Here is a 223,623-nt window from a genome sequence, read left to right on the forward strand (position 1 = left end):
CAATCAGCTGTGGCAGACCGACTTCACCTATCTGAAGATCATCGGTTGGGGCTGGTTCTATCTCAGCACGATCCTGGACGACTACAGCCGTTACATCATCGCGTGGAAGCTTTGCACCAATATGCGGACCCGCGACGTCACTGACACGTTGGATCTGGCTTTAGCAGCGTCGGGATGTGACCAAGTTCATGTCGTCCACAAGCCGCGACTGCTCAGCGACAACGGCTCCAGCTACGTCTCGGGGGAACTGGCCGAATGGTTGCAGAATAAAGGTATGAAGCACTCGCGCGGTGCGCCGTATCATCCGCAAACCCAGGGCAAGATCGAGCGTTGGCATCAGACTTTGAAGAACCGCATCTTGCTGGAAAACTACTTCCTACCCGGTGATCTCGAAGCCCAGATTGAAGCCTTCGTCGATCACTACAATCATCGGCGCTTCCACGAGAGCCTGAGCAACGTCACACCGTCTGATGTCTACTTCGGACGGTACAAAGCCATTCTACAGCAACGAGAAAGGATCAAACATAAGACGCTCGAAACGCGACGCTTGCATCACAGACAACGCGCCGCATAATCAAACCAACCAGATGAGCCAAACTCTGTCTTAGCTTAAGCTGCCATTGGTTCCAAAAACCCTGACGACGGACACGGGGTCACCAAAAACACCTGAAAAATATGACTTATTTACAGGGCTTTGTGCAGGAGCTTGCAGAAACTTGCGCTGGGATGCAGGCTGATGTCGGCTGAAATCAACAAATTCCTGTACAAAAATTGTGGGCCCTTACGGGTATTGAGGCCTTTCGATGAGTTGGCGTGTCGCAAAGGAGTGCGCTGAACGCAAGTTCGGGAGTGCTCCACGCAAACAGATCATCATGTTCTTGGCTGACAAGGCGAGCGATGACGGTTCGGGAATCTGGTGTTCCAAGGGAACGATCCAGCGGCACACGGAGCTGGGAGAAACGACAGTCAAGCGGGCCGTGCGTGCGTTCCTGAAGGAAGGCATCCTTGTCGAGATCGGCGCGCGCACCTGCAAGAACGGTTTCACTGTCGTTTACCGGATCGATTTGGCCAAGGTCGAAGAGCTGGAACCGACTGCAGAACCCGAAATCGAGACGGGGTCCACAGTGGCCCCCGTCCAGTCTGGCCCCGGTACGGGGGCCACTGTGGCCGGGGTACCGGGGCCACCACGGCCCCCAAACCATCCTAAAACCATCCATAAACCACCTACGCGCAGGCGCGAGGCGGTGAAGGATGAAGAAGCTGAAAAGATTTTGGCGGCGTATCCACCCGACCGAGTGCGAGGCAACGCTCCGATTGGACTTGCGCCCACGACCTTGATCTTGAGCCGAGCGGTTTCAGAGACTTGCCTACAACCGAGCGCAGTGACCAAATAATTCGAAACAAAAAGGATCAATGGATGTCTGGCTCGGGCACAGGTCGACCAAATCCAGTGCGTAAAAAGTCGAAATCACAGCCTTTGTCAGCTTGCTCGATATGTTTGGTGAACATCCAGCCATAGCCACGTTGGTATCGTGGTTCAGGGGTTTGCCAAGCGGCGCGTCTACGGCTTAATTCGGCAACCGTAATGTCGACGTTCAAGGACCTGTTTGGCACATCCAGTGAAATGATATCGCCTGTTTCGATCAAGGCCAAAGGCCCGCCGATGAACGCTTCGGGCGCGACGTGCAGGATACACGCGCCATAGCTTGTGCCGCTCATCCTTGCATCAGACAGGCGCACCATATCGCGGTGCCCTTCGTTCAACAGCTTTTGTGGCATCGGGATCATGCCCCATTCAGGCATTCCGGGCCCACCCTGAGGACCGGCATTGCGCAGGATCAACACGTGATCAGCCGTGATATCGGCGTCTGGATCGTCGATGATCTGTTTTAATTCTGTGTAGGAATTTGCCACGATTGCAGGGCCGCGATGGGTTAGGAATTTCGGGTCCATTGCGGCCGGTTTGATAACAGCCCCGTCCGGTGCAAGATTGCCTTTGAGAACGGCCAACGACCCCTCGTGATAGACCGGATTGGACAGCGGGCGGATGACGTCCGGGTTGTAGTTCTGTGCGTCTTTCAAACCGGTCCCAAGGCTTTCGCCCGTGACTGTCATTGCCGTCAAATCCAGCTTGCCGCTCAGCTCTTTCATCAGCGCGGTTAGGCCGCCTGCGTAATAGAAATCTTCCATCAGGTAATCGGTGCCAGAGGGGCGAATGTTCGCGATCACCGGCGTTGTGCGGCCAATCGCGTCCAGATCATCAAGTTCCAGAGGAACTCCGGCACGACGCGCCATCGCGATCAGGTGGATGATTGCATTTGTTGAACAGCCCGTCGCCATCGCAACCGTCACAGCATTGCGCGTGCTGGCGGGCGTGATGATCTTGTCTGGTGTCAGGTCTTCCCAGACCATGTCTACAATGCGCCGCCCGCAGGCCGCGCTCATCCGTTGATGGTTAACGTCAGGGGCAGGGATGGACGAGGCGCCGGGCAAACACAGCCCCCACGCGTCGGCAATCGCCGTCATTGTGCTGGCGGTGCCCATGGTCATGCAGTGCCCATAAGATCGCGCGATGCCGCCTTCGACGCCTTGCCACTCTGATTTGGAAATATTGCCGGCGCGCCGTTCGTCCCAGTATTTCCAAGCATCCGCCCCAGAGCCAAGCGTTTTGCCCGCGTAATTCCCGCGCAACATGGGGCCTGCGGGCAGGTAGATGAACGGCAGGCCCATGGACGTGGCCCCCATGACCAACGCGGGCGTGGATTTGTCGCAGCCGCCCATCAGCACAGCGCCGTCGACAGGATTTGAGCGCAAAACCTCCTCGACTTCCATCGCGACCATGTTGCGGTACAGCATGGCCGACGGTTTCAGCAGTTGTTCACCCAACGAATGAACCGGGATTTCGACAGGCATGCCGCCTGCTTGCAAAATCCCCTTTTTGACGAATTCGACACGGTCGCGAAAATGCATGTGGCAGGGTTGCAAATCAGACCACGTGTTCAAGATTGCGATGATCGGTTTGCCTTCCCAATCTTCGGGTGACAGCCCCATTTGCATCGTGCGCGACCGGTGCCCAAACGAACGTAAATCATCAGGCGCATACCAGCGGGCGGATCGAAGATCTTGGTACTCTTTTGTCATCTTGAATGACCTCCGTGCATCCGCCTGTTACAACGCCACCGGTTGCCCTGTCGTCAGTGACTGAGCAGCAGCGTCAGCAATTTGTTGTGCCTTTAGACCATCCGTAATTGTCGGGGTCAAAGGGGTGCCTTTGGTCACAGCGTCGACAAAATGCGCCATCTCAGCCAGATAGGCCGCCTCGTACCGCTCAAGAAAAAAGTGCTGCGTGGGGGCGCGTTTGAAACCCGCCTCGGTCGCGATTTCGACAGTGTTTTCCAGAACGTTTTCAGCGCGCAACATGCCGGCTGATCCATGCACTTCGATGCGCTGATCATAGCCGTAAGAGGCGCGGCGTGAATTCGAGATTTGGCAGATCTTACCGCTCGCGGTGGTCAGCGTCACGGCCGCCGTGTCCACATCGCCTGCAGCGCCAATCGCAGGATCGACCAAGGCTGAGCCAACCGCGAAAACTTGAACCGGTTCTTCGCCCAACAAGAACCGCGCCATGTCGAAATCATGGATCATCATGTCGCGGAAAATACCCCCCGAGCTTTTGATGTAACTGATCGGCGGCGGGTTCGGATCGCGCGACAGGATCGTGACGATTTCAACATCACCAATTTCGCCAGCAGCAATTCGGGACTGCACCAGCGCAAAGTTTGGATCAAAGCGCCGGTTAAAGGCAGTCAAAAACGCCACGCCGTTGGCAGTGACCACGTCCAGACAATCCTGGATGCGCGCAGTAGACATATCCACAGGCTTTTCGCAAAAGATCGCCTTGCCAGCCTTGGCGGCGGTTTGGATCAACTCGAAATGCGTGTCGGTTGGTGTGCAGATGATCACCGCGTCGATATCCGTTGCTGCCAAAATCGCATCTGTGTCGCGGACTTGTGCGCCGGTTTGCTGCGCGAGCGCATTGGCTGCGTCGGCAAAAGCGTCAGACACCGCAACCAGCGACGTGTCCGGCATGCGCATCAACGAGCGGGCGTGTACTTGGCCAATGCGGCCACAGCCCAGAATTCCAATTCGCAACATGTTATGCCTCTTTTTGCCCGTGTCCCATGGCCGACAGAACGGTTCTAGCCGCTGCTACCATCGGATCGTGGGTGTCTTTCAAAATGGTGACCCGATCAAAACGCGATGGATCAGAATTCACAGCATCGCGCATCGCATTTCCAAACGCCATGCGCAGTTCCGTGCCGATGTTGTATTTGCAAACGTTCGATCCGGTTGCCAAGGCGGTGCGTTGCGCCACTGGCACGCCTGAGCCGCCATGGATCACCAAAGGCACGTTTGCTAGTGCTTCGATCGCGCGAATGCGGGCTTCGTCCAAACCGCCCTCTTTGTCTTGTTGCAAATGGACGTTCCCGACCGAGATCGCCATCGCATCGACGCCGGTTTGTGCCGCAAATTTCGCGGCCTCTTGTGGGTCAGTACCAGCCGAGCTTTCGCCCTGCGCATAGCCGACAAATCCGATCTCGCCTTCGCAGGAAATGCCCGCGGCATGCGCCATTTCCACAATTGCGGCGGTCTCGTCGATGTTCTGGGCCAGCGGCGCGCGCGAGCCGTCGTACATCAAAGAGGTAAAACCACTGTCGAGCGCCTCGCGACATTCTTGGGCGGTGTATCCGTGATCCAAATGCGCAACGACTGGAACGCTGGCAGCTTCGGCCAAATGGCGAAACATTTTGCCCAAGACGGGCAGGGGTGTGTGGGCGCGGCAAGACGGGCCAGCTTGCAAGATTACAGGACAGCCTTCGGCCTCGGCGGCGGCTACAAAGGCACGCATGTCTTCCCAACCTAACGTGACCAAGCCAGCAACTGCATAGTGTCCGCGCAAGGCCGGTTGCAGAACATCCGATAGCGTTGCGAGGCTCATTTAAACTTGGCCATCATGTCTTTGATCCCTGGGATCGTTTCGATTTGATACGCATGCGTGGGTTGGAAAAACTGGATCAAACTGCGCTGGCTAAGGCCACCCAGAATGGTGAAATAATACATCTCGTAGCCCGGCATCACCGCGCAAGGATGATAGCCTTTGTCGATCATCATCGTAGAGCCATCCATCAGTTGATAGGCGTCCCCGGGCTTGCCCTCTTCGCGTTGCAAGATTTGCACGCCCGATCCATGATTTGGGCGAAAGCGGAAATTATACGTCTCGTCGTGGCGGGTTTCGATGATGTTGCCATCCGCGTCTTTGCGGTCGGTGTCGTGTTTGTGCGCAGGAAAGCCTGACCAGCCGCCTTGGCCTACTGTGAACAGTTCGCTGACCAAAAGGCGGCCGACCTTGCCGTGCTGTTTCTGGCCTAGAATGTGTTTGATCTTGCGGTGCGTTTTGGTGTCGTCCGATCCGTATTGGACTTTGTCGATCCCGCCGACGCGCACGTCAAACGGGTCCAGAACCTTGTCGTATCTGGCACCCGCAACAAAGGTTTCGGTGTCGCATGTGGCGACGATTGTGACCTTGGCACCGACTGGCACGTAGACGCCTTCGGGCTCGCCGTCCCAGACATTTTCAGTACGGTTGCCGACCGCGTCGAAATTCACGCCCTCAATCGAAATATCGACGGTTCCGGTGGCAGGCACAATGCAGGTTTCATAGCCGGGCACTTGATATTCAAACGCCTCGCCTGCCTTGAGTTTCACGATGTTGAAGTAGTTCAGCGGAACCGTCGGATCATCCGCATCTACGATGGCTTTGTTTTGATTGTCGTGTGGTGCGATGTGCATGGGTGATCCTTAGGCGAAAGAGGTGGGGCCGGAATGATCGGCCAGAAACTGTGAAAGGTCTTGAGGCGTGGGCATTGCCGGGGCGCATCCGGGTTTGGCGACAACAATGGCCGCGCAGGCGGAACCGCGCAGGACGGCGGTTTCCAGGTCATTGCCTGCCGCGAGGGATGACAGCAAGCCCGCCATGAAACTGTCACCAGCGCCTGTTGGTTTTAGCGCTGTGACAGGGTAAATGCCGGTGCGAATTTCTGTGCCGCCGGCAATCGTGATCGCGCCGTGTTCGCCCATTTTGTAGACGACAATCGCGGCGGTTGATGCGGCCAGCGCGCGGGCTTTGGACAGCCCTTTTTCCTTGTCGCCGGCCATGAAACCGAATTCTTCGTCGTTGCCGACAATCACATCAGCCAGCGCGCCGGCCTTAGACAACACGTCTTCGGCGACTTGGGGCGAGGGCCAGCTGTAGGGGCGATAATCGACATCAAAAATGACCGGCAATCCAGCGGTGCGCGCCAATTCGAATGCCCGAAAAGATGCCGCGCGTGACGGTTCGGCGGCAAAGACAGTTCCGGCGGTCACCAGTGCCCCAAATTGGCTGTAATCGACGGCTTCTACGTCGGCGACCGTCATTTCAAAGTCAGCGGCACCATTGCGGTAAATGACCGATTGGTGGTCTGCAACGCGGCTTTCGTACAGGGCCAGCGAATTGCGTGCCTCGCCTGCGACGGCCGAAACATGGGATGTGTCCACGCCGTAGTGGTGCAGTTTGTTCACGCAAAACCGACCGACAGCATCGTCTGAAACGCTGGTCACCAGCGATGCTTTGCCACCTAGTTTTACGATCCCGGCTGCGATGTTTGCGGATGATCCGCCCATGTCAGCGGTAAAGGTCGTGGCATCTTGGGTCGCAACCCCGGGGGCGGGAAACAAATCCATGCCAACGCGGCCGACAACCACAAAGTTGTTCTGTTTGATGCCGGGCAATACGTTTTTCATGCGCGACCCTCGGCGTTGCCAGCTTTGGCCGCATCCAGCACTTCGGGATAGGGGTAGTTCAGGCCGATCAATTGGCGAATGTCCGGACTTGCGGCTGCAATGAAAGACGGCGCAAGCGTGGCGGGCATGTCTTCCATCGGCTTTACCCATTTGGGCAAATACTGGATCAGAATGGCGCTGCGATCATGTTCGGATGTGTTGGGCATCGCGCAGTGCCAAGTCACGCCGAAAAACAAAATTACGTCGCCGGGATTTCCTGTCATCTGTTCGCAGCGATCAAAGAAATTATCCTCGGGCATGGGATAGCGCAGGTGCTTTTGACTGCCGGGTACATAGGCGGTCGCCCCGCTTTGGCCGGTGAAAGGGTCTAGAATAACAGAGACTTGCGCATTCATCGGGAACGATCCGTTGAACCCGATGGGATGCGTGTCAGGTTTGTGAAAATCCCAGTAGGGATAGTCGACATGAGGTTCTTGGCCTGGGCCTCCGGGCAAGATCCGGTTGGCAGCAATCGACCCCATGATGAACTCGGTCCCAAGGAATTTGCGCAAGATTTTCATCAACACGGGATGCGCGGCCATTTGCGAAAACACCTCGCCTTTGGCCAGCAAGTTCCAGACACGGCGCTGCAAGTCGATCGAACCGGCGTCTTGCGCGGCTCCTTGGAAATGCGTCGCCTTGTCGGCCTCTTGTTCGGACTGTTCCATGACAATGGCGCGGGCTTGGGCGATCTGATCAGATGAAAACAGACCTGAGATTTTGACCGCGCCGTCCCCATTCAACAGCTCGTCGACAATCGCGTCAGGGGCTGCTGTTTCGGCTGTGAATCGCTTCATCAGACGCCCTTTCTTTGCTTGGATCGTTCGGCTTCGATCTCGGCATGTTTTGCCGCAACTTTGGGGTTGGTGGTCACATGCGGAGTGCCAACTTCCCACCACGTATGGCCTTGGTCCGTCCAGCCGTCATAGGCGTCGACCTGCATCACGATCACGCTGGTTATGTCAGCGGCTTTGGCCCGCTTGAATGCCTCGCCAAATTCGGCAGGATTAGACACGGTTTCAGCATTGGCACCCATCGATGCTGCGTGGGCTTGGAAATCAACGGCAAACGGTTTTGGTACCGTTGGGCTGTCTGCAATCAGGTTGTTAAAGCTCTCGTTGCCGGTGTTGTTTTGCAGCTTGTTAATGACGGCAAAACCGCCGTTATCAAGCAGACAGATGATCAGTTTTCGCTGGGTCAGGACGGACGAATAGATGTCGGAATTCATCATCAAATAAGACCCGTCGCCGGTAAAGATGATGGTGTCCTGATCTGGTTCGCGTTCATGCTGCGCGATCCGTGCGCCCCAGCCGCCAGAAATTTCGTACCCCATGCAAGAAAAGCCGAATTCGACGTCGACTGTGCCAATGTCTTTGGTCTGCCAGTGGGCGGTGACCTCGGCGGGCAAACCACCGGCGGCAGCGACGATCCGGTCGCGAGGATCGCACAGATCGTTCACGACGCGAATGATCTGTGAATACGAATTTGGCCCATTTTTTGGGGTCGTGATTTCGTTGGTGTATGCGACCCATTTGGCACGCTCTGCCTGCGCGAAATCGACCCAAATGCTGGGTGATTTGTGCGCGTCCAGTGCATCGCTTAGGGCCGTTATCCCCAACTTGGCATCTCCAACGACAGGCAGCGACATGTGTTTTTTCGCGTCATGACGACCAACGTTCAGGCCGATGATTTTGGCGTCCTTGGCAAAGGCCGTCCACGATCCGGTTGTGAAATCCTGAAGCCGTGTTCCGATGGCCAAAATGACATCCGCCTGCTCGGCGATGGCATTGGCACTGTCCGATCCGGTGACGCCAATTGGCCCGATATTCAGCGGGTGATCCTGCATCAGGTTCGCACGCCCCGCAATCGTTTCAACAACGGGAATGTTGTGCGTTACGGCAAAGTCAGTCAGCTCGGTCACGGCACGCGAATATTGCACACCGCCGCCTGCGATGATGATCGGGCGTTTCGCTGATCTAAGCAGCGCTACGGCCTCGGCAACTTCGGTCAGATCGGGACCTTGGCGACGAATGCGGTGCACACGTTTTTCGAAAAATTCAGCGGGGTAGTCGAACGTCCAGCCCTGAACATCCTGCGGCAACCCGATAAAGGCAGGGCCGCAATCGGTCGGGTCCAACATAGTCGCCAAGGCCGCCGGCAAGGATTGAATGATCTGCGCAGGATGCGTGATCCGGTCCCAATAGCGGCTGACAGCTTTGAAGGCGTCATTCACACCGAGGGCCGGATTGTTGAAATGTTCCAATTGCTGCAAAACCGGGTCAGGCAGGCGCGTAATAAAGGTGTCGCCACACAGCAAAAGCATCGGCAAGCGGTTGGCATGTGCAAGGGCGGCCGACGTCAAAAGGTTGGTTGTGCCGGGGCCAGCGCTGGCCGTGCAGAACATGAACCGCTGGCGCAACCATTGCTTGGCATACCCCGCCGCCGCAAAGCCCATGCTTTGTTCGTTTTGACCGCGATACAGCGGCAATTCATCTTTCGCATCATACAATGCCTCACCCAGACAGGTCACGTTGCCATGCCCGAAGATGCCAAAACCGCCACCACAGACGCGCATTTCCTGCCCATCCACCTCGATGAATTGGTTCGAAAGATATTTGATGATCGCCTGCGCGGTTGTCAGTCGAAGAGTGTTGTCTGCCATGTTCAGATTCTATCTCATTTTTCGCCTTTGTGGCGATTGATGCTTGCGCGTTTTCGAATCCGAAGATACTAGTTTTGCAACCGGTTGCAAACACAATTTCACAGAAAGCTCAGCACGATGACAGAAATCGGCATTGGTATCGTTGGTGGCGGATATATGGGCAAAGCCCATGCGGTGGCTATGTCCGCAGTTGGCGCGGTTTTTAACACCGCATTGCGTCCACGGCTTGAGATGATCTGTGCCAGCAGTCCGCAAAGTGCTGAAAGGTATCGCCAAGCCTTTGGATTTGCGCGCGCGACCAGCGATTGGAAATCCTTGGTGAATGATCCGAAGGTTGATGCCATCGTGATCGCCACCCCGCAGGAATTTCACCGTCAAATCGCCCAAGCTGCGTTTGCACTGAACAAGCCGGTGTTTTGCGAAAAACCGCTTGGCGCGTCTTTGGCCGACAGTCGCGCAATGGTCAAAGCCGCTGATGGTCAAATCAGCATGACGGGTTTTAACTACATCCGCACGCCAGCCAGCCAGTTCGCCCGCAAACTTATCGCTGATGGTGCGATTGGCGATGTCACGTGGTTTCGCGGAGAGCACACCGAAGATTTTCTGGCCGACCCGCAAAGCCCTGCCAATTGGCGCACAGATGGTGACGCCAACGGAACAATGGGCGATCTGGCCCCGCATATGATCAACGGCGCGCTGGCCTTGATTGGTCCGATTTCGTCGTTAATCGCAGAGGTCGAAACCGTCCACCCAACCCGCCCCGGCGGCACCGTCACAAACGACGATCATGGCCAAGTGATGTGCCGGTTTGAAAACGGCGCGATGGGCCAGATGTATTTCAGCCGCATCAGCCATGGCCGCAAAATGGGCTACGCCTACGAGGTCACAGGAACCAAAGGCGCGATCCGTTTCGATCAAGAAGACCAGAACGCGCTTTGGCTTTATTCAATGGATGAACCCGAAGAAACGCGCGGTTTTCGCAAGATCTTAACCGGGCCTGCGCATCCTGATTACGAACCCTTTTGTCAGGGGCCGGGTCACGGCACGGGCTACCAAGATCAGATCATCATCGAGGCGCGGGATTTCTTGCGCGCGATTGAAACCAAAACACCCGTCTGGCCAACCTTTCAGGATGGTCTGGATGTGAACCAAGTCGTCGCCGCTGCATTGGCGTCATCCCGTGCAAAAGCATGGATCGACGTCGACAGCGTTTAAGTTTTCGAAAGGCATCAAAATGACAATCAAAATCGGCAATGCGCCGTGTTCGTGGGGCATCGAATTTCCCAGCCATCCGGCCTATCCAACGTGGCAATCTGTTTTGGATCAATGTGCAGGCGCGGGCTACACTGGGATCGAACTAGGGCCCATCGGCTACATGCCTGAGGACCCGAATGTGCTGGCCCCTGCGTTGGCTGAACGGGGTCTGGAAATCATCGGTGGCGTCGTGTTCCGCGCGTTCCATGACCCTGCAATGTGGGATGACGTCATGGATGCCTCGGCGCGCACGTGCAAAGCGTTAAAGGCTCACGGTGCCGAGCATCTGGTGCTGATCGACAGCATTTCGCCGCGCCGCGCCCCAACCGCAGGTCGTGCCAGCGAGGCAGAGCAAATGGACAAGGCCGAGTGGACAGCGTACCGCGACCGCATCGCCACAATCGCCAAAATGGGCAGCGAAGAATACGGGCTGACGGTTGGCATTCACGCACACGCCGCGGGCTTTATGGACTTTGAGCCAGAGCTGGAACGCTTGTTAAACGAAGTCGACGAAAGCCTGCTGAAAATCTGCTTTGATACCGGCCATCATTCCTACGCAGGGTTCGATCCCGTCGCGTTTATGGACCGCTACATCAGCCGCATTTCCTACATGCATTTCAAGGATATCGATCCCGTGGTCAAGGCGGACGTCGTGGCCAATCGCACAGACTTTTACACAGCTTGCGGGCAGGGAATTTTCTGCAACCTCGGGCAGGGTGACGTGGATTTCCCAGTCGTCCGCCAGCGCCTCTTGGATGCAGGATTTGAAGGTTGGTGCACAGTGGAACAGGATTGCGATCCTTCCATGCCGGGCACCCCACTTGAGGACGCACAGGCAAACCGTGAATACCTTCAATCTATTGGTTTTTAAGGACGAATATCATGACAAAACTGAAATGGGGTATGATCGGTGGCGGCGAAGGCAGCCAGATCGGGCCAGCGCACCGCTTGGGCGCACAGGCTGACGGGTTGTTCGAATTTGCAGCCGGTGCGCTGGATCACCGGGCCGATGTTGGACGTGACTATGCCCAGCGTTTGGGGGTCGCCAAAGACCGTGCTTACGGCGATTGGCAAGAGATGCTGAAAGGCGAGCAGAATCGCGAGGATCGCATCGATCTGGTCACGGTTGCTACACCAAATGCCACACACTTTGAGATCACCAAATCCTTTCTCGAGGCTGGCTTTAACGTGCTGTGCGAAAAGCCGATGACGATGACCGTTGAGGAGGGCGAAGAGATCGTGCGTGTGGCGCAAGCGACCGGCAAAATCTGTGCGGTAAACTACTGCTATTCTGCCTATCCGATGGTGCGTCAAGCGCGGGCCATGGTGCGTGCCGGCGAGATTGGAAAAGTCCGGCTTGTGGTCACAAACTTTAGCCACGGGCACCACGGCGATGCAGCGGATGCTGACAACCCTAGGGTGCGCTGGCGCTATGATCCGGCGATGGCTGGCGTGTCCGGTCAGTTCGCCGATTGCGGAATTCACGCGCTGCATATGGCCAGCTTTGTGTGCGACGACGAGGTCGAAAAGCTATCGGCCGATTTCGCGTCAACCATTCCCAGCCGCGAGTTGGAAGACGACGCAATGGTCAACTTTCGCATGGCTGGCGGCACGGTGGGCAGGCTTTGGACGTCGTCGGTCGCCATTGGCCGCCAGCATGGATTCGACATTCAAATCTTTGGCGAAACCGGTGGGTTGCGCTGGGCGTCAGAGCAACCCAATCAGTTGATCTACACACCTGTCGGCGGGCGCACTCAGATCATCGAAAAAGGCGAAGGCGGCCTGCACGAAGATGCGCGACGGCTGTCGCGCGTTTCCATTGCACACCCAGAAGGTTTTCCGCTGGCCGTTGCCAACATCTACTGCGATCTGGCGGACGCGATCCGCGGCGAGGTGCGCGACGGTTTGCCCGGTGCTGCAGCTGGTGTGCGATCCATGTCGGCGGTTCACACGGCGGTGGAATCAGCGAAACAGGACGGTGCGTGGATGGACGCGCGCCCACCGATGTTCCGCGATTAGCGGCGCGGGCGCAGCGTGTTGCGTTCCACCATCTGGCAGGGAAATAGTCGGGCTTCGGGATAGCGATCAGGTTCATCAAGCATGGCGGCCATCAGCTCAACCGACGAGTTGATGATCTGCTTGATGGGCTGATGGATCGTCGTCAGCGCGATGTTTTCCCAGCTCGACATTTCCATGTCGTTAAAGCCGATAACGCCAATGTCGTCGGGGACTCGCAGGCCAAGATCCTTGATTGCGCTCAGAACGCCGATCGACAAAACATCGTCGCCGCAAAAATAAACTTCGGCCAATTCGCCTTGGCCCAAGCGCAACATTTCAGTCCGTCCGGCCTGAAAGGAATACTGTTCTGCAAACGAATGGCTGACCTTGACGGTGGGGCATTTCGCCAGTTCTTCGAGAAAGCCCTTAAGTCGATCTTGGGTCGACGTGGCTGCTTCTGGTCCGCCTAAAAACGCCACGTGTTTGTAGCCGCGTTCGATCAATTCACGTGCAGCCATGCGTCCAGCTTCGGCGTTGTCGATGCCAACGACGTGGACTTCGGGGCTGCTGGAATAACGCCCAAACGTGTTCACCACGGGGATTCGTTTGTCGCGAAACGCTTTGGAAAAGGCGGGCGGCAAGGTTGAAGACGCCACAATGACGCCATCCACAGAATACTGGTGCAGCATTTGGACCGAATGTTCGGGATCGGTTTCATTGCTGAGATTGACCAAAAGCGGGCGTAATCCACGATCTTGCAGGCCACGGGTGAACAGGTCAAAGACCTCTAGGAAAATCGGGTTGTGAAAGTTGTTACTGACCAAACCGATCAATTTCGTGCGGCGCGTGGTCAGGCTGCGAGCCAGAAAATTTGGACTGTAACCCAGCTCTGCGGCTGCTTTTTGCACCTTTCGGCGCATTTTGTCCGACACAGACGCACCGTCCGTAAATGTGCGCGACACAGCCGAGGTTGAAACCCCTGCTTTCATCGCCACGTCTTTTAGCGTCGCCGCCATTACATAAACCCGCCTGTCAACTATACGTCACGCTTGAGTACAGCGTAATCAGACAGGCCGCAGTAGAATTCTTTTCGTTTCTTTTTGCAACCGGTTGCAAAAAATTCGAATCCGTGTTTTTCTCTCACACAGAGACGGCTTTGACATGATTCAAAGTCGCAACTTGTGTTCCAGGGAGGGAAAAAATGAAATCCATTTTGAAAAAATTGATGATGACTGCTGCCGTGGTAGCGACGCCGCTGATGGCGTCTGCGGATGGTCACAGTGATAATCTGAAGTACATTCTTGTCAGCCACGCACCGGACAGTGACAGCTGGTGGAACACAATCAAAAACGGCATCGCACTGGCCGGAGAGCAGATGGGCGTGGCGGTCGAATATCGCAATCCGCCGACTGGTGACCTTGCCGATATGGCGCGGATCATTGAACAGGCTGCCGCATCACAACCCGATGGCATTATCACCACACTGTCTGATTACGACGTTCTAAAAGGGCCAATCATGGCGGCCGTCGATCAAGGCATTGACGTGATCATCATGAATTCTGGCACACCAGCCCAAGCCGCCGAAGTTGGTGCCTTGATGTACGTAGGTCAGCCTGAATACGATGCCGGTCTGGCCGCTGGTGAACGCGCCAAGCGTGACGGCGTTGGCAGCTTTTTGTGCGTGAACCACTACATCAGTTCACCGTCCTCGACCGAGCGTTGCCAAGGTTTTGCTGATGGTCTGGGTGTCGATCTGGGCAACCAAATGATCGATTCAGGTCAAGACCCTGCCGAGATCAAAAACCGGGTTCTGGCCTATCTGTCCGCCAACCCTGAAACCGATGCGATCCTAACGCTTGGGCCGACCTCAGCAGATCCAACGATGTTGGCGCTGGACGAAAACGGCATGGCCGGTGACATCTATTTCGGCACCTTCGATCTGGGTGAAGAAATCGTCAAAGGCATCAAGGCCGGCACCATCAACTGGGGCATCGATCAGCAACCGTTCTTGCAGGCATATCTGCCAGTTGTGGTTCTGGCCAACTATGACCGCTATGGCGTTCTGCCCGGCAACAACATCAACTCGGGCCCCGGTTTTGTGACCGCGGATGGTCTGACCAAAGTTGAAGAATTTGCGGGCGAATTCCGCTAAGTTACTCTGAATAAGGGCGGCCTTTGCAGATGCAGGGCCGCCCTTTTTTTCACTAAATTTCAAGGAAAGAAACCCGATGTCAGAAGCCGTTAAAACCGACGAGCGCGTAAGGGAAATGTCAAAGCTGCGTCAGGCGCTGATCCGGCCCGAGCTTGGTGGCATTGTCGGCACCGCTGCCGTGTTCACCTTTTTCATTCTATTCGCCGGAAACTCGGGCATGTTCAACGCCCAAGGCATGATGAACTGGTCAACGGTTTCGGCGCAATTCATGATCATCGCGGTCGGCGCATGTTTGTTGATGATTGCCGGTGAATTCGATCTGTCCGTCGGGTCGATGATCGGCTTTGCGGGCATGATGATTGCGGTGTTTGGCGTGACATTGGCCTGGCCGATGTGGCTGGCTATCATCGTCACATTTGTGATCTGCATCGCGTTTGGTGCGCTAAACGGGTTCATCGTTGTGCGCACGGGTTTGCCCAGTTTTATCGTGACGCTGGCCACCCTGTTTATCCTGCGTGGATTTACAATTTTTATCCCGCAGACACTGGAACGCAAAACCATCATTGGCGGTATTCGCGAAGCCGCCGAGGGTGATTGGATCGCCCCGATTTTTGGCGGCACGATCTTTAAAGGCTTCTTTCAATGGCTCGGCGACATGGGCGTGATCAGCGTGTTTTCGCGCGGCAACAAGGCCGGACAGTCAGTTGTCGACGGCATTCCGATGCTGCTGGTTTGGGCGATCGGGTTGGTCATTTTGGGCCATATCCTGTTGACGCGCACACGGTTCGGCAACTGGATTTATGCGTCGGGCGGCGATGCCCAAGCGGCGCGTTATGCAGGTGTTCCGGTCAACCGCGTCAAGATCATGATGTTCATGTTCACCGCTTTTTGCGCGACCGTTTTTGCCGTCTGTCAGGTGATGGAGTTCGGCTCTGCCGGGGCTGATCGTGGTCTACTTAAGGAATTCGAAGCGATCATTGCCGTGGTTATTGGCGGCGCTTTGCTGACCGGTGGATACGGGTCCGTCATCGGCGCTGCCCTAGGTGCATTGATCTTTGGAGTGGTCCAGCAGGGTCTGTTTTTCGCGGGCGTCGAAAGCTCGCTGTTCCGCGTATTCCTCGGGGTTATCCTGCTGCTGGCCGTCATCCTGAACACTTACATCCGTCGCTTGATTACGGGAGAACACTAATGAATCCGATCATCCAAATGAACGACATCCAAAAGCACTTTGGCTCTGTCATTGCCCTTGCTGGCGTCACGATCGACTTTTTCCCGGGCGAGTGTCACTGTTTGTTGGGGGACAATGGCGCGGGCAAATCGACCTTTATCAAAACCATGTCCGGCGTGCACAAACCAACGTCAGGCGAAATCCGGTTCGAAGATCAACCGATGCATTTCGCTGATCCTCGCGATTCAATCGCCGCCGGTATCGCCACTGTTTACCAAGACTTGGCGATGATTCCGTTGATGTCGGTTAGCCGTAATTTCTTTATGGGTAACGAGCCGATCAAAAAGAAGTTCGGGCTGCGGTTTTTTGATCATGAACACGCCAACGAAACCACGATGACAGAGATGCGCAAAATGGGCATCAACTTGCGCGGCCCGGACCAAGCCGTTGGCACATTGTCAGGCGGTGAACGCCAGACCGTCGCGATTGCCCGGGCAGTTCATTTCGGAGCCAAAGTTTTGATCCTCGATGAACCGACATCAGCGCTGGGTGTGCGCCAAACTGCGAATGTTTTGGCGACTGTCGACAAGGTGCGCAAACAGGGCATCGCCGTGGTTTTTATTACCCACAACGTGCGTCACGCTATGGCCGTCGGCGACCGCTTTACTGTGCTCAATCGCGGCAAAACCTATGGCACTGCGAACAAGGGCGAAATCACGCCTGAAGAACTACAAGACATGATGGCTGGCGGCGAAGAGTTAGCGACGCTGGAAGGATCGCTTGGCGGTACCGTCTGATCCTCAAGACTGATCGAGGGTGAGGGAAAGTCGGTAGATAGAAACGTATCTACCGTCCCTAACCCGCACTGGTTTGTCGCGCGGCACGCGGCAAAAACACCGCAAGCAGATGTGCCGCGATCACCGTCATGCCCACGTGTCCAATAAACGAAGACTGCGTGTACGTTCCAAAACCCATCATAAAACTACGCCCGATAAAGGGCGCAAGCACGCCCTGTGCCACGAACCACAACAGCACTCCAGATGCGACGCCAACCACCCACACTTTTGTCGGCATGAGCAGACGCATCAAATAGACGACCACCCCAAACCCAAGCGATCCGATGGTAAAGTGGATGGCAAACGCCAGCACGTGCGGCAGCTGCGCACCGGTCAGTTTTGCAGTGATCGCAATCACCAGATTTGATGGTTGCAAGGTGACGCCAAACAGCGCGGGCGATATCACCCACGCATAAAACTCAAAGGCGATTTCCCCAACCAGACCCGCAAGGGCGATGGATAGGATAATCCGTTTTTGGCGGCTGGATAGTAAATCTGACATCCGTTGCTTCCTTGGGTGCGTTGACGATGAATGACGCAGGTATGTCGCCGTCTTTGAGGGTGCAACTTGTCCAACATCACATCGCAGAGATGACGGCGTGACCGCCTAGATACCGCCGTTTGGAACGGCGATTTTGCGCAATATCTTGCCATGCCAGTTCGAGGCGGCTGAGCGCGTTCGTAACATCTGCGTGATGCGTAAACTGTTGTCGCGGATATCAGTTGCGAACCTACCAACCTAATAGTAGGTAGCTAAATGTCACACCTCACCAAACGGAGAAAACCCATGAAGATTTACGACGTCGAAGGCTTTCCTAACCCCGCCCGCGTTCGCATCGCACTTGCCGAAAAAGGCGCGACTGACAAAGTCCAATTTGTGCCCGTCGATGTCATGGGCGGCGAACACCGCAGTGACGCGTTCAAGGCCATGAACCCCGACGCGGTTGTCCCATGCCTCGAACTTGCGGACGGCAGCCACATTTCGCAATGCAACGCGATCACCGAATACATCGATGGCCACTTTGAGGGTGCATCACTGACCGGCGAAAGCCCCAAGGAACGCGCACAAGTTTCAATGATGAACTTGCGCGCAGAAAACGGATTGCTGAACGCTGTTAGTGCGTATTTTCACCATGCAACGCCCGGTCTTGGGCCCGATCTGGAAACGGATCAATGCGCGGAATGGGGCAACAAACAAAAGGTCGTCGCTGGTCAAACCATGGGGTATTTGGATGATGTTCTCGCGGACAACGCCTTTCTTGCTGGCGACAAATTCTCGATGGCGGATATCACGGCATTTGCGGGGCTGGCCTTTGCGGACTTTGCTAAGGTAGACATTCCGGCAAGCTTTTCCAATCTCACCGCTTGGCGCGCAAAAGTTGCCGCACGTCCCAGCATCGCGGGTTAACAGACGCAACCACTCAGGTCGAAAGGAACAGACCATGGAATTAAATGCAGATTTCAAAGAACGCGTCGTTGTGCACTCTGATCAACTTGAGTGGATCGCCTCGCCGATGCCCGGTGTGGATCGGCGCATGCTGGACCGCATCGGTGGCGAAGTGGCGCGTGCCACGACGATTGTGCGCTATGCGCCCAACAGCAAGTTTTCGGCACACACCCACACAGGCGGCGAAGAATTCATCGTGCTTGATGGTGTGTTTCAGGACGAACACGGCGATTTTCCCGAAGGCACCTATGTGCGCAATCCTCCGACGACGTCGCATACTCCGGGGTCCGAACAGGGCTGCACGATCTTTGTAAAACTGTGGCAGTTTGACATGGATGACCGTGATCAATTCCGCAAAACGATGGCGGAGGAACTGGGCGATTTTACCGACGGCGTCGCGACGGCGTTGCTGCATCATGATGACCGCGAGGTCGTGACTTACAGCCATGTGAACGCCGGCGCGACCCTGACCAATGCGGACGCGGGCGGGATCGAAATGCTGGTGATTGCCGGATCGCTCGAACAGGGTGGTGAAACGCTTGGCAAAGGCGCGTGGTTGCGCTTGCCTATGGGTCAGCCATTGACGACTGTTGCAGGGCGCGATGGGGCCAAGGTTTGGGTCAAAACCGGTCACCTGCCGCACGCAAAGCCCCCTGTAGTTTGATGGGCGGAACGCGATGAAAACATTAATCATTGGCGGCGGGCTATCTGGCCTCGCCGTCGCAGATGCGCTTGAAACGCAGGGCCTCGACTACATTTTGCTCGAGGCCCGATCGCGTTTCGGCGGGCGGATCAAAACCGAGCAATTCGGCGCCGGCTATTTCGATATGGGGCCCGCTTGGTTTTGGCCGGGGCAGCCTCGTATCGCTGCCATGATTGCGCGGCTGGGTCTGGAAAAGTTTGATCAATTCGCTGACGGAATTCTGACGTTTGAAGACGAACAAGGACAGGTCCAACGTGGTCGTGGTTTTGCCTCCATGGAAGGATCACTGCGGCTAAAAGGTGGGCTTGGCGCGCTAACGTCCGCCATGGCAGCTAACATTCCGGATGCACGCAAACGGCTGAATGCGCCGGTCAAATCTCTGACCAAGGCGGGCGAAATGATCACCGCGACACTTGGCAACGGCGATGTGATCACTGTTGATCGCGTGGTGCTTGCGGTGCCGCCACGCGTCGCGAGCGAAATTGAATTTACCCCTGCGCTGCCTGAAAACACCACCCAAACCATGCAAGAGATTCCCACTTGGATGGCGGGCCAGGCCAAGGCTGTAGCGGTCTACGAAACGCCATTCTGGCGCGACCAAGGACTGTCCGGCGACGCCATGAGCCGCCACGGCCCGATGGTCGAAATCCACGACGCGTCCCCTGAGACTGGTGGGCCTTTTGCGCTGTTCGGTTTCATCGGTGTTGCGCCGCAAAACCGCAGGGATGAACACGCATTGCGCGACCATGTTCTGGCGCAGCTTGGTCGTCTTTTTGGCGATCAGGCGACTGACCCGAGCACGCTTTTTATCAAGGATTGGGCGCTCGATCCCTACACTTCTACGGCCGCTGATCACGCGCCGTTGTATGCGAATCCGACGTACGGTTTGCCGCAATCGATGCAGGGTTTGTGGGACAACGCGATTCACTTTGCTGGAACCGAAGTCGCGCCGCAATTCGGTGGATACGTCGAGGGGGCTTTGGAAGCCGCCGAAAACGTACTAAAGACGTTGCAGAGCTGAGGAATACAAAACGCGATGCCCAACGATACAAAAACTCAACTGCTAGATTCGGCTGAACGCGCCGCGCGGACCCGTGGATTTGACGGGTTCAGTTACGCCGATCTGGCCGCCGATGTGGGTATTCGCAAGGCTAGCATTCACCACCATTTCCCGACAAAAGCAGCATTGTCAGTGGCGCTTATGCAGCGCTACCACGCCGGATTTAAGCAGGCCTGCGCAGACATTGACGCTGCCGAAACAACGGCATCTGCGCGTTTGTCTGCATTGATCGACCGATACCGCACGGCGTTGGATGGTGGCAAAAGCCTGTGTTTATGCGTGTCTTTTTCGACCAGTCGCGAAAGCTTGCCCGCAGAGGTGATCGCACAAATTGGCGCATTTCGCACGATGTTGGTCGATTGGCTAAGCGCGGTTTTCACGACGGGTTTGTCTGACGGCAGCATTTTGGATGTGCGCGATCCGATGGCCGAGGCCGCCGCCGCATTGTCTTTGTTAGAGGGGGCGCAATTGTCTGCCCGTGCCGAAGAGAACCCGGATCTATTCGCCAGCGCCATGGCCTTGATGCAGCAACGATTGCGCTGAGGCGTTCAAGGTGCATTGAACTGCAACCTTGACAAATACTTGTCATGTTAATTACTTTTGAGTGAAGGACCGCGCAAGCGGCCCCGTTGCCCTGAGGAGATTGCGCATGACTGCATTGGCTGAGAACATCGAAAAGCTGCAAGGCCATCTTGCGCGTTTTCAAAGTGCGGGTATCCAAAATCGAATTGGTGGACGGGACCATGCCGGATCGGGTGTGCCATTCACGACGATTTCCCCGGTCGACAAAAGCGTGATTTGCACCGTCGCGCGCGGCACGGCTGATGATATTGATGCGGCAGCCAAAGCCGCGCGCGATGCGTTTCCTGCGTGGCGCGACATGCCCGCACTAGAGCGCAAGAAAATTCTGATCCGCGTCGCCGAAGGCATCGAAGCGCGCGCGACAGAAATCGCCCTGTGCGAATGCTGGGACACCGGCCAAGCTTGGCGCTTCATGTCCAAAGCGGCCCTGCGTGGCGCCGAAAATTTTCGCTATTTCGCGGACCAAGTGACATCTGCGCGTGATGGCCAAAGCTTGCCATCTGCAACTTTGATGAACATCACGACGCGTAAACCCATTGGGCCTGTGGGCGTGATTACCCCGTGGAACACGCCGTTCATGTTGTCCACCTGGAAGATCGCACCGGCCTTGGCCGCGGGCTGCACCGTCGTTCACAAACCGGCCGAAGCGTCGCCTTTGACCGCACGCTTGTTGGTCGAAATCGCCGAGGAAGCGGGCCTGCCGCCAGGCGTTTTGAACACCGTCAACGGCTACGGCGAAGAGGCGGGCAAAGCGTTGACCGAACATCCGTTGATCCGCGCGATTGCCTTTGTTGGCGAAAGCCGCACGGGATCGATGATCACGAAACAAGGGGCAGACACGCTGAAGCGGATGCATCTGGAACTGGGCGGCAAAAACCCCGTGGTGGTGTTTGATGACGCCGATCTGGACCGCGCGCTAGATGCAGTGATTTTCATGATTTACTCGATCAATGGCGAACGCTGCACATCGTCATCACGCCTGCTGATCCAGGATACGATCCGCGAAGAATTCGAAGCCAAACTTGTCGCTCGCGTTAACAATATTAACGTTGGCCACCCGCTGGACCCTGCCACCGAAATAGGGCCGCTGATCAGCGACGAACATTTTGCCAAAGTGACCTCGTACTTCGACATTGCCAAAGCAGACGGCGCGACAGTTGCCGCCGGTGGGGTGACCGTCGGGGACGACGGGTACTTTGTACGCCCAACCCTGTTCACAGATGCCACCAACGACATGCGCATTGCACGCGAGGAAATCTTTGGACCGGTCCTAACCTCCATTCCGTTCGCGAGCGAAGCAGAGGCGCTCGCCATCGCCAACGACACGGAATACGGGCTGACGGGCTATGTCTGGACCAACGATTTGACCCGCGCGCTGCGCTTTACTGACCAGCTTGAGGCTGGCATGATCTGGGTGAATTCCGAAAACGTGCGCCACTTGCCAACCCCGTTTGGCGGTGTGAAATCCAGCGGTATCGGGCGCGATGGCGGCGACTGGAGCTTTGAATTCTACATGGAGCAAAAACACATCGGCTTTGCCACCGGACAACACAAAATCAGCCGCCTCGGCGCTTTGGATTAGGAGAAAAACATGCCCGTACCCAGCCCCAATTTGTACCCTGACTTTAACGTCATTCGCCTGAGCCACGCGTGTTTGAATGTCTCAGATCTGGTGGAATCCAAAAATTTCTATACCGAAATTCTCGGCCTTCAAGTCACCGATGAATCTGACACACACGTCTATCTGCGCGCCATGGAAGAACGCGGGCATCACTGTGTGATCCTGCAAAAATCCGACAAACCCGGCACGGTAGAGGTCATGGGTTTCAAAACCTACGACGAGGAAGATTTGGACAAAGCGGAGGTCTTTTTCAAGGCCAAAGGACGCCCGACATCGTGGGTTGATCGCCCGTTCCAAGGACGGACGTTGCGGACGACGGACAACATCGGCATTCCGCTGGAATTCTATCACAAGATGGACCGACTAGCGCCTATTCACCAGAAATTTGCCCTTTATCGCGGGGTGAAACCGCTGCGGATCGACCATTTTAATTGCTTCTCGCCAGACGTGGATGCGTCAGTGGCATTCTACAACGACTTTGGTTTCCGCGTCTCTGAATACACCGAAGACGAGGACAGCAAACGTCTGTGGGCCGCGTGGATGCACCGCAAGGGTGGTGTACATGACATGGCGTTCACCAACGGGCGCGGACCACGCATGCACCACATCGCGTTCTGGGTTCCGACGCCGTTGAACATCATCGATCTGCTCGATTTGATGTCGACCACGGGGTATGTTTCAAACATCGAACGCGGCCCTGGGCGTCATGGAATTTCCAATGCGTTCTTCTTGTATATCCTTGACCCGGACGGGCACCGGATTGAAATCTACTGCTCGGATTACCAGACGCTAGATCCCGATCACGAACCGATAAAATGGGATCTAAAAGACCCGCAGCGCCAGACATTGTGGGGGGCTGCCGCGCCCAAAAGCTGGTTTGAACACGGCACCAATTTTGTCGGGTCTGATCCGATTGAGTCGACCCTTGCCGCATCCCCCATCATTGCCCCTTGAAGGAGCGAAAACATGACCGCGAAATTTGCGACTTACACGGCTGATGGCCAGACATTCTACGGGGCCGCGACCGACGCTGGCATGATCGCTTTGTCGCCTGATTTTCCGCAGTGGCCAACATTGCGAGACGTGATTATTGCGGGTGGTTTGGGGCAGTTAGAGACTGCTGTACAGGGTCGGAACATCACTCACACCGATGTCGTCTATGAAATGCCATTGCCCAACACGGACCGCATTTTGTGTGTTGGCGTGAACTTTCCCGACCGCAATGCAGAGTACAAAGATGGCTCTGACGCGCCCAAACACATGTCGCTGTTTCCGCGGTTTGCCAGCGGATTTACAGGCCACGGCCAGCCCCTGATCCGCCCGCCAGAAAACCACACGCTGGACTACGAAGGCGAGGTTGCAATTGTCATCGGTAAAGCCGGGCGCCGCATCAAAGCGGTCGATGCTTATGACCACATCGCGGCCATCACGATTTGCAACGAAGGCACCATTCGCGACTGGGTCCGCCATGCAAAATTCAACGTCACGCAGGGCAAGAACTGGGACAAATCGGCGGCGATTGGTCCGTGGATTGTGCCGTTCAAAGAGGCGTCGCAGCTGGATGATGCCCGCATTATCACCCGCGTGAACGGCGAGGTCCGCCAAGACGATACCCTGTCGCGCATGATGTTCCCGATCCGCAAAGAGATCGCCTATATCTCGACTTTCATGACACTAAAGGCGGGCGATATTGTCGTGACAGGCACGCCCACGGGCGCTGGTGCGCGCTTTGATCCGCCGCGATATCTGAAACCCGGCGATGTGGTCGAGGTCGAAGTCAACGGCATCGGCATCCTGCGCAACGGGGTGGAGGACGAGGCATGACGCCCGCCGATCACGCCCAAGCCGCCGCTGATTTGTTAGACGCCGAGCAGTCGGGTCAGCAAATCGGGCTGCTGTCTGTGCGTCATCCCGACATCACGATGGACGACGCCTACGCGGTGCAAAACGCGATCTACACGGCCAAGCTAAAAGCGGGTCAAAAGGTGATCGGTTGGAAGATCGGCCTGACCTCAAAAGCGATGCAATACGCGCTGAACATCGACATTCCCGACAGCGGAATTCTGTTCGATGACATGCTGTTTCAAACCGGCGCGACCGTGCCTAAAGGCCGGTTTATCCAACCTCGGATCGAGGCGGAAATTGCGTTTGTGATGAAGTCATCCCTTGGTGGTGAAAACGTCACCCGCGCGGATGTGATCGCCGCAACGGACTATGTTTCGCCGTCGATCGAAATCCTCGATACCCGCGTTTTGCGCGCTGATCCTATGACTGGAAAAACCCGAAACGTCTGCGACACGATCAGCGACAATGCCGCAAACGCGGGCATCGTGTTGGGCGCTGAACGCCACGCCGTCGATGCCTTCGATTTGCGCTGGGTCGGCGCGATGGCCTTACGCAATAATGAGGTCGAGGAAACCGGCCTTGGCGCAGGCGTCTTGAACGACCCCGTCGAAAGCGTCGTTTGGCTGGCCCGCCGCATGTCGCAATACGGCCGGAAAATCGAAGCAGGGCAGGTGATCTTGTCCGGCAGTTTTATCCGCCCAGTTGAATGCCCGTCCGGCACAAAGATCGATGCCGATTTCGGGAACTTCGGATCGGTCAAAATCGCGTTTGATTAGGTTGCCGCCCCCCGCGGTTTGGTGAATAGTCAGGCCATGACATTTCGCCTTTTTACCGACAAAGACCGCCCCGTACATCTGGGCGGATACCCTTGTGAATTATTGGCGCGGCGGGCAGATTTGCCCGATTTATCCAGCGTTCCGCCTATGCCGCAGTTGTTGTTTGAACGACCAGATGCACCGCAATCCATCGTCAATGCGATGCGCGAACACCAAGCGATGCTGGATGCGATCCGCGATGGATTGGTCAACAAAGCATTGGCTGAAACGCCAAGCGATCCGCAAGAGCGGGCCAACCATCTGAAAGGCTTTGCACATTTTTCGGATGCGGCCGTGGTTGGCATTTGCGAACTGCCCACGCAGTCTGTTTTGGACAGGCCATTTGTGAACCCTGACATTGATCGTCTCGCCCATGATCTAAAAACGCGCCAGACCAAAACACTGGCCTCTGGCATCGATCTGATCATGGCTGATCTGAAGGAATCGATGGAGGCTCCGGCCACCACAATCGACGGTCACACGCACGCGTTGGTCTTGTTGTACGAAAACCCGCGTGATCCGGAAATGGACGAAACCGGGTGTGGTTGGATCAAAGATGCGCAGGCCCATCGTGCCTGCCTGATGGCGTCCGAGGCGGCAATTGTTCTGGCGAATTATTTGCGGCTGTTGGGCTACGATTCTCGTGGGCATACGGGGTCTACGTCGGACGTGGATTTGGGACAGCTTGCGGTTGCTGCGGGCCTCGCGACTGTCGAAAACGGCGAATTGGTGCACCCCTACATCGGCACGCGTTTTGGTATTGCTGCGGTAACAACCACCTTTGCGATGGCGGTGGATCAGCCTTTGGTTCCACTCAAACAACAACCTAAATCTGCCCACGGTATTGCGTGGAAACTGGGCAAAGGGTTTGCAAAAAACGCCTTTAACGCGGTTCCGTTTGCCAAGCGTCGCTTTGTTGATGGGGCGCATCCGTTTGAGAAACTCAAGCGTGTGGATGATCCGACAACCTACATCGACGAGGCGCGTGTTGCGCGTGTTCCAAAGCGCGCCGATTTGTTCGCGCGCGCACAGTTTGGTGACATGGGCAAAACGCTGCAAGACGGGGCCAAAGGCGGGCATTACGTGCGCAAAGCAGCCCCTTCGTCTGCGCAACGCCGCGCCTTGGGGGCGTTTGTTTTGCTGCAAGACGGAGAGGCCGCAACGACGCAAACGAAACTGGATCCACAAGACGCCGCTGAGCTGATCAAAGCTACCAGTTATTTCCTTGGGGCGGACGCTGTTGGCATTTCGCGCTGCCCTGATTGGACGTGGTACAGCCACGATGCGACCGGTACGCCGATTGATCCGCCGCACGATCAGGCGATCTCGCTGATCATCGATCAGGGCTATGAAACGATGGAAGGATCGTCAGGCGATGACTGGATCGCTGTCGCCCAATCCATGCGCGCCTATTTGCGGTTTTCGTTGGTCGGCGGTGTCATCGCCAAGCAAATCCGCAACCTCGGATACAAGGCCAAAGCGCACACCGTCATGGACGGCGAAGTGCTGCAACCGCCGCTGTTGTTGCTCAGTGGATTGGGCGAAGTGTCTCGCATCGGCGAGGTCATTCTGAACCCCTATCTGGGCCCTCGTTTGAAATCTGGTGCGGTCACCACAGACCTGCCCATGACCCACGACAAACCGATCGATTTCGGGCTGCAAAGCTTTTGTGAATCCTGCAACAAATGCGCGCGCGAATGTCCGTCAGGGGCGATCACCGCAGGCCCGAAATTGATGTTCAACGGCTACGAGATCTGGAAATCCGACAGTCAGAAATGCGCGACGTACCGCATCACCACACCCGGCGGCGCGATGTGCGGGCGGTGTATGAAAACCTGCCCGTGGAACCTTGAGGGGATTTTCAAGGAAAAGCCATTTCGCTGGGCTGCCATGAATTTCCCGAAGGCCGCCCCCGTGCTGGCAAAGCTGGATGATGCAGTCGGAAACGGGTCGTTGAACCCTGTCAAAAAGTGGTGGTGGGATTTGGAAATCGAAGACGACGGCGGGTACCGTCCGACCAAACGCGCGGTGAATGCCAGATCCCTGCAAACCGATCTGAAATTACGCTACGAGGATCAGACGCTCGCTGTGTATCCGGCCCCCTTGGCCCCGCATCCTTACCCCTATCCTGACCCGATGGACCGCGAGGCAGGGATCGAAGCGTACCAAGCGATGATCACTGCCGAGGAATACAAAATTCGCCTTGAGAACGGCAGTTTGGGTGACGCTGAACACAAGTACAGGGGCGACACGGACAGCCCGGTGATCCACGTTGAAATCACGCTGGCCGAAGACATGGGAACCGGTTTGACCAAGTATGAATTCCGTCCCGTTGGCGGAGGCCAGTTGCCCGAGTGGCAAGCTGGCGCGCATCTGGATATCGTCGTCGCGCCGGAATTTTTGCGCCAGTACTCGATGTCTGGTGACCCTGCGGATCGTTCAAAATATCAGATTGGTGTGCTGCTAGAGGACGAAGGGCGTGGTGGGTCCAAGTTGCTGCATCGCATTTTCAACGAAGGGCGCAAGGTGTTCATCTCGAAACCGATTAACCACTTTCCGCTGGACGCAGATGCGTCGTTTTCCCTGCTGATGGGGGGTGGCATCGGGATCACGCCGATGATCGCCATGGCGCATGAATTGCACAAAGCCGGTCGTGATTTTGCCCTGCACTATTCCGGACGATCACGGGCGAGCATGGGCTATCTGAATGACCTTGCCGCGATGCCTTGGGTCGACAAGGTTCACTTGCATATCACAGATGAGGACACGCGCGCAGCACTCGATCAGATCATGGCCAAAGCGACGCCTGACTGGCACGTCTACACCTGCGGCGCTGATCGCTACATGTCGTCGGTGATGGACGCTGCCGAGGCCGCTGGTGTGCCCGAAGACGCGCGGCACCTTGAATATTTCTCGGTGCCAGAGGTGCCCGACTACGTGAACCATGACTTTACGCTGAAGCTGGCGAAATCCGGTCAAACGCTGCACGTGCCTGCGGATAAATCCGCAACCGATGTACTGAGTGAACACGGGATCAAGATCGACGTGAAATGCTCTGACGGGATTTGCGGCGTGTGCAAATGCGGCTTGGTGTCAGGCGATGTGGAACACCGCGATTTCGTACTGTCCAAAGCGCAGCGCGCTGACGCGGTGATCTTATGTCAATCGCGGGCCGCAACAAAAGACGGCGTGATCGAAGTCGACCTTTAGTCGGCGGGGTAGGCCGCCTTGAACGCGTCCAGTTTGGCACAGGCTGTTTGAACGGCATTGATGCGCGGCAAATCGGAATAATCCGCACCCCAACGGGTGGCGTTGTACAGCTGCGGCATCAGGCAAATATCGGCCAAACCGGGTGTGTGTCCGCACGCAAACGGGGCACCGTCATGCTCCGCGATAAGCGCTTCAAACGCTTGCAAACCGGGGCGGATAAAGTGACGCATCCAGTCGGTGCGCGCAGGGTCTTGGCCGCCTGTCGCGTGCCCGACAACAGACAGATTGCAGACCGGATGCAGGTCGACCGCGATGGCGTGCGCGGCGGCTTGAACCTTGGCGCGGCTCGCAGGATCGGCGGGCAGCAACCCCATTTTGCGGGTGGTATCGAGGTACTCCAAGATCGCGAGCGATTGCGTGAACCGATGCCCGTCAATGTCCAGCACGGGCACTAGGCCCTGCGGATTGCGCGCCAGATGCGCGTCTGATCGGTGCGCTTTTTCCAGCAGGTTCACAGTCTCGATCCGGTAGTCGATACCCGCCAGATTTAGCGCAATGCGCACGCGGTAGCTGGCAGATGATTTCGGGTAATCCCAAAGAATAGTTTCGCTCATTTCGCGGCCTCCAATGCGGCGCGCAGCACGTCGCGATCACCAATTTCGTTGCACAAGACAAGGATCAAGCGGGCGTTATAAGCATCACTTTGCTCCTTGGTTAACCCTTCGTGGGCGCGGATCAATTCGTCGTAAAATCCGTCAGGGTCGGCGATGTTCGGATCAAGATTCAACGGCATCAGGCACCCTTTCCAATTGCGGTTTTGATCGCAGTTTTGATCGCGTCCGCGTCATAATTTGGCCAGCGGGCGACGACATGCTGATCGGGACGGATCAGGTAAATTGCCTGCGGTGCATCACCCAAATAGCGCGCATGCATTTGTTCATTTGGTTCAGTGACGTGGACGATCTTTGTACCGATGCCTTCGGCTGAAACTGATGCTGGCGCGGGCCCGCCAAAGGCCAAAATCGTGAACTGCCCGCCAAGGTGATCCAGCAGAAACCCGTCTTGATAAGACGCATCAACGCAGGGCGCGCCGGGGCGTGAAATGGGCGGACCATTCAGCGCGTCTTCACCAAACAACGCGAACCCAACATAGCTGCAGGGCACGGACAATCGGCCAGAGTTGACCAAGGGGCGCGCAAACGGATGCTTGCTGGCCAACGTCAAAACGGCGTCACGGAACGTGCGGCTGACCTCTGTTTTTGGCGTCATGAAATCGGTTGCGCGGGATGAATTCAGAATGTTTTCGTCGGCACCATGTTCACGCTCAGTCGCGTAGGAATCCAGCAAGGTTTCGGGGGCGGTACCCTTCAAAACCAAATCCAGCTTCCAGCCCAAATTGTCTGCGTCTTGGACGCCTGAATTGGCGCCACGTGCACCGAACGGCGACACTTGGTGGGCGCTGTCACCGGCAAACAACACTGGTCCATGGCGAAAGGTTTCCATGCGCCGACACTGAAATGTGTAGATCGATGTCCATTCAAGTTCGTAGTCGGGAATGCTGCCCGATTGGCTGGACAGCATGGCGTCAACACGAGTGCGGATGCGCTCTGGGTCCAGTTCTTTTTCGCGGTCGATGTCCCAGCCTAACTGGAAATCGATGCGCCAAATGTCGTCGGGTTGCTTGTGCAACAAGGCGGATTGGCCGGCGCCCTCGAACGGCGGTTCAAACCAGAACCAGCGTTCTGTCGGGAAATCGGCTTTCATTTTGACGTCCGCGATCAGGAAATTATCTTCGAACACACGGCCGTCAAACGACAGACCCATCATGTCGCGCAGCGGTGATCTGGCCCCGTCACAGGCGATCAAGTAGCCGGCTTCGATCTGGTAAATGCCATCGGGTGTGTCGACGTCCAGCGTCGAATAGGTGTCGTGAACAGTCAGGCCAGACACTTGATTGCGGCCGCGCAATTCGATGGGTGCGCCGTCTGCTTGAGCGAGGTTGATCGCGTCCACAAGGTAGCGTTCAAAGTAGGGTTGTTGCAGGTTGATGAAGGCCGGATTGCGGTGGCCGTCTTCGGGGCTGAGGTTGAAATCAAACAGTTTGCCGTCGCCGTGAAAGACTTTTCCGACGTTCCAAACGACGCCTTTTTTGACCATCGGACCACTGGCCCCAAGACGGTTGGCGACATCCAGCGTGCGTTTGGCAAAACAGATCGCACGGCTACCTTGGCCGGCACCGTCGTGGTCATCAAGCACCAGAACAGGCGTGCCTTTTTGCCCCAGATCCAGCGCAAGCGCGAGGCCAACTGGGCCCCCACCAACGATCACAACCGGATGGCGGGCAGGCGGTAAATCCTGCGCCGCGACCTTTTCATAAGGGTAAAGCTTGAATGCGGTTTCGTAGCGTACTGCGACCATGTCGGGCTCCTAATCAATCACTGCTTTCGGTGCCGTTGGTGTCGGCTTCATCCGGGTTTTCAAGCATTTCTGTGACGTTTTCTGTGTCGGGATCCACCTCGCCATCTTCCTCAAGGTTACGGCGCAATTTTTGAGGGCTCAGTCCGATGGTTGCTGCGAAAAAACTGGACGCAGCCAAAGTCGGAACCACCCACACCATTTTATCCGTCAAAGCCGCAGCCGTGTATGAAGGGATCAAAACAATTGATGCTTTCAAAACAGCCGTTTTGATGTGGAGAAGCTCTGCCACTCTAGCCCTGCAACTCAGCCCACATTTCCAGATCGCGTTTGTCGGTCCAGATGCGTGGGTGGTCGATGCCACGGGCCTCGTCGTAGGCGCGCGAGACGTTGAACGGCAAGCAGTGTTCGTAGATCGCGTAGTCCTTGAATTTTGGATCGCAGCTTTCGCGGACAGCGTCCCATGCGTCTTTTAGTGATCCGTTGCGCGCGGCGACGCGGGCTGCTGGCGCGTAAGTTGAATCGACGAATTCGCGGGTGGATTCGATGGCGCGTTCGACTGCGTCTTTGCCAACCAGCGCGTCGCCGCGACCGGGCGCAATTGCATCGACGTCAAAGGACGCGATGTTGTCCAGCGTGTGGCCCCATTCGTTGAAATACCCGTCACCGCAGTAGCAGGCAGAGTGGTCTTCGACGATGTCGCCCGTGAACATGACGTTTTCGTCTGGCACGTGGATGACAATGTCGCCTGCGGTGTGCGCGCGTCCGACGTGCATTAAATCGATGCGGCGGTTGCCCAGATAGACGGTCATGGCATCGTTAAATGTTTGGGTCGGGTAGGTCAGGCCGGGGATGGATTCGTAGCCTTCGAACAGGCGGGGAAAGCGTTGGAATTCGCTGTCCCAGTCTTCTTGGCCGCGCTCCATCACCATTCCGCGGGCGGTTTCGCCCATGATGATTTGTTCAGCACCGTAAGCGGATGCGCCCAAAACGCGGACAGCGTGATAGTGGGTCAGGACCACGTGGCTGATTGGTTTGTCGGTGATCGAACGCACCTTTTCGATGACCTTGTTGGCGAGGCGCGGCGTTGCCTGTGCCTCGACGATCATAACGCTTTCGTCACCGATGATGACGCCAGAGTTCGGGTCACCTTCGGCGGTGAACGCCCACAGGTCCTTGCCGATTTCGTCAAAAGTGATTTTCTTTTCAGTCATGTCGCCTTGGGATGCGAATGCTTTGGCCATTTTGGTTTCCTTTGTGCACGGAGGTCGGGTTGGACCCTCCGGGGGGAGTATTTTTGATCAGAACAAATCAGGGATGTTTGACTGCCGGGAGGATTGTGCCTGTGCAATCGCCAAAGCCGATTTGGTAACCGTCGCCAATTGCCGCGCCGCGCAAGGTCAGAGTGTCGCCGTCCTCAATGAAGGTGCGTGTCTCGCCTGTGTCCAGCGTGAAGGGTTCGCGGCCTGCCCAGCTGACTTCCATCAGGGATCCGTATTCGGATTTTTCGGGGCCAGAGATCGTGCCTGAACCTAGCAAATCGCCTGCGTTCATCGCGCAGCCGCCGATGGCGTGGTGGCACAGTTGTTCGGCTGCAGAATAATACATCCGGTTGTAGTTGGTTTTGGTGAGGGCCGTTGCGTGGTCGGCACCGTTTGGCTGCATAAGTACCTCAAGTTCAATGTCGTACAGACCGTCAACGGTGCCGTTGAGGTAGGGCAGTAGTTCTTTTTCACGTGCTGGCGTCGGCGCGCGGAATGGCTCTAGCGCGGCGGCTGTCACGATCCAAGGCGAGATAGACGTGCCGAACGCTTTGCCTTGGAATGGGCCGAGCGGTTGGTATTCCCACCCTTGAATGTCGCGTGCCGACCAGTCGTTCAGCAGCACGTAACCAAAGATCATTTTGTCGGCTTCATCGACGGTGATCGGCTGACCTAGCTTGGACGGTGTGCCGACGATTGCGCCCATTTCCAGTTCGATATCCAAACGTTTGGTCGGGCCAAAACTAGGCATCTCTGCGTCTGGCGCTTTGGTCTGCCCATTCGGGCGGTGTAGATCTGTGCCAGAGACAACAACCGACGATGCGCGCCCGTTGTAGCCGATCGGAATGTGCAGCCAGTTGGCAGGCAAATCAGGGGACCCACGCAGGATCGCGCCCATGTTCGCCGCATGCTGACGGCCTGCGTAAAAGTCGGTGTATTCGGACACCAACAGCGGCATGTGCAATTGAACGTCAGCCAGCTTCACCAGGTGCGGTTCGACCAAGGCTTGATCCGCGGATCCCTCAGCGAGCAGCTCTGTCAGGCGCGCGCGCAGGGTCGCCCAAACGTCTGGTCCCAGCTCCATCACGTCATTCCAGAACGGCAGATCAAAGGCGTCGTCCTCGTCGATGCCAATCAATCCAGCCTCTTCGACAGCGGCCATATCAAGGATCATATCACCAATCGCAACACCACAGCGAGGATCGGAATCACCAATCGAAAACACGCCGTACGGCAGGTTGTTCAGCGGAAAGGGCGTCGTGTCGGAATTTGCTGAGGTGACCCAGCTTTTCATCAGTGGCATGTGGTGTCCTAAATTATGATGCGAGTAAGGTGGATCTCGATCCACCATCGGTTATTTCTTGCCGGGTGTCCCGTCGAATTTCTTTTCAAGCGAGGTCCAGCAATCGATGTAGTCATCCTGCAGCGGGGCCTCATTTGCGGCAAAGGCGGTCAGGTGTTGGGGAAAGCGGGTCTCGAACATGAAGGACATCGTGTTGTCCAGTTTCTCGGCCACAAGGTCCGCATTCGACGCGCCCTCGAACGCATTTTTATCCGGTCCGTGGGGCAGCATCATGTTGTGCAGGCTCATGCCGCCGGGGATGAATCCCTTTGGTTTGGCGTCGTAAATGCCAAAGATGTTGCCCATCAATTCAGACATCACATTCTTGTGGTACCACGGTGGGCGGAACGTATCCTCGGCCACCATCCAGCGTTCGCGGAACAGCACGAAATCGATGTTTGCGGTGCCCTCGACCCCCGAAGCGGCTGTGAGAACGGTAAAGATCGACGGGTCGGGATGGTCAAACAGGATCGACCCAACCGGGCAGTAAGTACGTAAATCGTATTTCACCGGCGCGTAATTGCCGTGCCACGCGACCACGTCCAGAGGCGATTGCCCGATCTTGGTTTCATGGAACTGGCCGGCCCATTTGACAGTCACGATCGAGGGCACTTCGCGATCCTCATACGCTGCCACCGGCGTTTTGAAATCACGGCGGTTTGCCATGCAGTTTGCGCCGATTGGGCCACGTCCGGGCAGTTCGAATTTTTGACCGTAGTTTTCGCAGACAAATCCGCGACAGGGGCCTTCTAGAACCTCGACGCGGTAAACCAGCCCGCGCGGCAGGATCGCGATTTCTTGGGGTTCCAGATCAATCACGCCTAGTTCTGTGAAAAAGCGCAAGCGGCCTTCTTGGGGTACCACCAGCAGTTCAGAATCGGCAGAGTAAAAATACTCATCCACCATCGATTCTGTCACCAGATAAATGTGGCTCGCCATGCCGACTTGGGTGTTCACGTCACCGGCCGTCGTCATGGTGCGCATGCCCGTCAGCCAGGTTAGCTTTTCCGCGCCGTGGGGCACTGGATCCCACCGGTATTGCCCAAGCGAAACGACGTCAGGATCGACGTGTGGCGCCGATTTCCAGTACGGCAAATCGATCTTGGCAAAGCGGTGCGTGTGTTTGACCGATGGGCGAATACGGTAGCACCACGTGCGTTCGTTTTGATGGCTTGGGGCGGTGAAGGCCGTGCCAGACAGCTGTTCGCCGTACAAACCGTAATTCACTTTTTGCGGTGAATTCATGCCTTGGGGCAGGGCCCCCAGTAACGCTTCGGTTTCAAAATCATTGCCAAAACCGGGCATGTAGCCTGCGTGTGTGCCAACGGGGGTCTCAGCACTTTGCATCCGGTGAGGGGCGGCATCCTTGGTCATGGCATGTCCTTTCAAAACTCAAGTCCTCATATATTAGTTGTTTTTGTAACTAACAAGCCTTACACAGAACGAATGTCCAAATCTGAATCTTTCGATCTCAAAGACTTTTTGCCCTATCTGCTTGCGCAAGCGGCCGAGCAAACCAGCGTTGAATTCCAGTATTTTTACAAAACCAAATACGGAATGCTGCGGACCGAATGGCGGGTGCTGTTTCACCTTGGGCGTTACGGTAGCATGACGGCCAAGGAAATCTGCGACCGTGCGCGATTGCATAAAACCAAAGTCAGTCGCGCCGTCGCTGCCCTGCAGGACAAGCGGTTTTTAACGCGTGAGCAGCAGGAAAAAGATCGCCGTCACGAAACGCTGGGGCTGACCCGCGCGGGGCAGGTTGCTTATGCGGATCTGTCGCAAGCGGCCCAGAGGTTTGATCGCAAAATGGTCGCGGACTTCACACCCGAAGAAGCAGAGGTTTTACGCCGCTGCCTTATCCGCATCGCGAGCCTCTAAGTGTTGATTTACTTCCCTTGTCCGATAACGCACCTTGCCCCCAAGGGGAGATCCACATGAGAACACAGGTCGCGATTATCGGCGGCGGGCCATCCGGCTTGCTTCTGAGCCAGCTTTTGCACCTGCAAGGCATTGATACGGTCGTGCTGGAACGCAAGACCAAGGACTATGTTTTGGGTCGCATTCGGGCGGGCGTTCTTGAGATCGGCTTGGTCAATCAGATGCGTGCGGCGGGTGTCGCAGAGCGGATGGACAAAGAGGGCATCATCCACCACGGCACGGTGATTTCTTACGGCGATGATCAGATCGGGATCAATTTCAGCGACCACGTCGACGCCACCGTGATGGTCTATGGCCAGACCGAAGTGACCCGCGATTTATACGCCGCACGCGAGGCGATGAACGGCAAAATTGTCTTTGACGTCGAGGGGGTCCAGATCAATGATGCGGACACCGACGCGCCTTACGTGACCTACACCGTCGACGGATCTGAACAGCGGTTGGATTGCGATTACGTGGCGGGCTGCGATGGATTTCACGGGGTGTCACGCCAGACAATTCCCGCCGAAACGCGCCGCGAATATGAAAAAGTATACCCCTTTGGCTGGCTCGGCATCCTGTCCGAAACACCACCGGTGCACGACGAATTGATCTACGCCAGCTCCGATATCGGGTTTGCTTTGTGTTCGATGCGCAACGCGAACCTCAGCCGGTATTACGTGCAATGCGACCTCAGTGATAAGGTCGAAAACTGGAGCGACGCGGCATTCTGGGATGCCCTAAAACGGCGTATTCCAGAAGAGCACGCAGACAATCTGATCACGGGTCCGTCGATCGAAAAATCAATCGCGCCGTTGCGATCATTTGTCAGTGAGCCGATGAAATGGGGGCGGTTGTTCTTGTGCGGTGACGCCGCGCACATCGTGCCGCCAACAGGTGCCAAGGGGTTGAACACAGCAGCCAGCGACGTGCATTATTTGTCCCAAGCGTTGATCAAATTTTACGACAACGGCGATCAGGCAGGCATCGACGGGTATTCGGCCAAAGCCCTCGCACGCGTTTGGAAAGCAGAACGGTTCAGCTGGTGGATGACCAGCCTGTTGCACCGCTTTCCCGGACAATCAGACTTTGACTTTAAAATGCAGCAAGCCGAAGTTGCATTCCTAAAGGACAACGCGAACGCGCAGGCTGTACTGGCGCAAAACTACGTTGGGTTGCCCTACTGACGGGCAAAAGGAGACGACAATGACCGATCGTTATGACCAAGGTATGAAGGTGCGCCGCGCAGTTTTGGGCGATGCGCATGTGGATGCAGCAGAGGCCAAAAAGTCCGACTTTGACGCGCAATTTCAAACCCTGATCACGGAAGGCGCGTGGGGCACGGTCTGGGCCAGCGACGGGATCGGCACACGCGAACGCTCCATGTTGACTCTAGCCTTGCTTGCCGCCCTTGGTAATTTTGACGAAATCCCGATGCACATTCGCGCAACCGCCCGCACCGGTGCCAGCAAACAGGACGTGCTCGAAGCGTTTCAACACGTCGCGATTTACGCAGGTGTGCCGCGTGCCAATCACGCGCTGAAACTGGCCAACCAAACCTACGCCGAGATGGAGCAATCAGATGACGCTTAGCCCCGCAGAATTTTATCAGCGTGACCGTGAATGGCATCCGCCCGCTTTGACCACCGGTTATAAAACCAGCGTGGCGCGATCACCTAAATACTCGCTGATTTCGCTTGAGAATACGGTTAGCGAAATCACCGGTCCGCGGTTTGGGCACAGCGACATCGATCCGCTGGATAAGGACATGTTGCACAACTATGCCGCTGATGGGCAAAGCGCGATTGGTGAGCGGATCATCATCCACGGCCGCGTTCTGGATGAAAATGCGCGCCCTGTTCCGGACACTCTGGTCGAGGCATGGCAAGCGAATGCAGGCGGGCGTTATCGGCACAAGAAAGACATGTATCTGGCCCCGATTGATCCGAACTTTGGCGGCTGTGGACGCACGATCACGGACGCGGACGGGTATTATTATTTCCGCACGGTTAAGCCCGGGGCCTACCCTTGGCGCAACTGGGTGAACAGCTGGCGCCCCGCGCACATTCACTTGTCGGTTTTTGGCACCGCCTTTGCTCAACGCCTGATCACCCAGCTCTATTTTGAGGGCGATCCGCTGATTGCGAAATGCCCGATCGTCAAGACTTTGCCTGATCCCGCAGCCGTCGAACAGCTGACGGCGAAACTGGATATGAACGCTACGATCCCTCTGGATACAATCGCCTACAAATTCGACATCGTTCTGCGTGGGCGTCGCTCGACCCTGTTTGAAAACCGTCTGGAGGGGAACTGATGTCAGATTATTTGAAAGAAACCCCATCCCAAACAGCGGGCCCATTTGTGCACATTGGTCTTGCGCCGGGGGCTGCAGGTTTTGACATCTACGACCAAGAATTGGGCGGTGATATCGCTGGGCCAAACGCGGCTGGCGAACGCATTCGCGTTGAGGGTCTCGTGATTGACGGCATCGGCTCCCCCGTCAAAGACGTGCTGTTAGAGGCATGGCAAGCCAACGCTGCTGGCGTTTATGCGCACCCCGAAAGCGCGGGTGACGTTGAGGATGGGTTTCGCGGTTTTGGCCGCGTCATTACAGATTTTGACACAGGTGAATGGGCGTTTGATACGGTCAAACCGGGTTCCGTTGCCGGACGATCCGGCAGCGTCCAAGCCCCCCACATCAACCTGTGGATCGTCGCGCGCGGCATCAATGTTGGCCTGAACACGCGCATCTATTTTGAGGATGAGGTGGCAGCAAACGCCGCAGACCCCGTGATCAACTTGATCGAATGGGAAAAGCGGCGCGCGACCCTACTGGCCAAGCGATCAGAACGGGACGGCCAAGTGGTTTACCGCTTTGATGTCTGCCTTCAGGGGGACAACGAAACGGTGTTCTTCGACATCTAGTCCGTGGCGTTCGATAGATCGTCAACGGCGGCTTTGGCTGTTTGTGACAGGGATCGGATTTCCTGACTGATCATCGAAAACCCTTTGCCAGCGTCGCCCACGCGTGCGGCTTCGACTGATGCGTTGATCGAGATGAAAAAGATCTTTTTGCTGATCTCGCGCACTTGTTTGATGGCAAGTGTCGCTTGTTTCTTTTGTAGTGTCTGGCGCTGCACAATCGCGCCGATAAACGTCGCGCGCAAACCATTGAGAGCAGACTGGATTGCCGGACGTATTTCTGTCCGCAACTGCGCGTTCAGGGCGGTAACATCCGCCTTTTCAGGGTGATCACCTAGCGACGTAACTTGCTGCGAGAACTTGCCCAGAACGCCCGCAGTTCGGGCACACAGGCTTGCGATTTCTTTGGGTGTTTTCACATTCATCGGCGCAAACATCGTTGTGCCAGCATCGTAAAAGCAGGTTTCTGCTTGCTCAAGATGGGTGATCAGTTCGGCGTGCAGAGCGGCATAATCCGCCCCAGAATCCAGTGCCAAATCCGTCAGCCACATCGCGCACAATGGCACGACATGTTCCACTTGCTGTTCAATCTGAACAATCGGATCGTTTCGCCAGTCAAACGCCTGCGCCATATGTGTGAGCCTCAATTCTACTGACGCTCACACTAAGGGTTAACCGCTTACCAAACCTTAACGGGTGGAATTATAAGCTGGCGTCGAGCGCGGCTAGAATCGCGTCGCCCATTTCAGATGTGGACACTGGCGTGCCGCCGTCAGGGCCCATCAAATCCGCTGTGCGCACACCGTCGGCGAGCACTTTTTCGATGGCGTCTTCGAGGCGCGTGGCCTCGTCGCCTTGGTCGTAGGAATAGCGCAGGGCCATCGCAAAGCTTAGGGTGCAGGCGATCGGGTTTGCCTTGCCTTGACCGGTGATGTCAGGGGCGGATCCGTGTACCGGTTCGTACATCGCCTTTGGGCGACCATTGGCCATCGGAACGCCCAGCGACGCGGATGGCAACATGCCTAATGATCCGGTCAACATCGCCGCGCAATCTGACAGAATATCGCCGAACAGGTTGTCGGTGTAGATCACGTCGAATTGTTTTGGCGCGCGCACCAGTTGCATCGCGCCGTTGTCGGCGTACATGTGCGACAGCGCGACCTCGGGGTAATCCGCGTGCACTTCGGTCACGACATCGCGCCACAAAATGCCGCTTTCCATGACGTTGGCTTTTTCCATCGAGCACAATTTCTTGTCGCGCTTCATCGCCATTTCAAAGGCAGCCCGTGCGCCGCGTTCAATCTCGGCCTCAGTGTAGCGCTGGGTGTTCACACCGACGCGCATGTTGTCCTCGATGTGGATGCCGCGCGGTTCGCCGAAATAGACGCCCGACGTCAGTTCGCGCACGATTAAAATATCCAGACCCGCGACCAATTCTTTCTTTAGCGACGAGAAATCTGCCAGCGCGTCAAAGCACTGGGCGGGGCGCAAGTTCGCGAACAAATCCATCTCTTTGCGCAGACGCAGCAGGCCGCGTTCCGGTTTGACCGAGAAATCCAGATCGTCGTATTTCGGGCCACCAACAGCACCAAGCAAAACCGCGTCTACCTCTTGGGCGCGCGCCATCGTGTCGTCGTGCAACGGCGTGCCGTGCGCGTCGTAGGCAGCGCCGCCAACGAGGTCTTCTGACACGTCGATGTGCAAATCACGCTTGTCGCCGTACCACGTGATGACGCGTTTGACTTGGTCCATGACCTCTGGGCCGATGCCGTCGCCGGCGAGGATTAGCAATGAAGGGTTGGACATGGTGTTGGCTCCGTTGAAAATAGGGTTGAACGGGGCCTAGCCTGTAGGGTGGGCGTGGTCAAGATTAGCGCGTGATATCGACCCAAACCAGACGATGGCGCGAGGCCGTCTTGACGGTTTCCAGCGCGTCGCCACCCGAGGGCCAATAGACGCCGCTGTCGGTTATTTTCAGATCGGCACCGGGCAGCACGTAATCCACCCGCAGGTCGCCGGGCACAGGATCGGTCCAGTCAACGGTGTCGGGGTTGTTCGGCGTCGGGTCTTGTAGGCGCGGATGGTCCAGCAGCGTGCGGATCGCGCGCTTTATGCCTTCGCCATCGACAGGGTCCAGATTGGCGTCACCCGCGATCACAAAATCACCGTTCAGCGTGCCTAGCTGCCCGTCCAAAACCTGCACCCACAGCATCAGTTCGTCGTGATTGCGTTTGCCGTTGCGATCCTCTGGACCGTCAAAAACCGGCGGGCTTGCGTGAAAGGCCATGACGTTGATCACCCCGCCCGGCGCATCAATCGGCACGATCCAATGGCCTGTGGTTGACAGGCGCTGGGCGGCTTGGGCCTCGGCACTGGGGAACGGTTCGCCGTTGATTTGTGGCAGCAACGCGTTCGGGAAATCCTGCCACAGCAGGGCGGAAAAATCCTGAACCTGATCCGTGATCACCCGGTAGCGCGACAAGACCGCCATGCCATCAGCGCCGGAAAATGTGCCATACCCTTGGGCATCTCGCGCCTCGCCCAGACGCCCGTTGCCGTCCATGTCCAGCCCCGTCGCCATGCCCGTGTTGGGCAGCAGCGCAAAATGGTGGGGATAGTTCAGCGATGCAGCAAAGGCGGACAAAGCCGCGCCGGTCAGATCGTAATCAAACCCCTGGATCACCAGAATGTCGGGGCTTTTGGCGCGGATCACGTCTTGCACGGCGGCGATCTGATCATCCTTGCCGCGCGCAATGTCACGCAGCAGAATGCCGGGTCCTTTGCGCGACAACTCGGTGTTGTAGGTGGCGATGCGAACGGTGTCAGCCCACGCAGGGCCGCCCGCACAGATCAGCAGTGCAAGGGCTATGCGATTTGGAATGAGCCGTCTTCTGCCGTGGTCGCGTTCGCATAGGTGCGGCGGCGTTTCTCTTCGATCATGTCTGCGATTTTGCCCATCGCAATGCCGCGCATCAGAATGCTGGCAGGAAGGAAGGCCCATGCGCTTATTGTCCAGATCAAGGTTTGCGGGTTGTCTAATGTGATCGGGTCTATCAGATCAGCGGCCGCTTTGACCATCGCAGGGATCGCAAAGGGCAACAAGAACCCAAGCGCGATGTTCACACGCGCATCACGGCGCAAGCGGTACAGAACGTCGCCGCCCGCTGTGGGGTCGAACATTGGCAGGTTGATCCAGACGTTGAACGCGCCTTGGCGGGCTGGCCAGTTCATGACGCGGACAAGGAATAAAAACGCGGTCATCGTGACCAATGACACAAGGTAGGCGAGGCCCGCCGAGGTGCGTACCGCTGAAATCATCGCGTCATCAGTGTCCGCAGGCAACATCAGCACGATCATGCGCACGGGTGAAAACGGAAAGTCGATGGCATTGCCGATGATCTGTCCAATCGAGGTCAGCGCGTTGGTGACATCCGTGGGGTCCGTGCGGCCCTTGCAGATCAGGCTTAGGACCAGAACGCAGCCAAACAGCGCGACAAAGCGCAGGCGGTTGAACGGCGATGCGTCGCGGAATTCTACGATGCTGGGGGATTTGGCGTTATATTCTGCAAAGGTCAGGAAGGCGGCCAACATAGCCATGACCAGCACGATTTGCGAACTGTCGTCGGCCACATCGGGCAACACCAATGCGGGCGTTGCCAATAGCAAAGCCACCAATAGTCCACGCGCAGCGGCGCCTGTGATACGTGTCATCAATTCTCGATCCCTTCAAACTGGCCAGATGCGATACATGCCGCAAACTTGTCCCAACTTGATGCCCTCCGAATAACGGGGGCTGCCTCATTCTCGCCCCAATTGTGCCTTGTTTCGAACAGACGCTCAAGCCGTGGTTAACATGACGCAATGCTTTGGGCGGTTTGATGTCACCTGTGGTGCCTTCTTGCATCATTTCCAAGGCGAGATGATGGCACAGCACCGCATCTAGTGTCTGGAACCAAGCGCACCACAATTAACAACCTATGGGTGTGGCGCGTTTAAGGCAAATTTCAGGGTGCGTGAAATGCATCCAGTTGATCGCAAAGCAAAAAGGACAGCGCAGATGGCTGTCCTTTTCAATGTCTCAATGGTTCGGTTTGCTCAGACCCAAGGGCGCTGGGCCCCGACTGTTTCCTCAAACGCGTCGATGGATTTGACCTTTTCCATGGTCAAACCAATGTCGTCCAGACCCTGCATCAAGCAGTGCTTTTTGAACGCGTCGACTTCAAAGTTGAACACGTCGCCGTCTGACGTGGTGACGGTTTGCGCCTCAAGATCGACGGTCATGCGCGCGTTTGCGCCTTTTTCCGCGTCTTTCATCAGCACATCGATTTGCTCTTGGGGCAGGGCGATGGGCAGGATGCCGTTCTTGAAACAGTTGTTGTAAAAGATGTCGGCAAAGCTGGGGGCCATGACGCAAGTGATGCCAAAGTCGGCGATCGCCCAAGGCGCGTGTTCACGTGATGACCCGCAACCAAAGTTGTCGCCGGCTACGATGATCTGTGCCTCGCGGTAGGCGTCTTGGTTCAACACGAATGTCGGGATTTCAGCGCGGTCATCGTCATAGCGCATCTCGTCAAACAGGTTCACCCCAAGGCCAGAGCGCTTGATCGTTTTCAAGAACTGCTTTGGAATGATCATGTCGGTGTCGATGTTGATCAGCGGCATGGGGGCTGCGATGCCCGTGAGTGTATCGAATTTTTGCATTACATCATCTCCCGAACGTCAGTAAGTTTGCCTGTGATCGCCGCAGCCGCTGCCATGCCCGGAGACATCAAATGCGTGCGACCGCCACGGCCCTGACGGCCTTCAAAGTTGCGGTTTGACGTGGCCGCACAGCGTTCGCCCGGTGCCAATTGATCGGGGTTCATCGCCAGACACATGGAACAGCCCGCAAGGCGCCACTCAAAACCGGCGTCTTTGAAAATGTCGGCCAAACCTTCTTCTTCGGCTTGGGCGCGGACCAGGCCAGATCCCGGAACGATCATCGCGCGGATGCCGTCTTTGACCTTTTTGCCTTTCAGGATTTCAGCAGCGGCGCGCAAATCTTCGATGCGACCGTTGGTGCAAGACCCGATGAACACCGTGTCGATTTCGACGTCGGCCAAACGCTGGCCTGCGGTCAAACCCATGTAGTCTAGTGCGCGTTGTGCAGCGTCGACTTTACCGCCGGTGAAACTGTCGGCGGCCGGAACCAATGCGGTGATCGGCAGTACGTCTTCGGGCGAAGTGCCCCACGTGACCAGTGGCGCGATGTCTTCGCCTTTGATGATCAGGATTTCATCCCACGCTGCGTCGTCGTCCGAGAACAGCGTTTTCCACCACGTAAGTGCTGCTTCCCACTGGGCACCTTTTGGCGCGTGCGGGCGGCCCATGCAATAGTCGTAGGTTTTCTGATCCGGCGCGATCAGACCAGCGCGTGCGCCGCCCTCAATCGCCATGTTGCAGACGGTCATGCGACCTTCCATCGACAGATCGCGGATCGCTTCGCCGCAATATTCGATCACGTAGCCTGTGCCACCCGCCGTGCCGGTTTTGCCGATAACAGCCATGGTGATGTCTTTGGCGGTCACACCTAGGGCAAGCTTGCCGGTGATCTCGACCTTCATGTTTTTCGATTTCTTCTGGATCAGCGTTTGCGTGGCCAGAACGTGTTCCACTTCGGACGTGCCGATGCCGTGGGCCAGCGCACCAAACGCGCCGTGGGTCGCGGTGTGTGAATCGCCGCACACAACTGTCATGCCGGGCAAGGTCCAACCCTGTTCAGGGCCAACAATATGCACGATGCCTTGGCGCACGTCGGACACAGGATAATAGTGAATGCCAAAATCCTTGGCGTTCTTGTCCAGCGCTGCGACTTGGATGCGGCTGTCTTCGGTCATGGTTGTCGCGTCAGCGCGGTCCAGCGTGGTCGGCACGTTGTGATCTGGCACAGCGATTGTTTTGTCAGGTGCGCGCACGGTGCGGCCCGTCATACGCAAGCCTTCGAACGCTTGCGGCGACGTTACTTCGTGCACCAAGTGGCGGTCGATATACAGCAAGCAGGTGCCATCGTCGGCTTCGTGCGCGAGGTGGGCATCCCAGATTTTATCATACAGCGTTTTGGGGGACATGAGGTCCTCTCCCTTACATTTTGTGTTGGTGGATTTTGTTCGGCGAATGAGTGGTCAGAGGCCAGATAGGTTGGCCAACACCGAATGGGTCGCTCCGAAAAAGCGTTCGCGCAAACGGGCACGGTCATCCATATCAAACAGGCGTTTCATGCCAGTGTGATTATAGGGCAAATCCCTGCCTCGCAAGGGGTGGCGTGGTTAACACATCGTCATTGACGGGGGATGTTGCTTGTCAGTTGACCTGGGCGCATGCAAAGATTCACGCCAAAGGGGCCCTGATGGAACAGCAGCAAGAAACCGGCATGAATATGATCCAAACCCTTGAGGGGCTCTGGGTGGCTGCGATGAATTTCGCCGTGTCCCTGACGGTGCCGGGCTGGCGGTTGTATCAAATGCTGATCATCCTGGGGCTGATTGCGCTGGCCTATTGCTTGCATCACGTGTCGGGCAAGGTGCTGCAAAACTGGGTGCGCGGGCGCGAAGGCTGGAAGACGTGGCAGCTGCGCATGATTGTCCAAGTGCGCAAACGGCTTGGGCTGATCTGGTTCTCGGCCTTTGCGTGGGGCACGTGGGCGGTGATGCAAAATGTGACGTGGCCGTCGCGATCCTACCTGATCGGCTTGGCCGGCACGCTGGCGATTTCATGGCTGCTGATCAGCTTTGCCACCCGCTTTGTGCGCAACAAATTCCTGCGCCGTTTGGTCAGTTGGGGGCTGTGGATCTACGCCACGCTCTACTACCTGAATGTCTCGGATGCGGTCGCAGGGTTTCTGGACGGGCTCAGCATAGAGTTGGGTGATTTCCGGGTGTCGGTCCTGACCCTGATTTCTGCTGTGGTGCTGATTGGCGTGCTGTTCACGATTGCGCGGTTGGTGTCGACGACAACTGCGACCACGATCCGGCGCAACGAAGAAATCAGCCCGTCGATGCAGGTTCTGGCCGTCAAAGGCGTGCAGATATTCCTGTACGGGGTCGCGTTCTTTGTGGGCATCAATTCGGTCGGGATTGACTTGTCGGGCCTTGCGATCCTGACCGGTGCCATCGGTGTTGGCCTTGGGTTTGGTCTGCAAAAGGTGATCTCGAATCTGGTGTCTGGTGTCATCATTTTGCTGGATAAGTCGATCAAACCGGGGGACGTGATCAGCCTTGGTGAAACCTTTGGCTGGATCCAAACGCTGGGCGCGCGCTATGCCTCCGTGGTCACGCGCGACGGCAAAGAATACCTGATCCCGAACGAAGATTTGATCACCAACCAAGTGGTGAACTGGTCGCATTCCAACGACTACGTGCGGCTCGATATCTTTTTCGGAACCGCCTACGCCGACGATCCGCACCAAGTGCGCGAACTTGCGATCAACGCGGCCACAACCGTGGACCGTGTGCTGGATTACCCCAAACGGCCCGTCTGCCACATCGTGGGTTTTGGGGACAGTTCGGTCGACTACATCCTGCGCTTCTGGATCAAAGACCCGACCGGCGGGCTGACCAACATTCGCGGCGGCGTGTACCTCGCGCTTTGGGACGCGTTCAAAGACAACAACATCTCGATCCCGTTCCCGCAGCGCGAAGTGACGATGCTAAAGGACGGGGCGCAAAATTTTGATTGATTTGGCCCCTCGCGGACTTACCTAAACAGCCGTAACGGCGTTCAAAGGGTCCGCGATGACTGATGTTCAAAGCGAAGTTGTGACAATTGTTGGCAGCGGCCCCAACGCGCCCGACTGTGCGGCGTGGGACAAATCCCGTTTGGGGCGAATCGTTGCGATCAACAACGCGTGGCGGGTGCGCAGCGATTGGGACGACCTGATTTTCCCCGAAGATTTTGCGCCCGACCGCATGCCTGTGTCCGTATCGCCACGCCAAAGGTTGATCGAAGCGGACCAATTCGTGCCTGCCCAAAACGCCTTTGGTGGCTTTGTTTTTGGCGGTGCCACCATGGCGTTCACGGCCGCCTATTGGGCGCTGTTTTCCCTGAAACCACGGGTGCTGGCGTTTATCGGATGTGACATGATCTATGCCCAAACGGGGCCAACACATTTTTACGGAACCGGCACGCCAGACCCGCTGCGCGCTGATGTCAGCCTACAAGATTTGACTGCCAGCGCCATGCGTCTTACGCTTTTATCCGCACAACAGGGCTGTGCTTGCGTCAATCTTTCCAATGATCCCAGTGTGTTATGCTTTGCGCGCGGAACCGCGTCCGCCCTGTCAGACACCCCGACACCGACCATCAGCGCGTCTGAACACATAGCCACCGCGCTGGACGCTGAGGCCGCGTTAAACTACGTCGTGCCGGACGGGCGAATTTGGGAACACACCGACCGGTTTGATCCTGCTAAAATACGCGGTGTTCAACAGCTGTGGCGCGCCGCCTATGCCCGGCAATACCCGTCAAAAGTTGCGGCGCAATAAGCACGGGCTGTGCGCAAAAGCGCGCAGGTGCAATATCATCTGCGTTTGGCACTGGTGCTGCGTCATTGAAATGTCGTATGCGCCTTGCTAAATTGCATATATCCCAGTGCCGGGGACCAGTCGGCGCACTTCCTTAGGAGGACAATGTCCTGTCAGTCCAATCCGACGTGGTTCAATCCACTGATGCAAACGCGGCTGCTCACATGAGCTCTGTTTTTGCCGATGCCAACAGCGAGTCAATCCTAGAGGCCATCCTCGCCTCGCTTGACGACGACAAAGCCGAAGACGTCGTGCAGATTGATCTGCGCGGAAAAACGGCAATCGGCGACTACATGGTCGTGTGCTCTGGTCGTTCGTCACGCCAGGTGGCCGCGATTTCAGAAAAGCTGATCGAGCGTCTAAAAGCCAAATTCGGTCGCAATTCACGCCTAGAAGGCAAGAACACAGGCGACTGGGTTTTGGTCGACACAGGCGACGTGATCGTCCACGTTTTCCGCCCCGAAGTGCGCGAATTCTATCGACTAGAAGAAATGTGGACGCCGGGCGTTGTGGACACTGTCGTGGACACTCCGGCCAGCAACTAGGACACGTTTCCAAGTGTTATTGTCCCGCTTTTCGCTGTCTGTTGTTATGACCACAAACCGCGATGCTGTGACATTTAAGAATTGGACAGTCTGAAATGCGCGTTCATATCTGCGCTGTGGGCCGGCTGCGCGCTGGCCCCGAAGCAGAGCTGATCGACGACTACCTTACCCGATTTGATCGCACTGGCCGTGGCATGGGTCTTGGGCCTGCCAAGATCATCGAGGTCGAGGATCGCAAAAATGCGGGCATGGGGGCCGAGGCAGACCTACTGCGTCGCGCCTTGCCCAAAGGATCACTGATTTGCTGTTTGGATGAACGGGGCAAGGTTGAAACCTCGCCTGCGTTTGCAACACGTCTTGGCGGTTGGCGCGATGCCGGTCGATCAGATGTCGCGTTCATTATCGGGGGGGCTGACGGGATTGACCCGTCGCTGCGCGCCCAAGCCGATCACAAGCTGTCCTTTGGCGCGATGGTCTGGCCGCACATGCTGGTGCGCGTGATGCTGGCCGAACAGTTGTACCGCGCCGCGTCAATCCTGGGCGGCGCGCCGTATCATCGCACTTAGTCCAGCGTGACGATTGTCGTGTCCGGGTTCCAGCCACCGGGCAAATCGCGCGCTTGGATCTGAACCTGCTTGGTGCCTTTCGGGATCGCAACACCAGACAATGACCGCGTAAACGGTTGTTCGTTTTCATGCGGATGCGCCAAGACCCGCAGGCCCAGTTCATTGCCGTTCATGTCCAGCACGCGCCAGCCATCGGCGTAGTGATCCCATCCGGTATCGGGATGCAAGATCGACACGTCAAAGCGCCAGGTCCCACCCAGTTCGATCGCTGTCACTTTGGTGATTTGTGGGGCTTCGGCCTGCGCGGCGGTTGCCAGCAAAATGAATGCTAAAAAATGTTTCATGGCCGCAGGATACCGCGTTGACAGGCAGGATGCAAAATCACGCCTGCGTGTCCATCAAAATGCGCCGCGACACAGAGGCGAATTCGCGGCGATAGATAACCCCGAGCGTGAATACGGTCGCGCACAGCAACGGCACTGGGCCTGCCAACCACGCCGCCGTGGTCAGGGCGAAATAGACCGATCGCAAACCACGGTTAAACCCACGGGCTGCTGTGATGCTGACGGCCGCGGCTTGGTGGCTGCGCGGCACGGCGCGCGGATCGGTGATGTCGTTGGGGACAGAGGCGACCAGCACGGCGGTGTAGCCAAACAGGCGATTGCTCCAGACGAATTTCAGGAACGCGTTGGTCAACAACAGCGCAATCAAGATCAGTTTTATTTCCCACACAAAGGCGGGGTCGCTGGCCAAAATCAATTCATTCGCGATGCCGCTGATTTTGTCGCCATTGCCGATCATCGCCAGCGTGCCGCCAATTGCGATCATGCTGGTCGATGCGAAAAACGCCGTGCCTTGGCGCAGGCTGGCAAGGATCTGGGCATCAAAAATACGCGGATCGCGCGTCACCATTTGCTCCATCCATTCGCGCCGGTACGACGCCATTAGATTAGACACAGACGGGTTCTTCTGCGAGGGTCGATCAATCCACCACCCGATCAACAGCCACCCCGCAATCAAAAGGGTTACAGCGGCGAAATCGAGCGGGGCAAAAAAGGCGATGCGATCAGTCCAAGTCATGCTGCGGTCATAACGCGCAGGCAAGGAACTTGCCAATCGCCAAAATTGGTAATATTATTTTACCAAATTGAAAGTCAGAGGATTCTGCTATGGAAATGCCTGTCCCATCCAAATCCGTGATCGCCCGCAAATCGCGTGTGGTCGAACGCTTGATGGAAGTCTTGCCCGCGGACAGAGTGATCCATGATCCGATGGAAACCCGCGCCTACGAATGTGACGCGCTGACCGCCTATCGCTGCCCGCCGATGGCCGCCGTGTTGCCCGAAACGACGCGTGAAGTCTCGGACGTTTTGCGCATCTGCCACCAAGAGGGCGTGCCAGTTGTGCCGCGTGGTTCAGGCACCTCGCTGGCCGGTGGCGCATTGCCCACAGCCGATTGCGTGATCTTGGGCGTGGCGCGGATGAACGACGTGCTGGAAACCAACTACCCCGACCGCTACGTGCGCGTCCAAACGGGGCGCACCAACTTGTCCGTCACCGGCGCGGTTGAGGAAGACGGGTTTTTCTACGCCCCCGATCCGTCCAGCCAGTTGGCCTGCGCCATTGCGGGCAACATCGCGATGAATTCCGGCGGCGCGCACTGCTTGAAATACGGCGTGACCACCAACAATCTGATGGGCGTGACCATGGTCAAAATGGACGGCAGTGTCGTCACCATCGGCGGCGCGCATCTGGACGCAGGCGGCTTGGATTTGCTCGGCCTGATCTGCGGGTCCGAGGGGCAATTAGGCGTCGTGACCGAAGCCACCCTGCGCATCCTGCACAAACCCGAAGGCGCGCGCCCCGTGCTGGTTGGCTTTGACGACAATGAGGTCGCAGGCGAATGCGTGTCTGACATCATCAAGGCAGGCGTTTTGCCGGTCGCGATTGAATTCATGGACCGTCTGTGCATCGAAACAACCGAGAATTTCGCCAAGGCGGGCTATCCCGATTGCAACGCGTTGTTGATCATCGAGGTCGAAGGCTCAGAGGCCGAAATCGACGACCAGCTGTCCCGCATCGTCGAGATCGCCAAACGCCACGACCCCGTCGAAATTCGTGAAAGCAAATCCGCCGAAGAAAGCGCGAAAATCTGGTTGGGCCGCAAATCCGCCTTTGGCGCGATTGGTCAGATCAGCGACTACATGTGTCTGGATGGAACGATCCCTGTGTCGTCGCTGCCGATGGTCTTGCGCCGGATCGGCGAGCTGTCAGAACAGTTCGGCCTGCAAGTCGGCAACGTGTTTCACGCAGGCGACGGTAATATGCACCCGCTGATCCTGTTTGATGCAAACAAAGAAGGCGACCTTGAATTGTGCGAGGACATGGGCGCCGAAATCCTGAAACTTTGCGTTGATGCGGGCGGTTGCTTGACTGGCGAACACGGCGTTGGCATCGAAAAACGCGACCTGATGGGCTATCAATACGCCCCTGCCGACCTCGAGGCGCAAATGGCGGTCAAAGACGTGTTTGACCCGCAATGGTTGCTGAACGCGGCCAAGGTTTTCCCGCTGGCTTCGTCTCAAGAACGGCGCGCCGACGCTATCGCAGCAGAGTAATTTGACATGACAAAGATGATGACACCGGGCAGCGAAGCCGAGCTTGCGCAAATCGTGGCCGACGCCAAAGGCCCACTGACCATTCAAGGCGGCGGCACGCGTGGCATGGCGGTGGACGGCGACGTGCTCAGCACGGCTGGCCTTAGCGGGATCGAACTCTATGAACCGGGCGCTTTGACCATCGTGGTTAAGGCGGGCACGCCGGTGGCCGAGGTCGACGCCGCATTGGCCAAAGAACGCCAGCGCCTTGCCTTTGAACCGATGGACCATCGCGGTTTGCTGGACACCAAAGGCACCCCGACGATGGGGTCGCTGGTCGCCGCTAACATCAGTGGACCCCGCCGCATTCAGGCCGGCGCTGCGCGCGATTTTGCGCTGGGCGTGCGGTTTGTCGACGGGCAGGGCGAGATCATCAAGAACGGTGGCCGCGTGATGAAAAACGTGACCGGCTACGATCTGGTTAAACTGATGTCGGGCAGTCACGGCACACTTGGGGTGCTTAGCGAAGTGTCCCTCAAGGTGTTGCCGATGCCCGAAACCGAAGCCACGCTGATGGTTCACGGGCTCGACAATGACAGCGCGGTGCAGGCGATGGCAGCGGCGCTCGGATCACCTTATGACGTCACTGGTGCTGCCCACATTCCGGGCGGAGACGCAGGTGTCACCATGATCCGCGTCGAAGGATTTGAAGCATCCGTTGCCTACCGCATCGAACAATTGCGCACGGCCTTGGCCCGATTTGGAACCGAAATGTCCGTGTCCGAAGATTCGAACGCCGCGTGGCAAGACGTGCGCGATGTGACCGCGTTTCACGGGGCAACCGGCGACGTCTGGCGCGTGTCGGTCAAGCCATCCGCAGGCCCCGACATCGTTAAATCATCAGGTGCCGAGGCGGCGTTATTCGACTGGGCGGGGGGCCTCGTGTGGCTGTGCACAGCGCCGGGCACAGATTTGCGCGCGCGCCTTGGGCCCATCGCTGGCCACGCAACTTTGGTGCGCGGTTCAGGACAGGCGCGGTTCCATCCCGAAGACGCAGGCGTCGCCACGCTTAGCCAAGGATTGCGCCAACGTTTTGATCCACGTGGCATTCTGAACGCTGGATTGATGGGCTCATGATCCCCCTCATCCTGATTTTTCTCTTGGTGTTTGTTGTCGGCCCGATGGTATTTTTCGCGCTGATCCGACCAACACCAACTTGGCGGCAATTTCGCGCGCTAATCGCGATCACAGCCGGGTGTTTGGGTATCGGCCTTGCCTTGCGGTTTGGCACGAATGGATGGGGGCGCGACCCTGTGCAAACCTTTGCGGGCATGACCCTGATGTGGGCCGCCTGGATCGCGATTTTGGCCCTGATGGTGCAACGTTTTCGCGCGATTGACCCCGGTGACGGCATGCGCCGTTGGACCGCAATTATCGGCGTGCTCTGCACAACTATTCCGTGGTTCGGACTGGCTTCGGCCCGATTGATGACAGTTTAAGGATTTCAGCAAATGCAAACGATGTTCACCCCCGCGCAGCTGAAAGACCCTGCAATCGAGCGTTCAAACGAGATTTTGCGCACCTGTGTGCACTGCGGTTTTTGCACGGCGACCTGCCCGACCTACCAAGTGTTAGGCGATGAATTGGACAGCCCGCGTGGCCGGATTTATCTGATCAAAGACATGCTGGAAAACGAACGTGTGCCGGATGAAAAGACGGTCAAACACATCGACCGGTGCCTGAGTTGTCTTGCGTGTATGACGACCTGTCCTTCGGGCGTGCACTACATGCATTTGGTCGATCACGCGCGCGATTACATCGAACAGAACTACAAACGACCCCTTAGTGATCGCGCCCTGCGCTGGGTGCTGGCGCGAATTTTGCCCTACCCGATGCGGTTTCGTGTGGCGCTGCTCGGGGCGAAAATCGGCCGCCCGTTTGCGCGATTTATCCCTGATGTGCGCGTGCGTGCGATGCTGGAAATGGCCCCCAAACACATCCCGCCGGTTAGCCGCAATGATGATCCGCAAACCTTTGCGCCCGAACAGCCGCGCAAAAAACGTGTGGCCCTGATGACCGGCTGTGCGCAAAAGGCGCTGAACACTGACGTCAACGATGCCACGATCCGCTTGCTAACGCGGTTGGGGTGCGAGGTTGTCGTGGCCAAAGGTGCGGGCTGTTGCGGCGCGCTGACCCACCACATGGGCAAAGCCAGCGAAAGCCACGCGACGGCGGCCAAAAACATCACCGCTTGGGTTGACGAAATGGACGGCGACGGGTTGGACGCGATCGTCATCAACACCTCGGGTTGCGGCACCACGGTCAAGGACTACGGCCACATGTTTCGCAACGATCCACTGGCCGCAGACGCCGCGCGCGTGTCCGATATCGCGATGGACGTCAGCGAAGTTCTGATGCAACTGGACATGACCGACGGGGCCGACAAATCGCTGACCATCGCCTATCACGCGGCCTGTTCGTTGCAGCACGGCCAGCAGATCAAAACCTATCCCAAGGACCTGTTGAAAAAGGCGGGGTTCACCGTGGTCGAGCCCAAAGATTCGCACCTGTGTTGTGGATCGGCCGGAACGTACAATCTGATGCAGCCCGAGATTTCCAAGCAGCTGAAAGAACGCAAGGTGCGCAGCCTTGAGGCCAAGAACCCCGACATCATCGCGGCGGGCAACATCGGGTGCATGATGCAGATCGGGTCGGCGATTGGCGTGCCGGTTGTGCACACGGTCGAACTGCTTGATTGGGCGACAGGCGGGCCACGTCCATCCGCGTTGGATCGCGCAGAAAACCCGGCACCGCAGGTTCCTATCCTGCGATAATCCGCCGATCGGAAACGGTGCGTTTCAGATGCACGCAGCGATTGCCCTAATTTTGCCTTAAGTTGACACTAAAGCGGTCAGGTATTGTTAAAGGATCGGCTTGTGCGTCGCTGGATGTCTCTTTCTATCATGGTGATTGTCGTTACGTCTGCCGCTTTTGCGCAGGACGCGCGCTTGCGCCGCTTGGACACGGGCGATGATGGCCGCGCCTGGGAAGCCGTCGGGCGGCTCGACATTGGCGGTTCCGGATTTTGCACAGGTGCGCTGATTGCGCCCAATTTGGTGCTGACCGCAGGACACTGTTTGTTCGACAAAGACACCAACGAACGCATCGATCCCGTCTCCATCGAATTTCTTGCGGGTTGGCGCAATGGCCGCGCGTCTGCCTACCGCAATGTGCGCCGCGCTGTTGTGCATCCTGAGTACATTTTTGACGGCGAAGTATCGTCAGAACGGGTGCGCAATGATCTGGCGTTGCTCGAACTTGAACGCCCCATTCGCAACACAACGATCACCCCATTTGGAACAGCAGCCCGCCCGCGCAAAGGCGATCAGGTTGGTGTCGTCAGCTACGCCAAAGACCGCTCAGACGCCCCGTCCTTACAAGAAGTCTGCACCGTTCTGGCCCGCCAAGACGGCGTTTTGGTCACGTCATGTTCGGTCGATTTCGGATCGTCGGGCGCGCCAATTTTCACGATGGAAAACGGCGCGGCACACATCGTTTCGATCGTGTCCGCCAAGGCTGAAGTCGACGGCGACAAGGTATCGCTCGGGACCGGATTAGGCGCGCCGCTGGCCAGATTGCAGGCCGAAATGGTTGCTGGAAAAGGCGTGTTTCAGAAGGTGGCAAAGACACCTCGGGTGGGCGTCAACGGCGCACGCCACGACACGGGCGCAAAGTTCATCAAACCATGATGCGGTTTGGCCTAGCTGTTCTTTTGTGCCTGCTTGGCGTCACCGCACAGGCACAAACCACTGATTTAAAACGTTTAGGTACCGAAAACGAAGCGTTAAATTGGCAGGCGGTTGGCCGTCTGGAACTGGCGGGTCGTGGATTTTGCACCGCAACATTGATCGCGCCAGACACGGTTTTGACGGCCGCACATTGCGTTTACGACAGCGCCACGGGGCGTGCGCACGGCGCGGAAAACCTCGTTTTTCGGGCGGGTTTGCGCGAAGGCCAAGCCGCCGCCGTTCGCGGTATTTCGAAACTGGTCGCCCATCCCGGGTTTGATCCGAACGGCCCGATGAACATGCAAAACGTGTCACATGACGTCGCACTTTTGCGTCTGGCTGACCCGATCCCAAGTTCGGAACTGAACTGGTTCGCCCTGCACAACGACAGGGTCACGACAGGTCCCGTCAGCGTCGTTTCCTACGGCAAAGGGCGCGCCGATGCCCAGTCGCGCCAACGCGAATGTCAGATGTTGGAACGTCAAAATGACGTGCTGGCGTTCGATTGCGATGTGACGTTTGGATCCTCCGGCGCGCCGGTGTTTTCGCATCTGAACGGGCGGGGTCGCGTGGTGTCTGTGATCAGCGGGATGACGATGCACAACGGCAAAAAGATCGCGCTTGGCATGTATTTGCCGCCTTTGGTGGCCGAATTGAAAACGATCCTGCGCACCGGATCAGGCCCTAAACCCATAGCGCGTATCAGACGTCTCAGTGTCGGATCAGGCAACGCCACGACAGGCGCAAAATTCGTCAAAGCGCCGGGGTCCTGAGAGCGTTTTCGCCTAGGTCTTGAACTGCAAAAAATCCTTCCCACATCATACTCATCGGTATGCCTGATTAGGGTGCCGACACCAAAATGGCCTGTCCGATCAGGAGGGTCCGAACGTAAAATTGCTCATGAATGAGGATGATAAACCTATGCGAACACTAGATTTTGCACCGCTGTACCGCGCCACTGTTGGCTTTGACCAAATCGCAGACCTGATGGATCGGGTCCTGACGAATGAAGGCGCGCAAAACAGCTACCCCCCGTATAATATCGAGAAAACGGACGATGATACGTACCGTATTTCGATCGCAGTCGCCGGTTTTGGAGAGGCTGATCTGAACGTCGAAGTCCGCGAAAATGCGCTGATTGTGACGGCCAAAAAAGCTGACGAAGAAGCCGCGAAAAAGTTCCTGCATCGTGGCATTGCCACCCGTGCGTTCGAGCGGCGTTTTCATCTGGCCGACCATGTTCGTGTGACCGGCGCGGCCCACGCGGACGGCATGCTGCACATCGATCTGTCACGCGAAGTGCCCGAGGCGCTGAAACCGCGTCGCATCCAGATTGCAGGTCAAAAGGCGATCCAAACAGACGTGGTTGACGCCAAAGCCGTGAACTAACCCTCGTACCTTAACGATCTCAAAGGCCCCAAGTTCCCTCCCGGCTTGGGGCCTTTATTTTGTCCGTTGTGACGCGCGTGCGAACAGCAACGGCACCAGCACCGACAGCACCAGTAACCGCGCCAAATGGCACGCCGCGACAAAGCCGGGGGTGATGCCCAACGCCACGCTCATCGCGACCATGGTTTCTAATCCGCCCGGCGCAAAGGCGATCATCAGGTGTTGGATTGGCAGGCCAAGCGCCCATGCGGTTGCGATGGCAAACCCGAACGCGATTGTCGCCGTGATCAGGGTCGCAAGCGTGCCGACCCAAGCCGAGCGGCGCAAATCCGACAGGCTGACATTGCCAAAACGGGTGCCGATCAGCGTGCCCAAAATGACGAACGCGGGCAGCGCCATTTGATTGGGGACTTGCCCCGGGGTGACGTCAAACCCGTGCCCGATCATCGACACCAACATGGCCCCGATCAGCAAGGGTGCCGGTACGCGCAAACGGTTCAAAACCAGGCTGGCGAGATAGGCCAAGACGGCCAAAACCGCGATCATCCACAGCGCCATCGGGGTGCCTGTTGCGCCAAAAGTTGTCGGGGCATCGATGCCCATCGCAACGGCCGCCAGCGGCGTCAGCAAAGTCAGCGCCAGCAGCCGGATCGACTGCACAATCGCGATGCGCTGCACGTCCAGATCGTATTGCGTGCTGATGCTTAGAACAAAGCTGAGGTGACCGGGCGAGGCCGCCAAAAGCCCGCTTTGCGCATCAAAACCAAAGACCCGCTCCAACAGGCGCCACACCACCAGCATCGCAAGGATCGTGGACAGCGAAAGCGCCAGAAACACCAGTGGCAAACGCAGCAGCATCTGCGTGGTTTCCGCCGTCATGCCCGCCCCGATACTGATGCCCAGCACCACAAAAGCGATGTCGCGCAGCAACCCCGAAAGGGCAATTTTCATACCCCCAAGACCGGCAATGCTGACGGCCAAAGCGGGACCTGTCAGTTCGGGAATGGGAAAGGACAACAGCCGCGCCACCAACATGCCCAGCACACCAACGCCCAGTGTTCTGAGCGTGACCAGGGCGGAGGGTGGCAGCGCGACCAAGTGGCTTAGACCGACATGCAGATGTATTTCATCTCGAGGAATTCCTCGATGCCGTGGTGGCTGCCTTCGCGGCCCAGACCCGATTGTTTGATGCCACCGAACGGGGCGACTTCGGTGCTGATGATGCCGGTGTTGACGCCAACGATGCCGTACTCCAGTGCCTCGGACACCTTGTAAACGCGGCTGAGATCCTTGGCGTAAAAGTAGGCGGCCAAACCAAAGATCGTGTCGTTTGCCATGGCGATCACGTCGTCAACGTCGTCGAATTTGAACAGCGGCGCGAGCGGGCCAAACGTCTCTTCTTGGGCGACTTTCATGTCTTGGGTGACGCCGGTGACGATGGTGGGTTGCAAGAAACTGCCGCCCAATGAGTGCGGTTCGCCGCCGGTCAGGATTGATCCGCCATTGTTCAGAATATCGGTCATGTGGTCTTGGACTTTTTCGACGGCTTTGGTCGAAATCAGCGGGCCGGTTGTGACACCATCCTCGAACCCGTCGCCGACAGTCAGCGCCTCGACCGCGACCTTTAGTTTGGCGGCAAATGCGTCGTACACGCCGGCCTGCACGTAGATGCGGTTGGCGCAGACGCAGGTTTGGCCCGCGTTGCGGAATTTGCACATCATGGCACCCGCGACGGCGTCGTCCAGATCGGCGTCATCGAACACGATGAACGGCGCATTCCCGCCCAGTTCCATGGAACATTTCATGACTTGGTCGGCGGCTTGCTTCAGCAAGATGCGACCGACTTGGGTCGATCCTGTGAACGTCAACTTGCGCACCGCGTGATTTTCGCAGAATTCTTTGCCCGTCTCGGACGCATCGGACGTCGTGACGACTTGGAACACACCGGCTGGAAAACCCGCGCGTTCCGCCAGCACCGCGATGGCTGTTGCTGACAGCGGCGTCAATTCGGCGGGGCGCGCGATGAATGCACAGCCAGCGGCCAGAGCCGGTGCGGCCTTGCGCGTGATCATCGCGTTCGGGAAATTCCACGGCGTGATCGATGCGGCAACACCGATGGGTTGTTTCAACACGGTGATGCGCGCGTTGCGCAAATGGCCCGGAATAGTCTCGCCGTAGACGCGTTTGGCTTCTTCGGCAAAGAATTCAATGAACGAGGCACCGTAGGCGATTTCGCCCTTGGCCTCGGCCAGTGGTTTGCCTTGTTCAGCGGTCAGGATTATGCCCAGATCGTCCTGGTTTTCCATCATCAGATTGAACCATTTGCGCAAAACTGCGCCGCGTTCTTTGCCCGTCCAGTGTGCCCATTCTTTTTGGGCAACTTCGGCCTGCGCGATGGCCCCGGCCAACTGTGCGCGGCTAAGGTCGGCGACCTGCGCAATCACGTCACCGCGGGCCGGATTGGTCACGTCAAACGTGCCTTTGTCACCGTCCACAAAGCCCGACCCGATGTAGGCGCGGGGTTCCAGCAGGCTAGGGTCGTTAAGCATGGATTTCAGGTTTGTGGCTGTATCGAGCATGGGATGTCCTTTGCGGCAATGTGTTGGGGAAACCCAAAGCAAGGAATTGACGATTTGTCCAGTGTGACGGGAATTGCTTGACCCAAATGCACAGTTGGTTCTAAGGCTGGATGCACCTGCCCGATGGCGTCGCGCGGGGGTATCATAAATCTATGTCCTGAACGCCGGGACCTTTCTGAAAAGGAGGGTCTGACTTGACCTCACGTCCAAATTTCCACCGTTTCCACAACGGGCAAAAAGCCCCGTTGCAGTTTTCCGTTGCCGAATACGAAGGCCGCGTTGCAGGCTTGCGTGCGCGGATGGCCGCCCTCGGGTGCAGCGCCGCAGTGCTGACATCGATGCACAACGTGTCCTATTATTCGGGCTTTACCTACTGCGCGTTCGGGCGGCCCTACGCGCTGGTTGTCACTGAAACCGAATGCGTCAGCATCAGCGCTGGCATTGATGCGGGCCAGCCGTGGCGCCGTTCGTGGTGCGACAACATCACCTACACAGACTGGGTGCGCGACAACTATTGGCGGGCGATTTTGTCGGTCACAGGGGCCGGTGCGGTTGTTGGCTACGAAAGCGACCACATCAGCCTGCTGCAAATGGCCAAGCTGGACGGGTTCCTTGCGCCTGCGTCCAAGGTCGATCTGTACGAGACGACGATGCTGCAACGGATGCACAAATCCGAGGCTGAAATCACGCTGATCCGCGCCGGCGCTGCGGTTGCTGACGTGGGCGGCTACGCGGTGCGCGACGCGATCAAAGTCGGTGCTCGTGAAATTGACGTGGCGATGGCGGGGCGGGACGCGATGGAGGCCGAGATTGCATCGATGTTCCCGGACGCGGAATACCGCGACACGTGGGTCTGGTTCCAGTCCGGCATCAACACCGACGGCGCGCACAACCCCGTCACCGCGCGCAAATTGCAGCGCGGCGATATTTTGTCGCTGAACACGTTCCCGATGATTTCCGGTTACTACACGGCGCTGGAACGGACGCTGTTTGTGCAAGAGGTCGATGACGCCAGCCGCGCGATTTGGGAGGCCAACATCGGAGCCCATGAGCTGGGCATGTCGCTGCTGAAACCGGGGGCAAGCTGCGCTGAAGTCACCGCCGGCGTGAACACGTTCTTTGAGGAACGCGACCTGCTGCAATACCGCACCTTTGGCTACGGCCATTCGTTTGGCGTGCTGTCGCACTACTACGGGCGCGAGGCGGGGCTGGAACTGCGCGAAGACATCGACACGGTGCTGGAACCCGGCATGGTGATTTCGATGGAGCCGATGCTGACGTTGCCGGAGGGCCAAGCGGGGGCGGGGGGCTACCGCGAGCACGACATTTTGGTGATCACCAAAGACGGGGCCGAAAACATCACGGGCTACCCCTACGGGCCGGACTTTAACGTGGTTGGCTAAAACAACGGTGCGGCGCGTGATCCAAACGAGGCGCGTGCCGCGCCACACGATGTTTACAAACGCCATCCGGCGTTTGGTTTGGCGCTTGGGGTGGCGGGTCGGGATTTCCTGACCTTGCATCCCGCAGTGCCCCTTATTCCTTTTCAACCTTCCTTGATTTTGCAACACTTGTCGGGAAATTGGCTGTTGGGTGATGTAAATCGACTTAACATTGCCTATATGCTACGTAACAGTTTGAAAGACAGGAGAATTTGATGGCGAATTTTGACGCGCAGGTACGGGAATCCCAGACGCAGGTCGCTCAGGCGCAAAGCAAAATTGCGGAACTGACCAGCCGGATTGAAACGGCGCGCGCCAAAATGACGGCGGGTGACGAGGCGATGATCGACATTGAAAACGCCTCGCTTGAGGATGTGCATGCCCACACCGACGTCATGAACGCCAACATCGCCGAGCTGATTATGGGGCTGGATGACGTGACATCCGCGTTTTCCAAAGACTTTGACGAGATGCGCAACAAGACCGGTTGGGAAAGCATTGTTGGTATTTTTGCCAGCGCCAAGTCCGACAGCATGCGTCAAGAGCGTGTGCGCACCGCATCCATCGACGACAAGTTGCAGGACCTGATCAGCAAATCCGACGTGATCGTGCAACTGTTGACCGGACAGCTGGCGATGCTTGAGGAACAAAAGATCAAGGTCGAAACCAACCTGACCGAGACGCTGGACGAGCGTGAATTTACGGTTCAGGAATTGTCGGCGTTGCAGGCAGATATCCAAGCGATGGATCCGAAAATCATCACGGTCGAGAACAAGATTTCGACCGAGCAAGATGCTGCTGCGCGCACCAAGCTGGAAACGGAATTGGCCGCATTGAACACCCAGTACAACGCGATGGTGCAGGACGAACAGGTCAAGCTGGCCAAGTCCCAAACGCTGGAACGCTACATCGAAAAGGGCAAGACCTGGATCGATTCATTGCAAAACCAGGCGGCGACGCAAATGGTGCTGATTAACAAGCTGGAAACCGACACCAAACAGCGTGTGGTTCTGTACGACGCGCTGACCAAATCGTTGAAAACCGCGCAGCAACAAGACGTCGCGCACCGCATCAACGAGATCGGCGTGCAGACCGATCAAGAGGCGCAAACCGCGATGGCCGCGATTGGGTCTGCCACCAACAAACGCATGGCCGAAATGATGGAAGCGCACGAGGATCACATGGTCTTTGCCCGCGATGTGCTGGAGCAAAAGGCCAAGGCGGATGAACGCTTTGCCCGCCGGTTTGCCAAGATCATCGAGAAGCATGACAGCAACCAGTATGGTGGGTGATGAGCAAAGCAGAAATAAGAACGGGCTGCATAACTGGTTTCCTGTTTGCCGCATTATCGACAGTCATTTTTGTGCTGCCAATGCTGATGACTGGACAGAGTACGTTAACGATCAGCGGAGTTCTCGGCAAGAAAGTAACGGTTCTCGGCCCTGATTCTGATTTCCAAATGGGGCAGTTCTTGCTGCTCTTACCAGTAATTTTTACGGGTTTGTTTGGTGTGTTTTTTGGAATTCAATTTCGTCGGTCTCGGCAACTACAATTCCTAGGCGCTGCCAATCCTAATGCCCCGTTGCATTTGCGTGACCGCTATAACTTAAGGTTTTGGGACCGGGTCGTTTACCGATTGAACTCTGATGGCACAGATGCCCAAAGGATGCCTAAATAACGATGTCGCAAACCGATAATTCAAACCTCAAGGACCTATTCGCCTCGCGCCGATATTTCCGCAAGTTCGAGGCGATCTTGCTCCACATGGCGCGGGTCGCAGGCGTGATGGAGGTCGAGGGGCAGTTGCGCCGCGATGAAGTCAATATCCTGACGCGCTATGCCTCGGCGTTGAACTTTACCTTTCGGGCGCTGAGCTACAAATACCTGCTGGTCGGGCGCGACACGGGGCGATATTTTGGATCGCTGAATATCGACACACGCGAGAGCGGGTTTCCGGCCTCAGACGAAATTCTGAGCATGGCGAATGACGCGCAACAGGCTGAACGGCACCTCGCGCAGATGCCCTCTGAGGCCGATTTGAAATCGCAGATGGTTGGCGTGATTTTGGGCGAACGCAAAATCCCGACAAAGCTGCAATTCGCGCTGTCGCAACGGCTTTATTACGAGGAACTGCTGCGCGGTGATCTGTTCTGGGCGCGCAATGATCCCGAAGCAATTTGGCAAGGCAACGACGACCAGCGCCGTAAGTTCCTGATCCATTGGGCGGTCTATGATTCCCAGATCAACCTGCCGGTGATCTACATGATGGAGCTGGAGGACACCGGCAAAGTCGCCCTGCCCAAGGACCAACGCCGCTGGCCCGAAGTGCAAGCGCATCTGATGGCGCAGGGGCTGGCGGGGCTGAAACTGATGACGATTGCCAAAGGCTTTGACGAGGATTTTGACGACCTGCATCCCAAACGGCTGCGCCGCTTTCACGTCGGTCCAATGTACTCGGACGCGTTCACCAAACAGTCCGGTCCGATGGCTGATGTGCTGTCGCAAGCGCGCGCGCCTGCGGGGCAAGACTGGGCGCTGGTTTGGACCGAAGAAGAGCTGCAAAGCGAGCGTGTGATCGAGGAACGCCAAGGGTGGTTTTCAACGGTGGAGCGCGAAGTTTTTGCGCTGGATCCGTTCGCAGGACGGGGCGCTGAAACCGGCGCAACCCGCATGGAACGCAGCATTATTTTGCCGCAACGTCCGTACCAAGCGCTCGAAGAATTGGACCCACCGGGGTTCGCGTCTGTGCGCAAGTTTGTGGTCAGCCCGCAGGGGCGTGTGCTGCGGTATTGAGCGTGGAATTTGAGTATTTTTGATCAAGACAAAATGCAAGCGGGTCGTGTTTGAGTTGCGTGTTTAAGGGAGGCAGAAAATGAGCCAGACTTCGGATCAGATGGAGTTGCGCGAGAGCGACATTATCAAGCATTACGCGATGGCGCTGGCCATGTTGCAGGGGTTCGATCACGCGCCGCGTATTGGCAAAGCTGTGGACGAAAAGCAGGTCGAAAAATCTTCTGGAATTGGCACGCGGCGACGGTTTCGATCGACCACGCCGGGGTTGGTAGCGCGTCGTTCTGCCCCTGTGGGTTCGGTTCAGGTGATGGCCCGGATTGAAGGCGCGGATGAGGGGGATGCGTTGGTTTCCCCGTTGCAAGCGACCGTGATGAATGCGTTGCGTCGGGCGGTTTCTATCGCGATGGCTGTGGCCGAGAATTACGCAGAAGCGGCGGGTCTGGGTAATCTAAAGCGCGCGAATTTGGAGGGGTCTTTGGCGGAGGCGCGGCGGTCCGAGTTTTCAGAACTGTTAGCGGCCGAGGCGTTGATCACGTTGTATGTTTTTAGCAATGCCACGTCCTATTTGCTGTCTGCGCATCTGTCCGAAGTGACCGTTGAATTGGGCGACGTTGAAGAGGTTTTGACCGACAATGGCCAGACCGCGTTGCACGGCGCATTGTGGGAATTGGATCAGGACATCGCGGCCTTTGCCAGCGACGATCCGCGGCTGGTTGCGACTGTCGCAGGCTTTGCCGAGGCGTTGATGGAAAAGGTTGCCTTGCGCGCCCAAGCTGCCCCTCGGCTTGAGGCGTTCACAAACGCGACTTGGCGGGTCGAGGCGGATGATTTTGCCGTCGCCGGTTTTTCGCCCGCGTCCAAGGCCAAGTCGACCAAATTAACCATGTCGTTCAAGAAACCGAACGAAGTTGTCGGCAACCATATCGCCAAATACCAGGCGATGAAGCTGTCCAAAATGCTGATGGCCTACGACTTTGATCGCCGCCTAAACCCGTTCGCCGAACTGGGTGGTTTCATCTTTACCTTCATGGGGGATGGCAAGCCGGGGACGGGCAAAACCACGCTGATCCAGATGATGGCGGGGCTGGTGAATGACTACTGCACGACCGCCGGTTATCCGTTTCGCTATCAAAACCTGAGCACCGATAATATCGATAGCTATCAGGGCAAATCGGGGCAAAATGCCAAGGCGTTTATCAACAATGTGCTGGATCCATCGGTGATCGGCTTTGGCACGATTGACGACATCGACCAGCTTGCGGGCAAACGTGGTGATCGGCAATCTAGTGCTGGGCAACTGGAAATCACAGCTGTTTTGATGGAGAGTTTTGCGGGGGCCAATACAGTTGTACGTGGCAACTGCACGTTTGGAATGTTCTCGAACTACCCTGAAAACGTCGACGACGCATTGCGCCAACGGGCAGGGGCGCGGTTCCTCGTGGACGGGCCGCAGACGCGGGACGATTACATCGACATCCTGTATCTTTTGATGGGCAAAAACCACGACATCCCGACGGGCGCGCATGAGGTTTTCAGCGCGCAGGAGATTAAATCTGCCGTTGCCAAATCGTTTGAAAGCCACGCCCGCCCCCATGAGGCGGGCCTCGTGAAAGTGTTCGACCGTGTGTCGTCGGACATCGGCGAGCTGAACACGATTGCCAAGCTGGGCACGTACCTCAAGGGCATCCAAGAGGCAGACGAGAGGTTCACCGGCCGCGCGATCAAGAACATCACGGATGCGGTGAAAGTGCGGGCGATGGACTTTGAATTGCCGGACGAGTGGATGGAGGAACCCGACCTGTTCCTGTTCAAAGACTACGACACCAAGAAGGGCATGATTTCAGAACTGCGCCAGCCGATCACGGTGGACATGGTGGTGCAAGAAATCAACCGCTACGCGGATTCCGAGTTCCGTTATGCGGATAAGTCGGACGAGGTGGCTGTGGACGCGATGGTGCGGGATATGGGCCGTCAGGTCGAGGCGAAGAAGCGGTTTTTGGGAGAGAGTAAGTGAGTAGTATGACAGCTTGGACCAAGTCTGCGGACCCAGATCGGGTCAATCTATTCTATTTCACAAGCTCTGAGCATGCCCTTAGCAACTTGCGAAGTCGGAGAATTAAAGTGTCCAATTTTGACAAGTGCAATGATGTTTTTGAGCTGGCGTCCTTTTCAATGAAGTCGCGTTCGGTTCGACAACAACATCGAACTTGGTTATTGGAAATTGAAGGGAAATTCGGCTTAATTTGCCTGTCTCATAGTTGGCGGAAAGCACTTATGTGGGCGCATTATGGAAGCAGTGGGACAGGTGCCTGTCTTGTTTTCTCGGTTCCGAAAAAGGATTTCACAAAGGTCGAATACATTCCCGATCGGTTGTCTCATGAGGACGATTTCTATTTTCCACGACCATCTGATGGGCAAGATTTTTTTGACTTTTGTTCCAAAAAATTCTCAGCGTGGCGGTACGAAAGCGAAGCTCGCTTGTTTTGCAATCTTGAGAATAATGCCAACATTGTTGATGTGACTATCAATAAAGTAACGATGAAATTCCTTAACTTTACAGAAGACTTTAAACCTATCGGCGTAATCAACGGCCCAAAGCCTCAACATGGGAAGAGTGATTTCGAATCCGAAATTAGGGAGCAAAACCTAGAATTTTTCCAATGCCGTCCCGCATTTACCAAGTTTCATATGACTAGTCAGCGTGAAGAACGGTGCTGGAAATAGAATGAAACGCCTCATCCAACGCGGCCTTATGTTTGGCAACCTGTTCCACGTCTCTTCGCCCGCATTGGTCGAACGCTACAATCGTGCGCTCAAACATCTCACCGGAAAAACCACCCAACTCACCGATTTCCATATCGACATTTCCGGCTTTGCGCCCGAGGTCGGGGATGAACTGAACGATCCCGAATACCTGAACCACGCAGGGGTGAACCGCCAGTTTATCCTGCTGTCCACAGATCAAAAACGCGCGCCGTTGCTCAACGCCAAATTCTCGACCTCGCGCACGATCCTGCGCCATTTCATCGACGAAAACGAAGCGCAGTTGTTCGCCCTCACCGCCCGTGACGCTGTGGCAGGCGAGTTGGTGAATTCGGTCTACGACGTCTCGACCCCCGCCCGATTGTTTGACATTCGCGCGATCAAAATCGAGGCGGACACGACCACGGGCACCGTGCAATCGGCCAACGATCTGGCCACCAAAGTCGACACATTTCTGGAAAAAGAGGACGCGTGGTTCGACGACGTTTTGATCGCCGACATGATCAGCCTTGCCTCCAAAACCGGCGACACGCGGCGCAATCCTGTGCGCCTGAAATCCGAAACGTTTGAGCAATCCAACTTTTGGACCGCGCATTTCGGCGGGCTGTATTTGTTCCAAGGCATGGACCACCCCGCGGTGATCGCCTCGACCTCAAAGGACGGGCTAGAGGATCTGCCAGTCAAATACACCTTTGATCTGAGCGAGCGAAATCGCATCGCAAAGTTCCTTGAATTCAACGATCTGGTCGAACCCATCGTCAAGGCGCGGGGCACTGATGCCGCCGCGATCCTGTCCCAAAAGATGGAGTTCATTCTGATCGACACAATCGCCGATCAGGGCATCGATTTGACCGGTGCAACAGGGCGCGAAATGCGCCGCCTGACCCGCGAAAATGCGCATCTTTTGCCAGATAGTTATCACGCGCTGGCCAAGCTGGTGGCGTGGGCAAAACACGGGGGCACGTGGCCGAAAATCACCTCGGATCATCCGGCGTATTTCTACACTTTGCGCGCGGCAGATCACCCCGACGCCGACCTTGTGAACATGCTGCTGGCAGACCTGTGCCCCGCCGATATTCGCCAGCTGTTCATCTGCCACAAGGAACTGTTTTACCGGACCTACGCGCGCTGGCCGGACACCAAAAAAGACTACGTCGCCCGCTATCTCGAGGCGGAATACCAAAGCGACAAAGCAGGTGCGCGCGCCGCCCTTTTCGGGCATGCCCCAAATATGGTAGATGATGTTGCCCCGCCACCTCGTGATCTGATTGACCGGGTTGGACCTTGGGGCGCGGTAAGGAGAAAATAAATGTTTGCACTGGCCCGTTTGTTGTTCATGGGATTCATCGTTTTATCGGTGATCTACATCTGCCTGTCGCTATATTCGCGCTCAAAACGCCGCGCCAAACTGGGCGTGGAATGGGACGAAGAAGGGATGGAGGGCGACCGCGACGCCTTTGTCCAAGAGGGGCTTGACGACTACGACGGATCATTGCGCCGCAAGCTGATTTTAGGGGTGTATGTCGTGCCCTTCGTGCTTATGTGCGTGATCATCTACCTGACGAATTTTGCCTAAAGGGGCCTGAAATGCGCTACATTAAATGGGTCTTGATCATCACCTTTTGGGTTCTGGTGGCATCATTCTTTCACTACACACTGCCGCAAAAAGACATCGTGCGGATCACCGACACCTATGAAAAACGGATTGATTTCGGTGAAAATTCGATCTTTTGGGCGACGGCGGATGTTGGGTCTGACGGGACAACAGCGAACCGCGATGTGTTCTTTATCCAGTCGCGCCAGGCCAGCAATGACCGCGTCATGGTCTACCGCAACGAGGACACGGGCTGGGGTTGGCCGCCCTACCTGAAATTCGACACATCCAACCTGCAGGCCGAAGCGGCAGATGCCAAATCAACCGCCGCCGCGCCGCAATACGCAATCGTCAAACACTACGGCTGGCGCAACGAATTTTTGTCGATCTTTCCCAACGCGATTTCCGTCACACCCGTCGACGGGCCAAACGCGTCCAAGGGCATTCCGGTCTTGAACATCTTTATTCTGCTGCTGTTTGCGATGGTGGTGTATTTCATCTGGGTGCGGTGGCGCCGGTTCCGCATGGCGCGAATTGATCCCGCGCTCGAGGAAATGCAGGACAATTGGGATGCGGCGGGTGACGCTGTCAGTGAACGTGGCGGGCGTGTGCGGCGCTGGATCAATACGTGGCGGGCGAAATAGCGATCAGTCCGAGAACAAATACTCGGCCTGCGCAATTTCGCGCCCTTGCTCGACGCTGATCGACAGGAACCGCGACAGCGCTTTGGCATTGTCGTCAACATCGACGCTTTCGCGCATGCGGGCAAAATTCTCAAAGCCCGCGTCGCGGATACGGTCGCTTTCAAAAACCATGTCGTTGCGAATGGTCGGCAACAGCCGGTCTAGCGTTTCGGTCGAGGTTTGATCCCCCGCAAGGCCCACGCGCATCGCGTGCCCGATCAGGTAATCCTCTGAGAAATTGCAATCGATTTCCAGCATCCGCGTGACCGAACGATCTTCGGCAAAATCCTTGAGCAATTCGATGTTGCCCGGATCCATGCAGACGATCAGCTGGTCGGTTTCGTAATAATCAAACAGCATCCGCATCAGCGCACGCCGGTGCCGCGTGCGTTTGCCCAGCGTTTTCTGGATGCCGCCAAGATCGGGCAGCGGTGTGTCTTCTTCGTTGAACAGGTATTCGATGGCGGGCACGTTGGTGACTTGGCGAATGCGTTCCAGCACCCGTTTGGCGACGTGCCATTTCTTGCAAATCACGATCATCAATTCGCGTTCACGGCCCAGCGTGCTTTCTGTTTCCCAGAACCGCGTGGCAAAACGGCGCCCGATCCGGCCACGCCCGGTCAGGAATTTGAACAGCCCTGCGCCCTCGTTCGAGATTTGGAACGGCACGCCTTCGGCCGCATACAGCAACCCCAGCCTTCGTTTCAGATCTTTGGCCTCGGCACTGATCTTGCGGGCGAACAGGAAATCTTGGGACAGCAACAGATCGTAGTGATCGTCGTAAAACGTGACCGGCATCCCGTAGTCGGTGAACAGCAAAAACGTCAGCGTGCGCGACCGGATTTCGCTTTCCGGCACCACGTGGCGCACGATGGTTTGAAAGAACGTCTCGTCCGGGATCCAGGTCGTGCGAAAGAATCGCATCACGTCTTTGCGTTTGCGGGTAAAGTCGAGAACCCATTCGACCGTGCGACGGCGCAGACACCACCATTGGCTGCCGATCTGAACCTGAATGTCCGCGGGCACGTCGCGGGTGATCCCGAACTTGCGTTGGAAATTGAAGGACCAATAGAACAGCCGTTTTTGGGTGCGCTCGTTGAACCAATGGCGATAGATCAGACGTTCTTCTTTGAACCCCGTTTTGATCCAGTCGCTGTCAAAATAATCAAAGCTTTCGACAAAATCGACGTCATTGTCGTCGAGAAACTGGTGGGTGTATTCCGCCGATTTGACGGCCATGCAATCACCCGAAAGCATGTAAAAGTGGGTCGCGCGTGGAAATGCATCAACAGCGGATTCGACCGCGTACAGCGTGGCTTGGACCAACGACCATTCGCCCCAACCGCATTTGATGCGTCGGTGGGCGTAGGTGACGTTTTCGTTATCCTTGAGCGCATCTTTGATTCTGGCGAAATGTTCTGGATTCGCGCGGGCATCAAAGTGAATCGACATGTAGTCGCCAGCCGCAGTCAGCCGTTGCGCCTGCTTGATAACGGCGTCCGGATCCTTGTGACACAGCAATATGTAGGCGATTTTTGCCATATTGGAAACGAACTGCCCCTTTGCGTAAGATTGTTTACGTTGTTAAAGGTGAAGAGTGATTGAATAAACAGGATTTATTTGCTTTTTTGCGCCAAGACCAAACTGTTGCCGATAAAACAGTGCCAAAAAGCATCAAAGCGCGCGAACGTAGAGGACGAGTAGTATGGGTTTTCCCGGAACGTGGATGACGGAAAGTGAAAGCATGGTGTACCGCGTGGTGCCCAAATGCGCGTGTTCGACCATTGGTCAGATCATGCATTTTTCCGATCACGGCGAATTTTTCGACGGCGACATTCATGACGCCCAAGGCGGGCTGCACAAGTGGGCGCTTGAGAACAGCCAGGGGCCGATCACGCAGAATGTGCAGAATCACGAATCGTATTCGTTTACCTGCGTGCGCAATCCCTACACGCGGATTCTGTCGTCGTTCTTTGATAAAATTTGCGGAATTCAGCGCAACGGCAAGCGCTATCGCGGTAATCTTGTGCCGTTGTTGGTTCAAAAATACGGGATCGAAGTGGGCGGTGATGACGGCAAGCAGGAATTTGACCAGATCAAATCCTTTCGCCGGTTCCTGCTGTTTGCCCGTGACACCATTCGCTGGCGCCGTCCGATGGATCCGGACATTCACTGGTCTGCGATGTCGGGCCACGTCAGCACGTTCATCGTGAACGGCGGGCAGTACGACAAAATCATCTGGACGGAAAAGTTCAACGAAGGCATGGCCGACGTGCTGGGTGCGATCGAATCACCGCATGCGGTTGATCTGGAAACGATCCCGCGGTTCAACGAATCCGAAGGGCATGGCCCAAAGCGCGCGCATCCCGTCGAGGATTATTTCGACGATATGTCGATGCATCTGGTCTACGAGATTTTCAAACGCGATTTTGACGTGTTCAAATATGATTTTGAAAACCCGGCCAACAAGTTGCCGATTGGTGAGATTGACCTACACGAAGTGCACAAAAAGCTTGGTGACTGAACTTTTGTTGTGATGCGGATGGGGGCGTTGCCCCCGTCGCTGTGCGACTCCCCCAGAGTATTTTGGATCAGAACAAGCGGCGAAGTGTGCTGTTAGTTTGCGGCGATTACGCCGGCGACGCGTTGGCCGATTTTGCGGCTGGCCTTGACTGACGGATGGATGCGATCAGCGGCGTGGTAGGATTTATCACCGCTTTTCACCATGTCTTTGACGGGCACAAACCACACGCCTTTGTCACGCTTGGCCATCAGGGCGAGGCGGCGTTCCAGTTCATCGCCGTCATCGCGGCAGCTTTCGATGGGCGAGCCGAAGCCGGGTGAGCGCAAGTAACCCACGTAGATCACACGCGATTTTCCGCTGCGCACTTTGGCCACCAGTCTTGGAATTTCACCGCGTTTGCCGTCTTTTGAAATCAGCTTGTCCATTTTGCGCCGGCAATCAGAGCACCCGCAGCCGAGCCACAAATCGTTGCCGCCGCCGTTCATCAAAACCCATTCCCATTGGCCGGGCCGGTATTGTTTTGAAATGTTGAACCCGAGGCTGCCGGACAGGGGCAGTTTGTAGATGATGCGGGCCCCTGACACGGACCGGTTTTCGACCGGCCGTTTGAGTGCCTTGCCGACGATGTCAGGGATCGATTGGCCAGAGCTGCGATAAAACGCAAAGAACGAATCGCCCATCGCCATGATGCGCGCCTTTTCTTGGGCTGTGGCGGTGCTGGAAATTAGACAAATAGCTAAAATTTGCAGTAGAAATCGGATTTGGCGCATGTCGTCCTCAACTCATTACGTCGTCAATATTCGTCACACGATAACGACAAACTATGATCAAAACATGACCAATCCCGTTGATACCTTGCGCCTTTGCCAGACAAACCCTACATCCCAAAGTCATGTCACAGAACACCAAATCAGACCCAAACTACAAAGTGATCGCCGAAAACCGGCGCGCGCGCTTTGATTATGCCATCAGCGATGACATCGAATGCGGTATCATCCTTGAGGGGTCCGAGGTGAAATCCATGCGCGTCGGCGGCACCAACATCGCCGAAAGCTATGCGGCGGTCGAGGATGGTGAATTGTGGTTGGTGAACAGCTACATCGCGCCCTACAGAGGCGCGCGCACGTTCAAACACGTCGAGCGCCGTCGCCGCAAACTGTTGGTCAGCCGCAAGCAAATGTCTGATCTGTGGACCGCGACGCAGCGCAAAGGCATGACGCTGGTGCCGATCGTGATGTACTTTAACCACCGTGGTCTGGCCAAGATCAAGCTGGGCATCGCCAAGGGCAAACAGAACCACGACAAGCGCGCCAACGAGGCGAAACGCGACTGGTCCCGCCAGAAATCCCGTCTGATGAAAGACAACGGTTAACCCTAGGTTACGGGTCCGTTTGCCGCATTATTCCCCTTATTTGGAAATCGAGTCTCTCTTAGGTTGTCAACGCAGCATCGGGTGGGGGCACTGGGCTGCACAATAAAAAGACCTCCAACAGGGAATACGAATATGGAACTTATTATTGGTCTTTTGTCCGGTGCTGTCGGTGGCAACGCTGCGGGTAAACTGCTGGGTAGCTTGAACCAAGGCACCCTGATCAACTCGATCGCGGGTATTGTTGGTGGTGGTCTTGGTGGCACGATCCTGAGTGCGATTGGCGCGCCTGATCTGGCCGGTGCCGCTGGTGGGGCCGGTGGGCTCGATTTCGGCGCGATCATTGGCCAAGTTGTCGGTGGCGGCGTTGGTGGCGGCGGTTTGCTGGCTCTGGTCGGTGTTGCCCGCAACATGATGTCCAAGTAACGATTTTTGGAATGGGTGCCGCCTCTGGTGCCCATTCCGTTTTAGTGGCCAAGTGTTTGGCCAAACGGTGCGGGAAACTTATGACCTTGCACCTTGCCTCGACCCCTTCATACCGTTAGCAAAAGGGCGTATTTCCACGCCGACGGAGGGACCGAGATGGCTGACACTGTTCTAGGCGACGATCCACGCACACTTGTATCGACGGACTGGCTTGCCCAGCACCTCAAGGACCCCGATTTGCGGCTGCTTGATGCTTCGCTGTTTTTGCCGGGCATCGATCGCAATGGCCGCGCCGAATATGATGCGGCCCACATTCCGGGTGCGCGGTTCTTTGACATTGATGACGTCAGCGACGGGCGATCTGATTTGCCGCACATGGTGCCTCCGGTCGAGAAATTCATGTCGCGGATGCGTGCGATGGGCGTTGGGGACGGGCATCAGATTGTTGTCTACGACAGCGCCGGACTGTTTTCGGCAGCCCGCGTTTGGTGGCTGTTCCGCCTGATGGGTCAGATGAACATTGCGGTGCTGGACGGTGGTTTCCCTAAATGGCAGGCCGAGGGCCGCGAAATCGAAGACATGCCCCCCGTCATTCGTGATCGCCACATGACCGTGCGGTTCCAGAACCATCTGGTGCGCGACGTCACGCAGGTGTCCTCTGCGTCCAAGCTGGGGACCAGCCAGATCGTTGATGCCCGTGCCGCCGCCCGTTTCCGCGGCGAGGCCCCTGAACCACGTAAAGGCCTGCGGTCCGGTCACATCCCCGGTGCGCGCAGCGTGCCCTACACCGAGCTGCTGAACGCCGACGCCACCATGAAATCGCCCGATCAAACCCGCGCCATTTTCAAGGCTGCTGGCGTCGATCTGAAAAAACCAATCATCACCACCTGCGGGTCCGGTGTGACTGCTGCCATTCTTGCGCTTGCGCTGGAACGGATGGGTCACGACAGCTGGTCTTTGTACGATGGATCCTGGACCGAATGGGGCATGTTCCCCACCGTTCCTGTCGCAACCGGAGACGCCTAAAATGTTCGAAACGCTACAGTCACAACCCGCTGACAAAATTCTCGCGCTGATGGCGCAATACCGCGAAGACCCACGTGAAAATAAGATCGACCTCGGCGTCGGTGTCTACAAAGACGCAACGGGCCTGACCCCGGTGATGCGGGCGATCAAAACGGCCGAGCACAAGTTGTGGGAAGAGCAAGACAGCAAATCCTACGTCGGTCTGGTCGGCGATCCGGCGTTCGGCGATGCGATGGTGAAACTGGTTCTGGGCGACGCTGTGCCGCGCGAAACTGTGGCGGCTGCGGCGACCCCCGGTGGCACGGGCGCGATCCGCCAAGCGTTCGAGTTAATCCAGATGGCGCGGCCAGACGCGCGCGTGTTTCTGTCGAACCCGACATGGCCAAACCACCCGTCGATCCTGAAATATCTCGGGATGGAGATTGTCGAATACCGTTACTTTGATGACGAAACCCGTGGCGTTGATTTCGACGGTTTGATCGAAGATCTGAAGACCGCCAAAAAGGGCGACGTGGTGCTGCTGCACGGCTGCTGTCACAACCCGACGGGCGCGAATTTGAACGCAGCGCAATGGCAAGACGTGATTGCCGTGTTGCTGGAAACTGGTGCGACCCCGATGGTCGACATCGCCTACCAAGGGTTTGGTGACGGGCTAGAGGTTGACGCCGCCGCCACCCGCGCCGTTGTGTCTTCGGTGCCGGAATGCATTATCGCGGCCAGCTGTTCCAAGAACTTTGGCATTTACCGCGAGCGCACGGGCATGTTGATGGTCATGTCGACCGACACGTCCGCCAAAGGGTTGAACCAGCAGACGCTGGCGTTCCTCAACCGTCAGAACTTTAGCTTTCCGCCCGATCACGGCGCACGTCTGGTCACGATGATCCTGAACGATGACGTGATGCGCGCCGACTGGATGTCTGAGCTGGAGGAAATCCGCACCAACATGCTGGGTCTGCGCAAGTCGCTGGCAGCTGAATTGCAACGTCTGTCCGGCTCTGACCGGTTCGGGTTTCTGGCCGAACACCGCGGCATGTTTTCACGCCTCGGCACCACGCCCGAGATGGTCGAAAAACTGCGCGTCGACGCGGGCATCTACATGGTCGGTGACAGCCGCATGAACATCGCCGGTCTGAACGCCCAGACTGTGCCGATTCTGGCCAAAGCCATCATCGACGCGGGCATCTGACGTCTGATTTGAGTATTTAAGATCAGGACAGGCCTAAGCAGGTTTGTTCTGAGATTTCTTGCCAGCTGTGACGGGACGCGCGCGCTGTTTGCCGCCGGCTCCGTTTAGCTCTTGGTACCAGGTTGGTTTGTCGATCTGCTTGGTCGCCGGGCGTTTCGCCTTTGGCTTTTTGGATTTAGGCATTGGGTATCCTTTCCAGAATTTAGCCTGCTGTAGAAGGTTTGCGTCTGGATTGGAACCGGCAGTTCAAAATGAGGTCGGCGAAGTGAGGCAATAAAGTTCGGCTGTTTTGCCGAATTGGCCGTGTTGTCGGGGCGTGGTTTTGAAAACTGCACAGAATTGTCCCTAAACTGTGCAGTTGTGCTGAAACGCCCCGAATTTCGCCTGATCTTGATCAGCAGAACTGTGCAGAAATGGCTGGAATCTGTGCAGAACTCTGCCCGCTGCATTCGCATTTCGATGGTTTTGGTCTTCGTTAATCCGTCGAACGCTGCGTTAGACATGGCAAAACCCGGGCGCATGACACGCCCGGGCAGGTATTTCTCTGATCGTCTTTAAGGGGGGAGAATCCTTAGCCGTTTGAGAATTCAGGATAGGCTTCCATGCCCATTTCGGATTTGTCGAGACCAGTGATTTCTTCTTCTTCACCGACGCGAATGCCGACTGTCATTTTCAGGATCATCCAGACAACACCCGAGGCCACGATGGTAAAGAGACCGACCACCAAGATGGAATAAAGCTGGGTGCCGAGCGACGCATCAGGGTTGGTAAAGACCACCGCGATGGTGCCCCAGATGCCTGCAAAAAGGTGCACAGGGATCGCGCCAACCACGTCGTCGATTTTCAGCTTGTCGAGGAAGGGAACCGCAAAGACCACGATCACGCCACCGACGCCACCGATCAAGGTTGCCACACCCAAGGACGGTGTCAGCGGTTCGGCCGTGATGGACACGAGGCCCGCCAATGCACCGTTCAAGATCATCGTCAGGTCAGGCTTTTTATACAGCAGTTGCGTCAGGATCAGAGCGACCAAAGCGCCACCTGCTGCGGCTGCGTTTGTGTTGGAAAAGATGCGCGATACGTCGGCCACATCGCCCACGGTGCCCATCGCCAATTGCGAGCCGCCGTTAAATCCGAACCAGCCCATCCACAGGATAAATGTACCCAGAGTGGCCAGTGTCAGGTTCGAGCCGGGCATTGGAATGGTGCGTCCGTCTTTGTATTTGCCGATGCGTGGTCCGAGGATCAGCGCGCCTACCAAGGCCGCCCAACCACCGACTGAGTGCACAACAGTCGAGCCTGCGAAATCGAGGAAACCCATGGTGTCCAAGAAGCCGCCGCCCCATTTCCAAGAGGCTTGGATCGGGTAGATGATTGACGTCAGAACCACTGTAAATGCCAGGAAAGGCCATAGTTTTATGCGTTCAGCCAAGGCACCTGACACGATCGATGCGGTCGCCGCACAGAACATCAACTGAAAGAAAAAGTCGGAACCGGTAGAGGCGTAACCGTAATCGTCAGCGTCTGCTGCGGTGACGCCAACGGCCTCAAGAACGCCGGGGCCAAAGACGCCGGACAGGACGCCTTCAACCGACCACGTGCCCAACGGGTACATCAGGTTGTAGCCGATCAGGTAGTAGAAAATCGTCGCCAGTGAAAACAGCGCCATGTTCTTGGTCAGCTGCATTGTCACGTTCTTGCCGCGCACAAGGCCGGCCTCGAGCATGGCAAAACCAGCGGCCATAAAGAACACCAAAAAGCCGCCCACAAGGAACAGCAACGAGTTCAGAATAAAGACCGTATCGGTCGCGGCATTCACGCCAGCGACGGGGCCGTCTTGGGCCAATCCGAGCGTCGGCAGCGCGGCAATCGCTGCGGCACCAACAAGAGGTTTGAGTAGTTTCATGTATCCGTTTCCCTATTGAGCGGCGCTTATAATGCGTCGTCGTTGATTTCGCCGGTACGCACACGCACGGCCTGTTGAACGTCGAGGACAAACACTTTGCCGTCGCCAATTTTGCCGGTGTGCGCCGCTTTTGTGATGGTCTGGACGATCTCGTCCGCAGTGCTGGCGGGCACGACCAATTCCAGCTTGATTTTGGGTACAAAGTTCACCGCGTATTCCGCGCCGCGGTAGATTTCCGTGTGCCCTGATTGTGATCCGAAGCCTTTGATTTCGGTCACCATCATGCCGCGTACGCCTGCCGTGGTGAGGGCTTCGCGCACCTCTTCCAGCTTGAACGGTTTGATTGTTGCAATGATCAGTTTCACTACATTTTCCCCTATGATTGCCGCCGCGATGTTGCGCAACTTGTGCCTGTTAAAAGGGCAAATCTGCGTGACGGCGTGAACCGTTGGCGGTGGTTTTTGAGGGTGAAATTTAGGGCATGTGCATAAAATTTGCGCAAAATGCTGCAACTGCACAAAAGTTAGGCGAAATTCTCATGAGGAATGCGAAATGAACGGCCTGTCATTTCGCCCCAGCCACGTTAGTATGGGGCAACAACTATGAAAAACAGAGCCGGGCAGGCCATTTATGAGTGATTCCTCCAAGCGCAGGCGGCCTTTGGTCGCTGATAAACGCTATTCATCTGCGAAACCTAAACCGGCCGCACGCAAAAAGACGCCGACCAAAAAGCGGCTTACGCCAAAAAAACCGGCACGCGGCGGGATTTTGGGCTTTTTCTTGCGGGTCATCCGTTGGGTGTTTCGCCTGATCTGGAAGATCACGTGGCGCAGTGGTGTTGTCGCGATGCTGGCGCTGGCGTTGGCCGTCGGATACGTGTTCGTCACGTTGCCAGCCCTGGACAAATTGCTAGACGGGCGCGCGCGTGGGTCGGTCATTCTAGAGGATCGCTACGGCGATACTTTTGCGTGGCGCGGCGATCAATTTGGTGGGGCTGTGCGGGCAGATACCGTGTCGCGGCATTTGAAAAATGCAGTTGTCGCAACCGAGGACAAACGGTTCTACCGCCACTTTGGTCTTAGCCCGCGTGGCATCGCGAGTGCCGTGCGCATCAACCTTGGCGAAGGGCGCGGACCGCTGAGTGGTCACGGTGGGTCGACCATCACGCAACAGACCGCCAAGCTGCTGTGCCTTGGTGTCGAATACGATCCTGCCGACTGGAAAAACGAGGCGGAATACGTTCGTGATTGCCGCCGTGGGTCGCTCAGCCGTAAGGCAAAAGAGGCAGTGTATGCGCTGGCGATGGAGGCCAAATACTCCAAGGATGACATCCTTTCGATCTACCTGAACCGCGCCTACATGGGCGGTGGGGCGTATGGGGCCGAGGCCGCGTCGCAGCGCTATTTCGGCAAATCTTCGTTGATTCTGAACGTCTCAGAGGGCGCGATGCTGGCAGGTTTGCTGACCGCTCCGTCGACGCTGGCCCCGACCCAGAACCTTGAGCGATCCCAGAACCGTGCCGCGACCGTCGTGCGTCTGATGCGCGAACAAGGCTACGTGACCAAAACCGAAGAAGCAGCAGCCCGGGCCAAGCCAGCCGTTCTGTCGCAAGCCGCCCAAAAACAGGCGGGTGGCTATTTTGCGGATTGGGTCATGGCATCCGGTCCGGAATTTTTCACCCGCAACACGACAGAAGACGTGATCATCAGCACGACGCTGGATCAACGCCTGCAAAAAGCGGCCGAAGACGGGCTGCAATGGATTTTCGACAACAAGGTCCGCGAAGGGTCCAAAGCGCAAGCGGCGATCGTCGTGATGAGCGCGGATGGCGCGGTGCGGGCCATGGTTGGCGGGCGCGAAACCAAAGTGGTTGGTGCGTTTAATCGCGCGACCCAAGCGCTGCGTCAAACCGGATCGGCGTTCAAACCGTTTGTCTATGCGGCGGCCTTGGATTTGGGCTATTCCCCGCTTGATACTTTGGTGGACGAGCCAACCTGTTGGGACACACCGGGGTCGGGCAATTGGTGCCCCAAGAACTACACCAAACGGTTTTCCGGGCAGGTGACGCTGGCGGCGGCATTAAAGGATTCACTGAACATTCCAGCGGTCAAAGTCTCCGAAAGCGTGGGGCGTGATCTGGTGCGTCGTGTGGCCTCCGACTTTGGCATCAAAAGCGATCTGGCTGTGGGCCCTGCGCTGGCATTGGGCGTGTCGGAAAGCACGTTGATCGAAATGACCGGAGCTTATGCGGGTATCTTGAACGGGGGGTCTGCGGTTGCACCTTTCGGATTGGTTGAGCTGCGCCTGCAGGGGGATGAAGAACCGCTGATGGGCACCGGCGGCGGTATTCAGGAACGGGTGATCCAGGAAAGCTCGGCGGCGCAGTTGGTCTGGATGATGGAAAAGGTTGTCAGCGAAGGCAGCGGGCGGCGTGCGCAGTTCGGTGATCGCGAGATTGCTGGCAAAACCGGCACGACCCAAGGCGCGAAAGACGCGTGGTTCATCGGCTTTACGGGCGACTACGTGACCGGCGTCTGGATGGGCTACGATGACAACACCAAGTTACAGGGTGTGACGGGCGGCGGACTGCCCACAGACATCTGGCGCGAAGTGATGAAACGCGTGCACGAAGGTGTGCCGCAAAAACCATTGCCGATGAGCGCGCCGATTGGTGCACGTGATCCTGCATTGGATCAAGGCACGCCAAAGCCGCGGACCAACGAAGGCATTATCGAAAATCTATTGCGGGAATTGCTGGGTGGTGGATCAGGCGGCAACGGCCCCTCACCAAGTGGCGGGGACCGTTGATAGTGTCTTAGGACGCTGATTTTAGGGCTTTGATCATCTTGTCGATGTCGCCGCCATTGCGGTCGATCAATGCGCCGACTTCGGTGCGTTCGGTCAGCAGCAGATTGATGCCTTCGATGTACATGTTGAAAAACAGATCTTTGCCAGAACGGTCAGACACATGAAAAGTCACGTCAAACGGTGACTGGCCTTGCAGCCTGGCCAATGTCTTTACTTCGTACCATTGCTTGACCTTTTTGACGCTTTTGACCTCTAGCTGGCCACCGATGAATTCACGGAAACGGCTGCCGTATTTGCGCGCAATGTAGCCTTGGAACGCTTTGGAAAACGAGGACTTCTGCTTTGAGGACGCGCGGCGCCCGTCGTTGCCCATGGCATAGGCCGAAATGTAGGAGGTGTCGGAGTAGCGCGCAAAGATCCGCTCGAATTCGCGGTACATTGATGGCTCTGATTTGCCGGATGCGATGACTTTGTTGATGTCAGCCACCAACGTGTCGATGAGGGTTTTAGCCCGTCCTTCGTTCAGGGCGGATGCCGCGCCTGACATGAACGGAAGCACGCCAAAGCTGGCGATTGCTGCACTGATAAAAGAACGACGTTTCATAATTTAGAACCCTTGTGTGTCCAGTTCGAATGGATCGATTTCGCTGTTTGAAGAGTCATCACCCAATTCAAACCGGCGGTTTTGCAGATAGATCAGACGCGCCTGAGCGTAGCTGTCAGCACTTTCATATAGGATCGAATCGATCGTTTCGGAATAGCGCCCCCGATCACTTAGGCGGGATGCCACGCTGGCACCGGTGCCATAGTATTTTTCAGGGCTGTCGACCGCATAACTAAGGGGGTTGGTGAACAGATCGACGATCTTACCCGTCGTGTCGCGTTGTGTGGATGGGCCGAGCACTGGCAGTTCCACGTATGGCCCTTCGCCGACACCCCAAGTGTACAGTGTTTCGCCAAAGTCGGTAGAATGTTCGGGCATGTCGAATTCCGTCGCCGCATCAACAAAACCGCCCAAGCCCAAAACAGTGTTTGTCAGGAAACGGGATGTGGCGATGCCTGCGCCCTTAACGTCGCCCTGCAACAAGGAATTTACGACCACACTAGGCTGGCCGAGGTTTTCGGCAAAATTGCCGACAGAATCTTCGATTTCGTCGGGCAAAACCTTGGAATAGCTACGCGCAGTGGGGCGAACGATCGCCTTGTCCAAGCCGCGATTAAAGGCGTGAACCTTGCGGTTTTGCGCCTCGTACGGATCATAAATGCCATCTGGCGATCCCTCTGGCACTGCACATGCAGCAACAAACGCAACGGCGCTAAGAGGGGTTAGTCGACCAAGTATGCGAAAAGCTTCAGTAAAATAGTTCAACAGACGTCTCCGAGCGAGCGATTTAACGCCTAAGTAATACTTTACGTTGTAATGCCCATAGCCTTGGCATGTTTTTGCATCCATGTGGCACTTGCGTGACACGGGTCACGTAGGCACATTGCCATCAATTGTGCTAAGGTGCACGTATCACAGGCGAAAAGGTGCCGATGCAACATAAAATTATAGCTCAGGGGCTGACGGAATTGCGCAGCGCCCGCGCTCAAAGCCGTAGCCTGTATTGGACCGTGGGTCTGTTTAGTATGTTTGCGAACCTGCTGATGCTGACCGGACCGATGTATATGCTGCAGGTGTATGACCGCGTTTTAGGCAGTAAATCCGAAGAAACGCTGTTCGCGCTGTCACTGTTGGTAGTGTTTTTATACGGTATCATGGGGATTTTGGAATTCACCCGCAGCCGCATTATGGCGCGGGTTGGTGCGCGGTTTCAGGCCACGCTAGATCGCCGTGTGTTTGATGCTGTTGTCCGGAAATCTGCGATTGCGCCTGATCTGCAAACCCAATCGGGGCTGGGCGATCTGGAATCTGTACAGCGTTTGCTGACCTCGCCGGTGTTGATGGCGTTTTTCGATTTGCCGTGGACGCCGATTTTTTTGGCCGGCATTTTTGTGTTTCATCCGATGCTCGGCTTCATGGCCTTGGGCGGCGCGGTGCTGTTGATCCTGATCGCGCTTGCCAACCAATTGCTGTCAAAGCGCCCACAACTTGAGGCAGGCGTTGCCGGTCAACGGGCCGGTGGTTTGTCCGAGCAAATCCGCGTCGAGGCCGAAATGGTCCAAGCGATGGGAATGCGGGATGCTGCCTTTAGCCGCTGGCAGATTTTGCGCAACAAAGCCCTTGAGGGACAAATCAAAGCAACCGACGTGTCTGGTGGTTTCTCGTCGCTGACCAAAACGCTGCGGTTGTTTCTGCAATCGGCAATGCTGGGCATGGGCGCATATCTGGTGTTGCAGGATCAAATGACTCCGGGTGCGATGATCGCAGGGTCGATCCTGTTGGGTCGCGCGCTTGCGCCTGTCGAGATGATGTTGAACCAATGGCCGGTTGTGCAGCGCGCCTCTAAGGGGTGGAACACGATGGCCGAACTGCTGGGCACCGTGGCACCAGAAGCCCCGCGCACGCCGTTGCCTGTGCCCAAAGCGCATCTTGTCGCCAAAGGGTTAACCGTGGTGCCGCCGGGCCAGAAAACCGCTGCTTTGCGTGGTTTGAATTTCGATCTGAAACCGGGTCACGCCTTGGGTGTGATCGGTGCATCGGGGGCTGGCAAATCGACACTGGCGCGTGCGGTTACTGGCGTTTGGCGCCCTGCGGGGGGATCCTTGCGTTTGGACGCCGCAGCGCTTGAGCATTACGAACCCGCGATACTAGGCCAACACGTCGGCTATTTGCCCCAGCGTGTGCAGCTGTTTGACGGGACGATTTCTGAAAATATCGCGCGTCTTGTGGCGCAACCGGATGCGGAAAAGGTTGTCAAAGCGGCCAAGGCTGCGGCGGCACATGAGATGATCCTCGAGCTGCCAGACGGCTATGACACCCGCGTGAATGCCGCACAGCACCGCCTGTCCGGCGGGCAAATGCAGCGGATCGGACTGGCCCGCGCAATGTACGGCGATCCGGTGATTGTTGTTCTGGACGAGCCGAATTCGAACCTTGATAACCTCGGCAGCGAGGCGTTGAACATGGCGATCCGTAACATCAAAGCCCGTGGAGGCGCGGTGATGATTATGGCGCATCGCCCTGCAGCAATTCAGGAATGTGACATGCTGCTGGTGATCGACAACGGCCAAGCCACAGCCTTTGGTCCCAAGGACGAAGTTTTGAAATCCAAGGTTCAAAACCACCAACAAATTCAAAAAGCACCCGCCGGTGCAGGAGGGGTGACATGAGCACGCCTGAAGACAGCAAAACATGGTCGGCAAAGTTTCCGACAACCTTGGGTTTTTTTGCGCTTGTTGGATTGTTCGGCGGGTTCATGGCATGGGCCACGTTTAGCCAGATTGCTGGCGCGATCATTGCGCCCGGCCGTCTTGAGGTCGACCAGAACCGCCAAATTGTGCAGCATCAAATCGGTGGCACAGTTGCCGAGATTTCCGTGAGCGAAGGCGATGCGGTGAAGGCAGGGGATGTGCTGTTGCGGTTGGACGATAAGATCCTGACCTCGCAGCTGGTGATCATGGAAAGTCAGTTGTTTGAACTGCAAGCGCGCCGTGCCCGACTAGAAGCCGAACGTGACGGCGATGTTGTTATGGAATTCGAAGACGGTTTGTTGGCGGCTGCGGCCACCAACCCTGACATTCAGGAACTGGTCGATGGCCAGAGCAATCTGTTCTTTGCCCGCCGCGATTCGGTGTCACGCGAAACCCAGCAACTTAGCAAACGTCGCAGTCAGATCGGCAACCAAATCGATGGTATCGCGGCGCAGGAAACGTCGCTTTCGCGTCAGTTGGACTTGATCAAAGAAGAACTGCAAAGCCAACAAACACTTTTGGATCGTGGGCTGGCCCAAGCAGGCACCGTGCTTGCGTTACAGCGCCAAGAGGCAAGTTTGGCAGGCCAAATAGGGGAGCTTGCTGCCTCTAAGGCTGAGTCCGAAGGGCGCGTTACCGAGATCGACATCGAAGTGCTGAAACTGGGCACCGCACGCCGCGAAGAGGCGATTACGAGCCTTCGGGATTTGCGCTATCGGGAATTGGAACTGGTCGAACAACGCGCGGCAACCAAGGTCGAAATCGACCAGTTGGACATCCGCGCGCCCGTCGCCGGCATTGTCTACGACATGAGCGTGCAGACACCCCGTTCGGTCATTCGGGCCGCGGATCCCGTACTGTATTTGATCCCGCAGGACCGCCCGTTGCTGATCGTTGTGCGCGTCGAACCTATTCACATCGACCAGATCGTGATCGGCCAGCAGGTGAACCTACGCTTTTCGGCGCTTGATCAACGCACCACGCCCGAATTGATCGGGCAGGTCACCCTGATTTCGGCCGACTCGTTCGAAGACGAGGCACGTGGCCTCACGTATTACCGCGCCGAAATTGCGTTGAACGCAGGCGAAGTATCCAAGCTGAACGAAGGCGATGTTTTGATCCCCGGCATGCCGGTCGAGGCATTTGTGCGCACGGCGGATCGATCACCGCTTGCGTACCTGATCAAACCTGTGGCTGACTATTTTAACCGCGCCTTCCGCGAATCCTAAATCCAGACGAACAAGGACATTCCTTTATGAACATTGCATCCCGACTAACCGAACTGGGCGTCACACTGCCCGACGCCAGCGCACCTGCGGGCAACTACGTGCCCTACGTGATCGTCGATGACATGGTCTACATTTCGGGTCAAATTTCGGTTGGACCCACAGGTCCGATCGTCGGAAAACTGGGCGCAGATGTTGACGTCGAAGGGGGCGCTAAAGCCGCCAAAGCCTGTGCGCTGAGCCTGATCGCGCAATTGAAAGCCGCCTGTGACGGCGACTTGGACCGCGTCGTCAAGGTCGTGAAACTGGGCGGATTTGTGAATTCGACCCCCGAATTTGACCAACAGCCTGCGGTGATCAATGGCGCGTCCGATTTCATGGTCGCGGTCTTTGGTGATGCGGGTCGACATGCCCGCGCTGCGGTGTCAGCGGCGTCCTTGCCCTTTGGCGTTGCGGTCGAGATCGAAGGCACGTTCCAAATCAAATGACCGCCCCTGTGACTGGCCCTACGACCGGCCCTACGATTGGCCAAAAAACGGCCCAAACGATCCCGTATCTGCCGGCAGATTTTCTGCGGCTTCCGCTTGCGCATCGTGCTTTGCATGATGTGTCAGACGGGCGTCCGGAAAACAGTCGTGCGGCGATCCGTGCCGCAATTGCAGCAGGGTACGGGATCGAGATCGATTTGCAGCTTAGTTCCGACAACCGCGCGATGGTGTTTCACGACTACGCGTTGGACCGGCTGACCGGCGACAAAGGGCCTGTCCGTTTGCGATCTGCGCAAAATCTGGCTGCGATCCCGTTGACGGGCAGCGACGAAGGCATTCCCGATCTGGCCGAGGTTCTGGAAATCGTGGCGGGGCAAGTGCCGTTGCTGATCGAACTCAAGGATCAAGACGGCGCGATGGGCACCAACATCGGTGCGCTAGAACATGCCACGGCGGACATTTTGTGCGGCTACGGCGGGCCTGTTGGGTTGATGTCATTCAACCCCAATTCCGTTGGGATGATGGCCGATCTGATGCCCGAGGTGCCGCGTGGAATTGTGACCAGCGCCTATGACCCTGATGACTGGCCGCTGTCAAAAGTTGTGTGCGATCACCTGCGCGCCATTCCGGATTTCGAACGTACCCGCTCTAGCTTTGTCAGTCACGAGGTCGATGACGTCACGCGCCCCCGTGTGCTTGAGCTAAAGGAAAACGGCGCGGATATCCTGTGTTGGACGGTGCGTTCGGCTGCGCAAGAAACACAAGCACGCGAAGTTGTGCAGAATATCACCTTTGAGGGATATTTGGCGGCACTTCGCAGTTGAACCTGCCTCTGCGCGCTACACATACTAAGAAAATCAACGCGTAAGGTTAAGATGAGCCAGCAAGAAGTCGAAATCACGATTGTGTCCGAGATTGCACAGATCGGTCAGACAGACTGGGATGCCTGCGCGTGCCCCGAGGTCGCGGATGGCGGCCGCCCGAATGATCCGTTCACGACCTACCGGTTCATGAGCGCGCTGGAAGACAGCGGATCGGTTGGTCCGGGCACCGGATGGCAACCGCAATATTTGATGGCAAAGCTGGCGGGCGAAGTGATCGGCGTGGCCCCCCTGTACGTCAAACAGCACAGTCAGGGCGAATACATCTTTGATCACAATTGGGCGCAGGCCTACGAGCGGGCAGGCGGGCGGTATTATCCGAAATTGCAGATCGCTGTACCCCACACGCCCGCGACAGGTCGGCGGTTTTTGGTCAGGCCTGATTTTGCCGAAACGGGGTTCGCCGCGCTGACCCAAGGGGCCACACAACTGGCCGCGAACAATCAGATTTCATCGCTGCACGTGACGTTCTGTACCCAAGCAGAGGCAGAACAGGGTGCCGAAATGGGGCTGATGCCGCGCATGACGCAGCAGTTTCACTGGCTCAATGACGGCTACGGCAGCTTTGATGATTTCCTTGGCTCGCTCAGTTCGCGAAAGCGCAAAAACATCCGCAAGGAACGGGCGCAAGCGCAGGCTTTTGGCGGCGAAATTGTCATTCTGCGCGGTGATCAGATTGAACCCGAACATTGGGATGCGTTCTGGGAATTCTATCAGGACACCGGTGCGCGCAAGTGGGGCACGCCCTATCTGACACGTCAGTTTTTCGATATTGCGCAAGAGACATTGCGCGATGACTTGGCGCTGGTTTTGGCGCGACGCGACGGGCGATGGGTCGCCGGTGCGCTGAACTTTGTTGGGCGCGACACGCTGTATGGCCGCTATTGGGGCTGCAACGAACACCATCCCTGCCTGCACTTTGAATTGTGCTATTATGTGGCCATCGACATCGCTATTGCGGACGGGCTTGGAACGGTCGAAGCAGGTGCGCAGGGCCAACACAAATTGGCGCGCGGGTATTTGCCGACACAAACACACAGCTTGCATTGGGTGGGCGATCCGGGTTTTGCAGAGGCAATCGGATCCTATCTAAAAGCTGAACGTGAAGCGGTCGAAGAAGAGATCGAGATTTTGACGGAATACGGACCCTTTAAGCGGGCCGAAGTTGAGGAACAGGAATAATGGAACGCCTAAGTGAAGAGACACGCGGTACGCTGCTAGATCCTTTGGTCGCCACCGGTTGGACCGTGCAGGAAGACCGTGATGCGATTTTCAAGACTTTCAAGTTTGCTGATTTCGCAGACGCATTCGGCTGGATGACCCGGGTCGCGATCTGGGCCGAAAAATGGAACCACCACCCTGAGTGGGACAATGTGTATTCGACCGTGAATGTGGTTTTGACCACGCATGACGTTGACGGCCTAAGCACGCTGGACGTGAAAATGGCGCGTAAAATGGACGGTCTGGCAGAGCACGCATGATCCAGGACATTCTGAACTACCCGATTTGGCAGGGCAAACCGGTCTCTGATTTTCTGACGCTGGAAATGCTGGCATCAACTGCGGGATCGATTGTTGGCGCGGTCATGATTTTGCTGGTTGGCTGGATTGTGGCGGCGTGGCTGGGGCGTCGCGTGCGCAGGATCGGTCTGGGTCACAAACATTTGGACAACACGCTGTTCAACTTTCTGGGCTCGCTTGTACGCTACATCGTGCTTGGGTTTACCGCGCTGATTTTGATGAACACGTTCGGCATTCAAACCACGTCGATTATTGCCGCTGTCGGTGCGGCGGGGCTGGCCATCGGGCTGGCGTTGCAAGGCACGCTGTCGAATGTGGCGGCGGGTGTGATGCTGATCCTGTTTCGTCCGCTCAAGATCGGTGATTTTGTCGAAGTGAACGGCAAAATGGGCACAGTCAAAGACGTGACGCTGAATTTCACGGAACTGGCCAGCGTCGGCAACGTGCAGATCATCATCCCCAATTCAAAGGTTTGGGGCAACACGATGGAGAATTACTCGGTCTATAAAACCCGCAGGGCAGAGTGGACGTTTGGCGTTGGGTACGGCGTGAACCTGAAGTCAGCCGAAGATGTCATTCGCAAAGTTGTTCTGGCGGATGAGCGCACCCACGCGGACCCCGAACCGTTCATTCAGGTGAACAATCTGGGCGAAAGTTCGGTTGATTTCATTGTGCGGGCTTGGGTCGATTCCAAGGATTACTTTACCTATCAGGCCGACATTAAACGCAAAATGAAAGAGGCGTTGGATCTGGATGGCATCGATATTCCGTTCCCGACACGCATGATGGTGATGCCGCCCGCCAAGGACGGTTGATCCAACGGAAAAAGGCCCCCGCAAGCAGGGGCCTTTTACGACATTTTGATTTGGTGGCTACATCGACGCCAGTAGGCCTTCGCCGCCCGATACGTCACAGACGCCAGGGTTTTCTTCTTCTTGCAGCAACGTCACGGTGCCGTCTTCGACCAGCATTGCGTAGCGTTTTGAGCGGGCCATCAGGCCGGCAGGTGGTGCCGAGAAATCCATGCCGATGCCTGTGGTGAACGCGCTTTCTGCATCGCCCAGCATCGTGATCCCTGCTTCGGTGGCGCCGGTCACTTCGCCCCATGCTTTCATCACAAAGGGGTCGTTCACGGAGACGCAGATGATTTCGTCGACGCCTTTGGCATCAAACTGATCTTTGGTGCGGATAAAGCTGGGCACATGCGCGGAATGGCAGGTCGGTGTGAACGCGCCCGGAACCGCAAAAATCACAACTTTGCGGCCTGCGGTTTTGTCAGACAGCTTGACCGGCGAAGGGCCGTCCGCCGTCATTTCTACCAAAGTTGTGTCGGGAAGTGTGTCGCCTTGTTTGATCGCCATGGTTATTGCCTCTCTGGGGAATTGTGTTTGTCTTGTATGACGATATAGGGTCCGTGACGTAAGCCGACCAGTGGTTTCGCCAAAGGTTTCACGACGAGGAGTTGAGAATGCACAAAGTTATTGTTGTTGGTGCCGGACAGGCGGGGTCGTCGTTTGTCGCCAAACTGTGCAATTCGGATTTTAAAGGCAAGATTACTTTGATCGGGGAAGAGCCTGTGCCGCCCTATCAGCGCCCCCCATTGTCCAAGGCGTATCTGCTGGGTGACATGACGCTGGAGCGGTTGTTCTTGCGTCCTGAGAGCTTTTATTCCGACAACGGTATCGATCTGCGGATGGGCGCGCGCGTGACATCGATTGATGCAAGGGCACAGACTGTTACGGTGGACGGCGACGTGATGCCGTATGACGATCTGGTGCTGACCACAGGATCAACGCCGCGCCGTTTGCCTGCCAGCATTGGCGGTGATCTGGACGGCGTGTTTACGGTACGCACCCTAGCTGATGTGAATGCAATGGCCCCACGATGTGTTGAGGGCGCAAAGGTGTTGATTGTCGGTGGTGGCTACATCGGGCTAGAGGCGGCGGCCGTCGCGTCAAAGCTGGGCCTGAACGTCACGCTGGTTGAAATGTCGGACCGCATTTTACAACGTGTTGCCGCCTCTGAGACCAGTGATTTCTTTCGCGATCTGCACACTCGTCACGGCGTCGATATTCGCGAAGGCGTCGGACTGGAGCGTCTGTTAGGGCAACAAACGGTGCGCGGTGCGCTGTTGACTGACGGCACCAAACTGGAGGCTGATTTTGTGATCGTCGGTGTTGGCATCGCGCCCTCAACAGGCTTGGCTGAACAGGCCGGTGTGGCGGTGGTGAATGGCATCAGCGTTGACGCCAGAGGGCGCACATCAGAGCCGCATATTTGGGCGGCGGGCGACTGCGTGTCCTTTCCGTATCAGGGCGGGCGAATTCGTTTGGAAAGCGTGCCCAATGCGATCGAACAAGCCGAAGTTGCGGCCGAGAACATCTTGGGCAATGCCAAAGAATACATCGCAAAGCCGTGGTTCTGGTCTGATCAGTATGACGTCAAATTGCAGATCGCAGGTTTGAACACCGGATATGACAACGTGGTGACGCGTCGCGTGGATGGGGCGACTTCGTTTTGGTACTATTCCGGCGACACATTGTTGGCAGTAGATGCGATGAACGACCCGCGTGGCTACATGATTGGCAAGCGTCTGATCGAGGCGGGAAAATCCCCCAGCCGCGCGGCGATTGCGGACCCTGATACCGACATGAAAGCCTTGTTGAAAGCGTGAGGATCATCGCGGGAAAATGGCGCAGCACAGCGCTGGCGCAGGTCGGCAAGGGTGACGCTGGCGCGCATTTGCGCCCAACGTCAGACCGCGTGCGCGAAAGCCTGTTTTCCATGCTGACCCACTTGGGCGTGATCGAAAACGCCCGTGTTTTGGACCTGTTTGCAGGTACAGGCGCACTGGCGCTTGAGGCCGTTTCACGCGGTGCGCACGAGGCAGTCTTGGTCGAAAACGGACGGGTTGCGCAGCGTTTGATTTCACAAAACCTCGACAAGTTGCGGTGCCGAGATCAGGTGCAGGTTTTGGGAATGGACGCGACCAAATTGGGCGCTGTTTCTGGCGACCCCTTTGATCTGGTTTTTCTTGATCCGCCCTACGGCAAATCCATGGGGCAGGCGGCGTTGGGCGCGGCATTCAAAGGCAGCTGGTTCGCACCGGATGCGACGATCGTTTGGGAAGAAAGCACACCAATGCAAGCCCCCATTGGTTTCGATTTGCGCGGCCATCGCCGCTACGGCGACACGCATGTCACTGTGTTGGATTATGTGGGTTAGCCCACGGTCGGTCGCCGCATAAACCGGTCAAAAAATGCGGACAAGCCAGCATGGTCATCCAGCGGCAAAACATGTGCAACATACTGGTCGGGCCGGACAACAACGATGCAACCGGATGTTCGATCAATCCCGCGCAGATCAAAGATATCGTTGTCATGATCGGCGTAAAAGATCTTCTCGTAATCTGTTAATCCGAAACGTCCTTTTGAGGGCATCAGGATTGGTGGGGTGCCCTCGGCTGTCAGGTCACCGGTTTGATAAATCGCGCGCAGGTCAATGACATTGTCGCTGTCGGCGCCCTTGGGGGTGTAGGTCTGGATCGGCGCGTGCGGGTCAGTGTCCAGCCAGTCGCACAGCCTGTTCAGCTTAACACTTTTCCGGTCAGCAAAGGCAAAGACGCGCCAGCGCCCATCCGCGACAACCGTGTGCCCAAGGTGCATAGGCTTGCCATCAGACCAACGCATGACTGGCGCTGAATGAAAACGCATGCCGACGGGAAAACCGGTTGCGAGTTCTTGATGCGGCTCGTCGCCGCAAACATTAGACGAATAATACCGGATCGCAGTCCCTGCCGTGAACCGGCCCGCTTGGATAAATGTCCGCTCAAGTTCTTGTGGATCAACGCCATCTGGATTGCGATCCGATTTGACAGGAGCGCTGAATTGACGGGCAAATTCGCGGTCAAAATCGATCAATTCCTGCGCCACGGTTTGGCGCTCTTGGGTGTAGGTGTTCAAGATTCCAGGCGCGTAGGTTCCACGTAACACGCCGGCCAGCTTCCAACCCAGATTGAACGCATCACCCATGGAAACATTCATGCCCTGGCCCGCTTTTGGGCTGTGCGTGTGGCATGAATCCCCGGCGATAAACACAGTCGGATCGCTGTCTTTGCTGCCATTATCGAACCGGTCACACAGCCGTTGCCCGATGTCATAGACCGACCACCACACCACGTCTTTTACGTCCAGTTTGTGAGGATGTAGAATGCGTTGGGCGGCCGCGATCAACTGATCAACAGTCACGTTTTGTCCTGAAACACGTTCGCCTGTGGGCAATTTTTCAAGCTCGATGTACATCCGCACCATGTACCCGCCTTCGCGCGGGATGATCAGGATCGACCCTTCGGATGCGGATTGAACCACGGCTTTGCGCCGAATATCAGGGAAATCAGTGACGGCCAAAATGTCCATCACACCCCAGCCTTTGTTGGCTGAATCGCCTTGCAGTTTGCGTCCGATGGATTTGCGCACCGTGCTGCGCGCGCCTTCGCAACCGATGATGTATTTGGCGGTAACCGTCTTTCGTGTGCCCGTTTGGGTGTGTGCAAAGGTGGCCGTGTTGCCCACGACGTCTTCAAGCTGTTGGCTGTAAACCGGCTGGATCGAGGCCGCGCCATTTCGCATCACCTCGAGGTAGAAATCGTGCACGCGGGCTTGGTTCAGGATCACGTGCGGGAATTCAGACAAACCGTCTTCTGTGTCCTTGATCGTGTTGGTGTGCGTGATGTTTTGAGGGGCGTCTGGATCGGGTTTCCAAAAGCAGGTTTCATTGACCCAATACGCCTCTTTCACGACCTTTTCGGCAAAGCCAAAAGCTTGAAACATCTCGATTGTGCGGCAGGCGATTCCATCTGCCTGACCGACCTTTAAGGGTCCGGGTTTCTGATCGACAATGCAGGTCGTGATGTCTGGAAATTGCGCCAGATAGGCCGCGAGCGTCAGGCCCGTAGGACCGCATCCAACAATCAAAACGTCAACGGCTTCGGGCAAGGTATCAGTCGCGTCGCTCTGGTCCGAATGGATTGCCGGATCGCCAGACGTGTAGCCGTTCAAATGGTATTGCATGCGCGTCCCTTAGGTTGCGCGCACACTATCACCGAATTCAGTCGCGCCAATAGCCGTTGGCCTGCGCAACCGTTTGAAAGTTCGTCGCAACCACGTGGGACGCCATCGTCAGGCTGTCGGCGTTGTTGCTGTAATCCGGACGCATTCGGGCGCGCGCGGCATCATCGGGTTGGGTCATTTTGACAGCCATGCGTGATAGTTTGAGGGCCAGATTGTAACCGTCTTCGGGTGTGTTGGTGATCAGCGAGGGGAGCCAGCTCATATTCATCATTTCCTTTTATCGTTGGCGATTAAATCGTGTGCGATGTTAATACGAGTGACTTGCGTTTGAGTCAATCCATTTATATCGTGCGCGATGTAGTCGTGTGAATTTGGAGAGCTAAATATGACCGCTGAGCCGCTTCCGACAAAAGCAGATGATCTGATTTGCTTCGCTCTCTATTCGGCCAGCCACGCCGTCACGCGTGCCTATGCGCCGATGCTGCGTGAGTTGGGTTTGACCTATCCGCAGTACATCGCGCTGACGTTTTTGTGGGCCGAAGATGGGCTTAGCGTTGGTGGATTAAGTGAGCGAATGAAGATGGAAACCAACACGCTGACGCCCCTGATGAAACGGCTAGAAGCGCTGGGCCACGTTATCCGCACGCGCGGTAAACAGGACGAGCGGCAGGTGTTTGTGCACTTGACTGAACGCGGGCGCGCGATGCAGGTCCATGCGCCCGAAATCACCCGCTGTATTGTTGAGGGCACTGGGTTTGATCTGGCCGAGCTTGAGGCGTTGGTCCAATCCGTCACACGGCTTCGCGACGCAATGACACGCTAGCCGTGCCCGATATCAAACCATAGTCCAGCCATCAGGATCAGGGCATCACGGCACGTAGATTTCAGCACATGTTCGTTCGGCGCATGCTGGCTACAACCGCGATACGAATGCGGCACCCAAACGGTCGGTAGTTCCAAAATCTCGGTGAAACAGGCGTTGGGCAGGGACCCTGCGAGGTTGGGCAGAATGTGCGGAATTTGCCCCGTGGTGTCGGTGATCGAGGCTGCAACACGCGCCACCCACGGATGATCAGGATCAAGACGCGTGGCTTGAAACGCGCCCTCGGGTTCGGACACTTGCACATTTCCAAAGCCATGATCGATCAAGTGTTGGCGCAAAGCAGGCACGATCTGATCCGTGTCGGTGCCAACGACAAATCGCAACTGACACCGCGCGCGCGCACTCCCGTTGATTGCATTTTGCGGGGCATTGATGTCGCCGCTGCTGATCGCCAGAACAGCAAAACTGTTCCACGCGTAGGCGCGCTCGGCAGGCGTCAGCGTTGCCTCTCCCCAGTCGGGGTCGATCTGCGGGCCGCTGTCCGACAGGATCGGCAATCCATCAAGCGCTGCGCGCACGGCGGGTGTCAGGCTGTCGGGTTTCCACGCCTCGATCTGCAATTGCCCGTGCGCATCACAAATAGTGCTGATGGCGTGCGACAACATTTGCACCGGATCGGCCAGCAGCCCACCCCAGTTGCCGGAATGATGCGCGCCCTCCCGCAGATCGACAGTCAAATCGAAATCTACCGCCCCGCGTGATCCCATAAACATCGTCGGTCTATCGGGTTGCAATCGCGGCCCATCCGAGGCGATCAAAACATCGGCGCTCAGCAACTCTTTTTGCGCCTCAAAGAACGCGCCAAGACCAGGAGACCCGATTTCCTCGGACATCTCCATGACGATTTTGACGTTGAACCCAAGGTGACCTTGGGACTGTAAAACAGCCTCCAACGCCGCAATATTTATCAGATGCTGGCCCTTATTGTCCGCCGTGCCACGCCCGTACAACCGGTCTCCGTCTTGCAATAAAACGAACGGATCCATTTCATTTGCCCACTCCCCTGCCTGCCCATGCGTGACGTCGCCGTGGCCATAAATCAGAACTGTGGGTTTGGCGGTATCCTCATGGCGCGTGGCCGTCAGGAATGGTCCACCGGCTGGATCGGGATTGTCGTAAAGCAGCACGTCACAGCCTATCGCCACAAGCCGTGGTTCTATTTGTTCTGATAAATAAATACTCAATCGTCCACCCGCTTCAGCCACCTGGCTGGTTGTCGGGTGGGCGAGCATTGCGGCCAATTCCGTCTGGAATTGCCCGCTGTCGAAATACTGCGCGGCGGCGGCTGTGGCTGCCGCCTTACCCATATGTCGGGTGGAACGTGCCTGCGGGCGACAGGGTGAAAATTTCCACTCCGGTTTCGGTGACGCCAACGGAATGTTCGAATTGCGCGGACAGTGATTTGTCGCGGGTTACGGCGGTCCAGTCGTCGGCGAGCGTTTTGGTTTCAGCGCGCCCCAAATTCACCATGGGTTCGATGGTGAAAAACATGCCGGGTTCTAGAACCGCGCCGGTACCCGGACGGCCGTAGTGGACCACATTGGGCGGCGCGTGAAACACACGGCCCAGCCCGTGCCCGCAGAAATCGCGCACAACCGACATGCGATGGCTTTCCACGTAGGCTTGGATCGCGTGACCGATGTCACCAAAAGTGTTGCCCGGCTTGACGGCCTCAATCCCCAGCATCAAGGAATCGTGGGTGACTTGGATCAGGCGTTCGGCTTTGCGTGGCAATTTGCCTGCCACATACATGCGCGAGGTGTCGCCAAACCAGCCATCCACAATGACGGTGACGTCGATGTTGACGATGTCGCCGTCGTTCAGTTTCTTGTCGCCTGGGATGCCGTGACAGACCACGTGGTTCACCGAAATGCACGACGCGTGTTGATAGCCTTTGTACCCGATGGTCGCTGATTTCGCGCCCGCCGCGTCCACCATGTCGGTGATGACCTTGTCGATGGCGGCAGTCGTTTGACCAACAAAGACATGCTCTGACATGGCGTCCAGAATCTGCGCGGCAAGCTTGCCTGCAGCCAACATTCCGGCGCTGTCGGAGGGGTCATAAATGCGAATGCCGTCTTTGGTCAGGCGGCCACGGTTTTCAGTGTTCAAAGGGTCGGCTCCGAAATTGTGTTGCTTTGTATTTAGCGCGCCTATGCGCAAAGGGCTAGATATCGATTTTCAGTGGGTCAGCGATTGTGATTTCATCAGGGCTGATGTGTGTGCCGATGCAGAGCGTTTCAACACCTGCTGCACGCGCCGCAATGTAGGCGGCGTGGTATTTGGGATCGATGTCCTGCGCGAGACCAAAACGCGTGCAATCGGTGCGTTGCACCAGATACAGCATGACCGCGCGGTGCCCCAAGGCCACCATATTGGCCAACTCGTTCAGGTGCTTGGCCCCGCGCGTGGTCACGCTGTCGGGGAATTCTGCCAACTGCGGTTCGCGGTTCAGCGTCACGGATTTCACCTCGACGTAGGCATCTGGCAACCCGTCTTGGGTCAGCAGGAAATCGATGCGGGAATTCTCGCCGTATTTCACCTCGGGTCGCACGGTTTTGTAGGCGGAAAGCCCTTCAATCTCGCCGTTTTCCAAGGCCGTGCGCAGCGCCCGATTGGGAACAGACGTATCAACACCCGTAAAATGCCCGTTCTCGTGTTCAATCAACCGCCAGCCGAACTTTAGCTTTTTCTTGGGGTCATCATTGGGTTCCAGCCAAACTTTGATCCCCTCGTCTTTCATCCCCATCATTGAACCGGGGTTGGCGCAATGGGCGGTGATTTCACGACCGTCGTCCAGTCTGCAATCGGCCAAAAACCGTTTGTAGCGACGAATAAGGCGGGCGGGGACAAGATCGGTTTGAAAGCGCATGACCGCAGGCCTATACCTAAGGGCGAACCGTCTCAAGGAGTCTAATATGGCGAATCCCTCGGCTGCAATGCTTGTGATCGGAGACGAGATCCTGTCCGGCCGCACGCGCGATGCAAACATGCATTATCTTGCCGGACAATTGACCGAGGCAGGCATCGATCTGCGCGAAGTCCGCGTGGTCAGCGATGATCCTGCCGCGATCGTATCGGCGGTGCGCGCGCTGTCAGATGCCCATGAAACGGTGTTCACATCAGGCGGCATCGGCCCGACCCACGATGATATTACGGCAGATTGCATGGCCGAAGCCTTTGGTGATAAAATCGACGTGCGCCCCGATGCCCGCGCGCTGTTGCAGGCGCATTATGACAAACAGGGCGTCGAGCTGAACGAGGCGCGCCTGCGGATGGCGCGCATTCCCGACAGTGCTGCGTTGATCGACAATCCTGTGTCCGTCGCCCCCGGTTTCACGATCAGGAACGTGCACGTGATGGCCGGTGTGCCTGCGGTATTTCAGGCGATGGTTGCGACGGTTTTGCCGACCTTGACGGGGGGTGATCCGCTGATTTCCAAAACCTTGCGGATTGAACGGGGCGAAGGCGACATTGCAGGGCCGCTGGGCATGCTGGCCAAGACCTATCCTGATTTGTCGCTGGGCAGTTATCCCTATCAAAAAGACGGCAAATACGGCGCGAACATCGTGATCCGTGGGACCGACGGCGTACGGGTGGATACAGCGATTGCCGAACTGGCGCTGGCGTTTCCTGCATGAGCGTGACGATGGACAATATCTATGCGGCGACCGACGCCACGTGGCCGCCTGCGCGGGTCTGGCAAGATGGCCCGCTGACCCTGCGCGAGGGGCAGGGCGGCGGTGGGCGTGTGTCCTCTGCCACGCAAGACCAGCCGGTCACGGATGCAGATATCACAAACGCTGAACAGGCGATGCGCGCCCTTGGCCAAGTGCCGCGGTTCCAGATTCGCAATGGCCACGACGCCCTTGATGCGTTGCTGGATGCGCGCGGGTACGAGGTGCTGGACGAGACGGTGATTTACGTTGCGCCCATCGACATGCTGACTGACATTGCGATCCCGCGCGTCACCACGTTTTGCGTCTGGGAACCACTGGCGATCATGAACGAGATTTGGGCCAAAGGCGGCATTGGTCCTGCCCGTCTGAACATTATGGCGCGTGCCAAAACCAAAACGGGCATTTTATCGCGTTGGAACGAAAAACCAGCCGGTGTCGCGTTTGCCGGGCTGCACGACCGCATTTGCATGGTGCACGCAGTCGAGGTTTTACCCCACCAGCGTCGCATGGGCGTCGCCGTTTGGATGATGCGCCAAGCTGCGTTTTGGGGGCAATCCCAAGGTGCTGATACAATCGCGCTGATGACCACGCGCGCCAATGCAGGCGCAAATGCGCTGTACGCTGGATTAGGATTTAGTGAAATCGGCGGCTATCACTACCGCCATCTGCCAAAAGGATAATTGGATGAGTTACGCCAAACCCCACGCCCTTGATCTGCCAATGGCCGACCCGCTGCCCGAAAATACGCAAAAGTATTTCGACATCTGTCAGGACAAGCTGGGGATGATCCCGAATGTGCTGCAATCGTATGCCTTTGATATCGCCAAGCTGGATGCGTTCACGGCGATGTACAATGATCTGATGTTGGCCGAATCTGGTCTGTCCAAGCTCGAGCGCGAAATGATCGCGGTCGTCGTGTCGTCGATCAACAAATGCTTTTACTGCCTGACAGCGCATGGTGCTGCGGTGCGTCAGTTGTCTGGTGATCCGATCTTGGGCGAACAGATGGTGATGAACTGGCGTGCAGCGGATTTGGATGCGCGCATGACGGCCGTTTTGGAATTCACTGAAAACCTGACCATTGCCAGCGCGAAAACCACCGAAAGTGACCGCCAAGCCTTGCGTGATGTGGGCCTTAGCGATCGTGACATCTTTGATTTGGCGTCGGTTGTCGGCTTTTTCAACATGACCAACCGCGTCGCCAGCGGCATCGATATGCGCCCTAATGACGCCTATCACGCGCAGCACCGATGATCTCTGCAAAGGTCCGGTGCGGGCTGCTTTCACTTGCGTTGATGTCTGTGTCGCTGCCGGCTGCGGCGCTTGATCTGGTCTTGCCCCAGAACGCGCGGAAGACGATTGAACGAAACAGCAAGCTGGACAGCTATGCCGCCCCGATTGGCCCGTTTGAAAATGGCACGCTAGAAACCCGCCTGATCGAAGGCGCAGTCCGGCGATCCGCGTGGAAAATTGCATCCCCGGGATTGACCACTTTGCAAGTCTTGGCGCCTTTGCGCGATCAACTGCAAGAGGCGGGGTATCAGGTGGTTCTGGACTGCGATCATCGCACTTGCGGCGGTTTTGATTTCCGGTTCGGGACCGAAGTAATGCCGGCCCCCAGCATGTTTGTGAACATCCGCGCTTACCGCTTTGTGCTTGGGATCAAAGGAACCGATGCCAACCCTGATCAGGTGGTCGGATTGTTGGTCAGCGCGTCCGATACGGCGTCGCATGTGCAAATCATCCAAGCGGGCCAATTGGACGGCGACACCGGCCAAATCAAGACGGGCGCAAGCGTGCCGACCGGCGTCACACCCGATGGGACCAGTGCGCCGTTCGAGACGGTTTTGCTGTCCACAGGTTCTGTCGTGTTGGATGGATTGGATTTCGCCACAGGTACCTCTGACTTGGGCGCAGGCCCGTTTCCGGTGCTCAAATCCATCGCGGATTTTTTGAAAACGCGTGACGATGTGCGCGTGGCGTTGGTGGGGCATACGGACAGCGTCGGTTCACTGGACAACAACATTGCCCTGTCCAAAAGACGCGCGGCATCGGTGCGGGCGCGATTGATCGAAACCTACGGGGTAGCACCTGCACGTCTCGACGCCGAAGGGATGGGCTATCTTTCGCCCCTAACATCCAATCTCGACAAGGCCGGGCGCGAAGCCAATCGCCGCGTCGAGGCGATCATTCTGCCCCTCAATTAAACCCCTGACGATACGAAAAAGCCCCGATGCGAAATGAATGCACCGGGGTTTCAGGTGGTTTTCCGAGGGGAGGTTGGAAAATCTTGTTCAGCTAGATCAGGACCAGACGGATGGGCCTTTTTCAGCGAATTCATGTACGAGAAAGTCGATGAACGCGCGGACTTTTGGCTGTGTAAAGCGCCCGGGCGGATAGACCGCGTAGATGCCTTGGGTTTCCATCGGCAGTTCTGGAATGGCGTCAACAACCAGACCTTGTTCCATCGCATCAGCGTAAAGGTAGCTAGGCAAATAGGCGATCCCGAGACCGGAAATGGCCGCGTTCAGCAATGATTGACCATCGTTGACAGACAGCCAGCCTGCGGTGCGCACTTGGCGTTTTTCACCGGACGGGGCCGTCAGTTTCCACATGTTGCCCGACGATTGGTTCGAGTAATGCAACAGCTTGTGATCATTCAGATCGTCGATCTTTTCAGGGCGCCCGTATTTTTCAAAATAGGCAGGTGATGCGATCATGCGCTTGGTGGTTTCCGTCAATTTGCGGGCCCGCAGGGTGCTGTCTTCCAGCTCTCCGATGCGCACGGCCATGTCAAAACCTTCGGAAATCAGTTCAACGTAGCGGTTGTTCAGGACCATGTTGACGGTAATGTCCGGGAAATCTTCTAGGAATTCGGACAGCGCGGGGGACAAATGATTGACCCCGAAATCCGTCGCAACCGAGATGCGCAACAAACCCGATGGGGCGGATTGCATGGACGTCACCAGCGCGTCCGCTTCACCGGCGTCATTCAGGACGCGGCGGGCACGGTCGTAATAGGCAAGACCGATTTCGGTTGGCGACACACGACGTGTTGTCCGGTTCAAAAGGCGCGCACCAAGGCGGGCCTCTAGCGATGAGACGTGTTTAGAGACGGCGGACTTTGAGATGCCCATCTTCTTGGCCGCGTCGGTAAAGCCACCTTGGTCTACGACCGTGGCAAAAGCTTCCATTTCAGTAAGGCGGTCCATTGGCCGTTCCCTTCAACAAATTCGATTAATGCTCGTTTCTTGGACCTTGTATCGCGGTCAATCTGGGCACAATCGGGGCGGGGGTGGGACAATGCCAAGGTTATTGCAGGGATCGTTCGTGGCACGGAAACAACGAAACGATCCGTTTCCAATGCCCGAGATTTGGCAGAAGCCCATAGAACACGTGGGCATTGGGCATGCGCGTTGGATGGGCGGTTGTGGCAGTAAGGTGGCTTAGATGTCGGACACGGTTCCGGCCCAAGCCTCGAACGCTTGTGCCTCGGATGCGGTGACATCACCTTGATCGCCGCCGATTAACAAGTAGGCCAAGCCGTCGCGGTTCCAGCTGGCTGCGGCCATGCCTTGGATCGTTTCGGGCACCATGGCTTTGGCGTCATTGGATTTGGCCGCAATGATGCACAGCGCAACCGGCGTGCCATCGGGGCGGGTAAAGGCAAGCTGGATCAGCGGTTTGCCGTTGAACCCAAGAACCTGAGCGCGTTTGAAATCCAACCCCTGAACCTGTGGCAATTGCGAAATGTCCGCACCCAAAGCGGCGGAAACGACGGCCAGTTGGGCAGAGGCTTCGGCGTCGCTGGGCGATTTCGCCATCAGGGTTTCGTTGGAATACAGCGATTGGTAGCTGGCAACGACGGCTTTCCAACCGGGGGCTTTGGGTTGAGCAGGCAATAGATCCGGCAGGAACAGCATCATCGCAACACCTGCGGCAATGCCCGTACCGACCAACGCAAAACTGCCAAGAAAACTTGGGCGCACATTTTTATTCGCGGCTTTGGTCGCCTGCTTTTGCTGCTTTTTCAGATCAGGCATCGCAGGGGCGTCATCCAGAACGGTGCTGAACAGTGTTGTCAGCGCGGATTTGTCGATATCCAACGCCGCGATCTGATCGGCCAACGCGTCATTCGTTTCCAAAGCCGCATCAATGGCCACACACAGGTTTTCGCCTGCTTCCCCGTCAAGGTAGGCGGTCAACTGTTGGTCCGTGAAGTGTGCCTCGTGTATCATTCTGCGGCCCCTTTGCCGGCGTCGGTCTTTTGGTCTTCATCTTTTGGCATCGCGGCAACAATGACGCGGCGCGCCGCAGCAAGGCGGCTCATCACGGTTCCGATCGGGATTTCCATGATGTTGGCCGCTTCTTTGTAACTGAACCCCTCGACGTAGACCAAAAGCACCGATTGGCGCTGGCCCACAGGTAGGGCGTTCACCTGAGATAACACGTCACGGGCAAATATATTCGTTTCTGAATCTGGTTTATCGTCGCGCAGGTCCACATCTTCGACCGGAACCACGCCTTTGCCGATGCGCACCTTTCGGGATCGCAACTCGTTTAGCCACACCCGTTGCGCCATGCGAAACATCCAGCGGTCCAGATGCGTGCCTGCCTCGAATTTGTCGGCTTGTTCGATTGCGCGCAGGCAGGTCGCTTGGGCCAGGTCATCGGCCCAGTCACGCTGCCCGGTCACGGCCATGCAATAGCGCCACAAGCGCGGGAAAACCGCGTTCATGTCATTGTGGACTTGGGCCTGAGACTCGGGTGAAATAGCGTTGTGTCCTTGATCGTTGGGCTGAGTGTTACCCGAGTGCTGCGGCTATATCCAGCGCAACCATCGCAGGGCGGCCATCAGGATCACGCCCAACGCGGCCATGCCTAGACACAAAAGGGTGAATGCCATCGGGCTTTCGACACCCGGCATGCCGCCGACGTTCACGCCAAAGACACCGGTCAAAAACCCAAGGGGCAGGAACACCGCCGCGACGATCGACAAAACATAGCTGTTACGCCCGTGCAGGGCGCTGGTCTGGCTGTCGTGGAGGTCTTGCAAGGCCCCAAGCCGCCCGTTCAGTGAATCGAGTTCTTCGACGTGCAGGATCGTCTGGTTCGCAACTTCGCGCTGGGCGGCACTGTCACCTTGCATCGCATCCGTTAGCCGCAAAAGAGCGTCACGTTGCGGTCCCAGATAGCGGCGCAGGCGAATCGCTTGGCGGCGCAACTCGCCCATGTCAGCAGGTAGCGCGACGGCAGAACCGCCCTGGTCTTCTTCGATCTGCTCGACCCGATCGGCCAAATCAAACACCACATCCTGAACACGGCGCGACAATGCGCATGACAGGACGTTTACAAAATCTGAGGGTGAAGCAGGGGCCGTCCCGTTTGCGCAAGATTGGCGGATGTCATCCAAAGCAAAGACTTTGCGGACCCGAACCGTGACCACAGTTTTATCGGTGACCCACAATCGCACCGACACCATTTGGTCGGTGGGCCCATCGCTGTTCAAATTCACGCCGCGCAGGTTCAGGATCAACCCGTCGGCGTAACGGTCACAGCGCGGGCGGGTTTGGGATTGCAACAAGGCGGCGGCGGGCAATTCGGGAACATGCGCTGCCGCCCAATCTGGCAAATCAGGATCGGTCAGATCAAAGTGCCACCACCGGTAGGCGGCGTTGCCTGTGGGGGCGATATCGTGAACCGCAGTGGCGGTCCCGTCGTCGGCAATATCAAAGGCACAAATCGGCATGGGCGAGATCCAGTTTTTATCCCGCCCAACTTGCCTGATTACTGTGGCGCTTACAACGTGGCAGCAAGGCGGGTGCCTTGGTCAATTGCGCGCTTGGCGTCCAGTTCGGCCGCGACATCCGCGCCGCCGATTACGTGGCAAGACACGCCTTTGGCTTCAAGTTCGTCCGCAAGTGTGCGTTGTGAGATTTGACCGGCGCACATCACGATTGTGTCGACCTCGATCAATGTCGGGTTTTCGCGCGCCTCGCCGAATGACACGTGCAGGCCGGCATCGTCGATGCGTTCGTAGTTTACGCCGCCGACAAAATTCACGTCTTTCATTTTCAACGCCGCGCGGTGAATCCAGCCTGTGGTTTTACCCAAGCCTTTGCCGTGCTTTTGCGCCTTGCGTTGCAGTAAGGTGATCTCGCGGGCGGGCGCGTGGGGTTTTGGACCTTCCGGGGCCAAACCGCCACGGTGTTGCGCAGGGTCGGTGACGCCCCATTCTTCCATCCACAGGGGCAGGTTTTCTGTCGGGCTGTCGCCTTCGTGCGCGAGGAATTCGGACACGTCAAAGCCGATGCCACCGGCGCCGATCACGGCCACGCGTTTGCCGACGGGCGCCTTGTGGCGCAGCACGTCGATGTAGCTGAGAACGTTTGCGCCGTCTTGACCTGGAATGGCGGTGTCACGCGGGATGACGCCCGTGGCGACGATAACTTCGTCAAAGCCGGTCAGGTCGTTGGCGGACACTTCGCGGCCCAATTCGACCGTGATCCCCATATCGGCAACCATCGTGCGGTACCAATCGACAAGGCCCCAGAATTCTTCCTTGCCGGGGACTTGTTTGGCCATGTTCAGCTGGCCACCAATTTCGTCAGATTTGTCAAAAACAGTGACCGCGTGTCCGCGTTCCGTGGCGGCCATGGCCGTCGACAGCCCCGCAGGACCCGCGCCCACGATGGCAATTTTCTTTTTGCCGCTGGACGGTTCAATGACCAATTCAGTTTCGTAACAGGCGCGTGGGTTCACGAGGCAGGACGAAATCTTGCCGCCAAATGTGTGATCCAAGCACGCTTGGTTGCAGGCGATGCACGGCGCGATCTGGTCGGCCTTGCCCGCAGCCGCTTTGGCCACGAAATGTGCGTCGGCCAGCATCGGGCGCGCCATCGACACCATGTCGGCGCAACCTGTGGCAAGGACCTCTTCGCCGACCTCTGGCGTGTTGATGCGGTTGGACGTGATGACGGGGATGTTCACCTGACCCATCAGTTTCTTGGTGACCCACGCGAACGCGGCGCGTGGAACAGACGTTGCGATCGTCGGGATGCGCGCCTCGTGCCAGCCGATGCCGGTGTTGATGATCGTGGCCCCTGCTTTTTCGACTTCTTTGGCCAGCTGGACAACTTCGTCGTGGGTCGATCCGTTCGGCACCAGATCAATCATCGACAGACGGTAGATGATGATGAAATCGTCGCCAACTGCGGCGCGCGTGCGCTTGATCACTTCGATCGGCAGGCGCATGCGGTTTTCGTAACTGCCACCCCAACGGTCGGTGCGTTTGTTGGTGTGAGTGACAAGGAACTGGTTGAGGAAATACCCTTCGGACCCCATGATTTCGACGCCATCGTAGCCAGCTTTGCGTGCGCGGGCCGCGGTGTCTGCAATGTCCTGGATCTGCTTTTCGATGCCGTCTTCGTCCAGTTCCGCCGGAGGGAACGGCGAGATCGGGGATTTCACAGGCGACGGGGCCACGCACATCGGGCCGTAGGCATAGCGCCCCGCGTGCAGAATTTGCATCGCGATTTTGCCCCCTGCTTCGTGCACACGGTCCGTGACGATCGAATGGTTCGCGACGTCTTCGTCCGTGGTCATCATCGCGGCACCGGGCAGAACGGAGCCTTCCAAATTCGGCCCGATCCCACCTGTGACCATCAAACCCACATCGCCGCGCGCGCGTTCGGCGTAAAATTCAGCGACGCGGTTCCAGTCTTTGGTTTCTTCAAGGCCGGTGTGCATCGACCCCATCAACACGCGGTTTTTCAACGTGGTAAAGCCAAGATCGAGCGGGGCAAGCAGGTGTGGATAGGCGGACATTGTGACGGCTCCCTTAATTTCGAGTTGTTAGGTAGATCGCCCAAAGCCCGTGTCGATGTCACGCACAACCTAACGTCATGGGTCAGCTGTGGGCGGCAGCGATCTTCGAAATGACCGTTAGCGCGTCTTGTTCGCGCCCATCCGGCACAAACAGGTGGTCGTGAAAGAAACCCGCAACCGGGTTCACGCCCATGTCCTGCTTGGCAAGTTCGGTGGCGATGTGGGCGATGAACCCGACAGCCTCGAGTGCTGAGTGAATGTTCAATGTGATCATGCGGCACGGAAATTCAAAGGGCAGGTCGTGTGCCTGCGCTTGGGCTTGCGTGAGGATCAAGGTGATCCCTTCGGCCTCTTGAAACATCATGCGCGGGGACAACCCGTCAGGCATCGTGCGATCCTTGAGGGTCACGAAAACGAACAGATCGTCGATCAGGTCGGCGCTCATGGTACCCAGTAGCGTGTTCAAATTGGTTTCGCCGGTCATCTGCTGTCCTTTGGGTTTCTTCGTGTTACACGTCAAAACGCTAGCACGAGGAGCACGCCCATGACACCCGAAGAGATCGCCAAACTGCCCTATCGCCAAAACGTGGGCCTTATGGTTTTGAATGAACACGGCGAAGTGTTCGTCGGGCAACGCCGCGACAATGCGGTGGCCGCGTGGCAGATGCCCCAAGGCGGGATCGACAAAGGCGAAGAGGCCGAGGCCGCCGCCCTGCGCGAGCTAGAAGAAGAGACGGGGATTTCGCCCGATCTGGTGGATATCATCGCGGTCAGTGCCGGCTGGATTCCCTATGACCTGCCACGCGAATTGATCATGAAACTGTGGAAAGGGCGCTATCGCGGCCAAGAGCAAAAGTGGTTTCTGATGCGTTTTAAGGGCAGCGATGCAGATGTGAATATCCAGACTGAACACCCGGAATTCTCGGAATGGCGCTGGCTGAAGTCCGCTGATTTGGTGGATAACATTGTACCGTTCAAGCGCGATGTTTATGTATCTGTAGTGGAAGAATTCAAAGAGTACTTGTAATGCGCCTGTTTGCTATTGCCCTGTCTGTCCTTGTTCCGGCCCAAGCGATGGCCCTATCCTGCATTCCGCCATCGGTGGAACGTAGCTTTGGATATGCGCAAGACGCCGAGGAACTGTACGTGGTTGTCAGTGGCGAGCTGACCTTTGATGAACGCAAAATCCCGCAAAGACCCAAGAACCCGAACAACGCCCCAAAGCTGACGTTGATCCCTGCGACGTTGTCGGGGCAATCCTTGTCCAAGGCTGGGTTCGTGACGACCTTCGACCAACTGATCACGATTGAATTGCGCTGCTTTGGTCCGTGGTGTGGCTCCGTGACCAGCGGGACCGAACACTTGGCATTTATGAAAAAGACCGACGCGGGATACACGCTGAGCGTTGACCCCTGCTATTCGGCGGTGTTTTCAAAACCAACGCCGCAGATGTTAGACACAGCGACGGCCTGCATGAATGGCGCAAAATGCAGCCCTGAATTCTAAGGTCGAACTTCAGAGCACCGGTAGATGCGGTGCCAGGCTTGGGTTCCAACCGTTTGATTTGCGCGGATCATCGAAAATCTCAATTTTCCGTTTGATCGGGACAAAACCGCTGCGCACGTAAAATTGCATCGCTTGCTGGCTGTCGCCTGTGCAGGTGTGCAGGTGAAACCGCGAGATACCCGCAGCCCATGCGGTTTCGATCGCAGTGTTCATCAGGAAACGGCCCGCGCCCGTGCCAATCAAAGCACTGGTCAGCCCGAAAAACATCAGTTCGCATTCGCCCGGCGTGCGGAAATCCAGTTCTAACAGGGCTTCGTCAGCGCCATCTTTGCTAAGCGTCCAGATGTGAATGTTCTTGTCGTGAATGATCGCGCTGAGGTCTGCGTCCGACATCACCGTGCGCGACACCCAAAGCCAATCCGCCCCGATCCGGGAAAAGATTGACCGGTACCACTCGAGGCTCGGGGTTTCGACCCGCCGCAGCGTGACGCCTGACGGGGCTGGCACAGGCCGTGTATCGGCCCGCGCGCGCATTTCCAGTTGGGTCACAACGACCGCCAATTTGTCGTTTGCAACGTCGTGATACCCGTCCCTGAGCATGGTTTAGACCAGTCCTTTGGATTTGAAGGTATCCATCATCGACACCACAGGGCGCGGCCCGATGTGACTGATGACTTCGGCCGCGCAGGCGTTGCCCATCTTGCCGCAAGTTTCCAAAGTTGCACCAGTCGCGAGGCCGTAGATAAAGCCGGCGGCGAATTGATCGCCTGCACCGGTTGCGTCTACCGGAACGACCTTAGTCACGGGCACATCGACACGTTCGTCGCCGCGAATGATCGTCACGCCGTCACCAGATCGTGTGCACACAACCAGCGGACACATGGCTGCGGTTTTCGCCAGCGCGTCTTCTAGATCGTCGGTTTCGAACAAGGATTTCAATTCAGCCTCGTTGCCCATCACGAAATCCAGTTCGTCGCCGATCATGCGCAGGAAATCGGCGCGGTGACGGTTGACGCAGAACGGATCGGAAATCGCGATACCGGCCATGCCACCTGCAGCACGGGTTTGGCGCGATGCCTCAAGAAAGGCTTGTTTGCCTTGGTCTTTGTCAAAGAGGTAACCCTCGAGGAACATAATTTTTGTGTCGCTGGCGACGCCGTCTGGCACATCGGCTGGCCCCACGTTTGTCGAAATCCCAAGGTAAGTGTTCAACGAACGCTCGCCGTCCGGCGTTACAAAGATCATGCAACGTGATGTTGGCAAGTCTTCGTCCGATACAGGGGCGTTGACGAATTCGGTGCCTTCGTCTGCCATGGATTTAGCGTAAAACAGGCCCAATTCATCGTCGCGCACACGCCCGATAAAGGCTGTGGGCAAGCCCAACGACCCGATGCCGGAAATCGTGTTTGCAACCGACCCGCCGGGGGTCTGCACGCGGTCGCCTGTCATCGCGCCAAACAAGGCTTCGGACCGGTCTGTTTCGACCAGTTGCATGATGCCTTTGTCGATCTTGTTGTCGACGAGGAACGCTTCGGAGCACTGGGTAATCACGTCAACAACGGCGTTACCGATGCCGACCACTTGGTACTTAGTCATAGTTTTTGTCCTTAAAGTCGCAGAGATCGCGGATGATGCAGGTTTTGCACATCGGTTTGCGGGCCTTGCAGTGATAGCGCCCATGCAGGATCAACCAGTGATGGGCATGAAGTTGAAAATCGGCTGGAATGTTGTCTTCGACGGCGCGTTCGACTGCATCGACAGTTTTACCCGGCGCGATGCCTGTGCGGTTGCCAACGCGGAAAATATGCGTATCGACGGCTTGGGCAGGCTGGCGCCACCACATGTTCAGAACCACGTTTGCAGTTTTGCGGCCCACACCGGGCAGCGATTGCAGGGCGGCGCGTGAATTGGGGACAATGCCGCCGTAGTCGTTCACGAGGATCTCGCTCAGCTTGATCACGTTCTTGGCTTTTTGGCGAAACAGCCCGATGGTTTTGATGTGATCGGTCAGCCCGTCAATGCCAAGGTCGAGCATTTTTTGCGGCGTGTCAGCGATCTGGAACAGCGCGCGCGTGGCTTTGTTCACGCCAACGTCGGTCGCCTGCGCAGACAGGGCCACGGCCACGACCAAAGTGTAGACGTTCACGTGCTCCAGCTCGCCCTCGGGTTCGGGGTCATGCTGTTGAAAGCGCGTGAATATCTCACGAATACGATGATAGCCAAGTTGTTTTACCATGGGCCGTTCTATGCCTGTTTGCGCAGGCCCCTGCAAGCATTGTGCGATTTGCGCAAATATCGGGTCGCTTGGACGGGCTTGGCTGGTTAGATTTGCTCTATGATACAGAATGATGAACAGACCAGCGGCTATCACTACGGCGTCATGGCGCGCGCGATTGAACTGATTGATGCGGCGGACGAACCGCTAAGCCTTGATGCCCTCGCAGCGCAAATGGGCATGAGTGCGCCGCATTTCCAGCGCGTGTTCAGTCGGTGGGTTGGGGTGTCGCCAAAGCGGTACCAGCAATATCTGACGCTGGGCCACGCCAAGGCGATGTTGGCAGCACAAGTCAGCACCATGCAAACGGCCCACGCGGCGGGCCTGTCGGGGTCAGGGCGCTTGCACGATTTGTTTCTAAGGTGGGAGGCGATGAGCCCCGGTGAATACGCCAAGGGCGGTGCCGGTTTGCAGATTTTCTGGGGATGGTTTGACAGCCCGTTTGGGCGTGCCATCGTGATGGGAACCACACGCGGAATTTGCGGGTTGGGGCTGGCCGGAGAAATTGGCGAAGACGCGGCCTTTGCAGATTTGGCAAAACGCTGGCCGAACGCAGAATTTATCGAGGATGCGGATCGACTGCGGCCTTGGGTCGCTTCGGCTTTTGGAAAGGTGGGGGAAAAAGCGCCGCTGCATCTGATCGGCGCGCCGTTCCAGATCAAAGTGTGGGAGGCGCTGCTGTGCGTGCCAACGGGACAGGTCACAACCTATTCTGACATCGCCGAACAGGTGGGCAACCCAAGGGCTGTGCGTGCTGTCGGGACCGCGATCGGGCGCAACCCTGTCAGCTGGTTGATCCCGTGCCACCGCGCGTTGCGCAAATCCGGCGCGTTGGGCGGGTATCATTGGGGGCTGCCGATGAAACGCGCAATGCTGGCCTACGAGGCGGCGCGCGCAGAGGCGTGACCTGATCCTATTGCCACCCCTGTCGGGGTGATACGATGTCTGTAATCTCTGTTCAGAGATTACGTTTTGCCGCACGCTGAGCCGTTTTAAGCCGTAAATATTGTGGGCGGGATGTCGCCGATCCAAATTTCCCCTTATTTTGTGTCGGGCGCATTGCCATATAGAGTGTAATCACAACAAGGCCCGCCCGAACGGAGCCGCATGATTTGAAGGCAGTAGAAAATGAGACTTATGAAATCCCCTATTCTTTTTGCGCTGTGTGGCGCGATGGCGCTTGGCGCATGTACGGACCCGGCCTCGTTGGGTGGTAATCCGAACGATCCTAATCAAAAGACCAAACAAGGGGCCGCAGTCGGTGCCGCAGCTGGCGCGATTTTGGGCGTTTTGGTCAGCAACAAAGACGACCGTGCAAAAGGCGCGATTACCGGTGGCCTCGTGGGTGCCGGTGTTGGTGCTGGCGTCGGCTATTCGCTGGACAAGCAAGAGGCTGACCTGCGCCGTGATCTGGGCAACGACAACGTGACGATCCAGAACACGGGTGATCGTTTGATCGTGACCTTGCCACAAGACATTCTGTTCGCCTCTGGCAGCTTTGCTGTGCGTTCGGATTTGCGCCGGGATTTGGGCGCAGTGGCCAGCAACTTGCAGGCCTACCCGAATTCGACAATCCAGATCGTCGGACACACCGACAGTGACGGCGATGCGGCATCCAACCAACAACTTAGCGAACGTCGCGCCAATGCGGTTGCCGATATTCTGCTGGACGCGGGCATCCCGTTCTCGCGCATTCAGACCTACGGCCGCGGTGAAAACCAACCGGTTGCAAGCAATCTGGATCCGGCAGGCAAATCGCAAAACCGTCGCGTCGAGATCGTGATTTTGCCCAACGCGTCCTAATCGATGTGAAAATCTGCACACTCAGTGTGTGATCGAAAGGCCCCAAAGTTTCTTTGGGGTCTCTTGCTTTGTGGGGTTCGCGTTGCAAGGTTAAGGGCAGACGAGTTCAAAGAGGTAAATCAATGGCACAGCTGAAAATTTTGGGAATTTCCGGATCACTGCGCAAGGCGGCAACCAATGGGATGTTGTTGCGCGAAGCGGCGCGATTGTTTGGCGATTGCGACTATAACGAGGCCAGAATTGAAATGGCGTTGTATGACGGGGATGTCGAACAGGCGGACGGCGTGCCTGATGCAGCGCAACTGTTGTCGGATCAAATCGCAGCGGCCGATGCGGTGATTATGTCCACGCCAGAATACAACAAAGGCCCGTCAGGCGCGTTAAAGAACGCTTTGGATTGGGTCAGCCGGACGGACGGTGCCCCTTGGGCGGACAAGCCCGTGGCGATCATGTCTGCCGCTGCAGGACGGTCAGGCGGCGAGCGTGCGCAAATGGTGTTGCGCGGTTTTCTGGTGCCATTCCGCCCTCGAATTTTGCAGGGCCCAGAGGTGCATCTGGCCGCCAGCTATGAGGCGTTTGATGAAACAGGCCAGTTGATCGGTGATGCTTATGTCAAAGATTTGACGGCCCTCATGGCGGCCTTGCGCTCAGAGATCGGTCGCTAGCCTCGTGCCAATTTCGATCAGGTTTTGATCGGGGTCACGAATGTAAATCGACACAATGGCAAAGCAGGCTCCGGTGCGTGGCACGGGGCCTTCTGCGATTTGAACGCCCAAGGTTGCAAGGTGGCTCGACCATTCAGCGATTGACGTTTCGCTCAGAAAACACAAATCAGCGCTGCCGGGCGTTGGGTGTGCGGCCTTTGGTTCAAATTCCGCCCCCGCGTGGTGCAAGTTGATCTTTTGCGCGCCGAATTTTAACGCCTTTCGGGTTGTCCCATCCGCGACTGGAAATTCCTGCACGCGCATCCCCAAAACGGTTGCGTAAAATGCGCAGGTTTTTTCAATATCGCGCACTGTCAGCACCAGATGATCAAGGCCGGACAGCGAAGGGGATTGCCGCATGGTTTGGTTTTCCTTATCCAATTCATATGAATTTTGATCCAACTGCCAGCGCAAGTCAAAGCGATGTGATGGACGTGGCCCGCGCCACAGCGATGCAAGTTGCCTTGGGGCAAAACCCGTCAATTGCGCAGGGCGATGTCTTGCCGCCGTTTTTCCACCAACTGTATTTCTGGACCCCACAACCGCCTGATCAACTGGGCCGTGACGGGCATCCTAAAGTCGGTGGTTTGATCCCCGACATGGGTCTGCCGCGTCGGATGTGGGCCGGTGGACGGCTCGCGTTCCACTCACCTTTGCGGGCGGGAATCGCTGCCCACCGTGTCAGTGTGTGTGAAAAAGCGGATCGCAAGGACGGGCGCACAGGGCCGTTGGCGTTTGTCACCCTGCGCCACGACATTTGGCAGGATGACGCGTGCTGCATCAGCGAATGGCAAGACTTGGTTTATCGTAAGGATCCGGCCCCGGACGCCCCGCGCCCCGTCGCCCCAATCGCTCGTACAGACGAGGACCAGGCCATCGAGGTTTCATTCGATGCGACGCTGCTGTTTCGCTATTCCGCGCTGACGTTCAACGGCCACCGCATCCATTACGATTTGCCCTACGCGCGTTCGGTCGAAGGTTACGACGGCTTGGTCGTGCATGGCCCGCTGTTGGCCCAACATTTGATGCTGATGGCCGAAAGCGCACTGGGTCCGCTCAGTGAATTCACGTTCCGCGCCACGGCCCCGTTGATGCATTTCGAAACAGCAACTCTGTGCCGCAAAGGCCGTGAATTCTGGGTACGTGGGCCGGATGGCCGCCAGTGCATGCAAGCTACAGCGTAACGCCGAATGCCTCGGGGATCGCGTCGCGGTTTTCCAACATCAGATCGGCCATGACTTCGGCTACTTTGGGTGCGATGCCGAACCCGATTTTGAATCCACCGTTGGCGATAAAATGCCGTTTTTGGTCAGGCCACGCGCCCAACATCGGCGCGCGATTATGCGATCTGGGGCGCAAGCCTGCCCAGCGTTCAAGGACCGGCGCGTCGGCCAAAACCGGCAACGCGGCGCGCGTGCGTTCGATCAGCGCATCCAACTGGTCGTCCGTTTCAAAGGGCGCGTCAAAGTACCGCTCGGTCGTGGATCCGATCCCGACAGTGCCGTTTGCATGCGGAATGATGTGCACGTTGTCGACGTAGATTTGCGGGGCATCCGGGGCGTCAAATTGCAGCAAGGCGGCTTGCCCCTTTTCACCGGCACCGATCAGACGGCTGTAGGTTTTGCTCATTTTTTCTAGCCCCGGAACGCCCGTCGCCCACAGGGTTTGACCCTGATCCACACCGTCGGTTTTGACACGAATGCCTTTGGTCGCCAGCGCCGCCACCAGTGCTGCGCAGGCCATGCGCGGATGAATGCGCGCGCTCAGCGTGTCGTGAACCAGATAGCCAGTCGGGCTGGTTGGCCCCCAGGGTGCGTCTGAGGAGGGCAGTACCGACCACGTCGCATGCGCGCCCCACAGTTCGGTTGCGTTTTGTCCACGGGTCTTTGCCAGTTCCAATCCGCGCGCGTTCAGGATCGGTTGCAAACGCCCGGTGCGGGCATAGCCGGATGCAGTGCCCGAGGTGTCTTCGATCTCGGACCAGAACGCCCGTGCCATCAGCAAGCTGTCCAGCTGGAACTGCTTTTTTACGTCCCATTTTTCCGGCACATGAGGCGCCAATGCGCCCACAATGCCACCGCTGCTGCCCGACGCGGCACCGTTCGGGTCAATGATCTGAACCCGCGCGCCACGGCGCACGCACGCCCATGCAATCGACAGCCCAAAGATGCCTGCGCCGCGCACAGTGATGTCAGCAGTTGTCAATCGTTTGGCCTTTCTGCACAGTCGCGCTGAGTTGCCTAATGATACAGAGGTCCGAGGTGCACAACCAGCGCGCAAAGCTAACTTGGACAGATGGTCGCGTGCCGGTGTCCGTGGATTTTGATGATCCGTACTTCAGCCTGAAAAACGGGTGGGAAGAAGCACGCTATGTCTTTCTGCGGGGCAACGGTCTGCCCGCACGTTTTGTGGACGGGTTTCATGTGGCTGAACTGGGGTTTGGCGCGGGTTTGAATTTTCTGGCAACGCTGATGGAATGGCGCGCATCCGGGGCGCAGGGCGTTTTGCGCTTCACCAGTTTTGAGGCCTTTCCGATGACGTTGGACGACATGGATGCCGCCCTCGCGTTGTTCCCCGAAGTGACAGTTGTGCGGACCGAGCTAATGTCGGCTTTGCGTGCTGGCGGTTGGACACACGATTTTGGCGATGTCATTCTAGAGGTCATCATCGGTGACGCGCGCACAGCGTTGCCCGATTGGAACGGGCAGGCAGATGCGTGGTTTTTGGACGGGTTTTCGCCAGCCAAGAACCCCGAACTGTGGTCGCCCGACCTGATGCAATCCGTCGCGGATCACACGACCCAAACAGGCACCGCTGCGACCTACACGTCGGCGGGTTTTGTGCGGCGCGGATTGCAGGACGCAGGTTTTGACGTCACACGCGCCAAAGGTTTCGGTCGCAAAATCCACATGACAGTGGCGCAGATGAAAGCAGGCACATGACCAACAGCACCCGCCTCGGAATTTTGGTGATGATCGCTTCGACTTTTGTGCTGTCGCTGCAAGACGGGGTGTCGCGGCATTTGGCGTCGGAATACAACGTGCTGATGATCGTGATGCTGCGCTATTGGTTTTTTGCAACGTTCGTGATCGCGATTGCGATACGGCAGGCGGGGGGGCTGCGCAAAGCGGCGACAACGCAACAGCCGATCTTGCAAATCGCGCGGGGCGTGTTGCTGGCGGCCGAAGTCTGCGTCGGCATTCTTGCATTCACTTATCTGGGGCTCGTCGATTCACTGGCGATCTTTATTTGTTATCCGCTGATTGTGGCGGCGCTGTCTGGTCCTGTCTTGGGTGAAACCGTTGGCTGGCGGCGCTGGGCGGCGATCGGCGTGGGGTTCATCGGCGTGATGATCATCCTGAAGCCGGGGATGGGCGTGTTCGATCTCGCAAGCATCCTGCCTCTGTTGTCCGCCGTGATGTTCGCAGCCTACGCGCTGATGACCCGTTTTGCGGCGCGCCAAGACAGCACTGCGACCAGCTTTTTCTGGACCGGCACGGTGGGCTGCGTGTTCATGACCGCGATCGCCATCTGGATGTGGGAACCGATGATCCCAACCGACTGGATGTGGATGGGCGTGCTGTGCATCACGGGCGCAATTGGCCACTGGCTGTTGATCAAATGTTACGAGCTGGCAGAGGCGAGCGCGGTCCAGCCATTCGCCTATTTCCACCTCGTGTTCGGGACAATTGTTGGCGTCAGCGTCTTTGGCGAAGTGGTGGAATTGAACGTCGCCCTCGGGGCCGTCATCGTTGTGGCAGCAGGCCTATTCACCTTTTGGCGCGAACGCCTTCAAAGTTGAGCCTTTGATCTCGTCGCTGAAGGGCACCGGCAACGGGTCTTTGCCCAACCGCGCGCGGTAGATCGGCAGGCTTTCAGTGACGCGCATCACGTAGTTGCGGGTTTCGCGGAACGGGATCTGTTCGATCCAATCGATGACATCGACGTTTGCGGACCGCGGATCACCGTACAAACCCGACCAGCGGATTGGCCGGCTGGGCCCCGCGTTGTAGGCTGCAGACATCATCACAACGTTGCCGTCAAAACGACCCGCCAAGGTCGACAAAAATTTGGACCCAAGTTCAGCGTTGTAGACAGGATCACTGGTCAATCGTCCGGTCGAATGTTCGCTGGAACGCCCCAAGCCTTGTGCAACTTCTTTTGCTGTGGCGGGCATGATTTGCATCAAGCCACGCGCGCCAACGCCGCTTTGGACTATCGGGTCAAATTCGCTTTCGCGACGTGCGATGGCCAGCGACATTTCTGCGGCCATGGGCAATTTTGCCTGCGCCAAGGGGTGAAGCGCGTAGTAGGGCGCGGCCAACGTGATGCCACGATAGGCGACCCGTTTGCCGATCATTACGGCAAGGTGCGGCTGCTCTGCATCGATGGCGGCTTGGCCCAACTGAGCGGCGGCGGCTTCGTCTAATTGTTCGGCGTAATGCGTCCAGAACCGTTCGGCCACGTCCAGTTCACCCGAGGCTTGCAACAGTAATCCGGCCTCGAACAACGGATCGTTCGCCATGGCAGATGTGCGCCAGTCGGGGATTGCTGCGCGGCCTGCAAGGTCACTGTCGAACGGCAGATCAGCACGCTCGGCAGCCAGCAATCCGTAGAACGACGTCTGGAACTGCGCCCCGTCTGCATAAGCTTGATCGGCGGCCGCAATGTCGCCCATTGCCTCGTGTGCGCGGCCAATCCAGTACCCTGCGCGGCCGCGTGAAATCGGGCTTTCGATGACGCTGCGGTGGTTTTGAAAATGGGTCAGGGCGGTCTTTGGATCATCCAGTTTGCGCAGGGCGATGAAACCCGCAAGCCATTCCAGATCAGCGTAGGCAGACCCGCCCGTCAGAAAATGTTGCGAGGCGATCGTGTAGGCGCGTTTTGCATCGCCGTCCCGCATTTCATCCCGGGCCAAAGACCGGCGGCGGTTTGACCATTGTTCGGGCTGTCCGAGGGCTTTGGCGCTGGTCGACGTTGCGATCAACAAATCCTTGGCCGACGCACTGCGCCCCTTGCGCGCGCGCCACACGAATCGGTCGTGGGCAAGGCCTGCATCGTTCTGCAATGCCTCTGGAACGGCATCAATCAACGCGTTTGCATCGCCGCTTAGGTTTTGCAAGGCAATCCGCGCACGGGCCAGTTTTACCTGGGCGGTGGGGATCAGATCGAACATGCGACGTACGTCGGTTAGGGATCCTTCCCACAGCATGTTGTTCGTGCGCCCTTCGTGATGGTTCAGCAGCACGTCGCTGTGCTCGGCCATGAAACGGGCGTGGCTGGTGTCGTTCATCTCCATCGTGCGCCATGCCAGAACAACGGTGGCTTGGGCCTCGCCGGTTTGGCCGGCCGCAGTTTGCGCTGCCGCATAGGCCAGTACGCCGCGCGGGGTTTGGGGTGCTTGCGCTGCGAAAAATGCCAGCACAGCATCGTCACCAGCCTTGATCACGGCATCTTCGGATTTGCGGCGCAACAATGCCTCGCCGGGCCAATCGGTGCGACGGGCCAGAAAATTACGAACATCTTCGTATGATCCGCGCCCCGCCCGCAAGCGGTGCCATTCGATAACGTCCGCGGCGACAGCCCCATCCTTTGTGGCCAAAGTTGCCGCAGTGTCCCAGTTGCCTGCGCGCATTGCATCCATCGCCCACCCAAGCGGACGCGGGCGTTCTGCGACAGCGACGCTACAGAGGCCAAATATCAGGGCCAAACATAGCCAAAAACGGGTACCAAATCGTGAGATCACTTGCATTTCCTATCACAGCAAGGCTAGAGCCTGTCACCATATCGTTTGGAGCACCGTGTACAACTCACGACTTCTCTATCGGCGGTTTGACGACCCATTTGCCGCCCCTCGGTCTGGGGGGCTTTTTGAAAACAAGGACGTGAAAAATGTTTAAAGGTTCTATGCCTGCCCTCATCACGCCGTTTCTCAACGGCGAACTGGATCTCGAAACGCTGAAGAAGCTGGTCGAGTGGCACATTGGCGAAGGCAGCCACGGGTTTGTCCCCGTCGGCACCACTGGCGAAAGCCCGACGCTGACCCATGAAGAGCACGAGACAGTGATCGAAACCGTGGTCAAAGCATCCGCAGGCCGTGTGCCGGTAATTGCCGGTGCGGGGTCCAACAACACGGTTGAGGCGATGCGCTTTGTGCAGTTTGCGCAAAAGGTCGGGGCCGATGCGGCGCTGGTCGTGACGCCATATTACAACAAGCCAACGCAACGCGGTCTGATCGCGCATTTCACAGCGCTGCATGACTGCGCCAACGTGCCGATCATCATCTACAACATTCCGGGGCGTTCGGTGGTTGATATGACCCCTGCGACGATGGCCGAACTGTCGAAATTGCCGCGCATCATTGGCGTAAAAGATGCCACTGGTGATCTGGCGCGGGTCTGCGATCAGCGTTTGGCCTGTGGTCCTGATTTTGTGCAGCTGTCTGGTGAAGACGCGACAGCGCACGGGTTCAACGCCCAAGGTGGGATTGGCTGCATTTCTGTGACGGCAAACGTTGCACCGGGTCTGTTGGCCAAGATGCAGAACGCCTGTTTGGCGGGTGACTATGCGGCCGCACTTACGATCCAAGACACGCTGATGCCATTGCACAAGGCGATCTTTACCGAACCAGGTTTGGTCGGCGCGAAATATGCCATGTCGCGCTTGGGCTTGTGCTCCGACGAGGTCCGCTTGCCGCTGACGTCGCTGTCGGATGACACCAAAGCACTGGTCGATGCGGGCCTGAAACATGCAGGATTGTTGTAGGCTTGGATAAACGTCGCCTGACATCGATCTTTGAAATCACAGGGTCGCTGTCAGCGATGGTCTATGCGGTGTTGATCGCATCAAACACCGGCAACGAAATGATCGGTTTTTCGCTGTTGTTGATCTCGGCCAGCCTGTTTGCGGTTTGGGCTGTGATTGACGCACGCTGGACGTTTTTGTTGCTACAACTGTTCTACGCAGGCTCGGCTGTTTTTGGGCTGGTGCGCTGGGCGTAAGCAGCGATCAAGAATAGAAAAAGGCGCGCGGAATGTCATGTTCCACGCGCCTTTTTTCGATTTCAACGCTTGCCGTAGTACAGGCCGACGACGTGCTCTGCTTCGGCAAAGAACAACCAGCGCGTGGCAAGAACGCCCGCGATGTGGCTGATCACGGCCAGCAGTGCCAGCCAATGCGAAAAGAACGGCGCGGCCAGCAGCATCACCGGCAGCAAGACCATCAACAGTAGCGAAATAATCCGCAGCTTTGAGGAATGCTTGCGACCGACCACGTGGATAAATTCGCGCATCAGATAGTTGGTGCCGGTGTGCGGCGGTTCAAACGCGCGCACCTCGCCGATGTTCCCAAGACCCGTAGCAGTTGCCATTGTCGTGCCTGAATTTGCGAACGCTTTGTCGCCAACCACCCACGTTGCGATCTGGATCACGCCGGCCAGCAGGATCAACCACAGCGCGATGGCCGTTGATCCCTTAAGCAACGCGCCACCGGCCAATGCGAACGACAGGTACATCGCTGGCGTGAGGTTGGTGTACCACCGCGGGATGGTTTTCATCTGCGCGTAGATCATCGACGTGGTGAACACGGTTGCCAATGCGCCGATTGCGCCAAGCCAGCCCAGCGGTTGCCAAGCTGTGTCGAAAAACACCAGACCAAGGCCGTACAGCCCCATCAAAACGAGGGTCGCGACGGCTGCAATGCCTTCGCGGCTCAGCCAGCTGGACCGCCACTGTGTGAACGCCTTGAGCGCACGTTCAGGGTGCCCAAGGTGGAACGTCGACGAGATCAATCCGCCGACGCCCATGACGTAAGCGATCAGCCAGAATGCGAACGCCGTCCAACCGGTGTAGGGCGTAGGATCGATCCCCAACCAGAACAGCAGGCCAAATCCAAGGCCCGAGAACGTGGTGAAAATAATAACTGACGGTGCTGGATGCATCAGAGTTTCTCCAGTGTTTTATCTAGCCAACCAAGGAAGCCCGTAGGCTCTTCGGCGATGGGCGCAAGGAAGGGGGCGAGCACGTCAAATTCTGGCAGCGCATCTTTTGGACGTGGTGGCAGGTATTGGTTAACGGGCTTGGTGCCTTGTTCTGGCATCAGATCCATGCCGCCGCGCTCTGCGACCAGTTTGGACACGTCTGAATTTTCGTCGCCCAAGTCGCCAAAGTGGCGGGCACCCGACGGGCAGGTGCGCACGCAGGATGGGACGCGGTCAACTTCGGGCAGGTTTTCGTTGTAGATGCGGTCGACACACAGGGTGCATTTTTTCATGACCCCTTCTTCTTGGTCCAACTCGCGCGCGCCGTAAGGACAGGCCCACGCGCACAAACCGCACCCGATGCAGTCACTTTCGTTGACCAGAACGATGCCGTCTTCGACCCGCTTGTAACTGGCGCCTGTCGGGCAGACGGTGACGCAAGGCGCGTCTTCGCAGTGCAAGCAGGACTTGGGAAAGTGGATGGTTTGGGCGGCGGGTTGTACCTTTTCCGAGGTCGCCAAAGGCTGCACTTCGAAAGAATGCACACGGTTCAGAAAGGTGCCCGAATTGTCTGCACCGTAGGCGTTTTGATCCGACAAAGGCGCGCCGTAGTTTTCGGTGTTCCAGCCCTTGCAGGAAATCACGCAAGCATGGCAGCCAACGCAGGTGTCCAGATCAATGACGAGGCCCAGTTTCTTTTGGGTTTGTGTTGGTAGAGTTGTCATTTGCCAACCTTCCATGCGAGATTTTTGGGACCCGTGCCAACCGGTGATTTGATCGGTGGCAAGCTGGGCTGTGATTCATTTGGCACCGCAGCTTTTTCGATGCGCACCTTAAGGTCGAACCACGCAGCTTGGCCGGTGATCGGATCAGAGTTGGCCCAGCGCAGACCGTCGCCTTTGGGCGGCAGCAGTTCGTGGATCAAGTGGTTGAGCAAGAAACCCTTGGTGGCCTCCGGCGCGTCCTCTTCCAGCGCCCACGCGCCTTTGCGTTTGCCGATCGCGTTCCACGTCCAGATGGTGTTTTCGTTCAGCGCGGCCATTTCCAAAATCGGCACGGTGATTTCGCCGTGGGGCGAGGTGACCTTGACCCAGTCTTCGTCCTTAAGCCCATGTTCTTTCATCAGCTTGGTCGGAATATACAGCGGGTTGTGGCCGTGCAGTTGGCGCAACCACGCGTTCTGCGAGCCCCACGAATGGTACATCGCCATCGGGCGCTGCGTCAGTGCAGTGATCGGATATTCGTCGCCTTTGTTGTCGGCGTCGTTCGAATACCAGATTGGTAGCGGGTCCATTGTCGCTTTGATCCGCTCGCGCAGGTGGTCTGGCGGCTGGTGTTCGCCGTGCCCTTCGGCAGCCAGTTGGAATTTGCGCATCGGTTCAACATACAGCGAAAACAGGTAAGGTTGCGGGCTGTCGTAGATGCCCATGCCCACGGCCCAATCCTGATACTTGGTGTTCCAAGGCTTGTAGTAGTTGGCACCCTCTGGAATGTGTTCAACAAAGAAACCACCGTTTTCGATGTAGTTATCAAGCTGGCTGGCGTTGACGCCACCGCGCCCTGATTGCGTGCCGTTTTCACCCATGCGCCACCCAGCGAGTGGGCCAATGCCCGGACGGCGTTCGTGGTTGACGATGTAGTCGGCGTAGTCTTCGTATTTTGCCGAACCATCTTCGTTGGTAAAGCCGGGCAGGTCCATTTTCGCGCCCAACTGGCACAGCACAGTTTGGAACCCGCGCACATCGCGATCAGGTTCGATGACCGGCCAGCGGATCGCGTCTGCGGCGGCGTCTGCCTCGCAAATCGGGCGGTCCAGCAGGGAAATGCAATCGTGGCGTTCAAGGTAGGTCGCGTCGGGGAAAATCAGGTCGGAATAAGCGACCATTTCAGATGAATACGCATCGGAATAGATGATGTGCGGGATGACGTATTCGCCGGTTTCCTCATTCTTGTCGGTCAGCATTTCGATCACGCCGCGCGTGTTCATCGATGAATTCCACGACATGTTCGCCATGTACATAAACAGCGTGTCGATTTTGTAGGGGTCACCCGCGTAGGCGTTCGAAATCACCATGTGCATCAGCCCGTGGCTGGACATCGGGTTTTCCCACGTAAACGCTTTGTCGATGCGCGCTGGCACGCCATCCTCGCGGTAAGCGAGGTCTTCTGGCCCTTGCACAAAACCCAAATGCGGGCCATTCAGCGGCTGACCGGGGTTCATGCCCGTGTGCGGCTTGGGGTGCGCTTTGGCGGGCTTTGGATAGGGCGGCTTGAACCGGAAACCACCGGGCACTTCGACAGTGCCCAGCAGGATTTGCAGCGTGTGCAAGGCGCGGCAGGTCTGGAACCCGTTCGCGTGCGCCGAAATCCCACGCATCGAGTGGAAAGACACCGGGCGCCCTTTCATCGTTTTGTGGGTCTCACCGCGGAAATCGGTCCATTCAATGTCGAGCTCGAATTCTTCTTCAAACGCCACACGCGCGATTTCTGCGGCGATTGCGCGGATGCGTGTCGCCGGAATGCCGCAACGGTCTGCGACCGCTTCTGGCGCGTATTCGTCCGACAAATAGCGGTCTGCCATTTTGTGGAATACGGGGCGGTGGGTGACACCTGCGATGCGGTGCGTCGCGGATAGATCGGGTTTTACCCCCGGCTTGTCGAAGGCTGTCAGCTTGCCGCTGACGCGGTCGATGACCAGTTCTTTGCCATCCTCATCGCGCATCAACAGGCCGAATTCAGGCGATTTTTCATCACAGTTCACCAGCACAGGCGCGTCGGTGTATTGCGCGAGGTAATCCAGATCGATCTTGCCCGCTTTCATCAAACAGTGGACCATCGCGAGGATAAACAAGCCATCCGTGCCCGGCGTGATGCCGACCCAATCGTCTGCAACGGCGTTATAGCCTGTGCGGATCGGGTTCACACCAATGACGCGGGCACCGCGTGCTTTGATCTTGCCGATGCCCATTTTGATCGGGTTTGAATCGTGATCCTCGGCGACACCAAACAGCATGAATAGTTTGGTGTAGTCCCAGTCAGGTTGTCCGAATTCCCAGAACGCGCCGCCCATCGTGTAGATGCCAGCGGCCGCCATGTTGACCGAACAGAACCCGCCGTGTGCTGCATAGTTTGGTGTGCCAAAATTTTGCGCCCAGAACGACGTGAACGATTGCGATTGATCGCGGCCGGTAAAGAACGCCAGCTTCGATGGGTCTTCTTTGCGGATAGGTTCCAGCCAGTCAGCGGCGATTTGCAGGGCTTCATCCCAGCTGATTTCTTCGAACTCGCCCGATCCACGTGGCCCGACCCGTTTCAGTGGGGCGCGCAAACGCGAGGGCGCGTTGACCTGCATGATGCCAGCAGAGCCTTTGGCGCACAGCACGCCCTGGTTCACAGGGTGATCGCGGTTGCCCTCGATGTAGGCGACTTTTAGATCGCCCAGCGGGTCCTTTTTCATGTGCACGTTAATCCCACACCGGCAGGCACACATGTAACAGGTCGTCTTGCGGATCTCGTCCGATACTTTGGGCGATAGATCAATTTTTGGCTGGTTCATGTGTGGCTCCCTAGCGATGTCAAAGGACGCTGCGGACCAGCGACACGGCCCCAAGGCCGATCAGCAAAGTCAAACAGGTTGGGCGGTAATAAGGTTGTAGGCGGGGTGTGAACAGGCGCTGTCCAATCAGGACACCGATCACACAAGGTAGGATAAACGCGAGGCCGCGTAGGGTGGATGTGGTGTTCATTGTGCCAAACCACAGGTGCATGCCAAACGACGTGAACGAGCCGATGAACAGAAAGGCGACCAGCGTGGCGCGCATCTTGGCGGGTTCATCGTTGCGGGCCAAAACGTAGAGGGCCACGACCATGCCGCCGATGCCTGCAAGGCCGGTGACGACGCCGGCAATTAGGCCAGTGATCAGGGTGCCGGATTTGGTGCTTAGCTGCGGGATGCGCAGGCCGGTCAGTTGCAAAAGCGCCAGCGCGATCAAAACCACCAGTGCAATCTGCTGCGAGATGGCCGGATCAACGGATGTGGTCAGCGCAAGCCCCCCAAACAGCCCAAGGACCGACCCCAGCACCAGCGTCACAGCTGCGCGCACATCGGCGCCCCCCCAGCCGTGGCGCAGCATCACGAGGGACGCGGCCAGTTCCAACCACCACATAACGGGGATCAATTCGACGGGTGGTAGGATGAGGACGGCGAGCGCGAGGCCAAAGGCAGAAAGCGCAAAGCCGGTAAATCCACGGACCAATCCAGCCGCAAAACAGATCGCCGCCAAGGCGATGCCTTGGGACGGGGTCAATGTTAATGCGGCCCAGAAATCAGCCATGCGCTGCCTGAAGGGCGGTGACGGCGATCATGTGCAAGACGTCCTCGGCGACACAGCCACGCGACAGGTCGTTCGCAGGTTTTGCAAGGCCTTGCAGGACCGGACCAATCGCTGTGGCCCCGCCGATGCGCTGGGTGATTTTGTAGCCGATGTTGCCCGCATCAAGGTTCGGGAAAATCATGACGTTGGCGTGGCCTGCGACGGATGAACCGGGTGCTTTGCTGTCCCCAACTGATGGGACAAAGGCCGCGTCAAATTGCAATTCGCCGTCGACATTCAGCTCAGGGGCTTGGTCGCGCACAAGGGCAGTCGCCTCGGTCACTTTGTCGACTTTGGGGTGGCGGGCTGATCCTTTGGTCGAGAACGACAGCATCGCAACTTTGGGTGTTTCGGCCAACAACGCCGCACAGGATGCTGCGGACTGTTGGGCGATGGCGGCCAATTCCTCGGCGGATGGATCGATGACCAAACCGCAGTCGGAATAAATCATGCCGCCGCGACCGGACGGGTGACCGTCTGGCAGAACCATCAGGAAAAACGACGACACGAGCGGCGCGGCTTTGGATTTTCCGATGACTTGCAAGGCCGCGCGCACGGTGTCGGATGTGGTCGCTACCGCGCCCCCGACAGTGCCGTCAGCGTGGTCATTGCGCACGAGCATCGCGGCAAACACCAGCGGATCAAGCGCTTGTTTCTCGGCGGTCTCCATCGACACACCTTTGTGCTGGCGGATGTCGAAATAGGTTTGGGCGACCTCGGCGGTCAGGGTGGATGTGGCGGGGTCTTCGATACGGATGGCATCGCTTGGCGCGGATCCAATATCGGACAATTGTTTGGTGATGTCGGCGGTGGGGCCAACCAGAATGATCGTCGCAATTCCCGCTGCTACGGCGGAAACGGCGGCAGCCACGATCCTGGGATCGTGGCCTTCGCTTAGAACGATGCGGGCAGGGGACTTGGCTGCGCGTGTCTGTAGATTGTCCAGTACACTCATGGCTGGTCTCCTGCCGTTATTTGTTCGTTTGCAGTCACTTAGACAACTTGCTGCTGCATGTCGTCTTTGTTGATGCCTGCAACTTCAACCGGGTTCTTCATCGCGTCACGACGGAACGGGTCACCCAGTTCTTGGTTGATCATGGCTTCGATCAGCGTGGTGATGCCGTTTTCCATTTGATCTTTGATCGCTTGGGCCAGGGCTGCTGTCAGTTCGTCTTGGGTGCGGGCAACAACGCCTTTTAGGCCACATGCGTTCGCGATACCGGCGTAGGATACTTGCTCGTCCAACTCTGTGCCAACGAAGTTATCGTCGAACCAAAGTGTCGAGTTACGCTTTTCAGCGCCCCACTGGTAGTTGCGGAACACGATCTGTGTGATCGCAGGCCAGTCGCCACGGCCGATCGCTGTCAGTTCGTTGACAGAGATACCGAACGCGCCGTCACCAGCAAAGCCAACAACCGGAACGTCTGGACGACCGATTTTTGCGCCAACGATGGACGGCAAGCCGTAACCACATGGACCAAACAGGCCCGGTGCCAAATATTTGCGCGATTCGTTGAACGACGGGTAGGCGTTGCCGATTGCGCAGTTGTTGCCGATGTCGGACGAGATGATCGCCTCGACTGGCAATGCTGCTTGGATCGCGCGCCATGCCATGCGTGGTGCCATCCAGTCAGGTTTGGCTGCACGTGCACGCACGTTCCAGTCGGTGCCCGGATCGTCTTGCTCTTCGGTCATGGAAGTCAATTCCTGAGCCCATGCAGATTTGGTTGTCGCGATCATGTTCTTGCGATCTGCGCGGCCCGTGTCGCCAGCACCGTCAGCCAGTTTGGCAACGATAGAGTTTGCAACCTTGGCGCTGTCACCAACGATACCAACAGTGACTTTCTTGGTCAGGCCAATGCGGTCAGGGTTGATGTCGACCTGAATGATCTTGGCGTCTGTTGGCCAGTAATCCATGCCGTAGCCTGGCAGTGTCGAGAACGGGTTCAAACGTGTGCCCAGTGCCAGAACAACGTCTGCTTTGGCGATCAATTCCATGCCGGCTTTTGAACCGTTGTAGCCTAATGGACCTGCGTACAGCGGGTGGTTGCCCGGGAACGCGTCGTTGTGTTGGTAGCCAACGCAAACCGGTGCGTCGAGCGCTTCGGCCAGAACGCGGGAGGCCTCGATGCCGCCTTTGGACAAGATTGTGCCAGCACCGTTCAAGATCACTGGGAACTTGGCAGAAGACAGCAAATCAGCTGCGTTTTGTACCGCAACGTCGCCGCCCTGTGGCAATTCAAAGTCGACGATAACCGGCAGGTCGATGTCGATGACTTGTGTCCAGAAATCGCGTGGGATGTTGATTTGTGCCGGACCGGATGCGCGCTTGGCTTGCATGATCACACGGTTCAACGTCTCGGCGATACGGGATGGATCGCGGACTTCTTCTTGGTAGGCCACACAGTCAGCGAACAGGTTCATCTGTTCCATTTCCTGGAAACCACCTTGACCGATTGTTTTGTTAGCGGCCTGTGGGGTAACCAAAAGTACAGGAGTGTGGTTCCAATATGCCGTCTTAACTGCAGTCACGAAGTTTGTGATGCCCGGACCGTTTTGCGCGATCATCATCGACATTTTGCCGGTGGCGCGCGTGAAACCGTCAGCCATCATGCCGCCGGATGTTTCGTGGGCGCAGTCCCAGAATTTGATACCCGCGTCAGGGAAGATGTCGGAAATTGGCATCATGGCAGAGCCGATGATCCCGAATGCGTTGTCGATGCCATGCATTTGCAGCGTTTTTACAAATGCTTCTTCAGTGGTCATTTTCATGAGGAAACTCCTAAAGGATGTGATTTCGGGTGATTCACGAATTCTCGCAGACAGTACGGATTCGTGGGGCCGGTCGTTAGGACCAGATTCTATTTCCGGATAGCTCCAGATGTTTGTGCATCGCGTATGGCCTGCGCAACAATCGCGACGCCATCAGAAATGCGGGTTGCAGGGATGGACGAATAGGCCAGTCGGTAGAAGTGTTTTGGACGGTCATCACCGCCGAAAAACGACTCGCCCGGTTCGATCAAAACACCTTGCTTTTGCAAGGTAGCAGCCAGTTGCACAGTGTCCACATTTTCGGGCGCGCGCATCCAGAATGACGATCCACCATAGGCCCCTTGGCCAGCGATTTGCAGGTCATTTTCCGCGATCGCGTTCTGCATGGTTTCGCGACGTTCGTGCAGGGCGGTGCCCATACGACGGATCAGCGCGTCGTAGTGGCCTAGCGATAGGAAATACGCGGCGGTGCGTTGGATATGCCCTGGTGGGTGGCGCAGAACCGATGCCCTAAGCGCGCGTGCTTCTTTGATAAATGGTTCTGAGCCGACCAAGTAACCGAGGCGCAAACCGGGGAATAATGACTTGGAAAAACTGCCCACATAGATCACGCGACCGTCCGTATCGAGGCTTTTGAGCGCAGGAGACGGCGGTTTCAGGAACGACATTTCGAACTCGTAATCGTCCTCGACAATCAGCGCGTCCATCTCGCGGGCACGGTCCAGCAAGGCGCGTCTGCGATCCATCGGCATGGTGCCGTTAGTGGGGCATTGATGGCTTGGTGTTGTGAAGATTACGTCAGCGTCGGGGGGGATCGCATCGGGGGGTAATCCATCCTGATCGACCCGAACGGGTGCCAGATGGCACCGCGACTGAGACAGGATGTCTCGCAATGCGTGATAACAAGGGTCTTCGAACGCGGCTTTGCGGCGCTGGGTCAACAGCACTTGGGTGGTAAGCCACAGCGCATTTTGCGCGCCAAGCGTGATTAGAATTTGCTCGGGACGGGCCGAAATTCCACGCCGCGGCAAGGTGTGGCGAGCAATAAATTCGATCAGCTGCGGGTCGTCTTGATCATAGTAATCCGTGGTCAGCGGGGTGAAATCGCGCTGGCCTAAAGCTTGCAACGCACACAGGCGCCAGTTGGCGTGATCGAACAATGTCGGGTCGGCTTGGCCGTAGATAAACGGGTATTTGTACTGTGCCCAGTCCTGCGGTTTGCTGGGGGTTTGCCCACCGGAATAACGGTTGCCAATTGCGCGCGTCCAATCGACGGCGTCAGGGCCGGACGGGGCCGGTTTGAACGCGGGCGGGGCAGGGGCGTTGCGCGACACGTAGTAGCCTGAGCGCCCGCGCGAGGTCAGATAGTCGTTCGACAACAGCTCTGTATAGGCCAGCGTCACGGTGATGCGACTGACGCCCAAGTGCAGCGCCAATTTGCGGGTCGAGGGCAACTTTTCTCCGCTTTGGAAACGACCTGACAGAATCCCTTGGGCAATCATCTGCTGGATCTGGCTTTGCAGGGTTCCTTGATGATCCGGGTGCAGAAAGAATGTTTCGACGGGTAGAGCCATAACGGGCGTATACTTTGGATATATTGGGTTTGCAAACTGGACTTATAACCAGATGAAAACGCAGGGAAATTCCTGACAGTGGAATTACCCTAGCACACATTAATTGAGACCGCACGTCTCAATTTCTATAAAAATGGTAATATTTTCAATCCGTGCGGGCGATTAACGGGCCCCTTGGCATCCGAGAATACCTGATATTGTGGGTAAAGTGCGCAGATTCAGGCCGAATGTGTACACTTCTGACCGGAGCAAAAGGCCGAAATCCAGCCGAAAATAGACAACTGTACAGTTTGGGGCGAAATCTGTGCTGGTCTTCTTTGGTCGACCATCCGGTTGCCGGAAAAAGCAGGAAAATGGTTAAGCTGGCGCTTTTGTCGCAGGGCGGCGCGTAAATACGCATCCGCACCATATTTGTGCAACGCGGGTTTGCCTGGTGCCCGAAAATCGGCGTCACTGCCGTATAAGTAACAAAGTAATTGAAGCATGAATAATAAAGTAATTGATACACGTAGCGTCGGACTGGATGTTTCGCTTGGGCCGGTTAGATGTGTGTGCGGGCAATTCCGGCCCTGCGCAGATTGCCTACACGGACCGGTTGTTCAAACTGTTGCCTGATAAACCTTGCCGTATTCTGGATATCGGAGGCGGCGCTGGTGAGACGGCGCGCAAGTTGATTGCGCTTGGTCATCAGGTCGAGATCGTCATTCCCAGTGCCTTTCTTGCCGGGCGGTGCCGCGAAAATGCGCCGGAGGCGATCATTCACGAGGCCACGTTTGAAGAGGCGGATGTGCAGGGTGTTTTTGACGTCTGCCTGTTTTCCGAAAGCTACCAATATATTCCGCTGGATTGGGGGCTTTCGAAATGCCTCACCCTGCTGGCGGCGCACGGGTGCATCGTGATCTCTGACTGTTTTCGATGCGAGAGCTATGCGCCTGACAATGTTCTATCTACTGTTGGCGGTGGTCATCCGATTTTGGACTTCCGCGATCTGCTGAAAACGACGCCGGTTTCAATCACGCACGAAGAAGATATGACAACGCAGGTGGCCCCGTCTGTCGAAATTGAACAAGGGCTGTTCAATGTTGTGGGCTATGCCGGACAACGGATCGATGGCGCGCTGGAGTATAAACGGCCGTGGTTGCGTCGAGTGATCCACTGGGTTTTGCGCCGCTTTATGAACGACCGTAAGTGGGCGCGACTGGATCGGCGGTTTAATCAACAGACCCGAAACGCCGAGGTTTTTGCAGCTAACAATACCTATCTGATGATGGTGTTGGAACGGGTCTAGCCCAGCGGCTGCTCCTTGTTCTGGGCGAGTTGAAGTGCATTTATGAATGGCAGCTTCGAGCCCAAAATTCACGATTCTTCACGCTGAACTTCTGCTTGCATTTAGGTATAAATTAGATCGTACTAATCTATCGAAATTATCGCACAAAAATTACGCTTGTAATCAATTTGGCGTAGGCAATTTCTGTACAGCCTTTTGGGGTGTGTCAAACGTCATGCTGGCCAGAGGATCGTACAAAGGTGTTAGCATCGGTTCGATGAATTGAAGTCATGAAGAAATTTATCGACACGTAAGCAGGCATCATTTACTGGTTAACGAGAGGCCAATTATAGGGGCCCGGCGGGTTGGTCCCACACCATGATTTTCATAGAGCATATTGTATCTAGATTTACCTTCAGGAGAAATATTCAGTGTTTAGAGCCTATTTTTTGAGAGCGTCATTTTTAGCGTTCCTAGCGTTGTTCACCACACCTGCATGGGCGAGTTCGTATCTAATTGTTTGGGTTCATAACAACACCGGAGCCGCTAGAACATTGCAGCTCATCCCCGGGCATTGCTATACCGGAGAGCACGCGAACGAAACCTTCACAATTCAGCCAAATGGAAAATTTCATATAGGCGTACAGCGCGACCAAGGCTCTAGGTGTGATGGAGACCAAGGCGTATTTTACCTGAAGTATATGGATGGACCAGACAAGGATTGGCTTCTACGGTATGATTTCAGCAACAATGGTTGGCTTTCCAGCAACCAGGGCACCTCGTGTAAGGCGGTAGGCGATTGTGACGATCGTTATACGCATTCCTCGGACAGTGTTTGTGGCGGTGCTTTTACCACGAATGAATCGGTGAAATACGATTGGACGAGTTCTAATGTAGAGACTTATCAATTCTATATATTTCCTATGTGTGTCGACTGGTAATTCGGACAACTTTAGTGAGCCGGAACGAAGCTGCGTGTCAGGTGTCTTTGTTTGATTTGGACGAAGAGACAACTCGTGTTGTGGTATCCGCACGACCAAAGGCAACTTTGTCCGCATGGCAGACATTCCCACGCCACAAAAAAGGCGGACCCGAAGGCCCGCCTTTTCGGATCGTGGTGTCTTAGCGTTTAGCCAAATACGCGACCCAATGCGTTGTCGACGGCGCCGACGATTTGGTCGATGTCGTCTTTGGTCGCGATCAAAGCTGGCGAGAAGCACAGCGTGTTGTTTTGACCGGGCAACGAGCGGTTGGTGGCCCCGATGATGACTGCGTTTTTCATGCAATCGCCAACGACGGCTTTGACCAGATTTTCGTCCGCTGCTTCGCGGGTGACGCGGTCTTTGACCAGCTCAACACCAAGGAACAAGCCCTTGCCGCGCACGTCGCCAACGACGGCGTGTTTGTCGGACAAAGCGTGCAGTTGATCCAGCATGTAGTCGCCCATCGCGGTGCAGTTTTCGAGCAAACCTTCGTCTTCGATGATCCGCATGTTTTCGATCGCCGCTGCTGGGCCAGCCGTGCAGCCGCCGAACGTTGAAATATCGCGGAAGTAGCTGAGGTGGTCAGAGGCGTTGTCTTTGAACATGTCGAAAACGGCGTTTGTGGTGACGAGGCACGAGATTGCCGCGTAGCCGGACGCCACACCTTTGGCCATCGACACCATGTCTGGCTGGATGCCGTAGTGCTGGTAGCCGAACCATGTGCCGGTGCGACCGACGCCGCAGACGACTTCGTCGATGTGCAGCAGGATGTCGTATTTTTTGCAGATTTCCTGGACGCGTGGCCAGTAGCCCTCGGGGGCCTCGATCACGCCGCCGCCAGCTGTCACTGGTTCTAGGCACAGCGCGCCAACAGTGTCAGCGCCTTCGCGCAAGATGATCTCTTCGATCTGGTTGGCGGCCCATTCGCCGTAGTTCTGTTCTGGTGCGCCGGCTTGTTCGTGCTTGCGGTATTCCAGGCAGTGCGGGATGCGCACAAAACCCGGTGTGAAGGGGCCGTATTGTGCGTTGCGTTCGTCTTGGCCACCGGCTGACAGGCAGGCGATTGTGGTGCCGTGGTAGTCGCGGTCACGGTACAGGATCTTGTGCTTTTTGCCGCCGTATTTGTTGTGTGCGATCTGGCGCACCATTTTAAAGGCTTTTTCGTTCGCCTCGGAACCGGAGTTTGCGTAGTAGACGCGGTCCAGGCCCGGCATTTTGGAAACCAGTTTTTCAGCAAATAGCGCGCCCGGGATCGTGCCTGCGGTGCCGCCAAAGAAGTTCATCTTAACAATGGCATCGCGCACGGCGTCGCCCATTGATTCGCGGCCGTAGCCAACGTTGACTGTCCACACGCCACCGGCGACGGCGTCGATGTGCTCAATACCTTTTTGGTCCCAAACGCGCAGGCCTTTGCCCTCAACGATGATCTTGGGATCAGCGCCGGTGAAAAACTGTTCGTGCTGCGTCAGGTGATGCCACACATTCGCGCGGTCGGCTTCGACAACGCGGCTGATATCGTTTTCGTTAAATGTGCCGTCCATGGTCGGTGCTCCAGTATTTTGTGGAATATCAGTGAATTGAGGGCGGATTCAGCCCGTCTTGAGGTTAGATGACTGAAAAAGCGGCGATTCCGATAGGGCCAGTTGATTTCATCATATAGCGCCAAAATGCAGGGCCTGTCAGCGGATTTGATGGGGGCACGCGGAAAAAAGCGCAATATAACAACGACGCTACGTCGTTTTCGGTGTTTGAAAGTGGCGTGTATGTGAAATTTGGTTTTTGTAAATTGCGTTAAAAACCGTTGATCCTGATCTGAATATCGGTTCGGATCGGCGCAGCGTTGCAGCCCGTCTTGTTATTCGGGACGCACATGCGCATGGTGAATGTTCACCTAAGCTAAAACGAGCGCCACACAATGTGGTGCCAACACGGGAGAGACGAATGACTTTCAAGACAAAATTGATGGGTGCAGCAGCATCAATCGCAATGATCGCAGGCGCACAAGCGGCATCCGCAGATGGCCACGGCGAAATCACTGTCGGCTATTTCCTTGAGTGGCCAATGCCAATGTTGGCCTCCAAAGCCTCCGGCGCATACGACGAAGCACTGGGCATGACAGTAAACTGGGTTTCCTTTGAAACCGGTACAGCAATGTCCGCAGCCATGGCATCCGGCGACGTTCAGTTGTCCGTATCCCAAGGTGTTCCACCGTTCGTAGTTGCAGCCTCCGGCGGCCAAGACATCCAAGTTCTGGACGTTGCGGTTTCCTACTCTGACAACGACAACTGCGTAATCGCAGCTGGCCTTGAAATCGACGCAGACTCTGCTGGCGAATTGGCCGGCAAAAAAGTTGCGGTTCCTTTGGGCACAGCGGCTCACTACGGTTTCTTGCGTCAAATGGACCACTTCGGTGTTGCCCTTGATTCACTGACAATCGTTGACATGGCACCACCAGAAGGTGCGGCAGCACTGGGCCAAGGCGCAGTTGATTTTGCTTGTGGTTACGGTGGCGGTCTGACGTCCATGCGCGAGCACGGCAACACATTGCTGACAGGCGCCGAAAAAGAAGCCTTGGGCATCTTGGTGTTTGACGTAACATCCGGTCCAGCGGGCTATGTTGCTGAAAATGGCGACGTTGTGTCCAAATTCTTGGCCGTGACTGCTGCTGCCAACGCCGAATGGAATTCCAACCCGAACGACGACATGCTGGCCGTTATCGCCGAGCAAGCCGGTATGGATCTGGAAGCTGCACGTGGCGCGATCTCCACGATGAAGTTCCCATCCGTTGACGAGCAACTGTCCGAAGTATGGTTGGGCGGCAACGCTGCGACATTCATGAAAGGCGTTGCAGACGTCTTTGTAACTGCTGGTTCCATCGATTCATCTTTGGACAGCTACGAGGGTGCGGTTAACGCAGGTCCTTTGGCTGCAACCAAGTAAGTTACTGAGTGCTTCGGGGTTCGGCGCAAAATCGCGCCGGACCCCTTTTTGATTAGAATGAGAAATCGAAAAAACGGGGAATACCCTGTATCATCTGCCTAATTTACGGCAACCGACAGGTGGGAAACATGTCCGGACTATCAATCGAAAAACTCTCAATGCGTTTTGATCTGCCTGGCGGCGGATCGGTTCAGGCATTGAAAGACATCACGCTCGACCTCAAAGCAGGCGAGTTGATGAGCGTGCTGGGGCCATCGGGCTGCGGTAAAACAACATTGCTGAACATCGTTGCGGGCTTTTTGGCCCCGACCGAAGGCCAGATGGTTTTGAACGGTGACGTGATCCAAGGCCCTGACGCGCATCGCGGCATGGTGTTCCAACAAGGCGCTTTGTTTGAGTGGATGTCGGTGCGTGACAACGTCGGCTTTGGTCCCTCGATGAAGGGCATGCCCAAAGGCGACAAAGCCGAGGTCGTGGATCACCTGCTGGACGTTGTTGGCCTGCAAGATTTCAAAGAAAAAGCCGTCTATGAATTGTCCGGCGGGATGCAGCAGCGTGTGGCTTTGGCCCGTTGTCTGGCCAATGACCCGGACGTGATTTTGATGGACGAACCGCTGGGGGCACTCGACGCGTTGACGCGCGAAAAGATGCAGTCGTTGGTTCTGAAGCTGTGGAAAGAAACCGGCAAAACGATCATCCTGATCACCCACTCGGTCGACGAGGCATTGTTGCTGGGGGAACGCGTCATCGTTATGGCCCCGCGCCCGGGACGTATTCACAAAGAATACCGTTTGCCATTCGCTGAAATGGGCGTCGAGGCGGATTTGCGTGAAGTTAAGAAGCATCCAGATTTCGCAGCAAAACGCGAAGAAATCCTGAACATGATTTGGGCTATGGAAGAAGAAATTATGGGTACATCGGAGGAAAGCGCATGATCCCTCTTTTGATTTATGTCGGCATCTTTGTCGGCTCGTTCTATATCGTCAACAAAATCCAGGGTGCCGGCGTAAAGGACTACACCTCGCTTAAGACCGTTACCTTTGGTGACGAAAGTGCTGTGCGCCCGAACCGCGCTGCGGGGGTCATTTCGATCCTTGCGCTGTTTGTGTTGTGGGGCATGTTCACGGGGTCATCCTTGTTGCCGCGCTTCATGCACATGCCCGGCCCATTCGAGGGCACAACGTCGTTCGAATACACCATCGCCAATGGCAATGATCGCGACACGGCCACGGTTTCGGTGCTGGTCCATGACCGCAAAGAAAAGCCGAAAGCGCCCGAAGTCGAGGCCGGTGACGGCTTTGCCAAAAACGACAGCATCACAGTTGCGAGCTATCGCACAAAGCTGGTCAACGTCTGGCAAAACGACGAGCAAACCAAAGCTGACGCACCGGTTGTGGAAATCAACGGCCAGTCGATCCAACGGGGCGGTTCTGTCAAAGTTGACGGCGGCGTTGTGAACTTGTCAGACAAGGGCACACCGAACTTTGTGCCATCCAAAGGCGCGCAGATGGAAGAGCTGTATTTGCCGTCCCCCGAGGCGACTTTCTGGCGCTTTATTCGGGTGGCCAAAGACGGTTTCCGTGACACGCCATTGCTGGGTCACCTCGGGTGGTCGCTGTATCGTGTGATCGCGGGCTTTATCTGTGGTGCGATTGTCGGCATTCCGCTGGGTTATGCCATGGGTCTTAGCAACTGGTTCCGCGGTTGGTTTGACCCGATCGTGGAATTCATGCGCCCGGTGCCGCCACTTGCATTGATCCCGCTGGTGATCATTTGGTTCGGGATTGGTGAGACCGGCAAGATCATCTTGCTGTTCCTTGCGGCCCTTTGGATCATGGCTATTGCGGCGCGATCCGGTGTGTCCGGTGTGAACATCGCCAAAGTGCACGCGGCCTATTCGCTGGGTGCCAGCAAGGCGCAAATCATGCGTCACGTTATCATCCCCAACTCGCTGCCCGAGATTTTCACCGGCGCGCGTGTTGCGATGGGCGTCTGCTGGGGCACCGTTGTTGCGGCCGAATTGGTTGCGGCGGAAAAAGGTGCTGGCATGATGATCATGGTCGCGGCCAAGTTCCAAAACACCGACATCGTGGTGATGGGTATCATCCTGATTGGTGTGATTGGTTTTGGCATCGATATGCTGATGCGCCAGGCAGAAAAGATGCTGGTGCCTTGGAAAGGCAAAGGCTGATCTAACGCCTGATCTGAACGAATGGAAACCGCGCCCGAAACGGCGCGGTTTTTTTATGCCTGCGCGTGGGGTTAACCCAATCCTGCCAACGCCAAAAGTGGCAAAAGCATCAGCACAAAATCCATCCCCTCGAACACGTCTGTGTCGTCTTCCTCGCCTTCTGACGCCTCTTCTGGTTCAAGCGGGGTGTTATCCGGATCAACCATCGGCAGCGGCATGGAATCGTCATCAACGGGGGCCGCCAAAGCCTGTTCCATTTCTGGCGTCCACACGGGTTTGTCGATGACGATCTGCATGATTTCGTGCGGCTTTAGGTCGGCCTGAACCACACCGTCATCCACGACCTTGTCACTGTCACGTTCCTGCACGGTGGCGGCCGCGTTTTTGTTGCCGGGAACATCGCCGTCTTCCACGCCTAGGACGGTGACGTCGATGTCTTCCGCGCCCATGATCAAGCCGGATAAATCCACGTCGTACGAGATGTTTTCATCCGCGTTCGAGGCGAAATACAGCACCATTTTGTCAGGCTCTGCAAAAGCGTGCACATTCAGGCTGCCGTTCGCACTAGAGGCTTCGGTTTCGCGCCCCTGCGCCCCGTCAAACTGGATGGCACGCAGGCCGGGCAGTTCTTCGTTCATCATTTTGAACATCTCGCCAGTGGGCGATAGGTTTTCAAAGGCAAAGCCACGCGACAGCGCGTTTTCGGTCAACTGAGACAGCGGCCAAACATGGGCTTGATCGACACCGTGATCGGTCAATTCCTCCACGATATTCAACAGTTCATGCGCGTTCTTGAGGCCATAGTCGTCTTCGCCAAAGTTGGCTGTGTTGGCCTTTTGATTATATTCGGTGATGTAGGATTTGATGCCGTCGAAATGCGGTTCCCAGTATTGCTCGATTGTGTTCAGCGCAAATTCGGGATCTTCGCGGGCGTCGTGATCACGTGTGTAGAGGTGGTTCACGACGGCATCGACGGCTTCGATTTCCTCGGGGCGGTCAAATTTATCCAGCAGCAATTCGTTGTTCACCGCTGTCCAGTTGACCGTGCCATTGCCGCGCAAGGCATTGTCGCTCAGCTCGAGGCCGTAGTCTTTTTCCAGCTGGGTGATGGTGTCCTGACCATCTTCGATATCGACGTAGCGGTCATCCAGTTTCGAGAAGTTGTAGTTCGTGCCGGCCTGCACGACGACATCGGTGTCTTCTAACCAGACGGTTTCGCCCTTTAGCGTGTCCAGCGTTTCGTCGATTACGGCAGCCATTCGCGAGGACAAGCGCCCGTATTCAACAGAGGTCATGCCGCCGCTGCCCCAGTATTCGTTGCCGATTTCAAAGGCGTCGATTTGCACGTCGCCGTATTCGCCGCGCACCACATCTGTGACAAAATTCTGAATAATTTCATCGTCAAAGCGGGCAAATCGGTTGCCGTTCAGATCGGTCGCATCGCTTAGGAAATTGCGCGTGGGCAGAACGATGGTGACGGATTTCCCTTCGGCTTGTGCGAAGTCGAGGAAATCGCTGAGGCCCACCAGTTCTTGTTCTTCGCCTTTGATATTGTACCCGACAGTGCTGTCGGGATTTTCCAAATCAAACATGAATTCGGTGATCGCGCCGCCCGGATAACGCAGTGATTCAACGCCCAGCTCGGCTGCTAGCGCGTTGAAATCACCGGACCCGTCGCCCAGTTCATCACGGTTGAATAAAAAGTTGCCGCCGAACGTCGTCGGTTGCACAGTTTGGCCGAGAACGGACTCGACAGAAAGTCGCATAGTCATCACTCACACCCCTGTAAATTGACAAGGACATGGGTAAGTGATGGATATTAATGCGCGGTGTGTTTGGTCCTGGAAATCAGAAATTACGAGGGACAAACTGTCTGTAATTTATGGATAATTTTCGACGTCTCGACTGAACAGGTCGCCAAGATTATGTGCTGACCCGCTTGTACAGGTGCCACGTTGCATGCCCCAAAACCGGCATGCTGATGAACAGCCCCAAGAACGAGGGCAACATCGATGCAAAGGTGATCAGCCCAATGAACGCGCCCCACGCGAGGTACAAAACCGGTGCCTGTGCCACGGCAGAAATCGAGCTGAGCATGGCGGTCATAAAATCCACATCGCGGTCGATCAGCATGGGCATGCCCAGCACGCTCAGTGAAAACACCAGCACAGCGAACACAGAGCCGACGGCAGATCCAAAGGCGATCATGGTGAGCCCTTGCGAGGTCAGGAACACGTCAAGCGAGCTGGAAATATTGGTCATCGGTGACAGGCCAAGGAACAGGGCAAAGATCATGTGCCCCAGAAAGAACCAGAATAAAAAGATCACCACGATGATTGCGGCCAGCCACGGCAATTGTTCGTTTTTGAATGCCCAAGTTGTGCGCACCACACTGGCAAAGCTGACGCTTTGATTGGTTTGGCGGCGTCGGCTGATCTCGTAAAACCCGACGGCGGCCAAGGCCCCCACCAGCGGAAAACCCATGACCGCGAGCACCAGCCAGAATGTCTGTCCGGTGGCGTATGTGATCCAGCCCATCGCGAGGCCCGCAAAGACGTAAAAGCTGGCGAAAAAGACGGCGGTGAAGGGCGTCGCGATGAAGTCCCGCAAGCCTTGGTGCAGGCTTGTCGTGATGTCGACGAGGGTGGGTTTGCGCAGGGTCGGCGCGCCGTGAGGTCTGGTGTGCATAAGGGCATTATCGCTGATGTGTCTGCGAATTTCATTAAAAAAACGGAGCAGGTGTGTCCCGCGCCCTTGGTTTCGATGCGGATGTTTAGGCCAGCGCATCTGCCCAAGCCAGTCGCGGCAGGATCACCCTAGCCGTGACGCGTTCCGCCTGCGGCTGCATTTGAGGCCCAAAGAGCCTTTGCATTGCCCAGGGGCGGGGGGAAGTGGAGCATAGCGGGATCGAACCGCTGCACTCAGGGTAGCCGCGCAGCGGATGCACGTAAGTCAGCCCATCTATGATGTGCAACCTGTCATCACAAAACCAAAGGGAGGTTTGGTGGAGCATAGCGGGATCGAACCGCTGACCTCCTGCATGCCATGCAGGCGCTCTCCCAGCTGAGCTAATGCCCCATCAGGGGTCCACGTGTGAACCCAGTCAGGTCGGTAACCAAAGTTACCGTGCGCCGCTATTAGGCGCTGAACGGAGCGGGATCAAGTGGAAAATCCCGCGCCGCGCGTTGTTTGTTCAGGTGTCGTCGTCGTCAGAGGCGACATCAGCGATTTCATCCAGTGAAACCGTATCATCGTCGTCTTCATCGTCGTCCAGAATATCGTCACCCAGATCTACGTCTGCTGTGTCGTCATCGTCCAGAACTGCGTCGTCTTCAGTCTCGGCCTCTTTGGCTTTGGCTGTAACGGCATCTTCGGCGTCCGCGGCGATCATGCGTGTTTTAGAGCTGTCAACGGTGACAGTTTCGCCCGTGTAGGGGCTGATGATCGGGTTCTTGTTCAGGTCGTAAAAACGTTTGCCGGAGGTCGGGCAAAGACGTTTTGTACCCCATTCTGCTTTGGGCATGAAAATCCCCTTTGAATCAGTGTGTGTGTCGACGGTTGAGCGCAAGTGCCATATGGTGCAGGCGCTGTCAAAGCCTAAAGGTACTTGGGATGAGTGAACATATACTTCAAGGGGCACCGGATGTCCCGCTGACGTTGCGCAGATCGGGCCGTGCGCGGCGTATTTCTTTGCGAATTTCGCAATTAGACGGGCGGGTGACGCTGACTTTGCCCAATGGGGTGCCCGAGGACGAGGCTTTGGCCTTTGCCCTTCAAAAAGAAACATGGATTCGCGGCCACCTTGATAAGCGCGAAGTCGACGTGCCGATTTCGATTGGCAGCCACGTGCCGGTTGGGGGCGAGGCCCACGAGGTGGTGCAGGGCACGGGCCGGCGTGTGGTGATTGGCGACGGCGTGATTGCGGTGCCCGGCGACGAGGCCCGGATGGGCGCGCGTTTGAAAGGGCATTTCAAGCAGATGGCGCGGGTGCGGTTGGTGCATTCGTCAGATTTTTATGCCGAGCGGTTGGGCAAATCCTATGCGCGGATCAGTATTCGTGACACCCGTTCGCGGTGGGGGTCGTGTTCGTCCGCAGGCACGTTGATGTATTCGTGGCGTCTGATTATGGCCCCGGATCAGGTGCTTAATTATGTCGCAGCGCACGAGGTCGCGCATTTGGCGGAAATGAACCATTCATCTGCGTATTGGGCGCAGGTTACGCGCATCTTTGGCGACTACAAACCGGCGCGTCATTGGTTGCGCACCCAAGGCAACGAATTGCACCGGTACCGGTTTGCGGAATAGGCGCGCGGGTTTGGTCTTGTAACCCGCGTCAAATGTGATCACAAAAAGCGGATGAGCAAATCTCCGATTTCGACCCCGACACCGACGCTTGCGATGTCCGCGCGTGCGACTGAAACGACACCTCCGATTGGGGCGGCGCACGACCGTGTGTATCGCCAGCTAAGATCGCGGATCATGTACGGCGACATTATGCCCGGCGTGGCGCTGACCCTGCGCGGGATCGGCAAGGAATTTGGCGTGTCGATGACGCCCGCGCGCGAATCTGTGCGCCGGTTGGTGGCCGAAGGGGCGCTGACCATGTCGTCGTCTGGCCGGATTTCGACGCCCGAACTGTCGAACGAGCGGATAGAAGAACTTGCTGCGCTGCGGGCCTTGATCGAGGTCGAACTGGCATCCCGCGCCTTGCCCCGTGCCCACATGGCGCTGATCGAACGTTTGCAGGCCATCAACGGTGCTGTGGCCGAAGCCGTCGCGCACCGCGATGCTGTCAGCTATATTCGTACCAATCTGGAATTTCACCGCACGCTGTATTTGCGCGCCCAAGCGCCGGCGATGTTGGCGATGACAGAAACGGTCTGGCTGCAAATGGGGCCAACGATGCGCGCGCTGTACGGCCGTTTGCGCCGGACTGAACCACCGCAATACCACCGTTTAATTATCGCGGCGTTGCGGGCAGGGGATGAACCGGGGCTGCGGTTGGCGGTGCGATCTGACGTGACCATGGGTCTGCGGATGCTGGCCAGTTGACAGGGCACGCCTGCGCCGTCAGATTGCGGCCATGACCTGCACCGTATTCACACCAGAATATTATCGCGCGCACTGATATTTCAGCGGCGCTCGTTCGGGTTTTTCACATAACATTGGCCGCGCTTTGGTGGTTGTTTTGTGTCCTCCGATAGCGTGGGGGAAGGCATAAAATGACGATTGAAGGTTTGAGCGTGCGAGGCGCAGAGGCTGCGGATTTGGCGCAGATTTTGCCACTGGTGCACGGGTTGGCGCGCCATCACGGGGATGAGCCCGAGGCGACGCTGGACAGCTTGGCCTGTGACGTTCGCTGGGGCACGATTTTTCTGGTGGCTTTTGTGGACGCGCAGATCGTCGGCTATGCGGCCCTGCTGCCCCTGGCGCAAATCCAGTTCGGGAAGCGGGGGTTGGACATGCATCACATGTTCGTGCAGCCCGCGTTTCGGGGGATGCGTTTTGGTCGGGCGTTGATCGACGCGGCGCAGGATGTCGCGCGTGACGCGGGGTGCACGTATCTGATGGTCGGAACCCATCCGGACAACGTTGTCGCGCAGGCGACCTACCTTGCGTCCGGATTTGCGGATGCGCCGGTTGGTGGGCCGCGTTTCGGGATGAGAATCGAACCGGTTACCTGACAAAAAGCGCGAGGGTTTCGCCCCCGCACCTTTGATCGTTGCAGATGCAGATCAGCGCAGGAATTGCACAATCGCGCTGGTGGCGGCTTTGCTGCGCAGGTCGACTTCGTGACCTGAGGGGTAGATCGCGTGTGACACTTTGCGTCCCGCCCGTTTAGCGAAATCGGCGCAGGCGGCCTGTGGGACAACTTTGTCTTTTGATCCGCTGACGATCAGCAACGGGGTTGCGGACCGTAGTTTGGCGCTGACCCCGCGCGCGCCGTCACAGCGCGGGGCAGAGGCGACCGCCTTGTGAAAACGCTGGCCTTGTTTCAGGGCGTCGATCACCACCCATCCGCCGTGTGAGCGGCCAAAGACCGAGACGGTGCCGTTGCTCCAGCTTTGCTGTTTGACCCATACGTTTGCCGCGTTCAATTCGGCGACGCGGTGCGGGACGTAGGGTTCGAAGGTGTCCAGATCCTTGGTCGTGCCTTTGATCTTGCGGCTGCTTTTCAAAATGACAGCGGCGTAGCCGTTTGCGGCCAGCGTCTTGGACCATTTGCGTTCGGGGGCGCCGACGCCGCTGGTCCAATGCAGCAAAATGACCGCGGGAAACGGGCCGTCGCCTTTGGGTTTGGTGACGGTCGTTTGCTTGTCCATGTTTTGGGCAAACGCGCTGGTGCTAAAGGTGGTGGCGAGGGCCAGTCCAAGGCACAAAATTGCAAATCTAAAAATACGCATACGAAACTCTCCTAAATATACGCAGGCCAGTAGGCCGAAAAAAGGAGCGTTTAGGAAGGGTAAATTTGGCGTGCTTAGGCGGCGAGCCCTTTGGACCCGAGGTCGAGAAACTTTTGACGACGGTCTGCGATCAAGGCTTTTTTGGATTTGCCGCCCAGTTCTTTGAGCATGTCGGCGATCTCGGCTTTGACCGCGTCGATGGCTGCGGGCCAGTCACGGTGTGCGCCGCCGAGGGGTTCCGGGATGATCCGGTCGGCCACGCCCAATTGCTTGAGGTCTTGGGCGGTCAAACGCAGGGCTTCGGCGGCTTCGCGCATTTTCTCGGAATCCTTCCACAGGATCGACGCGCAGCCTTCGGGGCTGATGACCGAATAAATCGAGTGTTCCAGCATCGCGACGCGGTTGGCGGTGGCGAATGCAACAGCGCCGCCTGATCCGCCTTCTCCGATGATCACAGAAATCAACGGCACGCCGATTTGCAGGCATTTTTCGGTGGCGCGCGCGATGGCTTCGGATTGGCCGCGTTCCTCGGCGCCTTTGCCGGGGTAGGCCCCAGCCGTATCGACCAGCGTGATCACCGGCAGACCAAAACGGCCAGCAAGATCCATCAGGCGGGTGGCTTTGCGGTAACCTTCGGGGCGGGCCATGCCAAAATTACGTTCGATCCGCGATTTGGTATCGTCGCCTTTTTCGTGGCCGATCACCATGACGGGCTGGTCGTTAAAGCGCGCCAAGCCGCCCATAACCGCGTGGTCGTCAGCAAAGTTTCGATCACCCGCAAGTGGGGTGTATTCAGTGAACATTTCCTTGAGGTAATCCTTGCAGTGGGGCCGTTCAGGGTGACGGGCCACCTGACATTTGCGCCACGGCGTGAGGTTTGCGTACAGATCAACCAGCATAGCGGCGGCCTTGGTATCAAGGGCTGCGGCCTCGTCCGAGACATCCATGTCTTTGCTGTCACGCGCCATGGCCCGTAGCTCTTCCGCTTTGCCTTCGATTTCGGCAAGTGGTTTTTCGAATTCCATGTACTGTGTCATTTGGATGCGCCTCGTGATGTGGTCTTTTGCTGATATATGGCGGGCAATGACGCGGTTTGCAACGCTGTGTGCCTGATGTAGCCTGAGATCAGTAAGGGAGAGGGTCATGAAATTTCTGATTGGTTTGGTTGTGGTGTTGGGTCTGGCGGGGGGTGCACAGGCGCAATCTGCGGATTACGGCGATGATACCAGCGAATGGGCGAACGACGGCGAATGCGATGATCGCCGGTTTACGGGCGCGGGCGTCACGGGATCGCTGGACAGCGATGACAGCGGTCACGACGCGACAGATTGCAAGCGCGCGGTGGAATTTGGACGCGCCAAGCTGTGGGTGTTTGCCGATGCGATCAAAGTGACGCAATGCGATGCGGTCAACTTTGGCGATGATTCATCGGAGTGGGCCAAGGACCGCGAATGCGACGATTTCCGGTTCGAGGGGGACGGCATGTCGGCGGTGGTTCTCAGCGAAGACATCGGGCGCGACGCTGCAGATTGCCGGCGCCTGTGTGACGCTGGCAAAATTGCGTTGCGCGATTACTGAGGCAAAAACACCGGATACAGCGAGGCGATCAACAGCAGCGCCATGCTGACGTTGAACGCCCGCAATCGGGTCGGGTTGGTCAGGATGCGCGCCATTTGTTGGCCCAGAACCGTCCAACAGCTGACGCAGGGCAGGTTGATCGCGCCAAACACCGCCCCCACGATCAGGATCGAGGCAAGGCTGGTGTCAGCGGTGTAAACGGTGACGGCGGTGATCGCCATTGTCCACGCCTTTGGGTTGACCCACTGGAACGACGCGGCCTGTAGGAACGTCATCGGCGTGCCGGTTTGATCGCCTTTGGTCGCGGGCGCAGCGGTCGCGATTTTGTAGGCCAGATACAACATGTACAGCACGGACGCGACTTTCAGGATCGTGTGCGCAATCGGGTAGCTGTCGAATATTTGCGCCAGCCCGATGCCGACCAAAATCACCATCAGCACAAAGCCGATGCCGATGCCCAGCATGTGCGGGATCGAGCGGACAAACCCGAAATTGGCCCCCGACGCCATCAGCATCAGGTTGTTGGGCCCCGGCGTGATGGAACTGGCAAAGCAAAAGCCGACGAGGGCGGTAAGGAGTTCATAAGGCATGACGCAATGTTTGACGCATCTTGCGCGCTATGAAATTGCGAAGTGCTATTAATTGCCGTAGATTACACAACAAATGAGCAAATTAGATCACATAAACGAGCAGATATTGCGTGAGTTGACCCGCGATGGGCGCATCAGCAATCTGGAACTGGCGGATCGGGTGGGGCTATCGCCTTCGGCCTGCTTGCGGCGGGTGCAGGAAATGGAACGCACAGGCCTGATTGCGGGGTACCGCGCGGTGCTGGATCGATCCGCCTTGGGCATCGGGTTTGTCGCCTACATCGGTGTCGGTCTGCGCGATCATTCCAAAGCCAGCCAAGAGGCGTTTGAACGCGCGATGGAGCGTGCCGTGGACGTGCGTGAATGTCACAACATCACCGGCACTATCGAATATCTGCTGCGTGTCGAATGTGCGGATATGCCCAGCTACAAGGCGTTCCACACCGATCTGTTGGGCGCGTTGCCGCAAGTAAACGGCATCACGTCCTATGTTGTTATGGGCTCGCCCAAGGACGAACGCGGCTAGCTATTTGATCGCGTCTGCCGCGATTTTGGCAAAGATAGTGTCCAGCTCTGCGGCCATCGTTTTCAGCTCTTCGCCGCCATCATAAGGGGCAAGCACGTGGCTGGGTGTTTTGTATGACAGGGTCGCGGTCCCGTCGTCGTTTTCGGTGACGTACATGCGGATCGGGGCTTCGATCATCGCGGCTGTGGACAGCTTAAGCATGTCGACCGCAAAGACGTTGTTGAACACGCCGATCACGCGGTTGCCCGGGATTGTGATGCCGCGCTTTTTGGCGGTGCCCGTTGGCCCTGCTTCGGTCACGACGCCCATTTTGTTGGCCTTCACGGCGGCCTTGGTATCGCCAAGCAGCTGGACGTAGGGTTTGTCCGTGGTCTGGACCGCCCAACCGTCTTGCGCGGTCAGATCGTCGGCCATGACCGGCATGGCAAATGAGATGAGAAAAAGGATTAGAAAACGCATGAGGCCTCGCAAATGTTAGGGAGGCCTCATTCAAGCGCGGTGGCTTGGTTTTATCAAATCAACTTGGCGTCAGGTGGCGATTAACCGCCTTTTGCGCGGGTTTAGGATGCTGCGATCATTTCGGATTGGCGCACGATGACTTCGGCCTGTTTGATCGATGCGATGTCGACAAGGCGGCCTTTGTAGACGGTGGCACCTTCGCCGTTTGCCTTGGCGGTTTCCATGGCCGCAAGGATTTCGCGGGCCTCAGAAACGGCCTCGTCTGACGGGGTGAAGACCTCGTTTGAGATCGCGATTTGCTTGGGGTGGATCGCCCATTTGCCGACCATGCCAAGGGTTGCGGAGCGGCGGGCTTGGGCGCGGCAGCCATCGTCATCAGAGAAATCACCAAACGGGCCGTCGACGGGCAGAATGCCATGCGTGCGACAGGCGGCAACGATGGCGGTTTGCGCCCAGTGCCACGGGTCGGACCAGTGTTTCTGACCCTCGTGCAGCATGTAGTAGTTTTCCTGTGTCCCGCCGATGCCTGTGGTTTGCATGCCCATGGAGGCAGCGAAATCTGCGGCCCCGAGGGACATCGCTTGGAGGCGAGGCGAGGAGGCGGCGATTTCTTCGACGTGGGCGATGCCAGCGGCGGATTCGATGATGACCTCAAGCGCGATGGGTTTGGTGCGCCCCTTTGCGCGTTCGACCGCCGTGACCAGCGCGTCGACGGCGTAGACATCAGCGGCGCAACCGACCTTTGGGATCATGATCATGTCAAGACGGTCACCGGCGTTTTCCAGCAAATCCACCACGTCGCGATACCAGTAGGGGGTGTCCAAGCTGTTGATCCGCACGGACAGGGTTTTGGTGCCCCAGTCGATGGTGTTGATGGCCTCGATCACGTTTTGACGCGCGGTGTCCTTGTCGGAGGGGGCCACGGAATCTTCGAGGTCGAGGTTGATCACATCCGCCGCTGACGCCGCCATTTTCGCGAACAGCTTGGTGTTTGAGCCTGGCCCGAACAGCTGGCAGCGGTTGGGACGGGCAGGAGGCGTTGGCTGGAGGCGGAAGCTCATGAGGTGACCTTTCGAAGGGGCATGTGTGGGCGCAATAAAGTTGCGAGATTTCTGGGGTCAGCAGATATTTAATTGCGCGGTGGCGTGCAAGGCGTATTTTGCAGGTGCAGCATTCCGCTTTGACGCTGAGCTGAGTCGGTAGGCTGGGACATGAACGCACGATTGTTCGCAGGATTTCCGAATTGACGCTCGTTTCTTGTTCAAAATCTAGATCAAGCACGCGGATAGCGATGGATTTGCGCGCAGAATCGCGGAAATTGTCGGTAACATTGCATTTGGGGACCTCAGCTATGATTAAAACACCTTACCTCCTGTTCTTGGGCGACGTGCCTGACCAATTGTCAGCCAAAGTTGCGCAAGGCATCAAAGACTGGCGCCCCGATAACGCGGTTGGCCAATTCCGTATGGACGGCTGCAAAGCGGACGTAGGCTTGGGCGACATGACGTTGGCCGAAGCGAAGTCCAAAGGTGCCAAGACGCTTGTGTTGGGCGTGGCAAACCGTGGCGGTTACATTTCTGATGCGTGGAAAGCCGTTTTGATGGACGCGCTGAACATGGGTTACGATTTGGCGTCGGGTCTGCACAACTTGTTGCGCGACGAAGAAGACTTGGTCGCGTTGGCCGCCGAAAAGGGCTGCGAGTTACACGACGTGCGCGTGCCGTCGGTCGAATACCCGATCGCAACAGGCGTTAAGCGTAGCGGCAAACGCGTTTTGGCAGTGGGCACCGATTGCTCTGTGGGTAAAATGTACACAGCGTTGGCGTTGGACGAAGCGATGCGCGCCAAAGGCATGAAATCGACGTTCCGCGCGACGGGTCAAACCGGTATTTTGATCACTGGCGACGGTGTGCCATTGGACGCGGTTGTTGCGGATTTCATGGCGGGATCGATTGAATATTTGACACCAGCCAATGACGAAGATCACTGGGACATCATCGAGGGGCAGGGCAGTCTGATGCACGTGTCCTATTCGGGTGTGACCTTGGCCTTGGTCCATGGTGGTCAGCCCGATGCGTTGATCCTGTGCCACGAACCGACACGCACACACATGCGTGGTTTGCCGGATTACAGCGTTCCGACGATGCAGCAGATTTCTGATCTGGCGTTGCCGTTGGCCCGTGTTGGCAACCCTGCTTGTCAGGTTGTCGGCATTTCGGTCAACACGCAGCACATGTCCGAGGATGAAGCGGTGGCGTATCTGGCCGGTGTTGAGGCCGAAATGGGCATGCCGGCTGTTGATCCGTTCCGCCATGGTGCCGAGCGTTTGGCGGATGCTATTGCTGCGTTGTAGACGCTTGCGGTTTTTGCTCTCTCCGGACCCTCCGGGGGGAGTATTTTTGATCAAGACAGGAGCGATGGCATGCGCATTGATGTGACGCACGACGTGTTTAAGTTGGCGCAGGTGTTTACCATCGCGCGCGGTTCGCGCACCGAGGCCAAAGTGCTGACGGTGCATTTGGATGATGGTGTGAACAAGGGCTGGGGCGAATGTGTGCCGTATGCCCGTTATGGCGAGAGCCTTGAGAGCGTCACCGATCAGATCAAGGGATTGCCGAATGATGTGACCCGCGAAGCGCTGTACGAATTGTTGCCCGCAGGTGCTGCACGCAACGCCGTTGATTGCGCGTTGTGGGATCTGGAGGCCAAGCGGTCGGGCAAGCGGGTTTGGCAGTTGGCTGGGCTGACGGCTCCTGGTCCTGAGATCACGGCCTATACGCTGTCGCTGGACACACCCGAGGCGATGAAGGCGCAGGCGATGGAGCATGCGTTTCGCCCGTTGTTGAAGATTAAACTCGGCACGCCTGACGATATGCCCCGCTTAGAGGCGGTGCGTGCGGGTGCGCCGAAATCCAAGATCATCGTGGATGCGAATGAAGGTTGGACGGCTGAAGTTTACGCCGATCTGGCCCCGCATCTGGTGGGCCTGGGTGTGGAGTTGGTTGAACAACCGTTGCCTGCAGGTGAGGATCACGCGCTGTTGGGGATGCAGCGTCCGGTGCCTGTGTGTGCGGATGAATCCTGCCATGACCGCGACAGCCTTGCCGATCTGAAAGGTAAATACGACGTCATCAACATCAAGCTGGATAAGACTGGCGGTTTGACCGAAGCCTTGGCTTTGCGCGACGCGGCAAAGGCGCAAGGCTATGACGTGATGGTGGGTTGTATGGTTGGATCGTCGTTGGCGATGGCGCCTGCGACCTTGGTGGCGCAGGGTGTTGGCATTGTTGATCTTGACGGCCCGTTGCTATTGGCCGAAGACCGCGACCAGCCTTTGACATTTGACGCGGACGGGGTGCACCCGCCTGTGTCCGCACTATGGGGATAAATAAAATGCGCACTGTATATTTGAACGGCGAATATGTGGCCGAAAACGAAGCCAAGGTTTCGATCTTTGATCGCGGGTTTTTGATGGCGGATGGCGTTTACGAAGTGACGTCAGTGCTGGATGGTAAGCTGGTGGATTTTGACGGGCACGCTGTGCGTCTGGATCGCTCTTTGTCCGAGTTGGGGATGGCGAACCCGATCTCCAAAGATGATTTGCTGGCGGTGCACCGTGAATTGGTTTCGCGCAATGAGGTCGTGAATGGCGGTGTCTATTTGCAAATCACGCGCGGCGCACCTGCTGATCGCGACTTTGCCTTTCCTGACCCTGAAACCACACCATGCACGGTTGTTTTGTTCACCCAGTCCAAGCCGAATGTCATGGACAACCCTGCCTCGCAAAACGGGATCAAAGTGATTTCGATCGCGGATGAGCGTTGGGGCCGTCGCGACATCAAAACGGTTCAGTTGCTGTACCCGTCCATGGGCAAAATGATGGCCAAGGCAGCGGGTTGTGATGACGCGTGGATGGTCGAGGACGGGCACGTCACCGAGGGCACATCGAACAACGCCTACATCGTCAAAGGCAACAAGATCATCACGCGCGGTTTGTCCAACGACATCCTGCACGGCATCACACGCGCCGCCGTTTTGCGGTTCGCGAAAGAAGCCCAGATGGAAGTCGAAGAGCGCAATTTCACGATTGAAGAAGCCATGAGCGCGGACGAGGCGTTTATCACCTCGGCCACGATGTTCGTGAATGGTGTCGTTGAAATTGACGGCGCGAAAATCGGTGACGGTATGCCGGGCCATGTGTCCAAGCGCTTGCGCGAGATCTATCTGGACGAGAGCCGCAAGGTCGCGATTTAAAGTTCGGTCGGGCGGGTCAAGACCCGCCTTACCAGTTCTGCATTTGCGCTGATTTAAGCCTGAACAGAGACGTTGATTGCGTCGATATCAGCGGCCCCGAGGTTGGACAGGGTGGCCACCAACCGGTCGTCCAAAAATACGTCAACGCCGTCGTCTGCGGCCTGTAGTTCGATCTCGAAGTCGGGCGCGTTGGGGTCGACCGGATTGAGGACATACAGGATGAGTTGTTCTGTTGCGGGGTCGAAATCGGTGATGGTGACTTCGTCCTCGGTGCGGTCCTGCGACACGCCAACCCCAAAGCTATCTACGCCTTCACCGCCGGTAAATACATCGCCGTCATCGCCGTTTAGCGTGTCGTTGCCATAGCCGCCGTGTAGCGTGTCCGCCTTGCCCAGATCAGCGTTGGTGCCGCGTTCTGCAAAGGGGTCGTCGTCACCGCCGAACAGGAAATCATTGCCGGTGTCGCCGCGCAAAACATTACTGCCGTGGTAGTCACGAATCATGTCATTGCCAGCGCCGCCGCGGACAAAATCATCGCCTTCCATGTATTCAGCATCTGCGGCTGCTGCGACGTATTGATCATCGCCGTCGCCCAAGAACACACGGTCGTCGCCCGCACCGCCGACTGCAAAATCATTGCCGTCGCCTGCGAACACGGTGTCATCCCCGGTACCTGCATCGATGGCGTCATCGCCCCCGTTTGCCTCGATCAGGTCATTGCCGCCAAAGCCGAGAATTTCGGTGCCATTGTCGTTGCCGACCATTTGTTCGGCGGCGTCTGACCCTTCAAAGGCGTCGACGTTCAGCGGGTTTTCTTGGCGCAATTCCAGATCCGGGTCTGGCGTTTCGGGTTCATCCGGTGCGCGCGATGCGTCGTCGTCGTCAAAGATGCTCATGATCAGGCCGATGCCCAAGGCGACGGGAATAATTAAAAGTGCTAACATTTGAACGCCTTGGGTGGTTATTTCGATCCTTATCAACCAGCTATCTCGGCGTCATGGGCTGGTGTCAAATATCCACTGCCCTTTGTTGCGCAACCAAGAACGGTGCGCCCAAGAGCGGTGAATTGTTGCTAATTTTAGTGATCGCCGCCTTGTTCGAACTCAGATTGTTGTTGCGGGCTGGCATCGGTTTGAAAGTTCGCCTTCCAGTCAGCCATGGTCATGCCGTAGAACGCCTCGCGCCCTTGGTCTTTGGTCATGTCGATCCCGCGTTCGTTTGCGGCCTCTTGGTACCAGCGCGACAGGCAATTTCGGCAGAAGCCGGTCAGGTTCATCATGTCGATGTTTTGCACGTCGGTGCGGTCTGTCATCAGGTGGTGTTGCAGGCGGCGAAAGGCGGCGGCTTGCAGTTCGATTTCGGTTTGTTTGTCCATGTGTCGGGCTCCTGTGGTTCGTTCAAATGTCGGCTTTGCGGCGTGCATTTTCAAGCAAAGGCGCAAGCAAGCGCGCCCATTTTTGTTGTCCTGCGTCGGTGTCGATCAGGTCGTTGCGGATTTCGATCAACACGTTGGGGCGACCGTGTTGCAGCGCGTGTTGGTCAACCGCGTCGCCGGGCAAATGGCCCGCGTAGGGTTCGTTGTTACCGATCGGAGTGGTCAGTGTGACGCGCAATTCATCCATCAGCGGGATCGCGAGGCGGGCGTCATGGGCGTACAGCACGCCGATTTCCCAAGGGCGATGGGCGCGTCCCTTTAGCTGCGGGGTAAAGCTGTGGATCGACACAATGGCGGTCTTGGGGCGTGTGGCCAGTTCTGCCAGCGCGTCGTGATAGGGGCGGTAACATTCGGCAATCCTGCGGTCGCGTTCGGCGTGATCCGCGTGCCGGTTGGCGGGAATGATCGTGCCGTCGTACAGGCGCATCAACAGCGTCGGGTCGTCCATGCCGCGGTTCGGATCAATCACGAGGCGCGAAAAATTCGATAGGATCGCGGGGCTGTTCAACGCCTCGGCCAGCGCGCGCGTGACCCCTGCCGCCCCGGGATCAAAGGCGATGTGGCGGTTCATGTCGGCCTCGGCCAACCCGAGCGAGCCACCGTTCACAGACGCAGGCACCGTGTTGGCGGCGTGATCGCAGGTGACCAGCCAAGTGCCGGATCGATCAACCCCGTGGGTGAAAAAAGCAGTGTGTGTCATGAAACCTTTACCTGTTTGATTGCAGGTGTAGGCGAGTTGCGCCCGAAAGTGAATTGCGCGATAAAGCGTGCAAATGATAGCGATAACAACTGCTGGGGTGGACCGAATTATGAGACGATTGCGCAATGTAAAGATCGTGGCGACGCTGGGTCCGGCCTCTGACGACTACAACATGATCCGGTCCTTGCACGAGGCCGGCGCGGATGTGTTTCGATTGAACATGTCGCACGGATCACACGCTGAAATCGCTGAAAAACATGCGATTATTCGCAAGGTTGAGGCGGATTTGAACAGCACGATCGGTATTCTCGCCGACCTTCAGGGGCCGAAATTGCGCGTCGGTGTGTTTTCTGGTGACAGTGAGATGCTGGATATCGGCGCCAAATTCCGGCTTGATCTGGACACAGCAGAGGGCACGTCGGATCGTGTCTGCCTGCCGCACCCCGAGATTTTTCAAGCGCTCGAAGTTGGCGCGTCCTTGTTGGTGAACGACGGTAAAATCCGGTTGCAGGTCGATGCTTGTGGCCCCGATTTTGCCGATTGCACGGTGGTGATTGGCGGCGTGATTTCCAACCGCAAGGGTGTGAACGTGCCGGATGTCGAGCTGCCCTTGGCGGCGCTGTCGTCCAAAGATCTGGCGGATCTGGAATTTGTCTGCGCGCTGGGCGTCGACTGGTTGGCCCTGTCGTTTGTGCAGCGTGTCGCGGACGTCGAAGAGGCGCGCGTTTTGGTCAAAGGCCGCGCGGCGATCCTCAGCAAAATCGAAAAACCCAACGCGGTGGAACGTTTCGACGACATTCTGGCGGCCAGCGATGGCATCATGGTTGCGCGTGGCGATCTGGGGGTCGAACTGCCGGTACAGAACGTCCCGCCGATCCAGAAACGTCTGGTGCGCAAGTGTCGCGCCGCCGCGAAACCGGTGATTGTGGCGACGCAAATGTTGGAATCCATGATCGAAAGCCCGATGCCAACCCGCGCCGAAGTGTCGGACGTGGCCACGGCAATCTACGAGGGCGCGGACGCGGTGATGCTAAGCGCCGAAAGCGCTGCGGGCGACTATCCGATCCAAGCGGTTCAAACGATGGACAACGTCGCCCAAGAGGTCGAGGTCGACCCGACCTACACGCAAATCATCGAGGCCAGCCGCACCGCTAACCGTGCCTCTGTCGCGGACGGAATCGTTGCTGCGGCGCGTGAAATCGCGGAAACCACCGACATCAAAGCGATCTGCTGTTTCACCCAAAGCGGGACAACTGCGTTGCTGACGGCGCGTGAACGTCCACGCGTGCCGATCATCGCGATGACGCCTCTGGTTGGCACGGCGCGGCGTTTGGCGCTGTCGTGGGGCACGAATTGTGTGATCACCGATAATCTGGACCGGTTTAAAGGCGCGGTGGTTGCGGCGGCCAAAGCGGCCCGCACCGAAGGGTTCGCCGACAAGAACGATCAGATCGTTGTGACCGCCGGCGTGCCGTTCAACGTTCCGGGCAGCACGAACATCTTGCGTGTGGCACCATGCGACGAACGTTTGATTTTCAACACCGATCCAGAGTAGCGTCTGCAGATAAGCGCTTTCCCGAGCAGATATAAAAAGCGGAAAGTGCACAGCAGGAGTATTATGATGAGTCCAGATATTGCCATGGTTGTTGGCATTATCATCGCCGGGTTTTCGATCCCGTCGATGATGTCCGCATTGTCGGATGGACGTGCGCCACGCGCCTCTGCGGTCACAATTTTGATCGCGGGCGGGTTGATTGTTTACGCGGTGCGCACGCACCCCGGTGGCTACCGATTAGAGGATTTGCCGCAGGTTTTTGTACGGGTTGTAGCGCAATTTATTTGATCTAGGGGCAGAACGCAGAGGTTTGGGTGTTTTGTGGGCCCCAAAGGGTATGTTTTCGCTTGATCCAAGCCTCGATCCCTCCTAAAGACCAACTTCGTTCCGCGCGTCCGGCCGAAATGGCATGCCGAGTCGCGCATTTACCGAACTCAAGATTAGGAGACGGAAATGCCTAAGATGAAGACGAAGTCGAGCGCGAAGAAGCGCTTTAAGATCTCTGCGACCGGTAAGGTCATCGGAGGCCAGGCTGGCAAACAGCACGGTATGATCAAACGCTCGAATAAATTCTTGCGCAACGCACGCGGCACGACAGCATTGTCAGCGCCAGATGCAAAAATCATCAAGGGCTTTATGCCCTACGACCGTTAAGCCAGAAGGAATAAGATATGTCCCGAGTTAAAGGTGGCACAGTCACTCACGCCCGTCACAAGAAGGTCATCAAAGCCGCTAAAGGTTATTATGGCCGTCGCAAGAATACTTTTAAAGTCGCCCGTCAGGCGGTTGATAAAGCCAACCAATACGCAACCCGTGACCGTCACAATCGCAAGCGGAACTTCCGCGCATTGTGGATCCAGCGGATCAACGCTGCAGTGCGTTCACACGACGAAGCGCTGACGTATTCGCGTTTCATCAATGGTCTGAACCTGGCCGGCATCGAAGTCGACCGCAAGGTTCTGGCTGATCTGGCCGTACACGAACCAGACGCATTTGGTGCGATCGTTGCACAAGCCCAAAAAGCACTCGCAGCTTAAGCCGCGGCCTAACGGCCCACAGTTTGCGAGACTGGGAAAGCCCTGCCATTTTGGCGGGGCTTTTTGCGTTTTGGCTGGTTTGCAGGATGGGTCATGAGGCGGATGCAGACCGTGCTGCGCCCGCCTGAAACCAACCTTGCGAAACCCGCGAAGGTAAACTTTCTTATAATTTTCCCCATGCAGTGCATCGCTTTGCTGAACTATTTGGAAATTGGAAACAAAAGAAAGACGAGAGAATGAACAAACAAGTCGCAGAATTCATCGGTACATTCACACTGGTCCTGTTGGGCTGTGGATCTGCTGTTTTGGCAGGCGCAGACATCGGATTGACGGGCATCAGTTTTGCCTTTGGTTTGGCCTTGATTGGTATGGCGTACGGCATCGGTCCGGTGTCAGGATGTCACATCAATCCGGCGGTTTCGCTGGGCATGGTCGCGGCTGGGCGCATGACATTACCCGAAGCCATCAAATACATCATCGCACAGGTGGCAGGCGCAATCGTTGCTGCGGCCGTGCTGTGGATGATCGCCTCAGGCAAGGCGGGCTACAGTCTCGCTGAAAATGGCTTGGGTCAAAACGGTTGGGGTGCGGGGTACCTTGGTGAGTATTCGCTGATGGCGGCATTGGTCTTTGAGGTTGTAGCGACCTTCTTGTTCATGGTTGTTATTTTGGGCGCGACAGGACGCGGCGCACCGGCGGCGATGGCTGGGCTTGCGATTGGTCTGGCCTTGGTTGTGATCCACCTTGTGGGCATCAACGTCACCGGCGTTTCGGTGAACCCAGCACGTTCGATCGGGCCAGCCTTGTTTGCCGGCACCGGCGCATTGAGCCAGCTGTGGTTGTTCATCGTCGCACCGATCGTGGGCGCTGTGGCCGCGGGTCTGGTGTTTAAAACGGGGACGCTTGACGCGCCTGAATAATTCGCCCGGATTTTAAAAACCTGATGCAGCGGTGTGCTTTTGCACCCGCTGCATTTTTGTTTGTGCGTTGCAGATCAATTCCCCTTGGCCTTGCAATCAAAGGGGTAGGGCGATAGCACAACAGAATAATTTTCTGGGGGCCGACAAGGGACCATCATGGACGATCTCAAAGCCAAATATCTGGACCAAATTGCCAACGCGTCTGACGAGGCCGTGCTCGAAGACATCCGTCTGGCGGCTGTCGGCAAAAAGGGCGAAGTCGCTCTGAAAATGCGCGAGCTGGGCAAGATGACCCCCGAAGAACGCCAAACGGCCGGTCCTGCGTTGAACGCGCTTAAGGACGAGATCAATTCTGCCCTGTCGGCCAAGAAATCCGGCCTTGCGGATGCCGCGTTAGATGAACGTCTGCGCACCGAATGGCTGGATGTGACGCTGCCTGCGCGCGACCGTCGCGTCGGCACGTTGCACCCGATTTCCCAGGTCCAAGAAGAAGTCACCGCGATCTTTGCCGAGATGGGTTTTGCCGTTGCCGAAGGGCCGCGCATCGACACCGATTGGTACAACTTTGACGCGCTGAACATTCCCGGCCACCACCCAGCGCGCGCCGAGATGGACACCTTCTACATGCACCGCGCCGAGGGCGATAACCGCCCGCCGCACGTGTTGCGCACGCACACCTCGCCGGTTCAAATCCGCTCGATGGAAAAGACGGGCGCGCCGACGCGGATCATCTGTCCGGGCGGTGTGTACCGCGCCGATTACGACCACACGCACACGCCGATGTTCCATCAGGTCGAAGGTCTTGCGATCGACAAAGACATTTCGATGGCGAACCTGAAATGGGTGCTTGAGGAATTCGTAAAGTCCTATTTCGAGGTCGACAATGTCGATATCCGGTTCCGCGCCTCGCATTTCCCGTTCACCGAACCCTCTGCCGAAGTTGACATTCGTTGTTCTTGGGAAGGCGGCACGCTGAAGGTTGGCGAAGGCGACGATTGGCTCGAGATTTTGGGGTCCGGCATGGTGCATCCAAAGGTCCTAGAGGCCGGTGGGATTGACCCGAACGAATGGCAAGGCTTTGCCTTTGGCATGGGCATCGACCGGATCGCGATGCTGAAATACGGCATCCCTGATTTGCGGGCATTCTTTGATAGCGATCTGCGGTGGCTGCGCCACTACGGGTTTAGCGCGCTGGACGTGCCGACGCTACGTGGCGGTTTGAGTAGGTAGATGTACCTGCTCGGCGTTTGGTTCGCTAATTATATCAATTGGTGTGAACAAAAGGCGCGACTTCTTCCTGAATGGGCAATTGTCGCGATGTTTCTCGGCATTTCGGCGCTAGATGTTGCCTTGAATTTCATTCTACCGTTCCAAATATCTTTCATATTTTGGGTTTGTATAGCCATCCCTTTCTTGATTTTTTTTTGGTATTTCGCAGACATCGCCAACAGGTTGCGCGGGATAAAAGGGATCAATTTCGCAAGATTGACGACATGCAGAGAGCTATTCAAGGCAGGTCGCCTAGGTGGTGGCTTTGGTAAGGTGCATCTCGATGCACCACGCGTTTGTGACGTGACATTCGCAACCTAATCCGTAGCGTGGGCGTTATGAAAATTATCGCCTTCCTGATCGCCGCCCTTTTTGCCATTCCTGCTTACGCCATGGGCCCGTGGAAAGATGCCTGCCAGCTGGATGTTCCGTGCGAACTGCCTTCGGGGCGCAGCTATCACGTCAAGGCTCCTGATGATTGGGACGGCGAAACACCTCTGCCCGTTTTGATGCATTTCCATGGTTGGATGCGCACCGGCGCGCTGCCTGTGCAGCACCAGCGGATCAGTGGCGCGACCCGTCGTCGTGGTGTTTTGCTGGTCGCCCCGAATGGCAACGGCAAAAGCTGGGACTTCTGGGATGACGCCACAGACGATGTGCCTTTTGCCGCCGAGGTTCTCGCGGATGTGGCCAAGACCTACCCCGTCGATCAGTCACGCATTTACGTCTCGGGGTACTCGTACGGATCGGCCATGGCGTGGCGCTACGTGTGCGAAAACGGCAACGATGTGGCGGCCCTGATCGCGGTGTCCGGCACCCTGCGCCAGAACGTAATCTGCCCCCAAGGTCCGCGCGAAATTCGCCACGTGCACGGCACCAACGACACGGTCATGGATTTCCCGTTCGGGCAAGGCGGCGACACGACCTATCCTGTCGCGCTGTGGCGAGAACAGTTCAAATGCGGGCAGGGGCGTGATGCTGGACCTTGGAATGCCGTTGATTTTCTGACCTTTCAACGCACGGTTTGGGACAATTGCGAGAGCGGCCAAAAGGTGACGTTGGACGTGCATCCGGGTGGTCATTTCATCCCGCACGGTTGGATCGCGCGCCAGTTGGACGAACTGTTAGGGCTGGAAAACAGCTATCCCTGAACGCCCGACCCCTTGCGCGCAAACGCATTCTTTGCCATTGCCGTAGGCAATCAAACGCTTGTGCTGTCCCAAAGGGGAAGACCGATGAAATTCACGTTGTCCTGGCTTAAAACCCACCTCGAAACCGATGCATCTTTGGATGACATCCTGTACGCCTTGACCGATCTGGGGCTCGAGGTCGAAGAGGTCGAGGACCGCGCCGCCAAGCTGGCTGATTTTACCATCGGCTACGTGGAATCTGCGGAAAAGCACCCCGATGCGGACCGTCTGCAAGTGTGCCAAGTCAACACCGACGAAGGCATGAAACAGATCATTTGCGGCGCACCGAACGCGCGCCAAGGTATCACTGTCGTCGTGGCCAAACCGGGCGTGTACGTGCCGGGCATCGACACGACGATTGGCGTTGGCAAAATTCGTGGCATCGAAAGCTTTGGCATGATGGCATCCGAGCGCGAGATGGAGCTGTCAGAGGAACACGACGGCATCATCGAATTGCCCTCGGGCGAGGTTGGCGACCGGTTTGTGGACTGGCTGGCGGCGAACGATCCGGCCAAAGTTGACCCTGTTATCGACATCGCAATCACGCCAAACCGCCCCGACGCATTGGGTGTCGAAGGCATCGCGCGCGATCTGGCGGCCCGTGGTTTGGGCAAGCTGAAAACCCACGGCGTTGATGTGGTCGAGGCGACGTTCAGGTCCGACATTAGCGTCTCTATCGACGAGAACACGTTGGACGGTTGCCCAGTGTTTTGTGGTCGCGTGATCAAGGGTGTCACGAACGGTCCAAGCCCCGTTTGGCTGCAAGACGCGTTGCGCGCCATTGGCCTGCGCCCGATCAGTTTCCTGGTCGATGTCACCAACTTTTTCACCTACGATCGCAACCGCCCGTTGCACGTTTTTGACGCGGACAAGGTCGCCGGCAATTTGCGTGTGCACCGCGCCAAAGGCGGCGAAGAAATCGTCGCGCTGGATGATAAGACCTACACGTTGCAAGCGGGTCAGATGGTCATTTCTGATGACAACGGCGCCGAAAGCATCGCGGGTATCATGGGTGGTTTGGACACGGGCTGCACTGAGGACACGGTGAATGTGTTCGTCGAAAGCGCCTATTGGGATCCGGTGCAGATCGCCTACACGGGCCGTGCGTTGAAAATTAATTCCGATGCGCGCTATCGTTTTGAACGTGGCGTCGACCCTGAATTCACGCCTGTCGGGCTGGAACTGGCTGTGCGCATGATCGTGGATCACGCTGGCGGTGAAGCGTCCCAACTGATCCAAGCCGGCAAGGTGCCGGACACATCGCGCACCTACAAATTGAACGCCGCGCGCGTGCAATCTTTGGTCGGAATGGAGATCCCTGAATCGACACAACGCCAGACTTTGACGGCTTTGGGTTTCCGGCTTGAGGGCGATTTGGCCCATGTGCCCAGCTGGCGCCCTGACGTGCAGGGTGACGCGGATTTGGTCGAAGAAGTCGCGCGTATTGCGTCTCTGACCAAGCTGCAAGGTCGCCCCCTGCCGCGCCTGACCGACGGTGTGCCAAAGCCGGTGATGACCCCCTCGCAGCGTCGGATCGTGGCGGCGCGTCGCACGACGGCGGCGCTGGGATACAACGAATGTGTGACCTACAGTTTCATTGATCAGGCCAGTGCCGCGCTGTTCAGTGGTGGCACCGATACCACGATGCTGGAAAATCCGATCAGCACCGACATGAGTCACATGCGCCCAGCCTTGTTGCCCGGTTTGTTGCAGGCCGCAGCCCGCAACCAAGCGCGTGGATTTGCGGACATGGCGCTGTTCGAAGTCGGGACTGCGTTCAGCGGCGGCGAGCCAGGCGAAGAGCACATGTTGATCAGCGGTTTGCTGGTCGGTCGCACTGGTCCCAAGGACGTGCATGGCACGTCGCGCGGCGTTGATGTCTACGACGTCAAGGCCGACGCCGAGGCGGTTCTGGCCGCGATGGGCGCCCCTGCCAAGGTGCAAATCATGCGCGGTGCCAACGATGAATGGCACCCCGGTCGTCACGGCAAAATCTGCCTTGGTCCCAAAAAGGTGCTTGGCATTTTTGGCGAGGTGCATCCGCGTGTGCTTGAGGCGATGGACATCAAAGGGCCGGCGATGGCCTTTACTCTGTGGCCCGATGAAATCCCGATGCCACGTGCAACGGGCGCGAACCGTGGCAAGCTAGAGATCAGCGATCTGCAAGCGGTCGAGCGTGATTTTGCCTTTGTGGTCGACGCTGAAGTCGAGGCGTTGACGCTGGTCAATGCGGCCGCTGGTGCTGACAAAGCGTTGATCGCAGGCGTGCGCGTGTTTGACGAATTTATCGGCGGATCACTGGGCGAGGGTAAAAAATCGCTGGCGATCACGGTCCGTTTGCAACCTGTTGAGGCGACGCTGAAGGATGCGGATATCGAAGCTGTCAGCGCCAAAGTCATCGAAAAAGTGACCAAGGCGACGGGCGGCGTTTTGCGCGGATAAAAAGGAAAAACTGATGTTGAACGTATATCTTTCAGGCGAAATCCATTCGGATTGGCGCGAGCAAATCATTGATGGATCCAAGGGTTTGAATGTGACGTTCAACAGTCCCGTAACCGATCACGCCGCCAGCGATGATTGCGGCGTAAGCATCCTAGGGGCCGAGCCGAACAAGTTTTGGCATGACCACAAAGGCGCAAAACTAAACGCCATCCGCACCCGCAAAGGCATCGAGGATGCGGATGTTGTCGTGGTCCGTTTTGGTGAGAAATACAAACAGTGGAACGCAGCATTTGATGCGGGCTACGCTGCCGCCCTTGGCAAATCGCTGATCGTTTTGCACGGCGCTGATCACCAGCACGCGTTGAAAGAAGTCGACGCAGCCGCACTGGCTGTGGCCGAAGAGCCGAGCCAAGTTGTCGAAATGCTGCGCTATGTTCTGGACGGAACGCTCCCCCGTTAAGGGGAAGCGTTTTGATCTACCCGCGTGGTGGAATCTGGCGCCCTTTTACGACGGCCGGGCGCGCTAGGAACCGGTCCAGATAGGCGACGAGGTTCGTGTACTCATCCCATTTCAGCACCTCGCGCGCGCCGTAAAAATCAAGCGCGGCCAACCACGGGCCAATCGCAATATCCGCGATTGAATAGTTGCCTGCGATCCATTCTTTGTCCGCAAGTTCCAGGTCCAGCATCGTCAGCAGGCGCGTTGCCTCGTCCAGATAACGCTGCTGCGGGCGTTTGTCCGCGAACTGGGACCCTGCGAATTTATAGAAGAACCCGAGCTGCCCAAACATCGGCCCCAAGCCGCCCATCTGGAACATTAACCATTGGATGACTTTGGCTTTTTCGGTTGCGGTTTCCCCCATCAGCTTGCCGGACTTCTCGGCGAGATACATCAGAATTGCACCGCTTTCGAACAAGGCAATAGGCGTGCCGTCGGGGCCATAGGGATCAAGGATCGCGGGGATCTTGTTGTTGGGGTTCAGCGACAGAAACTCGGGGCTTTTGACATCTACATCCGACAACGTGACGGTGTGCGCCTCGTAGGGGATGCCCAGTTCTTCTAGTGCGATGGACACCTTGACGCCGTTCGGGGTGGGGTAGGAATACAGCTGCAAAACGGACGGGTCCTGTGCGGGCCACCGTTGCGTGATTTGGTAGGTGCTGAGGTCGGTCACTATGTCTCTCCTAACGATTATTGAGACAAAATAAGGCTTTTTCCCCGCAAAAACAGGCTAGAAACAGTGCAAACATGTGTTAACGAGTGTGCACAGACGAACGCTGATTAAAAAAGCGACGGTCACAGACAACACTGAGGGACAACAATGATTAAAGAATTCAAAGACTTCATCTCGAAGGGCAATGTCATGGACATGGCCGTAGGTATCATCATCGGCGCGGCATTCACTGCCATCGTCGGATCGCTGGTTGCCGATTTGATCAACCCGATCATCGGCATCTTTATGGGCGGCGTTGATTTTGCAGGTCTTTCCGCGACAGTTGGCGAAGCCGAGCTGACCTACGGTAACTTCATCATGGCAATCATCAACTTCTTGGTCATCGCGTTTGTGGTGTTCATGTTGGTGCGTTCGCTGAACAAAATGAAGAAAGCCGAAGAGCCTGCAGCACCTGCGGCACCAGCCGGTCCAACACAAGAAGAACTGTTGGCCGACATCTTGGCTGCTTTGAATAAATAAACGTCATAAAAACGACCGGCTAACGGTCTAACTCGGGTCCGCGACAGTGATGTTGCGGGCCCTTTTTCGTGTTTGGTTTGATCAGGTGCCGATGATCGGGCGGTTGTTTTTGGCGTGTCGCTGGATCAGTTTCTTTTGCTGCTTGGTTGGCGGGATCAGGCTGGCGGGGGTGTGTTGTTCCAGCAGGTTCGGAAACAACGCGTTCAACTCCTCCAGCTGATCCGTATCCAGAATGTGCTGCGTTTGTGGGCCGATCAAAAAGCTCTCGCTTGGCACGCCTTCGGACATCAGAACTTCGTGGTTTTCCGTGATGACATGGAAATATTCGATCTGGGTGACGTCGGTCATTTGATAAATGCCGGGCAGGTTGGTCAGGCGCTTGGCAGCGATCAATGCGGCAGACGCGCCAAACATGCGCTGCACGATGGGGGATGTGACCAAGACGCGGTGCTGTGGGGACAAGCATAGATCGCGCATCGGCAGGCCAACACCAAGGCATCCAGCGCTGAGGCAAATAGGGTGGAGCTTGGGCGCGTGGGCTAATCTGCGTGGTCCAACTTTGGTGGATAGGATCAGTTGCACTGGCACTGGCTGGCCGGATTGGTTGATCAGCACGTCTCCGGATTGTAATTCCTCGACCCGTTTCATCCCGTCCGATGTGGCCAATCGTGTGCCGCGTGCAAAGCAGGGGATGGACCCGTCGTTCGGGGTCGTTTGCGTTGCATAGCTGGTGCCGCCATCGCTGGTTTCGAGGGATTCCCCCGCACCCGCCTGACCGATTTGCGTGCTGGTGGTGCCACTCGCTGCCCCACCTGTTGCGTTAACTGGCGGGCCATCGTCGAACGAGATGAACTGATGCACAGTGCCTGCCGTATCCACAGATACGCCGCCGCTTTTGTTTAGCCCGTTGAAGGTCGCGGAACTGGCGGCGTCGACGACATAGACGTCTTTGCCTGCGATGGTCGCAACCTTGGTCCCCAATACATTCACAGAGCGCACAGAGCCATTCGGGTTGTAAACTGTGACAGTGATGTTGGACACATCTGTGCCGCCGTCCACCGCGATCTCGATGAAATCGAGCGACGCCCCACCGAGATATTTTACTTCTGAAACATATGGATCAGCCATGATCTTATGAACAAGCGCTGCGCGGCGCTTTGCCTCTCTAAACAGTTACACAAAAGTTAACTTGGGGGCGGATGGGGTTTGTTTAACGGGGAATAAAGGCGGAAATTCGTCTAAAAGTTGAACTGCCTTGACGATAAGGCTGCTTCAGCAAAAAACCGCCACCCCGCTAAGGGTGACGGCTGCTTTTCTAGGTCGCTTTTGGCGGCTTAGGTCTTGAGCGCCAAGGCTGGAGACAGAACGTCCATTCCCAAGGCTTTGCCGACCGCATAGTAGGTCAACTGGCCCGCGTGTACGTTCAGGCCTGCAAGCAAATGCGCGTCATCTTCGCAGGCTTGACGCCAGCCTTTGTCGGCCAGTGCCAGCATGAACGGCAAAGTCGCGTTGCCCAAGGCGATGGTTGACGTGCGCGCAACTGCACCCGGCATGTTGGCGACGCAGTAGTGCATGATGCCGTCAACTTCGTAGATCGGGTCTTGGTGTGTGGTGGCGCGGGATGTCTCGAAACACCCACCTTGGTCAATCGCGACGTCAACCAGAACGGCGCCTGGTTTCAATTCGCTCAGCTGTGCGCGGCTGATCAGTTTGGGCGCTGCTGCACCCGGGATCAGAACCGCGCCGATGATCATGTCGGCCTCGCGCGCCAGTTCCATCGTGTTGCCTGCGTTGGCGTAGGACGTTTTGAACTGCCCGCCAAACACGTCATCCAAGTAGCGCATGCGTGCCAATGAACGGTCCAGAACGGTGACGTCTGCGCCCATGCCAGCGGCGATGCGTGCGGCATGTGTGCCGACAACGCCGCCGCCGATGACGACCACGCGTGCGGGTCCAACACCCGGAACGCCGCCCATCAGAACGCCGCGTCCGCCGTTGGCTTTTTGCAAGGTCCATGCGCCGACTTGTGGGGCCAAACGACCCGCTACTTCGGACATTGGGGCCAGCAGTGGCAGGCCACCCTGCGCGTCTGTGACGGTTTCATAGGCGATGGCTGTGCAGCCGGACGCGAGCAAATCTTTGGTCTGTTCAGGGTCCGGCGCAAGGTGCAGGTAGGTGAACAGCACCTGGTCTTTGCGCAGCATGGCGCGTTCCACCGGCTGTGGTTCCTTGACCTTAACGATCATGTCGGCAGCGGCGAAAATTTCGGCGGCTGTTGCGGCGATGGCTGCACCGGCGTCAACGTAATCTGCGTCCGTGAAACCGGCCCCTGCACCGGCACCCGCCTGCATGGTCACGGTGTGGCCGTGTGCGACCGCTTCGCGGGCTGCGTTTGGCGTGATGCCGACGCGGAATTCTTGTGGTTTGATCTCGGTTGGGCATCCAATGTGCATGACCGTATTCCCTGATTATTGCTGTTTGCAACGGCAGTATCTGCGGCAATTGACGCAATGTGCGACGGAAAAGCTGCGTAAACCATAGGCAACTTGCGAAGAATCCACTAACACTTGGCCCAATCGTGAGAGGAATCTTCGCAAATGTCTTTGGACGCAACAGACAAACGTATCTTGACGGCTTTGCAGCGCAAGGGCCGCATTTCAAACGCGGACCTGTCCGAGGTGGTGAACCTGTCGCCGTCTGCCTGCCACAGGCGGGTGCAACGGTTAGAGGCGGACGGCTACATTCGCGACTATGTGGCGCTGTTGGATGCGCGCAAAATGGGCGTGCCGACAACCGTGTTTGTCGAGATCACGCTGTCGGGCCAAGCGGACGAAGTGTTGGACGCGTTTGAAAAAGGCGTGTCGCGGATACCGGACGTTTTGGAGTGCCATTTGATGGCGGGCACAGCGGATTACATCCTAAAGGTCGTGGCCGAAAACACCGAAGATTTCGCGCGCATCCACCGCCAGTATCTGGCCCGCCTGCCGGGCGTGGCGCAGATGCAAAGCAGTTTCGCGCTGCGGACGGTGTTCAAGACAACTGCGCTGCCTGTTTAAGGTCGTTGGCGGCCCGTTTTCTGGCGGATAGAACCACTGCGATCACCACGGCACTCGCGCCCGCGATGTTGGGCAACAAGGCCAGCGGCCAATACGCGCCAACCGCGCCAAGCACCAAAAGCGCCAGCGTGACAGGGCCAATCGGACCTTCGGCGTAGCGCTGGATCAACGCGTTGGTGGCGTAGATGCCGAACAAGGCAAAGAACCCGATTTGCAGGATTTCGATGACCTCGCCCGAGATCAGCGGCGTGTAGGCGAACAGCAGCGGCACGACGTACAGACCTTTGGCGATTTTCCAGCTTTCGAAACCCGTGGCCATGGGCCGCGATCCGGCAATTCCTGCGGCGGTAAAGGCGGCAAGGCAGACGGGCGGCGTCACGTTGGAATCCTGGCTTAGCCAGAAAATGATCAAATGCGCGGTCAGCAGATAGGTCGTTTGCAATGTCGGATCGACCATGATGGGCCGGATCGTTACGGCGATTTCAAAGGGGATGTTTCGGATCAGTTCCCATGCTTCGGCCTTGGTCATTCCTATCGCGACTTGTGCGGCCAGCGGATGATCAACTAGCGCAAAGAGGGCGGATTTTGACGGGTCAGAAATGCCGTCCATCAGCTGTTGTGCGATCAAGCCGTCGGCCATGATGCCCGCCAAAGCCGGGGCCGTCAGGATCGCTAGAATGATGTAGGCGGCCGTCACCGGCAGCCCCATGCCCAGCACCAACGAGGCCAGCGCGATCAGCGCAATCGCCAACACCAAGGACCCTTGCGACCACTGTGCGATCATCAGGGAAAACCCGTTGCCGACACCGCTGGTCACGATGGCGTTGTTCATGATCCCGATCGCCGTCAAAAGGATCGCTGTCATGATTGCAGAGCGGACACCGCTGACCACAGCTTCGGCGATTTTCGCGGGGCCCATGTTGACCGGTTTGAACGATCCATCCTTGCGCAGAAGGGCGATCAGGCTGGTGATCCACGACGTCGCGATCAGGGTCACAATCGCCCAACACGCCGCATACGACGGGGTGACGCCCGTGACCAAAAGCCAGATCATCACGGCCAGCGGCACGACAAACACCAAACCGCCAGAGATCATCTTGGCGCGATCTACGGTCAGATCGATGTCAGCACCTGCGTCGTATTTGACAGCTTCGATGCGCACGATGAACGCCACGGACAGGAAATACAGCAGGGCCGGCATCACCGACACCGCGACGATTGTGCCGTAGGGAATGGACGTGTAGCTGGCCATCACGAACGCGCCGGCACCCATGATCGGCGGCATCAGTTGACCGCCAGTCGAAGCGGCGGCCTCGACCCCTGCGGCGAATTGTGGGCGAAAGCCGTTGGACTTCATCAGCGGGATCGTGATCACCCCGGTTGACGCGGTGTTGGCGATGGCGGACCCGGAAATCGTGCCGGTCAGGGCCGATGACAAAACGGCAACAAACGCCGCGCCGCCTTTGATCCGACCCGCGACGACTTTGGAAATTTCGATGACGAAATTGCTGGCCCCCGAGACGACCAGAAAACCGCCGAAAATCATGAACAGCGTGATGTTGGTGACCGAGATATTTCCGAGGATGCCGAACATGCCTTCGTCGTTGTAAAGCGTGCGGAACAGCACGTCGTTCAAGGGCAGGCTGGCAGAGCGGAACACACCGGGCAGCATGGTGCCGAGAAACAGGATGTAGCTGAGGGATAGGATGATCAGGATCGGGATGACCCAACCCGACACGCGGCGCGACAAATCAATGCAAGCAAAGATCAGCAAAAGGCCTGCAGCCCAATCCAGAACAGTGAATTGCCAGCCCAATCCTGTGACGGCGAGGGATCGTTCGTACAGACCGGATTCGGCCCACGCGACCCACAGGGCGGCACCTGCGACCAGCAATCCGTAGACGATATCGATTACCCAAGCCCATGTTTTGCCTTCATTTTTGCCCCAAGGGCTAAGCGTGATTGAAGCGAGAAACGCAAAACCGGCAAAGTGGATTGCGTTTTGCCACAGGCCGGGTTCGGTCAGATAGACGTTTGTCAGGATGTGCCAGATGCCAAAGAATAGGGCAAAGACGAGCACGATCTGGCGGGCTCCGAATTGGCCATGCGGCATGTCCAAAAGTGTTGCGCGTGACGATTGGTTTTGCGGTGCAAGCTGTGTCATCTGGTCCCCCCCCAGGCAGAAAAATGGGACGCTGCAAGCCACAGCGTCCCGGTCAGTTTCGACGTCTATTTAGCGATCAAATGGGCTGGGATATCCAAGCCTGCTTCGACGTAAAAACGCGCGGCACCGGGGTGCAAAGGTGCTGGCAAACCGGCCATCGCACGCTCAACCGCCATGGCTTTGGTCGCGGGGTGGATCGCTTGCAAAAACGGCAGGTTTTCGTACATCGCCTTGGTCAAAAGATAGACGTGCTCATCGTTCACACTGGCGTTCACGGCCAAGAAATTTGGCTGTGCGATTGTGCTCACGTCTTTGGTTTGGCCGGGGTAGGTGCCCGCCGCGATTGTGTAGGGCACCCAAAGGTTGCGGCCCGCGTCCATCGCTGCGGCTTGGTCTGCGGTCACGTCGAGGATCGTGAATTTGCCCTCGTTGGAGGCCATCAATTTGGTGATTGCACCGGTTGGTGGGCCGGACGGAATGCCCGCCGCAACCGCTTGGCCGTTGGCCATCGCATCAGCCGTTGGGCCATAGCCTGCGGACACCAATGTGAAGTCTTTGGCAAGATCAAGACCGAGGCCCGCGAGCAACACCGTGTTTGATCCAATCGTGCCGGAATTCTGCTTGCCCATGCCGACGGACATGCCGGTGAGCGCCTTGAGATCATCGACGGTGCCGGTGGTGGCTTTGGCCGCTGGAACCACGAATTGCTCGACGTTTTGCCACAGCATCGTGACAGAGCGCAGGTTGGTTTGTGGCTCGGACACAGGGCCGGTGCCGGTGATCGCGTAGGACCCGAACAACCCTTGCAGGATCGCGAAATCGGCAGTGCCTGATGACAGTGCCTGCACGTTCGCGCCGGACCCAGCCGAGTTCACAGCCGTCAGCGAAAAGTTCTGTTTGGGCAGCAGTTTGATTTTCGACAGGGTCGAGATCGCGGTGCCAACAGGGTGATAGGTGCCGCCCGTGGATGCGGTGTTCAAAACGTAATCCGTGCTTTGCGCAAAGGCGCCGCCAGACGTGACAAGACCGGCACTCAGGACGAGTGCTTTTAAGATGTTCATTGGTATTCCTCCCAGAATCAAAGCCGAAAATATGGCTTGTGACGTTGATGGGGATTGGCGGGATTCTGCGGTATGAGGGAAATTGCAGGGCGCATAAAAATATGCCTGCGGATTTCCGCAGAGGGCTATTTTTCCAACAATGCGTCTTTGTCGAGGTCCAGTTTGACGATCTTTTCATTCAAGGTGCGACGGCCAATTCCAAGGGCAGCGGCGACATCATCCATGCGCCCGTTTTCGTCTTGAATCGAACGGCTGATCACTTCGCGCTCGAACGCGGCGACCGCTTCGCGCAGGGTTCCGGGAAAGGGTTGCAGCGATGTTTGTCGCGCAATCGCGAGCCGTACAGAGCCGCCACCGCGCCGCTCTGCCAACACGCGTCGTTCGGCGACATTTTGCAACTCACGCACGTTGCCGGGCCAATCATACGACATCAACGCCGAGATATCGTCGTTGGTCAGCTTGGGCATTGGCAATTCGTAAAGCTGGCTTAGGCGCTGCGTGTAATGGCGAAACAACAGTAAAACATCCTCGCCGCGATCCGCCAGACTGGGCAGTTCGATCACAAGGGTGTTCAGGCGAAAGAGCAGGTCTTCGCGAAAGGATTTCTCGGTGACCATCTGGGCGATTTGATCAGAGGCCGCGCTGATCACGCGCAGCTCTGCGGTCTGGACGTCGGTTTCACCGATCCGTTGGTATTGTTTGGTTTCGATGGCGCGTAGAATTTTGGCCTGTGTGCCGTGGGGCATCGAGCTGAGTTCATCCAGAAACAACGTGCCGCCGTTGGCTTGGCTCATCAATCCGCGTGGGTTTTGCGTGGTGCCGAACACCGTTTCTTCGAACCGCTCGGGCGGGATCGCGGCGCAATTGATCGGCACAAACGGGGCGCTAGGCGAGGTGCCAAGATCGTGCAAAGCCCGCGCGGCAAGTTCCTTGCCGGTGCCGGTTTCACCAAGGATCAAGACATTGGCGTTGCTGACTGCAAAGTCGAAAATCAGATCGCGCACGGCGGCGATTTGCGGGCTGTTGCCGATCAGGATACGTTCCAGATCGGTCAGTTCTGCCAGCCGGCTTTGCAGCAGTTTTGTGCTGTCTTCCAGGCGCTTCATCCGCACAGCATTTTTGAGGATTCCCAGCAGGCGGCGGGGTTCAAACGGCTTTTCCACAAAGCTGTAGGCCCCGTCCTGCAAGGCACCAACGGCCATCGGAATATCGCCATGGGCTGAGATTAAAATGACCGGAACATTGCTGATTTCGCGGGCTTTGCGCTGAAATTCTAGCCCGTCCATTTCGGGCATGCGCACGTCGCTCAGAATGACGTCGGGGGCGCTGGTATGAATGGCCTCTAACCCCGCCTGCGCGTTCTTTGCAATCACGGCATTATAGCCTGCGCTTTCGAGCAAATGGACCAAGGACACCCGCATTTCGCGATCATCATCAACGACAAGGATTGTGGCTGTTGTCATGCGAAATCTCCGTCGTCGGGAAGGGGTAATGTGACGATAAATTCTGCACCGTCTGTGGTGTCGCCGATGCTAAGCGCGCCGCCGTGATCTGTGATGATTTCCGTCGCGATGGCAAGGCCAAGACCCATTCCGACACCAGAGGGCTTTGTGCTGAAAAACGGCTCTTGCAGATCGGCGAAACTGGCCCCGCCAAGCCCCGGCCCATTGTCTGTGACGCGGATCACAACCGTGTCTGGTGTCTGTTCGACGCGCACAGAAATTTCCGGGTCTATCGCCGTTTCGACGGCATGGACCGCGTTCTTGAAAAGGTTGGTAAACGCTTGTTCCAGTTGAACCTGATGGGCATGCAGGGTGACGGGTTCAGGCAGGTCGGCAGGGCGAAAGCGGATTTTTCCCTGCGCGATTTCAGCACGCAGTAAATTCGCGGCCTCGCTTAGAACCGTTGATAAATCGACGCTGGTTTTCTTGGCGGCCTGTTTGCGGGCGAAATAGCGGAATTGGCTGGTGATCGATTCCATTCGGTCGACCAGCTTGTTCAGGTTGCTTGCGGTTTTGGGCGAGGTGATTTCGTTGCCGATTTCTGCCGCAGCAAGGTGATTGCGAAAGGCGCTAATGGGCTGTCCCAGTTCGTGAGTGACCGAGGCCGCCAGATGCCCGAGGGCTGCCAGTTTGGCACTGCGCGCAAGGTCGGTTTGGGCTTGTTCCAAGCGACGGTTTGTTTCGATCAGTTCGGTGCGCTGACGTTCGGACGCGGTGTAGGCTTGTTCAATGCGGCGGGACCGCAAGAAGGTGGCAAAGCCAAGCAGGAATGTGATGATACTGCCGAAAAAGATGGTCGTCAGAAGGGTTTCGCGGATGATGATGCTTTGGGGTCGCAGGTAATGAACGGTCCAGTCGCGCCATTCCGAAATGCCCGATGCCCGCAAATATTTGGTACCATCTACAGCGACCCGGTGCGTGCCAAGGGATGTCCAATCAAGCGGCCCGAGGGCTTCGCTGCCGAACTGACGGCTGTCCAGAATGGCAGTGCGTACGTCAGATGGCAGGGCGCCGACCGGGCGATACAGCCAGTCGGGATTGGACGCGAGAACCACGATGTTGTCCCTGTTTATGGCCACAACCGTTTCACTGTCGCTTTCCCAAGATCGCTGCAATTCACTGACATCCAGCTTGATGGCTATGACGCCGGACTGCACGTTTCCGGTCAGGGATACGGGTTCCGCCACGAAATATCCGGGCCGGCCAGAAGTGGCACCAATGGCGAAATAATCACTGCGCTGGCCTTTTAGCGCGTCTTGGAAATAGGGGCGAAACCCATAGTTCTGGTCCAGAAAACTGTGCGCCTCGTCCGCGTTTGATGTCGCCAGAACCCGCCCTGTCGTGTCCATCAGATAGATCGCCTCTAGCTTGGCCTCTTTGGCAAACAGGCGCAGGCGGTCGTTAAGGTTGGGATCAACCGTTTCGGAGTGCAGCGCGTTCGCATAGCGCGGATCGCGGGCCAGAACGAAGGGCAAATGTTGATGCTGGCGCAGGGTTTCGTTCAACGCGCGCAGGTACAATGCCATCCGGTTTGCAGCTGCCTGAGATTCGAGTTGCTCGAAATACGTACGCGCCCCAAAAAACGTCGCAACGGTGGCCAGCACCAAGGTGACGAACAGCACGCCCAGAACGCTTTTGCGCATGCGCCCCGGCGCGCGATTGATGTCGGTTTTGGGTGGCATCGAATTCTCCCCTGGCGGCAGTGTGATACGGGATCGTGTGTCCTGTAAACAGGTGCCTGTTCGGGGCAGACGGCAGGTTTGCGGATTTCCGCAGGGCAAGCAGCTATCGATGCCTCTAAAAAGAAAAACCCCGCCGATCGCTCAGCGGGGGTTCACTATTTTCCGACAATGCGGGGATGATTTACATCATACCTTCGCGTTGTAGCTTTTTGCGTGCCAATTTACGGGAACGACGGATCGCTTCGGCTTTCTCGCGTGCTTTTTTCTCGGACGGTTTCTCGAAATGTTGCTTAAGCTTCATTTCACGAAACACACCTTCGCGCTGAAGTTTTTTCTTCAGGGCGCGCAGCGCTTGATCGACGTTATTATCGCGAACACTAACCTGCATGTGGTTTTCACCACCTTTCTAGTTTGAAGTTGCAAGGATTTGCAGGAAGTTGGCCAATAGCAAATCGCACCTATATTGTCTAGTATGTTGCTAGGCACCCAAAGGAGCGCGCGATGACCACCCCGTATGAGACGACCAAAGACCAATTGCTGGATGCCGCGTTGGATCACGTGCCCTTTGATGGCTGGTCAGAAGCGACGTTTCAGGCAGCAATCGTTGATGCAGAGGTAACGCCGGCCTTGGCCCGTGCCGTGTGTCCGCGCGGCGCGGTTGATTTGGCGGTCGCCTATCATTTGCGCGGGGATGATGTGATGGAGGCGCGCCTAAAGTCCGAGGATCTCAGCGACTTGCGATTCCGTGATCGAATCGCATCTGGCGTGCGGTTTCGGATCGAAGCGGTCACCGACAAAGAGGCCGTGCGCCGTGGCACGACGTTGTTTGCATTGCCGATGCATGCGGGTGACGGGGCCAAGGCGATCTGGGGTACAGCCGACAAGATTTGGACCGCCTTGGGTGACACCTCGGACGATGTGAATTGGTACACAAAACGCGCGACCCTCAGCGGTGTCTACAGCGCGACGGTGCTGTATTGGCTGGGCGATGACAGCGTCGACAATCAAGCGACGTGGGAATTTTTGGACCGCCGCATCGACGACGTGATGCAGATCGAAAAGGTCAAAGCCCAAGTGCGTGACAGCCCGACGCTGAGCAAGCTGCTTGCAGGCCCAAACTGGTTGTTAAGCCGGATCAAAGCGCCGACAAAAATGCCGGACATCGATTTGCCCGGTCGCTGGACAACGCCGCGTCAGGACTAGTGCGCGCCATTGCGCGTCGATCCTTGATCAGCGACACTTGGGATCAAACAACCAAAGGATACCCCCGCCATGAGCGACATGATGAACGCCGTTGAAATCACCAAACCGGGCGGGCCAGAGGTTTTGCAAATGACCAAGCGCCCGATGCCTGCGGCCGCGCATGGTCAGGTGGTTCTCAAGGTCGCGTATGCCGGTGTGAACCGTCCCGATGCGTTGCAGCGTGCGGGCATGTACGCCCCACCCAAAACCGCTAGCGATTTGCCGGGGTTAGAAGCTTCGGGCGAAGTTGTTGCCTTGGGGTCGGGCGTTTCCGGCTTGGCTGTTGGCGATCAAGTCTGCGCCCTGTTGCCCGGCGGCGGCTACGCGGAATACGTTGCAACCCCCGCTGCACATTGTTTGCCGTTGCCCAAAGGACTGGGGTTGAAAGAAGCGGCGTGCTTGCCGGAAACTTACTTTACGGTTTGGTCTAATGTTTTCACGCGCGGCGGTCTGAAGGCAGGCGAACGGTTCTTGGTCCACGGCGGGTCCAGTGGGATTGGCACAACGGCAATCCAACTGACCAATGCTTTTGGCGCACGCGTGTTTGCAACAGCCGGTTCGGACGAAAAATGCACAGCCTGTACCGATCTGGGGGCCGAAATCGCGATCAACTACCGCGACGCAGATTTTGTCGAAGTGATGAAGTTCCAAGGTGGTGCGGACCTGATCCTCGATATGGTCGGGGGCGACTACATCCCACGCAACATCCAGACCTTGGCCGAAGACGGACGTCTGGTGCAGATCGCGTTTTTGCAAGGGCCGAAGGTTGAATTGAACTTTGCCCTGATGATGATGAAACGCCTGACGATCACCGGTAGCACCCTGCGCCCGCAGTCAGATTTGGCCAAGGCGCGGATTGCCCAAGACTTGCGCGAAGCCGTATGGCCACTGCTGGATGCAGGACGGATCAAACCCGTGATGGACAGCACATTTGCACTGGCTGATGCGGCGGATGCACATGCGCGGATGGAAAGCAGTGGGCACATTGGCAAGATCGTGCTTGAGGTTGCTGGCGGCTAATTTGAGTATTTAGGATCGGAACAGAACACGGCCCATCCCAATCATCCAATGTGAAGGCATAGACCGTGCGGTAAGCTTGCGCTTGTCCTGATACGGCCATCGGCTCTCCAGCCTGTACCGCAAGGCCAAGTTTACGCATTAAGGTTAATTCTTCGTTTTGTTTTGATCAAAAATACTCAAAATTGGGGCCCCCAGCAGGACAGGCCCTAACGTATCGGATCGAACACTGCGTCTTTCATCGTGCAATCGCGCACGACATCCTGACCGCAGGGTACAGGTACTAAATCACGAGACAAACAGATGCGTGCTTCTTGGATGTGGCCTTGTTTGCAGGTTATTGTCAGCCCGTCTGCTTCGAGGTCGGGGTTGTCATTAAGCCATGCGGCCTCGACCACAGAGGCGGGCAATTTGATGGATTTATCCAATTTGCGAAAGATCGCGGGGCGGGTGACGGATGCGTAAGCTTCGCGTGACCGGGCGTAGTAATCGGCAGGCGACAGGCCAGAGCAGACACCGTGCTTTTTCCATTGATGCCAGGCCAGTCCACCGGTGCCCATAATGTCGGCCATTGCGTTTGTTTGGCTGCGTGATGGCGCGCGAAAATTCGAGCGGCAGTACTCTGGAAATCCGCGATGATATTGCGGCCAAAGCCCGTGCAAAATCCAGCCGTGATCGTGGCGGGCATCGCATTGATCCGACCCTTTGGCATCTCCCGACAGGGCGCACCAATTTGGCGACCATGACAGCGCCATCACGTAGTAGTCGAATTCGCCCGATTTGTGCTGCTGCGCCATGGCAGGGCCAGTCAAACCAAGGGTTATCAAAATCCAGAAAAGATGCGCGCGCATATTGGTCTTCCCTTATCGCTTTTGCGCGACTATATACGGCTCAAGTTCCCCCACAATGGAAACCGACCTTGGATGCCAAGGCAGCCTAATTCAGGTGGCGGGAGAGTTATGCGTTAGGAGCACGAACATGGCAAAACCGATTATGGCAAAAGCCACAGCCGTCTGGCTGGTGGACAACACCACAATGAACTTCAAGCAGATTGCTGACTTTGTTGGCATGCACGAATTAGAAGTCCAAGGCATTGCCGATGGTGATGTAGCCGCGGGCGTCAAAGGCTTTGATCCGATTGTAAACAATCAGCTGACCCAAGAAGAAATCGACGAGGCGCAAGCCAACCCGCTGCACAAGCTGGCACTGAAATTCAACGCTGCTGCACAGGGCGAAGAAAAACGTCGCGGTCCGCGGTATACTCCGTTGTCCAAGCGTCAGGACCGTCCTGCGTCGATCTATTGGTTGGTTAAATTCCACCCGGAATTGAGCGATGCGCAAGTGTCCAAATTGGTCGGCACAACCAAACCAACGATCCAGGCGATTCGCGAACGCACGCACTGGAACATCTCGAACATCCAACCGATTGATCCGGTTGCTTTGGGCCTGTGCAAACAATCCGAACTGGACGCCGCTGTTCAAAAAGCTGCGGCCAAAAAAGCTGCTGACGGCGAAGTAATGTCTGATGATGAGCGTCGCAAACTGGTCAGCACAGAGCAGTCGTTGGGCATGGATCCGGAACCAAAAATCCCGACAGCCATCGAAGGTCTTGAGACGTTCACGCTGGGCGAGCCAATTGATGACGAAGATGATGATCCATCCGCGTTGATCGATGCGGACAACTTGTTCAACCTGCCGTCAGGTGACGGTGAAGAGCAGCCGTAAGCGGCCTCTTTCGCGACAGAAAACCAAACGCGCGCCCGTCAAACGGCGCGCGTTTTGCGTTTTACAGGGACTTGCGCGCGCGCATGGCGGCGGTGATTGTGCCATCATCGAGGTAATCGAGTTCACCGCCAATCGGCACGCCTTGGGCCAGCGACGTCAGCGTCACCCGTGTTTCCAGTTGGTCCGCGATGTAGTGCGCTGTGGTTTGTCCGTCGACGGTGGCGTTCAGGGCCAGGATCACTTCGGTGATGCCTTCGGTTTCGACCCGGTCGATCAAGCGGGGGATACGCAGTTCATGCGGCCCGATGGCGTCCAAGGCAGACAGCGTGCCGCCCAGCACGTGATAGCGACCTTTGAACACGCCGGACCGTTCCATCGCCCACAAATCCGCCACGTCTTCGACCACGCAAAGTTCGCCGTTCGCACGTTTCTCAGAGGTGCACAAATCGCAAATGTCGGTGGTGCCAACATTGCCGCAGTTCAGACATTCACGCGCAGTTGCCGCCACCGTTTGCATCACGTCTGCCAGTGGCGTCAGCAGCAGCGCGCGTTTGCGGATCAGATGCAGCACGGCACGACGGGCGGAGCGGGGCCCAAGGCCCGGCAATTTCGCCATCATTTCGATCAGGGCGTCGATGTCTTGGGTGCTGCTCACGTTGAAATCCGATTGCGGCCTAGAACGGCAGCTTCATTCCGGCAGGCAGGCCCAAACCTTCGGTCAGCGCGCCCATTTTTTCATGCGCGGCTTCGGCAGCTTTGGCTTGCGCGTCTTTGATCGCGGCCAAAATCAGATCCTCGACAACTTCTTTGTCGTCGCCGTTAAAGATCGACGGATCGATATCCAATTGCGTCAGATCGCCTTTGGCCGTCGCGGTCGCTTTGACCAAACCTGCGCCAGATTCACCAACCACAGTGACGTGTTGCAGATCGTCCTGCATTTCCGCCATCTTGGTTTGCATCTCTTTGGCTTTTTTCATCATGCCGGCCATATCGCCAAGCCCGCCAAGTCCTTTGAGCATTCGTTTTCTCCTCGTTTGTGTTGTTCTGAGTGATACTTTGATCCCTCGCTTGTCACAAGAAGGGTTCCTGAATGGCGCGGTCTCAGTCGTCCTCGAACGGGTCCCATTCATCCTCGACCTCAGGCAGCGCGTCTGCGACGGCCTCTGCGGCGATTTGTTCGGGGGTCCTGATTGCGGTGATTTTGGCCTTGGGGAATTGCGCTAAAACAGCTTGCACCATCGGGTGATTTTCTGCCTTGGATTGCAGTTCCAAATCAGCAGCATCGCGCACTTCTGCAATGGTTTTGCCGCCGCCTTCGTTGACGATGGTCACCGCCCAGCGGTTGCCCGTCCATTGTTGCAGTTTCGCGCCCAGTCGTTGCGCCATGTCACGCGGTGCGCGATCCGTAGGCACAAATTCGATGCGGCCCGGTTGGTAGGCCGCCAGTTGCAGCGTTGTTTCGATTTCCACCAACAGCTTGACGTCACGGTTGGTGCGCACCAGTTCGATGACGTGCTCAAACGTCGGGTAGCGCGCTAAGGCTTGATCCGCATTCGTAGCCAAAGCCATCGTTGCCCCGCCACCGCCGCCAGAGGGAACCGAGGCCGAGGCATAAGCCGGGGCCGCCCCCCCGCTCGCCGCAGGCGCGCCACCGGTTGCAGACCCATGTCCGCCCCCCGTTGGGGCGGGCGCAGGTGGTGGTGAAATCCCGTTCAGTTTGCGCACCAGTTCTTCTGGGCTCGGCAAATCTGCCACGTGCGTCAGTCGAATGATCGCCATTTCCGCCGCCATCATCGCGTTGGGCGCGGCGGCCACTTCGTCGAGGCTTTTGAGCAGCATTTGCCATAGCCGCGTCAGCACGCGCATCGGCAACGCCTCGGCCATCGCCAGCCCGCGGGCGCGTTCGTCGTGCGACACGGTTGGATCTTCGGCCGCTTCGGGCGTGATTTTCACAACCGACACCCAGTGGGTGATTTCGGCCAGATCGCGCATCACCGCCATCGGGTCCGCCCCGTCCGCGTATTGTGAACTCAGTTCGGTCAACGCGCCCGCCGCATCGCCGCGCAGCACCATATCGATCAGGTCCATCACGCGACCACGATCCGCCAGCCCCAACATCGCGCGCACTTGGTCGGCGGATGTTTCGCCTGCCCCGTGGCTGATCGCTTGGTCCAGCAGCGACGTTGCATCGCGCGCGGACCCTTCGGCCGCCCGCGCGATCAAGGCCATTGCGTCTTCGGCGATCTCTGCCCCTTCGGCTGTCGCGATTTTGCGCATTAGCGCGATCATCACTTCGGGTTCGATCCGGCGCAAATCAAAGCGTTGGCAGCGCGACAGAACCGTGACCGGCACCTTGCGAATTTCTGTGGTCGCAAAGATGAATTTCACGTGGGCGGGTGGTTCCTCAAGCGTCTTGAGCAACGCGTTGAATGCGCCTGTCGACAGCATGTGAACTTCATCGATGATGTAGACTTTGTAGCGGGCCGAGGCCGCGCGGTAGTGGACGGAATCGATGATTTCGCGGATGTTGGCGACGCCTGTGTTCGATGCGGCGTCCATTTCCATCACGTCGACGTGGCGCCCTTCCATGATCGCGGTGCAGTGTTCGCACGCGCCACAGGGTTCCGTCGTTGGCCCGCCTGTGCCATCCGCCCCGATACAGTTCATGCCTTTGGCGATGATCCGCGCCGTCGTGGTTTTGCCGGTGCCGCGAATACCCGTCATCATGAACGCTTGGGCAATGCGGTCTGCCTCGAACGCGTTTTTCAGCGTGCGCACCATTGCGTCCTGGCCCACCAGATCGACAAAGGTTTCGGGCCGGTATTTGCGGGCCAGAACCTGATAGGCGGGGGGGGCGGCGTCAGACATTAATGAACTTTCACAAGATTCGTCAGAGTCAGAAAGTAGAGGTCGATCGCGCTGGCGTCTACCGCTCTTGGCAGATCAGTTGATCACAAAGACCAAAGTACGCCACCCGTGGCGACGGTCGCGAGTGTCATGATCGCCGCTAGTTTTGTATAACTTTTTGAGGGCAGCGCCTCGGCGTCGTTTTCGCTGATCCGTTCCAGCGTTTTGCAGGCCTGATTGCGGGCCATCCAATAGATTACGATTGCGACCAGCAGGAACAAGGAGGCGACCAATTTGGCAACCCACGTGGGGTCAGTTGCCCCAAAAACGGCCTTGAGCCCGATTGCAATCGCTACAGCCCCCAATCCGGTGCCCATCCACGATGAAAATGTGCGTTCATTGGCGAGAACCGTGCGGTCTTCGGCCCATTTGGTGCGGGTGCGGGATTCTTGATCAGACATGGTGCCAACCTAGTGCTTGCGGTCGCAGATTGACAGGCCGCGTTGTTTGTCTTGGCCTGCATGCGCGGCTATAGAATTGGCAAAACCAACGGATCAGGAGTGTGTTATGCGGTTGCGTGGTGTCAAAGGCAGCAGAAATATCGAAGACCGTCGCCGGTCAGGTGGCGGACGTGGGCGCGCAGCGGGTGGTATTGGCGGTGTCGGGTTGATCGTCGTGCTGGCGATTGGGCTGTTCACCGGCGTTGACGTCACGTCTTTGTTGGAAGGGGCGGATGCGCCGCAAACCCAATCGGGTCAAGTCAGCGCACAGGATGAGCAGGCCGCGCAGTTTACGTCTTCGGTTTTGGCAACGACCGAGCAAGTTTGGACCAAGATTTTCAACGAACAATTGGACCGCCAATACAATCCACCGGTTCTGGTGTTGTATTCCGGCGTCACGCAAAGCCCGTGCGGCGGCGCCTCTGGTGCGACCGGTCCGTTCTACTGTCCGGCGGACAAAAAAGCGTATTTGGACACCTCGTTCTTTACCACGATGTCGCGTCAGTTGGGGGCCAGTGGCGATTTCGCCGCTGCCTATGTGATCGCCCACGAGGTTGCGCATCACGTTCAAAACGAGCTGGGCATTTTGCCCAAAGTTGATCAGGCGCGTCGTGCGTCCAGTCAGAACGAAGCCAACGCCCTGACCGTCCGCCTGGAGTTGATGGCCGATTGCCTGTCAGGCGTTTGGGCGCGCAATGTGCAAGGTTTGCTGGAACGGGGCGATCTAGAAGAAGCCCTGAACGCTGCGCGCATGATTGGGGACGATCATTTGCAACGCCAAGCCGGGCGCGTGCCGAACCCGCACACGTTCACGCACGGAACGTCAGCGCAACGGGCGCGGTGGTTTGATACGGGATACGAGACCGGCAATGTCGGACGCTGCGATACGTTTGCAGCGGCAAGATTGTGATGGTTTTCGGCTTGGGGGGCTGCGATCTCGCTGTGTCTTGCAGACACCGCTGCCGCGTTACGCTTCAATCGCGGGGCGAGAGAAGCTAAGGTGAGAGATTGACAGCGACCCAAGCGGGTCTCGTTACGGCTGCTTCCTTCCGGATCTGACCGGGTTGGCGAGGCGCTCGCCCGCGCCAACCTCTCGAGAGGTGATATAGCGGCGCGCATCACCCCATGCAAGACCCTGCATAAAACACCGTTAAAAATGTAGGCGCAGACGCAGAAATCCGCGATCCGTGATCCCTAAGTTCTCGGGCGAAAATTCTTGGATCTCGGGCAAATAGGCAACGGCATCTGGCGTGGTTTCGAACACAGCGCTGGTGGGGTGCGTGGTTTTTATCTGCCAGTGTCCGTTTGGTTTAGGCGTGCTCGGACTTTTTACAAAATCCAGCAGGGCGTCCTGAACCGTCGAGCCACTGCGCAGCGTCGATTGGTCGACCGTCAGATTGGGGAATCGTCCGCCGCCTGCAATTCGGTAACTGGTGCTTGCGACCAAAAACCGTGCGTCTTTGTCGATCGGGGCACCTTTGTAGGCCACATTTTTGACGCGAGCCGCCGCCGCATTAATGACATCGCCGTTTAGCTGATACTTGGCCGGCTGGGTCGGGTCGATTGTGTAGGACAGGCCCAAAATCGCGTCAAAGTTAAACCGTGGCGCGCCGCTGCGGATAATGTCCTGATCCGGGTTATTTGGATCAAGCGTCGTGAAAATGGCGGCCGAGCGTTCGAGCCAGTCGCAAATGTCAGCGCCGCTCATATCGACGGCCCAGACCTGGTCCTCGAACGGGCAAAGCTGCAAAATGTGACGGTACTGGATCGGGCCTGCGGGAATGGCCAAATAGTTCGACGGGCCCGCCCGCCCGCCACTGGTGCCTGCCGCCACAGCGCAAACAATCGGCAAGTTTTGGTATTCGGTGCCTTTGGCCGCCCGCTCGATGGACTGCGTCATCGCGTCTGCCAACAGCTCCATTTCGGGGCTGGTTTTTAGCAGGGAAAAACAACTGTGAACCGGAGCATTGATCATGCCGACGCTGGTTGCCATCCGCGCCAGCGTTTTGCCGTGGACGGTTCGGCTCAGTTTTCGGACGGTGACGTTTTCAGGCACATTCAGCGCGGGAATGGCCTCACTGGTTTGTTCAGCAATGCGCCAGCCTTGGGGGGTGTAGTCGAGGTGCAGATCAATCTGGGCCAAATGCGACCCGGCAGCCCCCGGCATCACGGCAGGCGTGCCTAGTAACGTACCCGCGGCGTGGTCAACCCCGTCTTGCGCCGGTGCCTCGGGATTTGGGTCGGGAAACACACCATGCGAATGACCCGCGATGATGGCATCAATATCTTCGATCGCGCCCATTTGAAGCGCTGAGTTTTCTGTATCATCGCCGCCTTGCATCACGCCAATGCCGCTGTGGGCCAGCAAAACAACAATATCTGCACCCAGTGATTTCAGATGCGCACTGCCGGTTTTTGCAGCCTCAATCATCGGGGTGATTTCGGTCGTTTGCGGGAACTTTCCGTGGTTCCATTGCAGGGTTTTTGTCGGCAAAACCGAGAGCACGCCAATGCTCAGGGGTCGCAGGCGGGCATCGATGCACGGAATTTCACGGTGCAGCATGGCCCATGGCAAAATCATGTCCAAACCGGTGTCGCGTAGATGGGTCGTGTTGTGCAAATTGCTACAGACCACCGGGGCTGCGTATTGCGCCGCGACACGGCTAAAGAAATCCAGCCCGAAATCAAAGTCGTGATTGCCCAAACCGATGGCATCATATTCCAGCGCGTTAAATGCGTTGGCCATGGGGTGATCAAAGGGCTGATCGCGCAAAGTATCAGCCAATGCAGTGCCCTGCAGGGCGTCTCCGTTGTCAAACAACAGGCTTAAGCCAGTGTGCAGATCAGCCCGTGCGTTTGCAATCACAGTGGAAATGCGCGCCAATCCTGCATGCCGATTTGGCGTATTTGCCGTGTAATTGAACCCACGCAGATGCATGTGCAGGTCGCTGGTAGCAAGAATTCGCAGCGTTGTTTGGTATGAATGTATGACGGATTGCGCCCCCTTAAGCGTGTATGACTTGTGCGACATACACTGTCACGTTGTGCGCCCCTGACCTGCTTGTCAACTGAACAACTGTGGCATTGCGCGCGCAGATGCTGCATGCCACTGCTAGAGCAGAACCAAAAACGAGGGCAGGGTACATGAAAACCGCAGAAATGGTCACCTTTGGTGGGTCCGCATTAGACCGCGCAGGCGAGGTTCGAAATTCTCCTGATGTCATCCGGTTTATGCTGCGCAGTTCTGATGCGCGTGCGATCCTGTTTTGGCGCGGCAAGCCGTTGATCCACCGTGCGCGCCCTGCGGCATTGATCCGGTTGCCGATGGATCATCCGATTTTAGAACACGCCGCCCCTGACCCGATCCTGTTGGGGCGCGAAGACGGTGCGGCGCGGTTCGCATTCGATCTGTCGGCGTGGGAACCTGATGAACTGGATGCGGCCTCTTTGGGGGGATTTCTGGACCCAAGCGAGCAGCATCACCCGAGCCTGCCCGAAGATCATGTTTTTGCTGAATTGCGCCGGGTGATGACATGGTTAAATCCGCGTGACGCTGAATTGGCCGCAACGGGCCGTGCGATTTTCAGCTGGCATGACATCCACGGATTTTGCGCCAAATGCGGGGCGGCGTCACAGGTGTCGCATGGCGGATGGCAACGCAATTGCCCCAGCTGCAACGCCAGCCATTTCCCACGCACCGATCCGGTTGTGATTATGCTGATCACGCATGGCGACAAGGTTTTGATGGGGCGATCACCGGGCTGGCCACAGGGCATGTTTTCACTGCTTGCAGGGTTTGTGGAACCCGGAGAAACGCTGGAAGCCGCCGTGCGTCGCGAAGTTTTCGAGGAATCTGGCGTGCGCGTGGGCGAGGTCGGATATCTGGCGAGCCAGCCTTGGCCGTTCCCCGCATCCTTGATGTTTGGCTGCTCTGGCGTGGCGGTCAGCGAGGAAATCACCATCGATCCCGTCGAAATCGAAGCCGCAATGTGGGTCAGTCGAGACGAGATGATGCAAGTGTTTGCTGGGCAACACCCGCTCATTTTGCCAGCTCGAAAAGGGGCGATCGCGCATTTTTTGCTGGAAAATTGGCTTGCGGACACGCTTGATTAAGATGAACATGCGAAAAAACAAAAAAAGCGGGCGGGCGGAATGAAATTTACCACAATCGAAGATATAGAAGCGCCGGTTGCTTGGGTGTTCAAAACCATTTGCAATTTTGACGGCTACGAGCGGGCGGCGATGCGCCGTGGTGCCGAAGTGCAGCGCATGGATTACATGGACAACGGCATGGCGTGGAAGGCCGCATTCGACATGCGTGGCAAGCGGCGCGAAGTTGACGTTAAGATGGTGCCGTTTGACGCAACAAACGAGCTGAACATCTTTTTGACCTCGACAGGATTAGACGGTCTAGGTCACGTTGAACTGCTGGCATTGTCGCGCAATCGCACCCGTTTGACGGCAGAATTTGAAATCAAACCAACCAATTTGTCTGCGCGATTGCTTGTGCAATCCATGAAGCTGGCCAAGACGTCGCTGACCAAACGGTTCAAGCTGCGCGCGGCCTTGCATGCCAAGGACCTTGAGGATCGTTACAAATCCAGCACCTAGTCGCGTTTGTTTGAGGACGGGTAGACGCCCAGAATTTCCAAACGGTCGGTGAAGTAGCCCAATTCGTCCAATGCGCGTGCCACGTCTTCATCGTCGGGGTGGCCTTCGATGTCCGCGTAAAATTGCGTCGCAGTGAATTTGCCCTCGACCATGTAGCTTTCCAGTTTGATCATGTTGACGCCGTTGGTCGCGAATCCACCCATCGCTTTGTACAATGCCGCGGGGATGTTGCGCACTTGGAACACAAAAGTCGTTAGCATTTTATCGGCCCGGCGGCTGCGGTCGGGCGTGGGGGACATCAACAAGAAACGGGTGGTGTTGTGCCCGAGATCCTCGATGTCGCGGGCCAGCACATCCATGTCATAAATGTCGGCGGCCACAGCCGAGGCAAGCGCGCCCACGCCGTGTTCAGCTTTGATCGCGATTTCGGCCGCAGCCCCGGCACTGTCAGCAGCAGTTTCAGCGGAAATTCCATGCGCATCCAGAAAGGCGCGCGCTTGCGGGATTAGCACCATGTGGGCGCGCACATGGGTGATATCCTCAAGTTTTTGGCCCTTATTGGCCATCAGGGCGATGCGAACGCGCACGAAATCTTCGTCGATGATGTGCAAACCGCTTTCGGGAAGCAGGCGATGAATATCGGCCACGCGCCCGTAAGTCGAATTTTCGACAGGCAGCATTGCAAGGTCCGCGGCACCGGTTTTGACCGCGGCCAACACGTCCTCAAACCCGTTGCAGGGCACAGGCGTTGCGTCTGGGCGAGCGTTCAAAACGGCCTCGTGGCTGTAGGCACCTAAGGCCCCCTGAAATGCGATGCGCTGGGTCATAGCGGTGTTCCTTGGTGGTCTTTGCCGCGCCTTGAACGCAGGCAGGGCGATTGGTCGCGGTAACTACACCTAGACAGAGCCAAAGGGAACCAATAGATACGCGCCAAACCTATTCGCTCACTCTGAGATATGGACGCATCCTTATGTTCGACACTATGACACTCACTAAAATTGCTGGCGGCGTATTTGGCGCTTGGTTGGTTCTGCTGCTTGGTAAATGGGCCGCCGAAGAAGTCTATCACATGGATAGCCATGGCGAAGCGGCCTACGTCATCGATACCGGCGTCGAAGAAGAAGTCGAAGAGGTCGAAGTTATCGACATGGTTGCGTTGATGGAAACGGCCGAAATGGCGAGCGGCGCAAAGGTTTTCAAGAAATGCAGCTCTTGCCACAAAATCGAAGACGGCGCGAATGCAACTGGCCCCTCTTTGTATGGTGTCGTCGGTCGTGACATCGCCTCGGCGGATGGTTTTGGCTATTCCGGCGCTTTGGGTGGACTTGAGGGTGACTGGACAGTGGATGCCCTTGCGGGGTTCCTTGCCGATCCAAAAGGCTACGCACCAGGCAACAAGATGTCCTTTAAAGGTATCAAAAAGCCGCAAGAACGTGCTGACCTGATCATGTATTTGGACAGCTTGGACGACTGATCGTCCCGAATGAAAGTAAAGAAAAGGCCGTGTGCAGCAATGCGTGCGGCTTTTTTGTGTGAAATCCGCCGACTTATCCTCGAGAATTTGCCGAGTACGGTGCATTTACCTTTTGTTCACGTATTCGCAACTTGAATGTCACAATACTAGCCCGTTAGCGTGGACGGGATATATCTGGTAGAACACCAGCACATAACAAAGAGGATCAGCCAAATGCAGCGGACCCCAATGCAGGCGCCAAAACAGGCCAACACGATCGCGAAAGCCAAACCTATTGAGACGCCTTGGCGTTTGTGGACTGGGGTGGCGACAGCACTGATGGTGTTTGCGTTGATCGCCAGCACGGCGCGCGCTGAGGACAAGATAATCTCGTCACATGGCTATTCGTTTTACGGCGATCTGAGCTATCCGGCTGACTATCCGCATTTCAACTATGTGAACCCGGATGCACCCAAGGGTGGCGAAATTTCGATTGGGGCCGTCGGCACATTTGATTCGATGAACGGGTACAGCCGCAAAGGGCGCGCACCGGGTCTAAGCTCTATGATGTACGAGAGCCTTCTTGGGGCGGCACCTTCGGAAACCAACATTGATCTGGCATCCGCACCTGCTGATGCATTGGGCGAATACTACGGCCTGCTCGCAGAGCGTCTTGAGTATCCCGAAACCAAAGACTGGGTGATATTTTACATGCGGCCCGAAGCAAAGTTTTCGGATGGCACGCCACTGACTGCGCATGATGTCGCGTTTAGCCATAACTTGCTGCTGGATCAGGGGTTGAAAAGCTATGCAGACGCGGTGCGCAAACGTATTCCCAAAGTCGAAGTGCTGGATGATCACACGATCAAGTTTTATTTCACCGAAGGTATATCGCGGCGCACATTGATTGATCAGGTTGGTGCCGTACCGGTCTGGTCCGAAAAATGGTACACCGAAACCGGGGCAAAGTTGAACGAAAGCAGGCTGGACGTCTCGCCCGGATCGGGGCCATACGTGCTTGATAGCGTCAGTATTAACCGTCAGGTGGTTTACAAACGCGACCTGAACTATTGGGGCGCAGACCTACCTTTCAACGCGGGCCGTAACAACTTTGACAAAATCAGGGTTGAATACTTTGGTGATGAAACCGCTGCCTTTGAAGCGTTCAAAGCCGGCGATTACACATTCAAGCCCGAAGGCAACAGCAAGCGCTGGGCCACTGGCTATAATTTTCCTAACGTCAAGAATGGCAACGTCGTTCGCGAAGAAATACCCGATGGCGCGCCGGCGACCCCGATCGGGTTTGTGTTCAACGTCGGGGCACCGAACCTGACCGATATCCGCGTGCGCCAAGCGCTTGCGCTGGCGTATAATTTTGAGTGGACAAACCAAAGCTTGCAGCACGGCCTGTTCAAACAGCGCGTTTCGTTCACCCAAGATTCCCCGGTGATGGCAACTGGCAAGCCGGTTGGTGCAGAGCTGGAGTTTCTGAAATCGCTTGGCGATGTCGTGCCTCAGGATGTGCTGACAGATGACGTGCGTATGGCGCATACCTCGACCCCTGGCCGGTTATTTGACCGTAAAAACAGCCGCAAAGCCATGGGGCTTTTGGACGATGCTGGTTTCAAAGTCGGTGATAACGGTTTGCGCATGACCCTAGACGGTGCGCCGATGAAGGTGACATTCTTGCTGAGTGCCAACAGCTCGTCGACGGGACGTGCGATCATCGAGAACTATGTATCCAACGTGCGTAAACTGGGCATCGACATCACATTGGAAGTCGTTGACGGGGCGCAATATACAGCGCGCCGACGTGACCGTGATTACGATATTATTTTCGGCGGCTACTATCCGATCATCGAACCGGACACGGGGCTTGAGCAACAATTCGGCTCAGAAGCGGCTGAATTTTCGCTGTTTAACCCTTCGGGGCTCGCAAGCCCGTTTGTTGATGCAATCATTGAAAAATCACTACTGGCGCAAACCAAAGAAGAAGAAATCGCATCGATCCAAGCGCTTGATCGTGCGCTACGCCGCGAATTGATTATGGTTCCGTTGTGGTACAACGACAATTATTGGGTCGCGTATTACGACATGTACGCGCATCCGGAAACCACGCCACCGTACTTTCTGGGGTATCTGGATTTCTGGTGGTACGACCAAGACAAGGCGGATGCGCTGCGTGCGTCTGGCGTTCTAAGGTAGTCGCGTCATGGGTGCGTATATTTTCCGCCGACTGTTGCTGGTTATCCCGACATTGATCGGTATCTTGCTGGTGAACTTCGCGTTGATCCAGTTTGTGCCCGGCGGTCCTGTTGAACAGGCAATTGCGCGCGCCCAAGGTGGTGGTGACGTGATGGCCGGGTTCGCAGGTGGCGGGAATGATAGTGCCATTGATGACCTGAACACCGCGTCCGACAGTACCTATATCGGCGCGCGTGGCTTGCCACCTGAATTTATCGCTGAGCTTGAGGCGCAGTTCGGGTTCGACAAACCACCCGTCACGCGGTTCCTGAATATGCTGTGGAATTACGCGCGCTTTGATTTTGGCGAAAGCTATTTCCGATCCGCAAATGTGGTCGAGCTGATCAAGGAAAAGCTGCCTGTTTCCATCACGTTAGGCCTTTGGTCGACGTTGATCGCCTATCTGATTTCGATCCCGCTAGGCATTCGCAAGGCTGTGCATGACGGGTCGCGGTTTGACACGTGGACCAGTGGTTTCATCATCGCCGCCTACGCGATCCCCAGCTTTTTGTTCGCGATCATGTTGTTGGTTTTGTTTGCCGGCGGCAGCTATTTCCAGTGGTTCCCACTGCGGGGTTTGACGTCTGACAATTTTGAGCAACTCAGCATGCTGGGCAAGATGCGGGATTACTTTTGGCACATTGCCTTGCCCGTTCTCGCCACCACTATCGGCAGCTTTGCGACGCTGACGCTACTGACCAAGAACAGCTTTCTGGACGAGATCAAAAAGCTGTATGTGGTCACCGCCCGCGCCAAGGGGCTAAGTGAACGCCAAGTGCTGTATGGCCACGTGTTCCGCAACGCGATGCTGATCGTGATTGCCTCGTTCCCTGGCGTTTTCATCTCGGTTTTCATCGCAGGTTCAGTCATCATCGAAACGATATTCTCGCTGGACGGTTTGGGCCGTCTGATGTTCGAGGCGACAGTGGCGCGCGATTATCCAATCGTCTTTGGGTCGTTGTTCATCTTTAGTTTGATCGGCCTTTTGGTCAGCATCATTTCAGACCTGATGTACGTGCTGGTCGACCCCCGCATTGATTTCGAACGGAGGGAAGGCTGATGGCTTTGTCCCCTCTCAACAAACGTCGCTGGAACAATTTCCGGCGCAACAAGCGCGCGTATTGGTCGCTGTGGCTGTTTGCAATCCTGTTCGGCCTTAGTCTTTGCGCGGATGTGATCGCCAACGACAAGCCGATTTTGGTGCGTTACCAAGGTGCGAATTACTACCCGATTTTGCAGTTTTACCCGGAAACGGCGTTTGGCGGCGATTTCCAAACCGAGGCGGTTTACCGCGATCCAGAGGTGGAATGCTTGATCGTGTCTGGCGGTTTGGACATCTGTTTTGACGACCCCGAAGGGATCATCGAAGATTCCGGTGACGGTGTGGTTGAGGGCGAACCGATCACCAAAGGCTGGACCATCTGGCCGCCGATCCCCTATTCGTACAACACAGCCGTCGAACGCCCCGGTGCGGCACCGTTGCCGCCGAACGGGCAGAACCTGCTAGGCACCGATGGCACCAAACGCGACGTGCTGGCGCGGGTGATCCACGGGTTCCGCCTGTCTATCTTTTTCACGATTCTGGTGACGGGCACCGCGACGCTGATTGGCATTGTCGCTGGCGCGATCCAAGGGTTCTTTGGCGGGCTGACCGACTTGATTTTCCAACGGATCATCGAAATCTGGCAAGCGATCCCGGCTCTGTTCGTCATCATTATCATGTTCGCGATTTTGGGGCGCAGTTTCTGGCTGCTTGTGGGGCTGTCGATCTTGTTTGCGTGGACCGGCCTTGTGGGTGTTGTGCGCGCCGAATTCTTGCGCGCGCGCAATCTGGAATACGTGCGTGCGGCCCGTGCGCTGGGCGTGTCCAACGTCACGATCATGTTCCGCCACATGCTGCCCAACGCGATGGTTGCCACGCTGACGATGCTGCCGTTCATCATCACGGCGACGATTTCATCGCTGGCTGTGCTCGATTACTTGGGCTTTGGTTTGCCGTCGTCAGCACCATCTTTGGGCGAACTGACGTTGCAAGCGAAACAGAACCTGCAAGCGCCTTGGCTGGCGTTTACCGCCTTCTTTACGTTCGCGATAATGTTGTCGCTGCTGGTGTTCATCTTTGAGGGCATCCGCGATGCCTTTGATCCGCGAAAGACATTCCAATGAGCGCGATTTTAGACGTCAAAGACCTTAACGTCCGCTTTCGCCAAGACGGGGCCGTGACCCACGCCGTGCGCGGTGTCAGCTTTAGCGTGAACAGGGGGGAAGTCGTGGCGTTGGTCGGCGAATCTGGGTCCGGCAAATCGGTCTCTGCCTTGTCCACCGTGTCGCTGTTGGGTGACAGCGCCGAGGTCACCGGGTCGGTCACCTACGACGGTCAGGAAATGATTGGCGCAAGTGACCGCACGCTGCGCAAAGTGCGCGGCAACGACATTAGCTTTATCTTTCAAGAACCGATGTCGTCGCTGAACCCGCTGCACACGATTGATAAACAACTCAGCGAAAGCCTCGCGTTGCACCAAGGGGTGATCGGGCCAGATGCCCGTGTTCGCGTGCTGGAACTGCTTGAAAAAGTCGGAATCAGGGATGCTGAAACCCGCCTGTCCAGCTATCCGCATCAGCTGTCCGGTGGGCAACGCCAGCGCGTGATGATTGCGATGGCGCTGGCGAACAAACCGGATGTTCTGATCGCGGATGAACCGACGACGGCGCTGGATGTGACCATTCAGGCGCAAATTTTGGACCTGCTCAAAGACCTCAAGGACGCGGAAGGCATGGGCCTTTTGTTCATCACGCACGATCTTGGCATCGTGCGCCGCATCGCGGACCGCGTGTTTGTGATGCAGCAAGGTGAAGTTGTTGAAAGCGGCCCAACGGCTGAGTTGTTCGCCAATCCGCAACATCCCTACACGCAAAAACTGCTGGGGGCTGAACCGACGGGCACGCCTGCCCCGGTGCCTGAGGGTGCTAAGGTGATGGTTGAAACGGACAACCTCAAGGTCTGGTTCCCGATCGCCGCAGGCGTCATGCGCCGCACCGTTGGCCACGTAAAGGCCGTTAACGCATCGACATTCAACGTGCGCGCGGGCGAAACGTTGGGCATCGTCGGCGAAAGTGGATCGGGCAAAACGACGATGGCGCTGGCGATCATGCGCCTGATCGCCTCCGAGGGCGGCATCACATATGACGGTCAGGATATCCGCAGCTGGAAGACCCGCGAATTGCGGCGTTTGCGCAAAGATATGCAGATCGTGTTTCAGGATCCGTTTGGGTCGCTAAGCCCACGCATGACCTGCATGCAGATCATCGCCGAAGGGCTGACTGTGCACAACATCGACCCAGATCGCGATCACCGCGATCTGGTGCGCGAAGTGATGATCGAAACCGGTTTAGATCCAGCCACGATGGACCGCTATCCGCACGAATTTTCAGGTGGTCAACGCCAGCGGATTGCAATCGCGCGGGCCATGGTTTTGCGCCCCAAGCTGCTGGTGTTGGATGAACCGACCTCGGCGCTGGACATGACTGTGCAGGTGCAGATCGTCGATCTGTTGCGCGAATTGCAGGTCAAATACGGGCTGGCCTATTTGTTCATCAGCCACGATCTGAAAGTCATCCGCGCCATGTCGCACAAGGTGATTGTGATGAAACAAGGTGACGTGATCGAGCAGGGCACCGCGCAGGATCTGTTTGAGAACCCGCAGACAGATTACACGCGCGAATTGTTGCAAGCGACCCACTAGACCGTCACGCAAACGCGCTTTGCATCCCGGCGCGCGCTCTGGCACCTTTGGTCTATTAAGGCCAAAGGAATACTGCCCATGCGTTCGATGCCCCAGTCCGTTTACCGCTATATCTTTCGCTACTCCAAGGCCCGCCAGATGGTGGTGATCGTCATGACGCTTGGGTTGTTGCCGCTGGCCCCCATCCCGCTGGAATTACAGCGACGGATGCTGGATGACGCGGTCGCGGGCAAAGACGTCGATCTGCTGATTTGGCTGGGCTCGCTTTACATCGCAACGCTTTTGCTGGCGTCCGGGCTGAAGCTGTTGATGCGCATTCAGCGCGAATTGATCTCGGCCAAGATTGTGCACACGCTGCGCCGTTCAGTTTTTTATTGTATCTACACAATTATTCCACCCTCTCGGATCAAGGCGAGTGCGGCTGGCGAGGACGTCGTTGACGAAGGCGCTGTCGTGTCCATGCTCTCCAGCGAAGTCGAAAAGCTGGGTGGTTTTGCTGGCTCTGCGATCTCTGGTCCGTTGCTGCAAATTGGTACGCTCGTTTCGATCCTTGGGTACATGTTTTACATCGAACCGCTGGTGGCTGCGATCGCATTGGCGTTGTATTCACCGCAATTTGTCATCGTGCCGATCTTTCAGGCGCGGATGAACCGGTTGGCGAAACGCAAGGCGCTAAAGGTCCGCCGCCTTGGCAATTTCATCGTGGATCAGGCCGAAGAAGAACTGCTGCAACAAGAGCCGCCCGCGCTGTTCACCGAGCTGACAGACGCGATTTTGAAGATCAGAACCAAGTTTTTGATGACTAAAAATGTGATGAAGACGCTGAACAATTTACTGATCGCAATGGGCCCCTTTGGCGTGATTGCCTATGGCGGGTATCTGGCGATCAATGACCAGATCGAGGTTGGTGTGATTCTGGCCTTTGTGTCGGGGTTGGAACGCTTGGGCGGCCCCATCCGCGATCTGATCGGCAGCTATTCGTCGATCACTGATGCGCGGATGCGGTATGGTATTTTGCTGGCCTCGTTCCCGTCCCACATGGATGCGGATGATCCGGTGCCGATGCCCAACATGATGGGTGGCGAGACGATTTAGCTAGGCTGCCTCGTCCGTTTTGATGACACGCGCGTAGGTGCCTGACAGCGCAGCCATGAACGATGCCATAACCGCCGGGGCAGGGACCGAAACGCCGTTCCAGTCCACTGCTTTTGCGGCACAGGCATCTGCCACAACGCTCACCTCAAACCCGAAATCCTTGGCAGCGCGGGCCGTGGCATCGATGCACATCTGCGCCATGGCTCCGGCGATCTGAACCTCAGTGATTTTTGCGGCTTGCAGGTGTTCCAACAGGTCCGTTTCATGGAAACTATTGGGGCGATGTTTGAGGACAACAACTTCCTCCGGCAAGGGCGCAACCGCGTCGTGTATCTGCGCGCCAACCGAGTTTGGGCGAAAGAACGGCGCGGTTTCACCGCCTTCGTGGCGCACGTGAATGACAATGCGACCAGCCACGCGGGCCTTGACCAAAAGACGGGCGGCATTGGCCGCGGCAGTGTCCATATTGTGCAATGGCCAAAGCCCTCCTTCGAAATAATCGTTCTGGATATCCACCAGAACCAACGCTGTTTTATCGGTCATATGGATGCTCACAACTTGTTCGGATCGATGCAACGTTTGGGGGCAAGGAACCAGTGGCCCGAGGGCAACCAGCGCACCCGCGATTGGATGCTTGGTTTCACATCACGCACGGCGACGCAGTTTGAACGTGTCGCGGTCATGAAAGATTTGGCATAAATGTTGAACATTTCAATCTCCTGATGTTGTGTGGATCTTCCATTGCTTTATTGAATTTTCGGGAACAGAATGCGATTCAATTGAAATTCCTTCATGTAAGTTAGGCTAACATATGGATTGGCGTGATCTTCCGCCGCTTGCCGGTTTGCGGGCGTTTGCCGCGTTCGCTGATACAGGCGGCGTGGCCCAGGCAGGCGTTGCTTTGGGTGTCAGCCATGCGGCGATCAGTCAGCAATTGCGCAGTCTTGAGGCGCACTTGGGGGTGTCGTTGTTAGACCGTGCGGGGCGCACGATGCACCTGACGGCCGAGGGTGACGCGCTGGCCCACGCTGCCTTGCAAGGTTTCGCGCAAATGATCGAGGCAAGCCGCACAATCACCGGTGCCAACGACACGCGCCCGCTGCATATTACTGCAACACCCACGTTTGCGGCGTCGTGGTTAATGCCGTGCCTGCCCAGATTTCGCGCCATTGCGCCGGACGTTAATATTCTGCTGAACCCGACGCCTGACACGGTGACGCTGGAACCGGGCGGCGTCGACATTGCGATCAGGTACGGGACGGGGCCGTGGGCGGGGCTGGACAATGAACTGTGGTTGGAATCGCCCATGGTTGTTGTCGGCGCGCCCGAACTAATTGGCGGCAAACAGATCGACAGTGCCGATGATTTGCGCCACCTGCCGTGGCTCGAAGAATTCGGACGTTCCGAGGGCAGCGATTGGCTGCGCGAACACGGCGTTTCTGAGGCCACAACAGCCGGGTTCATCCAAGTGCCGGGCAATCTGATGCTGGACGGGGCCCGCGACGGGCAGGGGATCGCGGTAACGGTGCGCGCATTTGTCGAAGCCGATTTGCAATCGGGTCGATTGGTCCTGCTGGCCGAGGAAGAACGCGAGGGCGCGGGCTATCACATTGTTACGCGGCCAGGCGTGCAGCGACCGCCGCTCAAAGCGTTCGTGCGCTGGCTGAAACGTATTTTGGCAGAAGAAGGTGCTTAGCGTCTAAGACGCAGGCCCGACCATAAAGCAGGTCACGTTGCGCGCTTGCAATCGACGACAGGCAAGGTCGGCGGTTTCGCGGGTCATGCCCATGAAATTCGCGTCAAATCCACGGGGTCGTTGCACCACTTTGCGCAGTGATCCATCCAGCGTCGACATCTCGGACAGGGCCGTTTTCAGTAAAACGCGTTCGGCTTTGTAGCGGCTGGGGTAACGACCAACGTTCACACCCCAGTGACGCCCGCCCGAGGTCGACAAACGCGTGACGACTTCGGGTTCCGGGGCCACGCGGGCCAAGACGAGGTTCTCGGGGCGTGCGTTGGGACGGGTCGAAACAACGGCGATGCTTTGATCGGGTTGCTCTGTAATTTCGGGCGTGGATTGTTGCGCCTCGGCGATGGCCGAGTTGATGTCAGCGGGCAGAACCGTGGTTGTGGTTTCAAGTGCGGCCACCAAGACGGGGGCCTCGGCCCCTGGGCGCAGCTGCGGTCGAAGGCTGGTTTTGACCGCCACGTTCAGGCGGATCGTTTTGCCCGCACCTTTTGGCTTGGCCTGGTCAACACTGGCGTAATTCGGGGCGTCAGGTTTGCGAACTGGCGCACGTGATGGCGCGCGGCGAAACCCGAGGTCCAGCAGTTCGGCAACTTTGGCGTTGCGCGCGGCTGACGATTTGCCACCAAAAACGGTTGCGATGATCCGCTCGTTTCCGCGCTCTGCCGAGGCGACAAGGTTGGACCCAGCCGCCCGTGTGTAGCCGGTTTTGATCCCGTCAGCGCCCTTGTACGACGCCAGCAAACGGCGGTTGGTGTTGGCCACTTCGCGGATGCCCGCGTCGGTGGTCGTGCGCGAGAACAGGTTATAATACTGCGGATAGTCGTACAAGACGTGCCGCCCCAGGGTCGACATATCGCGCGCCGTGGACATGTGGCCGGTTTCGGTCAGGCCATGCGCGTTTTTGAACGTGGTGCGGGTCATGCCCAATGCTTGGGCTGTGCGGGTCATGCGGCGGGCGAATTTCGCCTCTGAGCCACTGATCGCTTCGCCGATGGCCGTCGCTGCATCGTTCGCGGATTTCACCGCAGCGGCGCGGATCAAATAGCGCATCGAAATTCTCTGACCGGCTTTCAGACCCAGCTTTGAGGGCGGTTCTGCGGCGGCATTTTTCGAGATTTTGACCTTGGTATCAAGCGAGATTTCGCCCCGCTCGATCGCTTCGAATGCGATGTACAGCGTCATCATTTTGGTGAGCGATGCAGGATGCAATCGCGTGTCTGCGTTGCGTGCATGCAGCACTTCGCCAGTGCGCGCATCCATGACGAATGCAGCATAGGGGGCGGCTGCGACACTAAGCGGTAAAACCACCAGCATCCAAACAGCTGCGATGAACAATAGCCCAAAACGGGCCGGCTGTATGCGCCGAACCTTCACAATGAATCTGCCTTTTTCTGCCTCTGGGCTGCCTGCTTTTTGCGGCTTACCCTTATTTTTATGTGGCTAGACTAACATAAGTTCAATTTTCGATAAACCCTTAGAATCAAAGCGATAGGCAGTTTTCTGCGCTGCAATAAATCTACATGTTGGGGTGGTGGGAAGTTTGCGCAATAGACCTGCCAATGTGTCAAGAATGTGGCAGCAGGCCTTGGGGAGTGCCTTATGGCCTGTGTAGATTTGTAATGTAGGCGTTCGGCAAAAATGACAGGGCCAATGAAAAGGCACAGGGCGCGTGCAAATGTGCCTTGATCGCGGTCTCTAGTTTCTGGGCCAAAGCGTTCATAAATGCGGTGTCGCGGTGTGGTTTTTCCAGCACAGAGACTTTGATCAAAACATGCGTGTGGTGAAATTCTGCAACCTTGTGCGCCCGTCCTTTGCATGCCCCTGCAGCGCCATCAAAGGCGGCGATTGTGCTTTCGATCGCGGCCAGAATGGCTGGCGCATTAAGGGTCAGATCGCTGGAATAGTTCAGGTCGGCCTGTGGCATGGTTTATCCTTTGGTAAGATCGCCCAGCAACGCAGCTAACGCGCCAAGATCTGGGATCGTGTGATAACGTGGGCTGTGGACAGGTGGGTCGGCGCGCTCGATTTCCCAAGCGATACCATGCGGCACAAACACGCCCCACCCGCCTGCGTCAATCATCGGTACAACATCGGATTTCATCGAATTGCCGATCATCATGCCTTGTGCAGACCCGGTGCCGTGTTGCGAAAAGATGCGGGCATAGACGTCTGGCACCTTGTCCGAGACGATTTCGACGCCGTCAAACACATCCCCCAAACCGGATTGCGCGACTTTGCGTTCTTGGTCCAGCAGATCACCTTTGGTGATGATCAGAACTTTGCCATGGCTTTTCGCGGCGTCCACGGCTTCGGCCGCAAAGGGCAGTAATTCTATCGGATAGGCCAGCATCTCTTTGCCGGCGTCGATCAGCTGCGCGATCACTTTTCCCGGTACTTTGTGATTGGTGACCTCGAGCGCGGTTTCGATCATCGACAGCACAAAGCCTTTGACGCCAAACCCGTAATGCAAAATGTTGCGACGCTCTGCTGCGACCAACAATGCCTTTAGATCAGGGCCATCCATGTAGTCGGCCAGCAGTGTCACAAAGCGGTCTTGGGTCAGGTAAAAAAACCGTTCGTTGTGCCAAAGCGTGTCGTCGGCATCAAAGGCAATCGTGGTAAGGGTGTTACTCATCTGGTGCGCTGCCTCTTTTCTAAAGCCACAACGACGTTATATAGACCTATTCAAGAGCGAACACATGGATTCGAACAGATGAATTCGAGGACCCAAACGTTGATGCACAATGAACCACACATGATGGCTGATAAATTCGAGGACGACAGCGACACGTCTGTCATCACCGAAACCAAGCCAAAGACCAAGCGCCCGCCGCTGTATAAGGTCATGTTACTGAACGATGATTTCACGCCGATGGAATTTGTTGTGCTGGTTTTGGAGCGCTTTTTCGGGCTCAATCACGCGCAAGCGTTCGAGATTATGCTGACCGTGCACCAAAAAGGGCTGGCCGTTGTTGGCGTGTTCAGCCACGAGATCGCCGAGACAAAAGTCGCGCAAGTCATGGATTTTGCGCGCCGTCATCAGCATCCTTTGCAATGCACCATGGAAAAAGAAGAATAATTTTATGATTGGCGCACGTTTGCCTCTGGCTCTTGAACAGGGCGGTTTAGCCGTGCCTGAGGGGCGCATTGCCGTTTTCCATCCTGTCGCTGATGCTGATCTTAGTGCCTTGCCGATCAATGACTGCGACGTGATCCAGCCGTTTCGCCCCGTTTACGACGCGTTTGTCGCGCGTGGTTTTAACGCCAATGTGACGCCTGATGGCCGCTATTCGATGGCCGTGGTCTGCCTGCCGCGCGCTAAGGCCGAAGCCCGCACGATCATCGCGATGGCGGCTGCCTGCACTGACGGTCCGATCATCGTTGATGGTCAAAAAACCGATGGCGTCGACAGCTTGTTCAAGGATTTGAAAAAGCGCGCCGATGTGTCTGGCGCAATTTCCAAGGCCCACGGCAAGCTGTTCTGGATCAAGTCGCACGATGGTTTGGCCGATTGGGCCCAAGGCCCTGCATTGACCGATGGTGGGTTTTGGACAGCGCCGGGGGTGTTTTCTGCGGACGGGATTGACCCTGCCTCAGCCCTGTTGGTTGACGCGATGCCGGCGAAATTTGGCAAGAACGTTGCCGACCTTGGCGCCGGCTGGGGGTTTCTGTCTGCGCACATCCTGACGCGGGACGTGAACGTGGTCCACATGGTCGAGGCCGGGCACATGGCGTTGGAATGTGCCAAGCGCAACGTCACGGACGAACGGGTGAAATACCATTGGGCGGACGCGACGACGTGGAAACCCAAAGATCGCATCGACACCGTGGTGATGAATCCGCCGTTCCACACAGGTCGCGCCGCTGAGCCGTCGTTAGGCCAGGCGTTTGTATCGGCCGCTGCGCGCATTCTTACGCCCTCTGGCCAGCTGTGGATGGTGGCCAACCGCCATTTGCCGTACGAAGATGCCCTCGCGGCAAATTTTGCTAAAGTTGTTGATTTGGGTGGTGATAACCGGTTCAAACTGTTCAACGCGGCGCGCCCTTTGCGCAAACGCAGCTAAGGAAGTCTTGCATGTCATTTTCGATCTCTGGCAAAACGGCAATTGTTACGGGTGCTGCGAACGGGATTGGCTTGGCCATTGCGCGCGGATTTGCCGACAAAGGCGCCAATGTCATGTGCGCCGATATGGACGAGGCAAAGCTGAAATCCGAACTCGGCAGTCATCTGGACGAAGGCAACATTCGCCACTTTGCTGGTGACCTGCGCCAACGCCTGACCATAGCCAATCTGATTTCCGCGACCATCGATGCCTTTGATCAGGTCGATATTTTGATCAACGCGTCACGCCAAGTGATGACGACGGATGTTCTGGATGTGGATGACACGTCGGTCGAGGTGCTGCTGGAACAGAACATGATGACCAGCTTGCGCCTGTCGCAGCAGGTCGCCAAACGTATGATCAAACAGTCCAAAGACCGCCCAGAAGGGCAGATCGGGTCCATCGTAAACCTGTCGTCGATTGCAGCCCGTCATTCACGGCCTGAGCTGATGGGCTATTCGATTGCGTCAGCGGCATTGGACCAAATGACACGCTCGATGGCGTTGGCCTTGGCCCCGGAGCGTATTCGTGTGAACGCGGTCGCGTTTGGGTCGGTGATGTCGGCATCGCTTAAGGATGCGATGGTCGAACACAGCGAATGGCGCGAAGAAATCGAAGGGGCGACGCCGCTTGGTCGTATCGCCAGCCCAACCGAGTTGGTCGACGCTGTGCAGTTTCTGGCCTGCGAAGGGTCAGGTTTTATGACCGGCGAAACCGTGACCGTTGATGGTGGGCGTAGCCTTTTGGATCCGATTGTCGCACCCGCGCATTAAGCTCTTTTCAACCGAGCAAAGTTTCGCAACACTTGTGTCATTCAAACAGGACACATGTGACATGACTGACAGCTTTGACACTGAAAAATCCCGCGCCAGCAGCTGGTTTCGCGAACTGCGTGACCAGATCGTTGCGTCGTTCGAAACGCTTGAAAACAATCACGCGACGGGTCCGATGTTTGATGCGGCACCCGGATCGTTTGAAGTGACCGAAACCGAACGCACGTCTGATGACGGCAGCGACGCCGGTGGTGGCCTGATGAGCGTGATGCGCGGTGGCCGTGTTTTTGAAAAAGTCGGGGTCAATATCTCGACCGTCTATGGCACGCTGGGTGAGCGCGCGCAAAACGCCATGGCCGCGCGCAAAGGTATCCCGGGCATGAAGGATGATCCGCGGTTTTGGGCGTCAGGAATTTCACTGGTGGCGCACATGCAAAATCCGCATGCGCCTGCGGTTCACATGAACACACGGATGTTCTGGACCCCGCATGCGTGGTGGTTTGGTGGCGGGTCTGATTTGAACCCGTGCATCGAATATGCGGATGATACGGCGCATTTTCACGCACAGCAAAAGGCGCATTTGGACCCACACGGGGGGGATCTGTACCCAAAGCTAAAGGCGTGGGCGGACGAATATTTCTACATCCCGCACCGCAACCGTGCACGCGGTGTCGGTGGTATCTTCATGGATGACAAATGCACTGGCGATTGGGAAGCGGACTTTGCCCTGACCCAAGACATCGGGCGGGCGTTTTTACCAGCCTATGTGCCGTTGGTCGAAAAACGCCGTGTGCAGGATTGGGACGATGCGGACAAGGATGCGCAGCTGATCCATCGCGGGCTCTATGCTGAATACAACCTCGTTTACGATCGTGGGACCAAGTTTGGTTTGGAAACCGGACATGATGCGAATGCGGTTTTGATGAGCCTGCCGCCATTGGCCAAATGGGTGTGATCTGGTGATACGGCGCTCTTGAGCGCAAGGCTCAAGTCGCCCCGCCCACCATCCCGTGCGGTTTGCGCGCGGGCACCCGTCTGATCTGCATTCCGTGCTTTTGCGCGCCAGAATACCCCAGCTTTTCGTAGAACGCTTTGGCCCCTGTGTCGCGCCCTGTCATCAGCATGATTTTGTAGGCGTTTGCCTGCCATCCGATATCGTGCAGCTGTTGCATGACGGCGCGCATAATCCCGCGTCTTTGGAACTGGGGCAGGGTGACAACGTTTTCGATCACGCCAAAAGGGCGCCCGCCGTTGCCCATGTTCGGAAGAATGTGCAGCGTTGCCATCGCGACAATCTGTTTGTCGATTTCTGCACCCATAACCGTCAAATCATCGCGCGCGGCCATTTGCGCAAAATGCGCGGCGTCTGCGATATCGACGTCCGGGTTCAGGACGTGGCTGAGGTGGATGACGGCGTCCGCGTCGCGTGCCGTCAGCTTGCGGATCGTCGGGATCAGGTGCTGCGCCATCCGGCCTCCACCATGGCTGCGCGGTAGCTGGGCGCGATGTTCATGCGGGCCCCGAGACCCTTTGCGACCAAAACGTCGTGCATCTTTGGCAGTTTCCAGCAGGGCACGTGCATGATCATGTGATGCTCGAGGTGATAGTTGACCCAATAGGGTGCCACGAAGGTACGAGCGATCCAGCCAGCTTGCGTCGTGCGCACGTTCTGGAACGGGTCTTGTGATGTTTCGGTGGCCCCGTGTTCCGCAATGTTGCGCACGCGCAGGACGAATTGGAACCACGTGAGGTAAGGCAGAGCCCAAAACGCAAGGCCCCACCACCATTCGCCGATGAGACCCATGATCAGGATTACAACAAAGAATGTCGCTAGAGATTTGAACAGCTCGGTTGATTTGAACGCTTGTGCGGCGTCGGTTTTCGCGGCGTCCATTGCCTCGTGATCGCCGGCGAGCCGGATAGCGGTTGTGATTTGCGCAATGAACAATTTGACGCCGGTTTGCCCCGTCAGATCCCGCATGAATTTGCGTTTGAGTGATGCATGAGACGTCGGGAATTTTGCAGACAGGGACAGATCAGGATCTTTGTCCGTTTGGGTAAAGCGGTGGTGCGTCAGATGGTAGTGGCGATAGGCGTGCAGTTCAGCCATGATCGGGCGGCCGCACAGCCATTCGCCTGCGAATTCATTCAAAGCGCGGGATTTGAATAGCGCCAGATGCGCGGCCTCGTGCATCAGGATCGCAAGGCCCAGTTGGCGCGATCCGATTAAAGTCACAGCGAGCACAAATGTCAGCGGGCTTGGCCACAGGGCAAACAACGCAAGAGCCAGCGCAATCACACCCCAGCAATGTGCCACCATCCACAGTCCCATCACGTCGGAGCGTGCGGCGAGGGGTCTGATTTCATCGCTGCTGAGGTATGCTTTTCCCGGTGTTGAATAGCGTGTCATGTGGCCTCCTGATGTCAGGATCGGACACATTGGGGCATTTGGTCAAGGTTTACGCGGCGTTCGGGTTTAGCCTAGTGCCAGTCGAAAAAGCCGTCACCGGCACGTCCGAGCAGCTCTTGTGCCAGTGCAATCCCCATCGCTGGACCATCTGCAATTGGCCCACGCTTTTCGCCTTTGATCGCCTCTGATCCATCAGGACGCAGGACCTCGCCACGCAGAAACAGCTGGTCGCCGTCAAGTGTCGCAAGGCCAGCAATTGGGGTTTCGCATGACCCGTCAAGGTGCAGCAAAAATGCGCGTTCAGCAGCGAGCTGGTGGCCCGTCGGCGTGTGGTGAATTTTGCTGAGCATTTCAGCCACAGACGCATCATCTGCGCGTCGCTCGATGCCAATCGCGCCTTGGGCCACGGCTGGCAGCATGTCTTCGGCGTTGATCGGGGTGGCTGGCACGTCATCCATGTTCAGACGGTTCAGACCCGCGCTGGCAAGGAACGTGCATTCGGCCACACCGTCGGCGAGCTTTTTCAGCCGCGTTTGCACGTTGCCACGGAATTCGACCACATTCAGGTCTGGGCGACGGTTCAGCAGCTGGGCTTTGCGCCGCAGCGACGATGTGCCAACAACGGCCCCCTGCGCCAGATCCGCGAGAGCCGACAGGCTGGGCGAAATGAACGCGTCACGCACGTCTTCGCGTGGCAAGTAAGTGTCTAGCAACAAGCCCTCAGGCTGGATTGTCGGCATGTCTTTCATCGAGTGTACAGCGATGTCAATTTTACCTGACAGTAGGTCTTCTTCGATCTCGCGGGTGAACAAACCCTTGCCGCCAATGTCCTTTAGCGGACGATCCTGGATTGCATCGCCCGTCACTTTGATCACGACGATTGCAAAACATTCTTCGGCCAATTCAAGTGCCTGCATCAAACGCGAGCGGGTTTCATAGGCTTGGGCCAGGGCCAAAGGCGACCCACGGGTGCCAATTTTCAGAGGGGAGGCGGGGCAAGGTAAAATCATTGTCATAGCACATGTTTATTGGCGTCAACTTTACTTGACAACCTGTCTTGGCTAGGGATGCTGAGGCAACTGTCCGAAATCAAGAAAAAATAGGCAAACATGGCATCTTCAAAGACAATTCTGCGCGCGCTGGCTGGTGAAACTCTGCCCACTCCTCCGATCTGGATGATGCGGCAAGCGGGGCGGTATTTGCCCGAATACCGCGCAACACGCGCGCAGGCCGGTGATTTCCTAAAGCTGTGCTACAATCCTGAATTGGCGGCCGAAGTCACGTTGCAACCGATCCGCCGTTACGGATTTGATGCGGCGATCCTGTTTGCCGACATCCTGCTGATCCCCCAAGCGTTGGGTGCGGATTTGTGGTTTGTAACCGGCGAAGGGCCGCGGTTGTCCACGATCACAGCGCAGGCAGATTTTGACAAACTGGGGCCGGTGTCTGACATTCACGAGACGCTTAATCCGATCTACGAGACGGTCAAAATCCTTAGCGATGCGCTGCCGTCCGAAACAACGTTGATCGGGTTCGCTGGCGCCCCGTGGACCGTTGCGACCTACATGATCGCGGGCCAAGGCACGCCAGATCAGGGGCCAGCACACGCCTTGCGGATGGAAAACACACCCCTGTTCGAGGCATTGCTGGACCGCATCACCGAGGCGACAATCGACTACCTTTCGATGCAAATCCAAGCCGGCGCCGAAGTCGTCAAAATTTTCGACAGCTGGGCAGGATCGCTCAAGGGCGACGCCTTTTTGAAGTACTCGCTAGAGCCTGCACGCCGAATCACTGCGGCACTAAAGGCCAAGCACCCGAACACGCCGATCATCGGTTTCCCGCGCGAGGCAGGCGATGGCTACATCGGATTCGCCAAGGCCACTGGTGTGGATTGTGTTGCGCTCGATAATTCGGTTTCGGCCGCATGGGCCGCAAAAAACGTGCAGGTTGATGGCTGCGTTCAGGGCAATCTAAAGTCCTCGCATATGGTCACGGGCGGGCAACCTTTGGTCGATGAAACCAAGGCGATCGTCAAAGCGTTTTCGGGTGGGCCGCACATCTTTAACCTTGGTCACGGCATCACACCGGACGCCGACCCGGACAACGTTCAACGCATGATCGACGCAGTGCGCGACGTTTAACGGATTTTGTGGTTGACGACTCCTGCTGGGGCGCATAATTCAGCCACCGAAGGCGCGGTAGCTCAGTTGGTTAGAGCGATCGACTCATAATCGATAGGTCGGGAGTTCAAGTCTCCCCCACGCCACCACTTTCCACCCTCATTGATGACTTGTTACGCGGGTGTTGGAACGTCACCGACATCCTTTGGCACCTTGTAGCCGCGCTGAAACCCCGGACGCGCGGCCAGTTCCAGATACCACCGTTTCACATGCGGGTAGGCGTTGATGTCGACGCGATGCCACTCGAACCGTGACGCCCATGGCCAGATCGCAAAATCAGCGATGCTCAGTTCATCCACGATGTAATCCGAAGTCGCCAAGTGCCGGTCCAGCACGCCGTATAGCCGGTTCGCCTCTGCATGAAATCGCTGTTCCGAATATTCGGATTTGCCCGCGTTGTATTTCAGGAAATGATGCGCTTGCCCCAGCATCGGGCCAAAACCACCCATTTGCCACATCAACCACTGCATCATTTTCCAGTACTGATCCGACCCATAGGCAGGCATGAATTTGCATGATTTCTCAGCCAGATACATCAGGATCGCACCGCTCTCGAACAACTTGGTGTCGCCATCGACCATCGCAGGAATTCGATTGTTTGGGCTGATCTCAAGGAACGCAGGATCGAACTGTTCGTCCTTGCCGATGTCCACGGCAATCGATTCGTATTCCAGCCCCATTTCCTCTAGCGCAATCGACACTTTGCGCCCGTTTGGCGTGGTCCAACTGTACAGCTTGATCATGGCGGCCTCCCTTTTCGCGACCAGCCTGAGGTGCTTTAAGGGCAGGGTCAAGCACAGGAGCATCACATGACCATCACGCGCCATCACACCAATCAACGCATGAGCCAAATTGTTGAACACAACGGCACGATCTATCTGGCGGGCCAAGTCGGCACGATGGATGACACCGTCGCCAATCAAACGCAGCAGTGTCTGGACAAGGTCGATGCGCTGCTGGCCGAAGTCGGCGTTTCAAAAGAGAACGTCTTGCAGACCACGATCTGGTTGGCGGACATGGCTGACTTCGAAGAAATGAATGCCGTCTGGGATGCATGGGTGCCAGCAGGTCACGCGCCGGCCCGTGCCTGCGGCGAAGCAAAACTGGCCCGCCCGGGGTTCACCGTTGAAATCCTGGTGATCGCTGCCAGCTAAAGAAACGCGGGGCGGATGGACTTTGGTCTGACCGTCTCGATTTCTGTCAGGATGTCGATGATCTCTACGTCAAACGCTGCCGCAAGCGCGCCTTTGTACGGAGGAAGATTGGTACATTCCAAAACCAACGTGCGTAACGATTTAGTGGTTTGCGCCCGAACCGTGTCAACGGTTTCGCGCGCGGCTTTGGTGGCGTCCAGTGTGCTGGCATCACCGCCAATAACCGCCCGCAGATGCGCGTCTGTGTTCAGCCCGATAATGCTGCGCACAAACCGCGAATTGCCGCCTAAATGCACGCCGCCCAGACGCGTGGCATCGTACGTCAGGATCGCCGTCGTTTCAGGGTCGTCCAGCCGATCCAGCGCAATCAGCGACGAGCTGAGGAAGGGTCGGTCAATCAGCGCGGCCAGATGCGACTGCCAGTAACTGAGGAACCCGCAAGACGTCACCACCACATCGCCGCGTGCAGCGCGCAGTGCGTCCACGAACGGGGCCACGTCAATTTGATCTGGGCGATCCGTGACAATCCCTGCCACTGACGCGCCGGGAATGCGGATGATCTCGGTCTCGCAATCGTAGCTGTCGGTGCTGCCCACATCCCCCGCAATACGCGGAAAATGTGTGTCGAGTTGCAGAACCGTTACGCCGGGTCGCATGGTGCTAGCTGGGCCCTTGGCGCAGGTTGTTTGGCAGCCACGTGGCTAGTTCCGGCCAGATGACCAAGATCACGACCATCAGCAGCATCAATCCCACCATCGGCAGGGCCACTTTCGAGATGTAGGAAATCTCGTGTTTGGTCATGCCTTGCAGCACAAACAGGTTGAACCCGATGGGCGGTGTGACTTGTGCCATTTCGACTACGACAACGATGAAAATGCCGAACCAGATCACGTCGATCCCTGCTTGGCGGATCATCGGTTCGACAATCGCCATGGTTAGTACGACCGACGAAATGCCATCGAGGAACATGCCGAGGATGATGTAGAACACCGTCAGTGCTGCGATCAAAACGATGGGCGACAGGTTCATTTGGTCGATCCAAGCGGCCAGTGCGCGCGGCAATCCGGTAAAGCCCATGGACTTCGTCAAGAATGCAGCCCCCATCAAAATGAGAGCGATCATAGCTGATGTGCAAACTGCTCCGATCATGCTTTCGCGAAATGCCGTCCACGTTAGGGAGCGCTGAACCGCGGCCAAGATCAAGGCACCGATGACGCCAACGGCTGCGGCTTCGGTTGCTGTTGCCCAGCCAAAATACATCGAGCCAATGACGGTAAATACCAAACAAAGAACGGGGATCAGAAACCGGCTCTCTGCGATCATGCTGCCGAGCGACATACGAGGCTCTGGTGCAGGACGTTGATCGGGTTTCAAGACGTGCCAGAAAACAATGTAGCTGCTAAACAATGTGGCCAAAACTAGGCCCGGAAAAATCCCAGCCATAAACAGTTGAATGATGCTTTCGTTGATCGAGACACCGTAGACGATCAGGGTCAAAGACGGTGGGATCATCAGGCCGAGGGTTGCCGCACCTGCTAGTGTTCCGACAATCATGTATTCGGGATAGCCGCGTTTGCGCAGTTCCGGGATCGACATCTTGCCAACAGTGGTAAGGGTCGCAGCAGATGAGCCGGAGACGGCTGCGAAGATCGTACAGCCAGCAATGTTGGTGTGCAAAAGGCCACCGGGAAGCCAGCGCATCCAAGGTGCTAGCCCACGGAACATGTCTTGGGACAATCGCGTTCGATACAAGATTTCACCCATCCAGATGAACAATGGCAACGCCGTTAGTGTCCAACTGCTGGATGTTGCCCAAATCGGTGGGATCATGTTGCTGCCGACTGGAGGGTTCGTTAATGGCGTGAAAAGCTCGAGCCCGATAGCTGCGACAGCCATCAAAGACAGGCCAACCCAAACTGAGCTTCCCAAGAATGTGAACAGAATGAAGACGAATAAGATTGCTGCGTAGACTTCTGTCATTCGACCATCTCCGAAGATATCGGGCTTTTGCCTTGAACAAGAGTTCTGTACAATGTGTCCCACAACGCGATTGCCAGAATTACTGCTCCAACAGTCATGGGGATCTGTGGAATCCAAACAGGTGTGTAGATCATTTCTGTCGATGCTTTTCCAAGTGTCTCTGCCCAATCGGATGGGTTGCTACCGAGGGCTCTAAGTCCTGCATCGAGCCACATCGGAATGCGGTCTTGATGTTGGGTGCGGTCATTTATCAGTTCTGACTCTACGTTGAACAAATAGGCGTATCGCGCAAAATATGTTGCTATCATTGCGGCCACGAGCGTTGCGAAAACATCAAGCCAGCGATTGAGGAAGGCGTTCACATTCAACCCGATTGAAACGCGGATATGCGAGCCTTTTGTCAATGCATACGCCAGGCCAAAGAAGGACATCGCCGCCATCGCATATCCGGCAAACGCGTTGGTGTCAGGCATGGGGGTACTGCTCCAACGCCCTATCATACCAGCCACAATCAGCCCTAATACGATAATCATAAAGCATGCCGCCACCACGCCACCCGCCACGTAAACCTTGTCCAGAAAACGCCAGATCGGGCGCAGGAATGGCTCGATCCGGTGCCCTGCAAACAGGCAGATCAACCCAAAGACAGTCGGCACTACAAACAACCAAACCCAAAGTGGCAGGCCCATCACGGGCGACCAATCACGCATATTTCTTGTCCTTAAAAACGAAAAAGCCAGCCCCTGTGCAAACACGGGGCTGGCCTAATTTCAGGGTCGCTTAGTTGTTGTAGGCGTCCAGGATAGCTTGGCCTTTTGGACCTGCTGTTTCCAGCCATTCTGCTGTCATTTTTTCGCCAATCGCTTTCAGCTCTGTCAAAAACTCAGGGCCAGCATCTGTCACGGTCATGCCGTTTTTCGCCAGCTCGGCAAAATAGAAATCTGCCAGTTCTTCGGATTTGGCAGCACAGGATGCGCCGGTTTCGTCAGCAGCTTTTTGAACGCCGGCTTTGACGTCATCGGACAGGCCGTCCCATGCTTGGGAATTGACCATCACATAATTGCGCGGCAGCCATGCGTTGACTTTGTAGTAGTGGGACAGGTGTTCCCAAACTTTGCGGTCATAGCCGGTAGACCCGGACGAGATGAACGCGGATGCGACGCCGGTTGCCAAGGCTTGGGATAGTTCTGCGGCTTCGACCTGAACAGGGATCATGCCCAATTCTTCGGCAAAGGTTGCCGTGGCAGAGTTATACGAGCGGAACTTGATGCCTTGGGTGTCGCTGGATGACCCGACTTCTTTGTTGAAGTAGAAACCTTGACCCGGCCATGGGCAAGTGTACAGCGCGACCAAGTTCAGGTCGGCCAGCTGTTCATTCACAGTGTCTTTTGCTGCGGCCCATAGTTTTGTGTTGTCCGCATAGGTTGTCGCGAGGAACGGCAGGTTGTCCCAGCCCAGCAATGGTGCTTCGTTCGCGTGGGCAGACATGAAACGTTCGCCGATTGGCACTTGGCCGGTTTGAACCGCGCGTTTGATGTCGCCACCGCCGAACAGCGACCCGCCCGGGTGAACCGTGATGTCGATCGCGCCGTCGGTGTATTCGCGCACTTTGTCCGCAAAAATCACGCCTTGTTCAGAATGAAAGTTGGTTGCTGAATAGGCCATCGGCATGTCCCATTTTTGCGCGTGCCCGTCGGCGAATGCAGCGCCTGCCGTCATTGCGACCGTGCAGGCCAATGCTGTCATCGTTTTCATTTTCGTTCTCCCGGTTGTGTGCGCTAGCGCGCTTTATGTTTGTTCGGATCGAAGGGTGCCAAATCTATGTTCGGCGTTTTCCCGACGATCAGGTCCGCAATGATCCGACCCGTTTTAGCACTACCTGTCAAGCCAACGTGTTGATGTCCAAAGGCAGAATAGCTTTTGCCGCCGCTGTCATTTGCACCGATCAGCGGCAGTGAATCCGCAGGGGCAGGGCGGCGGCCCATCCATTCCACGACGTCGTCATAAGTCACGTCAGGCAGCAATTGCGCGACCTGGCGGCGCAATAAATCCAGCGGCGCGCGACTGGCAGGGGCCTTGAGTCCGCCAAATTCGATGACACCGGCGGCGCGAATGCGACCATCCATCGGCGTGATCACAAACTTGCCCGCCGCGACCATCATCGGGTTTTTGGGATAGGTTGACGGGTTCACCAGCTCGATGTGATAGCCACGCTCGCTCTCGAGCGGGACTTTGACACCCAGCTTGTGCGCGATCTGTTTGGACCACGGGCCCATAGCCAGCAAAATGTGGTCGGCGGACATTTCGCCCTGATCCGTGGACAAGCTGGCAATCTCGCCGTTTTTCAGCGTGATATCGTTGATGTCGGTCTTTATGAACGTACCGCCGTTGGCCACAAAGTGATCGGCAAGCGCGCGCACATATTCGCCCGGATCGCTGATGCGCCCGTGTTCATGGCAGCGCACGACGGTTTCGAATTGCCCGTCAAATGCCGGATCATCGCGACTGTGTTCTGCGCCTGAAATGACAGTGTGTTTGACGCCCTGCACTTTGCGTTTTGACCAACCGTAGCTGTCGGCCTCGAACATGGCGTGGGTTTGGTAGCCAAAACAGTAATCCTCGTGCGAAATATATTTTTCAGCGCCTGTTCCTGCGGCAAGGCTTTGGTGCTGATCGACGCTGTCATGCAAAAGCGTCGCCATGGATTTGGCATAATAGTTCACATGTGCGTCGGTGTTGTGTGCCAGATATTTCATCAAAAACGGCAGTAGACGCGGTAAATATGACCAGTTCAAAAACAACGGCGCATCGCGGTTAAACAGCATCGACGGGGCCTTGCGCAGCAATCCCGGAACGGTGATCGGAACCACGGCACCGGCGGCTAAAACGCCTGCGTTTCCGTGGCTTGTCCCGTTTCCCGGTGCTGTTCGATCGACCAAAGTCACTTGGCATCCGGCCCGCTGAAGCCAAATGGCCGACGCGACACCAACGATGCCCGCCCCTGCAATTAACACATGTTTCATGACGCAAATGACTGGCATGCAACCGAAGCTTTGGCAACACACCAACAGAGGGCGCGTGCGAGTTCTCTTATTAAGCGAAGATACAATATCGCCGTTTGCAGTTACAAAAAACTGTGCAAGGCTGAGAATCTGAAACATGAAATTGCGGGTGACAACCACCAAACCGTGCAATAGCAATTCGAATATAAGGATCGGCGTGGCACGTTTTTGACCATGCCGGACGCAATCGGGAGGAAGACTATGACGCTTTCGCGTAAGACATTTTTGAACATGGCGGGTGCTGCGGCCCTTGCCTTTGGTTTCAACGCGGCCCCTGTGGCTGCCCAAGATGTGACACTGTCGCTGCACCAATTCTTGCCGCCACAAGCCAACGTGCCAAAGCTGGTGCTGGACGTTTGGGCAAACAACGTGATGGAAGCATCAGATGGTCGCATCAAGATCGACAGCTATCCGTCCATGCAACTGGGTGGTAAACCACCAGAATTGATGGACCAAGCGATCGACGGTGTGGCTGACATTGTCTGGACCGTTGTGGGCTACACCCCTGGTCGCTACCCATCTACCGAAGTGTTCGAACTGCCGTTCATGATGCCTGATGCAGGTGCTGGTGCCGTAAGCCGCGCGTATTGGGAAATGTTCGAGACGCACATGAAGGACACGGAATTCAAAGACGTGCACATCCTTGGCACGTGGGTTCACGGCCCCGGCATGATCCACTCAAACAAAGAAGTGAAAACGCCAGCCGACATGGCGGGTCTGAAAATTCGCGGCGGCTCGCGCTCTGTGAACAGCCTGCTGTCCAAACTGGGCGCGACGCCTGTTGGCATGCCAGTGCCTGCGGTTCCTGAGGGTCTGTCCAAAGGCGTGATCGACGGCACCACAATCCCATGGGAAGTGACCGCCGCGTTGAAAGTGCCAGAGCTGGTCGGCAACCACACCGAGTTTGACGGCGTGTCGCTGTACACTCTGACCTTTGTTCTGGCGATGAACAAAGACAAATACGAAAGCCTGCCTGCAGATCTGCAAAAGGTGATCGATGACAATTCCGGTCTGGAATTCTCTGTCTTTGCCGGCACAACGCAACAAGCATCTGATGGCCCTGCGCGTCAAAAAGCTGTTGATCGTGGCAACAACATCGTCACCGTTTCGGGTGCAGATGTTGATGCATGGCGCGCTGCTGCACAGCCAATCTATGACGACTGGGTTGCTGACATGAACGCCAAAGGCAAAGACGGTCAGGCGTTGATCGACGAAGCCCGCGCATTGATCGCAAAATACTCCGAATAAGACGTCGGACATGATGATGGGCCGTGGCGTGACTGCGCCGCGGCCCTTTTGATACTCAAACAGGACCGTTCACATGCACAACTTGATCCAATGGCTCGCCCGCGCTTCTGCTTTGATGGGTGGTTTGGTTCTGGTCGCTTTAATTGTGCTGATGACCACGTCCATCACGATGCGCGCGCTGAACCTAGGCGAAGTGAATGGCGCATACGAAATTCTTGAGGCCGGCGTGGGTTTTGCCATCTTTGCCTTTTTCCCGATCTGCCAGTTTCATGGCGCGCATGCGACGGTGGATGTGTTCACCTCTGCGCTGCCAGCCCGGTTTAACCGCATTCTGATCGCAATTTGGGAAGTCGTGCTAACGGCCGCGATAATCTTTATCGCCTTTCGCCTTTATGCGGGGATGGAGCGGTATCTGGGCAACGGCGAAACCACGTTATTTCTGCAATTCCCCGTTTGGTGGGGCTACGCTGCGTCGATGATCGGGGCCAGCGCCGCTTCGGTCACCGGCCTTTACTGCTCTGTGTCGCGCATCCGCGAAAGCGTCACAGGTCACTCCATTTTGCCGGTCGGCTAAGGGTAAATTCATGAGCACGTTTCTCGATCTTCTTCCCTTTGCGGATATGAGCCGGCTGGCGCTGGGCTTTTGGTCCTTCGCCGTTTTGCTGGGGATGATATTCCTGCGCGCGCCCATCGGGTTGGCGATGTTGCTCTGCGGTTTTGGCGGCTGGTATTATGCGATGAACGGCAACCCGGGCCCACTGCTGGGCAAGCTGAAATCAGAAACCTACACGACGTTTTCCAGTTACAGCCTGACGGTCATTCCAATGTTCTTGCTGATGGGGCAATTCGCGATGGTTTCGGGGCTGTCCAAAGCATTGTTCAAAGCCGCCGAAGCCTTTCTTGGGCACTTGCGCGGTGGGGTTGCGATGGCTGCAGTGGGGGCCTGCGCCGGCTTTGGCGCAATCTGCGGATCGTCTCTGGCGACGGCCGCAACCATGGGCAAAGTCGCCCTGCCAGAGCTGCGCCGCTACGGATACGCTGGCGGATTTTCATCGGCCACTTTGGCGGCGGGCGGCACGCTTGGCATCCTGATCCCCCCGTCGGTGATCTTGATCATCTACGCGCAACTGGCCGAACAAAACATCGCAAAGCTGTTCCTCGCCGCCTTCATTCCCGGCATTCTGGCGGCCCTTGGTTACATGATCGTGATCTCGGTTTACGTGCGCCTGTACCCCGATGCGGCTGGCACCCGCCCTGCGGTTCCTATGGCGGAACGGATCAAAGCGCTGGGCGAAACATGGCCGGTTTTGCTGATCTTTGGCCTTGTCGTAGGCGGCATTTACGCGGGCTGGTTTTCACCTACAGAAGGCGCGGCAATCGGCGCGGCAGGCACTGGAATCGTGGCGCTGATTTCAGGCAATCTTGGCTGGGCCAACTTTCGTGACAGTTTGATCGGCACTGCCAAAACCACGGCGATGATTTATTTCATCATCCTCGGCGCTAGCTTTTTCAACGGCTTCCTTGCCTTGTCCGGTGTGCCGCAATTTCTCGCTGAATTTGTCACTAGCAAAGGGCTAAGCCCGTGGTTGGTCTTGGCGATCATCCTTGGATTTTATCTCGTTTTTGGCTGCGTGATGGACAGCCTGTCGATGATCCTTTTAACGGTTCCAATCTTTTTCCCGATCATCTCGGTGATGGATTTCGGCATGTCGCCAGAGCACCTGGCGATCTGGTTCGGTATCCTTGTTTTGATCGTGGTCGAGGTCGGCTTGATCACGCCACCCGTGGGCATGAACCTGTTCATCATAGGCGCGATGGACCGCGAAACGCCGATGACGGACACCTACAAAGCGGTGCTGTTTTTTGTCGGTTCAGACATTTTGCGCGTCATCCTTTTGGTGCTTTTCCCGATCATCACCATCGGCCCGCTGATGTTGCTTCCCTAAGATTTTCATTGCCGCGTCATTAAGAAGTGTGTTCAGATAGTTTTGCCGCATAACTATTATGCAGCACAGCTTTAAGGATGCAGCATGGGCCAATTCATCGACGTGACACAGGACGGGCCAGTCACGGTTCTGACGATCAATCGCCCAGACAAACGCAACGCGATGTCCGACGGGTTGCTGGCTGAAATCGACGGGTTTTTCCAAGCGCCCCCAGACGGTACGCGCGTTGTCGTGATCACCGGGCGCGGCGGGCACTATTGTGCAGGGCTTGATCTGTCTGAGCATCAAAATCGTGACGCCGAAGCGACAATGCACCACTCGCGCAACTGGCACGCGGTGATGGACCGCATCCAGACGGGCGGCTTGCCCGTTGTGTCCGCAATGAGCGGCGCAGTGATCGGTGGCGGACTAGAACTGGCGACCTCGACCCATGTGCGCATTGCCGAACCGTCGTGTATTTTTCAGTTGCCCGAGGGGCGTCGCGGCATCTTTGTTGGCGGCGGTGCGACCGTGCGTGTGGCGCGCATCATCGGACCGGACCGGATGACCGAAATGATGCTGACGGGTCGTAAATATGGAACCGAAGATGCGGTCGCGATGGGGCTTGCGCATTATTCCGTGGGCGAAGGTGAAAGCCTGCCCAAGGCCATGGAAATCGCCCATCAGATCGCCGGCAACGCGGCGTTGTCCAACTACATGATGATCCAAGGGATTGCGCGCATTAACGACATGGCCCGCTCGGACGGATTGTTCGTAGAAAGCCTGTGCGCGGCCTTGTCTCAAACCAGTCCTGATGCGCTGGAAGGACTGGCTGCTTTCCTCGAAAAACGTCCGCCGCAGTTTCGTTGATGGGCACGACTGGCGCAATTACCGACGCATCGCTGCGGGCCTTTGTCGGGTACGACATGAAGCGGGCGTTCAACGCCTTGCAGGCTGACCTGTCCCGAACATTGATGCCGTTTGGCCTGCGGATGATGACTTTTTCGGCCCTGTCTTTGGTCATTGAAAACCCGGGCCTGCGCCCGTCGCAATTGGCGACGGTTTTGACGATTGAACGCGCTAATCTGGTGGTGATTGTGGACGAGCTTGAACAACGTGGCCTGCTGACGCGCACGCCCAGCACCACGGATCGGCGCGCGCACGCGTTGCATGTCACAGACCAAGGCCAAAGCCTGTACACAAAGGCCAACCGCGCCGTTGCTGAGCATGACGCGCGCATGATCGCGGGTGTCGCGCGCGATGTGCAGCCGCAGCTAAAAGACGCCCTTCGCCAGATTGAAAGCAGCGCAAGACAGGATGACGTATGACCGATCATTTGCATCTTAAGGCGCACTCTGTTCACCGCGAAGATCGCGCAGACGGGTCCATCATTCTGAACGCAGGGTTCGAACACGGACCTGTCGCGCCCAACACGGGAACTTGGCTGCACCAGTGGGCCCTTGCGACGCCGGATCAAATCCTGATTGCGCAACGATCAGGTGCGGGGTGGCAATCTGAAACCTACGCCAGCGTTTTGCAAAAAGTACGACGTATCGCGGGTGCGCTGATTGCGCGGGGATTGGGGGCCGACACGCGCATCATGATCCTGTCTGGCAACGGCATTGATCACGCGCTCTTGTCCCTTGCGGCGCAATACGTCGGCATCCCGAGCGTGCCGGTGGCCGAGCAATATTCGCTGATCCCTGCGGCCCATGGCCGGTTGAAACATATCGCTGATCTGGTGCGACCCCAACTGGTTTTTGCATCTGATGGAACTGCGTATGCCGACGCGATCAAGCTGGTGGGATGTGACGCGGTTTGCACAGATCCAGGTGTTTCAAATGCCACGTCTTTTGCGGATTTTATGGCCGGATCAGAGGACGGAGTCGATGCGGCACATGCACTTGTGAATGCCGCCACCGTGGCCAAAATTTTGATGACGTCGGGCTCCACTTCCGACCCCAAAGGCGTGCTGACGACCCAAGGCATGATGTGCACAAATCAAGCGCAATTGGCCGCCTGCCTGCCGTTCTTGACGACCCGCCCTCCGATTTTGGTCGACTGGTTGCCATGGAACCACGTGTTCGGCGGGTCGCACAATTTCAACATGGCGCTGGCCAACGGCGGCAGTCTGTACATCGATGACGGCAAGCCGATTCCAGCCATGTTCGGGCGCACGCTTGAGAACCTTGGCAAAGTGTCGGGGACGTTGTCCTTCAACGTCCCGGTCGGGTTTGCGCAACTGGTGCAAGCGATGGAAAATGATGCGGCCCTGCGCCAAAGCTATTTCTCCAAACTCGACATGATTTTCTATGCGGGCGCATCGCTGCCTCAAGACACGTGGGACGCGCTGGAACGCATGGCGCTGGACACGTGTGGGCGGCTGCCGTTGATCACGTCGTCATGGGGATTGACCGAAACCGCCCCCGCCGCGCTGTTGCAATACCAACCTGCGACGGGCGCAGGCATGGTCGGCGTGCCGGTGCCGGGCGTGCAGGTCAAACTGATCCCGGATACGGACAATCGGTGCGAAGTGCGCGTGAAAGGCGCCAGCATCATGACTGGCTACTTTGAAAACCCTGTCAAAACCGCTGAGGCATTTGACGAAGAGGGATATTTTCGAACCGGCGACGCAATGCGTTTTGTCGATGAATATGACCCCAGCCAAGGCCTGCGGTTCGAGGGGCGTATTTCAGAAGAATTCAAATTGCAAACCGGCACTTGGGTGCATGCCGCGAACTTGCGTCTTGCGACGCTTTTGGCCCTTGCACCTTGGGCGCAGGATGTTGTGATCACCGGGGCAGGGCGCGCAGAACTGGGCGTTTTGATTGTCCCGAACATGGCGCATTTGGCAGCGCTGGATTTGCAGCCTGCCGTTGATGCCGGTGCATTGACCGATCCGGTGATGATGGCTGCGATTAGCGAAAAACTGGCGATCTTTTCGGAGCGCGCAACAGGAAGCGCGACACGCATTGCGCGGGCGTTGGTGATGGCCGATCCACCGTCGATGGGCGTGGGCGAGGCCACGGCCAAAGGCAATATCAACTTTGCCAAATTGCTATCAAACCGCGCCGATCTGTTAGAACGTCTGTATTCAAATGATCCTGCAACCATAGTGGTAGATGCCAAATGATCGACCTAGAAAAAATCCGCGCAATCGATTTCCACACCCACGCCGAAGAACCTTGCGGATGCCACGGTGACGATGGGTATGACGATCTGCAAACGACGATGGCCGAGTATTTTCGCGCCCCTTGGAAGCATCCTCCGACTGTGCCGGAAACTGCCGCACACTACCGCGCGCAAAACATTGCGGCCGTAATTTTTCCTGTCGATTCAGAACGCGAGACTGGCTATCGACGTTATGCCAACGAAGAGGTCGCTGAGATCGCTGCAGAAAACAGCGATGTGTTGATCCCGTTTGCATCCATCGATCCGCACAAAGGCAAGATGGGACAGCGCGAGGCCCGCCGCTTGATCAAAGATTATGGCATCAAGGGGTTCAAATTTCACCCGACGATGCAAGGGTTCTACCCCAACGACCGCATGGCCTACGGCCTGTACGAAGCTATTGCCGAAGAAGGTGGCATCGCGCTGTTTCATACCGGCCAAACGGGTGTAGGATCCGGCATGCCCGGCGGCAACGGGATGCGTCTGAAGTTTTCGAATCCGATGTACATGGATGACGTCGCTGTTGATTTTCCAGAGATGAAAATCGTGCTCGCCCACCCTAGTTTTCCTTGGCAAGAAGAGGCGCTTGCCGTCGCGCAACACAAACCGAATGTCTACATTGATCTGTCGGGTTGGTCGCCGAAATACTTCCCGGACATCCTTGTGCGGTACTGCAATTCGATCCTGCGCAAAAAGGTTTTGTTCGGCTCGGACTGGCCGATGATCACGCCTGAACGCTGGCTGTCTGATTTCGACAAAATTGCAATCAAGGATGAATTGCGCCCTGACATCATCAAAGGGAATGCCGCGCGACTGCTGGGTCTGGGGTGATGCGTTAAAGTGCAGATTGGCGTGGTCAGGGTTGCGACAATCTGTCCAAGGTGCAGGATAAAGCACTGAAATTGCCTTGTCGGAGGGAGCCATGCCAAATGCAGCCACCTATTTTGTTGACCGCCACCTAAGCGAAGGGCGCGGCGACAAAATTGCGTTTCGCGAATATGGTACTGGCCGAAGCCTCAGCTATGAGGCGTTGGTGACCACGTCGAACCAAGTCGCAGGTGCCCTAGCGCGCGCCGGCATTTATCGCGAAGAACGTGCCGCGATGCTGGTCTTGGACACCATCGAATTCCCGCAAGTGCTCTGGGGTGCGATTAAGCATGGCGTATTGCCTGTGCCGCTCAATACTTTGCTGGCGACGCCTGTGTATGACGGCATTTTGCGTGACAGCCGTGCAAGTATTCTGTTCGTTTCGGACGTGCTTTATGACATCGTCGCACCGGTGCTGGCCGACAATCCGTATCTGCGTCAGGTGGTTATCATTGGCGATGGGCCTTCGACCTCTGATGCGACGAATTACAAGGATTTCATCGACGGTGCGCCGCCATCTGCAACCGTTGCCGCTAGCGATGACGAGGTGGCGTTTTGGTTGTATTCGTCGGGATCAACCGGCGCGCCCAAAGGTGTGCATCACGTTCATTCCAGCCTCAAGGCGACCTGCGACACCTATGGCGCACAAGTGCTTGGCATTCGCGAATCCGACACGGTTTATTCTGCCGCCAAGTTTTTCTTTGCCTACGGCCTCGGCAACGCGATGAGCTTTCCCTTGTCTGTCGGCGCGACCACCGTGCTGTTTGCAGGGCGCCCAACCCCTGATGTCGTGGTCGATATTTTGAACACGGAACAGCCCACACTCTTTTGCGGCGTGCCGACGCTGTATGCTGCGATGTTGGCCTACATGGACACGCAGGGCGCGGCCAAAGCCCCCTTGCGAACCTGCATTTCTGCGGGCGAGGCATTGCCCGAAGATGTGGGAACCCGCTGGGTCGACATGATGGGGGCCGACATTTTGGACGGGGTTGGATCGACCGAAATGCTACACATCTTTTTGTCTAACGCACCGGGCGACGTCGTCTACGGAACCTCCGGAACGGCCGTTCCGGGGTACGACGTGCGGCTTGTCGACAGCGATGGGCGCGATCTGGGCGTCGGTGAAGTTGGCGAACTTTTAGTCAACGGTGCCTCTGCTGCTGGCGGATACTGGAATCAACGCGACAAAACTCGCGCGACATTCGAAGGGGTCTGGACCCGTACAGGCGACAAATATGAACGGCGTGCTGACGGGCGCTTCGTCTACTGCGGGCGCACGGATGACATGTTCAAAGTGTCGGGCATTTGGGTGTCTCCATTCGAGGTCGAATCCGCTCTGATCTCGCACCCGAGCGTGCTTGAGGCGGCGGTTGTCGCGGCGCGCGATGACGAAGGTTTGGAAAAACCCAAAGCCTTTGTGGTTCTGAACGCAGACGTATCGGGTGATGGTTTACCCGAGCTGTTAAAGACCCAAGTGAAAGAGAAAGTTGGCAAATGGAAATACCCGCGATGGATCGAATTTGTGAACGAATTACCCAAAACTGCGACTGGCAAAATCCAGCGCTTCAAGCTGCGTGATCCGTCATGATCGCTGAATGGAGCAAGACGCCGCGCCAACCGTTGCGCATCGATGACGCCTCACTGGAATACGCGTGCTTTGGGCCATCACCTGACAAGGCACCGACGATTGTGCTGCTGCACGAGGGGTTGGGATGCGCTGCATTGTGGCGTGATTTGCCCGAGCGTTTGAGCGCGGCCACAGGCTTTGGCGTGTTGGCGTATTCGCGTGCGGGGTATGGGCGGTCGTCAACGATCACGCGCCCGCGTCCGTTGGATTATCAAACCCGCGAAGCGATGGATGTGATCGGGCCGGTTCTGGACGCTGTCGGTGTGCAGCGCGCAGTTTTGATGGGCCACAGCGACGGTGCAACGATGGCTGCGATTTACGCAGGTTCCGTGTCCGACATGCGGGTGCGTGCCCTGATCTTGATGGCCCCACATTTCTTTATGGAAGCCAAAGGCCTGGATGCGATCCGCGCTGGTAAAGCACAGTACGAGCAGGGCGATTTGAACATCAAAATGGCAAAGTATCATGACGATCCTGATGCCGCATTTTATGGCTGGCACGACGCGTGGGTCGATCCGGGAAATGCGGATTGGAACGTGGCGGATTGCATCGATCACCTGCGTATTCCAGTGTTTGCGATCCAAGGGCGCGATGATGCCTACGGCACGCTTGATCAGATTTCCGAGATTGAAGAACGGATTTACTCGCCGGTTGAAACCTTGATCTTGGATGATTGCGGACACGCGCCGCATCTTGAAAAACCGGATGAAACTTTGCTAGGGATTTCCGACTTTTGCGCAACTCTGGCGCGAATCGAAAACGCACACGTCGACATTGCCTGACGACATTCCCACGCCCCCGCATGCCTACGTTCCCGGGCAAAATGCGCGCCATCCAGAGGATTGGTTTGACGGCATCAAAGCCGAAGTTGCTGCGGGTTTGCCGACAGAGCGGACACAGGCGTGGCGCGCCGGATTGTGGTATTTGGACAAGGGCTATTTTTGGGAATGCCACGAAGTACTCGAGGCGGTGTGGATGGCGTTGCCGAACCCTTCGCCGGAACGGGATATGACCCAAGCGTTGATCCAGCTCGCCAATGCACGCCTAAAACTGAAGATGGGCAAACCGCGTGCGACACTGCGGCTTTGTGTGATGGTTCAAGGTTTGCTTGATGACCAACAAGGCGCGATTCTGGGGGTCGACGTGGATTGGCTGCGTTCACAGTGTATCGTTGCCGAGCTTGAGGCCAGACAGGGCCGATAAGATGCGCTAAAATGCATATTGTGCGAAATATCACACTTATTGCCTGCATTCCGCGCATCCAATCAGTAGTATACTGACAAATACGCGCCGTCGCGCAGGAGATTCCCGAATGACCAAACGCATCGATTTTCAGACTGACCCTAGCCAATACCGGCACTGGCGCGTGGAATATGACGGGCCGATCGCCAATCTGTTTATGGATGTGGATGAGGATGGCGGCCTGTTCGATGGCTATCAGCTTAAGCTGAACTCGTATGATTTGGGCGTTGATATCGAACTGGCGGACGTCGTGCAGCGGATGCGGTTTGAACACCCGGAGGTCAAGGTTGTCGTCATGCAATCGGCCAAGGACAAAGTGTTCTGTGCGGGCGCAAATATCCGGATGCTGGGCGGTGCGGCGCATTCCCACAAAGTCAATTTTTGCAAGTTCACCAATGAAACCCGCAACACCTACGAGGCCGCCTTGGTGGACAGTGGGCAGAACTATATCTGCGCGATCAAAGGGGCGTGCGCGGGCGGCGGGTACGAGCTGGCCTTGGCCTGTAATCACATCATGCTCACCGACGATTCCACGTCATCTGTGTCTCTGCCAGAGGTCCCGTTGTTGGCGGTTTTGCCCGGTACTGGCGGGCTGACGCGCGTCACGGACAAACGCAAAATGCGGCGTGACTTGGCGGATGTTTTTTGTTCGGTCGAAGAAGGGGTCAAAGGCAAGCGCGCGGTGCAATGGCGCTTGGTCGATGAGATTTTCCCGAACTCGAAATTCGATGATGCAGTGAAAGAACGGGCGATTGATTTGGCGGCACGCTCGACCAAGGTCGAGGCTGCAAAAGGTATCACCCTTACGCCATTGCAGCGCGAATTCTCGGACGATGCGGTGATCTATTCCACCGTTGAGGTGACGTTTGACCGTGTCGCAGGGCGGACGCGTGTGTTGATAAAAGGGCCAGAGGGCGAGGCCCCCGCTGACATGGCTGCATTCGAGGAATTGGGCGATCAGGCCTGGATTTTGCGGTGCGCACGCGAGCTGGACGATACGCTTTTGCATCTGCGTCTGAACGAAATGGATTTGGGGTTGGTTGAATTCCAGACCCAAGGCGACGGCGCTGCCGTAGTCGCCCATGAAGCACTCATGTTGAACAACGCAGATCACTGGCTGGCCAACGAGGTTCTGAAATATTGGAAGCGTGTGCTGAAGCGGGTCGACATGACCTCGCGCTCATTGGTGGCGCTTGTTGAACACGGCAGTTGTTTTGCGGGGCCGTTGGCTGAGCTGCTTTGGGCGGTCGATCGCAGCTACATGATGCTGGACGAATTTGATGGCGACAATCGCCCAGCGGCTGCGATCACGCTGAGCGCCGGCAACTTTGGCATCTACCCGATGGGCAATGATTTGACCCGTCTGCAAACGCGATTTTTGGGAACACCTGAGGCAGTTGACGCGGCACACGAACGTATCGGCGCGGCGTTAGAGGGCGAAGACGCCGAGGATTTGGGGCTGGTCACATTTGCCTATGACGACATTGATTGGGACGACGAAGTGCGCCTGTTCATGGAAGAACGTGCATCGTTTAGCCCTGATGCGATGACGGGGATGGAGGCCAATTTGCGATTTGCCGGCCCTGAAACCATGGAAACACGTATTTTTGGGCGTCTGACGGCGTGGCAAAACTGGATTTTCCAACGCCCGAATGCGGTGGGCGAAGACGGTGCGTTGCAGCGCTACGGCACGGGTGTGCGCGGGAAATACAATATGGAGCGGGTTTGAGTTTTTCGCAGGCTTTAAGCGCAAACGAAAACCCCGAATGAGACATGGCGCCAAGCGCCTTTTGAGGAGACGATGATGGACTTGTTGAACGTAAGCTACGACACGCAGATCCCGAACAATGTGGGCCTGAGCCAGGACAAGAAAGTGCTGAAGGCGCTTGAGAAATGGCATCCCGGCTATATCAATTGGTGGAACGATTTGATCCCGCAAAACTTTCAGGACAGCATGGTGTATTTACGCACTGCAGTGTCGGTTGACCCAAAAGGCTGGGCGAAATTCGACTACGTGAAAATGCCGGAATACCGCTGGGGCGTGCTGCTTGCCCCTGCCGTCGAGGGCCGTATGATTCCGATGGGCGAACATTTTGGCGAACCCGCATGGCAAGAAGTGCCAGGTGAATACCGCAACATGCTGAAGCGCCTGATTGTGATCCAAGGCGACACAGAGCCGGGTTCGGTGGAGCAACAGCGCTTCTTGGGGCTTACGGCGCCATCGCTTTATGACATGCGCAATCTGTTTCAGGTGAACGTCGAAGAAGGTCGCCACCTCTGGGCGATGGTCTATTTGCTGCAAAAGTATTTTGGCAAAGACGGACGCGAAGAGGCGGATGACATGTTGGTGCGCTCCTCTGGATCTGAGGATTCACCGCGCATGTTGGGTGCCTTTAACGAAGAAACGCCCGACTGGCTGTCGTTCTTCATGTTCACTTATTTCACTGACCGTGACGGCAAAATGCAACTGGAAAGCCTTGCGCAATCAGGCTTTGATCCGCTGTCACGCACTTGCCGTTTCATGCTGACCGAAGAAGCGCACCACATGTTTGTAGGTGAAACTGGCGTCGGTCGTACGATCCAAGCCACGTTGGATGCGATGGCGGCCAATGGCATCACGGATCCCTACGACATTGCGAAAATCCGCGACTTGGGTGTGATTGACCTGCCAACAATCCAGAAAAAGCTGAACTTGCACTACACATTGTCGCTGGATTTGTTCGGTCAAGAGGTCAGCACAAACGCTGCCAACGCGTTCAACTACGGCATCAAAGGGCGCTACATGGAGCAGCGCATTGACGATGACCACAAGCTGCAAAATGATACTTATGCGGTGACGTCCATCAAGGACGGACAGATTTTGACCGAGGACGTGCCGGCCCTAACAGCGATCAACATGCGTCTGCGCGACGACTATGTACGGGATGCGTCTGGCGGCGTGGGCCGCTGGAACAAGCTGATTGCAAAGTCAGGTGTTCAATTCGAATTCAAGATGCCGCACGAAGGGTTCCACCGTCAGATTGGTGTGTTTTCATCTGTTGCAGTTGATCCGGATGGCAACATCATTTCGGCCGAGGATTGGGCGGCGCGTCAGGAAGAGTGGCTGCCGAGCAAAGAGGATGGTGCCTATATTCAATCGCTGATGAAGCCGTGCTTTGAGGCTGGTAAATACGCGACTTGGATTGCACCACCCAAGGTCGGAATCGATAACAAGCCGGGCGATTTTGAATATGTAAAGTTGCACATGGCCTAAACCGAACAGGCGGGCGACACGCCCGCCTTACCCGATCCCTAACCACAGAAAGCGCCCCATGTCGCAGCCAACGCCTTTTAAGCAGCACCTGATTGATCCGGAAATCTGCATCCGCTGCTATACCTGCGAGATGAGTTGCCCGATCGAGGCGATCACGCACAATGACGACAATGTTGTTGTGGACGCCGACAGGTGTGATTTGTGCATGGCGTGCATTCCGGTTTGCCCGACGGGATCTATCGATGAGTGGCGTGTTGTGAACACGCCTTACTCGGTCGAGGAACAGTTCGGATGGGAAGAACTGCCTGACCAAGAGGCCATCGAAGTTGCAGGGGACGAAAATGCAGATGGCGAAATGGACGTCGCCATCGCCGCCCTTCTGGATCAAGCGCATGCAGGTGCTGGCGGCAAGGCCAAGGCACCAGCGAGTGCTGCCAAACCGACCATCAACATGTACAACTTAGGCAATCCGGCGCGCGCCACAGTGCAAGGCAACTACCGTTTGACCGAGGCGGACAGCGACGGCGATGTGCGCCACATCATTCTAGATTTGGGCAGCCTGCCGTTCCCCGTGCTTGAGGGCCAAAGCGTCGGGATTATTCCACCCGGAACAGACGCAAATGGAAACGCGCATTTGCCGCGCCTGTATTCCGTGTCCAGCCCACGGGACGGTGAACGCGCAGGTTTCAACAACCTGTCTTTGACGGTCAAGCGCGAGGACGGCGGCCTGTGTTCCAATTACGTTTGTGACCTTGGCAAAGGCGACGAGGTGCAATTGACTGGCCCGTTCGGCGCGACGTTCTTGTTGCCATCCGATCCCACAGCGCAGGTGTTGATGATTTGCACCGGTACAGGCTCTGCCCCGTTTCGCGGCATGACGATGCACCGCCAGCGCGACATGCCAAGTGTGCAGGGCGCTCTGTCATTGGTTTTCGGGGCGCGAAGCCCGCGTGACTTGCCGTATTTTGGGCCGTTAAACAAAGTGCCAGACAGCTTTTTGCGCAAGTCGTTTGCGTTCAGTCGGCAGGCGGATGCGCCCAAGCAATATGTGCAGGACAAGTTGCGCGAAGACAGCGATCATGTTGCGACACTGCTGGCAAACCCAAACGGGTACATCTATATTTGCGGCTTGAAAGCAATGGAAAACGGGGTTGAGGAAGCTCTAAAAGACATCGCGCGTTCTGCGGGGCTTGAGTGGAGCACCCTGCGCGATAGCATGCGCGAAGACGGTCGATATCACGTGGAAACCTATTGATGCGCCCGCCATTTGTTCACGAAATTCGAGTAACTTGGGGCGATTGCGATCCGGCCAAAATCGCCTACACAGGCCGATTGCCGGCCATGGCGCTGGATGCAATCAACGCCTGGTGGGAGGAACATTTGGGCGGCGACGGCTGGTTTCAGCTGGAATTGGACCGCAACGTCGGCACGCCGTTTGTGCATCTGTCACTGGATTTTCGCAGCCCCGTCACCCCGCGACACCGCTTGCACTGCGAAGTCTGGCCGCAGCATTTGGGCGACAAATCGATCACCTTCCGCGTTGCTGCGCGTCAAGATGATGTGCTGTGTTTTGAGGGGACGTTTGTGTGCGTGTTCACCATCGCGGATCAATTCAAAAGCCAGTCCGCCCCGGCTGATATCCGCGCCGTGGTGGAACCCTTGATCAGGCCTGCGTGATGAACAAATCCAGTAACTTTACGTCGCAAAGCCCGCTGATTGAGCGTTTGTCCGAACGGGTGCGTGCCGCGCGCAAGGCCGCTGGAATCCCACGGCGTGAACTGTCGGAACGCTCTGGCGTGTCACCGCGCTATCTGGCGCAGCTAGAAAGCGGCGAGGGCAACATTTCGGTGTTGCTGCTAGAACGGGTGGCGACGTCACTGGGTCTAAAAGTCGAAGATTTCCTCAGCGATTTTGGACCACTCAGCGAAGATACCCAGCGCGTTGCGCGGTTGTATCAAGGGTCCTCGGCGGAGATGCAGGGGCGTGTGCGCGGATTGCTCGCGCCGCAAAATCAAACGGCGATGCGCGCGCAACGTGTGTGTTTGGTCGGCCTGCGTGGTGCTGGAAAATCGACGCTGGGGCGGCGCGCGGCGCAAGCGCTTCGCATTCCGTTTGTTGAACTGAAATCAGAGATCGAAAATCGCGTTGGCATGCCCGTGTCGGAAATTATGGCCCTCTACGGTCAGGACGGATATCGCGGGTTTGAAGCCGAAGCGATCGAGGCGGTCATTCAGCAGCACGAGCGTGTCATCCTGTCTGTTGGCGGCGGAATAGTGGCCGAAACAGAGACGTTTACCGATCTTTTGTCGCGCTTCCATACCATCTGGATCAGAACCAGCCCCGCCGAGCACATGGAACGTGTGCGCGCGCAGGGCGACTTGCGCCCTATGGAAGGCAATCCTCAGGCTATGGATCAACTGAAGGCCCTTTTGGGCGCGCGTGAACCGCTTTACGGGCGAGCACAAGCACAAGTTGATACGTCAAATCGGCCAGAGCAATCTTCGGTCAACGATGTTTTGACGACGATTGCAAAACACAGATTCATCGACAAGCCGGGCCCGTAGATGGACCTGCGCACGCGCTTGGAAAACGCGTTTTGGCTGACGTGTGATGAACTTTTGATCCAGCATACAAACCCTTGGGAACTGGACGAGGCGCTTAAGACCTTTGGTTTTGGTGTCGGGCCTTGCGAGGTCATGGATCACGTAGGATTGATCGGGATTCATGCCCGTGGGCAGGCGCACGCGTCGAGTATCCTGCCAAGGATGGTTACCGAAGGGCGGGTCGGTAAAATCGGTGGTGTCGGATTTTACCGATATCCGGGCGGTGGCGGGGCAGTGATTGACCCGTTGATCGAGGATTTGATTCTAGAGGAGGCGTGGTTTGCGAAAGTCGCCCGCGCACCAATGACAGATGCGCAATTGGTCGAATTTGTTCTGATGAAACTG

The 223,623-nt window shown here is 56.9% G+C and carries 229 protein-coding genes, 2 tRNA genes, 1 other RNA gene and 1 pseudogene (2 of these 233 only partly in view); 132 read left to right on the forward strand and 101 right to left on the reverse strand.

The features are described 5' to 3' along the window. Together ACFIO0_RS18680 and ACFIO0_RS18685 are read left to right on the forward strand one after the other, a co-directional pair. Window positions 1–574, forward strand: a protein-coding gene (locus tag ACFIO0_RS18680) for an IS3 family transposase (protein ID WP_390910864.1); it begins 778 nt to the left of the window's first position. Within the gene, window positions 1–574 belong to an annotated coding region that runs on past the window's edge; the region does not span the whole gene. A 229-nt stretch (window positions 575–803) separates the two neighbouring features. After that, window positions 804–1,394, forward strand: a complete 591-nt coding sequence (locus ACFIO0_RS18685; RefSeq protein ID WP_390911906.1) for a hypothetical protein — start codon at window positions 804–806, stop codon at window positions 1,392–1,394. A gap of 16 nt (window positions 1,395–1,410) precedes the next feature. On the opposite strand, the gene araD is transcribed toward ACFIO0_RS18685, so the two are convergent. The 7 genes from araD to iolD are packed head-to-tail and all read right to left on the reverse strand — an operon-like array spanning window position 1,411 to window position 9,544. Next, window positions 1,411–3,141, reverse strand: coding sequence for an L-arabinonate dehydratase (gene araD, locus ACFIO0_RS18690; RefSeq protein ID WP_390911907.1), 1,731 nt, complete (start codon window positions 3,139–3,141; stop codon window positions 1,411–1,413). A 27-nt stretch (window positions 3,142–3,168) separates the two neighbouring features. Continuing rightward, window positions 3,169–4,155 carry an inositol 2-dehydrogenase gene (gene iolG / locus ACFIO0_RS18695; RefSeq protein ID WP_390911908.1) on the reverse strand — a complete coding sequence of 329 codons (987 nt, stop codon included), beginning with the start codon at window positions 4,153–4,155 and terminating at the stop codon, window positions 3,169–3,171. 1 nt (window position 4,156) lies between these two features. After that, window positions 4,157–4,999, reverse strand: a complete 843-nt coding sequence (locus ACFIO0_RS18700) for a class II fructose-bisphosphate aldolase (protein ID WP_390911909.1) — start codon at window positions 4,997–4,999, stop codon at window positions 4,157–4,159. Further along, window positions 4,996–5,850: a 5-deoxy-glucuronate isomerase gene (locus ACFIO0_RS18705; RefSeq protein ID WP_390911910.1), complete on the reverse strand. Its 855-nt coding sequence runs from the start codon at window positions 5,848–5,850 to the stop codon at window positions 4,996–4,998. Before ACFIO0_RS18705 ends, ACFIO0_RS18700 begins: the two co-directional genes overlap by 4 nt. A gap of 9 nt (window positions 5,851–5,859) precedes the next feature. Further along, a complete protein-coding gene (gene iolC / locus ACFIO0_RS18710; RefSeq protein ID WP_390911911.1) occupies window positions 5,860–6,843 on the reverse strand; it encodes a 5-dehydro-2-deoxygluconokinase in 984 nt (327 codons plus the stop codon). Then, the gene (locus ACFIO0_RS18715; protein WP_390911912.1) at window positions 6,840–7,679 is read right to left on the reverse strand and encodes a phytanoyl-CoA dioxygenase family protein; all 840 of its coding nucleotides are present in this window, start codon (window positions 7,677–7,679) and stop codon (window positions 6,840–6,842) included. The genes iolC and ACFIO0_RS18715 overlap by 4 nt, the downstream gene beginning before the upstream one ends. Further along, window positions 7,679–9,544, reverse strand: a complete 1,866-nt coding sequence (gene iolD, locus ACFIO0_RS18720) for a 3D-(3,5/4)-trihydroxycyclohexane-1,2-dione acylhydrolase (decyclizing) (protein ID WP_390911913.1) — start codon at window positions 9,542–9,544, stop codon at window positions 7,679–7,681. The genes ACFIO0_RS18715 and iolD overlap by 1 nt, the downstream gene beginning before the upstream one ends. Window positions 9,545–9,661: 117 nt before the next feature. Between iolD and ACFIO0_RS18725 the strand changes: the two genes are divergently transcribed. Genes ACFIO0_RS18725 through ACFIO0_RS18735 form a run of 3 tightly spaced genes read left to right on the forward strand, consistent with a single transcriptional unit; the run spans window position 9,662 to window position 12,817 of the window. Continuing rightward, on the forward strand, window positions 9,662–10,759 hold the full coding sequence (locus ACFIO0_RS18725; protein ID WP_390911914.1) for a Gfo/Idh/MocA family oxidoreductase: 1,098 nt from the start codon (window positions 9,662–9,664) through the stop codon (window positions 10,757–10,759). 19 nt (window positions 10,760–10,778) lie between these two features. Next, window positions 10,779–11,669: a TIM barrel protein gene (locus ACFIO0_RS18730; protein ID WP_390911915.1), complete on the forward strand. Its 891-nt coding sequence runs from the start codon at window positions 10,779–10,781 to the stop codon at window positions 11,667–11,669. 11 nt (window positions 11,670–11,680) lie between these two features. Continuing rightward, on the forward strand, window positions 11,681–12,817 hold the full coding sequence (locus tag ACFIO0_RS18735; protein ID WP_390911916.1) for a Gfo/Idh/MocA family oxidoreductase: 1,137 nt from the start codon (window positions 11,681–11,683) through the stop codon (window positions 12,815–12,817). On the opposite strand, the gene ACFIO0_RS18740 is transcribed toward ACFIO0_RS18735, so the two are convergent. After that, a complete protein-coding gene (locus tag ACFIO0_RS18740) occupies window positions 12,814–13,812 on the reverse strand; it encodes a substrate-binding domain-containing protein (protein WP_390911917.1) in 999 nt (332 codons plus the stop codon). The genes ACFIO0_RS18735 and ACFIO0_RS18740 overlap by 4 nt on opposite strands. A gap of 185 nt (window positions 13,813–13,997) precedes the next feature. On the opposite strand from ACFIO0_RS18740, the gene ACFIO0_RS18745 reads away from it, so the two are divergent. The 3 genes from ACFIO0_RS18745 to ACFIO0_RS18755 all read left to right on the forward strand — a co-directional run bounded on the left by ACFIO0_RS18745 (window position 13,998) and on the right by ACFIO0_RS18755 (window position 16,913). Further along, the gene (locus ACFIO0_RS18745; protein WP_390911918.1) at window positions 13,998–14,948 is read left to right on the forward strand and encodes a substrate-binding domain-containing protein; all 951 of its coding nucleotides are present in this window, start codon (window positions 13,998–14,000) and stop codon (window positions 14,946–14,948) included. Window positions 14,949–15,024: 76 nt separating this feature from the next. Then, entirely contained in the window at window positions 15,025–16,137 is a 1,113-nt protein-coding gene (locus tag ACFIO0_RS18750) for an ABC transporter permease (protein WP_390911919.1), read from the forward strand. Further along, window positions 16,137–16,913 (forward strand): ATP-binding cassette domain-containing protein, encoded by a 777-nt coding sequence (locus tag ACFIO0_RS18755; RefSeq protein WP_390911920.1) that lies wholly within the window; start codon window positions 16,137–16,139, stop codon window positions 16,911–16,913. The genes ACFIO0_RS18750 and ACFIO0_RS18755 overlap by 1 nt, the downstream gene beginning before the upstream one ends. Before the next feature lie 58 nt (window positions 16,914–16,971). On the opposite strand, the gene ACFIO0_RS18760 is transcribed toward ACFIO0_RS18755, so the two are convergent. Beyond that, a complete protein-coding gene (locus ACFIO0_RS18760; RefSeq protein WP_390911921.1) occupies window positions 16,972–17,454 on the reverse strand; it encodes a hypothetical protein in 483 nt (160 codons plus the stop codon). 285 nt (window positions 17,455–17,739) lie between these two features. Between ACFIO0_RS18760 and ACFIO0_RS18765 the strand changes: the two genes are divergently transcribed. The 9 genes from ACFIO0_RS18765 (at window position 17,740) to ACFIO0_RS18805 (ending at window position 28,235) form a co-directional block, all read left to right on the forward strand. Continuing rightward, the gene (locus tag ACFIO0_RS18765) at window positions 17,740–18,360 is read left to right on the forward strand and encodes a glutathione binding-like protein (RefSeq protein WP_390911922.1); all 621 of its coding nucleotides are present in this window, start codon (window positions 17,740–17,742) and stop codon (window positions 18,358–18,360) included. Window positions 18,361–18,394: 34 nt separating this feature from the next. Beyond that, window positions 18,395–19,063: a cupin domain-containing protein gene (locus ACFIO0_RS18770; RefSeq protein ID WP_390911923.1), complete on the forward strand. Its 669-nt coding sequence runs from the start codon at window positions 18,395–18,397 to the stop codon at window positions 19,061–19,063. Window positions 19,064–19,076: 13 nt separating this feature from the next. Continuing rightward, entirely contained in the window at window positions 19,077–20,123 is a 1,047-nt protein-coding gene (locus ACFIO0_RS18775; protein WP_390911924.1) for an FAD-dependent oxidoreductase, read from the forward strand. Between the two features lie 15 nt (window positions 20,124–20,138). Further along, on the forward strand, window positions 20,139–20,705 hold the full coding sequence (locus tag ACFIO0_RS18780) for a TetR family transcriptional regulator (protein ID WP_390911925.1): 567 nt from the start codon (window positions 20,139–20,141) through the stop codon (window positions 20,703–20,705). Window positions 20,706–20,811: 106 nt separating this feature from the next. Continuing rightward, window positions 20,812–22,326 (forward strand): 5-carboxymethyl-2-hydroxymuconate semialdehyde dehydrogenase, encoded by a 1,515-nt coding sequence (hpaE, locus tag ACFIO0_RS18785; RefSeq protein ID WP_390911926.1) that lies wholly within the window; start codon window positions 20,812–20,814, stop codon window positions 22,324–22,326. A gap of 9 nt (window positions 22,327–22,335) precedes the next feature. Further along, the gene (gene hpaD / locus ACFIO0_RS18790) at window positions 22,336–23,319 is read left to right on the forward strand and encodes a 3,4-dihydroxyphenylacetate 2,3-dioxygenase (protein WP_390911927.1); all 984 of its coding nucleotides are present in this window, start codon (window positions 22,336–22,338) and stop codon (window positions 23,317–23,319) included. A gap of 12 nt (window positions 23,320–23,331) precedes the next feature. Then, window positions 23,332–24,189 (forward strand): fumarylacetoacetate hydrolase family protein, encoded by an 858-nt coding sequence (locus tag ACFIO0_RS18795; protein ID WP_390911928.1) that lies wholly within the window; start codon window positions 23,332–23,334, stop codon window positions 24,187–24,189. Next, on the forward strand, window positions 24,186–24,986 hold the full coding sequence (gene hpaH, locus ACFIO0_RS18800; RefSeq protein ID WP_390911929.1) for a 2-oxo-hept-4-ene-1,7-dioate hydratase: 801 nt from the start codon (window positions 24,186–24,188) through the stop codon (window positions 24,984–24,986). The genes ACFIO0_RS18795 and hpaH overlap by 4 nt, the downstream gene beginning before the upstream one ends. Before the next feature lie 36 nt (window positions 24,987–25,022). Continuing rightward, window positions 25,023–28,235 carry a reductive dehalogenase gene (locus ACFIO0_RS18805; RefSeq protein ID WP_390911930.1) on the forward strand — a complete coding sequence of 1,071 codons (3,213 nt, stop codon included), beginning with the start codon at window positions 25,023–25,025 and terminating at the stop codon, window positions 28,233–28,235. On the opposite strand, the gene maiA is transcribed toward ACFIO0_RS18805, so the two are convergent. From maiA to hmgA, 7 genes are all read right to left on the reverse strand, one after another. Then, window positions 28,232–28,849 (reverse strand): maleylacetoacetate isomerase, encoded by a 618-nt coding sequence (gene maiA / locus ACFIO0_RS18810; protein ID WP_390911931.1) that lies wholly within the window; start codon window positions 28,847–28,849, stop codon window positions 28,232–28,234. The genes ACFIO0_RS18805 and maiA overlap by 4 nt on opposite strands. Then, a complete protein-coding gene (locus ACFIO0_RS18815) occupies window positions 28,846–29,028 on the reverse strand; it encodes a DUF2783 domain-containing protein (protein ID WP_390911932.1) in 183 nt (60 codons plus the stop codon). Before ACFIO0_RS18815 ends, maiA begins: the two co-directional genes overlap by 4 nt. Beyond that, window positions 29,028–30,653: an FAD-dependent monooxygenase gene (locus tag ACFIO0_RS18820; RefSeq protein ID WP_390911933.1), complete on the reverse strand. Its 1,626-nt coding sequence runs from the start codon at window positions 30,651–30,653 to the stop codon at window positions 29,028–29,030. The genes ACFIO0_RS18815 and ACFIO0_RS18820 overlap by 1 nt, the downstream gene beginning before the upstream one ends. A 13-nt stretch (window positions 30,654–30,666) precedes the next feature. Continuing rightward, complete coding sequence (locus ACFIO0_RS18825) at window positions 30,667–30,891, reverse strand: hypothetical protein (RefSeq protein ID WP_390911934.1); 225 nt, start codon at window positions 30,889–30,891, stop codon at window positions 30,667–30,669. A 52-nt stretch (window positions 30,892–30,943) separates the two neighbouring features. After that, on the reverse strand, window positions 30,944–31,894 hold the full coding sequence (locus ACFIO0_RS18830) for an MBL fold metallo-hydrolase (protein ID WP_390911935.1): 951 nt from the start codon (window positions 31,892–31,894) through the stop codon (window positions 30,944–30,946). 67 nt (window positions 31,895–31,961) lie between these two features. Next, window positions 31,962–33,215, reverse strand: a complete 1,254-nt coding sequence (gene fahA, locus ACFIO0_RS18835) for a fumarylacetoacetase (RefSeq protein ID WP_390911936.1) — start codon at window positions 33,213–33,215, stop codon at window positions 31,962–31,964. A gap of 51 nt (window positions 33,216–33,266) precedes the next feature. Next, window positions 33,267–34,628: a homogentisate 1,2-dioxygenase gene (hmgA, locus tag ACFIO0_RS18840; RefSeq protein ID WP_390911937.1), complete on the reverse strand. Its 1,362-nt coding sequence runs from the start codon at window positions 34,626–34,628 to the stop codon at window positions 33,267–33,269. A gap of 72 nt (window positions 34,629–34,700) precedes the next feature. Here hmgA and ACFIO0_RS18845 point away from each other — a divergent pair, with 72 nt between their 5' ends. From ACFIO0_RS18845 to pcaG, 5 genes are read left to right on the forward strand one after another with little or no spacing between them, the layout of a single operon-like run. Then, window positions 34,701–35,135 (forward strand): MarR family transcriptional regulator, encoded by a 435-nt coding sequence (locus ACFIO0_RS18845; RefSeq protein ID WP_390911938.1) that lies wholly within the window; start codon window positions 34,701–34,703, stop codon window positions 35,133–35,135. A 56-nt stretch (window positions 35,136–35,191) separates the two neighbouring features. Then, window positions 35,192–36,361 (forward strand): 4-hydroxybenzoate 3-monooxygenase, encoded by a 1,170-nt coding sequence (pobA, locus tag ACFIO0_RS18850; protein WP_390911939.1) that lies wholly within the window; start codon window positions 35,192–35,194, stop codon window positions 36,359–36,361. A gap of 19 nt (window positions 36,362–36,380) precedes the next feature. Next, window positions 36,381–36,767 carry a 4-carboxymuconolactone decarboxylase gene (gene pcaC / locus ACFIO0_RS18855; protein WP_390911940.1) on the forward strand — a complete coding sequence of 129 codons (387 nt, stop codon included), beginning with the start codon at window positions 36,381–36,383 and terminating at the stop codon, window positions 36,765–36,767. Beyond that, entirely contained in the window at window positions 36,757–37,488 is a 732-nt protein-coding gene (gene pcaH, locus ACFIO0_RS18860) for a protocatechuate 3,4-dioxygenase subunit beta (RefSeq protein ID WP_390911941.1), read from the forward strand. Before pcaC ends, pcaH begins: the two co-directional genes overlap by 11 nt. Further along, on the forward strand, window positions 37,488–38,099 hold the full coding sequence (pcaG, locus tag ACFIO0_RS18865; RefSeq protein ID WP_390911942.1) for a protocatechuate 3,4-dioxygenase subunit alpha: 612 nt from the start codon (window positions 37,488–37,490) through the stop codon (window positions 38,097–38,099). Before pcaH ends, pcaG begins: the two co-directional genes overlap by 1 nt. On the opposite strand, the gene ACFIO0_RS18870 is transcribed toward pcaG, so the two are convergent. The 6 genes from ACFIO0_RS18870 to leuC form a co-directional block, all read right to left on the reverse strand. After that, entirely contained in the window at window positions 38,096–38,728 is a 633-nt protein-coding gene (locus ACFIO0_RS18870) for a methyl-accepting chemotaxis protein (protein ID WP_390911943.1), read from the reverse strand. The genes pcaG and ACFIO0_RS18870 overlap by 4 nt on opposite strands. Window positions 38,729–38,798: 70 nt before the next feature. Next, window positions 38,799–39,902 carry a 3-isopropylmalate dehydrogenase gene (gene leuB / locus ACFIO0_RS18875; protein ID WP_390911944.1) on the reverse strand — a complete coding sequence of 368 codons (1,104 nt, stop codon included), beginning with the start codon at window positions 39,900–39,902 and terminating at the stop codon, window positions 38,799–38,801. A 64-nt stretch (window positions 39,903–39,966) separates the two neighbouring features. After that, entirely contained in the window at window positions 39,967–40,977 is a 1,011-nt protein-coding gene (locus ACFIO0_RS18880; RefSeq protein ID WP_390915368.1) for an endonuclease/exonuclease/phosphatase family protein, read from the reverse strand. After that, window positions 40,962–41,810, reverse strand: coding sequence for a hypothetical protein (locus ACFIO0_RS18885; RefSeq protein WP_390911945.1), 849 nt, complete (start codon window positions 41,808–41,810; stop codon window positions 40,962–40,964). The genes ACFIO0_RS18880 and ACFIO0_RS18885 overlap by 16 nt, the downstream gene beginning before the upstream one ends. A 381-nt stretch (window positions 41,811–42,191) precedes the next feature. Further along, window positions 42,192–42,797, reverse strand: coding sequence for a 3-isopropylmalate dehydratase small subunit (gene leuD, locus ACFIO0_RS18890; RefSeq protein WP_390911946.1), 606 nt, complete (start codon window positions 42,795–42,797; stop codon window positions 42,192–42,194). Continuing rightward, on the reverse strand, window positions 42,797–44,203 hold the full coding sequence (gene leuC / locus ACFIO0_RS18895) for a 3-isopropylmalate dehydratase large subunit (RefSeq protein ID WP_390911947.1): 1,407 nt from the start codon (window positions 44,201–44,203) through the stop codon (window positions 42,797–42,799). Before leuC ends, leuD begins: the two co-directional genes overlap by 1 nt. A gap of 278 nt (window positions 44,204–44,481) precedes the next feature. Here leuC and ACFIO0_RS18900 point away from each other — a divergent pair, with 278 nt between their 5' ends. From ACFIO0_RS18900 to rlmH, 4 genes are all read left to right on the forward strand, one after another. After that, a complete protein-coding gene (locus ACFIO0_RS18900) occupies window positions 44,482–45,810 on the forward strand; it encodes a mechanosensitive ion channel domain-containing protein (protein ID WP_390911948.1) in 1,329 nt (442 codons plus the stop codon). A 55-nt stretch (window positions 45,811–45,865) separates the two neighbouring features. Continuing rightward, complete coding sequence (locus ACFIO0_RS18905) at window positions 45,866–46,615, forward strand: hypothetical protein (protein ID WP_390911949.1); 750 nt, start codon at window positions 45,866–45,868, stop codon at window positions 46,613–46,615. 203 nt (window positions 46,616–46,818) lie between these two features. Further along, entirely contained in the window at window positions 46,819–47,199 is a 381-nt protein-coding gene (rsfS, locus tag ACFIO0_RS18910; protein ID WP_390911950.1) for a ribosome silencing factor, read from the forward strand. A gap of 95 nt (window positions 47,200–47,294) precedes the next feature. After that, on the forward strand, window positions 47,295–47,765 hold the full coding sequence (gene rlmH / locus ACFIO0_RS18915) for a 23S rRNA (pseudouridine(1915)-N(3))-methyltransferase RlmH (protein WP_390911951.1): 471 nt from the start codon (window positions 47,295–47,297) through the stop codon (window positions 47,763–47,765). On the opposite strand, the gene ACFIO0_RS18920 is transcribed toward rlmH, so the two are convergent. Beyond that, complete coding sequence (locus ACFIO0_RS18920) at window positions 47,762–48,109, reverse strand: hypothetical protein (RefSeq protein WP_390911952.1); 348 nt, start codon at window positions 48,107–48,109, stop codon at window positions 47,762–47,764. The two genes, rlmH and ACFIO0_RS18920, sit on opposite strands and share 4 nt — an antisense overlap. 37 nt (window positions 48,110–48,146) lie before the next feature. Further along, window positions 48,147–48,845 (reverse strand): DUF599 family protein, encoded by a 699-nt coding sequence (locus tag ACFIO0_RS18925; protein ID WP_390911953.1) that lies wholly within the window; start codon window positions 48,843–48,845, stop codon window positions 48,147–48,149. Between the two features lie 89 nt (window positions 48,846–48,934). On the opposite strand from ACFIO0_RS18925, the gene ACFIO0_RS18930 reads away from it, so the two are divergent. The 7 genes from ACFIO0_RS18930 to ACFIO0_RS18960 all read left to right on the forward strand — a co-directional run bounded on the left by ACFIO0_RS18930 (window position 48,935) and on the right by ACFIO0_RS18960 (window position 55,539). Then, window positions 48,935–50,383: an FAD-linked oxidase C-terminal domain-containing protein gene (locus tag ACFIO0_RS18930; protein WP_390911954.1), complete on the forward strand. Its 1,449-nt coding sequence runs from the start codon at window positions 48,935–48,937 to the stop codon at window positions 50,381–50,383. A gap of 18 nt (window positions 50,384–50,401) precedes the next feature. Then, on the forward strand, window positions 50,402–51,499 hold the full coding sequence (locus ACFIO0_RS18935) for an FAD-binding protein (RefSeq protein ID WP_390915369.1): 1,098 nt from the start codon (window positions 50,402–50,404) through the stop codon (window positions 51,497–51,499). Further along, window positions 51,496–51,861: a hypothetical protein gene (locus ACFIO0_RS18940; protein WP_390911955.1), complete on the forward strand. Its 366-nt coding sequence runs from the start codon at window positions 51,496–51,498 to the stop codon at window positions 51,859–51,861. The genes ACFIO0_RS18935 and ACFIO0_RS18940 overlap by 4 nt, the downstream gene beginning before the upstream one ends. 12 nt (window positions 51,862–51,873) lie before the next feature. After that, entirely contained in the window at window positions 51,874–53,196 is a 1,323-nt protein-coding gene (gene glcF / locus ACFIO0_RS18945; protein WP_390911956.1) for a glycolate oxidase subunit GlcF, read from the forward strand. 114 nt (window positions 53,197–53,310) lie between these two features. Continuing rightward, window positions 53,311–54,111, forward strand: coding sequence for a trypsin-like serine protease (locus tag ACFIO0_RS18950; RefSeq protein ID WP_390911957.1), 801 nt, complete (start codon window positions 53,311–53,313; stop codon window positions 54,109–54,111). Then, window positions 54,108–54,923: a trypsin-like serine protease gene (locus ACFIO0_RS18955; RefSeq protein ID WP_390911958.1), complete on the forward strand. Its 816-nt coding sequence runs from the start codon at window positions 54,108–54,110 to the stop codon at window positions 54,921–54,923. Before ACFIO0_RS18950 ends, ACFIO0_RS18955 begins: the two co-directional genes overlap by 4 nt. A gap of 148 nt (window positions 54,924–55,071) precedes the next feature. After that, window positions 55,072–55,539, forward strand: a complete 468-nt coding sequence (locus ACFIO0_RS18960) for an Hsp20 family protein (RefSeq protein WP_390911959.1) — start codon at window positions 55,072–55,074, stop codon at window positions 55,537–55,539. Window positions 55,540–55,593: 54 nt separating this feature from the next. On the opposite strand, the gene ACFIO0_RS18965 is transcribed toward ACFIO0_RS18960, so the two are convergent. Beyond that, window positions 55,594–56,637 (reverse strand): AbrB family transcriptional regulator, encoded by a 1,044-nt coding sequence (locus ACFIO0_RS18965; RefSeq protein WP_390911960.1) that lies wholly within the window; start codon window positions 56,635–56,637, stop codon window positions 55,594–55,596. A gap of 5 nt (window positions 56,638–56,642) precedes the next feature. Next, window positions 56,643–58,118 carry a succinate-semialdehyde dehydrogenase gene (locus ACFIO0_RS18970; RefSeq protein WP_390911961.1) on the reverse strand — a complete coding sequence of 492 codons (1,476 nt, stop codon included), beginning with the start codon at window positions 58,116–58,118 and terminating at the stop codon, window positions 56,643–56,645. Between the two features lie 194 nt (window positions 58,119–58,312). On the opposite strand from ACFIO0_RS18970, the gene ACFIO0_RS18975 reads away from it, so the two are divergent. The 9 genes from ACFIO0_RS18975 to ACFIO0_RS19015 all read left to right on the forward strand — a co-directional run bounded on the left by ACFIO0_RS18975 (window position 58,313) and on the right by ACFIO0_RS19015 (window position 67,354). Further along, window positions 58,313–59,521, forward strand: coding sequence for a M24 family metallopeptidase (locus tag ACFIO0_RS18975; RefSeq protein WP_390911962.1), 1,209 nt, complete (start codon window positions 58,313–58,315; stop codon window positions 59,519–59,521). Window positions 59,522–59,775: 254 nt separating this feature from the next. Then, the gene (locus tag ACFIO0_RS18980) at window positions 59,776–60,852 is read left to right on the forward strand and encodes a hypothetical protein (RefSeq protein ID WP_390911963.1); all 1,077 of its coding nucleotides are present in this window, start codon (window positions 59,776–59,778) and stop codon (window positions 60,850–60,852) included. After that, on the forward strand, window positions 60,852–61,238 hold the full coding sequence (locus tag ACFIO0_RS18985; RefSeq protein WP_390911964.1) for a hypothetical protein: 387 nt from the start codon (window positions 60,852–60,854) through the stop codon (window positions 61,236–61,238). The genes ACFIO0_RS18980 and ACFIO0_RS18985 overlap by 1 nt, the downstream gene beginning before the upstream one ends. Window positions 61,239–61,240: 2 nt before the next feature. Further along, entirely contained in the window at window positions 61,241–62,353 is a 1,113-nt protein-coding gene (locus tag ACFIO0_RS18990; RefSeq protein ID WP_390911965.1) for a hypothetical protein, read from the forward strand. Between the two features lie 79 nt (window positions 62,354–62,432). Continuing rightward, on the forward strand, window positions 62,433–64,367 hold the full coding sequence (locus tag ACFIO0_RS18995; RefSeq protein WP_390911966.1) for an AAA family ATPase: 1,935 nt from the start codon (window positions 62,433–62,435) through the stop codon (window positions 64,365–64,367). A 107-nt stretch (window positions 64,368–64,474) separates the two neighbouring features. Next, window positions 64,475–65,077 carry a DUF2971 domain-containing protein gene (locus tag ACFIO0_RS19000; protein ID WP_390911967.1) on the forward strand — a complete coding sequence of 201 codons (603 nt, stop codon included), beginning with the start codon at window positions 64,475–64,477 and terminating at the stop codon, window positions 65,075–65,077. 1 nt (window position 65,078) lies between these two features. Continuing rightward, complete coding sequence (locus tag ACFIO0_RS19005; RefSeq protein WP_390911968.1) at window positions 65,079–66,425, forward strand: DUF6638 family protein; 1,347 nt, start codon at window positions 65,079–65,081, stop codon at window positions 66,423–66,425. Next, window positions 66,426–66,692, forward strand: coding sequence for a hypothetical protein (locus ACFIO0_RS19010; protein ID WP_390911969.1), 267 nt, complete (start codon window positions 66,426–66,428; stop codon window positions 66,690–66,692). It begins immediately after the preceding gene. Between the two features lie 11 nt (window positions 66,693–66,703). Further along, window positions 66,704–67,354: a DUF1523 family protein gene (locus ACFIO0_RS19015; RefSeq protein ID WP_390911970.1), complete on the forward strand. Its 651-nt coding sequence runs from the start codon at window positions 66,704–66,706 to the stop codon at window positions 67,352–67,354. A gap of 3 nt (window positions 67,355–67,357) precedes the next feature. On the opposite strand, the gene ACFIO0_RS19020 is transcribed toward ACFIO0_RS19015, so the two are convergent. Continuing rightward, entirely contained in the window at window positions 67,358–68,935 is a 1,578-nt protein-coding gene (locus ACFIO0_RS19020) for a DUF5928 domain-containing protein (protein WP_390911971.1), read from the reverse strand. 163 nt (window positions 68,936–69,098) lie between these two features. On the opposite strand from ACFIO0_RS19020, the gene ACFIO0_RS19025 reads away from it, so the two are divergent. Next, window positions 69,099–69,917: a sulfotransferase family 2 domain-containing protein gene (locus ACFIO0_RS19025; protein WP_390911972.1), complete on the forward strand. Its 819-nt coding sequence runs from the start codon at window positions 69,099–69,101 to the stop codon at window positions 69,915–69,917. 92 nt (window positions 69,918–70,009) lie between these two features. On the opposite strand, the gene ACFIO0_RS19030 is transcribed toward ACFIO0_RS19025, so the two are convergent. Further along, the gene (locus ACFIO0_RS19030) at window positions 70,010–70,603 is read right to left on the reverse strand and encodes a GDSL-type esterase/lipase family protein (protein WP_390911973.1); all 594 of its coding nucleotides are present in this window, start codon (window positions 70,601–70,603) and stop codon (window positions 70,010–70,012) included. A gap of 206 nt (window positions 70,604–70,809) precedes the next feature. On the opposite strand from ACFIO0_RS19030, the gene smpB reads away from it, so the two are divergent. The 4 genes from smpB to ACFIO0_RS19050 all read left to right on the forward strand — a co-directional run bounded on the left by smpB (window position 70,810) and on the right by ACFIO0_RS19050 (window position 73,924). Continuing rightward, window positions 70,810–71,289 carry an SsrA-binding protein SmpB gene (gene smpB, locus ACFIO0_RS19035; RefSeq protein ID WP_390911974.1) on the forward strand — a complete coding sequence of 160 codons (480 nt, stop codon included), beginning with the start codon at window positions 70,810–70,812 and terminating at the stop codon, window positions 71,287–71,289. A gap of 132 nt (window positions 71,290–71,421) precedes the next feature. Continuing rightward, window positions 71,422–71,712, forward strand: coding sequence for a hypothetical protein (locus ACFIO0_RS19040; RefSeq protein WP_390911975.1), 291 nt, complete (start codon window positions 71,422–71,424; stop codon window positions 71,710–71,712). A 156-nt stretch (window positions 71,713–71,868) separates the two neighbouring features. Further along, window positions 71,869–72,738 (forward strand): 3-mercaptopyruvate sulfurtransferase, encoded by an 870-nt coding sequence (sseA, locus tag ACFIO0_RS19045; RefSeq protein WP_390911976.1) that lies wholly within the window; start codon window positions 71,869–71,871, stop codon window positions 72,736–72,738. A 1-nt stretch (window position 72,739) separates the two neighbouring features. Next, window positions 72,740–73,924: an aromatic amino acid transaminase gene (locus tag ACFIO0_RS19050; protein WP_390911977.1), complete on the forward strand. Its 1,185-nt coding sequence runs from the start codon at window positions 72,740–72,742 to the stop codon at window positions 73,922–73,924. A 33-nt stretch (window positions 73,925–73,957) separates the two neighbouring features. On the opposite strand, the gene ACFIO0_RS19055 is transcribed toward ACFIO0_RS19050, so the two are convergent. Continuing rightward, the gene (locus ACFIO0_RS19055) at window positions 73,958–74,107 is read right to left on the reverse strand and encodes a hypothetical protein (protein WP_390911978.1); all 150 of its coding nucleotides are present in this window, start codon (window positions 74,105–74,107) and stop codon (window positions 73,958–73,960) included. Between the two features lie 156 nt (window positions 74,108–74,263). Here ACFIO0_RS19055 and ACFIO0_RS19060 point away from each other — a divergent pair, with 156 nt between their 5' ends. Further along, window positions 74,264–74,482, forward strand: a complete 219-nt coding sequence (locus ACFIO0_RS19060; RefSeq protein WP_390911979.1) for a hypothetical protein — start codon at window positions 74,264–74,266, stop codon at window positions 74,480–74,482. 13 nt (window positions 74,483–74,495) lie between these two features. Here the strand turns inward: ACFIO0_RS19060 and amt are convergent, their stop codons facing one another. Further along, complete coding sequence (gene amt, locus ACFIO0_RS19065; RefSeq protein ID WP_390911980.1) at window positions 74,496–75,830, reverse strand: ammonium transporter; 1,335 nt, start codon at window positions 75,828–75,830, stop codon at window positions 74,496–74,498. 26 nt (window positions 75,831–75,856) lie between these two features. Then, window positions 75,857–76,195 carry a P-II family nitrogen regulator gene (locus ACFIO0_RS19070; RefSeq protein ID WP_390911981.1) on the reverse strand — a complete coding sequence of 113 codons (339 nt, stop codon included), beginning with the start codon at window positions 76,193–76,195 and terminating at the stop codon, window positions 75,857–75,859. Between the two features lie 265 nt (window positions 76,196–76,460). On the opposite strand from ACFIO0_RS19070, the gene ACFIO0_RS19075 reads away from it, so the two are divergent. Continuing rightward, window positions 76,461–78,638 (forward strand): PBP1A family penicillin-binding protein, encoded by a 2,178-nt coding sequence (locus ACFIO0_RS19075; protein WP_390911982.1) that lies wholly within the window; start codon window positions 76,461–76,463, stop codon window positions 78,636–78,638. A gap of 7 nt (window positions 78,639–78,645) precedes the next feature. On the opposite strand, the gene ACFIO0_RS19080 is transcribed toward ACFIO0_RS19075, so the two are convergent. Together ACFIO0_RS19080 and ACFIO0_RS19085 are read right to left on the reverse strand one after the other, a co-directional pair. Beyond that, the gene (locus tag ACFIO0_RS19080; RefSeq protein ID WP_390911983.1) at window positions 78,646–79,242 is read right to left on the reverse strand and encodes an ABC transporter substrate-binding protein; all 597 of its coding nucleotides are present in this window, start codon (window positions 79,240–79,242) and stop codon (window positions 78,646–78,648) included. A 3-nt stretch (window positions 79,243–79,245) separates the two neighbouring features. Further along, on the reverse strand, window positions 79,246–80,007 hold the full coding sequence (locus ACFIO0_RS19085; RefSeq protein WP_390911984.1) for an MlaA family lipoprotein: 762 nt from the start codon (window positions 80,005–80,007) through the stop codon (window positions 79,246–79,248). 167 nt (window positions 80,008–80,174) lie between these two features. Here ACFIO0_RS19085 and ACFIO0_RS19090 point away from each other — a divergent pair, with 167 nt between their 5' ends. The 7 genes from ACFIO0_RS19090 to ACFIO0_RS19120 are packed head-to-tail and all read left to right on the forward strand — an operon-like array spanning window position 80,175 to window position 86,922. Then, window positions 80,175–81,911 carry a type I secretion system permease/ATPase gene (locus tag ACFIO0_RS19090; protein ID WP_390911985.1) on the forward strand — a complete coding sequence of 579 codons (1,737 nt, stop codon included), beginning with the start codon at window positions 80,175–80,177 and terminating at the stop codon, window positions 81,909–81,911. After that, window positions 81,908–83,221, forward strand: coding sequence for an HlyD family type I secretion periplasmic adaptor subunit (locus ACFIO0_RS19095; RefSeq protein ID WP_390911986.1), 1,314 nt, complete (start codon window positions 81,908–81,910; stop codon window positions 83,219–83,221). Before ACFIO0_RS19090 ends, ACFIO0_RS19095 begins: the two co-directional genes overlap by 4 nt. A gap of 26 nt (window positions 83,222–83,247) precedes the next feature. Continuing rightward, the gene (locus tag ACFIO0_RS19100; RefSeq protein WP_390911987.1) at window positions 83,248–83,706 is read left to right on the forward strand and encodes an Atu1372/SO_1960 family protein; all 459 of its coding nucleotides are present in this window, start codon (window positions 83,248–83,250) and stop codon (window positions 83,704–83,706) included. After that, window positions 83,703–84,530, forward strand: coding sequence for a glycerophosphodiester phosphodiesterase family protein (locus tag ACFIO0_RS19105; protein WP_390911988.1), 828 nt, complete (start codon window positions 83,703–83,705; stop codon window positions 84,528–84,530). The genes ACFIO0_RS19100 and ACFIO0_RS19105 overlap by 4 nt, the downstream gene beginning before the upstream one ends. A gap of 51 nt (window positions 84,531–84,581) precedes the next feature. Further along, the gene (locus tag ACFIO0_RS19110) at window positions 84,582–85,769 is read left to right on the forward strand and encodes a GNAT family N-acetyltransferase (protein WP_390911989.1); all 1,188 of its coding nucleotides are present in this window, start codon (window positions 84,582–84,584) and stop codon (window positions 85,767–85,769) included. Continuing rightward, window positions 85,766–86,068: a 4a-hydroxytetrahydrobiopterin dehydratase gene (locus tag ACFIO0_RS19115; RefSeq protein WP_390915370.1), complete on the forward strand. Its 303-nt coding sequence runs from the start codon at window positions 85,766–85,768 to the stop codon at window positions 86,066–86,068. Before ACFIO0_RS19110 ends, ACFIO0_RS19115 begins: the two co-directional genes overlap by 4 nt. Beyond that, a complete protein-coding gene (locus ACFIO0_RS19120) occupies window positions 86,065–86,922 on the forward strand; it encodes a mechanosensitive ion channel domain-containing protein (protein WP_390911990.1) in 858 nt (285 codons plus the stop codon). The genes ACFIO0_RS19115 and ACFIO0_RS19120 overlap by 4 nt, the downstream gene beginning before the upstream one ends. Window positions 86,923–86,979: 57 nt before the next feature. Here the strand turns inward: ACFIO0_RS19120 and ACFIO0_RS19125 are convergent, their stop codons facing one another. Next, on the reverse strand, window positions 86,980–87,468 hold the full coding sequence (locus ACFIO0_RS19125) for a redoxin family protein (protein WP_390911991.1): 489 nt from the start codon (window positions 87,466–87,468) through the stop codon (window positions 86,980–86,982). 107 nt (window positions 87,469–87,575) lie between these two features. Here ACFIO0_RS19125 and ACFIO0_RS19130 point away from each other — a divergent pair, with 107 nt between their 5' ends. Both ACFIO0_RS19130 and rsmD read left to right on the forward strand, forming a co-directional pair. Next, window positions 87,576–88,781 (forward strand): FAD-dependent oxidoreductase, encoded by a 1,206-nt coding sequence (locus ACFIO0_RS19130; RefSeq protein WP_390911992.1) that lies wholly within the window; start codon window positions 87,576–87,578, stop codon window positions 88,779–88,781. Further along, window positions 88,778–89,332, forward strand: a complete 555-nt coding sequence (rsmD, locus tag ACFIO0_RS19135; protein ID WP_390911993.1) for a 16S rRNA (guanine(966)-N(2))-methyltransferase RsmD — start codon at window positions 88,778–88,780, stop codon at window positions 89,330–89,332. The genes ACFIO0_RS19130 and rsmD overlap by 4 nt, the downstream gene beginning before the upstream one ends. On the opposite strand, the gene ACFIO0_RS19140 is transcribed toward rsmD, so the two are convergent. Both ACFIO0_RS19140 and ACFIO0_RS19145 read right to left on the reverse strand, forming a co-directional pair. Continuing rightward, window positions 89,329–91,176 (reverse strand): FAD-dependent monooxygenase, encoded by a 1,848-nt coding sequence (locus ACFIO0_RS19140; RefSeq protein WP_390911994.1) that lies wholly within the window; start codon window positions 91,174–91,176, stop codon window positions 89,329–89,331. The genes rsmD and ACFIO0_RS19140 overlap by 4 nt on opposite strands. A 37-nt stretch (window positions 91,177–91,213) precedes the next feature. Beyond that, window positions 91,214–91,438: a hexameric tyrosine-coordinated heme protein gene (locus tag ACFIO0_RS19145; protein ID WP_390911995.1), complete on the reverse strand. Its 225-nt coding sequence runs from the start codon at window positions 91,436–91,438 to the stop codon at window positions 91,214–91,216. 123 nt (window positions 91,439–91,561) lie between these two features. Here ACFIO0_RS19145 and ACFIO0_RS19150 point away from each other — a divergent pair, with 123 nt between their 5' ends. Continuing rightward, window positions 91,562–91,999, forward strand: coding sequence for a MarR family transcriptional regulator (locus ACFIO0_RS19150; protein ID WP_390911996.1), 438 nt, complete (start codon window positions 91,562–91,564; stop codon window positions 91,997–91,999). Here ACFIO0_RS19150 and ACFIO0_RS19155 read toward each other — a convergent pair. Genes ACFIO0_RS19155 through sfsA form a run of 3 tightly spaced genes read right to left on the reverse strand, consistent with a single transcriptional unit; the run spans window position 91,996 to window position 94,931 of the window. After that, the gene (locus ACFIO0_RS19155; protein ID WP_390911997.1) at window positions 91,996–93,366 is read right to left on the reverse strand and encodes a M20/M25/M40 family metallo-hydrolase; all 1,371 of its coding nucleotides are present in this window, start codon (window positions 93,364–93,366) and stop codon (window positions 91,996–91,998) included. The two genes, ACFIO0_RS19150 and ACFIO0_RS19155, sit on opposite strands and share 4 nt — an antisense overlap. Next, the gene (gene map / locus ACFIO0_RS19160; protein ID WP_390911998.1) at window positions 93,359–94,171 is read right to left on the reverse strand and encodes a type I methionyl aminopeptidase; all 813 of its coding nucleotides are present in this window, start codon (window positions 94,169–94,171) and stop codon (window positions 93,359–93,361) included. The genes ACFIO0_RS19155 and map overlap by 8 nt, the downstream gene beginning before the upstream one ends. Window positions 94,172–94,226: 55 nt before the next feature. Beyond that, entirely contained in the window at window positions 94,227–94,931 is a 705-nt protein-coding gene (gene sfsA / locus ACFIO0_RS19165; protein ID WP_390911999.1) for a DNA/RNA nuclease SfsA, read from the reverse strand. 46 nt (window positions 94,932–94,977) lie between these two features. Between sfsA and ACFIO0_RS19170 the strand changes: the two genes are divergently transcribed. Genes ACFIO0_RS19170 through ACFIO0_RS19185 form a run of 4 tightly spaced genes read left to right on the forward strand, consistent with a single transcriptional unit; the run spans window position 94,978 to window position 97,946 of the window. Next, window positions 94,978–95,700, forward strand: a complete 723-nt coding sequence (locus ACFIO0_RS19170) for a molybdopterin-binding protein (RefSeq protein ID WP_390912000.1) — start codon at window positions 94,978–94,980, stop codon at window positions 95,698–95,700. Continuing rightward, on the forward strand, window positions 95,697–96,419 hold the full coding sequence (locus tag ACFIO0_RS19175; protein WP_390912001.1) for a GNAT family N-acetyltransferase: 723 nt from the start codon (window positions 95,697–95,699) through the stop codon (window positions 96,417–96,419). Before ACFIO0_RS19170 ends, ACFIO0_RS19175 begins: the two co-directional genes overlap by 4 nt. A 4-nt stretch (window positions 96,420–96,423) precedes the next feature. Next, window positions 96,424–96,993 carry a peroxidase-related enzyme gene (locus ACFIO0_RS19180; RefSeq protein ID WP_390912002.1) on the forward strand — a complete coding sequence of 190 codons (570 nt, stop codon included), beginning with the start codon at window positions 96,424–96,426 and terminating at the stop codon, window positions 96,991–96,993. Further along, a complete protein-coding gene (locus ACFIO0_RS19185) occupies window positions 96,990–97,946 on the forward strand; it encodes an OmpA family protein (protein ID WP_390912003.1) in 957 nt (318 codons plus the stop codon). The genes ACFIO0_RS19180 and ACFIO0_RS19185 overlap by 4 nt, the downstream gene beginning before the upstream one ends. 96 nt (window positions 97,947–98,042) lie before the next feature. Here ACFIO0_RS19185 and ACFIO0_RS19190 read toward each other — a convergent pair whose 3' ends face one another. The 6 genes from ACFIO0_RS19190 to ACFIO0_RS19215 all read right to left on the reverse strand — a co-directional run bounded on the left by ACFIO0_RS19190 (window position 98,043) and on the right by ACFIO0_RS19215 (window position 104,050). Beyond that, a complete protein-coding gene (locus ACFIO0_RS19190; protein ID WP_390912004.1) occupies window positions 98,043–98,951 on the reverse strand; it encodes a LysR substrate-binding domain-containing protein in 909 nt (302 codons plus the stop codon). A 234-nt stretch (window positions 98,952–99,185) separates the two neighbouring features. Beyond that, a complete protein-coding gene (locus ACFIO0_RS19195; RefSeq protein WP_390912005.1) occupies window positions 99,186–99,977 on the reverse strand; it encodes a hypothetical protein in 792 nt (263 codons plus the stop codon). Next, window positions 99,974–100,477 (reverse strand): sigma-70 family RNA polymerase sigma factor, encoded by a 504-nt coding sequence (locus ACFIO0_RS19200; RefSeq protein WP_390912006.1) that lies wholly within the window; start codon window positions 100,475–100,477, stop codon window positions 99,974–99,976. The genes ACFIO0_RS19195 and ACFIO0_RS19200 overlap by 4 nt, the downstream gene beginning before the upstream one ends. A gap of 84 nt (window positions 100,478–100,561) precedes the next feature. Continuing rightward, a complete protein-coding gene (locus ACFIO0_RS19205; protein ID WP_390912007.1) occupies window positions 100,562–101,488 on the reverse strand; it encodes a CorA family divalent cation transporter in 927 nt (308 codons plus the stop codon). A gap of 50 nt (window positions 101,489–101,538) precedes the next feature. Beyond that, the gene (locus tag ACFIO0_RS19210; RefSeq protein ID WP_390912008.1) at window positions 101,539–103,566 is read right to left on the reverse strand and encodes an FAD-dependent oxidoreductase; all 2,028 of its coding nucleotides are present in this window, start codon (window positions 103,564–103,566) and stop codon (window positions 101,539–101,541) included. A gap of 82 nt (window positions 103,567–103,648) precedes the next feature. Beyond that, the gene (locus ACFIO0_RS19215; protein WP_390912009.1) at window positions 103,649–104,050 is read right to left on the reverse strand and encodes an ACT domain-containing protein; all 402 of its coding nucleotides are present in this window, start codon (window positions 104,048–104,050) and stop codon (window positions 103,649–103,651) included. Between the two features lie 60 nt (window positions 104,051–104,110). Between ACFIO0_RS19215 and ACFIO0_RS19220 the strand changes: the two genes are divergently transcribed. Then, a complete protein-coding gene (locus ACFIO0_RS19220) occupies window positions 104,111–104,593 on the forward strand; it encodes an RNA pyrophosphohydrolase (RefSeq protein WP_390912010.1) in 483 nt (160 codons plus the stop codon). Continuing rightward, on the forward strand, window positions 104,593–105,072 hold the full coding sequence (locus ACFIO0_RS19225) for a hypothetical protein (RefSeq protein WP_390912011.1): 480 nt from the start codon (window positions 104,593–104,595) through the stop codon (window positions 105,070–105,072). Before ACFIO0_RS19220 ends, ACFIO0_RS19225 begins: the two co-directional genes overlap by 1 nt. Window positions 105,073–105,081: 9 nt before the next feature. Here ACFIO0_RS19225 and ACFIO0_RS19230 read toward each other — a convergent pair whose 3' ends face one another. Genes ACFIO0_RS19230 through nth form a run of 3 tightly spaced genes read right to left on the reverse strand, consistent with a single transcriptional unit; the run spans window position 105,082 to window position 107,308 of the window. Then, complete coding sequence (locus ACFIO0_RS19230; RefSeq protein ID WP_390912012.1) at window positions 105,082–105,672, reverse strand: GNAT family N-acetyltransferase; 591 nt, start codon at window positions 105,670–105,672, stop codon at window positions 105,082–105,084. A gap of 3 nt (window positions 105,673–105,675) precedes the next feature. Then, the gene (locus ACFIO0_RS19235) at window positions 105,676–106,668 is read right to left on the reverse strand and encodes a PfkB family carbohydrate kinase (protein ID WP_390912013.1); all 993 of its coding nucleotides are present in this window, start codon (window positions 106,666–106,668) and stop codon (window positions 105,676–105,678) included. Next, window positions 106,661–107,308 (reverse strand): endonuclease III, encoded by a 648-nt coding sequence (gene nth / locus ACFIO0_RS19240; RefSeq protein ID WP_390912014.1) that lies wholly within the window; start codon window positions 107,306–107,308, stop codon window positions 106,661–106,663. The genes ACFIO0_RS19235 and nth overlap by 8 nt, the downstream gene beginning before the upstream one ends. A gap of 99 nt (window positions 107,309–107,407) precedes the next feature. Here nth and ACFIO0_RS19245 point away from each other — a divergent pair, with 99 nt between their 5' ends. From ACFIO0_RS19245 to ACFIO0_RS19255, 3 genes are all read left to right on the forward strand, one after another. Continuing rightward, window positions 107,408–108,253 carry a methylated-DNA--[protein]-cysteine S-methyltransferase gene (locus tag ACFIO0_RS19245; protein WP_390912015.1) on the forward strand — a complete coding sequence of 282 codons (846 nt, stop codon included), beginning with the start codon at window positions 107,408–107,410 and terminating at the stop codon, window positions 108,251–108,253. Window positions 108,254–108,475: 222 nt separating this feature from the next. Further along, window positions 108,476–109,150, forward strand: coding sequence for an OmpA family protein (locus tag ACFIO0_RS19250; RefSeq protein WP_390912016.1), 675 nt, complete (start codon window positions 108,476–108,478; stop codon window positions 109,148–109,150). A gap of 122 nt (window positions 109,151–109,272) precedes the next feature. Then, window positions 109,273–109,815 carry an NAD(P)H-dependent oxidoreductase gene (locus ACFIO0_RS19255; RefSeq protein WP_390912017.1) on the forward strand — a complete coding sequence of 181 codons (543 nt, stop codon included), beginning with the start codon at window positions 109,273–109,275 and terminating at the stop codon, window positions 109,813–109,815. Here ACFIO0_RS19255 and ACFIO0_RS19260 read toward each other — a convergent pair. Next, window positions 109,798–110,214 carry a VOC family protein gene (locus ACFIO0_RS19260; RefSeq protein WP_390912018.1) on the reverse strand — a complete coding sequence of 139 codons (417 nt, stop codon included), beginning with the start codon at window positions 110,212–110,214 and terminating at the stop codon, window positions 109,798–109,800. The genes ACFIO0_RS19255 and ACFIO0_RS19260 overlap by 18 nt on opposite strands. A gap of 26 nt (window positions 110,215–110,240) precedes the next feature. Here ACFIO0_RS19260 and ACFIO0_RS19265 point away from each other — a divergent pair, with 26 nt between their 5' ends. Then, the gene (locus ACFIO0_RS19265) at window positions 110,241–111,038 is read left to right on the forward strand and encodes an acyl dehydratase (RefSeq protein ID WP_390912019.1); all 798 of its coding nucleotides are present in this window, start codon (window positions 110,241–110,243) and stop codon (window positions 111,036–111,038) included. Here ACFIO0_RS19265 and ACFIO0_RS19270 read toward each other — a convergent pair. After that, entirely contained in the window at window positions 111,028–112,059 is a 1,032-nt protein-coding gene (locus ACFIO0_RS19270) for an FAD-dependent oxidoreductase (RefSeq protein WP_390912020.1), read from the reverse strand. The genes ACFIO0_RS19265 and ACFIO0_RS19270 overlap by 11 nt on opposite strands. Window positions 112,060–112,115: 56 nt before the next feature. Here ACFIO0_RS19270 and mnmD point away from each other — a divergent pair, with 56 nt between their 5' ends. Both mnmD and ACFIO0_RS19280 read left to right on the forward strand, forming a co-directional pair. Next, complete coding sequence (gene mnmD, locus ACFIO0_RS19275) at window positions 112,116–112,796, forward strand: tRNA (5-methylaminomethyl-2-thiouridine)(34)-methyltransferase MnmD (protein ID WP_390915371.1); 681 nt, start codon at window positions 112,116–112,118, stop codon at window positions 112,794–112,796. Then, on the forward strand, window positions 112,793–113,656 hold the full coding sequence (locus tag ACFIO0_RS19280) for an EamA family transporter (RefSeq protein ID WP_390912021.1): 864 nt from the start codon (window positions 112,793–112,795) through the stop codon (window positions 113,654–113,656). Before mnmD ends, ACFIO0_RS19280 begins: the two co-directional genes overlap by 4 nt. Here the strand turns inward: ACFIO0_RS19280 and ACFIO0_RS19285 are convergent. Then, complete coding sequence (locus ACFIO0_RS19285) at window positions 113,621–115,606, reverse strand: transglycosylase SLT domain-containing protein (protein WP_390912022.1); 1,986 nt, start codon at window positions 115,604–115,606, stop codon at window positions 113,621–113,623. The two genes, ACFIO0_RS19280 and ACFIO0_RS19285, sit on opposite strands and share 36 nt — an antisense overlap. Before the next feature lie 140 nt (window positions 115,607–115,746). Between ACFIO0_RS19285 and dapA the strand changes: the two genes are divergently transcribed. Then, complete coding sequence (dapA, locus tag ACFIO0_RS19290; protein ID WP_390912023.1) at window positions 115,747–116,619, forward strand: 4-hydroxy-tetrahydrodipicolinate synthase; 873 nt, start codon at window positions 115,747–115,749, stop codon at window positions 116,617–116,619. A gap of 2 nt (window positions 116,620–116,621) precedes the next feature. Further along, the gene (locus tag ACFIO0_RS19295) at window positions 116,622–116,855 is read left to right on the forward strand and encodes a hypothetical protein (protein ID WP_390912024.1); all 234 of its coding nucleotides are present in this window, start codon (window positions 116,622–116,624) and stop codon (window positions 116,853–116,855) included. 62 nt (window positions 116,856–116,917) lie between these two features. On the opposite strand, the gene ACFIO0_RS19300 is transcribed toward ACFIO0_RS19295, so the two are convergent. The 7 genes from ACFIO0_RS19300 to ACFIO0_RS19330 form a co-directional block, all read right to left on the reverse strand. Next, a complete protein-coding gene (locus ACFIO0_RS19300) occupies window positions 116,918–117,793 on the reverse strand; it encodes a DmsC/YnfH family molybdoenzyme membrane anchor subunit (protein WP_390912025.1) in 876 nt (291 codons plus the stop codon). Further along, on the reverse strand, window positions 117,793–118,557 hold the full coding sequence (locus ACFIO0_RS19305; RefSeq protein ID WP_390912026.1) for a 4Fe-4S dicluster domain-containing protein: 765 nt from the start codon (window positions 118,555–118,557) through the stop codon (window positions 117,793–117,795). Before ACFIO0_RS19305 ends, ACFIO0_RS19300 begins: the two co-directional genes overlap by 1 nt. Next, window positions 118,554–121,388 carry a molybdopterin-dependent oxidoreductase gene (locus ACFIO0_RS19310; RefSeq protein ID WP_390912027.1) on the reverse strand — a complete coding sequence of 945 codons (2,835 nt, stop codon included), beginning with the start codon at window positions 121,386–121,388 and terminating at the stop codon, window positions 118,554–118,556. The genes ACFIO0_RS19305 and ACFIO0_RS19310 overlap by 4 nt, the downstream gene beginning before the upstream one ends. Before the next feature lie 19 nt (window positions 121,389–121,407). Then, window positions 121,408–122,166, reverse strand: a complete 759-nt coding sequence (locus ACFIO0_RS19315) for a TSUP family transporter (protein WP_390912028.1) — start codon at window positions 122,164–122,166, stop codon at window positions 121,408–121,410. Further along, complete coding sequence (pta, locus tag ACFIO0_RS19320) at window positions 122,159–123,160, reverse strand: phosphate acetyltransferase (RefSeq protein WP_390912029.1); 1,002 nt, start codon at window positions 123,158–123,160, stop codon at window positions 122,159–122,161. The genes ACFIO0_RS19315 and pta overlap by 8 nt, the downstream gene beginning before the upstream one ends. 38 nt (window positions 123,161–123,198) lie before the next feature. Beyond that, complete coding sequence (xsc, locus tag ACFIO0_RS19325; RefSeq protein ID WP_390912030.1) at window positions 123,199–124,977, reverse strand: sulfoacetaldehyde acetyltransferase; 1,779 nt, start codon at window positions 124,975–124,977, stop codon at window positions 123,199–123,201. 89 nt (window positions 124,978–125,066) lie between these two features. Further along, window positions 125,067–126,551, reverse strand: a complete 1,485-nt coding sequence (locus ACFIO0_RS19330) for an aminotransferase class I/II-fold pyridoxal phosphate-dependent enzyme (RefSeq protein WP_390912031.1) — start codon at window positions 126,549–126,551, stop codon at window positions 125,067–125,069. Between the two features lie 499 nt (window positions 126,552–127,050). Between ACFIO0_RS19330 and ACFIO0_RS19335 the strand changes: the two genes are divergently transcribed. Then, window positions 127,051–127,839, forward strand: a complete 789-nt coding sequence (locus ACFIO0_RS19335) for a class I SAM-dependent methyltransferase (RefSeq protein ID WP_390912032.1) — start codon at window positions 127,051–127,053, stop codon at window positions 127,837–127,839. A gap of 1,108 nt (window positions 127,840–128,947) precedes the next feature. Here the strand turns inward: ACFIO0_RS19335 and ACFIO0_RS19340 are convergent. Then, complete coding sequence (locus ACFIO0_RS19340; RefSeq protein ID WP_390912033.1) at window positions 128,948–130,342, reverse strand: aminotransferase class III-fold pyridoxal phosphate-dependent enzyme; 1,395 nt, start codon at window positions 130,340–130,342, stop codon at window positions 128,948–128,950. Between the two features lie 400 nt (window positions 130,343–130,742). Between ACFIO0_RS19340 and ACFIO0_RS19345 the strand changes: the two genes are divergently transcribed. From ACFIO0_RS19345 to ACFIO0_RS19355, 3 genes are all read left to right on the forward strand, one after another. Beyond that, window positions 130,743–131,741: an ABC transporter substrate-binding protein gene (locus tag ACFIO0_RS19345; RefSeq protein ID WP_390912034.1), complete on the forward strand. Its 999-nt coding sequence runs from the start codon at window positions 130,743–130,745 to the stop codon at window positions 131,739–131,741. 128 nt (window positions 131,742–131,869) lie between these two features. Then, a complete protein-coding gene (locus ACFIO0_RS19350; RefSeq protein ID WP_390912035.1) occupies window positions 131,870–132,676 on the forward strand; it encodes an ATP-binding cassette domain-containing protein in 807 nt (268 codons plus the stop codon). Then, on the forward strand, window positions 132,673–133,932 hold the full coding sequence (locus ACFIO0_RS19355) for an ABC transporter permease subunit (RefSeq protein ID WP_390912036.1): 1,260 nt from the start codon (window positions 132,673–132,675) through the stop codon (window positions 133,930–133,932). The genes ACFIO0_RS19350 and ACFIO0_RS19355 overlap by 4 nt, the downstream gene beginning before the upstream one ends. A 71-nt stretch (window positions 133,933–134,003) precedes the next feature. On the opposite strand, the gene ACFIO0_RS19360 is transcribed toward ACFIO0_RS19355, so the two are convergent. The 4 genes from ACFIO0_RS19360 to ACFIO0_RS19375 all read right to left on the reverse strand — a co-directional run bounded on the left by ACFIO0_RS19360 (window position 134,004) and on the right by ACFIO0_RS19375 (window position 137,455). After that, window positions 134,004–135,704 carry a hypothetical protein gene (locus ACFIO0_RS19360; protein ID WP_390912037.1) on the reverse strand — a complete coding sequence of 567 codons (1,701 nt, stop codon included), beginning with the start codon at window positions 135,702–135,704 and terminating at the stop codon, window positions 134,004–134,006. Window positions 135,705–135,855: 151 nt separating this feature from the next. Next, complete coding sequence (locus tag ACFIO0_RS19365) at window positions 135,856–136,620, reverse strand: DUF2189 domain-containing protein (RefSeq protein WP_390912038.1); 765 nt, start codon at window positions 136,618–136,620, stop codon at window positions 135,856–135,858. A gap of 314 nt (window positions 136,621–136,934) precedes the next feature. Further along, window positions 136,935–137,010, reverse strand: a tRNA-Ala gene (locus ACFIO0_RS19370). Between the two features lie 115 nt (window positions 137,011–137,125). Next, complete coding sequence (locus tag ACFIO0_RS19375; RefSeq protein ID WP_390912039.1) at window positions 137,126–137,455, reverse strand: TIGR02300 family protein; 330 nt, start codon at window positions 137,453–137,455, stop codon at window positions 137,126–137,128. 89 nt (window positions 137,456–137,544) lie between these two features. Between ACFIO0_RS19375 and ACFIO0_RS19380 the strand changes: the two genes are divergently transcribed. From ACFIO0_RS19380 to ACFIO0_RS19390, 3 genes are all read left to right on the forward strand, one after another. Then, window positions 137,545–138,237, forward strand: coding sequence for a YgjP-like metallopeptidase domain-containing protein (locus tag ACFIO0_RS19380; protein ID WP_390912040.1), 693 nt, complete (start codon window positions 137,545–137,547; stop codon window positions 138,235–138,237). Window positions 138,238–138,330: 93 nt separating this feature from the next. After that, window positions 138,331–138,984, forward strand: a complete 654-nt coding sequence (locus ACFIO0_RS19385) for an FCD domain-containing protein (protein ID WP_390915372.1) — start codon at window positions 138,331–138,333, stop codon at window positions 138,982–138,984. Window positions 138,985–139,154: 170 nt separating this feature from the next. After that, window positions 139,155–139,616: a GNAT family N-acetyltransferase gene (locus tag ACFIO0_RS19390; RefSeq protein ID WP_390912041.1), complete on the forward strand. Its 462-nt coding sequence runs from the start codon at window positions 139,155–139,157 to the stop codon at window positions 139,614–139,616. 51 nt (window positions 139,617–139,667) lie between these two features. On the opposite strand, the gene ACFIO0_RS19395 is transcribed toward ACFIO0_RS19390, so the two are convergent. Beyond that, entirely contained in the window at window positions 139,668–140,336 is a 669-nt protein-coding gene (locus tag ACFIO0_RS19395; protein WP_390912042.1) for a CocE/NonD family hydrolase, read from the reverse strand. Between the two features lie 74 nt (window positions 140,337–140,410). Beyond that, on the reverse strand, window positions 140,411–141,373 hold the full coding sequence (locus ACFIO0_RS19400; protein ID WP_390912043.1) for an acetyl-CoA carboxylase carboxyltransferase subunit alpha: 963 nt from the start codon (window positions 141,371–141,373) through the stop codon (window positions 140,411–140,413). A 106-nt stretch (window positions 141,374–141,479) separates the two neighbouring features. On the opposite strand from ACFIO0_RS19400, the gene ACFIO0_RS19405 reads away from it, so the two are divergent. Further along, window positions 141,480–141,914, forward strand: a complete 435-nt coding sequence (locus ACFIO0_RS19405) for a hypothetical protein (RefSeq protein ID WP_390912044.1) — start codon at window positions 141,480–141,482, stop codon at window positions 141,912–141,914. Here ACFIO0_RS19405 and ACFIO0_RS19410 read toward each other — a convergent pair. Beyond that, window positions 141,908–142,504 carry a LysE family transporter gene (locus ACFIO0_RS19410; RefSeq protein WP_390912045.1) on the reverse strand — a complete coding sequence of 199 codons (597 nt, stop codon included), beginning with the start codon at window positions 142,502–142,504 and terminating at the stop codon, window positions 141,908–141,910. The two genes, ACFIO0_RS19405 and ACFIO0_RS19410, sit on opposite strands and share 7 nt — an antisense overlap. Before the next feature lie 73 nt (window positions 142,505–142,577). Here ACFIO0_RS19410 and ACFIO0_RS19415 point away from each other — a divergent pair, with 73 nt between their 5' ends. Continuing rightward, window positions 142,578–143,030: a winged helix-turn-helix transcriptional regulator gene (locus tag ACFIO0_RS19415; RefSeq protein ID WP_390912046.1), complete on the forward strand. Its 453-nt coding sequence runs from the start codon at window positions 142,578–142,580 to the stop codon at window positions 143,028–143,030. On the opposite strand, the gene ACFIO0_RS19420 is transcribed toward ACFIO0_RS19415, so the two are convergent. After that, window positions 143,031–143,489 (reverse strand): DUF302 domain-containing protein, encoded by a 459-nt coding sequence (locus tag ACFIO0_RS19420; protein WP_390912047.1) that lies wholly within the window; start codon window positions 143,487–143,489, stop codon window positions 143,031–143,033. Window positions 143,490–143,590: 101 nt separating this feature from the next. Beyond that, entirely contained in the window at window positions 143,591–144,550 is a 960-nt protein-coding gene (locus ACFIO0_RS19425) for an L-malyl-CoA/beta-methylmalyl-CoA lyase (RefSeq protein ID WP_390912048.1), read from the reverse strand. 290 nt (window positions 144,551–144,840) lie between these two features. Between ACFIO0_RS19425 and dgcN the strand changes: the two genes are divergently transcribed. From dgcN to ACFIO0_RS19440, 3 genes are all read left to right on the forward strand, one after another. Further along, window positions 144,841–145,842, forward strand: coding sequence for an N-acetyltransferase DgcN (gene dgcN / locus ACFIO0_RS19430; protein WP_390912049.1), 1,002 nt, complete (start codon window positions 144,841–144,843; stop codon window positions 145,840–145,842). A gap of 69 nt (window positions 145,843–145,911) precedes the next feature. Then, window positions 145,912–146,877, forward strand: coding sequence for an N-acetyl-D-Glu racemase DgcA (gene dgcA, locus ACFIO0_RS19435; protein WP_390912050.1), 966 nt, complete (start codon window positions 145,912–145,914; stop codon window positions 146,875–146,877). A gap of 5 nt (window positions 146,878–146,882) precedes the next feature. Beyond that, window positions 146,883–147,743, forward strand: a complete 861-nt coding sequence (locus tag ACFIO0_RS19440; protein WP_390912051.1) for a D-amino-acid transaminase — start codon at window positions 146,883–146,885, stop codon at window positions 147,741–147,743. A 53-nt stretch (window positions 147,744–147,796) separates the two neighbouring features. Here ACFIO0_RS19440 and ACFIO0_RS19445 read toward each other — a convergent pair whose 3' ends face one another. The 3 genes from ACFIO0_RS19445 to ACFIO0_RS19455 form a co-directional block, all read right to left on the reverse strand. Then, complete coding sequence (locus tag ACFIO0_RS19445) at window positions 147,797–148,687, reverse strand: calcium-binding protein (RefSeq protein WP_390912052.1); 891 nt, start codon at window positions 148,685–148,687, stop codon at window positions 147,797–147,799. Window positions 148,688–148,821: 134 nt separating this feature from the next. Beyond that, a complete protein-coding gene (locus ACFIO0_RS19450) occupies window positions 148,822–149,118 on the reverse strand; it encodes a DUF1244 domain-containing protein (RefSeq protein WP_390912053.1) in 297 nt (98 codons plus the stop codon). A gap of 22 nt (window positions 149,119–149,140) precedes the next feature. Next, window positions 149,141–149,878, reverse strand: coding sequence for an N-formylglutamate amidohydrolase (locus tag ACFIO0_RS19455; protein WP_390912054.1), 738 nt, complete (start codon window positions 149,876–149,878; stop codon window positions 149,141–149,143). Window positions 149,879–149,987: 109 nt separating this feature from the next. Between ACFIO0_RS19455 and pyk the strand changes: the two genes are divergently transcribed. The 9 genes from pyk (at window position 149,988) to ACFIO0_RS19500 (ending at window position 158,751) form a co-directional block, all read left to right on the forward strand. Then, window positions 149,988–151,433: a pyruvate kinase gene (pyk, locus tag ACFIO0_RS19460; protein WP_390912055.1), complete on the forward strand. Its 1,446-nt coding sequence runs from the start codon at window positions 149,988–149,990 to the stop codon at window positions 151,431–151,433. 66 nt (window positions 151,434–151,499) lie between these two features. Continuing rightward, a complete protein-coding gene (locus tag ACFIO0_RS19465; RefSeq protein WP_390912056.1) occupies window positions 151,500–151,721 on the forward strand; it encodes a hypothetical protein in 222 nt (73 codons plus the stop codon). Between the two features lie 165 nt (window positions 151,722–151,886). Beyond that, window positions 151,887–152,087, forward strand: a complete 201-nt coding sequence (rpmI, locus tag ACFIO0_RS19470) for a 50S ribosomal protein L35 (protein WP_390912057.1) — start codon at window positions 151,887–151,889, stop codon at window positions 152,085–152,087. A 17-nt stretch (window positions 152,088–152,104) separates the two neighbouring features. Further along, entirely contained in the window at window positions 152,105–152,470 is a 366-nt protein-coding gene (gene rplT / locus ACFIO0_RS19475; protein ID WP_390912058.1) for a 50S ribosomal protein L20, read from the forward strand. A 236-nt stretch (window positions 152,471–152,706) separates the two neighbouring features. Next, on the forward strand, window positions 152,707–153,390 hold the full coding sequence (gene aqpZ / locus ACFIO0_RS19480) for an aquaporin Z (RefSeq protein ID WP_390912059.1): 684 nt from the start codon (window positions 152,707–152,709) through the stop codon (window positions 153,388–153,390). Between the two features lie 156 nt (window positions 153,391–153,546). Beyond that, window positions 153,547–154,620: a phenylalanine--tRNA ligase subunit alpha gene (pheS, locus tag ACFIO0_RS19485; RefSeq protein ID WP_390912060.1), complete on the forward strand. Its 1,074-nt coding sequence runs from the start codon at window positions 153,547–153,549 to the stop codon at window positions 154,618–154,620. 377 nt (window positions 154,621–154,997) lie between these two features. Further along, the gene (locus ACFIO0_RS19490; RefSeq protein ID WP_390912061.1) at window positions 154,998–155,810 is read left to right on the forward strand and encodes an alpha/beta hydrolase family esterase; all 813 of its coding nucleotides are present in this window, start codon (window positions 154,998–155,000) and stop codon (window positions 155,808–155,810) included. An 84-nt stretch (window positions 155,811–155,894) separates the two neighbouring features. Beyond that, window positions 155,895–158,291: a phenylalanine--tRNA ligase subunit beta gene (pheT, locus tag ACFIO0_RS19495; protein ID WP_390912062.1), complete on the forward strand. Its 2,397-nt coding sequence runs from the start codon at window positions 155,895–155,897 to the stop codon at window positions 158,289–158,291. 13 nt (window positions 158,292–158,304) lie between these two features. Then, the gene (locus ACFIO0_RS19500; protein ID WP_390912063.1) at window positions 158,305–158,751 is read left to right on the forward strand and encodes a YtoQ family protein; all 447 of its coding nucleotides are present in this window, start codon (window positions 158,305–158,307) and stop codon (window positions 158,749–158,751) included. Window positions 158,752–158,767: 16 nt separating this feature from the next. Here the strand turns inward: ACFIO0_RS19500 and ACFIO0_RS19505 are convergent, their stop codons facing one another. Next, complete coding sequence (locus ACFIO0_RS19505) at window positions 158,768–159,466, reverse strand: glutathione S-transferase N-terminal domain-containing protein (protein ID WP_390912064.1); 699 nt, start codon at window positions 159,464–159,466, stop codon at window positions 158,768–158,770. Between the two features lie 147 nt (window positions 159,467–159,613). Between ACFIO0_RS19505 and mscL the strand changes: the two genes are divergently transcribed. Continuing rightward, the gene (gene mscL, locus ACFIO0_RS19510) at window positions 159,614–159,985 is read left to right on the forward strand and encodes a large conductance mechanosensitive channel protein MscL (protein ID WP_390912065.1); all 372 of its coding nucleotides are present in this window, start codon (window positions 159,614–159,616) and stop codon (window positions 159,983–159,985) included. 81 nt (window positions 159,986–160,066) lie between these two features. Here mscL and ACFIO0_RS19515 read toward each other — a convergent pair whose 3' ends face one another. Next, window positions 160,067–161,113 carry a Hint domain-containing protein gene (locus ACFIO0_RS19515; protein WP_390912066.1) on the reverse strand — a complete coding sequence of 349 codons (1,047 nt, stop codon included), beginning with the start codon at window positions 161,111–161,113 and terminating at the stop codon, window positions 160,067–160,069. 206 nt (window positions 161,114–161,319) lie between these two features. Further along, window positions 161,320–162,438: an alanine dehydrogenase gene (ald, locus tag ACFIO0_RS19520; protein WP_390912067.1), complete on the reverse strand. Its 1,119-nt coding sequence runs from the start codon at window positions 162,436–162,438 to the stop codon at window positions 161,320–161,322. A 144-nt stretch (window positions 162,439–162,582) separates the two neighbouring features. Here ald and ACFIO0_RS19525 point away from each other — a divergent pair, with 144 nt between their 5' ends. Then, the gene (locus tag ACFIO0_RS19525) at window positions 162,583–163,041 is read left to right on the forward strand and encodes an Lrp/AsnC ligand binding domain-containing protein (RefSeq protein WP_390912068.1); all 459 of its coding nucleotides are present in this window, start codon (window positions 162,583–162,585) and stop codon (window positions 163,039–163,041) included. On the opposite strand, the gene ACFIO0_RS19530 is transcribed toward ACFIO0_RS19525, so the two are convergent. The 5 genes from ACFIO0_RS19530 to rpsU form a co-directional block, all read right to left on the reverse strand. Further along, the gene (locus ACFIO0_RS19530) at window positions 163,016–165,205 is read right to left on the reverse strand and encodes a TRAP transporter fused permease subunit (RefSeq protein WP_390912069.1); all 2,190 of its coding nucleotides are present in this window, start codon (window positions 165,203–165,205) and stop codon (window positions 163,016–163,018) included. The two genes, ACFIO0_RS19525 and ACFIO0_RS19530, sit on opposite strands and share 26 nt — an antisense overlap. 65 nt (window positions 165,206–165,270) lie before the next feature. Next, window positions 165,271–166,266, reverse strand: coding sequence for a TAXI family TRAP transporter solute-binding subunit (locus tag ACFIO0_RS19535; protein ID WP_390912070.1), 996 nt, complete (start codon window positions 166,264–166,266; stop codon window positions 165,271–165,273). 125 nt (window positions 166,267–166,391) lie between these two features. Then, window positions 166,392–167,729: a sigma 54-interacting transcriptional regulator gene (locus tag ACFIO0_RS19540; RefSeq protein WP_390912071.1), complete on the reverse strand. Its 1,338-nt coding sequence runs from the start codon at window positions 167,727–167,729 to the stop codon at window positions 166,392–166,394. After that, window positions 167,726–169,450, reverse strand: a complete 1,725-nt coding sequence (locus tag ACFIO0_RS19545) for an ATP-binding protein (RefSeq protein WP_390912072.1) — start codon at window positions 169,448–169,450, stop codon at window positions 167,726–167,728. Before ACFIO0_RS19545 ends, ACFIO0_RS19540 begins: the two co-directional genes overlap by 4 nt. A 181-nt stretch (window positions 169,451–169,631) precedes the next feature. Further along, window positions 169,632–169,838, reverse strand: a complete 207-nt coding sequence (gene rpsU, locus ACFIO0_RS19550; RefSeq protein ID WP_005851231.1) for a 30S ribosomal protein S21 — start codon at window positions 169,836–169,838, stop codon at window positions 169,632–169,634. 113 nt (window positions 169,839–169,951) lie between these two features. Here rpsU and ACFIO0_RS19555 point away from each other — a divergent pair, with 113 nt between their 5' ends. Together ACFIO0_RS19555 and ACFIO0_RS19560 are read left to right on the forward strand one after the other, a co-directional pair. Continuing rightward, the gene (locus tag ACFIO0_RS19555; protein WP_390912073.1) at window positions 169,952–170,653 is read left to right on the forward strand and encodes a COQ9 family protein; all 702 of its coding nucleotides are present in this window, start codon (window positions 169,952–169,954) and stop codon (window positions 170,651–170,653) included. Window positions 170,654–170,722: 69 nt separating this feature from the next. Beyond that, window positions 170,723–171,712 carry a zinc-binding dehydrogenase gene (locus ACFIO0_RS19560; protein ID WP_390912074.1) on the forward strand — a complete coding sequence of 330 codons (990 nt, stop codon included), beginning with the start codon at window positions 170,723–170,725 and terminating at the stop codon, window positions 171,710–171,712. Between the two features lie 206 nt (window positions 171,713–171,918). Here the strand turns inward: ACFIO0_RS19560 and ACFIO0_RS19565 are convergent, their stop codons facing one another. Next, the gene (locus ACFIO0_RS19565; protein ID WP_390912075.1) at window positions 171,919–172,560 is read right to left on the reverse strand and encodes a ribonuclease T; all 642 of its coding nucleotides are present in this window, start codon (window positions 172,558–172,560) and stop codon (window positions 171,919–171,921) included. 127 nt (window positions 172,561–172,687) lie between these two features. Between ACFIO0_RS19565 and ACFIO0_RS19570 the strand changes: the two genes are divergently transcribed. Further along, window positions 172,688–173,434, forward strand: coding sequence for a cell cycle transcriptional regulator TrcR (locus tag ACFIO0_RS19570; RefSeq protein ID WP_390912076.1), 747 nt, complete (start codon window positions 172,688–172,690; stop codon window positions 173,432–173,434). Window positions 173,435–173,495: 61 nt separating this feature from the next. Here ACFIO0_RS19570 and recR read toward each other — a convergent pair whose 3' ends face one another. From recR to ACFIO0_RS19590, 4 genes and pseudogenes are all read right to left on the reverse strand, one after another. Further along, on the reverse strand, window positions 173,496–174,089 hold the full coding sequence (recR, locus tag ACFIO0_RS19575) for a recombination mediator RecR (RefSeq protein WP_390912077.1): 594 nt from the start codon (window positions 174,087–174,089) through the stop codon (window positions 173,496–173,498). A 19-nt stretch (window positions 174,090–174,108) separates the two neighbouring features. Continuing rightward, window positions 174,109–174,453, reverse strand: coding sequence for a YbaB/EbfC family nucleoid-associated protein (locus tag ACFIO0_RS19580; RefSeq protein WP_390912078.1), 345 nt, complete (start codon window positions 174,451–174,453; stop codon window positions 174,109–174,111). An 82-nt stretch (window positions 174,454–174,535) separates the two neighbouring features. Next, a pseudogene (locus ACFIO0_RS19585) lies at window positions 174,536–176,344 on the reverse strand (DNA polymerase III subunit gamma/tau); the annotation flags it as partial. A 41-nt stretch (window positions 176,345–176,385) separates the two neighbouring features. After that, window positions 176,386–176,742, reverse strand: coding sequence for a DUF202 domain-containing protein (locus ACFIO0_RS19590; protein WP_390912079.1), 357 nt, complete (start codon window positions 176,740–176,742; stop codon window positions 176,386–176,388). A 106-nt stretch (window positions 176,743–176,848) separates the two neighbouring features. Between ACFIO0_RS19590 and ACFIO0_RS19595 the strand changes: the two genes are divergently transcribed. Further along, window positions 176,849–177,691: a neutral zinc metallopeptidase gene (locus ACFIO0_RS19595; RefSeq protein WP_390912080.1), complete on the forward strand. Its 843-nt coding sequence runs from the start codon at window positions 176,849–176,851 to the stop codon at window positions 177,689–177,691. Between the two features lie 88 nt (window positions 177,692–177,779). Here the strand turns inward: ACFIO0_RS19595 and ffs are convergent. Both ffs and ACFIO0_RS19605 read right to left on the reverse strand, forming a co-directional pair. Beyond that, window positions 177,780–177,877, reverse strand: an RNA gene (gene ffs / locus ACFIO0_RS19600) — signal recognition particle sRNA small type. A 54-nt stretch (window positions 177,878–177,931) separates the two neighbouring features. Beyond that, complete coding sequence (locus ACFIO0_RS19605) at window positions 177,932–179,812, reverse strand: 5'-nucleotidase C-terminal domain-containing protein (RefSeq protein ID WP_390912081.1); 1,881 nt, start codon at window positions 179,810–179,812, stop codon at window positions 177,932–177,934. A 113-nt stretch (window positions 179,813–179,925) separates the two neighbouring features. Here ACFIO0_RS19605 and nudC point away from each other — a divergent pair, with 113 nt between their 5' ends. Then, window positions 179,926–180,894: an NAD(+) diphosphatase gene (gene nudC, locus ACFIO0_RS19610; protein WP_390912082.1), complete on the forward strand. Its 969-nt coding sequence runs from the start codon at window positions 179,926–179,928 to the stop codon at window positions 180,892–180,894. 39 nt (window positions 180,895–180,933) lie between these two features. Further along, window positions 180,934–181,392, forward strand: a complete 459-nt coding sequence (locus ACFIO0_RS19615; RefSeq protein ID WP_390912083.1) for an SRPBCC family protein — start codon at window positions 180,934–180,936, stop codon at window positions 181,390–181,392. On the opposite strand, the gene ACFIO0_RS19620 is transcribed toward ACFIO0_RS19615, so the two are convergent. Next, the gene (locus tag ACFIO0_RS19620) at window positions 181,389–182,219 is read right to left on the reverse strand and encodes a prephenate dehydratase (protein WP_390912084.1); all 831 of its coding nucleotides are present in this window, start codon (window positions 182,217–182,219) and stop codon (window positions 181,389–181,391) included. The genes ACFIO0_RS19615 and ACFIO0_RS19620 overlap by 4 nt on opposite strands. A 143-nt stretch (window positions 182,220–182,362) precedes the next feature. On the opposite strand from ACFIO0_RS19620, the gene ACFIO0_RS19625 reads away from it, so the two are divergent. The 6 genes from ACFIO0_RS19625 to ACFIO0_RS19650 all read left to right on the forward strand — a co-directional run bounded on the left by ACFIO0_RS19625 (window position 182,363) and on the right by ACFIO0_RS19650 (window position 189,927). Next, window positions 182,363–182,866 carry a c-type cytochrome gene (locus ACFIO0_RS19625; RefSeq protein WP_390912085.1) on the forward strand — a complete coding sequence of 168 codons (504 nt, stop codon included), beginning with the start codon at window positions 182,363–182,365 and terminating at the stop codon, window positions 182,864–182,866. 213 nt (window positions 182,867–183,079) lie between these two features. Further along, window positions 183,080–185,050, forward strand: a complete 1,971-nt coding sequence (locus ACFIO0_RS19630) for an ABC transporter substrate-binding protein (RefSeq protein ID WP_390912086.1) — start codon at window positions 183,080–183,082, stop codon at window positions 185,048–185,050. 7 nt (window positions 185,051–185,057) lie between these two features. Then, a complete protein-coding gene (locus ACFIO0_RS19635) occupies window positions 185,058–186,149 on the forward strand; it encodes a microcin C ABC transporter permease YejB (RefSeq protein ID WP_390912087.1) in 1,092 nt (363 codons plus the stop codon). Next, window positions 186,149–187,255: an ABC transporter permease subunit gene (locus ACFIO0_RS19640; protein WP_390912088.1), complete on the forward strand. Its 1,107-nt coding sequence runs from the start codon at window positions 186,149–186,151 to the stop codon at window positions 187,253–187,255. Before ACFIO0_RS19635 ends, ACFIO0_RS19640 begins: the two co-directional genes overlap by 1 nt. Then, on the forward strand, window positions 187,252–188,832 hold the full coding sequence (locus tag ACFIO0_RS19645) for a dipeptide ABC transporter ATP-binding protein (RefSeq protein ID WP_390912089.1): 1,581 nt from the start codon (window positions 187,252–187,254) through the stop codon (window positions 188,830–188,832). The genes ACFIO0_RS19640 and ACFIO0_RS19645 overlap by 4 nt, the downstream gene beginning before the upstream one ends. A gap of 78 nt (window positions 188,833–188,910) precedes the next feature. After that, window positions 188,911–189,927: an ABC transporter transmembrane domain-containing protein gene (locus tag ACFIO0_RS19650; RefSeq protein ID WP_390912090.1), complete on the forward strand. Its 1,017-nt coding sequence runs from the start codon at window positions 188,911–188,913 to the stop codon at window positions 189,925–189,927. Here the strand turns inward: ACFIO0_RS19650 and ACFIO0_RS19655 are convergent, their stop codons facing one another. Further along, window positions 189,928–190,470 carry an isochorismatase family protein gene (locus ACFIO0_RS19655; protein ID WP_390912091.1) on the reverse strand — a complete coding sequence of 181 codons (543 nt, stop codon included), beginning with the start codon at window positions 190,468–190,470 and terminating at the stop codon, window positions 189,928–189,930. An 8-nt stretch (window positions 190,471–190,478) separates the two neighbouring features. Further along, complete coding sequence (locus tag ACFIO0_RS19660; protein ID WP_390912092.1) at window positions 190,479–190,637, reverse strand: hypothetical protein; 159 nt, start codon at window positions 190,635–190,637, stop codon at window positions 190,479–190,481. A 101-nt stretch (window positions 190,638–190,738) separates the two neighbouring features. On the opposite strand from ACFIO0_RS19660, the gene ACFIO0_RS19665 reads away from it, so the two are divergent. Beyond that, window positions 190,739–191,623: a LysR substrate-binding domain-containing protein gene (locus tag ACFIO0_RS19665; RefSeq protein ID WP_390912093.1), complete on the forward strand. Its 885-nt coding sequence runs from the start codon at window positions 190,739–190,741 to the stop codon at window positions 191,621–191,623. A 3-nt stretch (window positions 191,624–191,626) separates the two neighbouring features. On the opposite strand, the gene ACFIO0_RS19670 is transcribed toward ACFIO0_RS19665, so the two are convergent. The 3 genes from ACFIO0_RS19670 to ACFIO0_RS19680 all read right to left on the reverse strand — a co-directional run bounded on the left by ACFIO0_RS19670 (window position 191,627) and on the right by ACFIO0_RS19680 (window position 194,312). Next, window positions 191,627–192,991, reverse strand: a complete 1,365-nt coding sequence (locus ACFIO0_RS19670; protein WP_390915373.1) for a serine hydrolase — start codon at window positions 192,989–192,991, stop codon at window positions 191,627–191,629. Window positions 192,992–193,274: 283 nt separating this feature from the next. Next, window positions 193,275–193,601 (reverse strand): hypothetical protein, encoded by a 327-nt coding sequence (locus ACFIO0_RS19675; RefSeq protein ID WP_390912094.1) that lies wholly within the window; start codon window positions 193,599–193,601, stop codon window positions 193,275–193,277. Between the two features lie 3 nt (window positions 193,602–193,604). Further along, window positions 193,605–194,312: an HAD family hydrolase gene (locus ACFIO0_RS19680; RefSeq protein WP_390912095.1), complete on the reverse strand. Its 708-nt coding sequence runs from the start codon at window positions 194,310–194,312 to the stop codon at window positions 193,605–193,607. A 102-nt stretch (window positions 194,313–194,414) separates the two neighbouring features. On the opposite strand from ACFIO0_RS19680, the gene clpS reads away from it, so the two are divergent. The 4 genes from clpS (at window position 194,415) to hemF (ending at window position 197,508) form a co-directional block, all read left to right on the forward strand. Continuing rightward, complete coding sequence (gene clpS, locus ACFIO0_RS19685; protein ID WP_390912096.1) at window positions 194,415–194,756, forward strand: ATP-dependent Clp protease adapter ClpS; 342 nt, start codon at window positions 194,415–194,417, stop codon at window positions 194,754–194,756. 4 nt (window positions 194,757–194,760) lie between these two features. Then, a complete protein-coding gene (locus ACFIO0_RS19690; protein ID WP_390912097.1) occupies window positions 194,761–195,741 on the forward strand; it encodes a methyltransferase in 981 nt (326 codons plus the stop codon). Between the two features lie 11 nt (window positions 195,742–195,752). Further along, window positions 195,753–196,553: an SDR family oxidoreductase gene (locus tag ACFIO0_RS19695; protein ID WP_390912098.1), complete on the forward strand. Its 801-nt coding sequence runs from the start codon at window positions 195,753–195,755 to the stop codon at window positions 196,551–196,553. A 61-nt stretch (window positions 196,554–196,614) separates the two neighbouring features. Next, a complete protein-coding gene (hemF, locus tag ACFIO0_RS19700; protein ID WP_390912099.1) occupies window positions 196,615–197,508 on the forward strand; it encodes an oxygen-dependent coproporphyrinogen oxidase in 894 nt (297 codons plus the stop codon). Between the two features lie 31 nt (window positions 197,509–197,539). Here hemF and ACFIO0_RS19705 read toward each other — a convergent pair whose 3' ends face one another. From ACFIO0_RS19705 to hemC, 3 genes are all read right to left on the reverse strand, one after another. Next, entirely contained in the window at window positions 197,540–198,022 is a 483-nt protein-coding gene (locus ACFIO0_RS19705; RefSeq protein WP_390912100.1) for a GNAT family N-acetyltransferase, read from the reverse strand. Further along, window positions 198,007–198,963, reverse strand: coding sequence for a fatty acid desaturase (locus ACFIO0_RS19710; protein WP_390912101.1), 957 nt, complete (start codon window positions 198,961–198,963; stop codon window positions 198,007–198,009). Before ACFIO0_RS19710 ends, ACFIO0_RS19705 begins: the two co-directional genes overlap by 16 nt. Before the next feature lie 71 nt (window positions 198,964–199,034). Further along, window positions 199,035–199,979 (reverse strand): hydroxymethylbilane synthase, encoded by a 945-nt coding sequence (gene hemC / locus ACFIO0_RS19715; RefSeq protein ID WP_390912102.1) that lies wholly within the window; start codon window positions 199,977–199,979, stop codon window positions 199,035–199,037. Window positions 199,980–200,072: 93 nt separating this feature from the next. On the opposite strand from hemC, the gene hemE reads away from it, so the two are divergent. Continuing rightward, window positions 200,073–201,107, forward strand: coding sequence for a uroporphyrinogen decarboxylase (gene hemE / locus ACFIO0_RS19720; RefSeq protein WP_390912103.1), 1,035 nt, complete (start codon window positions 200,073–200,075; stop codon window positions 201,105–201,107). A 51-nt stretch (window positions 201,108–201,158) separates the two neighbouring features. Continuing rightward, window positions 201,159–201,235 (forward strand) — tRNA-Met (locus tag ACFIO0_RS19725). A gap of 24 nt (window positions 201,236–201,259) precedes the next feature. Here ACFIO0_RS19725 and ACFIO0_RS19730 read toward each other — a convergent pair. Next, window positions 201,260–201,889: a glutathione S-transferase N-terminal domain-containing protein gene (locus ACFIO0_RS19730; protein WP_390912104.1), complete on the reverse strand. Its 630-nt coding sequence runs from the start codon at window positions 201,887–201,889 to the stop codon at window positions 201,260–201,262. 66 nt (window positions 201,890–201,955) lie between these two features. On the opposite strand from ACFIO0_RS19730, the gene ACFIO0_RS19735 reads away from it, so the two are divergent. Further along, a complete protein-coding gene (locus tag ACFIO0_RS19735) occupies window positions 201,956–202,300 on the forward strand; it encodes a Rid family hydrolase (protein WP_390912105.1) in 345 nt (114 codons plus the stop codon). On the opposite strand, the gene ACFIO0_RS19740 is transcribed toward ACFIO0_RS19735, so the two are convergent. Genes ACFIO0_RS19740 through ACFIO0_RS19760 form a run of 5 tightly spaced genes read right to left on the reverse strand, consistent with a single transcriptional unit; the run spans window position 202,297 to window position 207,303 of the window. After that, window positions 202,297–202,956, reverse strand: coding sequence for a hypothetical protein (locus tag ACFIO0_RS19740; RefSeq protein WP_390912106.1), 660 nt, complete (start codon window positions 202,954–202,956; stop codon window positions 202,297–202,299). The genes ACFIO0_RS19735 and ACFIO0_RS19740 overlap by 4 nt on opposite strands. A gap of 4 nt (window positions 202,957–202,960) precedes the next feature. Further along, window positions 202,961–204,280, reverse strand: coding sequence for a TRAP transporter large permease subunit (locus ACFIO0_RS19745; protein ID WP_390912107.1), 1,320 nt, complete (start codon window positions 204,278–204,280; stop codon window positions 202,961–202,963). Then, entirely contained in the window at window positions 204,277–205,035 is a 759-nt protein-coding gene (locus ACFIO0_RS19750) for a TRAP transporter small permease subunit (RefSeq protein ID WP_390912108.1), read from the reverse strand. Before ACFIO0_RS19750 ends, ACFIO0_RS19745 begins: the two co-directional genes overlap by 4 nt. 25 nt (window positions 205,036–205,060) lie before the next feature. Continuing rightward, on the reverse strand, window positions 205,061–206,035 hold the full coding sequence (locus ACFIO0_RS19755) for a TRAP transporter substrate-binding protein DctP (protein WP_390912109.1): 975 nt from the start codon (window positions 206,033–206,035) through the stop codon (window positions 205,061–205,063). Between the two features lie 23 nt (window positions 206,036–206,058). After that, window positions 206,059–207,303 (reverse strand): FAD-dependent oxidoreductase, encoded by a 1,245-nt coding sequence (locus ACFIO0_RS19760; protein WP_390912110.1) that lies wholly within the window; start codon window positions 207,301–207,303, stop codon window positions 206,059–206,061. A 240-nt stretch (window positions 207,304–207,543) separates the two neighbouring features. Between ACFIO0_RS19760 and ACFIO0_RS19765 the strand changes: the two genes are divergently transcribed. The 16 genes from ACFIO0_RS19765 to ACFIO0_RS19840 all read left to right on the forward strand — a co-directional run. After that, a complete protein-coding gene (locus ACFIO0_RS19765) occupies window positions 207,544–208,590 on the forward strand; it encodes a TRAP transporter substrate-binding protein DctP (protein WP_390912111.1) in 1,047 nt (348 codons plus the stop codon). A gap of 73 nt (window positions 208,591–208,663) precedes the next feature. Further along, entirely contained in the window at window positions 208,664–209,164 is a 501-nt protein-coding gene (locus ACFIO0_RS19770; RefSeq protein WP_390912112.1) for a TRAP transporter small permease subunit, read from the forward strand. Between the two features lie 46 nt (window positions 209,165–209,210). After that, on the forward strand, window positions 209,211–210,536 hold the full coding sequence (locus ACFIO0_RS19775) for a TRAP transporter large permease subunit (protein ID WP_390915374.1): 1,326 nt from the start codon (window positions 209,211–209,213) through the stop codon (window positions 210,534–210,536). Between the two features lie 84 nt (window positions 210,537–210,620). Beyond that, complete coding sequence (locus ACFIO0_RS19780) at window positions 210,621–211,385, forward strand: crotonase/enoyl-CoA hydratase family protein (RefSeq protein WP_390912113.1); 765 nt, start codon at window positions 210,621–210,623, stop codon at window positions 211,383–211,385. Next, window positions 211,385–211,843, forward strand: coding sequence for a MarR family transcriptional regulator (locus ACFIO0_RS19785; protein WP_390912114.1), 459 nt, complete (start codon window positions 211,385–211,387; stop codon window positions 211,841–211,843). Before ACFIO0_RS19780 ends, ACFIO0_RS19785 begins: the two co-directional genes overlap by 1 nt. Further along, complete coding sequence (locus ACFIO0_RS19790) at window positions 211,840–213,648, forward strand: AMP-binding protein (protein ID WP_390912115.1); 1,809 nt, start codon at window positions 211,840–211,842, stop codon at window positions 213,646–213,648. Before ACFIO0_RS19785 ends, ACFIO0_RS19790 begins: the two co-directional genes overlap by 4 nt. After that, on the forward strand, window positions 213,645–214,517 hold the full coding sequence (locus ACFIO0_RS19795) for an amidohydrolase family protein (protein WP_390912116.1): 873 nt from the start codon (window positions 213,645–213,647) through the stop codon (window positions 214,515–214,517). Before ACFIO0_RS19790 ends, ACFIO0_RS19795 begins: the two co-directional genes overlap by 4 nt. A 91-nt stretch (window positions 214,518–214,608) precedes the next feature. Next, the gene (locus ACFIO0_RS19800) at window positions 214,609–216,141 is read left to right on the forward strand and encodes a benzoate-CoA ligase family protein (RefSeq protein WP_390912117.1); all 1,533 of its coding nucleotides are present in this window, start codon (window positions 214,609–214,611) and stop codon (window positions 216,139–216,141) included. Continuing rightward, window positions 216,138–216,962 (forward strand): alpha/beta fold hydrolase, encoded by an 825-nt coding sequence (locus ACFIO0_RS19805; protein WP_390912118.1) that lies wholly within the window; start codon window positions 216,138–216,140, stop codon window positions 216,960–216,962. Before ACFIO0_RS19800 ends, ACFIO0_RS19805 begins: the two co-directional genes overlap by 4 nt. After that, window positions 216,955–217,383, forward strand: coding sequence for a DUF309 domain-containing protein (locus ACFIO0_RS19810; RefSeq protein WP_390912119.1), 429 nt, complete (start codon window positions 216,955–216,957; stop codon window positions 217,381–217,383). Before ACFIO0_RS19805 ends, ACFIO0_RS19810 begins: the two co-directional genes overlap by 8 nt. Window positions 217,384–217,492: 109 nt before the next feature. After that, on the forward strand, window positions 217,493–219,151 hold the full coding sequence (gene boxC, locus ACFIO0_RS19815) for a 2,3-epoxybenzoyl-CoA dihydrolase (RefSeq protein WP_390912120.1): 1,659 nt from the start codon (window positions 217,493–217,495) through the stop codon (window positions 219,149–219,151). A gap of 72 nt (window positions 219,152–219,223) precedes the next feature. After that, a complete protein-coding gene (gene boxB, locus ACFIO0_RS19820) occupies window positions 219,224–220,675 on the forward strand; it encodes a benzoyl-CoA 2,3-epoxidase subunit BoxB (RefSeq protein ID WP_390912121.1) in 1,452 nt (483 codons plus the stop codon). 58 nt (window positions 220,676–220,733) lie between these two features. Then, entirely contained in the window at window positions 220,734–221,930 is a 1,197-nt protein-coding gene (gene boxA / locus ACFIO0_RS19825; protein WP_390912122.1) for a benzoyl-CoA 2,3-epoxidase subunit BoxA, read from the forward strand. Further along, complete coding sequence (locus ACFIO0_RS19830) at window positions 221,930–222,352, forward strand: thioesterase family protein (RefSeq protein WP_390912123.1); 423 nt, start codon at window positions 221,930–221,932, stop codon at window positions 222,350–222,352. The genes boxA and ACFIO0_RS19830 overlap by 1 nt, the downstream gene beginning before the upstream one ends. Continuing rightward, the gene (locus tag ACFIO0_RS19835; RefSeq protein WP_390912124.1) at window positions 222,352–223,239 is read left to right on the forward strand and encodes a shikimate kinase; all 888 of its coding nucleotides are present in this window, start codon (window positions 222,352–222,354) and stop codon (window positions 223,237–223,239) included. Before ACFIO0_RS19830 ends, ACFIO0_RS19835 begins: the two co-directional genes overlap by 1 nt. A gap of 54 nt (window positions 223,240–223,293) precedes the next feature. Next, a protein-coding gene (locus ACFIO0_RS19840; RefSeq protein ID WP_390912125.1) for a 3-hydroxyacyl-CoA dehydrogenase family protein crosses the window boundary here: on the forward strand, window positions 223,294–223,623 show its 5' portion. 99 nt of this gene lie beyond the right edge of the window; only the first 330 of its 429 coding nucleotides appear in the window; the start codon lies at window positions 223,294–223,296; its stop codon lies beyond the right edge, outside the window.

Origin of the sequence: Pseudosulfitobacter sp. SM2401 (assembly GCF_042932805.1) — a bacterium.
Lineage (GTDB): Bacteria > Pseudomonadota > Alphaproteobacteria > Rhodobacterales > Rhodobacteraceae > Ascidiaceihabitans.

Bases quoted from the DNA above. Each gene is read 5' to 3' on its own strand.
- ACFIO0_RS19375 (WP_390912039.1), bottom strand. From the start codon at position 137,455: ATGCCCAAAGCAGAATGGGGTACAAAACGTCTTTGCCCGACCTCCGGC.
- ACFIO0_RS18780 (WP_390911925.1), top strand. From the start codon at position 20,139: ATGCCCAACGATACAAAAACTCAACTGCTAGATTCGGCTGAACGCGCC.
- ACFIO0_RS19255 (WP_390912017.1), top strand. From the start codon at position 109,273: ATGGCACAGCTGAAAATTTTGGGAATTTCCGGATCACTGCGCAAGGCG.
- ACFIO0_RS19235 (WP_390912013.1), bottom strand. From the start codon at position 106,668: ATGACTAAGTACCAAGTGGTCGGCATCGGTAACGCCGTTGTTGACGTG.
- ACFIO0_RS19340 (WP_390912033.1), bottom strand. From the start codon at position 130,342: ATGGACGGCACATTTAACGAAAACGATATCAGCCGCGTTGTCGAAGCC.
- ACFIO0_RS19740 (WP_390912106.1), bottom strand. From the start codon at position 202,956: ATGCGACCCGGCGTAACGGTTCTGCAACTCGACACACATTTTCCGCGT.
- ACFIO0_RS18900 (WP_390911948.1), top strand. From the start codon at position 44,482: ATGGAACAGCAGCAAGAAACCGGCATGAATATGATCCAAACCCTTGAG.
- ACFIO0_RS19765 (WP_390912111.1), top strand. From the start codon at position 207,544: ATGACGCTTTCGCGTAAGACATTTTTGAACATGGCGGGTGCTGCGGCC.
- ACFIO0_RS18715 (WP_390911912.1), bottom strand. From the start codon at position 7,679: ATGAAGCGATTCACAGCCGAAACAGCAGCCCCTGACGCGATTGTCGAC.
- ACFIO0_RS19395 (WP_390912042.1), bottom strand. From the start codon at position 140,336: ATGCGTATTTTTAGATTTGCAATTTTGTGCCTTGGACTGGCCCTCGCC.
- ACFIO0_RS19500 (WP_390912063.1), top strand. From the start codon at position 158,305: ATGTTGAACGTATATCTTTCAGGCGAAATCCATTCGGATTGGCGCGAG.
- ACFIO0_RS18920 (WP_390911952.1), bottom strand. From the start codon at position 48,109: ATGAAACATTTTTTAGCATTCATTTTGCTGGCAACCGCCGCGCAGGCC.
- ACFIO0_RS19695 (WP_390912098.1), top strand. From the start codon at position 195,753: ATGTCATTTTCGATCTCTGGCAAAACGGCAATTGTTACGGGTGCTGCG.
- ACFIO0_RS19800 (WP_390912117.1), top strand. From the start codon at position 214,609: ATGCCAAATGCAGCCACCTATTTTGTTGACCGCCACCTAAGCGAAGGG.
- ACFIO0_RS19345 (WP_390912034.1), top strand. From the start codon at position 130,743: ATGACTTTCAAGACAAAATTGATGGGTGCAGCAGCATCAATCGCAATG.
- ACFIO0_RS19785 (WP_390912114.1), top strand. From the start codon at position 211,385: ATGGGCACGACTGGCGCAATTACCGACGCATCGCTGCGGGCCTTTGTC.
- pcaC (WP_390911940.1), top strand. From the start codon at position 36,381: ATGACCGATCGTTATGACCAAGGTATGAAGGTGCGCCGCGCAGTTTTG.
- glcF (WP_390911956.1), top strand. From the start codon at position 51,874: ATGCAAACGATGTTCACCCCCGCGCAGCTGAAAGACCCTGCAATCGAG.
- ACFIO0_RS19260 (WP_390912018.1), bottom strand. From the start codon at position 110,214: ATGCGGCAATCCCCTTCGCTGTCCGGCCTTGATCATCTGGTGCTGACA.
- ACFIO0_RS19365 (WP_390912038.1), bottom strand. From the start codon at position 136,620: ATGCACACCAGACCTCACGGCGCGCCGACCCTGCGCAAACCCACCCTC.
- ACFIO0_RS19225 (WP_390912011.1), top strand. From the start codon at position 104,593: ATGCGCCTGTTTGCTATTGCCCTGTCTGTCCTTGTTCCGGCCCAAGCG.
- ACFIO0_RS19615 (WP_390912083.1), top strand. From the start codon at position 180,934: ATGAAATTTACCACAATCGAAGATATAGAAGCGCCGGTTGCTTGGGTG.
- ACFIO0_RS19635 (WP_390912087.1), top strand. From the start codon at position 185,058: ATGGGTGCGTATATTTTCCGCCGACTGTTGCTGGTTATCCCGACATTG.
- ACFIO0_RS18955 (WP_390911958.1), top strand. From the start codon at position 54,108: ATGATGCGGTTTGGCCTAGCTGTTCTTTTGTGCCTGCTTGGCGTCACC.
- ACFIO0_RS19760 (WP_390912110.1), bottom strand. From the start codon at position 207,303: ATGAAACATGTGTTAATTGCAGGGGCGGGCATCGTTGGTGTCGCGTCG.
- iolG (WP_390911908.1), bottom strand. From the start codon at position 4,155: ATGTTGCGAATTGGAATTCTGGGCTGTGGCCGCATTGGCCAAGTACAC.
- ACFIO0_RS19095 (WP_390911986.1), top strand. From the start codon at position 81,908: ATGAGCACGCCTGAAGACAGCAAAACATGGTCGGCAAAGTTTCCGACA.
- sfsA (WP_390911999.1), bottom strand. From the start codon at position 94,931: ATGCGCTTTCAAACCGATCTTGTCCCCGCCCGCCTTATTCGTCGCTAC.
- ACFIO0_RS19675 (WP_390912094.1), bottom strand. From the start codon at position 193,601: ATGCCACAGGCCGACCTGAACTATTCCAGCGATCTGACCCTTAATGCG.
- ACFIO0_RS19230 (WP_390912012.1), bottom strand. From the start codon at position 105,672: ATGCTCAGGGACGGGTATCACGACGTTGCAAACGACAAATTGGCGGTC.
- ACFIO0_RS19655 (WP_390912091.1), bottom strand. From the start codon at position 190,470: ATGACCGATAAAACAGCGTTGGTTCTGGTGGATATCCAGAACGATTAT.
- sseA (WP_390911976.1), top strand. From the start codon at position 71,869: ATGGCTGACACTGTTCTAGGCGACGATCCACGCACACTTGTATCGACG.
- dapA (WP_390912023.1), top strand. From the start codon at position 115,747: ATGTTTAAAGGTTCTATGCCTGCCCTCATCACGCCGTTTCTCAACGGC.
- ACFIO0_RS19025 (WP_390911972.1), top strand. From the start codon at position 69,099: ATGGGTTTTCCCGGAACGTGGATGACGGAAAGTGAAAGCATGGTGTAC.
- hpaH (WP_390911929.1), top strand. From the start codon at position 24,186: ATGACGCCCGCCGATCACGCCCAAGCCGCCGCTGATTTGTTAGACGCC.
- ACFIO0_RS19540 (WP_390912071.1), bottom strand. From the start codon at position 167,729: ATGACAACAGCCACAATCCTTGTCGTTGATGATGATCGCGAAATGCGG.
- ACFIO0_RS18795 (WP_390911928.1), top strand. From the start codon at position 23,332: ATGACCGCGAAATTTGCGACTTACACGGCTGATGGCCAGACATTCTAC.
- ACFIO0_RS19050 (WP_390911977.1), top strand. From the start codon at position 72,740: ATGTTCGAAACGCTACAGTCACAACCCGCTGACAAAATTCTCGCGCTG.
- rplT (WP_390912058.1), top strand. From the start codon at position 152,105: ATGTCCCGAGTTAAAGGTGGCACAGTCACTCACGCCCGTCACAAGAAG.
- pyk (WP_390912055.1), top strand. From the start codon at position 149,988: ATGAGACGATTGCGCAATGTAAAGATCGTGGCGACGCTGGGTCCGGCC.
- ACFIO0_RS19120 (WP_390911990.1), top strand. From the start codon at position 86,065: ATGATCCAGGACATTCTGAACTACCCGATTTGGCAGGGCAAACCGGTC.
- ACFIO0_RS19190 (WP_390912004.1), bottom strand. From the start codon at position 98,951: ATGGACCGCCTTACTGAAATGGAAGCTTTTGCCACGGTCGTAGACCAA.
- ACFIO0_RS19450 (WP_390912053.1), bottom strand. From the start codon at position 149,118: ATGGACAAACAAACCGAAATCGAACTGCAAGCCGCCGCCTTTCGCCGC.
- ACFIO0_RS19330 (WP_390912031.1), bottom strand. From the start codon at position 126,551: ATGGCTCTACCCGTCGAAACATTCTTTCTGCACCCGGATCATCAAGGA.
- ACFIO0_RS18820 (WP_390911933.1), bottom strand. From the start codon at position 30,653: ATGGTCGCAGTACGCTACGAAACCGCATTCAAGCTTTACCCTTATGAA.
- dgcN (WP_390912049.1), top strand. From the start codon at position 144,841: ATGATTAAAACACCTTACCTCCTGTTCTTGGGCGACGTGCCTGACCAA.
- ACFIO0_RS19535 (WP_390912070.1), bottom strand. From the start codon at position 166,266: ATGAACATCTTAAAAGCACTCGTCCTGAGTGCCGGTCTTGTCACGTCT.
- ACFIO0_RS19245 (WP_390912015.1), top strand. From the start codon at position 107,408: ATGATACAGAATGATGAACAGACCAGCGGCTATCACTACGGCGTCATG.
- ACFIO0_RS19620 (WP_390912084.1), bottom strand. From the start codon at position 182,219: ATGACCCAGCGCATCGCATTTCAGGGGGCCTTAGGTGCCTACAGCCAC.
- ACFIO0_RS19805 (WP_390912118.1), top strand. From the start codon at position 216,138: ATGATCGCTGAATGGAGCAAGACGCCGCGCCAACCGTTGCGCATCGAT.
- ACFIO0_RS19755 (WP_390912109.1), bottom strand. From the start codon at position 206,035: ATGAAAACGATGACAGCATTGGCCTGCACGGTCGCAATGACGGCAGGC.
- ACFIO0_RS19215 (WP_390912009.1), bottom strand. From the start codon at position 104,050: ATGACCGGCGAAACCAATTTGAACACGCTACTGGGTACCATGAGCGCC.
- ACFIO0_RS19570 (WP_390912076.1), top strand. From the start codon at position 172,688: ATGGCAAAACCGATTATGGCAAAAGCCACAGCCGTCTGGCTGGTGGAC.
- ACFIO0_RS19490 (WP_390912061.1), top strand. From the start codon at position 154,998: ATGAAAATTATCGCCTTCCTGATCGCCGCCCTTTTTGCCATTCCTGCT.
- ACFIO0_RS19360 (WP_390912037.1), bottom strand. From the start codon at position 135,704: ATGACTATGCGACTTTCTGTCGAGTCCGTTCTCGGCCAAACTGTGCAA.
- ACFIO0_RS19105 (WP_390911988.1), top strand. From the start codon at position 83,703: ATGACCGCCCCTGTGACTGGCCCTACGACCGGCCCTACGATTGGCCAA.
- rlmH (WP_390911951.1), top strand. From the start codon at position 47,295: ATGCGCGTTCATATCTGCGCTGTGGGCCGGCTGCGCGCTGGCCCCGAA.
- ACFIO0_RS19200 (WP_390912006.1), bottom strand. From the start codon at position 100,477: ATGAACGCGGTTTTCCCGCGCTTGTGGCGCTATTGCATGGCCGTGACC.
- ACFIO0_RS18730 (WP_390911915.1), top strand. From the start codon at position 10,779: ATGACAATCAAAATCGGCAATGCGCCGTGTTCGTGGGGCATCGAATTT.
- ACFIO0_RS19150 (WP_390911996.1), top strand. From the start codon at position 91,562: ATGACCGCTGAGCCGCTTCCGACAAAAGCAGATGATCTGATTTGCTTC.
- ACFIO0_RS19010 (WP_390911969.1), top strand. From the start codon at position 66,426: ATGTTTGCACTGGCCCGTTTGTTGTTCATGGGATTCATCGTTTTATCG.
- ACFIO0_RS19625 (WP_390912085.1), top strand. From the start codon at position 182,363: ATGTTCGACACTATGACACTCACTAAAATTGCTGGCGGCGTATTTGGC.
- ACFIO0_RS18950 (WP_390911957.1), top strand. From the start codon at position 53,311: ATGTCTCTTTCTATCATGGTGATTGTCGTTACGTCTGCCGCTTTTGCG.
- smpB (WP_390911974.1), top strand. From the start codon at position 70,810: ATGTCACAGAACACCAAATCAGACCCAAACTACAAAGTGATCGCCGAA.
- iolD (WP_390911913.1), bottom strand. From the start codon at position 9,544: ATGGCAGACAACACTCTTCGACTGACAACCGCGCAGGCGATCATCAAA.
- pcaG (WP_390911942.1), top strand. From the start codon at position 37,488: ATGTCAGATTATTTGAAAGAAACCCCATCCCAAACAGCGGGCCCATTT.
- ACFIO0_RS19735 (WP_390912105.1), top strand. From the start codon at position 201,956: ATGACCATCACGCGCCATCACACCAATCAACGCATGAGCCAAATTGTT.
- ACFIO0_RS19775 (WP_390915374.1), top strand. From the start codon at position 209,211: ATGAGCCGGCTGGCGCTGGGCTTTTGGTCCTTCGCCGTTTTGCTGGGG.
- ACFIO0_RS19690 (WP_390912097.1), top strand. From the start codon at position 194,761: ATGATTGGCGCACGTTTGCCTCTGGCTCTTGAACAGGGCGGTTTAGCC.
- ACFIO0_RS19020 (WP_390911971.1), bottom strand. From the start codon at position 68,935: ATGGCAAAAATCGCCTACATATTGCTGTGTCACAAGGATCCGGACGCC.
- clpS (WP_390912096.1), top strand. From the start codon at position 194,415: ATGCACAATGAACCACACATGATGGCTGATAAATTCGAGGACGACAGC.
- boxC (WP_390912120.1), top strand. From the start codon at position 217,493: ATGACCAAACGCATCGATTTTCAGACTGACCCTAGCCAATACCGGCAC.
- ACFIO0_RS19455 (WP_390912054.1), bottom strand. From the start codon at position 149,878: ATGACACACACTGCTTTTTTCACCCACGGGGTTGATCGATCCGGCACT.
- ACFIO0_RS19380 (WP_390912040.1), top strand. From the start codon at position 137,545: ATGAGTGAACATATACTTCAAGGGGCACCGGATGTCCCGCTGACGTTG.
- ACFIO0_RS19665 (WP_390912093.1), top strand. From the start codon at position 190,739: ATGGATTGGCGTGATCTTCCGCCGCTTGCCGGTTTGCGGGCGTTTGCC.
- hemC (WP_390912102.1), bottom strand. From the start codon at position 199,979: ATGACAATGATTTTACCTTGCCCCGCCTCCCCTCTGAAAATTGGCACC.
- ACFIO0_RS18685 (WP_390911906.1), top strand. From the start codon at position 804: ATGAGTTGGCGTGTCGCAAAGGAGTGCGCTGAACGCAAGTTCGGGAGT.
- ACFIO0_RS19420 (WP_390912047.1), bottom strand. From the start codon at position 143,489: ATGCGTTTTCTAATCCTTTTTCTCATCTCATTTGCCATGCCGGTCATG.
- ACFIO0_RS18700 (WP_390911909.1), bottom strand. From the start codon at position 4,999: ATGAGCCTCGCAACGCTATCGGATGTTCTGCAACCGGCCTTGCGCGGA.
- ACFIO0_RS19305 (WP_390912026.1), bottom strand. From the start codon at position 118,557: ATGACAACTCTACCAACACAAACCCAAAAGAAACTGGGCCTCGTCATT.
- ACFIO0_RS19015 (WP_390911970.1), top strand. From the start codon at position 66,704: ATGCGCTACATTAAATGGGTCTTGATCATCACCTTTTGGGTTCTGGTG.
- ACFIO0_RS19515 (WP_390912066.1), bottom strand. From the start codon at position 161,113: ATGGCTGATCCATATGTTTCAGAAGTAAAATATCTCGGTGGGGCGTCG.
- boxA (WP_390912122.1), top strand. From the start codon at position 220,734: ATGTCGCAGCCAACGCCTTTTAAGCAGCACCTGATTGATCCGGAAATC.
- ACFIO0_RS18930 (WP_390911954.1), top strand. From the start codon at position 48,935: ATGGAAATGCCTGTCCCATCCAAATCCGTGATCGCCCGCAAATCGCGT.
- ACFIO0_RS19385 (WP_390915372.1), top strand. From the start codon at position 138,331: ATGTCCGCGCGTGCGACTGAAACGACACCTCCGATTGGGGCGGCGCAC.
- ACFIO0_RS19795 (WP_390912116.1), top strand. From the start codon at position 213,645: ATGATCGACCTAGAAAAAATCCGCGCAATCGATTTCCACACCCACGCC.
- leuC (WP_390911947.1), bottom strand. From the start codon at position 44,203: ATGTCCCCCAAAACGCTGTATGATAAAATCTGGGATGCCCACCTCGCG.
- ACFIO0_RS19410 (WP_390912045.1), bottom strand. From the start codon at position 142,504: ATGCCTTATGAACTCCTTACCGCCCTCGTCGGCTTTTGCTTTGCCAGT.
- rpmI (WP_390912057.1), top strand. From the start codon at position 151,887: ATGCCTAAGATGAAGACGAAGTCGAGCGCGAAGAAGCGCTTTAAGATC.
- ACFIO0_RS19790 (WP_390912115.1), top strand. From the start codon at position 211,840: ATGACCGATCATTTGCATCTTAAGGCGCACTCTGTTCACCGCGAAGAT.
- ACFIO0_RS19205 (WP_390912007.1), bottom strand. From the start codon at position 101,488: ATGCCGATTTGTGCCTTTGATATTGCCGACGACGGGACCGCCACTGCG.
- ACFIO0_RS18830 (WP_390911935.1), bottom strand. From the start codon at position 31,894: ATGGCCAAAGCATTCGCATCCCAAGGCGACATGACTGAAAAGAAAATC.
- pta (WP_390912029.1), bottom strand. From the start codon at position 123,160: ATGAGTGTACTGGACAATCTACAGACACGCGCAGCCAAGTCCCCTGCC.
- araD (WP_390911907.1), bottom strand. From the start codon at position 3,141: ATGACAAAAGAGTACCAAGATCTTCGATCCGCCCGCTGGTATGCGCCT.
- pheT (WP_390912062.1), top strand. From the start codon at position 155,895: ATGAAATTCACGTTGTCCTGGCTTAAAACCCACCTCGAAACCGATGCA.
- ACFIO0_RS19080 (WP_390911983.1), bottom strand. From the start codon at position 79,242: ATGAAACGTCGTTCTTTTATCAGTGCAGCAATCGCCAGCTTTGGCGTG.
- ACFIO0_RS19670 (WP_390915373.1), bottom strand. From the start codon at position 192,991: ATGCTGGTGGTTTTACCGCTTAGTGTCGCAGCCGCCCCCTATGCTGCA.
- ACFIO0_RS19005 (WP_390911968.1), top strand. From the start codon at position 65,079: ATGAAACGCCTCATCCAACGCGGCCTTATGTTTGGCAACCTGTTCCAC.
- ACFIO0_RS19710 (WP_390912101.1), bottom strand. From the start codon at position 198,963: ATGACACGCTATTCAACACCGGGAAAAGCATACCTCAGCAGCGATGAA.
- ACFIO0_RS18755 (WP_390911920.1), top strand. From the start codon at position 16,137: ATGAATCCGATCATCCAAATGAACGACATCCAAAAGCACTTTGGCTCT.
- ACFIO0_RS18745 (WP_390911918.1), top strand. From the start codon at position 13,998: ATGAAATCCATTTTGAAAAAATTGATGATGACTGCTGCCGTGGTAGCG.
- ACFIO0_RS19130 (WP_390911992.1), top strand. From the start codon at position 87,576: ATGCACAAAGTTATTGTTGTTGGTGCCGGACAGGCGGGGTCGTCGTTT.
- ACFIO0_RS19210 (WP_390912008.1), bottom strand. From the start codon at position 103,566: ATGTCCGCCTATCCACACCTGCTTGCCCCGCTCGATCTTGGCTTTACC.
- ACFIO0_RS19645 (WP_390912089.1), top strand. From the start codon at position 187,252: ATGAGCGCGATTTTAGACGTCAAAGACCTTAACGTCCGCTTTCGCCAA.
- mscL (WP_390912065.1), top strand. From the start codon at position 159,614: ATGATTAAAGAATTCAAAGACTTCATCTCGAAGGGCAATGTCATGGAC.
- ACFIO0_RS19145 (WP_390911995.1), bottom strand. From the start codon at position 91,438: ATGAGCTGGCTCCCCTCGCTGATCACCAACACACCCGAAGACGGTTAC.
- ACFIO0_RS19250 (WP_390912016.1), top strand. From the start codon at position 108,476: ATGAGACTTATGAAATCCCCTATTCTTTTTGCGCTGTGTGGCGCGATG.
- leuB (WP_390911944.1), bottom strand. From the start codon at position 39,902: ATGTCCAACCCTTCATTGCTAATCCTCGCCGGCGACGGCATCGGCCCA.
- boxB (WP_390912121.1), top strand. From the start codon at position 219,224: ATGATGGACTTGTTGAACGTAAGCTACGACACGCAGATCCCGAACAAT.
- ACFIO0_RS19525 (WP_390912068.1), top strand. From the start codon at position 162,583: ATGTCTTTGGACGCAACAGACAAACGTATCTTGACGGCTTTGCAGCGC.
- ACFIO0_RS18740 (WP_390911917.1), bottom strand. From the start codon at position 13,812: ATGGCGGCGACGCTAAAAGACGTGGCGATGAAAGCAGGGGTTTCAACC.
- ACFIO0_RS18765 (WP_390911922.1), top strand. From the start codon at position 17,740: ATGAAGATTTACGACGTCGAAGGCTTTCCTAACCCCGCCCGCGTTCGC.
- ACFIO0_RS19565 (WP_390912075.1), bottom strand. From the start codon at position 172,560: ATGCGCGCGCATCTTTTCTGGATTTTGATAACCCTTGGTTTGACTGGC.
- ACFIO0_RS19530 (WP_390912069.1), bottom strand. From the start codon at position 165,205: ATGACACAGCTTGCACCGCAAAACCAATCGTCACGCGCAACACTTTTG.
- ACFIO0_RS18980 (WP_390911963.1), top strand. From the start codon at position 59,776: ATGGCGAATTTTGACGCGCAGGTACGGGAATCCCAGACGCAGGTCGCT.
- ACFIO0_RS19040 (WP_390911975.1), top strand. From the start codon at position 71,422: ATGGAACTTATTATTGGTCTTTTGTCCGGTGCTGTCGGTGGCAACGCT.
- ACFIO0_RS19030 (WP_390911973.1), bottom strand. From the start codon at position 70,603: ATGGCGATGGGCGATTCGTTCTTTGCGTTTTATCGCAGCTCTGGCCAA.
- fahA (WP_390911936.1), bottom strand. From the start codon at position 33,215: ATGCCACTGATGAAAAGCTGGGTCACCTCAGCAAATTCCGACACGACG.
- pobA (WP_390911939.1), top strand. From the start codon at position 35,192: ATGAGAACACAGGTCGCGATTATCGGCGGCGGGCCATCCGGCTTGCTT.
- ACFIO0_RS19110 (WP_390911989.1), top strand. From the start codon at position 84,582: ATGAGCCAGCAAGAAGTCGAAATCACGATTGTGTCCGAGATTGCACAG.
- hemF (WP_390912099.1), top strand. From the start codon at position 196,615: ATGACTGACAGCTTTGACACTGAAAAATCCCGCGCCAGCAGCTGGTTT.
- hmgA (WP_390911937.1), bottom strand. From the start codon at position 34,628: ATGACCAAGGATGCCGCCCCTCACCGGATGCAAAGTGCTGAGACCCCC.
- ACFIO0_RS19555 (WP_390912073.1), top strand. From the start codon at position 169,952: ATGACCACCCCGTATGAGACGACCAAAGACCAATTGCTGGATGCCGCG.
- ACFIO0_RS19265 (WP_390912019.1), top strand. From the start codon at position 110,241: ATGAATTTTGATCCAACTGCCAGCGCAAGTCAAAGCGATGTGATGGAC.
- nudC (WP_390912082.1), top strand. From the start codon at position 179,926: ATGAAAACCGCAGAAATGGTCACCTTTGGTGGGTCCGCATTAGACCGC.
- ACFIO0_RS18960 (WP_390911959.1), top strand. From the start codon at position 55,072: ATGCGAACACTAGATTTTGCACCGCTGTACCGCGCCACTGTTGGCTTT.
- ACFIO0_RS19280 (WP_390912021.1), top strand. From the start codon at position 112,793: ATGACCAACAGCACCCGCCTCGGAATTTTGGTGATGATCGCTTCGACT.
- ACFIO0_RS19660 (WP_390912092.1), bottom strand. From the start codon at position 190,637: ATGTTCAACATTTATGCCAAATCTTTCATGACCGCGACACGTTCAAAC.
- hpaE (WP_390911926.1), top strand. From the start codon at position 20,812: ATGACTGCATTGGCTGAGAACATCGAAAAGCTGCAAGGCCATCTTGCG.
- dgcA (WP_390912050.1), top strand. From the start codon at position 145,912: ATGCGCATTGATGTGACGCACGACGTGTTTAAGTTGGCGCAGGTGTTT.
- ACFIO0_RS18985 (WP_390911964.1), top strand. From the start codon at position 60,852: ATGAGCAAAGCAGAAATAAGAACGGGCTGCATAACTGGTTTCCTGTTT.
- ACFIO0_RS18805 (WP_390911930.1), top strand. From the start codon at position 25,023: ATGACATTTCGCCTTTTTACCGACAAAGACCGCCCCGTACATCTGGGC.
- ACFIO0_RS19100 (WP_390911987.1), top strand. From the start codon at position 83,248: ATGAACATTGCATCCCGACTAACCGAACTGGGCGTCACACTGCCCGAC.
- ACFIO0_RS19630 (WP_390912086.1), top strand. From the start codon at position 183,080: ATGCAGCGGACCCCAATGCAGGCGCCAAAACAGGCCAACACGATCGCG.
- ACFIO0_RS19580 (WP_390912078.1), bottom strand. From the start codon at position 174,453: ATGCTCAAAGGACTTGGCGGGCTTGGCGATATGGCCGGCATGATGAAA.
- hemE (WP_390912103.1), top strand. From the start codon at position 200,073: ATGGCATCTTCAAAGACAATTCTGCGCGCGCTGGCTGGTGAAACTCTG.
- ACFIO0_RS19830 (WP_390912123.1), top strand. From the start codon at position 221,930: ATGCGCCCGCCATTTGTTCACGAAATTCGAGTAACTTGGGGCGATTGC.
- ACFIO0_RS19090 (WP_390911985.1), top strand. From the start codon at position 80,175: ATGCAACATAAAATTATAGCTCAGGGGCTGACGGAATTGCGCAGCGCC.
- ACFIO0_RS19315 (WP_390912028.1), bottom strand. From the start codon at position 122,166: ATGGCTGATTTCTGGGCCGCATTAACATTGACCCCGTCCCAAGGCATC.
- ACFIO0_RS18905 (WP_390911949.1), top strand. From the start codon at position 45,866: ATGACTGATGTTCAAAGCGAAGTTGTGACAATTGTTGGCAGCGGCCCC.
- ACFIO0_RS19405 (WP_390912044.1), top strand. From the start codon at position 141,480: ATGAAATTTCTGATTGGTTTGGTTGTGGTGTTGGGTCTGGCGGGGGGT.
- xsc (WP_390912030.1), bottom strand. From the start codon at position 124,977: ATGAAAATGACCACTGAAGAAGCATTTGTAAAAACGCTGCAAATGCAT.
- ACFIO0_RS19180 (WP_390912002.1), top strand. From the start codon at position 96,424: ATGAGTTACGCCAAACCCCACGCCCTTGATCTGCCAATGGCCGACCCG.
- ACFIO0_RS19125 (WP_390911991.1), bottom strand. From the start codon at position 87,468: ATGGCGATCAAACAAGGCGACACACTTCCCGACACAACTTTGGTAGAA.
- ACFIO0_RS18775 (WP_390911924.1), top strand. From the start codon at position 19,077: ATGAAAACATTAATCATTGGCGGCGGGCTATCTGGCCTCGCCGTCGCA.
- maiA (WP_390911931.1), bottom strand. From the start codon at position 28,849: ATGAGCGAAACTATTCTTTGGGATTACCCGAAATCATCTGCCAGCTAC.
- ACFIO0_RS18760 (WP_390911921.1), bottom strand. From the start codon at position 17,454: ATGTCAGATTTACTATCCAGCCGCCAAAAACGGATTATCCTATCCATC.
- ACFIO0_RS18940 (WP_390911955.1), top strand. From the start codon at position 51,496: ATGATCCCCCTCATCCTGATTTTTCTCTTGGTGTTTGTTGTCGGCCCG.
- ACFIO0_RS19440 (WP_390912051.1), top strand. From the start codon at position 146,883: ATGCGCACTGTATATTTGAACGGCGAATATGTGGCCGAAAACGAAGCC.
- ACFIO0_RS19835 (WP_390912124.1), top strand. From the start codon at position 222,352: ATGAACAAATCCAGTAACTTTACGTCGCAAAGCCCGCTGATTGAGCGT.
- ACFIO0_RS18935 (WP_390915369.1), top strand. From the start codon at position 50,402: ATGACACCGGGCAGCGAAGCCGAGCTTGCGCAAATCGTGGCCGACGCC.
- rsfS (WP_390911950.1), top strand. From the start codon at position 46,819: ATGAGCTCTGTTTTTGCCGATGCCAACAGCGAGTCAATCCTAGAGGCC.
- ACFIO0_RS19055 (WP_390911978.1), bottom strand. From the start codon at position 74,107: ATGCCTAAATCCAAAAAGCCAAAGGCGAAACGCCCGGCGACCAAGCAG.
- ACFIO0_RS19560 (WP_390912074.1), top strand. From the start codon at position 170,723: ATGAGCGACATGATGAACGCCGTTGAAATCACCAAACCGGGCGGGCCA.
- ACFIO0_RS19350 (WP_390912035.1), top strand. From the start codon at position 131,870: ATGTCCGGACTATCAATCGAAAAACTCTCAATGCGTTTTGATCTGCCT.
- rpsU (WP_005851231.1), bottom strand. From the start codon at position 169,838: ATGCAGGTTAGTGTTCGCGATAATAACGTCGATCAAGCGCTGCGCGCC.
- ACFIO0_RS18870 (WP_390911943.1), bottom strand. From the start codon at position 38,728: ATGGCGCAGGCGTTTGACTGGCGAAACGATCCGATTGTTCAGATTGAA.
- ACFIO0_RS19310 (WP_390912027.1), bottom strand. From the start codon at position 121,388: ATGAACCAGCCAAAAATTGATCTATCGCCCAAAGTATCGGACGAGATC.
- ACFIO0_RS19400 (WP_390912043.1), bottom strand. From the start codon at position 141,373: ATGACACAGTACATGGAATTCGAAAAACCACTTGCCGAAATCGAAGGC.
- ACFIO0_RS19445 (WP_390912052.1), bottom strand. From the start codon at position 148,687: ATGTTAGCACTTTTAATTATTCCCGTCGCCTTGGGCATCGGCCTGATC.
- ACFIO0_RS19140 (WP_390911994.1), bottom strand. From the start codon at position 91,176: ATGCAATACCATTTGAACGGCTACACGTCTGGCGATCCGGCAATCCAT.
- ACFIO0_RS18750 (WP_390911919.1), top strand. From the start codon at position 15,025: ATGTCAGAAGCCGTTAAAACCGACGAGCGCGTAAGGGAAATGTCAAAG.
- ACFIO0_RS19730 (WP_390912104.1), bottom strand. From the start codon at position 201,889: ATGATCAAGCTGTACAGTTGGACCACGCCAAACGGGCGCAAAGTGTCG.
- ACFIO0_RS19605 (WP_390912081.1), bottom strand. From the start codon at position 179,812: ATGTCGCACAAGTCATACACGCTTAAGGGGGCGCAATCCGTCATACAT.
- ACFIO0_RS19175 (WP_390912001.1), top strand. From the start codon at position 95,697: ATGAGCGTGACGATGGACAATATCTATGCGGCGACCGACGCCACGTGG.
- ACFIO0_RS19650 (WP_390912090.1), top strand. From the start codon at position 188,911: ATGCGTTCGATGCCCCAGTCCGTTTACCGCTATATCTTTCGCTACTCC.
- ACFIO0_RS18990 (WP_390911965.1), top strand. From the start codon at position 61,241: ATGTCGCAAACCGATAATTCAAACCTCAAGGACCTATTCGCCTCGCGC.
- ACFIO0_RS19300 (WP_390912025.1), bottom strand. From the start codon at position 117,793: ATGCATCCAGCACCGTCAGTTATTATTTTCACCACGTTCTCGGGCCTT.
- ACFIO0_RS19415 (WP_390912046.1), top strand. From the start codon at position 142,578: ATGAGCAAATTAGATCACATAAACGAGCAGATATTGCGTGAGTTGACC.
- ACFIO0_RS18705 (WP_390911910.1), bottom strand. From the start codon at position 5,850: ATGCACATCGCACCACACGACAATCAAAACAAAGCCATCGTAGATGCG.
- nth (WP_390912014.1), bottom strand. From the start codon at position 107,308: ATGGTAAAACAACTTGGCTATCATCGTATTCGTGAGATATTCACGCGC.
- ACFIO0_RS19465 (WP_390912056.1), top strand. From the start codon at position 151,500: ATGAGTCCAGATATTGCCATGGTTGTTGGCATTATCATCGCCGGGTTT.
- leuD (WP_390911946.1), bottom strand. From the start codon at position 42,797: ATGCAAAAATTCGATACACTCACGGGCATCGCAGCCCCCATGCCGCTG.
- ACFIO0_RS18970 (WP_390911961.1), bottom strand. From the start codon at position 58,118: ATGCTCGATACAGCCACAAACCTGAAATCCATGCTTAACGACCCTAGC.
- ald (WP_390912067.1), bottom strand. From the start codon at position 162,438: ATGCACATTGGATGCCCAACCGAGATCAAACCACAAGAATTCCGCGTC.
- ACFIO0_RS18845 (WP_390911938.1), top strand. From the start codon at position 34,701: ATGTCCAAATCTGAATCTTTCGATCTCAAAGACTTTTTGCCCTATCTG.
- ACFIO0_RS19355 (WP_390912036.1), top strand. From the start codon at position 132,673: ATGATCCCTCTTTTGATTTATGTCGGCATCTTTGTCGGCTCGTTCTAT.
- amt (WP_390911980.1), bottom strand. From the start codon at position 75,830: ATGAAACTACTCAAACCTCTTGTTGGTGCCGCAGCGATTGCCGCGCTG.
- ACFIO0_RS19680 (WP_390912095.1), bottom strand. From the start codon at position 194,312: ATGAGTAACACCCTTACCACGATTGCCTTTGATGCCGACGACACGCTT.
- ACFIO0_RS19220 (WP_390912010.1), top strand. From the start codon at position 104,111: ATGACACCCGAAGAGATCGCCAAACTGCCCTATCGCCAAAACGTGGGC.
- ACFIO0_RS18735 (WP_390911916.1), top strand. From the start codon at position 11,681: ATGACAAAACTGAAATGGGGTATGATCGGTGGCGGCGAAGGCAGCCAG.
- hpaD (WP_390911927.1), top strand. From the start codon at position 22,336: ATGCCCGTACCCAGCCCCAATTTGTACCCTGACTTTAACGTCATTCGC.
- ACFIO0_RS19425 (WP_390912048.1), bottom strand. From the start codon at position 144,550: ATGAGCTTCCGCCTCCAGCCAACGCCTCCTGCCCGTCCCAACCGCTGC.
- ACFIO0_RS19185 (WP_390912003.1), top strand. From the start codon at position 96,990: ATGATCTCTGCAAAGGTCCGGTGCGGGCTGCTTTCACTTGCGTTGATG.
- ACFIO0_RS19640 (WP_390912088.1), top strand. From the start codon at position 186,149: ATGGCTTTGTCCCCTCTCAACAAACGTCGCTGGAACAATTTCCGGCGC.
- ACFIO0_RS18925 (WP_390911953.1), bottom strand. From the start codon at position 48,845: ATGACTTGGACTGATCGCATCGCCTTTTTTGCCCCGCTCGATTTCGCC.
- ACFIO0_RS19745 (WP_390912107.1), bottom strand. From the start codon at position 204,280: ATGACAGAAGTCTACGCAGCAATCTTATTCGTCTTCATTCTGTTCACA.
- ACFIO0_RS19390 (WP_390912041.1), top strand. From the start codon at position 139,155: ATGACGATTGAAGGTTTGAGCGTGCGAGGCGCAGAGGCTGCGGATTTG.
- pheS (WP_390912060.1), top strand. From the start codon at position 153,547: ATGGACGATCTCAAAGCCAAATATCTGGACCAAATTGCCAACGCGTCT.
- ACFIO0_RS18770 (WP_390911923.1), top strand. From the start codon at position 18,395: ATGGAATTAAATGCAGATTTCAAAGAACGCGTCGTTGTGCACTCTGAT.
- aqpZ (WP_390912059.1), top strand. From the start codon at position 152,707: ATGAACAAACAAGTCGCAGAATTCATCGGTACATTCACACTGGTCCTG.
- ACFIO0_RS19075 (WP_390911982.1), top strand. From the start codon at position 76,461: ATGAGTGATTCCTCCAAGCGCAGGCGGCCTTTGGTCGCTGATAAACGC.
- ACFIO0_RS19285 (WP_390912022.1), bottom strand. From the start codon at position 115,606: ATGCAAGTGATCTCACGATTTGGTACCCGTTTTTGGCTATGTTTGGCC.
- ACFIO0_RS19780 (WP_390912113.1), top strand. From the start codon at position 210,621: ATGGGCCAATTCATCGACGTGACACAGGACGGGCCAGTCACGGTTCTG.
- iolC (WP_390911911.1), bottom strand. From the start codon at position 6,843: ATGAAAAACGTATTGCCCGGCATCAAACAGAACAACTTTGTGGTTGTC.
- ACFIO0_RS19595 (WP_390912080.1), top strand. From the start codon at position 176,849: ATGCGGTTGCGTGGTGTCAAAGGCAGCAGAAATATCGAAGACCGTCGC.
- ACFIO0_RS18725 (WP_390911914.1), top strand. From the start codon at position 9,662: ATGACAGAAATCGGCATTGGTATCGTTGGTGGCGGATATATGGGCAAA.
- ACFIO0_RS18815 (WP_390911932.1), bottom strand. From the start codon at position 29,028: ATGCCGTTGAATCTTGATCCGAACATCGCCGACCCTGACGGATTTTAC.
- ACFIO0_RS19195 (WP_390912005.1), bottom strand. From the start codon at position 99,977: ATGATACACGAGGCACACTTCACGGACCAACAGTTGACCGCCTACCTT.
- ACFIO0_RS19545 (WP_390912072.1), bottom strand. From the start codon at position 169,450: ATGCCACCCAAAACCGACATCAATCGCGCGCCGGGGCGCATGCGCAAA.
- ACFIO0_RS18995 (WP_390911966.1), top strand. From the start codon at position 62,433: ATGAGCCAGACTTCGGATCAGATGGAGTTGCGCGAGAGCGACATTATC.
- ACFIO0_RS19590 (WP_390912079.1), bottom strand. From the start codon at position 176,742: ATGTCTGATCAAGAATCCCGCACCCGCACCAAATGGGCCGAAGACCGC.
- ACFIO0_RS19170 (WP_390912000.1), top strand. From the start codon at position 94,978: ATGGCGAATCCCTCGGCTGCAATGCTTGTGATCGGAGACGAGATCCTG.
- ACFIO0_RS19155 (WP_390911997.1), bottom strand. From the start codon at position 93,366: ATGGGTAAGGCGGCAGCCACAGCCGCCGCCGCGCAGTATTTCGACAGC.
- ACFIO0_RS19705 (WP_390912100.1), bottom strand. From the start codon at position 198,022: ATGGCGCAGCACCTGATCCCGACGATCCGCAAGCTGACGGCACGCGAC.
- ACFIO0_RS19770 (WP_390912112.1), top strand. From the start codon at position 208,664: ATGCACAACTTGATCCAATGGCTCGCCCGCGCTTCTGCTTTGATGGGT.
- pcaH (WP_390911941.1), top strand. From the start codon at position 36,757: ATGACGCTTAGCCCCGCAGAATTTTATCAGCGTGACCGTGAATGGCAT.